Genomic DNA, 230,686 nt, shown 5'->3' with positions numbered 1-230,686 from the left:
TTGGGGTGTGTCATGGCGTTCGATTCCGACACAGCAAGTCGGGAAAGTAATAGAAATTTTCGGGTAAAGATCTGGGGTGCGCGGGGAACGCTTCCTGTTTCAGGTGAAAACTTCCGAAAATACGGCGGGAATACCATCTGCATCGAGGTGAGATGCGGCGATCACGTTCTTTTGTTCGATGCGGGTTCGGGCTTGCATCCCGCTGGCCTTGCGCTGCGGGCGGAAGGCATTACCGACGTCAACCTGTTCTTCTCGCATTGTCATTACGACCACATTGTCGGCTTCCCCTATTTCAAGCCCTTTTATAACAGCTCCAACGATGTCGCCATCTGGTCGGGCCACCTCGCCGGCACGATGACCACCCGGGAAATGCTCAAGGACTTCATGAGCCCGCCGTGGTTTCCCGTGCCGCTGGAAATCTGCTGCGCAAAAATCGACACGCGGGACTTCATGCCGGGCGATACGCTCGATGTGCATCCCGGCCTTTCGATCAGAACAGGAATGCTCAACCATCCCGGCAACGCCATCGGATATCGGCTGGACTGGGAAGGAAAGTCCCTCGCCATCATCACCGACACCGAACATGAGCCGGGCGATATGGACGAAACCGTGCTCGACCTGATCAGGGATGTCGACCTTTTCCTCTATGACGCCATGTTCACCGATGAGGAAATGAGCCTTTATCGCGGCTATGGCCATTCGTCCTGGCAACAGGCGATCCGCCTCGCCAAACACGCCGGCGCAAAAAATGTCGGCTTCATCCACCATGCACCAAGCCGCGGCGACGAAGAACTGGACACTATCGAAAAACAGGCGAAAGCTCAGTTCAGCGGCGCCTTCGCGGCGATGGACGGCCAGATCATCGAGCTCTGACGCAATCTGGCTCCGGCGAGGTCGACCTGTCCGACCGCTTTTTTGAAACCCTGATTTCGACAACTCTTGCCATGCGGGCGTTCGAACACGCACAATTGACCGTTTCCGATCGATTGCTCCACGATATTGCCACGAGACAGCCTGCAATAAGGGTGCCACCGCATACTACATGATGATTCTGCGCTGAATGACCACATGATGGGATTTGCATGATCCGTTTCTTTTCGGAGACCAATTTGAGACGCGCCCGGATTTTATCCGGCCTCATCATATTTGCTTTCGTATTTTCCCATCTTTTCAATCACTCCCTCGCACTCATCTCCATCGATACCGCCGAACGGGCAAGAAAATGGTTCAGCCTGATCTGGCTTAACCCCGTCAGCAGCCTGCTTTTTTACGGTTCGGTTCTGGTGCATGTCTGTCTTGTTCTGCGCTCGCTTTATCTGCGCAGAACGCTGCGCATGCCGCTCCGCGAAGCGCTTCAGGTCATCTTCGGCCTGTCTATCCCGTTCCTGATCATCGGCCACGCCGTCAATATCCGTGTGTCGCATATGCTTTATGGCATTGATGTCGGCTATTACTCGGTCATCCGCAGGCTGTGGATCAACAACCCGATACAGGGCGCCTGGCAAAGCCTCGCCTTGATCGTGATCTGGGTCCACGGATGCATTGGCCTCTATTTCTGGCTGCGCTACCGGGACTGGTATCCGCGGATAGCCGGGCTGTTCATGACGGTGGCCGTGATGCTGCCGCTCCTGGCGCTGCTGGGCTTCAGCGATGCCGGCCGCTGGCTGGCGGAAATCGATGAAAAATACGCGCTTCCGCCCGGACTTGCCGACAATACGATTCAAAAGGACGAGCTGCCACTGCAGCGGGAAATGGAAACACGGATCCGTTTCATCACCGGCACGGCGGAGACATTGTTCGTCGGCGCGGTAATTCTGGTTTTCGCTATGCGTGGCGTCCGCAGCTTTCGGCAACGATTGACGGCAATCGAAATCCGCTATGAACATGGCGCGCAGGCACACGTACCTGCCGGGCTCAGCATTCTGGAAGCCAGCCGCCTTGCGGGAATTCCGCATTACTCCGTCTGCGGCGGCAAGGGACGCTGCTCAACCTGTCGCGTCAAGGTTCTGAACAGCAAAGGCCCGCTGCCGCCACCGGGAGACATCGAGCAAACCACATTGAGGCGCATCCATGCCGATTCGGATGTCCGGCTCGGCTGTCAGCTACGCCCCACCAGCGATATTGATATCGCCCTTCTCGTTTCGCCGCCCCAGCAAAGCGACCTGCCGGCCGATGCACAACCGGCCCGCCCCGGCCGGGAAGAAGAAATCGCCATCCTCTTTTGCGATCTGCGCAACTTCACCACGCTTTCCGAAGCGAAACTGCCCTATGATGTCGTCTTCCTTCTGAACCGCTATTTCACCATCGTCGGCCAGGCCGTCGAACAGGCGGGAGGCCATCTCGACAAATTCATCGGCGATGGCGCCATGGCGCTTTTCGGACTTGGCGAGGACGCGGAACATGCCTGCCGCAACGCCATGAAGGCGGCCGCGACCATATTGCGGGATATAGCAATCCTGAACGAGGGGCTGGAGAAACAATTCGCCGTCCGTCTGGAAGTCGTCGTCGGCATTCATTCCGGTCCGAGCATCGTCGGGGTCATGGGATATGGCGCGGCCAAAACCCTGACGGCCATCGGCGACACCGTCAACGTGGCAAGCAGGCTCGAATCCAAGGCCAAGGAATTCGGTGCAGCCATCGTTGTTTCCGAACCGGCCATCGTTCAGGCGGGACAGGAGATTGCCGATCTCAGAAGCGAAGAAATCGCCATCCGCGGCCGCAACTCACAAATGAAGGTCTTCCTGCTTTCGAAAGAAGAGAGCGAGCGCTATTTATGAGATAGCCCCGACACACCTGTGGGGCGCCCGATCTTAAATCTTGCGATAGAGAAAATAGCGGTCCGTCGGCACGCTTGCCGGCACCGGCAGCGGCTTCAACATGGGATGATCCAGAGGCAGACCGCTGACCGCGAGACCGCCTTTCGCCAGCATGCCCGCCGCAAGATCGGGCAACCATGTGAGGGTAACCGCATCCTTTTCCGGATAGCCCGTGCCGATATCGGCATGCACGAACGCCGCTTCCGTGCCGACGAAAGCCGGAGCGGTTTGCGATATTTCACCGATCACCAGATCTTCCTGTGCCGGAACGGAGGAGGCATGCGCACCCATGGCCCTGTCGAAAGCGATGATGCGGCGGTTGGGGAACAATTCCCGCAAGTGATTGAAGGTGCGCCCATTGCCAAGGCCGATTTCCATAAGCGCGCCTTCATCCGGCAGATCGAGATCGGCTGCGACATGGTTGAGGATATCGCGCTGCGCGGTCAGCCGGCGAATGAAACTATCGAGTCTGCTCATGTTATCAGGCCTTGATGATGTGTTTTGCGGCTATATCCCGACGCGCGAAAACATTGCGCGTGTCGATGATAAGCGGCGCCCATTCGCTTAGAGCGGCATAATCCACATTGTCATGATCGGTCGCAACGAGAACGGCGTCGAAAGCGCCGATCGCCTGCCTGTCCCACGGCACGGATTTCATGCCCATCAGGTGGCTATATTCCCGGGTTTTCGGGATTTCGGCTACGTGAGGATCGAAATAGGCCGCTTCGCCGCCACGCTCCTGAATAAGCTCGATGAGCTTCAGAGAGGGGCTTTCGCGAATATCCGGCACATTCTTTTTATAGGCGAGGCCGACGACCAGCACCTTCGAGCGGCTGAGCGCCTTGCCGGAATGAATATCGAGCGCCTCCGCGACCCGCCCGATGACGTGACGCGGCATGCCGGTATTGATCTCGCCGGCCAGTTCGATGAACCGCGTCGGCAATTCATATTCGCGCGATTTCCAGGTGAGGTAGAAAGGATCGATCGGTATACAATGGCCGCCAAGGCCCGGGCCGGGATAAAACGGCATGAAACCGAACGGCTTGGTCTTCGCCGCATCGATCACTTCCCATATGTCGATACCCATCGCCTCGTAAACGACCTTGAGTTCGTTGACGAGCGCAATATTGACGGCACGGAAGACGTTTTCGGTGATCTTGACCGCCTCGGCCGTGGCATTTGTCGAGACGGGGACGATCTTTTTGACCACCGAACCGTAAAATGCCGCCATCAGCTTTCCGGCCGCCTCGCCATCGCCAGCGACAACCTTCGGAATGGTCGAGGTCTCGAAATCGCGATTGCCGGGATCTTCCCGTTCGGGTGAAAAACCGATGAAGAAATCACGGCCGGAGACAAGCCCCGTGCTTTCCAGAATGGTCTTTACCACCCCGTCAGTCGTGCCGGGATAGGTGGTCGATTCCAGAACCACGAGCTGTCCCTTGCGCAGATGAGCGGCAATATCGCGGCAGGTTTTTTCGACATAGGAAAGGTCCGGCTCGCGATATTTCGTTAGGGGCGTCGGCACGCAGATGGCAATGACATCGCATTCGGCCAGCCTGGAGAAATCCGAGGTGGCGACAAAGCCGTCATCCTGTCTCACACTTGCCAGAACCTCGTCGGAAACGGCCTCGATATAGCTGCGCCCGGTCTCGATCGCAGTAATTTTACCGGGGTCGATATCGAAACCGACAACCTTGAAACCGCCCCTGGCGATCGTCATGGCAAGCGGCAGACCGACATAGCCGAGGCCTATCACCCCCGCTTTGGCGCTTTTGTTTTCAATGCTGGAAAGCAGGTTCCGGGAAATGTCTGGGGAAGTCAAAGCGTGTCACGCTCCGCGCATGTGCAAAAGATGCCTTTCAGTTGGGCAAGAATGACGGACCTGTCAAGGCTCGGCCCTTTCAAATTCCGGTTGACGCCCTAGCCACCGCCAACGCACAACCGTCGCCATGAAGATCGCCTTTTATGCGCCGCTCAAATCTCCCAACCATCCCGTTCCCTCCGGTGACCGGCTGATGGCCCGTTTGCTGATGATGGCGATCACGTTGGGCGGTCACGATTTTTCCGTCGCTTCGGAATTGCGCAGCTTCCTGAAACAGCCCGATGACCCGGCAAGGGCGTTGGTCGCCGATGAGGCCGAGCGCGAAATCGAGATCGTCACACGGCGCTGGCGACGGGATGGCGTGCCGGATCTCTGGTTTTGTTACCACCCCTATTACAAGGCTCCGGACTTGCTCGGGCCGGAACTGGTGAAGCGTTTCGGCATCCCCTATGTCACGGCCGAGGCATCTTATTCGCCGAAACGGAATGGGATGGGATGGCAGACGGTTCAGGATGGGTTGCTGGCCGCGTTGAACGCCGCCGCCATCAATATCTGCTTCACCGCGCGGGATCGTGAAGGGCTTGTGCGGGCCTCGCCCACCCTTCGCTGGGCCATGCTGCCGCCTTTCATCGATGCCAGAGCCTTTCTCAAGAACACGCCCCAGCCGACACCTGCAAGGCTCGTCACCATCGCCATGATGCGGGCAGGTGACAAGCTCGACAGCTATCGCGCCCTTTCAGAAGCGCTCTCCCTGTTGCCGCAGGATCTCGACTGGACGCTGGATATCGTTGGCGACGGACCGGAACGCACGGCCGTAGAAGCCATGTTCACAACGTTTCCCAACCACCGTCTCGTCTGGCACGGGGAAAAAACCGCAGCCGAGATCGCAATGCTCCTTTCAAAAGCCTCTCTCTATGTCTGGCCGGGCCGTGGCGAGGCCTATGGTCTTGCCTATCTCGAAGCGCAGGCTGCCGGCCTGCCCGTTGTGGCCGAAGAAGTGGCTGGCGTCCCCGAGGTGGTAAAATCCGGCGTCACAGGATTACTGACACCAGAAAATGATAGAGCCGCCTATGCCGAGGCGATTAAAACCCTGCTCGGCGACGACAGACAGCGCGAAGAACTGGCACAGGCGGCCCGGCAATTCGTGAGGGACGAACGGTCTCTGGAAAATGCCGCAAAAGAACTGAACCATATCCTGCTGCAAGCAAAGGCGCGAAGATCATGAGTCTGGAAAAACTCGTTGCGGCACTGGACGAATGCGGGCGGCGCGGCATATCCGCCGATCTCTGGCTCCGGGACGACGATGCGGTGGAGCCGACGCCCGCGCTCGACACGTTGCTCGATCTTTGCGGCGGCTTTTCCGCTCCGGTCACGCTCGCGGTCATTCCCGAGATGACGACCGATAAGCTCGCACGGCATCTGGATGTGTGGGACATTGCCCAGGTCGCCGTGCATGGCTGGTCCCATACGAGTTATGCCGGCGAGAAGGAAAAGAAACAGGAACTCGGATCGCATCGCGATCCGGCTCTCGTTCTCGATGAATTGCAATCCGGACTGGATAAATTGCACGACCTGCATGGCGGGCGTTTGGTGCCGATGCTCGTGCCGCCTTGGAACCGCATAGATGCCGGTATCGTGAAGGCACTCGCGGGCCTCGGATATCGCGCCCTATCCGTTTTCGGCCCGGAGAAAAGCACCCTGCCGCCCTGCCTGAACACTCATGTCGATGTGATCGACTGGCACGGCAGTCGCGGTGGCCGTAACGAGGACGTGCTCTTTGCGGAGACCGCCGCCCGCATCCTGGCGACCGCCGAAAACGGCGGCACCACCGGCATCCTCACCCACCATCTCGTCCATGACGACAATGTCTGGCGCTTTCTGCGGCGGCTTTTTGAGGTAACCACCGAACATCCCGCAGCCCGCTGGCGTTCTTCGAAAGACCTCGTCGACGACATCTCACCATGATTTCCAGGCGATCAGCAACCCGCTCGCCTTGGTGGAAAGTTCCCGCCTGACCGCTTCCACGGTCTCAAGAGGGGCGCGGTCGGGAAGGGACGCGGCAACGAACCCCGCCGGCGCAAGGCTGATACTTCCCGCGCGGGCGATGATGGTGAAGATCAAGGGGCCGGTCGACCACCAGGCAGGCGCGCGCGGCATGTCTTCGATAATCCCGGGAAAGGCTTCCAGCATCCTGCTGAAAACCGGATGTCCGGCGGGCGCAGCGATGAAGGAATTGGCAAGCAGCATGCTGCCCTGCCCCGTGTCCCGCGGCGTTTTTTCGTCAAACGCCGTCAGCCCCGCCAGAGGCAGGAATGTATCGAAACTCACATCGTCCCGCGCCGGATACCAGTCACAATCGAGATAGATACCGCCAAACCGCTGCAGCAGAATATAACGGGCCACGTCCACCGCGCCCGGATAATCGCCCTTGTCCAGCATGGTTTTGAAGACGCCGTTCGAAAACACGCCTTCCCGCTCAAGATCGGCCTCCCGCCAGAGCCGATAGTCGTAACCATGGTTCGAAGCGTGGGCGGCCCATGCCTCAACCGATACCGGCGGGGCTTTTTCCCCGATCCATATCTGGTGGATGAGCCTTGGCACATCTTCACGGCTTTTGAGGCTGATCGTGCGACGTTCTTCCGTGGAAAACCGCGCATATTTCTCCAGCACCTGTGGGGGTGGAACAAGCGTATATTGATAACCGATCTTCGCGACCATATCGCCCTCGGCCTTGGCGAGGCGCAGCCGTGCCGCGTGCAGCCGGCGCGGCAGGCCGAGCACCGTTTGCTCACCCATCAGGTGGCCGTCCTTTGCTGCAACCAGCGATAAGAGAAGCGCATTGGCTTCCGCATACTGACCGCCATTTTGCAACTGCCGGGCCTTATCCAGCTGGGCATCGTAATATTTCTTGTCGGACATGGATCCTCATCCAGAAACGCTCGTTAACATATCGCCAAACAAAAGGCGTCAGGCAAGCCGTCGTGTTTCGGAAGCCGGCTTTGAATTCGCTAAACAATTCGATGTTTCAGAGGCATAGACAGACAACACACCCTGCGATAACGTGGATTTAAGCCCTCCTGAGCAAATTGTCACAAGGCAACGATAAAGAGACGGCAAGGAACCCTTTGGCATGAGCGCAGGCGCAGATTTGCTTCGTATTGAAAATCTGCGGGTCTCGTTTTCTCTCATGGGCGGCACCATAGATGCCGTCAGGGGCGCGAGCCTTCGCATTCTTCCGGGAAAAGTCACGGCTCTCGTCGGCGAGTCCGGCTCGGGAAAATCCGTCATCGGCCAGACCATCATGGGCATCCATCCCAAGACGGCACGCGTGAATGGCCGCGTGCTGTTCACCGATCCGGAAAATGCCGCGGCCGGCCCTGTCGATCTGCTGCAATTGCCGAAGGACGGCCGGGAAATCCGTTCGATACGCGGAAATCGCATCGGCCTGATCTTTCAGGAGCCGATGACGTCTTTCTCGCCGCTGCACACCATCGGCAACCAGATCGACGAAGCGCTCAGGATTCACAGCATCCTGTCACCGGCCGAACGTGCGGAAAAAATGCATGAAACGCTCGACCTCGTGGGGTTTTCCAAACCCAAAAAGGTCGTAAACATGTATCCCTTCGAGCTGTCGGGCGGCATGCGCCAGCGCGCCATGATCGCCATGGCGTTGATCTGTCGCCCCGCACTTCTGATCGCCGACGAGCCGACGACGGCGCTGGATGTGACCATACAGGCGCAAATCCTCAAGCTGCTGCGCGATCTGCAGAGCCGCCTGAACATGAGCATGCTGCTCATCACCCACGATCTCGGCGTGGTGGCCAATATCGCCGACGAGGTCGCCGTGATCTATCAGGGCGAGATCATGGAGGCCGGTACGGTCGACGACATTTTCAAGTCGCCGAGCCACCCCTATCTCAAGGGCCTGATGGCCGCCGTGCCGCATTTCGACATGAAGCCCGGCGAAAGGCTGAAGGCGCTTCGCGAAATCAACATTGACCACGAAAGCCTCGTCGGCAAAAAAAACGCCGCGGTGAACAAGACCCCCGGCCCGCTTCTGACCGTGGACAATATCAGCAAGACGTTCACGACCCGGAAGTCAAGCTGGTTCCGCAAGGGCGACGCCAACGCCACCAAGGCGGTCAATAGCGTCAGTTTTGAAATTCGCCGCGGAGAATGCCTCGGGCTGGTGGGTGAAAGCGGCAGCGGCAAAACCACCGTCAGCAAAATCCTCATGCGCGCCGTTCGCCCGGATGAAGGCTCGGTGACCTTTCACCGGCCTGAAGGCGACATTGATGTCCTCAATGCCAGGGACGGAGACCTGAAAGAGCTGCGGTCGAAGATACAGATGGTCTTCCAGGACCCGATATCGTCGCTGTCTCCACGCATGACCGTGGGCAACATCCTGAGCGAGCCGCTGGAAATCCACGGACGTGGCGATGCGAAATACCGCGCGGAAAAAGTGCGCAATCTCGTCAGGGCCATTGGGCTCGGAGAAAGCGCGCTCAACCGTTACCCACACAGTTTCTCGGGCGGACAGAGGCAGCGTATCGGCATCGCCAGGGCATTGGCGCTCGGTCCCGAACTTCTCATCTGCGACGAACCCGTTTCCGCCCTCGATGTCTCGGTGCAGGCGCAGATCCTCAATCTGCTGAAGGATTTGCAGCAGGATCTCGGGCTGACCTATCTCTTTATCTCCCACAATCTCGCAGTGGTGGACTATATGGCCGACCGCGTGGCCGTGATGTGCGAAGGCCGCATCGTGGAGCTGGCGCCGCGCGAAATCCTGATGCGCTCTCCGGTTCATCCCTATACGAAATCCCTTCTGGCGGCCGTGCCTTTCCCCGATCTCGACCGCCCGCTCGATTTCCGCACCATCGGCAAGATCAGCGCGACGGGCAAATTCGACTGGGGCAAACAGTTCCGCGACGAGGGTGATGGCGACATGATCTCCGCCGATCTCGGCGAAGGCCATTTCGTGCTTGCAAACGGCAATGCCGATATCCGGGAGCTTCGCCCTTGATCACGCGTCGCACCACCCTTGCCCTCTTGGCCTCCGTCTTCCTGCCGGCCTATGCGCGGGCCGCTTATACCGACCCCGCCTATTTCAAGGAAAAACGGGAAAAGGGCGAATTGCCCGAGGTGGCCGAACGCCTGCCGAAAAACCCGCGCGTCATCGACATGAAAGCGCTTGGCCGCGAGCCGGGAAAACATGGTGGCTCGGTGCGTATGCTCATTGGCGGCCAGCGCGACATTCGCCTGATGCCGATCAGCAGCTATGCCCGCCTTGTCGGTTATGACGAGAAATTCGAGCTTCATCCGGATATTCTCGAAAGCTACGACGTTCAGGAAGAACGCATCTTCACCTTCAAGCTGCGCGAAGGCCACAAATGGTCCGACGGCAGCGATTTCACCTCCGAGGATTTCCGTTATTTCTGGGAGGACGTTGCCCTCAACAGGGAAATCCACAAGGGCGGCCCGCCGATCGAACTTCTGGTCAACAGCAAGCCGCCGCTTATCGAAGTCATCGACCGGCTGACGGTGCGCTATACCTGGGATGGTCCGAACCCGGATTTTCTGGCGAAGCTCGCAGCGGCCTCACCGGCGCGGCTGTTCCTGCCCGCCGCCTATATGAAACAGTTCCACGTCAAATATCAGACGGCGGAAAAGCTCGCCAAGCTGATCAAGAAAAACAAGACGGATGACTGGAGCGGGCTGCATATCAAGATGTCGCGGCAGGTGCGTCCCGAAAATCCCGATCTGCCGACGCTGGATGCCTGGCGCAACACCACCGCGCCGCCGGCCGAACAATTCGTCTTCGAGCGTAACCCCTATTATCACCGGGTCGACGAAAACGGCCTGCAACTGCCCTATCTTGATCGTTTCCTACTCAACGTCACTTCGTCCGACATCATCTCGGCCAAGACGGCGTCCGGCGATAGCGATCTGCAATATTTCGGCCTCGATTTCGCCGATTACACCTTTCTGAAGGATGCCGAAAAGCGCTTTCCCCTGAAGGTGAACCTCTACAAGCGCTCTCAGGGTTCGCGCATCGCGCTGCTGCCCAACCTCAACTGTGCCGACGCAGTCTGGCGCAGCGCTTTTCAGGACGTGCGCGTGCGCCGGGCGCTGTCGCTCGCGATAAACCGGCACGAAATCAACATGGTCTGCTTTTACGGGCTGGCAAAGGAAAGCGCCGACACCGTTCTGCCGGAAAGCACGCTTTACCGGCAGGAATTTGCGGACGCCTGGAGCGCTTTCGACCGGGCGGCCGCCAACAGGCTGCTCGATGAAGCCGGTCTCGACAAGCGGGACAATGCCGGCCTTCGGCTCCTGCCGGACGGCCGCCCGGCCTATATCATCGTCGAAACGACAGGCGAAAGCACGCTTGAAACCGACGTGATGGAATTGGTGACGGATCACTGGCGGCATATCGGCATTGCCGTTTCCGTCCGCCCCACCCAGCGCGATGTCTTCCGCAAGCGCGCTATGGGCGGCGAGGTGCTGATGTCGGTATGGATGGGCATGGACAACGGTGTGCCGACGCCCGACATGCTGCCTTCCGGCCTCGCGCCCACCGGTGACGACCAGCTACAATGGCCGGTCTGGGGCGTGCACTATCTTTCCGGCGGCCGCGAGGGCAAGGAGCCCGATCTGCCGGAGGCGGCGCATCTGCTCGATCTCCTGAAAAAATGGCGCAGAAGCGTTACCGAACAGGAGCGTGAAGCCATCTGGCTGGAAATGCTGGGTATTTATACGCAGCAGGTGTTTTCCATCGGCATCGTCAACGGCGCGCTGCAACCCGTCGTTCATGTCAAACGCATGCGAAACGTGCCGGACAAGGCGCTTTTCGGTTACGAGCCCACATCCTATCTCGGCGTCTATATGCCGGATGCCTTCTGGTATGACGGAGACGCCTGATATGCTGCGGTATATAATCAAGCGCATCCTCGTCATGATCCCCACGCTGATCCTGATCTCGATGCTGGTCTTCACCATCATCGAGCTGCCGCCGGGCGATTATTTCGAAAGCTATGTCGCCGAGCTGCGCGCCATGGGCGAGACGGCAAACCTTGCCGAAATCGAGGAGCTGCGTGTCCGCTACGGTTTCGACCAGCCGGCCCCGATCCGCTATTTCCGCTGGGCGACAGGGATGCTGGTCGGCGATTTCGGTTATTCTTTCGAATATCAGCTGCCGGTCAGCGATGTGGTGGGAGACCGCCTGTGGCTGACAGTTCTGGTCTCCTTCGTCACCATCATCGTCACCTGGCTTATCGCCTTCCCGATCGGCATCTACTCCGCCACGCATAAATACAGCTGGGGCGATTACGGGCTCACCTTCCTCGGCCTGCTCGGCATCGCCATTCCCAACTTCATGCTGGCGCTGATCCTGATGTATTTCGCCAATATCTGGTTCGGCATCTCCATCGGCCACCTGATGGACCGGGAATATCTGAACCAGGCGATGAGCTGGGCGAAGTTCAAGTCGATCCTCGAACATATCTGGATTCCCGTCCTCATCATCGGAACGGCGGGCACGGCCGGCATGATCCGTCGTCTGCGCGCCAATCTGCTCGATGAATTGCAGAAACAATATGTGGTGACCGCCCGCGCCAAGGGGCTGCACCCCTTCAAGGTGCTCACCAAATATCCGCTGCGCATGGCGCTGAATTTCTTCATCTCGGACATCGGCTCGATCCTGCCCGCCATCATCTCAGGCGCGGAAATCACCGCCGTCGTGCTGTCGCTCGAAACCACCGGTCCCATGCTCATCAGGGCGTTGCAGAGCCAGGACATGTATCTCGCCGGCTCATTCCTGATGTTCCTCGCATTCCTGACGGTGATCGGCGTTCTGGTGTCGGATATCGCCCTTGCCATACTCGACCCGCGAATCCGCTTCGGAGGTGGTAACGTCAAATGACTTCATCCATTCCGAAACCCGGCGAAGCGCTGCCCCATTACGTCTCGACCGCGCCCTTCGACCCGTCGCTGATCGAACCCAACACGTCAGGAATGGCGGCCTTCAGCAAGGCCTCACAGCTGCGTCTCATGTGGTGGCAGTTCCGTCAGCACAAGATCGCGGTGTGGTCCGGCGCCTTTCTGGTGGTGCTTTATCTTTCGATCCTGATCAGCGAATTCCTCGCACCCTATAATCTCCACACCCGCAATATCGAACATATCTACGCCCCGCCGCAGGCCATTCACCTGTTCAACGACGGAAAATTTGTTGGCCCCTTCGTTTATGGCCGGGAGATGACGCTCGATATGGACAATCTGAGACGGGTCTACCGGGATGTGCCGACGGATATCCAGCCGCTGCGTTTCTTCTGCAAGGGCGATACCTATCGCTTCTGGGGCATGTTCGAGGGCAGAACCCATCTCGTCTGCCCGGCGGAGGGCGGTGAATTGTTCCTGCTCGGCACGGATCGTCTCGGCCGTGACGTGCTGTCCCGCATCATCTATGGCGCGCGCATTTCGCTGACCATCGGCCTTCTCGGCGTCGCCATGAGCTTCGTTCTCGGCATTGTGATCGGCGGTCTGGCGGGTTATCGCGGCGGCACCTTCGATCTGATTGTCCAGCGCATCATCGAGGTGCTGCAATCCATCCCGAGCATTCCGCTCTGGCTGGCGCTTGCGGCGATCATGCCGGTGACCTGGAGCCCCATCCTCGTCTATCTCGGCATCACCATCATTCTCGGCATGCTGGACTGGACGGGCCTTGCGCGCGCCGTGCGCTCAAAACTTCTGGCGCTTCGTGAAGAAGACTATGTTTTGTCTGCACAATTAATGGGTGCCGGAACGCCGCGCATCATCGGCAGACACCTTATTCCCGGCTTCATGTCACACTTGATCGCATCCGCCACCCTGACGATACCGGGCATGATTCTCGGCGAAACCGCGCTGAGCTTCCTCGGCCTCGGTCTCAGACCACCGATCACAAGTTGGGGAATTCTGCTCACGGAGGCGCGCAGCGTCAGCGTCATTGCGCTATATCCATGGCTTCTCATCCCGACGATCCCTGTCGTTCTCGTCATTCTGGCCTTTAATTTCTTCGGCGACGGACTACGTGATGCTGCGGATCCCTTCAGATAAAATGGAACACCCTTTGATAAACTGCCCTTTCGCCATCGCCTTTTTTGTGAAAGGCAAAAAGAGGTGTGGCCCATGACCTCCCGTTTGAACGACGCGCGTATCCTCATGTACAGCCACGATTCCTTTGGGCTCGGGCATCTGCGGCGGTGTCGCACCATCGCGCATGCTCTGGTGGAGGATTATCGCGGCCTCAACGTCCTCATCATTTCAGGCGCGACGATTGCCGGCGCTTTCGATTATCGCGCCCGCGTCGATTTCGTGAAAATCCCGAGCGTCATCAAGCTGCGCAACGGCGAATATACGTCCATGGACAGGCATATCGATCTTCAGGAAACGCTGAAGATGCGCCGCTCCATCATCTACCACACCGCCGAAAGCTTCCAGCCGGATATCTTCATCGTCGACAAGGAGCCCATGGGCCTGCGCGGCGAGGTGGAGGAAACGCTCGCCTATCTCAAGGGACAGGGCACCAAGCTCGTCATCGGCCTGCGCGATGTCATGGATGCACCGCAGCTGCTCGAAGCGGAGTGGAAGCGCAACAATGTCATGACCAAGATCGGCCAGTTCTATGACCACGTCTGGATTTATGGCCCACCCGATTTCCACGATCCGCTGACGGGGCTCGACGTTCCGCACACCGTTCGCGACAAGATGGATTTCGTCGGTTTCCTGCAAAGATCGAAGACGCAGGCCGAAACCGTAGCGCATCGGCCGGAAGGCGATTACCTTCTCGTCACCACCGGCGGCGGCGGCGATGGCAGCGAATTGATCGACGACGTCATCAACGCCTATCGCCATGACAGCGAACTGACGCACAAGGCGCTGGTGGTGCTCGGCCCCTATATGCCGGCGGATCAACGCCAGCGCTTCACGAGCAGTGTTGCCGATATTCCGCATATCGAAATCATCGAATTCGACAACCGCATGGAAGACCTCGTCGCTGGCGCGCAGGCCGTCGTCTCCATGGGCGGTTACAACACCGTCTGCGAGATATTGTCCTTCGACAAACCCGCCCTCGTCGTGCCGCGTACGGTGCCGCGCGAAGAGCAGCTTATCCGCGCCAGCCGTGCCTCGGAGCTTGGCCTTTTCGACATGCTTCTGCCGGAAGATGCCGAGAACCCGGCAAAAATGGCGGCTGCTCTGAAAGCGCTGCCGAACCGCGCACCGCCCTCCGTCAATGCGCGCGGGCTGAAGCTGGACGGTCTGGAAAACATATCGCGCCGGATAGCCGAATGGCTGCCGTCCGAGGGCGACAAGGCGCCGATCACGCTGACTGCGTGACCGATTCCCCGACAAACACCGCTTCAAAAGAGACACGCGCAACGTGACCGATACAAAAAAAATCGTGGTGCTCCTCAAGGGCTATCCGCGCCTGTCCGAGACTTTCATCGCCCAGGAACTTCTGGGGCTGGAAAAGGCAGGGCTGAAACTCGAACTCATGTCGATGCGCCGGCCCACGGACAAGAAGCGCCACCCCGTTCACGATGAAATTCGCGCACCCGTCACATATCTTCCGGAATATCTGCACGAGGAGCCGCTGCGGGTTTTGAAGGCGCTTTGGGCCTGCCGCAGGAAGCCGGGCTTCACCAAGGCGCTTCGCCGGTTTTTCACCGACCTGCCGCATGATCTCAGCCGCAATCGCTTCCGCCGTTTCGGGCAGGCTGCGGTGCTCGCGCATGAATGGCCGGCGGATGCCGAATGGCTGCATGTCCATTTCATCCACACACCCGCCTCGGTCGCCGCCTATACCCACCTCATTACCGGCACGCCCTGGACGATTTCGGCCCACGCCAAGGACATCTGGACCTCCAGCGACCGCGACCTTGCCGCCAAGCTGCAAAGCGCCCGGTGGGCCGTGACCTGCACTGCCGGCGGCTTCCAGCATCTGCAGACCCTTTCCGGGTCAAGGCAGAATGTGCATCTGAGCTATCACGGCCTCGATCTCACCCGTTTCCCGCATTTCGAAACGCCACGACCGGCAAGAGACGGTTCAGATGCCGATGATCCGGTGAGGATTTTGAGCGTCGGCCGGGCGGTCAAGAAAAAGGGCATCGATATTCTCCTGCGCGCGCTCGCCTCGCTGTCGCAGGATATCCATTGGCGCTTCACCCATATAGGCGGCGGCGATGAACTGACCTCCCTGAAGAAACTTGCAGACGAACTCGGCGTTGCCGACAGGATCGTCTGGACCGGCGCCATGGACCAGAAGCAGGTGCTGGAGAACTACCGGGAAGCGGACCTCTTCGCCCTTGCCTGCCGCATCACCAGCGATGGCGACCGCGACGGCCTGCCAAATGTGCTGGTCGAGGCCGCGAGCCAGGCGCTGACCTGCATCTCCACCAATATTTCCGGCATTCCGGAGTTCTTCGTCAGTGGCGAGAACGGCTTGCTGACGGAACCGGAAAATCCGGCCGCCTTCGCAGAGGCCCTGCGCACGGCCATCACCGATCCGCAATTGCGCCAGCGTCTTGGCAGTGCCGCCGAAAACCGTGTGCGCACCGCCTTCGACCATCGCACCAGCATTGTCGAGCTGAAGGCCCTGTTCGAGACCGAGTGGGAAAAAACGCCATGACCGATACGGAAAAACGCCCCTGCGTCTTCTTCTACGTCCAGCACCTTCTCGGCATCGGCCATATCGCCCGCGCCAGCCGCATTGCCAACGCCCTTCAGGCGAACGGTTTCGATGTCGTGCTGGTCACGGGCGGCACGCCGGTTCCGGGCTTTCCGGGCGAGGGCATCCGCCATGTCGAATTGCCGCCCATCGCCGTCAGCGACGGCAGTTTTGCCGGCTTGGTCGACAGTTCCGGCAAACCGGTGGATGACGACTTCAAGAGGCTGAGAACCGACATGCTGATCGGGGCCTATCACGGCGCCAAACCCGATATCGTTATCATCGAGGCCTTCCCCTTCGGCCGCAGGCAGGTGCGTTTCGAATTGTTGCCGCTTCTCGATGAGATAGAAGACAGCGAACCGCGCCCGCTCGTCATGGCGTCGCTGCGCGACATCTTGCAGGAAAAGACCAAACCGGGCCGGGACGAAGAGACCGTTTCACTGGTGAAGAAACATTTCGATGCGGTGCTCGTCCATGGCGATCCGGATTTCGCCCGGCTCGAAGACACGTTTCCCCTCGCAGGCGAAATCAGCCAGCGCATCGTCTATACCGGCCTCGTCGCCCCTCTTCCGCCGGCGGAACCAGCGGAAAAATTTGATATCGTGGTTTCCGCAGGCGGTGGCGCCGTTGGGGCCGCACTCATACGGGCTGCTCTCGAGGCTGCCCCCCTACTGGATGGCATCAAGAGCTGGTGCCTCGTGACCGGTCCAAACATGCCGCAGGCGGATTTCGATGCGATCTCGGCGCGGGCGGCGGGCAATGTGTCCGTCTTCCGTTTCCGCAAGGATTTCGCAAGTTTGCTCGCCGGCGCGCGGCTTTCGATTTCACAGGCCGGTTACAACACCGTCTGCGATATTCTTCAGGCAAAATGCCGCTCGCTTCTGATCCCCTTCGCAGCCGGGGGCGAAACCGAACAGAGCGCCCGCGCCGAACGGCTGGCGCGGCTGGGGCTGGCGCATGTGCTGGAGGAGAAGGATATTTCGGCGCAAGCGATGGCCGATGCCATCAAGGCCGCATTGTCCCTGCCGGCGCCCGGCACGATCACGCTCGATCTCGATGGCGCGGCCGGAACGGCTAGAGCGCTGCGCCATCTTTACGATGAGCGGTGAGGATCGTCTTCAACTCGCGAACCGCCGCCTCATCGGTAACCTTGCGCCCTGCGCCGGTGAAACCGAGCTTCGCCACCCTGCTTTCCGGATCATAGGATGGAACGGCGGAACAGGATGCGTGGATTTCCGTGATCGGAAAGCGATCCAGCAAGGTCTGAACGCTCTGCGGACGCACACCGGCACCGGGCATGATGACGATCCGGCCTGCCGCCATCTCGGACAGGTGGGCCAAAGCCTCGATCCCTTCAATCGCCGAACGCGCGCCGCCTGAGGTGAGAATTCTTGGGAACCCCAATGCGATGGCAGCTTCCAGGGCCTCGTCCATATCAGGCACGACATCAAAGGCCCGGTGCAGCGTCACATCCAGCCCGTCGGCATGACTGCGCAGTTCTTCAAGCAAGCCAATATCTAGTGAACCATCGCCACGCGATGCGCCGAGCACCACGCCGGAAAGACCGGCGGCACGTGCCGTGTCGATATCGCGTTTCATCACATCCGCTTCGTCGCGCGTGAACACGAAATCACCGGCGCGCGGCCTGATCATGACGCTCACCGGCAACCCGCACGCCGCCGCGCGCTGCATGAAACCCGCCGATGGCGTCACACCGCCGCCCGAAAGCGCCGCACAGAGCTCGATCCGATCAGCCCCGCCGCTGACCGCCGCTTCCAGACCGGCGACATCGTCCACGCAAATTTCGAGAATCATCGTAACCTCTTTCATTTGAGTGGCCGTTACCTGCGGCGGCCCTTTCCATCAAGCGCGTAAAGCATATAAACGCCGCCGAGCCCCACGATCGCCCCCAATATGGAAGTTCCCGAATAGCCGGAGACCAGGGTACCAACGGCAAAAATCAGCGCACCGAGACCAGCGCCGAGGAAGATGTTGACGGCGATCAGCGAGCTTCCGAGTCCCGGCCGGTCTGCGATCAGTTCCTGCAGATAGGTAATTGGAATGCTGATGATCGCGGCGGCGCCCAGCGCACTGATGACCGTCTGGGCGTAGATATGCCACGGCGCTGAAGCAAGCCCCTGCAAAATGAGATAGATGGCGTAAAGCCCCGCTCCCGCCGCAAGTGTCAGTGTCTGTGGAACCTTCTTCTCGATCCAGCCCCACAGGAGAATGAAGACGATTTCCAGCGCAGCGACGATACCCGCAACAATGCCGATATCCGCCACCGTGCCCCTGGCCTGTCCGGTTATGATGAGCGAGCGCACGGAATCGTTGAGATGCAGCATCGAGCAGATGAGCGCAATGGCGATGATCCGGAGCAGCACCCGCCGTGATCCGATTTCCGCAAGCGAGGCGCGCAGGCCAAACCGCGCTTCAGTATTTGCCGATGCCGGCGTGGCGGCCCGCGGCAGGCAGAAGGCGACGAGTAGAAAGCAGACAAGCGCGCAGATGCCCGAAAACAGGAACGCCATCAGCATATTGCCGGAATTCACCAGAAAAACACCGACAATGCCCGGCACCAGCACCCAGGAAAGCGAGATGGTTGCCCGCATGATCGAATTCACCGCGATCATCTCACCCGTCGAAAGGTTGCGCGCATCGGCGCGCACATGGGCGAAGATCAACGAATTCATCGCTCCGAAAATCGGCAGAAGCACCAGCTTTGCAGCGACGAAGGCGGTGGCGTTGCCGGCCAGATAGACCAGCAGATAACCGCTGACGCCAAAGAGCGCGATATAGAGCATTGGCTTGCGATATTCACCCAGCCTGTCTGCGACAATGCCCATCAAAACGCTGGCGCTGACATTGATGACGGCAGCAAACAGCATCAACAGCGAATAGACGCTGTTGCTCAGTCCTATTTCGCGAATGCCGATGACCGCCTGATAGGGGGCGGTCGCCGCATTCGAGAACCCGAAGAACAGGATGGCGAGCGCCCCGATGCGGATCGACGGATTGTTGATGACGATGGAAAGAGCCGACGGCATGGATATTCGCCTGAGATGATCCGGCACCGCCGGATCGCTGGGTAAAAGCTACCGGACCGCTGTCATCGCCAGCGGGCCGAAAGGATGGGCTGAGGGGTATAATCGAAATGCGGCTTCCATGGGTAAAAATCGCCGTCCCGGCGGCGATTGGGAAGGTTTTCGATATCCTGATTGATGACCCCTTCCGTCAGCGCCATGAGGTTGGGATTGGCGATAGGCGCAAGCTCCGGTGAAAGATAACCGGACTTGACGACCAGCAGCCGCACCTCCTTTGGATTAAAGCCGAGACGGGTGAAATCGGAAATCATGTGATAGGGCCTGCGCCGCGCCGCCAGAATGACCGTGATGCCGCCGATGGCGACTACTGCCTGCCGCTGGTCAGCAGCACCTGGATCGTCCAGTTTCACAAGACGGGCCTCGACGGTCACGGACGGGCTCTGCGGATCGAGACTGCCGCCGATCTTCAGGGAAAGCGCAGCACCTTCGCCGGCCGCAAAACAGGCTTCGACCGCCGGCCTGTCGGTGATGCCGCCCAGCAACGCGCCCTGCCAGTTGCGCGCAATCAGCGCAGCCAGAACATCGGCGCGATCGCCAACCCCACCGCCGGTCGGGTTATCGCCGGAGTCGGCCAAGATGATTGGCAGCGTTGCCGTTTTTTCGGCGATATCCAGAATGGCCTCGAGCGGCTCGGTCACGGGGCCGAAACGAAAATCCTGCCGGGCATTCCAGTAGGATTGCGCGATCTCGGTCGCGACCGCCTGTGCGGCCGCTTTGTCCGTTCCCGTCACCACGGCGCAGGCCGTCGCCCGGGGTTCGTCCGCCCAGACGTAGCCGATCATGAAATTCGCATCCCAAATGCCGGGCCGCGCATCGTGATCCGGCAAAACCGCATAAAGGCTTTTAGTGGGTTCGTCTTCCGTGGAGGTCTTCTCCCCCGGCAGTAGAACCGGAATTTTCGCCCAGGCGACGCCGGGCTTTTCGCCCGTCTTCAGGGCCTTCAGCAGCATTGTCCACGCCCGCACCATCGTCTCGCGCACATCGATATGCGGCGCAGTTCGGTAGCCGGCAAATATGTCGAGCTGATCGATGATCGTCTGGCTGACATTGCCATGCAAGTCATAGCTCGCAGAGACCACGACATCCGGCCCGACGACGGCGCGGGCGCTGGAAATCCAGTCACCTTCCGCATCGTCCATGCCTTCGACATTCATCGCGCCATGCATGGCGAGATAAAGCCCGTCCAGCGGCGGGCAGGCCTTAAGGCGTTCGAGAAACTCCGCCTTGAACGCCTCATAGGCCACGCGCGACACCGGGCCGCCCGGTACCGCCCGCGCATGCAGAAGCGGCAACACGTCCACCCCGCCTTCACCGAGGAAATTGAAATACTCGGCCTCCAGCAGTTCCGCGCCGCGAAAGACGCGAAAATCCTGCTCGCCCATCAGCACCGGGGAATAGGTGCTGCATTCGGTATGAATTCCACCCACGGCAATACGCATGTCGGTTTCCCCCTCAATAGATCGGGCTCAAGGGGACGATGGCCGCAAAACGCAGCCAGTCCTTTTGCGCCTTTGGCGTCCACGCCGCCTCGGCAATCGCCGGCAGACGGGGGAAAACCAGATGGTTGAAATAGGCGCGATTGAGGAAATGTTCGGACCAGATGCAGGCCTGAACGCCCTTCATCCGCTCCTTCAACTCCTCGGGAAATTCGCCGACAGCCTCATAGGCATAAGTATGCGAAGGCGGAACGGTGCCGGCCCAGCTTGCGCCCGGCTCCTGCCATGCTTCATCCTGCACCATGTCGAGATAATAGGCCTGACCCGGCGTCATCACCACGTCATAGCCTTGGCGTGCAAGCTCAAGCCCGACTTCCGGCTTCTGCCATGCCATCAGCAACGTTCCGGCAGGATCGACGCCACCACCGTGGGAAACCTCATCCCAGCCCGCAAGCTGGCGACCGCGCTCATGCAGCATCCCCTGAATGCGCTTCATGAAATAGGACTGGATACCGAAGGTGCCGTCGAGCCCTTCCTTTTCCATCAGCGCCTTGGCAAGCGGCGAGGCCAGCCACGACCCATCCGCAACCTCATCGCCGCCAATATGGATCAGCCGCGACGGGAACAGCTCCACCATCTCGTCGAATATCTTGCCGAGGAATTCATAGGTCGGTTCGATGGCCGGGTTAAGCGCATTGTTCGGGTATCCCTGCACAGAGCGGTAGCTGTCCGGCGCTTCCTGCCCGTCCGTCAGCTCCGGATAGGCCACGAGAGCCGCCGTGCTGTGGCCGGGAATATCGACTTCCGGCACGATTTCGACGTTCAATGCCGCCGCATGCGCAACGACCATGCGCACCTCATCCTGTGTGTAATAGCCCGACACCGGCTCAGCCCCGTTACCGAGCTGCGGCAGAAGCGGCGCATCCGGGCCGCGCGTTGCGCCAACGGTGGTCAGCAGCGGATAGGCCTTGATTTCGAGCCGCCATGCCTCGTCATCCGTCAGGTGCCAATGGAAGCGGTTCATGCGCAGCCATGCGAGAATATCGATAAGCCGCAGGACATCGCCTGTCGGATAGAATTGCCGGGAGACATCGAGATGGCAGCCGCGCCAGCTATAACGGGGTGCATCGCTGATGGCGCCGGAGGCCGGGAAGCGGAATTGAGGATCGATGCGCGCGCCATGCAGCAGCTGCGCCAGAACCGTCAGGCCATATTGCAGACCGGCAGCGGCCGAATATTCCACGACCACCGCTTCTTTTGAAAAAGTGAGGCGATAACCTTCCGCTTCCAGCCCGCTGTGCCGCTTGAAGCGAAGCGGTTTTCCCTCATGAACCGGCGCAAGGCTAAAGGGCACGTGCCCGACGGCAAAGAGCCGGCGGAACAGCGAAAGCACGGTTTCCACCGCAAGCACTTCTTCTGCACCCGCATCTTCCGCCGGGAAGAGCGCGACGGGAAAACCGTCGCCCGGTTCGGCGTCGATTTCAGCGGGCCAGGGCTGGATGGAAAAGGGCAGATCGAGCTTGCCTTCCGGAAGCAGCACCGGCGCCGGCTCGCTATGACGCCCATCCAGCATCAGGTCACCGACATCGACGGCGCGATGCGTTCCATCGGCAAGGCTGACATAGGCGGATTTCGCGCCATCCGTGCGATGCCGGGCCGGCCGCAGCAGGCCATCGACGGTGAAGCGCCAGGATTTCCCCGGCTCGAGCACGAAGCCCGGCGGCGGTGCAAACTCATGGAAATTGGCGTTGCGGCGCAGGTAAACGGCATTGTCGCAAGCGGGCTTGTCTACCGTCCGCGTCAACGACGTGTAGACGATGCGAAAATCCTTCAGCGGCTCGCGGGAAAGATTGACCAGGGTAAAGGTAAAACCGCCGGAGGCGGAATCTTTGAGCGGATGCCAGGAATTTTCGAGACGATAATGTGCGAGCGCCATGATGCTCCCCTTTATTGCGCATTGAGCCCTCAGGAGGGCTTCGGTCAGTAATGTTCGGATTGCGAGAAGGTCCGGGCCAGCGGCGCCTGCCCCGCCGTCAGTCCGCAATCGACCGGCAGGCACACGCCGCTGATCGCCTCCGCCTGTGGGCCGGCCAGAAAGGCAACGGCATTGGCCACATCGTCGGGCCTCACGATGCGTTGCAGCGGATACCAGTGCTTCGCCTCTTCGAAGACCTGAGGATTGGCGGCGGCCCGCGCCTCCCACGCCTGGGTGCGCACGGTGCCCGGCGCAACGGCATTGGAACGGATGCCGAATTTGCCATATTCCACGGCGATCAGCTTGGTCAGATGGATCAGCCCGGCCTTTGCGGCGCTATAGGCCGGATGGCCGAACACCGCCATGCCGTTGACGGACGTGATATTGACCACCGACCCCTGGGTCCGCTTCAACGCCTCTTCGAAAGCCCTGAAGCAGAGAAACGGCGCTTCCAGATTGAGGGCATTGTCCCTGCGCCATATATCGGCGGTCGTGTCGTGCAGGCTGACCGCTCTTGCCGCGCCCGCATTGTTGACGAGGGTAACAACATCGCCCAGCTCCGCGACCTCGGCGGCCAGCCTCGCAAGGTCCTGCGGATCGGTGACATCGCAGGTTTTCGCAACGAAGCGGGGACTGGAAAGCAGGGATAGCGCGCTCGAAAGGGCGTCGGGATCGATATCGACCAACACGACCTTTGCATGGCTTTCAGCGAGCGCCGTGGCAATTGCCCGGCCAATATCACCTGCCGCGCCGGTAACGACGGCGAGCTGGTCTTTCCTGTCCTTCATCTCCTACAACTCCCTTGAAGCTTTCCGACCCGCCACAAAGCGGGTCTCAGGCAACGCAGCCTGTGTTTTTCGTCAGCCCGCCTCAGTCACCGAGCAATTGCTTATCATCCGGGTCACGATGTTCCACGAGCTGCTGCTTGATATGACGCAACGTCACCATCGATCGTTGCCGTTGATGATAGGCAGCAAGCGTCGCCAGAACATCGACGGCGGCCAGATAGGCGTAGCGCGATGAGGTGGGGCGGAAGATATTGTTTCCCTCGGGCACATTGACCGCCACCACCATGTCGGCGGCCGCGGCAACAGGCGTGTCGCTCTGGGTGAGCGCAATGGTGGTGACCCCCATTTCCCGCGCCAGCCTGAAACATTTCACCAGTTCCATGTTGCGGCCGGAAAAGGACGAACCGATGATGACATCTTCCTTGCGCGCCGCAGCCGTCATCATCAGCTGCATGCTGTGATCGGCACTGGTCGAAACACGCAGGCCCAGGCGGAACAGCCGGTTCTGGATTTCCGAAGCGATCATCGAGGAATTGCCGCCTGCGCCGAAGGCATAGATCATGCCGCTATTGGCGATCCTGATCGCCGCTTCATCGGCAAGGGCGGGATCGAGCGTCCTGTGCAACAGGAAAAGCGCTTCCTGTGCCTTGGCGAGCACCTCTTCCGCCACATCCGAGGGACCGGTGCTGGAGGGTTCGGAGGTGAGGTATCGAATACCCACATAGGCCGTCTTGGCGAGGCTGACCTTGAAATCCGAAAAGCTCTGGCACCCCAGCCGACGGCAGAACCGCGTCACGGTCGGCGGCGACACTTCGGCGCGGGCCGCCAGCTCGATGATCGAGGCATTGACGGCGAATTCGAAGTCCGAAACCAGAATATCGGCAATCCGCCGCTCCGACTGCGAGAATTGTCCCCTGTCTTCCTGTATTTTTGCGAAAATATCCATGTTCACCGGGTCTCCGTTCCGCCAAAACTTAAGGCTTGGCCCCGTTTCCGATGCACCCTAAGAAAGCGCGCCCGTCAACCGCATAGATCCATGAATCGAGGATGTTTCGTCTTGCTGACGACACCGCGCGCACCTTTGATTTGAAAATTATTTTCTCTGTTGATTGAGAGATGAGCATATGCCAACAATCAACACCAGAGAAATCTCCAAATCTTGAAAATAATTTCAATAATGGACCGAAACCATGCGTGATCCCTTCAAAAACCCCTTTCCCGAAACAGACATCGCCCGCCATTCCATCTGGGAGATGCTGGTAACGCGGGACATCGACGCTTTCCTTGCCGCCGACTGGTCGAAGGTCGCGGACGATTTCGTCGAGGACGGCTTTCTCGGCATCAACGCCAACCGGGATGCGAACCCGGACAATTGGCGCCTGTCGTTCCCTTCGCTCAGCGCCTATCGCGACGAGTGGCTGCGGCAGGCGCAGGATTTTCAAACCCAGCAATTCGCAGATAACCCGCGCGATGCGATCTTTGCGACCACCACGCTGGAAGAAATCGAAGTGGAAGGTGAGACCGCGCTGGTGCGCAAGAAGTTCGACGGTGGGCTTCGCAAGGCCGATGGCAGCTTCGACGTCATGAAATGGCAGACGCTCTATTATTGCCGGCTGCATCAGGGACGCTGGAAGATCAGCGGTTTCACCGGCTACATGCCCAACCCCATGCCGTGATCCAGCGGACATCTGGAAAAGCTTCGCACGCCGGGCCGAAAGCCCGGCGTTGTTTTTTCGTCTGGAAGGGGTGGAAAAATGCCGGAGACGGATCGCGTCAGGAACAGCCGGGCATGGAAAAACAGATAACATGGCCCGGCTCCTGCGCCTTATTGGATCAGCTTGAGGACTGAAAGATCGACGCGCCGCTCGAGCGCAATGCCGCTTTCGTCAAACAGATGGCAATCCGATGCCTTGATACCGGTGACGATGGGCTCGTCCACGACCACAGGTGCGGAGCCGGAAAGCAGCGCGCAATAATTCTCACCCGTCGGCGCGACGCCATAGGCGATGGTATTGACCCCGAGCCGCTCGATCACGCTGGGCGCGACCGTGACATTGAGGTCGGCCGTTTCGAGGCCGGTATGTTCCGGGCGGATGCCGAGCGTCAGCTGCTTGCCTTCAAGACCGGCGCGGGGCTCCACCGGCACGGTGATCGTCTGGCCCTCATATTCCACCGTCACACCCTCGGCGCTGACGGATTTGCACGTGACCTTCAGGAAATTCATTTTCGGGTTGCCGATGAAACCTGCCACGAAGAGGTTAGCCGGCTTGTGATAAAGCTCGAGCGGCGCACCGACCTGGGCGATTTCGCCGGCATTCAACACCACGATACGGTCGGCCATGGTCATGGCTTCCACCTGATCGTGGGTGACATAGATCATCGTCGCCTTCAGCGTCCGGTGAAGATTGGTGAGTTCGATGCGCATATCGGCGCGAAGTGCTGCATCGAGGTTGGAAAGCGGCTCGTCGAACAGGAATATTTTCGGCTCGCGAACGATGGCGCGGCCGATCGCCACGCGCTGGCGCTGACCGCCGGACAACATGCCCGGGCGCTGCTGCAGACGCTGATCGAGCTGGAGAATCTTGGCGACGCCCTCGACCTTCTGCTTGATCTTGTCCCCCTCCATCTTCTCGACGCGCAGCGGAAAAGCGATGTTTTCAAAAACCGTCATGTGCGGGTAGAGCGCATAGGACTGGAAAACCATGGCGATGCCGCGTTTGACCGGCGGCAAGTCATTGACCTTCACGCCGTTAATGACGACGTCGCCAGCGGAAATATCCTCAAGGCCGGCGATCATGCGCAGCAATGTGGATTTGCCGCATCCCGAGGGGCCGACAAAAACGACGAACTCGCCATCCCTGATGTCGAGCTGAACGCCCTTGATGACTTCGAAATGTCCATAGTTCTTGCGGACGTTGTTGAGATAAAGCTGACCCAAGACTTGCCTCTCCCGTCAGCGGCCGACATCTGGCCACGTTCAGAGATGTTCCGAAACAGGGGCAAAGCCACACGGAATCGGAACCGTTGAAAACAGGGGGAAAGAGCATCCCGGAAGACGCAAGGCATTCCCACGGCGAAACTTGCCGGATGCGGACGGCCAGCGCCCGCATCCGTGCTCATGAAAGATTATTTATACTGCTCGAGAGCCGAAGCCGCTTTCTTCGCGGCATCTTCCGGTGTTGCCTTGCCAGTGACGACAGACTGCACCATTTCGATCATCGTGTCCTGGAAGCCCTTGTAGTCCGTGAAGAGCGGCTCGGGACCACCATAGGCGATACCGTCGATCAGCGGCTTCCAGAAGGGATCCTTGGCGATGAATTCATCGACCTTCGGCGACGGACGCAGCGGGGTGAGGCCCGCGCCGCCCTGCAGTTCGTATTCGCCCTGCGGGCCGGGGGAGGTGATGAATTTGGCGAATTCGGTCGCCTTTTCTTCCACGCCGGTTCCCTTGAAGATCGCAAGGCTGTCGGTGATGAGCAGCGTGCCGGGGCCCTTTGCTTCCGGGCCGAGCGGCAGCGTGGCGATGCCCCAGTTGATTTTGGTTTCCTGCAGGCGCGTGGCGGCGCCCGAACCGGCCTGGATCATGCCGACCTTGCCATCGAGGAAGATGGCGCGGATTTCGTTCTGCTCATAGGCCGTCGGGCCTTCGACGGAATAGGGCGTGATGTCCTTATAGGCCTTCAGCGCTGCAACAACCTGCGGGCTGTCGACGGTGATCTTGTCGCCGTCGATCACCTTGCCGTTGTTGGTGTAAACCCAGTGCATGAACTGGTGCATGGTATTGTCGAAGGTCTTGGCCGGCAGGCCGTAACCGGCGATGCCCGTCTTTTCCTTGATCTGCTTGGCAAACGCGATCTCTTCGGCCCAGGTCTTCGGCGGCGTTTCCGGATCGAGACCCGCCTGCTTGAAAAGGTCCTTGTTCCAGTAAAGCGCCTTGGTCGAGAAGGCGACCGGCACGCCCCACTGCGTGTCCTCGAAGGTCACGGTGTCAACGATGTTGGGGTAGTAGCTCTTCTTTTCGTCTTCAGTCATCGGCACCGGAACGATGAGATCGTTCTGCGCGAACTGCTTCAGCGTGCGCGAACCGACATAGGCCATGGCGACCGGGGTGCCGGCGGCAGCGAGCGTTGTAGCCTTGTCCTGGCACTGCTCCCAGCCGACGACCTCAGGCACGACCTTGAAGCCTGCGTTCTTGCCTTCCCATTCCTTGATGTATTTTTCATGGATGGGATCCATCTTGTCGCCGCAATAGATCCAGCTGATCTCCTTGTCGGCGGCATGCGCCGTCACCGTCGTAAGGGCGGTGGAACCGGCAAATGCGAAAGCGCATAGCGCCAATCCGTAATGTTTCAGTGCCATAGGTAGTCTCCCGTTTTGGTGGTCGTTCCGGTTATTGATTATTTCACCGCGCCTGCGGTTAGCCCGCCGACGAGATATCGTTGCATCAGGAAAATCGCGATCATCGCTGGCGCGATACCGACGAAGCTCGCTGCCATAAGTTCGTTCCAGACGACTTCTTGCCGGCCGAAATAGGCAAACAGGCCCACGGGCAGCGGCATATATTCGGTCTTGGAATTGAACGTCAGCGCGTAGATGAATTGCTGCGCATAGGCCTCGATAAACGATGAGATTGCGACGACCGCTATGCCGGGCGTTGCTATGGGCAGGACAACCCGACGCAGGGTGTAAAGCCTGCTTGCACCATCGACATAAGCCGCCTCCTCCAGCTCTCGGGGTATGCGGCGCATATAGGTCACGAGGAGCAGGATGCCAGTTGGAATTATAAAAGCGACTCCGGGAATGATCATCGCGAAATAGGTATTCAATACGCCAATGGATCGCATGAGGCGAAACAATGGAATAAGCAGCACGGCTCCCGAGAACATCTTAACAGCAAGAAATATTCCCAATAGCAAACCCGCGCCTTTGAAGTTAAAGCGGGCAAACGCGTATGAAGCGGGTATCACGAGTGCAAGAACGATGAGCGTAATGCTCCCCGCGATGAAAAAGGAGTTGAAAATATAAAGCGCAAAGCCAGGCACGCTGACCCACATCGTCCGGTAGGCCTCGAAGGAGCCGTTCTCGGGCCAAAACTTATAAGGGGACGAAAACAGCAGGCTGAGCGGTTTCAGCGAAACCAGAAAGCCTTCCACAAAGGGCGCCAGCACGAAGGTTAGGAACACGGCGACGCCGCAATAAATCCCGACAACCTCATACCACCTGTAGCGGTTGATCATCGCATTTTTGTCGGTCATCGGCTGGCCTCCTGCGAGATACGGCTGGTGATGCGGAAATAAAAGAAGGTGAAGATCGACAGGAAGATGCAGATCAGCACGGCGCGCGCGGCACCTTCACCATATTTGTAAGCTCCTATCGCCGTCTTGTAGGTATCGATGATCATTGTCGTGGTTTCGCCGTTTGGACCACCACGCGTAAGAATCCAGATGATATCGAAAGAATTGAAGGTCGAAATCAGTGACAGGACCGACATGGTGATCATGGCGGGCAGCATCAGAGGCAGGGTGATACGGCGAAAGCGGTAGGCGCGGCTGGCGCCATCGGTCCACGCCGCCTCGTAGAGGTCCTGCGGAATGGACTGGATGGCGGCCAGCAAATAGAGCGTCACCATCGGCACACCAATCCAGACATCGGTGACGACCGTCGCCCAGAAGGCCGTGTTGCCATAGGCAAGGAACGCAACCGGGCCATCCACCAGGCCGAGGTTCTGGAGCACCCCGGAAATCATGCCGAACTGGCCGTTATACATCCAGCCCCACATGAAGATGCCGATAGCCATCGGCACGATCCATGGCGGCATGGTCAGGATACGGAACAGCGCCCGGCCGGGCACGGCCGAATTCAGCAAGACCGCACCGAATGTGCCGATGATCATCTTTATCGAGACGGAAAAGAACGTCCAGATAAAGGTCCGCGTGATGACATCGGCAAACGTCGCGTTGAAAATCTTCTCGTAGTTGATGAAGCCGACCCAATTCGTCACTTTTTTAAGCGATGCATCGGTGAACGACAGGATAAACGTATCCACGAGCGGGTAGGCAACGATTAGCGTGATATATAAAAGCGCCGGCAGAAGAAGAAACCAGGCGAAGACGACTGCACTACGTTTTGCATCCATTGCCCACCCCCCTCAAGCCGATTTCACAGCGGGGGATTTCGGCTGCCCGTGCAGCGCCAGATCGTATTCCTCCCACACCGGCTTGAGATCGATCACTTTACGGCCATGGCGCGCTTCATCCATGGCAAGCGCCAGAATACCGGCCTCGATCGCATCGAGCGCGGAAACCGGAAGGGCCGCACCCTTGACGATATGGGCGATAACGTCCTCGGCCATCTGCTCGTCCGCGCCATAATGCTGCGAGAGCGCGGTTGCCGCCGAATAGGTCTTGGCCACGGTCTTTTCATTTGTCCGGGCATTGTGCACGTTCAGGAAGCCGCGCACAAAATCGCCCTCGGCCATGCCCTTGGCGCCGATGACGCAGAAACGGCGGAAATCGTCGGGAACGTTGAGATTGGTATGGAAAGCGAGCGATGCGCCGTTCTCATATTCCACGATCGCCGTCTGGTAATCGATGATGTCGCCGTCGCTGTCGAAGACCTTGTCGGAACCCATCCAGCCGCTCGGCTTGCGATGGTACACCTCCATGTCGTTGATGCCGTCATGCTGCGGCGCGTTTGCCGGCGTGAAGCTCTTGCGCCCGCCGAAGCTCGAGACGAAACGCGGCCGCGCACCGACCACGCCATTATAGAGATCGAGGTCGTGGCAGCATTTTTCCAGCATGAAGGAGCCGGAATAATTCTTGTAACGCCGCCAGTCGCGCATGAAGAATGCGCCGTGATAGGGCGGGATATGCTCCGAGGCCTCGATGGAAACGACATCGCCCAGCTTGCCTTCCGCCTGTGCGGCGCGCAGATCGCGGTAGAGCGGGGAATAACGCAAAACCAGACCGACGAGCAGCCGCTCATGCCCGTGCTTGTTGAGCAGCCGGGCGAGCTCAAGACTTTCCTCGATGCTGACGACGATGGGTTTTTCCGAGAAGATGGTGCAGCCGGCCTCAAGCCCGATACGGATATGCTCCAGATGCATGTGGTTCGGTGAGCCGATCATCAAGAGATCGAATTTTTCGTTTGCGATCAGCGCCTCGGGACTATCGTAAGCCTTGCCGGCCGAAATGCCCTTTTCCTGCAGGCCCGGCAGGCCCGCCGGCGCGGGATCGGCGTAACCGACGACCTCGAAATCCTTGTCGATCTCATGAAAAACGTAGCCCAGATAACCGAGACGGAATCCGAGTCCGATAATTCCCACCTTCATGAACTTTGTTCCCTGTTCATTCGTAATTCATTTTCGCAGAAGCGACCATTTCTGTGCTGGTCATCCAGTTATCTGCGATAATTTCCTGCCACGATGAAATTAATTTTCACAACGGTCAAGCTAAATTCGATTTCGCAAACGCTGCCGCGAGTCGAAAACCGATTTTCCCGGCGCGACGGATGCGAAACGGATCGCCGCCGACCACCGACGCAAAAAACAATACCAAAAAAATGCCAATCGTCCAGAGCAATTCCGTTATCGAGAAAATTTTTTTGGTTAATGCGAAAATATCAAGCATGCAGCCTTATTATCCGGCAAAATATCGAAAAAACCACCGATTAATCGTACAAATCTAGCAATGGTTCTATTTTGGTATTGCCGATTGCGCCGCATATGATATAGCCAGAGCCGGCCATTTCGCCGACCACATGGATCGTGACAGAGGTTATGGATGAACGGGGCAGCGCTTAATCTGGACGACCTGCAATCAGGCGGCGGCCCGCTTTACCTGAAACTGCGCCAGACGATTGAAGACGCCATCAACGGCGGCCGCCTGAAGCACGGCGACGCCTTGCCGCCGGAGCGGGATATCGCCGAAAGCGCCTGCGTCAGCCGCGTCACGGTGCGCAAGGCGGTGGACGATCTCGTCCGCGACGGTCTTCTCGTTCGCCGGCACGGTTCGGGTACTTTCGTCGTCAAGCCCATCACCCGCATGCAGCAGCCCCTGACCAAACTCACCTCGTTTACCGAGGACATGCGCCGGCGTGGAATGACGGCGAGCACCCGCTGGCTGGACAGAGGCCTGTTCCACCCGACCGGCGACGAGATGATGGCGCTCGGCCTTTCCCAATCCGCCATGGTGGCGCGGCTCACGCGTCTGCGTCTTGCCAATGACCAGCCAATCGCACTCGAAGTTACCAGCCTGCCGGGCGATATCCTGCCTGACCCGCAACTGGTGGAAAACTCGCTTTATCTGGAGCTTGAGAAAAACGGCATTCGCCCGGTGCGCGCCATTCAGCGCATCTCCGCCCGTAACCTCACCGATGAGGAAACATTGCTGCTCGGGGTTCCGCCGGGCTCGGCAGCGCTTTCCGTTCAGCGAATGGCCTATCTGGAAAGCGGGCGCCTCATGGAAATATCCCGCGCGCTGTACCGCAGCGACGCCTATGACCTCGTCGCCGAACTGACGATGGGGCCTGAGTGACAAATCTCTTGATCAAGGACACGAAACGATGACAACCCTGATGCGCCAGGAAATCGATGAGATTCCCGATGCAGTCGCCCGCCTGCTGGACAATGCCAATGCCGACTTCCACGAAGCCGGAGACAGGCTGAAGGCCCGTGATCCGGCCGTTATCGTCACCATTGCACGCGGCTCCTCGGACCACGCCGCGCATTTCCTGAAATATGCGATCGAATTGCAGACCGGGCTTCCGGTCGCTTCGCTCGGCCCCTCGCTCGCCTCCATCTACCAGACGAAACTGCGGCTGGACCGGGCGGCGGCCTTCGCCGTCTCGCAATCCGGTAAAAGCCCTGACATCGTCGCTCTGGCGGAAAGCGCTCGCAAGGGCGGCGCGCTCACCTTCTCGCTTGTCAACACCCTGCCCTCCCCGCTCGGCGATGCGGCCAATCACGCCATCAATATCCAGGCGGGCCCTGAAAAAGCGGTGGCCGCAACCAAATCTTTCGTCAACTCCATCGTCGCCGGCCTCGCAATCCTTGCCGAATGGACGGAAGACAGCCTGCTCGCCAAAGCCGTCAGCGCCCTGCCGCAGAATTTCGCCAGGGCCATCGCGCTCGACTGGAGCCAGATCGGCGAAGCGGTCAAGGGTGAGGAATCGCTCTATATGCTGGGCCGCGGTCCGGCGCTGGCCATTGCCGCGGAAGCCGCGCTGAAATGCAAGGAGACCTGCGAACTCCACGCGGAGGCCTATTCGTCGGCGGAAGTGATGCACGGCCCCGTTTCGCTGGTCGCACCGAAATTTCCCGTCATCGCTTTTGCCGCGCGTGACCGCGCCGAAACCTCCGTGACGGATATCGCGGCCGGTCTCGCCGGTAAGGGCGCAAGTGTTTTCGTCACCTCCGCAAAAGGCAGCCCGGCCAAGCCCCTGCCGTTTGTGGAAACCAATCACCCGCTGACCGACGCCCTGTTGCTGATCGCGCCGTTTTACGGCTTCATCGAGCAATTGTCGCGCGCCCGCGGCTTCAACCCGGATGCGCCCGTGGCATTGAAGAAGGTGACGGAAACCCAATGAGCAGCAGCAAGGCATTTGTCGGCGCCCGCATTTTCGATGGCGCCGCGTGGCACGATGGCAAAGCGCTCGTGACCGGCGATGGCCACATTGCCGACATCATCGACCGCATGTCCGTGCCCGCAGACGCCGAAATCATCGATGCGGAAGGACTGCTCATTGCGCCAGGCTTCATCGACCTTCAGGTCAATGGCGGCGGCGGCGTGATGTTCAATAACGAGCCGGATGTGGAAGGCATCGCCCGCATCTGCTCGGCCCATGCGCAATTCGGTACTACGGCGCTGATGGTCACGCTCATCACCGACCGGCCGGATATCACAACCAAAGCCGCCGAAGCCGGCATCGCCGCCCACAAGGCAGGGGTGCCCGGCTTTCTCGGCCTGCACTTCGAAGGGCCGCATCTTTCCGTCGCACGCAAGGGCACCCATGATCCGGCGCTGATCCGAAAGATGGAAACGGCCGATCTTGCGGTTCTGACGGACTGCAAGGCGAAGCTTCCTTTCGTGCTGACAACCATCGCCCCGGAAAACGTAACCGAAGCGCAGGTCACAGCGCTGCACAAAGCCGGCATCGTCGTCAGCCTCGGCCATACCGATGTGGGCCTTGGCGTGGCGACGGCCTATGCCGAGGCAGGCGCATCCATGGTGACACATCTCTTCAACGCTATGAGCCCGCTCGGCCATCGCGAGCCGGGACTGGTGGGTGCGGCACTTTCGAACGGCAAGCTGGATTGCGGACTGATCGCTGACGGCTTCCATGTCGATCCTGCAGCGATCGGCATTGCGCTTCGCGCCAAGAATAATCCCGGGCGCATTTTCCTCGTCACCGACGCCATGTCCACCATCGGCACGGATGATGACGGTTTCGAACTGAACGGCAGGCGCGTCTATCGCAACGGCGGCAGGCTGACGCTGGCCGACGGCACGCTGGCGGGAGCGGATATCGATATGCTCTCCTGCATCCGCTTCATGCATGAAAAGCTGGACACACCGCTGGAAGAAGCCTTGAGAATGGCGTCCACCTATCCCGCCGATGCAATCGGCGCTTCCGGCAAGGGTAAGCTCCTGCCCGGCTTCGATGCGGATTTCGTCATGCTGACGCCCGACCTTCAGATGCATTCGACATGGATCGGTGCAGAAAAAATCCACGATGCCACCCCTTCCGGAGCCTGAATCATGATCGTTTGCTTCGATATAGGCGGAACGACCATCAAGGGCGCTATTGCCTACGCTCCCGACGATATTCGGCCCGTGCCGCGTATCCCGACGCCCAAGACCAGTTTCGAAGACTTCGCCGCCGGCCTGAAATCCGTCATCGACAATAGCGGCGGCACACCCGCCTGCGTGTCGCTGTCGATTGCCGGCGTCATCGATCCCGACACCGGCAAAGCCACTGTCGCCAATATTCAGAGCATCCATGGCAGGGTCTTGAAGGACGAGCTGGAAAAGGCGCTGAACCTTCCCGTCATCGTATCGAACGATGCGGATTGCTTCGTGATCGCCGAATCGGAAATCGGTTCCGGACGGGGTCATCGCGTGGTCTTCGGCGTCATCCTCGGAACGGGTGTCGGCGGCGGGCTGGTGATCGACGGCAAGCTCATCAACAGCGACGGCGGTTTCGCCGGCGAATGGGGACATGGGCCGGTGGCCGCGACATTGGCCGGAAATCCGCCGGTTTCGCTGCCGCGTTTCGAATGCGGTTGCGGGCTTACCGGCTGCGTCGATGCAATCGGCAGCGCCCGTGGCATGGAAAAACTACATTCACATCTTCACCAGCAGGCAATGACCAGCGAGGATATTATTGCATCCTGGCAGGCGGGCGATCCGAAGGCCGCAAGAACCATCGATGTCCTTATCGATATTCTCGCCTCGCCTCTGGCAATGGTGATCAACGTTACCGGCGCAACCATCGTGCCGGTCGGCGGCGGACTTTCGAATTCAAAGGCGCTTCTCGCCGCTTTGGACGAGGTGGTAAGGAGCCGCATTCTGAGGCGCTTCGACCGCCCCCTGGTCGTGCCCGCCATCTGCCGCATCGAGCCGGGGTTGATTGGATCCGCCGTTATCGGGCTGAAATATGCGAAAGAAGCCGCCGGCACTGCCTGAGCGGCATCACATCGTCTCGATCTTTTCCCGGCGGAAACCCAACCCCACCAGCCGGCCGGTCAAATGGGAAAGAAGCGGAAACCGCATGATGGCCAGCACAAAGGCTGGCGGTCCCTTCGGTTTTTCCGCATCTGCCCGTCCCTTTTTGCCGCCGATACGCATCATCCGCTGCAGAAATTGCGTGGCCTTGGTCGGGAAGGATCGCCGCTTTTCAATTGCGGCGAGATCATCATCGGCAACGGCCCGGCCGGAGACGAGCACCGGCACCAATATATTGGCCGCCGCAACCGCATCCTGAATGGCCAGATTAATGCCGACACCGCCAACGGGGGACATGGCGTGGGCCGCATCACCGATGCAGATCAGGCCGGGTTTCCACCAGCGCTTCAGCCGGTCGATACGGACGGTCAGGAGATGCACATCGTCCCAACTCTTGAGCTCATCGAGCCTTTCGCGTGGGAAAGGGCAGATTTCCGCAACCCTGTCCCTGAAGGCTTCAATTCCCTGTAGCTTTATGTCGGCGAAAAACCCCTTTCGCACCACATAACCGCATTGCCAGTAATCGCCCCGGTTGATCATGACGAAACCCTGCCGCGAGCCGGCATGCCCCATGGTTTCCGTCGGATCGTCGGGCTGTTTCGAAAGACGCATCCACAGCACCTCCGTCGGAATGCCGAAGCGCTGCACTTCCAGCCCCGCCGCCTCGCGGACGGTGGAGTTGCGCCCATCCGCCCCCACCACCAGATCGGCCTCTATCTCGATGATGCCTTCCGGCGTGCTGACCGTGAGACCGCCGACATGGCCGCTGCGCTCGATCAGTCCGGTCACCGGCGCATTCATCAGCAATCGGAAATTTTCGTATTGTCCCGCCTTGCCGACGATGAAATTGAGAAAATCCCATTGCGGCATAAAGGCGATGAAGCGGTGGCGGACCGGCAGGCGGGAAAAATCCGCTATCGTGATACGCTCGCCGCCGATAATCGCATTCAGCCTTGGTGCACGTGTGTGCGGCAGGCTCAGAAACTCATCGATGAAACCGAGTTGCTCCATCAATTCAAGCGTTGAAGGGTGGATGGTGTCGCCGCGAAAATCGCGGAGAAAATCCCCGTGTTTCTCGACGACCACAACATCGATACCGCTGCGCGCAAGCAGCAGGCCAAGCATCATGCCCGCCGGCCCGCCACCGGCCACGGCGACGGACGTGCGGATGCGCTGAACGGCACCGCCGTCATTTCGCGGAGCGATTGTCGCTTCTTCCATCACCTTCCCCCTTACATCCCGCTTGAAGGCCTTATCGTGTATCCGCCGCCGGGAGGTTTACATTCTTCGGCTGCGGCCAGCCCTGCGCATCGAACCGGAACAGCATTTCGGACCGGGCAAAGATAAAGGCGAAGGCCATGGCCGTCCACATGCCGAGCAACAGCCCGGCGGCAACATCGCTTGGATAATGTGCGCCGACGATGACACGCGAAACACCGATGACAAGGGCAAGCAGGAGAAACGCCCAGCGGAAGCGCGGCATCAACATGGCGAAAGCGCCGAAAAACGCCCCGGCGGCGGTCGAATGGCCTGAGGGGAAACTTTCATAGAGATTGTCGCCGGTAAATGGGGTGAGGCTATAGGCGCCCATTTCCAGCAGAAGCTCCGGCCGTGCCCGTCCTATCAGGAATTTCAACGTGTGGACGAGAATGCTCGCCGTTCCGATCGTCAGGAAGAAATAGGTAAGAAGCCGCCATGCCGTCCTCAGCCGTCCATTATAGGTCTGCGCCTTTAACACCCGTGCGGCGACATAGGCCAATATCGCCAGAAGGCCAGTGGAATAGAGCATCCAGCGGAAGGTTCCGAAATCGGTAATCGCCCGATTGAAGGAGACCACGCCGCCAGGCAGCGCCTGCGCACTTTCGGAAAGGCGCGGATCAAAAGGAATGAAGACAAGGACCAGCACAAGACTTGCCGCAAAAATCCACCCGCTGGAAACCAGAAAACGTCGCATCGATATCCTCTCATTGTTTTTCTTGCATATGGCTTTGCCTTCCGCAAAAACAATAGCCCCGGCTTTGTCCTTGTTATGGCTGGTTTTCGCGGGTAGAGGCTAAGGAATGTTGCTCGAAAGTGCATGGCGTTTTCGGGAAAACGACGTGCACCGAGAGGTGCGAACCGGAAACGACCGACGGACTGAAAATGACGAATGCCAGTGAAATGCCACGCAAGCTGACAATATTGGGTTCGACCGGTTCGATCGGCACCAATACGCTGGATGTCGTCCGCCAGCTGGGTGGCCGCGACGCGTTCGAGATCACGGCTTTGACCGGCGCGGGCAACATCGCGCTTCTGGCGGAACAGGCGCGGGAATTCGGCGCGCGGCTTGCGGTTACCGCCGAGGACGACAAATACGAAGCGCTGAAATCGGCCCTTGCCGGCACCGGCATCGCGGTTGCGGCAGGTAAATCCGGCCTCGAAGAGGCCGCGTCGACGGATGCCGGCTGGGTGATGGCGGCGATTGCCGGAACCCCCGGCCTTGCACCTACTCTTACAGCCGCACGGCGTGGCGCAGACATAGCGCTCGCCAACAAGGAATGCCTGGTTTCGGCTGGCGATGTTTTTCTGCGCACGGTCAAGCAGGGCGGCGGCAGGCTGATCCCGGTCGACAGCGAGCACAGCGCAATCTTCCAATGCCTGACGGGCGAACACAAGCAGGCCGTGGAACGCATCGTGTTGACCGCATCTGGCGGCCCATTCCGCACATGGTCGCGCGAGGAGATGGCCAATGTTACGGCGGATATCGCCCGCGCCCATCCCAACTGGTCGATGGGACTGAAGGTCTCCATCGGCAGCGCCTCCATGTTCAACAAGGGGCTGGAAATGATCGAGGCGAAATATCTCTTCGATCTCAGGCCCGATCAGGTGGAGGTGATCGTCCACCCGCAGTCGATCATCCATTCGATGGTGGGTTACACCGACGGCTCTTATATCGCCCAGCTCGGCTCTCCCGACATGCGCACCGCTATTTCTTATGCCCTCACCTATCCGCAACGCGGCAATCTGAGTGTCGAGCGGCTGGATTTCGCAAAACTGGCGCGGCTCGATTTCGAAGCGCCGGATGAGGCCCGTTTCCCGGCGATCCGTCTGGCTCGCACCGCGCTGGAGCGCGGCGGTCTACAGGGCGCCGCCCTGAATGCCGCCGAAGAGACCGCCTTTCACGCTTTCGTTGCAGGCAATATCGGTTTTCTCGATATGGCCGAGATCGTCGAAACGGTCATGGACCGCATGCATGACGGTCGCTCCGCCGCCACGATTGAAGATGTCTTCGCAGCGGATGACGAAGCCCGTCGTCACGCCCGCGAACTGATCGCCACTAAAGAAAAGGCCGCGTAAACGCGGCCCGGTCTTCTCTTATCTAAATTGCGGCCTCACGCCACCGCCCGCGCAAGCGCACAATGCGACCAGAGCTGGTGCAGCGCACCGACCAGATGCTCGATATCGGCATCGCTGTGCAGCGGTGTCGGCGTAATGCGCAGGCGCTCGGTCTTGCGCGGCACGGTCGGATAGTTGATCGGCTGCACATAGACACCGTGACTGTCGAGCAGGATATCCGAAATCCATTTGCACTTGGCGGCATCGCCCACCATGACAGGCACGATGTGGCTTGGGTTGTCCATGTGCGGAATACCGCGCGCATCGAGAAGGCCGCGAAGCTTGCGCACCCGGTCCTGATGGCGGGCGCGCTCGAAGGGGCTTGCCTTCAGATGCTGGATCGACGCAATCGCGCCGGCGGCAAGCGACGGCGGCAGGGCTGTCGTGAAGATGAAGCCGGAAGCGAAGGAACGGATGAAGTCGCAGACCGCCGTGGAGCCGGTAATATAGCCGCCCATGACGCCGAAGGCCTTGCCGAGCGTTCCCTCGATGATCGTCAGGCGATCCATCAGGCCTTCGCGCTCGGCAATGCCGCCGCCGCGCGGTCCATACATGCCCACGGCATGAACTTCGTCAAGATAGGTCATGGCGCCATAACGGTCGGCCAGATCGCAGATTTCCTTGATCGGCGCGATATCGCCATCCATCGAATAGACGGATTCGAAGGCGATCAGCTTCGGCGCATTCGGATCCGCCGCCTTGAGCTTGGCTTCGAGGTCTTCGAGATCGTTGTGCTTCCAGATCACCCGCTCGCAGCGGCCATAACGGATGCCTTCGATCATCGATGCATGGTTGAGCGCATCCGAGAAAATGATCAGACCCGGAATTTTCTGACCGAGCGTGCCGAGGGTCGCCCAGTTGGAGACATAACCCGAGGTGAAAATCAGCGCCGATTCCTTGCCGTGGAGATCGGCAAGTTCGCGCTCGAGCAGGACGTGGTAGTGGTTGGTGCCAGAAATATTCCGGGTGCCTCCCGCACCCGCGCCACAGTGATCGATGGCGGCCTTCATGGCTTCGATGACTTTCGGGTTCTGGCCCATGCCGAGATAGTCGTTGGAGCACCAGACGGTCACATCCTTGCGCTCGCCATTGGCGTTATATCGTGTCGCACGTGGGAAATTGCCCTGCTGGCGCTCGATATCCGCAAAAACGCGATAACGTCCCTCAGAATGCAGGCTTTGCAGTTCCGTCGTGAAAAATGCCTCGAAGTCCATGCCATGCTCCAGAATTGACCAGATCGTTTTGTGCCTCGACACCGGGACCGTCAACCCTTGCGGGCCACATTAACCGCGTCTGCGTCAATTCGCCGTTGTTTTGAACCATTCCAATAAAACGTTTATAGAACCCGATGAAAAGTACAAAATTGATTCACATCAAAAAACCCGGATTTTTGGAACCTTTTTTGCGCCGCGCCGTTGTTTGGGACGCAATCGATTACGCTCGGAGGAATGCCGAAAGTGGAGGCTTCCCTAAACGACATCGAATTGTTAGTTATCTGTGGCGGTCGGAGGTAGCAGTCGCCGCAGATAAATATGGGACGCCTACCGAGCCACAAGAGCTCATTGTAACGTTGGAGAGAGTTTCATGAAAAAGGCAATCATATTTGCGCTGGTCGGCCTGTCGCTCGCAAGCTGCACGCAGACCGAAAAGGGAGCTTCAATCGGCGCCGTTTCCGGTGCTGTCCTTGGCGGCGCTATCACGGGCAACGTTCGTGGCGCGGCAGTGGGTGCGGCAATCGGCGGCGTGGGCGGTGCCCTCATCGGCAATGCTTCCGAACCGGGCTATTGCTATTATCGCGACCAGTACGGTCAGCGTTACACGGCGCGTTGCCGCTAATCGCTTCGCTAAATACCGTTGCACAGAAGCCCCGGTCAACCGGGGCTTTTTGCGTTTTGGGCGGCAAAACACAAGCGCAAGGGTCCTCAAAGCCGTTTATTTATGATTAAATTGCAATGTTAACGGACAGGAAACGGGTTAGGGCGACAATAAAGGCTCAACCATAAAGCAGCTTATGCGAAGAACACGAACTAACCCGAAGACAGGTATTGCGTATCGGAAAGCTGGCACCGCGCTTGCGGTTGCTGTGACGTTCGCCCTGTATCCGGCGTTTACCCGTGATGCCTTTGCCTTCAAACTGTTCGGCATGCGCCTCTGGGGTTCGGAAGAACCCGAGGTCGAGGTTATCAACCCCGTCAAATACGCCGTCACGCTCGATGCCACGGACGCCGATAGTTCCCTGAAAGACAGCCTGGAAAACAGTTCGCTGCTTCTTGCCGACAAGGACAAGCCGGCCTCCGGCGATCTTGGCCTTCTGATAAAGGCAAGAGACGACCGGGACAGGCTGATCGCGGCGCTTTATGAAAACGCCCGTTATGGCGGCATCGTCAAGGTCACCGTTGCCGGCAAGGATGTGGATAGCCTGCCGCCCAATCCGGTGTTCGATCATTCCGCTCCGGTACCCGTGGTCATTACGGTTACGCCCGGCCCGGTCTTCAAACTCGGCAATGTCAGGCTTGAAGGCGATGTCACCGGCCGCAACCTTGAGGAATATGGCCTGACGACCGGCGGCGACGCGGGTTCTCTCGCCATCATCCGCGCCGGCAACAAGTTGATCGATGATCTGAAGGCCGAAGGCCGTCCGCTTGCGAAGCTGACGAAACGCGAGGCCGTCGCCAACCACGCGACAAACACGGTGGACATTACCATGGCGGCCGAAGGCGGTCCCGTGGCGCCCCTCGGCACGGTGACCGTCACGGGTGAAAAAACCGTCGATGGCGATTTCATCCGCCGTTATTCGCGCCTCAATGGCGGCGAGCCCTATTCGCCGGAAAAACTGCGCAAGGCCGCCGACAGGCTGCGACAGCTCGGCGTCTTTTCCAGCCTGACCATCAAGGAAGCGGGAACGCTGGCGCGCGACGGTACCATTCCGCTTACCATCGAGGTTTCGGAAGGCAAGCACCGCTATTTCGGCGTCGGCGCGCAATATTCCACCACGGAAGGCATCGGCCTTCAGGGTTATTGGGGCCACAGGAACCTGTTCGGACAGGCGGAATCGCTGCGTATCGAAGGTTCGGTTTCGCGCATCGCAGAGGCATCGAGCGTCGAAGGCATGGATTATTCGGCGGGTATCACTTTCACCAAGCCCGGCATGTTCAATCCGCGCACCACTTTCAAGACCAGCCTGATTGCCAAGACCGAACACCCGGATACATACGACGCCAAGACCGTGACTGGCACGGCCGGTTTCGCCTACGAGCTGAACGATACCGATACGGCCGCAGCCGGCCTCGAGGTGCAATGGGCCGATACGGAAGACGCATTCGGCAAGAACGAATATCTCACCACCTCCATCCCGCTGGAGTTCGTTCGTGATACACGCGACGACAAACTGAACCCGACAGAAGGCTTTCGCGCCTCTGTGGCCGCCAAGCCAAGCTATGAAGCACTGAACGGCACCTTCTTCTCCTCTTTCGAAGGCTCCATTTCGGGCTACAAGGGACTTGGCGCCGAGGACCGGTTGATCATGGCCGGAAAGCTTTCCGGCGGTGTGCTGGTCGGCGGCAGCGATCTGCAGGACATACCCACCACCAGGCGCTTTTATGCCGGCGGCGGCGGATCGGTACGCGGCTACAGCTATCAGGAAATATCGCCGTATAATGCCGCCGGCGATGCGACGGGCGGCCGCTCCTATGTCGTCGGCTCCATCGAGGCCCGCATCAAGGTCACCGACACGATCGGCATCGTCCCCTTCATCGATGCGGGTGTGGTTTCGGAAGACGTGGCACCCGATTTTTCCGATATCCGGGCTGGCGCCGGTATCGGTCTGCGTTACGCGACGCCCTTCGGGCCTCTGCGTCTCGATGTCGCCATGCCGCTCGACAAATACGATGGTGGCAACAGTTTCGGCATTTATGCTGGCATCGGTCAGTCTTTTTAAACGCCGCAGTCGAACACCCTTGCAACAGAGTGTAGATTACCCTTTATGAAAACGTTGATTCGATTGCTGAAATGGCTGGGCTACGCTGCCTTGTGCGGCGTGGTGCTGGTGTTGCTTGCGGTTCTGTTCGTCGGCTTTACCCCGATGGGCGCAAGAATTGCCGCAAAGCAGATTTCATTGCTCGTTTCCACGCCCGATCAGGTAATCGAGATTTCGCCCCCGAGCGGCCTTTTGACCGGCCGCCTGCGGCTCGACAATGTCACCCTTTCAGACCGGCAGGGACCTTATGCCCGCGTGAGCCAGATCGCCGTCGACTGGTCGCCGCTCTCGCTGCTTGCCGGCACCTTCCATGCCGACCGGGTCTCGGCCGGATCGATCGATGTCGAGCGCAAACCGCTTGCCCCGGAGCAGACATCGACCAAGAGCTCCGGCAATTCCTCGCTGCCGATCGAAATCGCCGTCGACAAGTTCAGCTTTCCAGATATCAGCCTCGGCCAATCGCTTCTCGGCCGTCCGTTCGACCTCAACGCGGAAGGCAACCTGACGGCTGCCCAGGACGATATGCGGCTGTCGCTCACCGCCCATCGGCTCAATGCGCCGGATGCTGAGGTTAATGCCGACATCGCCTTCCTTCCGAATGAGAATGTCCTGAAGCTGAAAGCGGAGATGAAGGAGCCCGAAGGCGGTCTTCTCGCCACGCTGCTTTCGCTTCCGGGAACGCCTGCGGTGGCGATAGACCTCAACGGCGAAGGCCCGCTTTCCAACTGGACGGGCACGCTGCGCGGCAATGTCGCCGGCAACCCTGTCGTCAACGTCACCGGCCGCCACCTTCTTGCAGATGATGGCACCCGCCGTATCGAAATTGCAGGCGGTGGTAAGCCCGATCTGCTTCTGCCCCCAGCCTTCCGTCAGCTTTTTGCTGGCGAGACAAAGCTCGACGCAAATGCAACCCTTTCGCCGCAGGGCCGCATCGAAATCGGCAGCAGCACGCTGGAGACCGGCACCCTGCTGTTGACGGCGTCAGGCACGGTCGATCCGAACGGTCAGAACGATCTCGCCGCCAATCTCATCGGCACCGCCGGCCCCGTGGATTTTCGCTGGCCGCTGGAGAATGGCGAAGTTCAGGCCCTCATCAACGGCCTTGATCTTTCCCTCAAGGGCGGTGCAGACGCCGCGCATCTCAACACGACGGTATCCTTGCGCAGCCTTTCCCTGCCGCAAGGCAGGCTCGATGACGTCAAGCTGACGGCCGAAAGCGCCGATCTCAACATCGCCAATCGCAGCGGCACGATCGCGACGGTCCTGTCCGTGGCGCAATCCTCCTTCGTCAGCCCCGATATCGACCGGCTGGTGCGGGCGCCCCTCAACATCAAGGCGCCGCTCAGCCTCACTTCGTCAGCTATCGGCTTCGACGGCGCAACGCTGGAAAGCGCCAGTGTCGGTGGGACTTTGAACGGCAGTTTCGATCTCGCCGGCAATCGCCTGACCTCCAGCGTGCAGCTCTTCGCGCTGCCCGCTACCCTTCCACCGGCCCTTGCGGAAAAGTTCGACACCACCATCGCCCTCCAAGGCGATATCAACGTGACCATCGGCGGACGCACCAGCCTTGAAAACCTCGTCGTCAAGTCGGGAACCATCGAAGCAACCGGCAATGTCGGCCTCGAAAACGATGCATTGAGCGCCAGCCTGACGGGAAAATTTCCCGCTCTTGAAAAACTGACGCCACAGGCGAAGGGCGTCGCCGATTTTGCAATCGAGGCCAGCGGCGCACTGGCAGCACCGGATTTCAACGTCACCCTGAGTTCCGAAAGCGCAATCCTTGCCGGGCGAACACTTGAATCGCTGAAGGTCAATGCAACGGGCAAGGCCGATCCCGCCGCGCCTCAGGCAAAGCTCACCGCCAGCGGCAGTCTCGACCGACAGAAGATCGACGCCAATGCCGATGTGGTGCAGACCGAAAACGGCACGGCCATCCCCGAGCTGCATGTGGCCGTAGGCCGGAACATCCTGAACGGGCAGCTGCAATTCTCGCAGCAATTCCTGCCATCGGGCAATCTCTCCTTCAATTTCCCCGACCTTGCCCTGCTCGCGGCCCTCGCCGCGCAGCAGGCGGATGGCGATATTGCCGGCGACATCGCCCTGAGCAACACCAATGGCCGAATTGCCGCGACAATCAAGGCCAATGGCAACAGCATCCGCCAGGGTACAACAACGATCTCGAAACTCGCCGCCGATATTTCCATCGACGATCTTCAGGCTCTCGCCATCAATGGCAAGGTCAGCGCCGATAGCGTCAATGCCGGCGCCGCCGCGATATCGGGCCTGAATGCCACCATCGGCCATTCAGGCACGACGACGCAGTTCGACGTCAATGGCCGTTACGACAATGCGCCGCTGGTGGTAAAAGGCAGCGCTGAGACCGGCGGATTGCCGATGACAGTGCGCGTCGACGCCTTTTCCGCCGCCCCCAAGGGCATTGCGGTTCGCCTTGAAAAACCGAGCACCATCGCCATCCAGAACGGCACGGCCCGTATCTCAGATCTGACCATCATCACAGGTGAAGGGCGCGTTGAGGTCAACGGCAGCGCCGGATCGACGCTCGACATCAATGCCGATATCCGTTCGCTGCCCGCCAGTCTCGCAAATGCCTTCGCCACCGGACTGGATGCGGCAGGCAGCATCTCCGGCACGGTGAGCGCCAAGGGTGCGGCATCGAACCCCGCGGTCAATTACAATCTGAACTGGACCAATGCCGAGGTCGCGCAGACACGCGCGGCAGGCCTCGCCGCGCTCGGCATCAAGGCGAACGGCCGCTTTGCGGGCGGCACCTTGCAGATCGACACCAATGTATCCGGCCAGGGCGGCATGTCGCTGTCCGGCGGCGGCTCGCTCGGCATCGCCGGCAATCGTCCGCTTTCCATGGCGTTTTCCGGCAGACTGCCCTTCTCTGCCGTCGCGGCGCAAACCGCATCGCAGGGCCTCGATGTGGACGGCACCGCCGCCATCGATGTGAAGATTTCCGGCAGCGCTTCCGCACCTGTCGTTACCGGCAGCATCACCACCGATGGTACGCGCCTGACCGATGTGCGCCGGAACCTGACCATCAACGACCTGGGCGCCACCATCACCTTCGACCGCGACCGCGCCGTCATTTCGCGACTGACGGGCAAGCTGGCGGGCGGCGGAACGATCTCGGGAACCGGCAGCGTCGGCATAGCCGGTGGTTCTGGTTTCCCCGCCGATATATCGATCACGCTCAATCGCGCCGGTTATAATGACGGCACGCTGGTGACGACGGTGGTAAGCGGCACGCTGACGTTGAAGGGCCCGCTGCTGAATTCTCCCGTGCTGGGCGGTAACCTGACGCTGGACAGAAGCGCCATCACCATTCCGGAAAAGCTTCCGGCCTCGCTGACGGAAATCGATGTCAAGCACAAGAACGCGCCACCGAAGGTGCGCGCGCAGGCCAAGGCGCTCGGGGCTGATCAGGGCGGCAGCGGCAGTTCGTCCACCATCAATCTCGATCTGCAGGTGAACGCACCGAGCGGCATCTTCGTGCGCGGACGCGGCATCGATGCGGAACTCACGGGCAATCTGACGATCCGTGGCACGGCAGCCGTTCCGGTCATTTCCGGCGGCTTCGAAATGCGCCGTGGCCGGCTCGAAATCCTCACTCGCCGCCTCGATTTCACCACCGGCAATATCAGTTTCGGTGGCGGCCTCGTTCCGGTCCTCGATATGAAGGCCGACTCGACGGTCGGCTCGACGACCATCACGGTGGCCGTTTCCGGCAACGCCAACGATCCGACCTTTGCCTTCTCCTCGGCACCCGCCCTGCCACAGGATGAGGTGATGGCGCAGCTGATCTTCGGCCAGTCCATGTCGAAACTCTCGGCTCTGCAAATCGCAAGGCTGGCCGATGCCGCCGCCCAGTTGGCCGGCGGGCGTTCCACTTCGCTGTTCGACAAGCTCAGAAGCAATCTCGGCGTCGACGATCTCGATATTTCGACCGATTCCGAAGGGCAGGCCCGTGTTTCCGCCGGTAAATATCTGAACGAAAGAACCTATCTCGAGCTACAGCAAAGCGGCGAATCCGGCGCAAAAGCCATCATCAACCTCGATGTGGGACGGGGTGTGAAGCTACGCGGGGAAGCGGGTGGCGATGGCGAAGGCGCAGCCGGCATATTTTACGAGAAGGAATATTAGCATTTCCGGTAAAAGTGCGTGGCGGTTTTTACATCCGGACAATGCGTAAAATACTCTAGGGCCACTTCGCATTTAGGTTTGCGAAACCATCTGATGATACAAATCATCCATTGAAGACGGAAATATTGTTTCCGGCTGTTCAGGCACCAGGCAGAACGCCAAATCCGCATATGCAAGTGTCGGTGCACTTGCGCCGGCCTCCACAGCGAGCATTGGGAAGAATTCTGATGGCAATGATTAACTCTACCAATTTTGGCGGTGAGACGCTCGAAATCATCGCGTTCCGCCTGCATGATCAGGAATTCTGCGTGAAGACGACGACCATCCGCGAAATTCGCGGCTGGGCGCCTTCTACGCCCATTCCCCACGCACCGAAAGACGTCATCGGCGTCATGAACCTGCGCGGCTCTGTTATTCCGATCATCGATCTGGCTCACAAGCTCGGCATGAAGAGCACCGTCGCCAATGAGAGAAGCGCCATCGTGGTGGCGGAAGTGCACAACATGGTCATCGGCATGCTCGTCGACCGCGTTTCCGACATTCTGACGATCCCGGCAAACCAGGTGCAGCCGGTTCCGGAAATCTCGGCTTCCTTCGACAAGTCCTATTCGGAAGGCATCATCGCCAACGAACACGGCATGATCTGCTTCCTGAACCTTGCGAAAATGTTCAAGGGAACCGAAGCGGAAGATCTCGCGGCCTAATCAGGCCTTTTCGGCTGGCCACGCCACACGAAGACTATCGATCAATCCAGACCGCCGGCGCTTCCTGCCCGGCGGTTTTGTTTTTACTCTTTACGTCGCCTTACTAAATAAGAACATTTTAATATTATAGATATCTAATATTAAAAGCCGTGGAGCAGTATCACGCCGGCAGGAATTTCACGCTGGCCCAATACCTGACCGAGGTGGAGAGACGGAAGTGCCTGCATTGCTGCCTTCGGCGGCAAACCTGTTCTTGTTCAACATGATACGACGTGGACCGCATATCCTGTGCGGCTCACCGCGCCGTGGGCCGTTTTTGGGGGACGTATAATGCTGGGGTTAGGGAAAAGCGCAGATAACAGAAATATACTCGATGCCATATCGAGATCGCAGGCGGTCATAGAATTCGATCTCAAGGGTAATATCCTCACCGCGAATAAAAATTTCTGCACGGCGCTGGGTTATGATCTCACCGAGATCGTCGGCAAGCACCATCGCATCTTCTGCGACAGCGAGCTTGCCGGGTCGCGGGCCTATCAGGAATTCTGGGAGTCGCTCGCCCGTGGCGAGTTCCAGGCCAGGGAATATCGCCGTATCCGCAAGGACGGCTCGGTTATCTGGATCGAGGCCTCTTACAACCCGGTTTTCCGTTCCGGCAAACCCTATAAGGTCGTGAAGATCGCCACCGACATCACCGCCAAGAAAATCAGGGCAGTGGATGATGCGGGCAAGCTGGAGGCGCTCTCCCGTTCGCAGGCCACCATCGAGTTTTTCCCGGATGGCACCATCATCACCGCCAACCCGAATTTCTGCGCCACGGTGAATTACGACCTCAAGGAAATCGAGGGCAGGCATCACCGCATGTTCTGCGATCCGGCCTATGCCGCCTCGCCTGCCTATGGCAATTTCTGGCCGCGACTGGCGGCAGGGGAATTCATCTCGGATGAATTTGTCCGCTATGGAAAGAACGGCAAGGAAATATGGATCCAGGCCGCCTATAATCCGGTGCTGGACGAGGCGGGCAAGGTTGTCAAAGTGGTGAAATTCGCCACGGATGTCACGCCGCGCATGAGCGCCATCAGTGTGCTTGCCGATGCCCTGCGGGCGCTTGCCGAAGGTGATCTTGTGCAGCGCCTCGACAACAGCTTCGTGCCCAGCATGGAAAAGCTGCGCGCGGACTTCAACGAAGTCGTCGCCAAGCTGCAGGCCACCATGCAGACTATCGCCCACAATGCCTCGACAATCGCTTCGGGCTCCGGCGAAATCCGCATCGCTGCCGATCAGCTTTCGCAGCGTACCGAACAGCAGGCCGCCTCGCTGGAAGAGACAGCAGCCGCGCTGGAGGAAATCACCACCACCGTTACCGATGCCAGCCGGCGCGCCGGCGAGGCCGGAAAGCTGGTGCTGCGAACGAGAGAACATGCCGAACATTCCGGCGATATCGTCCAGCAGGCAATTTCCGCCATGGATGCGATTTCGCGGTCCTCGGGTGAAATCACCAATATCATCGGCGTCATTGACGACATCGCCTTCCAGACCAATCTTCTGGCCCTCAATGCGGGTGTCGAAGCCGCCCGGGCCGGCGAAGCGGGCAAGGGTTTCGCCGTTGTGGCGCAGGAGGTCCGCGAACTTGCACAACGATCCGCCGTTGCGGCCAAGGAAATCAAATCCCTCATCAACACCTCCCGGGAGCAGGTCGCCAACGGTGTGGATCTGGTGGGCAGAACCGGCGGCGCGCTCCGGGATATCCAGTCGCAGATGAGTGAGATCGACACCAATGTCTCGGCGATCGTTGAAGCCTCGCGCGAGCAGGCGAATGGTCTCAGCGAAATCAATCAGGCCGTCAACGTCATGGATCAGGCCACCCAGAAAAACGCCGCCATGGTGGAGGAAACCACCGCCGCCAGCCACGGCCTCGCCACGGAAGCGGAAAATCTGCACGAATTGCTGCGGCAGTTCAGAATATCCCACGAGGCATCGCCCGCCCGCCCGGCCGACAAAAAACCGGCCGTCGTCACCCGGCTCCCGACGCCGCAACCGCGATATGCCGCGGCGCCAAGATCTCACGGAAACGCAGCAGCCGAATGGGCGGAATTCTAGGCCCGCTCTGAAGCCAAGGGCCGCCGGGAACCGGCGGCCTTAATGTTATAGAAGGATACGATCCACCCGGGTGAAGATTTCAAAATCCTCACCCCGCACCAGCGCCACAAGTGTGACACCCGAACTCTCGGCCGTTTCGATGGCAAGCGCCGTGGGCGCGGAGATCGCCGCCAGAATGGGGCTACCAAGAATGGCGGTCTTCTGGACCATTTCCACCGACAGGCGGCTGGTGACCACCACAATGCCCGTATCGGGCGATAGGTCCGCATTGACAACCGCACCTGCGAGCTTGTCGAGCGCATTGTGTCGGCCGACATCTTCGCGGACAGCAAGCAGCCCTTTTTGAGGATTGTAGAAACCCGCGCCGTGAACTGCCCTCGTTTCGCGATTGAGGCTTTGCGCTTCATTCAGCGCTTTCACCGCAGCAACGATGTCATCTCCGTCAACGGAGACTTCCACGCCGCTCAACTCCGGTACCACGCGGACCGCCTGTTCTATGGATTCAATGCCACAAAGACCGCAGCCGACGGGGCCTGCCATATGCCGCCGTCTTGCCCTCAGCGCATCCGCATTGGCATCCTGCAAATCCACCTGAACATCGAAGCCCTGCCCGGCCTCGATTACCTCGATGGAACGGATTTCCGCCCTTGTGGATATGATGCCTTCCGTAAGACTGAAACCGACCGCGAAATCGACAAGATCAGCGGGGCTGGCCATCATCACGGCATGGGTGCTGCCGCCATAGGAAAAGGCAACCGGCACCTCCTCCGGCACCGCCCTCTCGCCCTCCACTATGACCCCTTCGCGCAAAGCGGTTCTTGCGACCCTCCGGTAACTTGCCTTTGCCGACACGCCGATCACTCCTCCATGACGAAAATCCGCTTCGTCTCTCACACGATCTCAAAACAGCATTTCTTCCCGGTTATCACATCTAACCGAAAGCCCTGAAAATCGGAATCGGTTTCACGGGTGCGCCCGTTGAAGGGACTCTTTGCCTCACCCATTTTCCGCACGTGCATGACTGATGCGATCCCGCCGACGCCGTTCGGAAGCTCAGACCGGGCCAAGTGACGGGCTTCTGTGCGAAAGCAGCCATGCTTCGCCTGATATGGGGAGACAACCGCCCAAACAAAAAAGCGACCGAAACGGCCGCTTTCTGCTTTAGGTTTTTTGTGGGCAGTCATTCTTTCGAACCCGCCCGGTGCTTTCAAGCAGCGACGAGAACCTCATGCAGGTTCGTCAGTTCATAAAGATGCTTTTCAAGCTTGGTCAGGTGTTCGTGGTGATGATTGCCCTCTTCGATTTCGGCCTTGGCCGCATCGATACGCTTCTGCAGCGTGTCGGGGGACATGTCATCGGCCGAAACGGCGGATTCGGCGAGAAGCGTGCAGCCGGTCGGCAGAATATCGGCAAAACCACCGAAGACGACATATTTATGCGTCTCGCCGGAAGCGAACTTCACCGTTACTAGGCCCGGCTTGATCGTGGTCATCGTCGGCGCATGATTGGCCAGAACGGTCATTTCACCCAGCGTAGCCGGGATGACGACTTCCGTAACCGTTTCGGAAACGAGCAGACGCTCCGGGGAAACGAGATCGAATTTGAAACTGTCAGCCATGGCTATTCACTTCTTTTCAATTACGCGGGCGTCACGGACTTGTCTTTTACAACGCGGGCGAAAGCCGTTCCGGTTCGCCACCATTGTCGGCAGGGCGCGCGGCTAAAGCCACGCGCCCGCCAATTCATGATCAGGCAGCCTCGGCAGCCAGCTTCTTTGCCTTTTCGATGGCTTCTTCCATCGAGCCGACCATGTAGAAAGCAGCTTCCGGCAGGTTGTCATACTCGCCGTTGACCAGGCCCTTGAAGCCCTTGATCGTGTCTTCGAGAGCGACCAGCTTGCCTGGCGAACCGGTGAAGACTTCAGCAACGAAGAACGGCTGCGACAGGAAACGCTCGATCTTGCGGGCGCGGGCAACCGTCAGCTTGTCTTCTTCCGACAGTTCGTCCATGCCGAGGATGGCGATGATGTCCTGGAGAGCCTTGTAGCGCTGCAGGGTCGACTGAACCTTACGAGCCACTTCATAGTGCTCTTCGCCGACGATCATCGGGTCAAGCATACGCGAGGTGGAGTCGAGCGGGTCAACAGCCGGGTAGATACCCTTTTCAGCGATCGAACGCGACAGAACCGTCGTTGCGTCAAGGTGGGCGAACGAGGTGGCAGGTGCCGGGTCGGTCAAGTCGTCGGCGGGAACGTAAATGGCCTGAACCGAGGTGATCGAACCCTTGGTCGTGGTGGTGATGCGTTCCTGCATCTGGCCCATGTCGGTTGCGAGCGTCGGCTGGTAGCCCACGGCCGAAGGAATACGACCGAGCAGAGCCGACACTTCCGAACCAGCCTGCGTGAAGCGGAAAATGTTGTCCACGAAGAACAGAACGTCCTGACCTTCGTCACGGAAGTTTTCAGCGATCGTCAGACCGGTCAGAGCGACACGGGCGCGGGCGCCCGGCGGTTCGTTCATCTGGCCGTAAACGAGTGCTGCCTTGGAGCCTTCGCCGCCGCCGAGCTTGTTGACGTTCGACTCGATCATTTCGTGATAGAGGTCGTTACCTTCACGGGTACGCTCACCAACACCGGCGAATACCGAGTAACCGCCGTGCGCCTTGGCGACGTTGTTGATCAGTTCCATGATGAGAACCGTCTTGCCAACGCCGGCGCCGCCGAACAGGCCGATCTTGCCGCCCTTGGCGTAAGGAGCCAGAAGGTCGACGACCTTGATGCCGGTGACGAGGATCTGCGCTTCGGTCGACTGTTCGACGTAAGCAGGAGCGTCCTGGTGGATCGCTCGCTTGGAAGCGGTAACGATCGGACCGGCTTCGTCAACCGGCTCGCCGATGACGTTCATGATACGGCCGAGCGTTTCCGGACCAACCGGAACGGAGATCGGTGCACCCGTGTTGACGACGCCCTGACCGCGAACCAGACCTTCGGTCGAGTCCATGGCGATGGTGCGAACGACGTTTTCGCCGAGATGCTGCGCGACTTCCAGAACGAGGCGGCTGCCATTGTTCTCGGTTTCGAGCGCGTTCAGGATCGGAGGCAGTTCGCCTTCGAACGCCACGTCGACAACAGCGCCGATAACCTGGGTAACCTTGCCCGCGCCGTTCACCGCTGCGGTTTTCTTGGGGGTAGCTGCCTTAGCCATTATCCTTACCCTCTTTCCTTACCTCAGAGCGCTTCCGCGCCCGAAATGATTTCAATGAGTTCCTTGGTGATCTGAGCCTGACGCTGACGGTTGTAGGACAGCGTCAGCTTGTTGATCATCTCACCGGCATTGCGCGTTGCATTGTCCATCGCGCTCATCTTGGCGCCCATTTCACCAGCAACGTTTTCGAGCAGAGCCCGGAAAACCTGAACCGAAATGTTGCGCGGAATAAGGTCTTCCAGAATAGAAGCCGCATCCGGCTCATATTCGTAGACGGCGTTCTGCGTTGCGGCATCCTCTTCCACAACAGGCGTTGCGGCCGGAATGAGCTGCAGACCGGTCGGGATCTGGCTGATGACGGACTTGAATTCCGAGTAGATCAGCGTGCAGACATCGAACTCACCGGCGTTGAAGAGCGAGATCACCTTCTTGGCGATCTGGTCGGCGTTTTCAAAACCGACCTTCTTCACGTCGCGCAGTTCGATGCGCTCGATGATGTTGGCTGCAAATTCGCGGCGAAGGCTGTCGTAACCCTTCTTGCCAACCGTGATGATCTTGACCGTCTTGCCTTCCGAAATCAGCTTGCGGGCGTGATCGCGGGCAAAACGGGAAATCTGCGAGTTGAAACCGCCGCAAAGGCCACGTTCAGCCGTGCAGACGACGAGCAGGTGCACGTCGTCCTTGCCGGTGCCGGTCATCAGCGCCGGAGCAACGTCCGCCTCGACCGCCTTGGCGATGTTGGCGAGAACGGCGCTCATGCGCTGAGAATAAGGCCGGGCGGCCTCCGCAGCTTCCTGGGCGCGCCGAAGCTTCGCCGCGGCGACCATTTTCATCGCCTTGGTAATCTTCTGCGTCGCCTTTACGGAGGCAATGCGGTTTTTCAGATCCTTTAGTGAAGGCATCCGTTATCCGTCCGAGTAAAAGAGCCCTGATTACGAGAAAGACTTTGCGAAGCTATCAAGAGCGCCCTTGAGCTTGCCCTTGGTATCGTCGCTGATAGCCTTTTCCGTGCGGATGGTGTCGAGGATCGCCTTGCCTTCCGAGCGTAGGTAGGAAAGCAGACCCTGCTCGAACTTGCCGACCTGTGCGACCGGAACCTTGTCGAGGTAGCCGTTGACACCGGCGAAGATCACCGCAACCTGCTCTTCCGTCTTGAGCGGAGAGAACTGCGGCTGCTTCAGAAGCTCCGTCAGGCGGGCGCCGCGGTTGAGCAGGCGCTGCGTGGAAGCGTCGAGGTCCGAACCGAACTGGGCGAAGGCGGCCATTTCGCGGTACTGGGCGAGTTCACCCTTGATCGAGCCGGCAACCTGCTTCATCGCCTTGATCTGGGCGGCGGAGCCAACGCGCGAAACCGACAGACCGACGTTAACGGCCGGGCGGATACCCTGATAGAACAGGTCGGTTTCAAGGAAGATCTGGCCGTCGGTGATCGAGATCACGTTGGTCGGAATAAAGGCCGAAACGTCGTTACCCTGCGTTTCGATAACCGGCAGAGCCGTCAGCGAACCGGCGCCCATTTCGTCGGAGAGCTTTGCAGCGCGCTCGAGAAGACGGGAATGGAGGTAGAAAACGTCGCCCGGATAAGCTTCGCGGCCCGGAGGACGGCGCAGCAGAAGCGACATCTGACGATAGGCAACGGCCTGCTTGGAAAGGTCGTCGTAGCCGATGAGAGCGTGCTTGCCGTTGTCACGGAAGTACTCACCCATGGCGCAGCCGGCGAAGGGAGCGAGGTACTGCATCGGAGCCGGATCGGAAGCGGTAGCAGCAACGATGATCGAATACTGCAGCGCGCCGCGCTCTTCCAGAACCTTCACGAACTGGGCGACGGTCGAACGCTTCTGACCGATAGCGACGTAGACGCAATAAAGCTTGTCGCCATCCGGGCCATTGTCGTGAATGGCCTTCTGGTTCAGGATCGTGTCGAGAATGATGGCGGTCTTGCCGGTCTGGCGGTCGCCGATGACCAGCTCGCGCTGGCCGCGGCCAACCGGGATGAGCGCGTCGATGGCCTTGAGGCCGGTCGACATCGGCTCATGAACCGACTTGCGCGGAATGATGCCGGGAGCCTTGACGTCAACGCGCGAACGCTTGGCGGCATTGATCGGGCCCTTGCCGTCGATCGGGTTGCCGAGCGCGTCAACGACGCGGCCGAGCAGTTCCGGACCGACCGGAACGTCAACGATAGCGCCAGTCCGCTTTACGGTGTCGCCTTCCTTGATGTCACGGTCCGAACCGAAGATAACCACACCGACGTTATCGGCTTCGAGGTTGAGCGCCATGCCGCGAATGCCGCCGGGAAACTCGACCATTTCGCCGGCCTGAACATTGTCGAGGCCATAGACGCGGGCGATACCGTCACCGACGGAAAGCACCTGACCGACTTCCGAGACTTCCGCCTCGTTGCCGAAATTTTTGATTTGATCTTTCAGAATTGCGGAAATTTCCGCGGCGCGGATATCCATCAGCCAACCTCTTTCAGTGCAAGCTTAAGGGTGGAAAGTTTGGTGCGAAGAGACGTATCGATCTGGCGGGAGCCGACCTTGACGATCAGACCACCGAGTATCGAGGGATCGACGGTAACGGAAACCGCCACATCCTTGCCGGTAACGCTCTTCAGCGCCGCCTTCAGTTCAGTTTCCTGCGCCTCGTCGAGCGCATGTGCCGAGGTAACCTCGGCGGTGATTTCGCCGCGGTGGGCAGCGGCAATGGTGCGGTAGGCGCGGATCATGCCGGGAACGGCAAAGAGACGGCGGTTATTCGCAACGACCTTGAGGAAATTGAGCGCGAGACCGGCAATGCCGGCCTTTTCGCAGATCGCGGTGATTGCCTTGAACTGATCCTCGGCGGAAAACACCGGGCTCGCAACCAGACGCTTCAAATCGTCGCTTTCGTCGAGAAGTGCGCCGAACTTATCCAGATCGGCCTGAACCGCTTCGACCGCACCCGCTTCCAAAGCAAGCTCGAAAAGCGACGACGCATACCTTTCCGCTACACCGGATGTTCCATGGGAGGTGTCTGCCACGGGCACTTTTTCCCTGCTAATCGTCCAAGACCATCAGCGATGGGGCTCCACCGCATCAAATTCTTGAAATCGTTTCAATTTCCCCGAAAAAGACCGGAATTCCCCCCTGCCTTTTCCCAATTTCGCGGTCCGTCTAGCATAGGACGCCGGGACTCGCAACACGCGTAATAGCGGAAAGCGCCGTTTGGGCAAGGGGGAATGCGTTTAAATTTTCCGATTTCGCCCAGGATGCGGCATCTGTGCGTCACAAAAGGCAAAAAGCCCGCTTCAGACCAGCCCGAACACGTAGCTCAACGACAGTGCAGCGAGCAGAAAGTGTACAACCAGAAGTAAGAAATTCCGCATGGTTGCGCCACCATCGGAGAGTATGGAGAGAATGCCGCCAAAGACACTGAGGCCGAAAGCCGCCCCAAAGGCGAGATAGACCATGGGCTGTGCGAGAAGCAGGGCGGCGGCGCCGAGACCGAGATAGAACCCGGCAAGCGACGAGCGCACGAGTACATAACCATCCCTGCGCTCACCCGCCGGCTGCAGACCGAAGGCACGCAGCGTAATACCCGGCGCAAACATGAAAAAAAGCCCCATCACGGCCGAAACCACCGCCGCTCCGAATGCCAGCTGCTCGCCGAACTCGGCGGGAAAATAAAACTCCATCTCGTTCCCCAAATCATTTTGACTGCCTGCTGCGTTATGACACGGTCATGACAGCGGGAAAACGCCCCGGCGGCAAAGTTCAAAGGAAACTTTGCGGGTCGATATCGAGCTGCACATGCACGCTGCCGCGCTCTTTCGGGCCATTGGCCAGAAGCGTGCGGAGAAAAGACTGCATGTCGGAATTGCGCCGCCCGTGCACCAGGAGGCGGAAACGGTGACGGCCACGGATCAGCGCGAGCGGCGCTTCCGCCGGGCCGAGCAGCATGATGCCGGTAACCTGCGGGGCTGCGGCCCTTAAACCCCGGGCATGGGTTTCGGCTTCCGCGCGCGTATCGGCGGAAACGATGATCGAGGCAAGCCGTCCGAAGGGAGGCAGAACGGCTTTTTCCCGCTCCACGATTTCCCGTTCGTAGAAGGCCGATGCATCGCCCGAAACGATGGCCTGCATGACGGGATGCTGCGGCTGATAGGTCTGCAACAGGCCATGGCTCTTCAACCCCGTTCGCCCGGCGCGTCCGGTCACCTGCGACAGCAGCTGGAACGTTCGCTCCGCTGCACGCGGATCGCCGTTGGCAAGGCCCAGATCGGCATCGACGATGCCCACAAGTGTCATCAGCGGAAAATTATGTCCCTTGGCGACGAGCTGCGTGCCAATCACGATATCGGCCTCGCCCTTTACGATCGCCTCCAGTTCCAGCCGCAGGCGTTTGACGCCCATGAGATCTGAAGAGAGCACGATGGTGCGGGCCTCAGGGAAATGTTTCTCCACCTCCTCAGCAATGCGCTCCACACCCGGCCCGCAGGCCACCAGATGATCGAAGGTGCCGCATTCCGGGCAATGATCGGGCGTCGGCTCGTTGTGGCCGCACTGGTGGCACTGCAATTGATTGCGGAACCGGTGCTCCACCAGCCAGCTGGAACATTGCGGGCATTGGAAACGGTGGCCGCAGACCCGGCAGAGCGTCAGCGGCGCATAACCGCGACGATTGAGGAACAGCAGCGCCTGCTCACCCTTTTCGATGGTCTTGCCAATGCCGCGCAGCAGGACGGGTGACAGAAACCCTCCCCTCTCCGGCGGATGACGCCGCATATCGACAAGATGCAGGTCAGGCATCGCCGCATCGCCGAACCGCGTATGCAGGTGAATAGTGTTGTAACGCCCCGAGCTGCCATTAACCTGGCTTTCCACCGAAGGCGTGGCCGAAACCAGCACGACCGGAAATTCGGCGATCCGCGCCCTCACCACCGCCATGTCGCGGGCATTATAGAAGACGCGGTCTTCCTGCTTATAGGCGGGGTCGTGCTCTTCATCGACGATGATGAGACCGAGATTGTCGAAGGGCAGGAAAAGCGCCGAGCGCGCGCCGGCCACCACCTTCACTTCGCCCGTCACCGCCTGCCGCCAGACTTTTTCGCGCATGCGCGGTGACAGGTCCGAATGCCATTCCGCCGGTTTCGCACCGAAACGGTCCTGAAAACGCTCAAGAAAGGCCGCCGTCAGCGCAATTTCGGGCAGCAGGATGAGGACCTGCTTGCCCTGCCGGAGCGTCTCGGCCACCGCCTCAAAATAGACCTCGGTTTTCCCAGAACCTGTGACGCCGTCGATCAGCGAAACATGAAAGCCGCCCTTGCGCACATCCTCGAGTATTTCCGAAGCGGCCTGTTTCTGCGGGCCTTCCAGACGCGGCTCGACATAATCAGGATCGGGTTCGGCCACGACAGACGGCGCCGGCAGAAACACCGTCTCGAATACGCCCTGCTTGACGAGACCATCGATTACGCTGGTCGAAACGCCGGCGGCATGGGCAAGCCCGCTCTTCGTCCAGCCATGCCCCTCTGCCGCCAGCTCCATCACCCTTTCGCGGGCGGGGGTCAGGCGCTCGGGCCGGCCTTCGGTCAGCCGCAGCCCCTCGATCATCGGTTCGGGATCGAAGGCCGCGGGGGCTCTGAGCGCCATGCGGGCCACGAGGCCGGGCGGAGAAAGCGTATAGGCGGCGACCCAGTCCACAAAGCGGCGCATTTCCGCCTTCAGCGGCGGGCACTCGAAACTTTTGGTGATGGGCCGCAGCTTCTTCGGATCGACGCCCTTCTCGCCCGCATCGTCCCACACCACGCCGAAGACTTGTCGGGGGCCGAGCGGTACCTGCACGACGGAACCGGTCTCCACCACCATATCCTCGGGCACCGAATAGCTGTAGGGCCCGGGCGCCGGCATGGGCACGAGAACGGGCACCGTGCGCGTGGGCGACGGCGGGTCGAACAGAGCCCCAAACAGATCGGACGAATCTTTTGCCATGATGTGGCGACCATGCCCCGGCGACAGGAAAAAGGAAACCGCCCGGATGTAGTGGGCGCGCCTTGCAAAGTCTACCTCTTAACCAAATGCTGACCATAAGCGCATAGTTTCGAAGCATGGAATGGAGCGCCGCGTGACCGAAATCCTGACATTTGCCCAAGCCGATCTTCTCGATGAGCGCCAGTCCTGGCTCTCCGCCCTCGCGGGCGAACGCCGGCTTTCGGACAATACCGTCGAGGCCTATGAGCGCGATACCCGGCAATTTCTGATATTCCTGACAGGATATATCGGCAAACCGGCCTCCATCACCGATATTGCCGATCTGCGTCCGGTCGATCTTCGCGCCTTTCTGGCAAACCGGCGCAAGGAAGGCGCCGGCGCACGTTCGCTGGGCAGGCATCTGGCAGGCCTGCGCTCCCTGCTCCATCACCTGCAGAAAAAAGGTCTGGTGAACGCCGCAGGCGCCACCGCCATGCGCGCGCCCAAACAGCCGAAATCGCTACCGAAACCGCTGACCGACCGGCAGGCGCTGAAAATCACCACGAGTGAAGCGCAATTGAACGACGAACCATGGATCGCCGCCCGCAATGCCGCGGTTCTTTCACTGCTTTATGGCTGCGGCCTTCGCATTTCCGAGGCGCTCGGTCTTACCCCGGCCGATTTCCCGCCCGGCGCCCGCAGCCTGCGCATTACCGGCAAAGGCAACAAGACGCGGATTGTGCCCCTGCTGGCGGTGGTGACGGAAGCCGTCGATACCTACAGGAAGCTTTGCCCCTATGCCCTGTCGGCGGATGAGCCCATGTTCCTCGGCGCACGCGGCGGAAAGCTGCAGCCCGCCATCGTCCAGAGGGAAATGCAGAAACTGCGCGGCGCTTTCGGCCTGCCGGAAAACGCCACGCCGCATGCGCTGCGCCACTCCTTCGCCACGCACCTTCTCGCCGGCGGCGGCGACCTGCGCACGATTCAGGAACTGCTCGGCCATGCGAGCCTATCCACTACGCAGGTTTATACCGGGGTCGACACTACGAGACTGCTGGAAATCTACGACAACGCCCATCCGCGCGCATGAAGCAGGAAATGGTTAACCATAATAATTAACCAGACATCCAAGCCGCCGTTCTATAAGCGAACGACAACCGGATTGGACCGATGCACAGCCTGATAAAACCGCAAAATCTCACCGCCACCCTGATGGGCAAGACCGGCGACGCCCTGCTGTGGCTGCTTGCCGCCCTGCATGTCACCGCCGTCGCAATCCTGCTCATGACCTTGCTTTCGCTGGGGCAAGCGGAAGCCGCGCAACAGCAGATCACCTGCACCGGCAGTGACATTCTCGTGGAGATGCGCAAGACCGATCCGCAAGCCTTCGCAAAGATCGAGCAGGAAGCGGCCGCGATCCCGAACGGCAAGGGCAATTTCTGGCGCATCGAAAAGGCGGGAACGCCCACGTCCTATCTTCTCGGCACCATGCATGTCACCGATCCGCGTGTTCTGGAAATGCCTGCCGCCGCCAGCCCCGCTTTCGAAAAAGCCGCGACGGTGATCGTTGAATCGGACGAAATCGTCGATGACAAGAAGGTCGCGGCGTCGCTGCTGAGCAAGCCCGAACTCACCATGTTTCTGGATGGCAAATCGATCACCGACATCCTGTCGCCGGAAAATGTCGCGCGTCTGGAAAAGGGCCTCAAGGAGCGCGGTATTCCGCTGAACGCCGTATCACGCATGAAACCGTGGATGCTTTCGAGCTTCGTCGCCCTTCCCGCCTGTGAGTTCGCCCGCAAGGCAACAGGCCTCTCCTTTCTGGACAAGAAGCTGGCCGAAGATGCCATTGCAGACGGAAAACACCTTGTCGGGCTGGAGACAATGGTGGAACAGCTGACGGCCATGTCGGAGCTGCCGATGGAATTTCATCTTCAGGCGCTGATCGAAACGCTCGAACTGGGCGACCGCATGGATGACATCATGACAACCATGACCGATCTCTATGTCGCCGGCGATATCGGCATGACCATGCCCATGCTGAAGAGCCTGGACCCCAAGAAGGCCGCAGCGGAAAGCGAACAGGGCTACGCCGCCTTCGAGCAGCGTATCATCACCGACCGCAACCACGTCATGGCGGAACGTGCGGCCCCCGAGCTTGCCAGGGGCAATGTCTTCATGGCCGTCGGTGCACTGCATTTGCCGGGCGAGGAAGGCCTTGTCGAATTGCTGCGCGCGGAAGGCTTCACCCTCACGCGGGTCGATTGACCGGCTCACTCCCGATGCTGACAGGCCGGACATTGGCGCAGAACGGCCGCATCGTCACCGGCACGATGCGGCGGTGAAACGGTCCGACGACAAGAAGATAAAGCCGCCCAAACAGGTTCTTGCGCCTGACGATGGTGGTGACACTCACCAGCTGGCTGTTTTCCTTCTCTTCGAGATCGAAGACGATCCGGAAATCAAGATGGCGGTCGTCGAAGCCGAGCACAGTCCGCTGTGGCGTGGAGGACAGGACTGGAAAACCACCCGCCGACGTCCCAGCCACCATTTCGACCGTTCTTAAACCGAAAAGCGCCACCACGCGGTTTCGAAGTGCCATAAGGCTGCGGATCCATGCAGGAGGATGATGGAGAAGGAGCCTGCTCACATCGAGTGCGGACGGCTCCGGCGTCACCATCTCTCCCTGATAGCGATCCTGCCAGTCTGCGCCCGGTAATATGTCTTCGATATCCTGCATTCCTGAACCCCGGCCGCGCCATGCGGCAGGGGCCACCTTCCTCTTTTTCCGAGAAACCGGAAACGCGACAAACCGCCGCTTAGCCGTGCGTCATGCGCTTCAGGACATTGGTGCGCCAGTAGAACTGGTGAACCAGAACGGCGACGACGTGACCGGCGATCAACACCCACATCAGCGCCTTGAAGGGTCCGGAATGCAACTGCCCGGCCGGCTGAGCGCCGAAGTAATAAGCGGCAATACCAGACAGGGGCAGGACGAGGAACAGGGCATAAAAGGTGAAATGCGCCACCTTCGCCGCAATCTGAAACGGTCGCGGTTCTTCGGCGGGATGCGGCGGCACGCCCTGGAAGAAGCGTAGACAGAGGCGCAGCACCGCAAGCAACAGAATGGTGAAGCCGACATAGGCGTGAATATTGGCCGAAGATACCTGTTCCGGCGTCAGTGTTTCGCCCCGCCGCATCAGCCGGTAGGCATGTTCCATCCCATCGGGAAACAACAGGTTGAAGAAGATCAGAAGCGCCATCGCCCAATGGATGATGCGTTGCGGAACGGTGAAGGAAACTTGACTTGGAAACGCCATTTTATTGCCTTTTATCAAAAGGTTAGACAGGCTGTGGCGCGAGTATGGAAAACCCCGGCCTGCATGGCAAGCCGGGGTTTGGCAGATGACTGAAATTTAATGTTGGAGCAGCGGGCTCCAACACCGATCACATGTGGATCGGCTTGAAGAAGGTCGCGAGCGCAGCTTCCTTCACGGCTTCCGACATGGTCGGATGCGCATGGCAGGTGCGGCCAAGATCTTCCGAAGAGCCGCCGAATTCCATTAGCACGGTGATTTCGTGGATCATTTCGCCAGCGCCGAAGCCGACGATGTGGCCGCCGAGAACCCGGTCGGTTTCCTTGTCGGCAAGGATCTTCACGAAACCATCCGTCACCTGCATGGCGCGGGCGCGGCCATTGGCGGTGAAGGGGAACTTGCCGACCTTGTAGGCGACGCCAGCGGCCTTCAGTTCTTCCTCGGTCTTGCCGACGGACGCGATTTCCGGCTGCGTATAGACCACAGCCGGAATGACGTCGTAATTCACATGGCCGCGCTGGCCGGCGAGGATTTCCGCGAGAGCAACGCCCTCGTCTTCCGCCTTGTGCGCCAGCATCGGGCCCTTCACCACGTCGCCGATCGCATAGATGCCATCGACATTGGTCTTGTAGTGACCGTCGATTTCAACGCGGCCGCGGCTGTCCAGCACGACGCCGGCTTCCGCAAGGCCGAGACCTTCGGTGTAGGGCTTGCGGCCGGTGGAGATCAGCACGACATTCGCTTCCAGCGTTTCGGCAGCGCCGCCCTTGACCGGCTCGAACACCACCTTTGCACCGGCAGCGGTCTTTTCAACGGCCGTCACCTTCGCGCCGAGCTTGAAATCGAGACCCTGCTTTGCGAGCAGACGCTGGGCCTGCTTGGAAACTTCGCCATCCATGCCGCCGAGAATATTGTCGAGATATTCAACGACAGTGACCTTCGCGCCGAGACGCGACCAGACCGAACCGAGCTCGAGGCCGATGACGCCGCCGCCGACAACGATGAGCTTTTCCGGAACCTTGGAAAGAGCGATCGCACCGGTGGAGGAGACGATGACGCTTTCATCGATATCGACCTGAACGCCCGGAATGCCGGCAACATCCGAACCGGTGGCGATGACGATGTTCTTAGCTTCGATGTCCTGCGTCTCACCCTTGTCGTTGGTGACGGAAACCTTGCCGGCGGAAACCACCTTGCCGGTGCCCTGGAAGGCATCGATCTTGTTCTTCTTGAACAGGAAGGAGACGCCGTCGACATTGGCCTTCACCACGCCGTCCTTATGGCCCATCATCTTTTCAAGATTAAGCTTGGGCGCGGCGACTTCGATACCGAGCGAATCGACACCATGGGCGACATGGGCGAAGGTTTCGGACGCGTGCAGCAGCGCCTTGGACGGGATGCAGCCGACATTGAGGCAGGTGCCGCCATAGGTCGCGCGCTTTTCGATGACAGCGACCTTCAGGCCGAGCTGTGCCGCCTTGACCGCGCAAACATAACCGCCGGGGCCGGTGCCGATTACAACTACATCATATGCCATATTCTGGTTCCTGCTTTATAGGGGCAAGATATCGGATCAATGCCCAGCTTCCGTTTGACCTGAAACTCAGGCCGCTTTTTCCGTTGCGAGTTTTATACCGAGAGCGATGAAGACCACACCGCTGGTGCGGTCGATCCATTGGCTGGCGCGCTGAAATGCGGCGCGCATGCGCGGCGTCGTCATGAACAGGCTGACACCGAAGAACCACAGGATAAGGCAGCTCGCCATGACGAGCCCGTATCCGAACTTGATGGCGACTGGCGTGTGAGCGTGAACCACCGTCGAAAAGATCGACAGGAAGAAAAACACCGGCTTGGGATTGAGTGCATTGGCGGCAAAACCGAGCGTAAAGGCCTTAAGCGCGGTCTGGCTGCTTTTCGCCTGAACGCCTTCACCTTCAGCGGCGGGCAATTCGGTCTTGCCGGCGCGCAGCGCCTTGATGCCGATATAGATCAGATAGGCGACACCCAGCCATTTGACGATGTTGAAGATATAGATCGACTGAGAAATGATGAGGCCAAGTCCGAGGATCGTATAGGTGACGTGGAACATCAGAGACGTCCCAACCCCGAAGCTGGTGATGATGGCCTGCTTGCGACCATGCACCATTGCCTGGCGCATCACCATAGCGAGATCAGCGCCGGGCGAGACGATCGCAAAGGAAAAGATCGCCATCAGGGATGCAAGTTCGATGAGATATTGATGCATCACGAGCCGCCTTCAAAACATCAGCACGATAAACATGAGTGCCAGACCAAGCATTGAGCCCAGCCAGACGAACGAGCGGATATAAGGAACGCCCGTAAGATAAAGCGGGATATAGACAACACGGCAGATCAGCCAGAGCCAGGCACCAATAAGCGCTAGCCCGGATGGGTCACCCGCCATGATAACGCCGAAGGCGAGTGCCACAAAAGCCGGATAGGTCTCCCGGAAATTCGCCGATGCGCGCGAAGCGCGACCGGAGAGCTTGCCCTGTGGCTTCTGCTCACCGTCCCTGGGACCCGCATTCCATTCACGACCCAACTCTCTGGTCGCCATCATCCCCTGTAACAGGACATGCACGACGAGAAGAAGAACGCTTAGACCGATAAGCGGTAAAAAAGGCGAAGCGGCAAGAAATGTCGGCTGCACGTCTGCTCTCCCGGGTGGTCTTTCAGCGGGGCCTCACTTGAAACCCCGCTGAAACGAAAAGCAAGACCGATTAAAGATCGAGAACCAGACGTTCCGGATCCTCGAGGCTTTCCTTGACGCGAACGAGGAAGGTCACGGCTTCCTTGCCGTCAACGATACGGTGATCGTAGGAGAGCGCAAGATACATCATCGGACGGATGACGACCTGACCGCCGATGGCGACCGGACGCTCCTGGATCTTGTGCATGCCGAGAATGCCCGACTGCGGTGCATTGAGGATCGGCGAGGACATCAGCGAACCGTAGACACCGCCATTGGTGATGGTGAAGGTGCCGCCCTGCATGTCGGCCATGCCGAGCGAACCGTCACGCGCCGCCTTGGCGAGGCGGCCGAGTTCCTTTTCGACACCCGCGATGGAGAGCTGGTCGGCATCACGGATGACCGGAACGACGAGGCCCTTGTCGGTGCCGACAGCCATGCCGACGTGACAATAGTTCTTGTAGATGATGTCCGTGCCGTCGATTTCAGCGTTGACGGCAGGCAGTTCCTTGAGCGCGTGAGTCACGGCCTTGGTGAAGAAGCCCATGAAGCCGAGCTTGACGCCATGCTTCTTCTCGAACACGTCCTTGTAGCGGTTGCGCAGATCCATGACCGCGCTCATGTCCACCTCGTTATAGGTGGTGAGCATGGCGGCGGTGTTCTGTGCGTCCTTCAGGCGACGGGCGATCGTCTGGCGCAGGCGGGTCATCTTCACGCGCTCTTCGCGAACGGCATCCTGCTCGGCGGAAACCGGACGGGGTGCAGCAGCCGGAGCGGGAGCGGCAGCCGGTGCCGAAACGCCCTTGGCGACAGCGGCAAGAACATCACCCTTCAGAACCTGACCGCGCTTGCCCGAACCGTCGACCTGATCGGCGGACAGGTTGTTTTCAGCAAGCAGCTTGCCGGCGGCAGGTGCGGGCGGCATGGAGCCGGTTGCCGGTGCGGCAACGGCGGCAGGTGCCGGTGCGGCAGCCGCAGCAGGCTTTGCCGGTTCTGCGGCAGGTGCGGAGGTCGCAGCGCCGGCAGCACCTTCGGCGATCTGGCCGAGAAGCGCGTCGAGACCGACGGTTTCGCCGTTCTGCGCAACGATTTCGGTGAGAACGCCGGACGCAGGCGCCGGGACTTCGACGGTAACCTTGTCGGTTTCCAATTCAACGAGAGGTTCGTCGGCCTTGACGGTGTCGCCGACCTTCTTGAACCAGGTGCCGACGGTCGCTTCGCTGACGGATTCGCCGAGGGTTGGTACGCGGATTTCAGTGGCCATGATCTAGTTCCGTTATTCAGGTGTCTTTTTTGCGGGGCGGTGCGGAAGAGTTTTCACTCTCCCAGCGCGTCTTCCAGGAACGCAGCAAGCTGCGCCAGGTGCTTGGACATCAGGCCGGTCGCCGGAGAGGCGGCAGCCGGACGGCCCGTGTAACGGACCTTCTGGTACTTGGCGTCGATATGCGCCAGAACCCATTCCAGGTAAGGATCGATGAACGACCACGCACCCATGTTCTTCGGCTCTTCCTGGCACCAGACCATTTCCGCATTGCGGAAGCGCGACAGCTCGTTGATGAGCGCCTTGGCCGGGAACGGGTAAAGCTGTTCGATACGCAGCAGGTAGATATCGTCGATACCGCGCTTTTCGCGTTCCTCGAGCAGATCGTAATAGACCTTGCCCGTGCACATGACGACGCGGCGGATCTTCGAATCCTTCTGCAGCTTGATCGGGCCGTCCTTGATGACCTCGGCATCGTCCCACAGGAGACGGTGGAAGGAGGACTCGCCTGCAAGCTCGGCCAGCGAAGAGGTGGCGCGCTTGTGACGCAGCAGCGACTTCGGCGTCATCAGGATCAGCGGCTTGCGGAAGTCGCGCTTCACCTGGCGGCGCAGGATGTGGAAGTAGTTGGCCGGGGTCGTGCAGTTGGCAACCTGCATGTTGTCTTCGGCGCACATCTGCAGCCAGCGCTCCAGACGGGCGGACGAGTGTTCTGGACCCTGACCTTCGTAGCCATGTGGCAGAAGGCAGACGAGACCGGACATGCGCAGCCACTTGCGTTCACCCGACGAGATGAACTGGTCGAACACGACCTGAGCACCGTTCGCGAAGTCGCCGAACTGGGCTTCCCAGAGCGTCAGCGCATTCGGACGGGCGAGCGAGTAACCGTATTCGAAACCGAGAACGGCCTCTTCCGAAAGCATCGAGTTGATGACTTCGTAACGAGCCTGCGTCGGCGCAAGGTTTGCCAGCGGGATGTAGCGTTCTTCGGTTTCCTGATCATAGAGAACCGAGTGACGCTGCGAGAAGGTGCCGCGTTCGCAATCCTGACCAGAAAGGCGGATCTTGTGGCCGTCAACGACGAGCGAACCGAACGCAAGCGCTTCCGCCATTGCCCAGTCGATGCCTTCGCCCGTCTCGACCATCTGCGAGCGGTTTTCCATGAAGCGCTGGATCGTGCGGTGGGCGCTGAAGCCTTCCGGAATGGTCGACAGCTTCTTGCCGATCTCCTTCAGCTGCTTCATCGGCACGCCGGTCTTGCCGCGACGCTGCTCATCGGCATTGTCGGCAGCGCGCAGACCCGACCACTGGCCGTCCAGCCAGTCGGCCTTGTTCGGCTTGTAGGACTGGCCTGCCTCGAACTCCTGCTCGAGATGAGCGCGCCAGTCGGCCTTCATCTTCTCAAATTCGCCTTCGTTGATCAGGCCTTCGGCGATCAAACGGTCAGCGTAGATGCGTGCCACGGTCTTGTGGCCGCGGATGACCTTGTACATCTTCGGCTGCGTGAACGCCGGCTCATCGCCTTCGTTGTGGCCGAAGCGACGGTAGCAGAACATGTCCACGACGACGGGCTTGTGGAACTTCATACGGTATTCGGTCGCAACCTTCGCCGCATAGGTCACAGCTTCCGGATCGTCACCGTTGACGTGGAAGATCGGCGCTTCGATCATCTTGGCAACGTCGGACGGATAGGGCGACGAACGCGAGAAGGCAGGGTTCGTCGTGAAGCCGATCTGGTTGTTGATGATGAAGTGCATGGTGCCGGCAACGCGGTGGCCGCGCAGACCGGAAAGGCCGAGAATTTCCGCAACAACACCCTGACCCGCGAAAGCGGCATCGCCGTGCAGCAGGAGCGGCAGCACCTTGGCGCGCTCGGAAAGCGGAATGATATCGCCGTCCCACTGCTTGGCCAGCTGGTCCTGCTTGGCGCGGGCCTTGCCCATGACGACAGGGTTGACGATTTCAAGGTGCGACGGGTTGGCCGTCAGCGACAGGTGAACCTTGTTGCCGTCGAATTCGCGGTCGGAGGAGGCACCGAGGTGGTACTTCACGTCGCCCGAACCTTCGACATCGTCAGGCTTGAACGAACCGCCCTTGAACTCGTGGAACACGGCGCGATGCGGCTTGCCCATCACGTTGGTCAGAACGTTCAGGCGACCGCGGTGGGCCATGCCGAGAACGACTTCTTCCAGACCTTCCTGGCCGCCACGCTTGATGATCTGCTCCAGCGCCGGGATCAGCGATTCACCGCCATCGAGGCCGAAACGCTTGGTGCCCTTGAAACGCACGTCGAGGAACTGCTCGTAGCCTTCGGCCTCAACCAGCTTGGACAGAATGGCCTTCTTGCCTTCAGCCGTGAAGGCAACGCCCTTGTCCGGACCTTCGATGCGCTCCTGAATCCAGCCTTTTTCTTCCGGGCTGGACATGTGCATGAATTCGACGCCGATGGTGGAGCAGTAGGTGCGCTCCAGAATATCGATCATCTCGCGCACCGTCGCGTATTCGAGGCCGAGCACGTTATCGATGAAAATCTTGCGGTCGTAGTCGCTTTCCTCGAAGCCGTAGGACTTCGGCGACAGCTCGTTGTAATCCTCAACCGCGACCGCGATGCCGAGCGGATCGAGCTTGGCATGCAGGTGGCCGCGCATGCGGTAGGCGCGGATCATCATGATGGCGCGAACGCTGTCACGGGTCGCCTGCAGAACTTCCGCCTGGCTGACCGGCTTGCCGGTGTCAGCGCTCTTGGCCTCAGCTTTCGCCTGAACCTTCTTCTCGATGGCCTTTTCGACCGTGGCCCAGTTGCCGTCGAGTGCGGATACCAGTTCGCCATTCGCCGGGATCGGCCAGTTGGCGCGCTTCCAGGAGGCGCCCTTGGCCGCCTTCTTCACGTCTTCCGGATTATCGGACAACGCCTTGAAGAAGCTCTGCCACTCCGGCGACACGGAAGAGGGGTCCTCTTCGTACCGGGCATAGAGCTGCTCGATATAGGCTGCATTCGCGCCGTCCAGAAACGACGTGATCTGAAACTGCTCGTTCGCTTCTTGCCTTGCCATTGTGTTCTTGCGGACTTATCCGTCCGCCTCCTCGATGCCGTTAGGGCCGTTCGCCGGCCTGCCGCTTTGATTATTGCTGTCTGCCGCCGGGGCGGTATGCCGTTCTGTCTGTCGTTCCTTGCGGCATCGGGCAGCGTGGCATTGAAGCCGCGCCGCCCGTTACCGATGTCATGTGGTCTCAGCCCTTGAGGACTTCAACCAGCGTCTTGCCGAGGCGCGCCGGGGAAGGCGATACCTTGATGCCCGCTGCTTCCATGGCAGCAATCTTGGATTCCGCATCGCCCTTGCCGCCGGAAACGACAGCGCCGGCGTGGCCCATGGTGCGGCCCTTCGGAGCCGTACGGCCTGCGATGAAGCCGGCCATCGGCTTCTTGCGGCCCTTCTTGGCTTCGTCGATCAGGAACTGTGCCGCATCTTCTTCAGCCGAGCCGCCGATTTCGCCGATCATGATGATCGACTGCGTGGCGTCGTCAGCGAGGAACATTTCAAGCACGTCGATGAACTCGGTGCCCTTGACCGGGTCGCCGCCGATGCCGACAGCAGTGGTCTGGCCGAGGCCTTCGTTGGAGGTCTGGAACACGGCTTCATAGGTGAGCGTGCCCGAACGCGAAACGATACCGACCGAACCCTTGCGGAAGATGGAGCCCGGCATGATGCCGATCTTGCATTCTTCCGGCGTCAGGATACCCGGGCAGTTCGGGCCGAGCAGGCGCGACTTGGAGCGGTCGAGGCGAGCCTTGACGCGAACCATGTCCATGACCGGGATACCTTCGGTGATGCAGGTGATGAACGGAATTTCCGCATCGATGGCTTCGATGATGGCATCTGCTGCACCTGCCGGCGGAACGTAGATCACGGATGCGTCTGCACCGGTCTTTTCCTTGGCTTCGGCAACCGTTGCAAAGATCGGCAGGCTCTCACCCTTGGAGCCGGTCCAGGTTTCGCCACCCTTCTTCGGGTGAATACCACCAACCATCTGCGTACCGTAATAGGCAAGCGCCTGTTCGGTGTGGAAGGTGCCGGTCTTGCCGGTCAGACCCTGAACGAGGATCTTCGTGTCTTTATTAACAAGAATAGACATTATTTCCGGTCCCTCAATTAGCCGTTGATCGCCGCGACGATCTTCTTGGCTGCGTCGTCCAGATCGTCAGCAGCCGTAATCGCAAGGCCAGATTCGTTGAGAAGCTTCTTGCCAAGTTCGACGTTGGTGCCTTCAAGGCGAACGACGAGCGGAACCTGCAAACCGACTTCCTTCACCGCGGCGATGACGCCCTCGGCGATAACGTCGCACTTCATGATGCCGCCGAAGATGTTGACGAGGATACCCTCGACCTTCGGGTCGGCAGTGATGATCTTGAAAGCTGCCGCGACCTTCTCCTTGCCAGCGCCACCGCCGACGTCGCAGAAGTTTGCCGGCTCTTTGCCGTAAAGCTTGATGATGTCCATGGTCGCCATGGCAAGACCGGCGCCGTTGACCATGCAACCGATGTTGCCGTCGAGGGCCACATAAGCGAGGTCCCACTTGGAGGCTTCGATTTCCTTGGCGTCTTCTTCGGTCTCGTCGCGCAGCGCCTTGACGTCGTCATGGCGGAACAGCGCGTTGCCGTCGAAGGACATCTTGGCGTCGAGAACGCGCAGATGGCCATTTTCCATGACGATCAGCGGGTTAACCTCGAGGAGAGCCATGTCCTTCTCGCTGAAGGCCTTGTAGAGGATCGGGAAGAGCGACTTGGCGTCTTCGGCTGCAACGCCGTCAAGCTCAAGCGCCTTGGAGATCGCGGCAACGTCAGCGTCGCTCACACCCTTTTCCGGGTTGATGGCGATGGTATGGATCTTTTCGGGCGTGTCGTGGGCGACAGCTTCGATATCCATGCCGCCTTCAGTGGAAACCACGAAAGCAACCTGACCGACCGAACGGTCCACCAGCAGCGAGCAATAGAGTTCGCGGGCAATGTCCGCGCCGTCTTCGATGTAGAGGCGGTTAACCTGCTTGCCGGCTTCACCGGTCTGCGCCGTGACCAGCGTGTTGCCGAGCATGTCCTTGGCGTGGGAAACGACTTCGTCGATGGACTTCGCCAGACGAACGCCGCCCTTGGCGTCGGGGCCGAGTTCCTTGAACTTGCCCTTGCCGCGGCCGCCAGCGTGGATCTGGCTCTTGACGACGTAGAGCGGGCCGGGAAGCTGCTTGGCGGCAGCTTCGGCTTCTTCGACCTTGAGAATGGCGACGCCTTCAGCAACCGGCGCGCCGTAGCCCTTCAGAAGAGCCTTGGCCTGATATTCGTGAATATTCATGGAATAATCCCTGTTTGGAGCCGCTAGGCTATTACTTCAGCGACGGAGCGATGTTGACGCAGGCTTCGCAAAGACCAGCGACAGCGCCGACGGATTTCTGGAAGGCGGCTTCTTCTTCCTTGTTGAGTTCGATCTCGATGATGCGCTCGATACCGCCTGCACCGATGATGGTCGGTACGCCGACATACATGTCGTCAACGCCATACTGGCCCGAGAGGTGGGCAGCGGCGGGCAGAACGCGCTTCTTGTCCTTGAGGTAGGATTCAGCCATTTCGATTGCCGAAGCAGCCGGCGCGTAATAGGCCGAACCGGTCTTCAAGAGGCCAACGATTTCCGCACCGCCGTCACGGGTGCGCTGGATGATTTGCTCAAGGCGCTCGGCGGTCAGCCAGCCCATCTTGACGAGATCGGTCAGCGGAACGCCGGCAACGGTGGAGTAGCGTGCGAGCGGAACCATGGTGTCGCCATGACCGCCGAGAACGAAAGCGGTGACATCTTCAACCGAAACGTTGAACTCTTCGGCGAGGAAGAGGCGGAAACGGGCGCTGTCGAGAACGCCGGCCATGCCGACGACCTTGTTCTTCGGCAGGCCGGAAAACTTCTGCAGCGCCCAGACCATGGCGTCGAGCGGGTTGGTGATGCAGATGACGAATGCGTTCGGCGCGTACTTCTTGATGCCGGCGCCGACCTGCTCCATGACCTTGAGGTTGATGCCGAGAAGATCGTCGCGGCTCATGCCCGGCTTGCGGGCAACGCCGGCGGTGACGATGCAGACGTCAGCACCTTCGATGGCGGCGTAATCGGAAGCGCCGGTGAGCTTTGCATTGAAGCCTTCAACCGGGCCGGACTGGGCAATATCCAGACCCTTGCCCTGCGGGATGCCGTCGGCAATATCGAAGAGGACGATATCGCCCAGTTCCTTCAGGCTGGCGAGATGCGCCAGCGTGCCGCCGATCATGCCAGAACCAATAAGTGCAATTTTTTTGCGAGCCATCGAATGCTTCCTCTTGAGCTTCAATTCAATTTCACCGCGCCAAACCGGCAGCCAAATTGTCGCACTCCGATTAGACCCATTGGCAAAAATTGGCAACAGATTCTTTTCCGGTGAATATTTTCAATCGTTTAGATCATTATTTTCTTACGTAAACGTAAGAAAATACGTCACGAAAGTGTCAAACTTTCTGGCGTTTTTCGTGATGCTGCGCCAGATAATCCGCGCTGCGCATTTCAAACAGGCGCGAGGCGGTGCGATCGAACTCGAAACCTTCGGTCCCCTTGCGCTTGCCTAGCAGGTCTTCCGGCATGGCGGCAGCGGAGGCAAAAAGCCGGACGCTGTGGTCGTAAAGCGCATCGATGAGGATGATGAAACGCTTGGTCTCGTTGCGCTTGTCCGCGTTCAAAAACGGAATGTGATCGATGAAGACCGTATCGAAACGATTGGCGATGGCAAGGAAGTCGGAAGCCCCAAGCGGCTTTTCGCAAAGATCGGAGAAGGAAAAGCGAGCCACCCGGCCGCTAGCGCGGGGCACCAGAATGGAACGGCCCTTCATCGGTATCTCGGTCGGTGCAACGAGGTGACCGGCAATCATGTGCCGCCAGGCCATGTCCATCGCCTGATCCGCCGAACCGTCAAGCGGCGTGACGTAGACGGGAAGGCTTTCCAGCTTCTCCATCCGATAATCGGTGGGGCTGTCCAGCGTCACCACCTCCACATGCTTTTTCAAGAGATCGACGAAAGGCAGGAACAGGCCGCGATTGAGACCGTCCTTGTAGAGATTGTCCGGCACGACGTTGGAGGTCGTCACCAATGTGCAGCCGTTGGCGAACAGCTCGCTGAACAGCCGCGCAAGGATCATCGCATCGGCAATATCAGTGACCGTAAATTCGTCGAAGCATAAAAGCTCCGCTTCCGCCAGGAGCTGGGCGGCGACGGGCGGAATCGGATCGGCCTGTTTGGTTTCGCCATTCTTCAGCTTCTGCCGATGCGCATGCACACGATTATGCACATCCGCCATGAATTCGTGAAAATGGCAGCGCCGTTTGGAGGAAACCGGCGCCATCTCGTAGAACATGTCCATCAGCATCGTCTTGCCGCGGCCGACGCTGCCATAGACATATAGTCCCTTGACGGCCGCCGCAGGTCCGGACTTGCGCGCAAACATCCAGCCGAGCGCGCTCTTCTTCTTGGCGGGCTTGCGCGCCTTCAGATCGGCAAGGATACGGTCCAGATGCGCCGCCACGCCAAGCTGGGCGGCATCGGCCTGCAAGGTGCCAGCTGCAGTCAATGCGTTGAGCTGTTCAACGACACTATGATTGTAATCGGGCAAGGGCTTCATGGATAAACGCCTCGGACGCGGGCGCACAAAGGCACCCACGACGAATGGACAGGCTTAGAGCGAAAAGAGCGTTCCGGCTGCACCGGAAAGACTCATCGGCTGAGGCTGAGCGGCTGGCCGCTATTGGTGGTGCCATCAAAGCGCGCATCGGCACTCTTGTAGACGCGGCCAATCGTGTCACCCGAACGGTTCTTGAAGAGAACCATCTTCCCGGACACTTCCCAGGACCCCATCGCCGTCAGCTCGCCCGCGCAACCGCGCGTGCCGCCACGCGAGCCGCTGCCGAGGTTGGTGAGCGTCAGGAACATGTCGCAATTGGCGCCGCCATTGGAAACGCGCCAGTTGCCGACCATGGATTCCTTGGTAACGTCAAGTGCGGCCGCCGGCGGAGCGGCAGAAGCGACGTTGGTTCCGCCAGGGGCGGCCGAGGCAGGTGCCGACGGGAACTGGCTGCCCGTGGCGCCACCGGGCGGCGGCAGGGCGCCGGACTGGACGGAGGGCACCGGCTGCGCCTGCAAAGGCGGCGTATAACCGGGATTGTTGCTGCCGTTGTTGTTGTAATCGTAGGAGGTACGTTGGCAACCGGCGAGAGTCATCACAACCGCAAGGCCCGTCACCACATATCTGAATTGCATATCAAGCTCCCGATTCTCTCGCTTCCGGAAAGATCATGATCAAACAAGAAGGCTGAATTATTACCAAAGCCTTATCTTGCGCAAGCGATGGCCGGGATAATTACCATTTCGGTCGATTTTTACCGAATTTTCCCACGCCGGGTTGTAAAAAGGGCCGCGGTCGAGACCGCGGCCCGCTAGATTTTCTGTCGTCAGCGAATCGCCTTTAAACGCGGCGCTCGACCATCATCTTCTTTATTTCCGCGATAGCCTTGGCCGGGTTCAAGCCCTTCGGGCAGGCCTGCGCGCAGTTCATGATGGTGTGGCAGCGGTAAAGGCGGAACGGATCCTCGAGATTATCCAGACGCTCGCCGGTTGCCTCATCGCGACTGTCGATCAGCCAGCGATAGGCCTGCAGCAGAACGGCGGGACCGAGATAACGGTCGCCATTCCACCAGTAGCTGGGACAGGAGGTGGAGCAGCAGGCGCAGAGAATGCACTCATAAAGACCGTCCAGCTTCAGGCGGTCCTCATGGCTCTGCTTCCATTCCTTGGCGGGCGTCGGCGAAACCGTCTTCAACCAGGGCTCGATGGAGCGGTGCTGGGCGTAGAAGTTCGACAGATCGGGAACGAGGTCCTTCACGACAGGCATATGCGGCAGCGGATAAACCTTCACCGTGCCGTTGATTTCTTCCATGCCCTTGGTGCAGGCAAGCGTATTGGTGCCGTCGATGTTCATGGCGCAGGAACCGCAGATGCCTTCGCGGCAGGAGCGGCGCAGCGTCAGCGTCGGGTCGATATTGTTCTTGATGTAGAGAAGCGCGTCGAGAACCATCGGCCCGCAATCGTCGACATCGATATAATAGGTATCGATGCGCGGGTTCTGGCCGTCATCCGGGTTCCATCGATAGATGCGGTATTCGCGCACATTCTTGGCGCCGTCCGGCTTCGGCCAGACCTTGCCTTCGCTGATCTGGGAATTCTTGGGGAGAGCGAGTTCAACCATATCCAGTTCCTCAAATCAGTAGACGCGCGCCTTCGGCTCGATCTTTTTCGGATCGATGCCGTCGGCGATGAGGTCGGTGTGAACAGGGCGGTAGTCGAGCTTGACGTCGCCTTCCGGGCTGACCCAGGCAAGCGTGTGCTTGCGCCAGTTCACGTCGTCGCGACCGGCGAACGGACCGTCGACGAAATCCTCGCGGGCGTGCGAACCGCGGCTTTCCTTGCGCGCTTCCGCGCCATAGACCGTGGTGATCGCATTGGCCATGAGGTTGTGCAGCTCGAGCGTCTCGACCAGATCGGAGTTCCAGACCATCGAACGGTCGGTGACCTTGACGTCAGGCAGTTCCTTCCAGATGGCGGAAAGACGCTGGCAACCGCTTTCCAGCGATTCCTGTGTGCGGAAAACGGCCGCATCGTCCTGCATGGCGCGCTGCATCTTGTCGCGCAGCACCGCCGTCGGCGTCGAGCCGTTGGCGTAACGCAGGCTGTCGAAACGCTCCATGATCTTGTCGCAGGCAGCCGTATCGAGAGCGGGAACAGCCTCATCACGATTGATGACCTGAGCGGCACGGATCGCCGCTGCACGGCCGAAGACCACCAGGTCGATCAGCGAGTTGGAACCGAGGCGGTTCGCACCATGAACCGAGGCGCAACCGGCTTCGCCAACAGCCATCAGACCGGGCGCGATACGCTCCGGGTTGTTGGCATCGGCATTCAGCACTTCACCCCAATAGTTGGTCGGAATACCGCCCATATTGTAGTGAACCGTCGGCAGAACCGGGATCGGCTCGCGGGTCACATCGACGCCGGCGAAAATCTTCGCGCTTTCGGAAATGCCCGGAAGACGCTCATGCAGGATCGCCGGATCGAGATGATCGAGGTGCAGGAAGATGTGGTCCTTGTTCTTGCCGACGCCGCGGCCTTCACGGATTTCCATCGTCATGCAGCGGGAGACAACGTCACGCGAGGCAAGGTCCTTGGCGGAAGGCGCATAACGCTCCATGAAGCGTTCGCCTTCGGAGTTGACGAGATAACCGCCTTCGCCGCGTGCACCCTCGGTAATCAGGCAGCCTGCGCCATAAATACCGGTCGGGTGGAACTGCACGAATTCCATGTCCTGGAGCGGCAGGCCAGCGCGGGCGATCATGCCGCCGCCGTCACCGGTGCAGGTATGGGCCGAGGTCGCCGAGAAATAGGCACGGCCGTAACCGCCGGTCGCCAGAACCACCATCTTGGCGGAGAAGCGATGGATCGTGCCGTCATCGAGGTTCCAGGCGACGACGCCGGTGCAGCGGCCGTCCGGAGACATGATGAGGTCGAGCGCGAAATATTCGATGAAGAATTCGGCATTGTTGCGCAGCGACTGGCCATAAAGCGTGTGCAGAATGGCGTGGCCGGTACGGTCGGCAGCGGCGCAGGTGCGCTGCACCGGCGGGCCTTCGCCGTAATTCTGCATGTGACCGCCGAACGGGCGCTGGTAGATCTTGCCTTCTTCGTTGCGCGAGAAAGGCACGCCGTAATGTTCCAGCTCATAGACCGCCTTCGGCGCTTCCATGGCGAGATATTGCATCGCGTCGACGTCGCCGAGCCAGTCGGAGCCCTTTACGGTGTCGTAAAGGTGCCACTGCCAACAGTCGGGCGTCATGTTGGTGAGCGACGCGGCAATGCCGCCCTGCGCCGCGACCGTGTGGGAGCGCGTCGGGAAAACCTTGGTGATGCAGGCCGTGCGGAAACCCTGTTCCGCCATGCCGAGCGTTGCGCGCAGACCCGCGCCGCCGGCGCCCACCACGATCACGTCGTAGGAGTGATCGACATAGGTGTAGGCCTTGCCATTCTGGGATGGTGAACTGATCGATGCCATGGCGGGATTATCCTGCGAATGCGATTTTCAGAATGGCGAAGATGCAAAGACCGCCAATGAGAATCGCGAAAAACATATTGAGCATCAGAAGAACGAGCTTCAAAACCTCGGCGTGAATGTAGTCTTCAATGATGACTTGCATGCCGAGCTTCATGTGGATGAGGCCGGAAACCAAAACCAGAGCCATGATGACCGCAACGAGCGGGTTCGACAGCGCCGCAACGACTTCCGGATAGGGCGCGCCGGCATATCTGATGAGGAAGACGACAAAGAAGGTGAGCAACGGAACGTTGGCGACCGCAGTCACGCGCTGACGCCAGAAATGGTCGGTGCCTTCCTTGGCGGAGCCGAGGCCGCGAACCTTTCCGAGAGGTGTACGCATATCCATGAAAAATCTCCTCAGCGCACGATCAGGGGAATGACCCAGATCAGCGCGGTCAGACAGATCGACACCACCCACGAGGCCTTCGCCAGCTTGGTGGTAAAGTGCTTTTCGAAGCCGTATCCCAGATCCCACATGAAATGGCGAAGGCCGCCAAGCATGTGATGAACCAGAGCCCAGGTGTATCCGATCAGGATGAGCCTGCCGATGATCGTACCCATCGCCCAGTTGACCCAGTCGTAATAGGCCGGACCCGAGGCGATAGCGATCAGCCACCAGGCAACCAGAAGCGTTCCGAAATAAAGCGCGCCGCCCGTGATGCGGTGCACGATGGATGCAACCATCGTCGGAATCAGCTTGTAAACTTGAAGATGCGGCGACAGAGGCCGGTTATTAGTCGCATTCGCCATCAGAACCTCGCGGCGTTTTCCCGTGCGCCCATCAGACAGGACGCCCCCAAGCAACAGCACATGACGAAAGAATGTGCATTGCACCAACCGCGACGTTTAATCACATGGGAGCATCACGACAAGCACATTTCATGGCCGATTCCAATTTAATCGATTGGTTCGCGAATTTTTTTTGGAATTTTTTTGCGTCAAAATAAAAAATCGAGCGTTTCCAAGATTTACGCCCCTAAAATATTTACCTTTACGTAATTCATGAATCGTGTAATTTACCTTTGGTTAACCAAGAAAATCCGGAGAATGAGGCTCATGTTACAGCGCCGAATCGCCGCTTTGACCATGATGGTCGCAGGCGTAATTTTCACTGTGGTGCCTCCGGCGGCGGCAGAGAATTCTTATGGCCGCCGTGATTATCAGCACAACTATCAGCATCGTCAATCGCAGGTGAGCTTCTCAACGGACGGGCTGCCATCCACCCTCTCCGGCGGTAATTACGTGGGTGCGATATCGGCGCTACGCGTTCGCGGCAACGGCAATTATTTCGCAATCGGCGGCGGGCTTTCACGGAAAGGCGCAGCGGTTGCGACGGGCACGCAGCTTGCGCCAAAGGCGAAAATCATCAATGTCCGCGCTGAAACCGCTGGCGACGCCTGCGCCTATGAACATGGCGTCTGCATTATCCGGCCATAGAGTATTTCCGGTAAAAGCATGAAGCGGTTTTACTGCAAATGCGTGATGCGCTGATCAGATGAAACGCCACACTGTGGTCTTCTTCACTTCGCTGTCTTCCAGCGCCCGCGTCACCGGCACCTGATAGGTCGCCTCCGCGCGGAGCCGCTCTTTGGGCAAATAAGCGCGTCCGGGATCGCCGACTAGGATGGTCACGCCCTTTTCCGTCAGTTCCAGAAACCACGGTACGAGAAGTTCGGCAAAGGCACGGTCGTAAAATACGTCGCCGGCCAGCAGAACATCCGCTTCAACCGCTTTCCCAACCAGGTCGAGCCCGGTGAAAGCAATGTCCATCTCATTGAGAGCTGCATTCAGCCGAATGGCCGTCTCTGTCCACGGATCGATATCGGCCGCCAGAACCGCACCGGCGCCCGCCTTTGCCGCAGCGATGGCGACCAGACCGGAGCCGCTGGCGAAATCCAGCACGCGCCTGCCGGACACGCTGTCGGGATGATCGAGAACGTAGCGGGCAAGCCCCTGCCCGCCGGCCCAGGCGAAGGCCCAGAAGGGCGGCGGCAGACCGATCGCTTCCAGCTCCTCCTCCGTCTTCAGCCACAGCTCATGGGCTTCGGTGGCGAGATGAAGACGCAACTCCGGCACATGCGGCGGATGCATGATGGCGGTATTGTCGAGAATGAAGCGTTCGGGATCGGTCCTCACCGAAGCATCAGTCCGGTGACTTCGGTGGATTGGCGAGACCGCCCATGCGGCAGACCTCGAGATATTCCTCTTCCGTCACCGGCTGCACGGAAAGCCGCATGGAAGTGACAAGCGACATCTTCGCCAGCTTCGGATTGGCTTTCACATCCTTCAGCGAAACGGGCTGCGGCATGTCGCAGACGGCGCGGATATCCACGCAATCCCATTTCAGATCGCCTTCGGCGGTCGAGTCCGGATGCGACAATGCGCAGACTTCGACGATGCCGACGACATCCAGCCCCTCATTGGAGTGGTAGAAGAAACCCTTGTCGCCGATCTTCATGGCGCGCATGTTGTTGCGCGCCTGATAGTTACGCACGCCGGTCCATTCTTCGCCCGCCTCGCCCTTGGCCTTCTGCATTTCCCAGGACCATTTGAACGGCTCGGACTTGTAAAGCCAGTAATTCGCCATGTCCGGTCATGCTCCCGGATTGTTGAAGACCCAATTATAGGGCTTCACGTCAACGCTTTCGAACAGGCCGGCCTTGGCGTAGGGATCGGCATCGGCGAGAGCCTTCGCGGCATCGATATCCGCGGCGTCAACGATCACGAGGCTGCCATTCGGCTTGCCTTCGGCATCCAGAAACGGACCGGCGATCTTCAGCGTGCCCTCGGCATTCAGCTTCTTCAGGTGCTCCAGATGCGCCGGACGTGTTTCCATGCGTACATTCAGATGGCCGGGCTTGTCCTTGCAGATAAAGGCAAACAGCATTTTCGTCTCCTCGTTAAAACATCTCTTCCAAACGCGTCAGCGGTTTGGAACGAAGACCCGCCCTCATTCGGTGGTGATGGGCCGCGTCATCAATTGTTGCATGGCGCTCGCCACATCCAGATTGCCGTCAATGATAGCGGCCACCGCTTCGGTAACCGGCATGTCGACAGCGTGACTTTCCCCGAGCCGGGCGGCGACGGCTGCCGCAAAAGCGCCCTCCACCAGCCCGCCGGACATGTCCTTGCCCTCACCCCGTCCGAGCGCGATACCGAAACGCAGGTTTCGGGACTGGTGACTGGTGGCGGTCAGCACGAGATCGCCAAGGCCCGAGAGGCCGCGCACCGTGTCCGCCTTCCCGCCCATCGCAACGATGAGACGCGACATTTCGGCAAGGCCGCGCGAAATCAACGCCGCCCGGGCGGAATCGCCAAGGCCCGCGCCTTCGACGATGCCGGCGGCAATGGCGAGGACGTTCTTCAGCGCCCCGCCAAGCTGCACACCGATGCGGTCGGTCGAGGCATAAAGCCGGAAGGTCTTGCCGGAAATCGTGGTCGCAAGCCGCTCGGCTATCACCGCATCTTCCGCCGCAATCGCCATGGCCGTCGGCAGGCCCCGTGCTATGTCGGCCGCAAAGCCCGGACCGGACAGAACCGCAATCGGATGATGCGGCAGTTCCGCTTCCAGAAGTTCCGTCAGCAGCCGGCCGGAGCTGCGGTCGATACCCTTGGCGCAGGTAACAATGATTGAGTCATTAGCCAGATAAGGACCGTACTGACGGGCCGCATCGGCATGAGCCTGCGAGGGCATGGCGAAGAGGACGATGCCGGCGCCCGCCAGCACATCTGGCTCGGCGGAAAATTCAAGCGCATCTGGCAGATCGACGCCCGGCAGGGCCGCCTCGTGCACGCGGTCGCTCCTGAGGTCGGCCATCAGCGATGGGTCGCGGCCGAGCAGGGTCACGTCATGCCGGTTTTCCAGCGCGATGACCACAGCAAGCGCTGTTCCGAAGGCGCCGGCGCCGATGACGACGATTTTCTCCCGCTGCATCAGGCCTTGGCTCCCCTTTTACCGAAACCTATCAATGTCTCCGCGCTGCCATCCAGCGGCCAGCGCGAGCGCGGCGGGATTTCGAGCGGATCGGGGTCCCGGCCGTCCGCCATGCGCTCCAGCCCCGCCCAGGCGATCATCGCGGCATTATCGGTGCAGAGCCGGTGCGGCGGCGCGACGAAGCGGAAGCCATGGGTATCGCAAAGCGATTGCAGCGTCTGGCGGATTTCCTGATTGGCGGCAACGCCGCCGGCGACGACCAGAGCAGGCTGGTTTTCTGTATGCGGAAATTCCTGGCTGAAACGGGCAAGGCCGCGGCCGATCCGATCCTTGAGCGTGCGCGACACCGCTTTCTGGAACGAGGCGCAGATATCGGCAATATCCTGCTCGGAAAGCGGCGCGATGGCGGTCGCCGCCTGCCGCACCGCCGTCTTCAGGCCGGAAAAGGAAAAATCGAGCCGTGCTTCGCCGACCATGGGACGCGGAAGCGGAAAGCGGTTCGGATCACCCTTCGCCGCCGCCTTCTCGACCGCAGGCCCACCTGGATAGGGCAGGCCCAGAAGTTTCGCCGTCTTATCGAAAGCCTCCCCCAGCGCGTCATCGATGGTGGTGCCCCAACGCTCATAGTCGCCCACGCCGCGCACCAGCACCAGCTGGGTATGGCCGCCGGAGACGAGCAGCATCAGATAAGGAAAAGACAGACCGTCGGTGAGGCGCGCCGTCAGCGCGTGGCCTTCCAGATGGTTGATGGCGTAAAGCGGCTTGCCGGCCGCCTTGGCGATGGCCTTGCCCGTCATCAAGCCCACCAGCAGGCCGCCTATGAGGCCGGGGCCGGAGGTGGCGGCGATGGCGTCGACATCGGCAAGGGTCACGCCCGCCTGCTCCAGTGCTTCTTCCACCAGCGTATCCAGCGCCTCGACATGGGCGCGCGCGGCAATTTCCGGCACCACGCCGCCATAGGCGCTGTGTTCCTCAAGCTGCGACAAAACGACGTCGGAGACGATCTCGCCATGGCCGTCCGCATGCCGAACCACAATGGATGCGGCGGTTTCGTCACAGCTTGTCTCTATGCCGAGGATACGAAGAAAGGGGGTCATCAAATCTGTTCGTTCATTGCGATCATGCGCTGAGTTGGTCTAAGACAACTCCGGTAACAATGGATAGACGCGGATGCAAACAAAACCTTTCCGAATCGGCACGCGCGGCAGCCCGCTGGCGCTCGCGCAGGCTTACGAGACGCGCAACCGGCTGATGGCGGCGCATGGCCTGCCGGAAGAAATGTTCGAAATCGTCGTGCTGTCCACCAAGGGCGACCGGATAACCGACCGTGCTTTATTGGAGATCGGCGGCAAGGGCCTGTTTACCGAAGAGCTGGAAAGCCAGCTTCTATCCGGCGAACTCGATATGGCCGTGCATTCCTCCAAGGACATGCCGACCCTTCTGCCCGAAGGGCTCTATCTGTCCGCTTTCCTGCCGCGCGAAGACATACGCGACGCCTTCATCGGCCGCACCGCACCGAAGCTGCTGGAGCTGCCGCAGGGCGCCGTGGTCGGCTCCGCATCCCTGCGCCGCCAGGCGCTGATCCGCCGCCTGCGGCCGGATCTGAACGTTATCATCTTCCGCGGTCAGGTCGATACCCGCCTGCGCAAGCTGGAGGAAGGCCAGGCGGATGCGACGCTTCTCGCCTTTGCTGGCCTGAAGAGACTTGGTAAGGACAATGTGCCGACGGAAATTCTCGACCCGAAGGAATTCCCTCCTGCTCCGGCCCAAGGCGCAATCGGCGTGGAAAGCCGCATCGGCGATACACGCATGGACGAACTGCTCGCACCCATAAACGACAGGCCCACTCATGATGCCGTCACATGCGAGCGCGCCTTTCTGGCAGCCCTCGATGGTTCCTGTCGCACGCCGATTGCCGGCTACGCCACCTGCCATAGTGAGGAACTACATTTTTCCGGCCTGATCCTCACCCCCGATGGCCAGACAAGCCACGGCATCGAAGCCTCCGGCAACCGCCGCGATGCCGCAAAGCTCGGCCGGCAGGCCGGCGAAGACGTGCGCGCCAAGGCGGGCAGCAATTTCTTCGAAGGCTGGAGCTGAGCCGATGCGGATCGTCGTCACCCGGCCGCAGCGTTCGGGCGAAAGGACAGCCGCAAAGCTTGAAGCGCTTGGCCATGCGCCGGTGCTTCTTCCGCTGTTTTATCCCGCCCATCATGGCGAACGCGCCGTCTCGGCGCTATCCGCCCCGCTGGCGGCCATCGCGGTGACCAGTGCCGAGGCGCTGCGGGCGCTAGAAACATCACGGGACGGGCTGGCTCCCTATCTGTCAAAACCGCTTTTCGCCGTCGGCGGAACAACGGCGGAAGCGGCGGGAAAAACAGGCTTCGCACGGATTTTCACCGCCTCCGGCGACGCCGTGAGTCTGACCGCGCTGGTGACTGAGCACCGGACTCTATTTTCCGAAGAAGAGCCCCTGCTCTATCTCGCCGGCAGGCCCCGTGGCGCCGTCTTCGAGAAAGGCCTTGCCGCTGCCGGCATTCCCTTCAGAACGGTGGATTGTTACGAGATGCTGTCCTCCGACATTTCGGAGACGATGCTAGAGACGGCGCTTGTCGAAAGCGCTGCCGATGTGGTCCTGCTCTATTCATCGGAAGCGGCGCGGGCGTTTTTTCATCATGTATCGACGGAAAAATACGTGGCGGCGCTGGCAACGACACAATTCATCTGCATCAGCCGCAACGTGTTTTCTCTCGTTCCGGAGATCTTCCGCGCAAACGCCAAGGCCGCCGAAGAACCGAGCGAAGCCGCGATGTTTGAACTTCTACGCCACAACTCTGGAACCTAATTCGAGCTCGCCTCTTTCCTTTGCCGCCGTCACTGACTAGGTTTAGATTACTGCAGGCAGAAATGAGGTTGTCATGGTATCGGGAAAGCCGCCACGCCACTCCAAGTCCAAAGCCGAACCGGTCACCATCGACCTGGACGCCAAAGACGTGAAAGCAATTTCCGCCGACGTGGACGCTGCCAAGACGGACGAAAAGCCCGGTGACAAAACACCTGAGGCCACCGCAGAGCCGGGTGTTTCGGAGACAAAGCCCGAAGCAGCCGCAACGGGAAACCCCGCCCCCATCTGGGACCAGCCCAAGAAAACCCCTATCGAGCCCGAACCCAATGTCGGCAAAGCGGAATCCGTAGCCACGGCACCGAAGGCTGAGAGCGCCGCAGACAAGCAGCCCGCAGACAGGCAGAAAGACCCCGTCTCGCCGGCCCCCGTTTCGCCTAAAGCCGATACAAAACCGTCGACGGGCACCACCGACACGAGCGCGGCTGCGGCCGCAGCAGCTGCTGCGAAGCCGGCCTTCGGCTCCACAGCATCCAGCAGCGCCACCGCTGCAAAACCAACGACGGCGACCTCCTCCTCCTCGGGGCCGGCAAAGCCCTCCACACCGCAGCAGGAGGAGCGCAAACAGGCCGCGACCTCCGGCCTGATCGCGGCAGGTATCGTCGGCGGCCTTGTCGCGCTCGCCGCCGCCGGCAGCATGCAATATACCGGCATCCTGCCCTCCTTCAATGCAGGCAGGGCGGGAAGCGAAGAAATCGCCGCACTGAAAACCGATCTCGGCAGCTTGCGGCAGCAGCTTGCCAATGCGCCGGTCGGCGACACCTCCGCGCTGGAACAGCGCATCGCAACCCTCGAAGGCGCAAAGGGCGAGGCACCGCAGGTGGATGGGCTGTCGGAAAAAATCGCCGCGCTGGAATCCACCCTCCAGTCGGAGCGATCCGCGCAGGCATCGGCGACGGCGGAACTGACACGCCGCCTTGCGGATGCGGAAGCCAAGATCAACGAGCCGCGCGACGATATCGAAGTCGCCCGCGCCATCGCTTCCGCGGCGCTGAAGGCCGCGATCGATCGCGGTGGGCCGTTCCTGACGGAACTCGACACACTGTCCAAGGTAACGCCCGACGATCCGGCCATCGCATCGCTGCAATCCTTCGCCGCAACCGGTGTGCCGTCACGTTCGGAACTGATGCAGAAATTCCCTGACGTCGCCAATGCGATGCTTTCCGCGATCAACCAGCCTGACCCCAATCAGGGCATCATGGAACGCCTGACCGAAAGCGCTTTTTCGCTGGTAAAGGTGCGTCCGGTCGGAAATATCGAGGGCGAAACCTCTGAGGCCAAGATCGCGCGCATGGAAAACAAGCTGCGCAACGGCGATCTGCAGGGCGCAGCACTTGAATGGAACGGGCTTCCCGATGCCGCCAAGACGGCATCCGCCGATTACAAGAAATCGCTGGATGCGCGCATCGAGGTCGAGAATCTGGTCGGCGGCACGTTGAACCGCGCCATCACCAGCACCGGCAGGCAGGGGTAAGGGCATGACCAGAATTCTGACTTTCGCCGTTATCGTTCTGGCTCTCGGCTTCGGTTTCTCCTGGCTGGCCGACAGGCCGGGTGTGCTTTCCATCGTCTGGCAGGGCCAGCTGATCGAAATGAGCCTGATGGTCGCCGCCTCCATCATCGCGGCGCTGGTCGCCGCCGTCATGCTGGTCTGGTGGATCGTCAATGCCATCTGGACCTCACCCAATGCCGCCCGTCGTTATTTCCGCGCCCGCAAGCGCGACCGGGGTTATCAGGCGCTCTCCACCGGGCTCATCGCCGCCGGGGCCGGCAATGCCATCCTCGCCCGCAAGATGACGGCCCGTACTCAAGGGCTGCTCAGCGCCGATCAGGAGCCGCTGATCCATCTGCTCGATGCGCAGGCCGATCTCATCGAAGGCAAATATGACGAGGCGCGGCGCAAATTCGAAGCCATGGCCCGCGATCCCGAGACTCGCGAACTTGGCCTTCGCGGCCTTTATATCGAGGCCCGCCGTCAGGGCGCCTATGAAGCCGCCCAGCAATATGCCGAGGATGCAGCGGAAAAGGCTCCCTATCTGCCCTGGGCCGCGCAGGCGACGCTGGAAAACCGCTGCCGCAACGGGCAGTGGGACGATGCCATCCGCCTGCTCGACCAGCAGAAGGCAGCCGGCGTTATCGAACGCGGTGAGGCGGAACGTCTGAAAGCCGTGCTTCTTACTGCCAAGGCCGGCGAAAAGCTGGAAAGCGATCCGGTCGGCGCGCGCGAGGATGCCAAGCACGCTCTCAAGCTTGCCAGGAGCTTGGTTCCGGCAGCGCTGATCGCGGCGAAATCCTATCTCCGGGAAGACAATCTGCGCAAGGCAGCCACGGTTCTGGAGCCCGTCTGGAAGAACGATCCGCACCCGCAGATCGCCGAACTTTATGTCCGCGCACGCAGCGGCGATACCGCCATCGACCGGTTGAAACGGGCTGAGCGGCTTGAGGGCCTGAAGCCCAACAACATCGAATCCCTGTTCGCCGTGGCGCAGGCGGCGCTCGACGCCAAGGAATTCGCCAAGGCGCGAGCCAAGGCCGAGGCCGCCGCCCGGATCGAACCGCGCGAGAGCATCTTCTTGCTGATGGCCGATATCGAGGAGGCCGAGAGCGGCGATCAGGGGCGTGTGCGCTACTGGATGGCGCAGGCGCTGCGCGCGCCGCGCGACCCCGCCTGGGTGGCCGACGGCATCGTTTCGGAAAAATGGCTGCCGGTCTCGCCGGTCACCGGCCGTCTCGATGCTTTCGAATGGAAAGCGCCTTTCGGCCAGCTCGAAGCGCCCGTTGAAGACCTGACAATCGAAAACGCGATTGCCGCAGCGCCCGCACGGGCCGAACCGGCCGCGAAGACGATCATTGTCGAAGCCGCGCCGGAGACGCCCGCCGAACCAAAACCGGCCCCGGCCGCACCGATCGAGGTCAAGCCGGCCGTATCGGTCCCGCAGGAGAAAAAGCCGGTCACAATCGAAGCGCCAGTGGAAACCGGTGCCGCGGATGAAAAGGCGGAAGCCGTGCCGTTTTTCGGCGGCGCGCCGGATGATCCGGGCGTCAAGAAACCCGGTGCGGAAGCCGAACCCAAGACCCGGCTCAAACTCTTCTGACGAACAGGATATCGATGTTCCAGCAAATACAGTCGTTTATTCAGAACCTCGTCGGCCCGCATGGGGATGATTTCAGTCCGGACGATCTGAGGGTGGCGGTGGCCGCCCTCTGTTTCCAGGTCATGGAAGCGGATGGCACCGTCTCGAAAAGCGAGCGTGACCGCCTGCGCGAAATCCTGCAGGATTATTACCATCTCGATGCCGGAAAGCTGGATGCACTTCTCGCCGCCGGCCAGGAGGCAGGCAAGGAAGCCGTCGATTATTACCGTTTCACCACCGATATACGCCGCCATCTGGATGAAGAGCAGCGCGTGGAGCTTATTGGCATATTATGGGATATTGTTTACGCTGACGGCGAACGAAGCGAAATGGAAGACCATGTGATCTGGCGAGTCGCCGACCTGCTTGGTGTATCCGTGCGCGACAGGGTTCTGCAACGTCAGCAGGCCGCCACGAGGTCCGGGCCCGCTGAAGAAAGCGAAAACGAAGACGATGCTGTTTGACCCTTCCAGGCAACAGAGAAAACAACCATCGCTGCTCATCGTCCTGCATCAGGAACGTTCCACGCCCGGCCGCGTCGGCCAGATGCTGGTGGAAAAAGGGTATCGTCTGGATATAAGGCGCCCTGCGCTCGGCGACGACCTGCCGCAAACGCTGGAGAAACACGCGGGCGCCATCATCTTCGGCGGACCGATGAGCGCTAACGATTCTCATGACTACGTCAAAGCCGAAATCGACTGGCTGAAGGTGCCGTTGAAGGAAAACAAGCCCTTTCTCGGCATCTGTCTTGGCGCGCAGATGCTGTCCAAACATCTCGGCGGCAAGGTGGAGGCCGACAGGGAGGGCAAGGTGGAGATCGGCTGGTATCCGCTTCATGCCACCGAACATGGGCGGCTTCTGATGCCGCATTGGCCGAAGATGGTCTATCATTTCCACAAGGAAGGGTTCGAGCTGCCGCGCGGAGCCGAACTTCTGGCCTCGGGCGAGACCTATCCCAATCAGGCCTATCGCTATGGAAAAAATGCCTGGGGCCTGCAGTTTCACGCCGAGCTGACCCGCGCCATGATGCATAGCTGGGTGGTGCGCGGCGCGCAGCGCTTCGGCATGCCCAATGCGCAGGTGGGCAGCCAGCATCTGGAAGGCCGCATGCTGTTCGACACGCCGCTCAGGGCCTGGCTGGGCAATTTCCTCGATCTCGTTTTTGAGGGCAAGGCGCAGCGCTGAGGCCCGTGGCCGTCAGTGCGGCGCATCCAGATTGTCGATCTTGCGCAGCTTGGAGAAACCGAGCGCCCAGATAACCGCCACAGCAAGCGTGCCCGCCCCGCCGATGACAACGGCCGGTACGGCCCCGACGACATGCGCCATGGTGCCGGCGCGGAATTCGCCCAGCTCGTTCGATGCGCCGACGAACACCATGTTCACGGCATTCACACGCCCGCGCACCTCATCCGGCGTCCACAACGCGATCAGGGTCTCGCGAACATAAACCGACACCATGTCTGATGCGCCCATGACCACCAGCGCGGCGATGGACACCCATGCGGTTTGCGAAAGCCCGAAGACCACGGTGGAGATGCCGAAGAGGCCGACGCCTGTAAACATCAGCAGACCGGCGTGATGACGAATGGGCTTGAAGGCCAGAATGACCGCAACGGTGATGGCCCCGATGCCGGGTGCTGCCCGCAGAAGCCCGAGACCCCATGGCCCGAGCGTCAGCACTTCCTTGGCAAAAATTGGCATCAGCGCAACCGCGCCGCCCAGCAGCACCGCGAAAAGATCGAGCGATATCGCACCGAGAACGATTTTTTCCTGCGCGATGAATTTGAACCCGGCGAGCATGGTTTCGAGACTGATGGCTTTTGCGGGGCCGCGTTGTTCCGGCTTGCGGATCGTCACCGCAAGCGCCGCCGATACGATGAAGAGCACGAATGCCACACTATAGGCGACGGAAGCACCGAGGCCATAAAGCAGGCCGCCGGCGACGGGACCGAGAATGGACGCCATCTGCCACGACGAGGAATTCCAGGCGATGGCGTTCGGCAAATCCTCTACCGGCACGAGATTGGGCGCCAGCGACTGAACCGCCGGCCCCATGAAGGCGCGCTCTATGCCGAAGACGACAAGAATGACGAAGACCGGCCAGGGGGAAAAGCTGTGCGTCAGCGTAAGACCCAGAAGAGCGGCAGCGCACAGCGCCGCAATCAGCAGGCATATGGACATGATGCGCCGACGATTGTGCCGGTCGGCGACCGTTCCGGTGACGAGGATCAGAAGCAGAGACGGCAGAAACTGGAAAAGACCGATCAGGCCGAGATAAAAGGCGTTGCCGGTCACCTCATACATCTGCCAGCCGACCGAGACGCTGACGATCTGGATGGCGAAGGCCGAAAAAAACCGGGCGCTGAAAAAGCGGCGATAGGAACTATGCCGGAATGCACCGAAACGGTTTTCGGCGGAAGGGAGGGACATCGGCTGGGTGCTCGCGAGACAATATGAGAGCTTTGCAATAGAGCGATATCACAGGAATCGCCAGCCCTCACTGACGGGATGACGAAAAGTGTGAGCGGTTTTCGTCCGAAATCCCGCTGCAAAGCCACGAGCCAGATTGTGATGATCGCCGGTCGATCAGATCAAAGATCATTACGATCTGGCGCAACACTTGCCGGTTCACGGTTCAATGTCTAAATGTCTTGCAACCAAGATACGGAGATATTGATGCTTGCCCTGTTTCAGACCATCGATCTGGCCTTGAACCTCTATACGTGGGTGCTGATCGCCAGCGCTATTTTTTCCTGGCTTTACGCCTTCAACGTCATCAATTCCCGCAACCAGTTCGTGAACGCCATCGGCAGCTTTCTGTTCAATGTCACGGAACCGGTTCTGCGCCCCATCCGCCGCATTCTGCCCAATCTCGGCGGCATCGACATTTCGCCGATCATCGTGCTCCTGATCATCTTCTTCATCCGCTCCTTCATGTGGAACACGCTTTACCCGATGGTCGCTTGAGCGCCTGCTGGCAGAAGCATAGCGACCATGTCCGCCTGACCGTCCGCCTCACACCGAATGGCGGGCGGGACGCCATCGAGGGCGTGGAAAAGGATGCGGAGGGAAACGCGCATCTGAAGGCCCGCGTCAGCGCCGTGCCGGAAGGCGGCAAGGCCAACAGAGCCCTGATTGTTTTGCTGGCGAAAAAACTCGGCCTGCCGAAATCCTCCATCAGCTTCGTTTCAGGCGAAACGGCGCGTAAAAAAATCCTCCGGATCGACACCGACCCGGAGGATTTCGAAGAGCTATTCAAAAAGCTCGAAAACTAAAGCGCATCGCGTCTAATCTGATTCCCGCGACGCGCTTTAAATCTTTGTTTTTAAGCATGTCTTGGTCCGAAAACCGCTGCACACTTTTGGGAGACATGCTTTAGATCAGCCCTGCGCCTTGTAGCGCTCGATGGCTTCGACGATCAGCTTCTTGGCGACGTCGACATCCTGCCAGCCGCCCATCTTCACCCACTTGCCGGGCTCCAGATCCTTGTAGTGCTCGAAGAAGTGCTCGATCTGCTTCAGCGTGATTTCCGGCAGGTCGGTGTAATTGTGGACCTTGTCGTAACGGCGCGTCAGCTTCGGAACCGGCACGGCGAGGATCTTCTCGTCCTTGCCGCCGTCATCTTCCATGATCATCACGCCGATGGGGCGGACATTGATGACGCAGCCCGGAACCAGCGGACGGGTGTTGCAGATGAGAACGTCGATCGGGTCGCCATCGTCAGACAGGGTGTGCGGTACGAAACCATAGTTACCCGGATAGGTCATCGGCGTGTAGAGGAAGCGATCGACGATCAGCGCACCGGCATCCTTGTCCATCTCGTACTTGATCGGGTGTCCACCGACCGGCACTTCAACGATGACATTCACGTCATCCGGCGGATTCTTGCCTACGGAAATTGCATCGATACGCATTCGCTTCCCTCATTCGACGGGTTGGATTTGGTTTTTCGATACTGGGAAAGTCGCCGCATTGCAACATGGCTTTGGGCGGATAAGGCAGAATGCGGGATTTGAGGCTATCGCAATTGCGCATGGCCGGCCGCGAGAACGAACCCCGGGGCCAAATCACCTGGCATTGTTTGTCAGTTCCAGACGAAACCGACCTTGCGAAGCGACTTGCCGTCGAAATCTTCCATGCCTTCGGCGATATCGCGGCCACCGTGAGAGCGGAAAAAGCGGTTGGCCACATCGCTATCTTCAAGGCACCAGACAACGATGCCGTTGCAGCCAAGCGAGGTCAGCAGTCTGCGCGCTTCCGTAAACAGCAGCGAGCCAAGCCCGATGCCCTGATATTCCGGCCGGAGATAAAGTTCGTATATCTCGCCGTCCTGCGGCAGCCCGCGTGCCCGGCTGAGGCCCAGTGTCGCATATCCGGCGACCACACCGGCCACCTCTACCACCAGCATGGTTGCGGAGCCTTTGGTTGCCTTTTTCCACCAGACTTCTCCACGACGCTCGAGCATCTGCGTCAACGGCCGATGCGGGATAAGGCCGGCATAGGCCTGTTGCCACGACAGACGGTGCGCCTCGGAAATGGCGCGCGCATCATGCGGTTCAGCACGGCGAACATCGATGGATAACGTTTTCATAACGCGATTCTGGCCCCGGCCACGGAAACTTACCAGTCATAAAGGTTAACGCCGGCAAGCTTACCCACAGCCTATTCATGTGGACGACTGATAAAAATTAACGCATCCTTAACCTTTGGCACAAGCACCTTTCGACTCATGCACACATAAAAACGAACGCATAAAAAAACCCGGCTCAAGGCCGGGTTTTTTCAAATTCATAACGGCAAGCCGCAATCAGACAGCGAGCTTGGCCTTTTCAAAACGCTTGCGATCGTTGGCGTCCAGGAACATCTTGCGCAGACGGATGGACTTCGGCGTCACTTCCATCAGCTCATCGTCCTGAATCCAGGAAAGCGCGCGATCGAGCGTCATGCGGATCGGCGGCGTCAGCTTCACGGCTTCATCCTTGCCGGCAGCGCGGATGTTGGTCAGCTGCTTGCCCTTCAGCACGTTCACTTCGAGATCGTTATCGCGAGAGTGAATACCGATGATCATACCGGCATAGACCTTCTCACCCGGCTCGATGATCATCGGGCCGCGATCTTCCAGGTTGAACATGGCGTAAGCAACAGCTTCACCCGAACCGTTCGACAAGAGAACGCCGTTCACGCGACCGGCAATCTGGCCCTTGAAGGGCTGATAGTCGTGGAAGAGACGGTTCATGATCGCCGTACCGCGCGTGTCGGTCAAAAGCTCCGACTGGTAGCCGATCAGGCCACGGGTCGGCGCATAGAACTTCAGACGAACGCGATTGCCGCCGGAAGGACGAAGCTCCGCCATTTCAGCCTTGCGCTCGGACATCTTCTGGACGACGACGCCGGAATGTTCTTCATCAACGTCGATCACGACTTCTTCGATCGGCTCCAAGAGGGTGCCGTTCTCATCCTTGTGCATCACGACGCGCGGACGCGAAACGGCAAGCTCGAAGCCTTCGCGACGCATGGTTTCGATCAGAACCGCCAGCTGCAATTCGCCACGACCGGAAACGAAGAACGAATCCTTGCCTTCGGCTTCTTCGATCTTCAGCGCAACGTTGCCTTCGGCTTCCTTGAACAGGCGGTCACGGATAACGCGGCTCGTAACCTTGTCGCCTTCGGTGCCAGCCAGCGGGCTGTCGTTGACGATGAACGACATGGTGACGGTCGGCGGGTCAATCGGCTGTGCCTGCATCGCCTCGGTAACCGACGGATCACAGAAGGTGTCGGCTACGGTGCCTTTGGAAAGACCGGCGATGGCGACGATGTCACCCGCATGGGCCTCCTCAATTGCCGTGCGCTCGATACCGCGGAAGGCGAGGATCTTGGAAATGCGGCCTGTTTCAATTGTCTTGCCGTCCTGGCCAAGCACCTTCACAGCCTGGTTCGGCTTGATCGAACCGGACGCGATGCGGCCGGTGATGATGCGGCCGAGGAAGTTGTTGGCTTCAAGGATCGTGCCGATCATGCGGAACGGGCCCTCTTCAACCTTGGGCTCCGGAACGTGCTCAAGAACCAGATCGAGCAGCGGTGCAAGACCCTGATCCTTCGGACCTTCCGGGTTGACGTTCATCCAGCCATCGCGGCCAGAACCGTAGAGGATCGGGAAGTCGAGCTGCTCGTCGGTGGCGTCGAGGTTGGCGAAGAGGTCGAAGACTTCGTTGATGACTTCTTCGTGGCGGCCATCCGGACGGTCGATCTTGTTGATCGCGACGATCGGGCGAAGACCGACCTTCAGCGCCTTGCTGACCACGAACTTGGTCTGCGGCATCGGGCCTTCCGAGCTATCGACCAGAACGATAGCACCGTCCACCATCGACAGGATACGCTCGACTTCACCGCCGAAGTCGGCGTGGCCGGGGGTGTCGACGATGTTGATGCGTACACCCTTCCACTCCACCGAGGTCGCCTTGGCGAGAATGGTGATGCCACGTTCCTTTTCGAGATCGTTGCTATCCATCACGCGCTCGGCGACACGCTGGTTGTCGCGGAACGAGCCGGACTGCTTCAGAAGCTCGTCCACGAGCGTCGTTTTTCCATGGTCAACGTGCGCGATGATCGCGATGTTGCGAAGTGCCATTGTTCAAAATCTCTGAGGTTGGGCGCTATATTGATGAGAAACGCCAATTTAGTTTGGCGCGCTCATAACCTTTTTTTTGCAAATGCGAAAGGGGGGGCCTTGTCATAAGCCCCCTGCACTCAGGTTCTAGCTCAGAAATATGACAGTCTTTTATACCGGACACTTATGCCAGACCACGCTTCAAAAGCATGGCGTCCGGGCTTGGCATCTTGCCGCGAAAAGCAAGATAGGCCTCTTCCGGATCGATGGAACCGCCGACGGAATAGATATTGTCTTTCAACTTGCGCGCCATCTCGCCATCGAAGGGGTTGCCCGTTTCCTCGAAGGCCGAAAAGGCATCGGCGTCCAGCACTTCCGACCACATGTAGGAATAATAGCCGGCCGAATATCCATCGCCGGAGAAAACGTGCTGGAAATGCGGGGTCGCATGCCGCATGACGATAGACTTCGGCATGTTCAGGGTGGAGAGCACCTCACCCTGCACGACCATCGGATCGCTCACGTTTTCCCGCGTGTGGAACGCCATGTCGACAATCGCCGACGAGGTGAATTCCACCGTGCTGAAACCGGCATTGAAGGTCTGCGCGGCCAGAACCTTATCCAGCAGCGCCTTCGGCATCGGCGCGCCTGTGTCATAATGCAGGGCGTATTTTTCCAGGATTTCCGGCACCGTCAGCCAATGTTCGTAAAGCTGCGACGGCAATTCGACGAAATCGCGCGAGACGCCCGTTCCGGAAACGGAGGGGTAAGTGACATTTGACAACATGCCATGCAGCGCGTGGCCGAATTCGTGAAACAGCGTGCGCGCATCGTCGAGCGAAAGCAGCGCCGGTTTGCCTTCGGCCGGTTTGGCGAAATTGCAGACATTGTAGATGATCGGAATTTCTCCGACCGTGCCGTTCTTCAAGGGCAGCTTGTGCTGCGACTGGAAGGAGCTCATCCACGCGCCGGAGCGCTTGGAGGGGCGGGCGAAATAATCGCCGAGGAACATGGCCTTCAGACCGCCCTTTTCGTCGCGGATTTCGAAAACCCGCACATCCGGGTGATAGGCGGCGACGCCTTTGACTTCGACCGCCCGAATCCCAAACAGCCGCCCGGCCACATCGAAGCAGGCCTCAATGATCTTTTCGAGTTGCAGATAAGGCTTCAATTCGGCCTCGGAGAAGCTGAATTTCCGTGCCCGCAGCTTTTCGGCATAATGCCGCCAGTCCCAGGGCAGCACTTCGTGATTCCTGCCCTCCTCGGCGATGATTGCGGCCAGTTCGGCCTCTTCCTCGCCCGCACGGCGCACGGCCTTTTCCCAGACCTGCCCTAAAAGGCCGTTCACGGCATCCGGCGTCTTCGCCATCGTGTCATCAAGCTTGTAGGCGGCGAAATTCGCGTAACCGAGAAGCTTTGACTTTTCCTCGCGCAGTTCGAGCGTGCGGTGGACGATCTCGCGATTGTCGGTCTCGCCGCCATTCTCGCCGCGCGCCACCCAGGCCCTGAAGGCCTGCTCGCGCAGATCGCGGCGTTCGGAAAAGGTCAGGAAAGGTTCGATGATGGAACGGGAAAGGGTGACGGCAAATTTGCCGTCCTCGCCATGCTCACGGGCCGCACCCGCCATCGCGTCGCGCAGGAAACCGGGAATACCGGCAAGTTCCTCTTCCGTGGAAAGCAGAAGCTTCCAGTTCTTTTCATCCGCCAGCACATTCTGCCCGAATTTCGCACCGAGACCCGCAAGCTCCTCATTGATCGCCGCCAAGCGTTCCTGCCGGTCCTTCGGCAGCTTGGCGCCTGAGCGCACGAAACCCTTCCAGTGCCGCTCAAGGACGCGGCTTTCCTCACCCGTCAGCCCAAGCGTTCCGCGCTTTTCCCACAATGTATCGATGCGCTTGAACAACGCTTCGTTCATGCCGATCTTCGAATAGTGCCGCGACAGTTTCGGTGCGATATCGCGCTCCAGCGCCTGGATCACACCATTGGTATTGGCGCCTGCCCTGTTCCAGAACAGCGCCGAAATGCGCGAAAGATCGTCTCCGGCGATTTCGAGCGCGGTCACGGTGTTTTCGAAGCTCGGGGCCTCAGCATTGCCGGCAATCGCATCGATTTCCTGTTCGTGGGACAGAAGGGCGGCATCGAAGGCCGGAGCGAAATCCTCATCCCTGACCGCATCGAATTTCGGCAGACCATTGTGGCCGTTCCAGTCAACGAGTGCGGGATAAAGCGCGGTCTTGGATGGCATTTCATCTTCCTTGAACGATTCCGGTTTAAGCCCATATGGGCACGCCTCCACCGGCAATTCAATGCCGGACTTTGGTGTAAGGAAGATTGGCTGCGACCTGATTTTTGCTTTTGCCCCAACTGCCGGCACAGCAGCCGGATACCGATGGCGGGTGACCTGTGTAAGGGACTTGACCGACGATATGGACCGGCATGGCAGATGAAATAAAATGCGGGATGCCCAATCTTCTTTGCTTTGGCGTAACAATCTTCGATTATGTTGCCGACCGTAACGCAATCGAACTGACACATACTTTACTCGATTTTCAACAATATGATTTATGCGCCATTGATTATCGCCGGGATTTTAGTAAGGCTGACTTACGAAAAGGCGAAGCATGGGCACTAAACGCGAAAAAGACTCATTGGCATTTTTACTGAACAGCGGCGCACGCCTGCTGAACAGTGCGTTTGAGCGCCGAATTTCTGAAGCCGGACTGGGCCTGACGCCCGGCGAAGCGCGCGCATTGCTGACGGTTGCCGTCGTTGATGGCAGCAAACAGTCGGATATCGCCGCCCGGCTCGGCATCGAGCCGATGACGATTTGCGCCTATCTCGACAAGCTGCAATCTCTCGATCTCATCGAACGCCAGCAGGACCCGCAGGACAGGCGTTCCAAGCGCATCGTGCTGACAAAAAACTCCACCGAGATGCTGGAAGCCGTGCGCCAGGAAATCGATGAACTCGTCCGTCACGCCACACAGGGCCTGAATGAAGAAGAGGTCGCGCTTTTCCGCAGCTTCCTGCAGACCCTTCGCAACAATCTCCAGCCGGAACAGCCGGGCCAGAGCTGCTGATCGCAATGTCGCCAGAAACGATCATGTCCAGAAAGCGCACGGCCATACTCGGTGCGTTGCTGACGGCACTGGCGCCGATTTCCATGGCGATCTACACACCGGCCATGCCGGAACTGACGCGGGTTTTCTCCACCACGGAATCCGCCGTCAAACTCAGCCTCTCGCTTTATTTCGCCGGTTTCGCCATCGCCCAGCTGCTCGCCGGCCCGGCATCCGATGCCTTCGGTCGGCGAAAGGCGAGTCTCGTCTTCCTCTCCATCTTTCTGGGCGGTGGACTGCTGGCGATCTTTGCCCCAACAATTGAAGTGCTGCTCTTCGCCCGGCTTGTTCAGGGCATTGGCGCCTCCGTCGGCATGACGGTGGCGCGCGCCATCGTGCGCGATCAATTCACGGGCGCAGAAGCCTCCAGCATCATGAACCTCATTGGCATCATGCTGGCCGTTGGCCCCGCCATGGGCCCGACCATCGGCGGGCTTTCGCTTGCGGCTTTCGGGTGGCAATCGGTATTTTTCCTCATGGCCGGCCTCGGGGCCCTCACCATCTTCTCCGTCGTGGTCTTCCTGCGCGAGACGACGAGCCCGGACAAGAACCTGATCCGCCCGCACCGCCTCCTGTCGGCATATGGGACATTGCTCACCGAGCCGCGTTTTCTTCTGGCCGCACTGGTGCTCGGCGGTTCCATCGGCGCGCTTTATGCGCAGGCGACCATGCTGACCTTCATCCTCATCAACAAGGTCGGCATGACGCCCACCGCCTTCGGCATCGGCATGCTGATGCAGACCGGCGCTTATTTCTTCGGCTCAATCGCCCTGCGTTATATCGCACCGCAGCTGGGCGACCGCCGTTCGGTCGTCCTCGGCCTCTGTTTTTCGGGAACAGGCGGTCTCCTTATCCTGCTGTCGGTGTTCCTGATACCGCCATCCTTTCTTTCGATCATGGGACCCGTGGCGGTCGCAACGGTCGGCATCGCCTTATTGACGCCGTCCATGGTGACGGCGGCCCTCGCCCCATTCCCACATATTGCCGGCTCGGCATCGGCGATGATGGGGTTCATTCAGATGGGGTCGGGGTTTGCGGGCGGTGCCGCAGCCTCGCTTATCGGTTCGCCTCTGACCGGCTTCGGCATCATCATCCCCGTGATGGAATTCACCGCAATCGCCAGCTATATCGGCTTCCGTATCGTCTCCAGACGAGAGACATGAAAAAACCCGCCGGCGTCGCCGCCAGCGGGTTCCATCATTTCCATTCCAGCAGAATTATTTGCTGATATTGCGCTTCGCGAGCGTGCGAAGACGCAGCGCGTTGAGCTTAATGAAGCCTGCCGCATCCTTCTGGTCATAAGCGCCGTGGTCGTCCTCGAAGGTCACCAGCGCGTCGGAATAGAGCGACTTGGCGCTCTCGCGGCCGGTTACCATGACATTGCCCTTGTAGAGCTTCAGCGTCACTTCGCCTTCCACATGTTCCTGGCTCTTGTCGATCAGCGCCTGCAGCATTTCGCGCTCTGGCGAGAACCAGAAGCCGTAATAGATAAGCTCGGCGTAGCGCGGCATCAGCTCGTCCTTGAGGTGGGCTGCACCCCGGTCAAGCGTGATGGATTCGATGGCGCGATGCGCGGCAAGCAGGATGGTGCCGCCGGGCGTCTCGTAAACGCCGCGCGACTTCATGCCGACGAAGCGGTTCTCAACCAGATCGAGACGGCCGATGCCATTTTCGCGGCCATAGTTGTTCAGTGTCGCAAGAAGCGTCGCCGGCGACATTTCGACGCCGTTGATGGAGCAGGCATCGCCCTTGCGGAAACCGACCTTGATGACGGTTGCCTTATCGGGCGCGGCTTCCGGGGAAATGGTGCGCATATGCACATATTCCGGTGCTTCCTGCGCCGGGTCTTCCAGAACCTTGCCCTCGGAGGAGGAGTGCAGCAGGTTGGCGTCGACCGAGAAAGGCGCCTCGCCCTTCTTGTCCTTGGCAACCGGAATCTGGTGCTGTTCGGCGAAGTTCAAGAGGTCGGTACGGCTCTTGAACGTCCAGTCGCGCCAGGGAGCGATAATCTTGATATCCGGGTTCAGCGCATAGGCCGAAAGCTCGAAACGGACCTGATCGTTGCCCTTGCCGGTGGCGCCATGGGCGATGGCGTCGGCGCCGGTCTTCTTGGCGATTTCGATCAGGTGCTTGGAAATCAGCGGACGGGCAATGGAGGTGCCGAGCAGATAGACGCCTTCATAAACGGCGTTGGCGCGGAACATCGGGAACACGAAATCACGCACGAACTCTTCGCGGACGTCCTCGATGAAGATTTCCTTGATGCCCAGCATCTCGGCCTTCTTGCGCGCGGGCTCAAGTTCTTCGCCCTGGCCGAGATCGGCGGTGAAGGTCACGACCTCCGCGCCGAGTTCCGTCTGAAGCCATTTCAGGATGATCGAGGTGTCGAGACCGCCGGAATAGGCGAGAACGACTTTCTTAACGTCTTTCGGAAGTGCCATAGTGATGTCCATCTGCATGATGACGGCATTGGGACACCGCCATTTCCTTGGGATTTCGGCACTTTTACAGTGCAACCCGAAATGTGTGAAGCGCTTTTCCGTGAGATAAGCGACAAAACAATTGATGGGCGGGTACGACAGTGGGCGATCACCGGGCGCATCGATGGGAACGAAGCAATTGTCACATGCATTATGAAAATTCGCGCTTTATCATAAGCGGCGCGATCGACTTGAAGACCGTGAATGAAGCCACTCAGGTTCAGGCAACGTTGCAAACCGCTGGAAACAGCCGAAACGACGCGAAGGAGAAACCTATGACGACCATCCACCCCGCATTCAAGGAAGATAATGTCGCTGTCATCACCGGTGCGGCATCCGGCATCGGACTTGCCGCCGCCCGCAAATTCGCCGGTTTCGGCATGAGTGTCGTGCTCGTCGATCTCGACGGCGACAGGCTTGCCGCAGCCCATGCGGATATTCTGGCCGTCGCCAAGGACGGCGAAGCGCAGATCGTCGCCATCCCGACCGACGTATCCAAACTCGATGAACTGGAGGCGCTGGAGCGCGCCGTGATCCAGCGTTTCGGACGCGTCCACGTTCTGATGAACAATGCCGGCATTCAGCCCGGCAGCGCCATTTTCGGCCCACAGGCCAATTGGGAAAAAATCATCAACGTCAATCTGATGGGCGTCGTGAACGGCAGCCGCGTCTTCGGCCAGGGCATGATCGCCCATGGAGAGCCGGCGCTCATCATCAATACCGGCTCGAAGCAGGGCATCACCACGCCTCCCGGCGATCCCGCCTACAACGTCTCGAAGTCCGGCGTAAAAACGTTCACGGAAGCGCTTCAGCACGAATTGCGCAATATTCCGAACGGCTCGGTTTCCGCCCATCTGCTGATCCCCGGTTACGTTTTCACCGGCCTTACCGCCCATGGCAGAACGGAAAAGCCGGAAGGCGCATGGACCGGTGAACAGACCGTCGACTTCATGGTCGAAAGCATCGGCCGCGGTGATTTCTACATTCTCTGCCCGGATGGCGAGGTGGACCGCCCGACGGATGAAAAACGCATTCTCTGGGCGGCCTATGACATCGTCCAGAACCGCCCGCCGCTGTCACGCTGGCATACGGAATACTCCGCCGCCTTCACCAGCTTCCTGAAAAACTGAATGTTCCGGGCCGCCGCGATGTGACCGTTGCGGCGGCTTTTCGCGCCGATGCATTGGCGCTCAAAAACATTGGCAGAAGCGCGAAATCGCGTTAAGCACGGCAACCTCCAGATTTTACGGGTGCCGCGATGGATTTCGTTCCAGGCCTGCCAACATTGATCGCCTTCACCATCGCCATTCTGCTTCTGGCGGTGACGCCGGGGCCTGACATGACGCTGTGGATCAGCCGCTCGCTGCGCGAGGGCCGGACGGCGGGTTTCATGACGCTTCTGGGAACCAATATCGGCATTACCGTGCACACCATGCTCGTCGCCTTCGGCGTCGCCGCCCTCATCGTCGCTTCGCCGACCGCTTTCATGATCCTGAAGACCGGCGGAGCCGCGTATCTCGTCTGGCTCGCCATTCAGGCGATCCGCAAGGGCTCGGATTTCGTGATGGTGAAAAGCACCGGCGAAAAAGCGCAGTCCTCGCTGAAATCAGCGCTGTTGAACGGCATCTGGGTGAACCTGCTGAACCCGAAGATCATCATCTTTTTCATGACCTTTCTGCCGCAATTCGTCAGCGCATCCGACCCGCATGTAACCGGCAAGCTGATCTTCCTCGGCATCTGGTCGATCATCGTCGCGCTGCCGATCGGCATCGGCATCGTGATCGCCGCAGATGTTCTTTCAGCCTGGCTGCAACGCAACCGGAAAATTCTGCGCGGACTGGATTATACGATCGCCGGCGTCTTTTCGCTTTTTGCCGTCAAGATTTTCTTCACGCAGGCGCGCTGACGGCAAATAAAAAAAGGCGCCTTACGGCGCCTTTTTACAATCAACCGATCAGCAACTCATCGTCATCGAGCTTCTGGCCGCGTATCTTGCGGAACATGTCGATCAGGTCCTCGACCTCGAGATCCTTACGGCTGTCACCGGAGACGTCGAGCACGATCTCACCGGCATGCAGCATGATCGTGCGAGTGCCATAATCCAGCGCCTGACGCATGGAATGGGTAACCATCAGCGTCGTCAGCTTGCGCTCCGACACGACCTTACGGGTCAGCTCCATCACGAATTCGGCCATGCCGGGATCGAGAGCAGCCGTATGTTCATCGAGCAGCAACACATCCGAGCCGGACAGTGTCGCCATGACGAGCGAGACCGCCTGCCTCTGGCCACCGGACAGAAGGTCCATACGGTCCTTCAGACGATTTTCCAGCCCGAGATTGAGCGAGGCAATGCGTTCCTTGAAGAAATCCCGACGGCCGCGCCCAAGCGCCGGCAGAAGGCCGCGACGCTCGCCGCGCGAAGCTGCCAGCGCCAGATTTTCCTCAATGGTGAGCGCGCCGCAGCTGCCCGCCAGCGGGTCCTGAAACACCCGCGCCACCCGCCCAGCCCGGCTGGCGGTCGGTTTGCGGGTAACATCGGCGCCGCCGATCATCACCTTGCCCGCCGTCGGCAGGACGTCGCCCGCCAGAACGCCGAGCAGCGTCGATTTGCCGGCGCCATTGGAACCGATGACGGTGACGAAGGAGCCATCGTCGATGGTGAGATCGATCTTGGAGAGCGCCTGCTTCTGCAGCGGCGTGCCGCGCCCGAAGACAACCTGGATATCGGAAAGGGAAATCACGATGTTGCTCCCCCGCGGCGCAGTCGGGGCAGGATCAATGCGATTGCCACCAATACCGCCGTTACGAAATTGAGATCGGACGCCTTGAGGCCCAGCACATCGCTCGACAGGGCAAGCTGGATGGCGAGACGATAGGCGATGGAGCCGAAAACGCAGCCGATCAGCGCGATCAGAATGCCGCGCGCGCCGAACAGCGTTTCGCCGATGATGACGGCGGCAAGGCCGACGACGATGGTGCCGACACCGGAGGTCACATCCGCAAAGCCGTTGGTCTGCGCAAACAGCGCGCCGCCGAGAGCGACCAGCGCATTCGAAAGCGCCATGCCGAGGTAGATCTGGTTGCCGGTCTTCACGCCCTGCGCCCGCGCCATCCGCGCATTGGCGCCCGTCGCCCGCATGGCAAGGCCCGCATCGCTTTCAAGAAAACGCCAGACCAGAATGACCGCGATCAGCACCAGCGCGCCGACGAACAGCGGCCGCACCAGATATTCCGACAGGCCGAGGCCGTAAAACGGCGAGATCATCGTATCCTGATTGAGCAGCGCGACATTCGGCTTTCCCATCACGCGCAGATTGACGGAAAACAGCGCGATCATCGTCAGGATCGAGGCAAGCAGGTTGAGGATCTTGAAACGAACGTTGAGCGTCGCGGTCACGATGCCGGCGGCGGCACCGGCCACCATCGCAATCGCCGTCGCGACCCAGGCATTCAGACCGGCGATGATCAGCACGGCAGCGACAGCAGCGCCGAGCGGAAACGAACCGTCCACGGTCAGGTCAGGAAAATCAAGCACCCGGAAAGCGAGATAAACGCCGATCGCCACGAAAGCGAAGACCAGTCCCAGCTCCACGGCACCCCAGAAGGCGATTTGGCTCACGGTAATGTCCTTGTTATTGCCGCCATCAGGCGGAGACGGGCACCGTCTCGTGCCACGTAAAACGGGCGGCGAATTTGCCGCCGCCCGTTATTCAGTCTGGTTTCGGTTCAGTCGATGACCTTGGTGGCGCGCTTGGTGATGCTTTCCGGGAAGGTAACGCCAGCTTTTTCGGCGGCCTTCTTGTTGATCACCAGATCAGTGCCGACAGCAACGGTTGCCGGAATATCTCCCGGCTTTTCACCCTTGAGGATGCGGACGACGACGGCACCGGTCTGCTTGCCAACGTCGAAATAGTTGAAGCCGAGGGCGGCAACCGCACCGCGGGCGACGGAATCCGTATCGGCGGCGTAAAGCGGGATCTTGGCTTCGGATGCAACGCCGGCAGCCGCTTCGAAAGCGGAAACGATGGTGTTGTCGGTCGGAACGTAGATCACATCGGCCTTGCCGACCAGTGCGCGGGTTGCGCCCTGCACTTCTGCGGACTTGGTGGCGACGGATTCAACAACCTTGAGACCCGCCTTCTCGGCTTCGGCCTTCAAGAGGGCCAGCGTCGAAACGGAGTTGGCCTCGGCCGAGTTGTAGATGAAACCGATCGACTTGGCGTTCGGGGAGATTTCCTTGATGAGCGCCAGATGTTCGCCAACCGGCAGCATGTCGGAAAGGCCGGTCACGTTGCGGCCGGGCTTTTGCATGTCCTTGACGAGCTGTGCGCCGACCGGATCGGAAACCGCCGTGAAGACGACCGGAATGTCGCGCGTGGCGGCAACGACGGCCTGCGCGGACGGCGTCGAGATCGGCACGATGACGTTGGGCGCATCGCCTACGAACTGGCGGGCGATCTGCGCCGCGGTGCCGGGATTGCCCTGCGCGGACTCATAAAGGAACTTGAGGTTCTCGCCTTCCTTGTAACCAGCCTCGGCAAGCGCGGCCTTGACACCATCACGGGCGGCATCAAGCGCCGGATGTTCAACGATGGCGGTGACGGCGACGGTGACGTTTTCAGCCTTGGCCGGCAGAACGAGGGCGCTCGCGGCAGCGAGAGCCAGAATGAATGCGCGCATGGATATCCTCCTGTTGGTTCCCTGTTTTCGTCTTCTTAGGAACAAGACAGCCCGAAATCAATCGGAGAACCGCTGCAAAACAAGCTTTCAGGCGGCAATTGCGGCTTATTCAGTCATCCGCGCCATGGTTGGCGATCATCATCGCCTCGAAAGCCAACCTTTCGGTCTTGCGCATGCGCTCGGATTCCGACTTCAGCTGGCCGCAGGCAGCGAGAATATCGCGGCCGCGCGGCGTGCGGATCGGCGAAGCATAACCCGCCTGATTGATGAAATCGGCGAACTTCTCGATCTGCGCCCAGTCCGAGCACTGATAGTTCGTGCCCGGCCATGGGTTGAACGGAATGAGGTTGATCTTGGCCGGAACGCCCTTCAAAAGCTGCACCAGCATCTTGGCGTCTTCCAGGCTGTCATTCACATCCTTCAGCATCACATATTCGAAGGTGATGCGGCGGGCGTTGGAGAGGCCCGGATATTTGCGGCAGGCTTCGATCAGTTCCTTCAGTGGATATTTCTTGTTGATCGGCACCAGCATGTCGCGCAGCTCGTCGCGCACCGCATGCAGCGAAATCGCCAGCATAACGCCGATCTCATCGCCGGTGCGGAAGATTTCCGGCACAACGCCCGAGGTGGAGAGCGTGACGCGACGCTTGGAGAGCGACAGGCCGTCGCCATCGGTGGCAATCAGAAGCGCGGTCTTCACATGCTCGAAATTATAGAGCGGCTCGCCCATGCCCATCATCACGATGTTGGAGACCTTGCGGCCTTCACTCGGCACATAAGCGCCCACCGGCGTCGAACCATCGGGAAAATCGCCGAGCCGATCACGGGCCAGCAGAAGCTGGGAGAGGATTTCCTCAGCCGTCAGGTTGCGCACGAGGCGCTGGGTGCCGGTGTGACAGAAGGAACAGGTCAGCGAACAGCCCACCTGGCTCGAAATGCACAGCGTACCGCGACCCTCTTCGGGAATATAAACCGTCTCGATTTCGACCGGACGTCCCGCACCGCGCGGCGGGAACCGCATCAGCCATTTGCGGGTACCGTCATTGGAGATCTGCTCCTCGACGATTTCCGGGCGGGCGATGGTGAAGGCCGCCTTCAGCTTCTCGCGAAGCTCCTTGGCGACATTCGTCATATTGTCGAAATCGGAGACGCCGCGCACATAAAGCCAGTTCCACAACTGGCTGACGCGCATCTTCACCTGCTTCTGCGGCACGCCGATCTCGGCCAGTGCCTCGCCCATGTCCTCACGCGTCAGGCCGATCAGCGACGGCTTGCCGGACATCAGATCGCTATTGGCGATCAGCGGGGTTTTGACTGCCAGGCCGGCAGGGGCTTGCATTACGGACATCACGCTATCCCACCATTCCATGCATCGCACGACCAGCCTGTCGGATAGGCGGAAAATCGTCTGCATGTCGAGAAAATCAAAGGCGGAGCATTTTTCGCGCATCCGCCTGTCAATGTTGCCGCGCCTTTAGCATCAAACAAGCAAAAACGCAAATGGCCGGTCAATGACCGGCCATTGGCGAATGCGATAAAGCGTCAGGGTTACTTGCAGCTCTCGATCTGCTTGAGAGCCGCCGAAATACCCGACAGCGAATAGGAATAGGAGGTCGCGGTGCCACGGCCGGAAACTGCCTTGACGGTCATCGACTTGCCGCCCTTCATGGCGGCGACGAGTGCCGGTTCTTCAGCAGCGTTTTCAACCCAGGCTGCCTTGTCCTTGGTGAACATGACAAAGTTCTTGTTGTCGATCGTCACATTGACCTTGGAACCCTGCTTGAGCGGATAACCCACCATGGCCTGCGGCTCATAGGAAATGTTCTGGCCGGGACGCTGCGACACGATGAAGAAGATATCGCCATGGTCGACGCTTGCCGGTTCCTTGGCGGTCGGAATGGAAAGAACGTAGCAGACGGTGCTGTTGCCCGATTTGTACGAATAGGCACCCCACGCATTGAACTGCTGGATGCGCGTGGGCGACTGTGCAGATGCTACGCCGACGCTGGTCAGCAAAATGGCCGCTGCGGTTGCTACACTTCTTACAAACATAGAATTTCCTGCCGGGTTATTGTCTTCCATTAGCCCGAAGCAGCGGCGGGCTCCATTTTCTGGATCGGCCACGTTCAGGTGCGGATCGTCTTTTCTCATTGTGGTCGGGAAGCGGTTACCAAACCGTCAACAACACGCATAAAATGCCGGAAACGTCTTGCGGTGTTACAGATTGGCGACTCCCGACGCCCTGAGGAGAAGGGCGCGAAACACCCTTCCTCCGTGTGTATGACACATAAATTCAGGCAAGAATTTGTCGCCCGTCGGGCTCACCCGAACAGGCAGATCACAGAGGCGTTACCCGGCTTCCTGCTGCCGTTTCAGCATGGCGTCAGCCGCCTCGTAATGCTCCATCTTGATATGGGCGCGGATCATGGCGAGCGCCGCCGTGATGACGGCAATATCATCGGTGAATCCGATAACGGCCAGCACATCCGGCACGGCATCCATCGGCATGATGAAATAGGCCAGCGCCGCCAGAATGATACCCTTGGCGCGCAGCGGCGTATCGCGGTCGATCGCGCAATAATAGGCAGCCGCCGCATCGCGTGCGAAAGGCACCTTCGACATGACGCGCTTCAGCTTGGGCCAGAATTTCGCCCGCACCACAGCCTCGCGCTCCTGCTGCCTGTCGGTTTCACCCGGCAGAAGAATTTCACCGATTTTCACATCATCCATGATCGACGGTCCTCCGGTCACAGCTATTATATGGGATTTAAGGTCCGCCGTTCAATTGCTTCGGCCCGCAGCCGCCTTTTGCATGGCCTCGGCCAGAAGAAAATCCCGCTCCGTCACACCCTGCGAATCATGGGTGGTAAGGCAGACCTTGACCCGCGAATAGACATTGGACCATTCGGGATGGTGATTGAGCCTTTCCGCGACAAGTGCGGATTCGGCCATGAAACCGAAGGCTTCCGCAAAGCTGGAGAACTTGAAAGAACGGACGATCGCCGCCCCGTCCTCGCGCAGGGACCAGCCCTCGAGTTTCGACAGGGCCTGCCGGATGGCGTCCGGCTCGAGTCTGGGATATTTCATGAACTTGCCTCCGCTTGAGACCTATTAACGCTTCAACGACCGGATCGACGCATATGCCATGAAACATACAGCTATTCTTTTTGTCTGCATGGGCAATATCTGCCGTTCACCGCTGGCCGAAGGGGTTTTGAGACACCTTGCCGACGGCGCGGCCATGTCTGATCAGCTTACCATCGATTCCGCCGGCACCGGCGGCTGGCACGCGGGTGACGCACCCGATCCGCGATCGATCACCATGGCGCGACGGCATGGCGTCGATATTTCCGGGCAGCGGGCGAGACAGGTCACCCCTGCGGATTTCGAGACCTTCGACCTGATACTCGCCATGGACGAAAACAATCTGGCGAACCTGCAGCAATCGAGCCCGGAAAGACAGCGACACAAGATCCATCTCTTTATGGACTATGCCACTGGCCGTCGCGAGAACGTCCCCGATCCCTATTACGGGGCCGAGGACGGGTTCCTCAAGGTCTACAACATGCTTTTGGCAGGATGCAGATCGTTGCTCGAAAAAATGGAGCTGGACCGCGCCTCGTGAAGCGGAAACGCCTCTTCAACGATATAGGGTCCGCCGCCCACCGATTCCTTCGACGACATCAGCACGAAACGGCCGACCGTGAAGGGCGAGGTGCGGAAGTTGCCGCGTCCGGAAAGATACTGCACCACATCGTCCACGCGGGAGGAGCGCAACCGCGCCAGCGTGACATGCGGCATGAACTTGCGCGGATCGGGCGGGAGACCGATCCTCTGGCAGATCCGCTCGATTTCCGCCTGAAGCGCATGCATTTCCGGCGAGGGAGAAACCCCGGCCCAGATGGAATGCGGTTTCTTGGAACCGAAGGACCCCATACCGGTGAGACTGAGCTGGAATTCCGGCCTTTCGATCCGGTCCAGCCTGTCAACAACCTCATCGGCGGTCCGCCCGTCGATGTCACCGATAAAACGCAGGGTTATGTGATAATTCTCCACATCGATCCACCGGGCTCCCGGCAGACCACCGCGCAACAATGAGAGGCTCATAGCCGCATTGCGCGGAATTTCGAGGGCGGTAAACAGTCTCGGCATGGCGAGCTCCCCGAATCTCTTGGCAGAACAAGCATAGCGAATCACGCAATGCAGGCGGGCGCAAGTGCTTATTTTTTTTGCGCACCGATTGTCGTGATGAAGCTTTCAACAGCCGGCAAAGATTTTTCGACCATCATCGCCACACCCTTCGTATTGGGGTGCATCTTGTCGTCCAGCTTCAGCGCATCATCCGTCACCACGCCGTCCAGAAAGAAGGGATAAAGCGGCAGGTTGTATTTTTCGGCGAGCTTCGGAAAGATCGGATTGAAGCGTCTGGCATAATCATCGCCCATATTCGGCGGCGCCATAATGCCGACCAGCAACACGGCTATGTTGCGCTTCTGAAAACCGGAAATGATGGTGTCGAGGTTCTTTTCGGTCTGTTCCGGGGGAATTCCGCGCAGAGCGTCATTTGCGCCGAGTTCCAGGATGACCCCGTCTGTACCATCGGGAACCGACCAGTCCGCCCGCGCGAGACCGCCGGAAGAGGTATCGCCGGACACACCGGCATTGGCGATGGCGACGTTGACGCCCTTGCCCTTTAATGCAGCCTCAAGCTGTGCGGTGTAGCTGTCGGTGGGGGGAAGCTGATAGCCGGCCATCAGGCTGTCGCCCAGTCCGACCAGCTGCAATGTCCGCTCCTGAGCCATGACAGCAGTTGCGGAAAAGGCGGCGGCAAAAATGACGATGAAGTGAAACAGGGCAGCTTTAAATCTCATCACGGCTTTCCTAACTTGGTTCCCATTGTCTGAAATACCGACCGCATCGACCGCCAGACCGTTTTCATCACCCTATATAGGAACGAGAATTGTGACGAAAAGCATCATAGAGCTGAAGAAAGCCGACCTCACGCTCGGCAATGCCGCCGCCTCCGTTCACGTTCTCAAGAACATCGATCTTTCAATCGGAGAGAGCGAGGCGGTTGGTATCGTCGGACCCTCCGGATCGGGAAAATCGACGCTTCTGATGGTGCTTGCCGGTCTCGAGAGGCTCGATAGCGGTGAAATCATCATCGCGGATACGGAACTGCACAAGCTTGGCGAGGACGCGCTGGCGGATTTTCGTGGCCGCAACATCGGCATTGTTTTCCAGTCCTTCCATCTCATCGCCAATATGACGGCGCTGGAAAACGTTGCGGTTCCACTCGAACTGGCAAACACCCCGAACCCCTTCGAAATCGCCAGACGCGAGCTCGTCGCCGTCGGTCTCGGCGAACGTTTCAACCACTATCCCGGCCAGCTCTCCGGCGGCGAACAGCAGCGTGTCGCCATCGCCCGCGCGCTTGCCCCCTCACCGGCCGTGCTGATCGCCGACGAACCGACAGGCAATCTCGATACCGATACGGGGAAACAGATCGCCGATCTCCTGTTTGCCAAACAGGCCGAACGCGGCATGACGATGATCCTCGTCACCCACGATCCGTCGCTTGCCGCCCGGTGCTCGCGCCAGATCAAGGTCCGCTCCGGCGAGATAGAGGGCGACAGCGCCACCTCCCATATGGCGCGGGCGGTGTCGGCATGACCGGATCCATTATCCCGTCTCTTGCCAATATCAGAAACGCCACAAGGCTCGCCCGGCGCGAAATTCGCGGCGGGTTACGCGGCTTTTACATTTTCCTCGCCTGCATTGCGCTTGGAACCGGCGCCATCGCCGCCGTCAATTCCGTCTCGCGCGCGGTGACCAGCGCCATCGCCACGGAAGGTCAGTCCATATTGGCGGGCGATGTGCGTTTCGAACTGCGCAACAGGCAAGCGACACAGGAAGAGCGGGCCTATCTCGACAGCCTCGGAACCGTCGCGGTTTCCACCGGGCTGCGCTCCATGGCGCGCCTCGCCGACGGGTCCGAACAGACCCTGACGGAAGTGAAGGCTATCGATGGCGCTTACCCGCTCTATGGCACCTTCGTTGCCGAGCCGAACCGACCGCTGAATGAGCTTCTGGCCGGGAACGTCGACACCTACGGCGCCATTGCCGCGCCGCTTCTGCTGGAACGGCTCGGCACCAAGGTCGGCGATGAAATCCTGCTCGGCAATGTCAAGCTGAAACTGACCGGCACGGTGGTCGACGAGCCGGATGCTCTCTCCGACGGTTTCGGTTTTGCTCCACGACTGATGGTCAGCCGCGACGCCCTTTTCGCCTCGGGTCTCGTTCAGAACGGCAGTCTGGTCGAGCATGCCTACAAGATCAGGCTGAACGATCCTTCGGCACGGTCAACGATGACCGATTCGGCCAACAAGGCCTTTCCCGATGCCGGCTGGTCCATCCGCACCAGTGACCGGGCGGCCCCATCGCTCACCGAAAACGTCAATCGCTTCTCGCAATTCCTGACGCTGGTGGGCCTCACCGCCCTCATCGTCGGCGGTGTCGGCGTTGCCAATGCCGTTCGCGCGTTTCTGGATTCCAAGCGCACCACCATCGCCTCGTTGAAATGCTTAGGCGCACCGGCCTCGGTGGTCACCATGACCTATCTTTTCCAGATCGTCTTCATTGCCGCCGTTGGCATTGTCATCGGCCTCGTGGTCGGCGCCGTCGCGCCGCTCATCGCCATGCGGTTTCTGGAAGGCGTGCTGCCCGTGCCGGAGGAGCTTGCCTTCTATCCCGGCGCGCTCGGCCTTGCCGCCCTGTTCGGCCTCCTGACGACGCTCGCTTTCGCCATCGTGCCGCTTGGCCAGGCGCGCGAAGTGCCGGCAACGGCGCTTTTCCGCGAACAGAGTTTCGAGGAGGGAAGCTGGCCATCCTGGCCCTATCTGGCCGCAACCGGCCTGCTGCTGGCAGCGCTCGCCGCGCTGGCCATCCTTTCGGCGGAAGACCGCTTCATCGCCTCGGTCTTCCTTGCCGCCATCGCTTTTGCCTTCGTGGTGCTGAGGCTCGTTGCCTCCGGCGTGAAAGCCATCGCCAAGCGTAGTCCGCGCGTTCATTCGGCTGCGCTCAGGCTGGCGATCGGCAATATTCACCGGCCGGGCGCGCTCACCCCGTCTGTCGTCCTTTCGCTCGGCCTCGGCCTGACCCTGCTCGTGACGCTCACGCTTATAGACGGCAATCTGCGCCGCGAACTGACGGACAGCCTGCCGGACCGCGCACCGAATTTCTTCTTCGTGGATATTCAGGGCAGCGAACTTCAGGGCTTCCGCGATCTTCTGAAGCGGGAAGCGCCGGAAGGCGCGCTGACCGAAGTGCCGATGCTGCGCGGCCGCATCCTGGCGCTCAACGGCGAGGATGTCACGAAAATGGAGGTGCCTCCAGCCGGACGCTGGGTGCTGCGCGGCGACCGGGGTATCACCTATTCGCAGGATATTCCCGAAAACGCGACTCTCACAGAAGGAAGCTGGTGGGGACCGGACTATAGCGGCGAGCCGCTGGTCTCCTTCGCGGCCGAGGAGGCCGGGGAACTGGGTCTCAAGATTGGCGACACGGTGACCGTCAACGTGCTCGGCCGCAGCATAACGGCAAGGATCGCCAATCTGCGCAATGTCGAATGGGAATCCCTGTCAATCAATTTCGTCATGGTGTTTTCGCCAAACACCTTCCGCGGCGCGCCGCATGCGTGGCTGGCGACACTCGCCGACCCCTCCGCAACCGCCGCCGACGAAGGCCGCATATTGCGCGCTGTAACCAACGCCTTTCCGACGATCACCAGCGTGCGCGTGAAGGATGCGCTCGACGTCGTCAACCGGCTTGTCGGCCAGCTTGCCACCGCCATTCGCGCCGCCGCAGCCGTCGCCCTCATCGCCTCCGTCCTGGTTCTCGCCGGCGCTCTTGCCGCCGGAAACCGCGCCCGCACCCATGACGCGGTCATCCTGAAAACGCTGGGCGGCACACGAAACCTGCTCATCCGCGCCTTCTCCTACGAATATATGATGCTAGGCCTCGCCACCGCCGTCTTCGCACTTTTCGCCGGCGGCGTCTCCGCATGGTTCGTGATCGCCCGCATCATGAAGCTGCCCTCCAGCTTCCTGCCGGATGTGGCGATCGGAACGCTCGTCGTCGCCCTCGTCATGACGGTGGGCATCGGCCTCATCGGCACATGGCGGATTCTCGGGCAGAAGGCAGCTCCGGTTCTCCGGCAGGCAGGTGAATGATCGTCGGTTGTGCACCGCTTAACTTTAACGATTAATTCTTTGTAATGATCGCCAAAACGTGAGCGCTTTTCGCGCATATGGTGTCTTTTCAGCTGGAAAAGGCCTTGTATAGAACACGTTCTGCCATCATATTCTTGATCAGGCTTGCTGAAGCTCCGCAGCGGCGCCCGGGAGGTATCCCGACACCGTAGCAATCACGGAGCTCAAAAGAGGAAACAATGGCTGACTTCAATAACTACCAGAATCGCATGGCGCAGACGCGTGCACAGTCTGGTGCGATGATCGATGAAGGTCTTCGCGCCTATATGCTCAAGGTTTATAACCTGATGGCGCTGGCTCTGGTCATCACCGGCGTTGCAGCGTTCGGCACCTATACGCTTGCCGCTTCCAACCCGGCTTTCGCCCAGCTGCTTTTCGCGTCGCCGCTTCGTTGGGTCGTGATGCTCGCTCCGCTGGCACTGGTCTTCTTCCTTAGCTTCCGCATCCAGAACATGAGCGTTTCCGCTGCGCAGACGACGTTCTGGGTTTACGCCGCGCTGATGGGTGTTTCGCTCTCCTCGATCTTCCTGGTCTACACCGGCCAGAGCATCGTGCAGACCTTCTTCGTGACCGCGGCCTCGTTCGGTGCGCTCTCGCTTTACGGTTACACGACCAAGAAAGACCTGTCTGGCATGGGTTCGTTCTTGATCATGGGCCTGTTCGGTCTGATCATCGCTTCGATCGTCAACATCTTCCTTGCATCCTCCGCGCTGCAGTTCGCGATTTCCGCGATTGGCGTGCTGATCTTCGCAGGCCTGACCGCCTACGACACCCAGAAGATCAAGGAAATGTATTTCGATGCTGACGATGTTGCCGTCGCTGGCCGCAAGGCCATCATGGGCGCGCTGACGCTCTATCTCGACTTCATCAACCTCTTCACCTTCCTCCTGCAGTTCCTCGGAAACCGCGACGACTAAGGTTAAGAGTTCGATTGCCAGACATATGAAAGGCGGCCCTTCGGCCGCCTTTTTATTTGGGAAGATTCTTCACACTTATCCGCCAGAGGCGGGCAGTCCGCTTTTGCGAAAGCTCACTCGATGAGCTTCAAAACCTTGTCGAAGACCTTCAGAACCTGCGGCAACTCATGCCCTCGCTTGAGAATGCGGCCATCCGTGTTCACCACGCAGTAGGCGCCCTGTTTCGCAGCCAGCTTGGGGTTTTTCTCGATCCTGAAAAGCGGCATTTCACCTGAACGCTTGAAGACGGAAAATACCGCCTTTTCCTTGAGGTGATCGATGGCGTAGTCACGCCATTCACCCTCTCCCACCATGCGGCCATAGATGCGCAGGATCGCATCCAGCTCGCGGCGGTGAAAGGTGACCGGCAAAGGGTCCTTGTTCTTTTTATATTCGCGGAGATCGATAACGGTGGAATTGTCGCGTGAAGCGGTCTGCACCTGCTGCACATCCGGTTGATCGGTCATCCAATACCTCCGATTCCACCCAAATCATCCATGCAGTGTGAGCCCGAGAGGGCGAAATTGCAAGTCTTTGCACCGGCATGGCGCACGGGACAGGGAATTCCGGGAAAGGTTCGACAAGCGTTCGATGCGCGGAAGTAACCGGAAGACGGCAGCGCAGAATTGCGCCCGCCGATTCTCCGACGAGCGCTGCCAACGGCAAAGGCAGGGGTTAAAAATGGTAACCATTTAGGCAGCCATTTTCACATGGGCTGCCGTATTTCGGTCAAACCATGGCCCGAATTGGGTGGAATAGTCCTATTGTCAATTGATGCCTAGGCACCAAGATGACCCGGTCCGGTGCATTGACCCTTTACCCCCAGCCCCCAATGCCCGGACCGGATCTTCCATCGCCCGACAGGCGATCAGGGGTTTTCATTTCCAAGCAGGATACTTGCGCCGACAATTGCCGCAGGATCGCCGCCGGCATTGGCCGTCTGCAACAGCACGGCGCAGCCGCCCTTTTTCACCTTGGCCACCACGCTCGCCGGAAGCTTCACCGTCATCGGCGAACCATCCCACATGCCGACTGTCTGCACATCATAGACGCTGTGCCAGTAGGACATTTTTTTCCCCTGGTTTTCGCCCTTTTGCACATCCACGGTCTGCTCTCGCGTGAAATAGGCGACGACGACATCGGCCTTGCCGCTGCCGGCGCCAATATCGATCTCCACCTCATCACCGGCAAATTTCGACGAGACCGGCACGTTCAGTCCCTTGCCCTCGCGCTTGAACGCATCCAGCCTGTCATAGATGCCGCGAACATCGGCACCCTTGACGTGGTCGCGTCCGTTCAGAATGGCCTGCGGCGTATAGACCCCGTTGCGGCCGAGCGCGCGCATATAACCATATTGCCGGTCGGTATTTTCCTTAGACGCCAGCGAATCCGTCCAGCCGAGATAGTTCCAGTAATCGACATGGTAGGAAAGACCGACGACGTCGCCCTTCTGGATCATCTTGCGCAGGGCTTCATCGGCCGGCGGGCAGGATGAGCATCCCTGCGACGTGAACAATTCGACGACGCCCTTCACGGCCTCCTGCGCCTGCGCGGAGGTGACGAGGAACGTGCCGAGAAGACATATCGACAGGGGGAATTTCAGCGGCATTACAAAAACCTTTGTCCGGAAGAGATCCAGACGAATTGATGCGATCAATCCTGCCGGGATGCAAACCGGAAAATAACGTCTATTGCCCTTCAATAGAAAGTCACGAAGGGGTGAGCGACAATCACAAAAAAAGAAACCATGAAATGCAAAGACGCCGGGATTTCTCCCGGCGTCTTCGATTGTTGAAGCTTTATGCGGCCAGATCGCGAAGAACGGTCTGCAAAATGCCGCCGTTGTTCATGTAGATCACTTCGTCCAGCGTATCGATGCGGCAAAGAAGCGGAACTTCCTTCACCGAACCGTCGCTATAGGTGATCTTGGCGATCTTCTTTTCACGCGGCCTGATTTCACCTTCGAGCCCGTCGATCTCGACGGTTTCGTCACCCTTGAGATCGAGGCTCGCCCAGGTCGTGCCTTCTTCGAAGACAAAGGGAACGACGCCCATGCCAACGAGGTTCGAACGGTGGATACGTTCGAAAGACTGCGCAATGACAGCCTTGACGCCAAGCAGGTTGGTGCCCTTCGCCGCCCAGTCGCGGGACGAACCGTTACCATATTCGACACCGGCGAAGATGACGAGCGGGACGCCTTCCGCCTTGTATTTCATGGCCGCGTCATAGATCGACATCTCTTCCTTGGACGGATAATGGATGGTGTAGCCACCTTCCTTGCCGTTCGGGCCAAGCATGTGGTTGCGGATGCGGATATTGGCGAAGGTGCCGCGCATCATCACTTCATGGTTGCCGCGACGCGTGCCGTACTGGTTGAAGTCGGCAACGGCGACGCCATGTTCCGTCAGATAGGCGCCGGCAGGCGAAGCAGCCTTGATCGAACCGGCCGGAGAAATATGGTCGGTGGTGATCTTGTCGCCGAAGAGACCGAGGACGCGCGCGCCCTTGATGTTCTTGAGGCCGGTACCCTTTTTGCCCATGCCGACGAAATAGGGCGGGTTCTGAACATAGGTCGACTGGTCGTCCCAGGCATAGGTCTGGCCCGGCGGAACCTGAACGGCCTGCCAGTTCGCATCGCCCTTGAACACGTCGGCATACTTTGTTTCGTAAAGCTCGCGGGTGACGTATTTCAGGATGAATTCCTGGATTTCCTTGGAGGTCGGCCAGATATCCTTGAGGTAGACCGGATTGCCGTTCTGGTCGTCGCCGATCGGCTCCTTCGTCAGATCCTTCTGGACCGTGCCGGCAAGGGCATAGGCCACGACGAGCGGCGGCGAGGCCAGATAGTTCGCCTGAACATCCGGCGAAATACGACCCTCGAAGTTGCGGTTGCCCGAGAGAACACCGGCGGTGATCAGGCCCTTGTCGTTGATCGTCTTGGAGATCGCCGGCGGCAGCGGACCGGAGTTACCGATGCAGGTCGTGCAGCCGAAGCCGACGAGGTTGAAGCCGATCGCGTCGAGATCCTTCTGCAGACCGGACTTGTCGAGATATTCGGCAACCACCTGCGATCCCGGTGCCAGCGACGTCTTCACCCACGGCTTGGACTTCAGCCCCTTGGCGACGGCGTTGCGGGCAAGAAGGCCGGCAGCGATGAGAACCGAGGGGTTGGAAGTGTTGGTGCAGGAGGTGATGGCGGCAATCGCCACATCGCCGTGACCGAGATCGAAAGCCTCACCTTCGACCGCATAACGGCTCGAAAGCTGGCCGGGCTTCTTATAGTCGTTTTCAAGAGCCGTCGCGAAATTCGGCGCGATGGTTTCGAGCGGCAGGCGGCCTTCAGGACGCTTGGGGCCCGCCATGGAGGGCACGACGTCGCCGAGGTCGAGTTCCAACGTGTCCGTGAAGACGAGGTCGGAACCGTCGCCGGTGCGCCACATGTCCTGCGCCTTCGAATAGGCTTCGACGAGCGCGATGCGGTCCTTCGCACGACCGGACATGGTCAGGTAATTGATGGTCTCGCTATCGACCGGGAAGAAGCCGCAGGTCGCGCCATATTCCGGGCCCATATTGCCGATGGTGGCGCGGTCGGCCAGAGACATCGAATCGAGGCCGGGGCCGAAGAATTCGACGAATTTGGAGACAACGCCCTTCTTGCGCAGCATTTGCACCACGGTCAGCACGAGGTCGGTCGCGGTCACACCTTCCTTCACCTTGCCGGTCAGCTTGAAGCCGATAACCTCGGGCAGAAGCATGGAGACCGGCTGGCCGAGCATGGCCGCTTCAGCCTCGATACCGCCAACGCCCCAGCCGAGAACGCCGAGACCATTGATCATGGTCGTGTGCGAATCGGTGCCGACGCAAGTATCCGGATAAGCAATCGTCTCGCCATCCTCTTCCTTCGTCCAGACGGTCTGGCCGAGATATTCGAGGTTGACCTGGTGACAGATACCGGTGCCGGGCGGAACCACACGGAAATTCTCGAACGCCTGCTGGCCCCACTTCAGGAAGCGGTAACGCTCGCCGTTGCGCTCATATTCCAGCTCGACGTTGCGGGCAAAGGCGCTCGGCGTGCCGAATTCGTCGACGATGACCGAGTGGTCGATGACGAGATCGACGGGAACCAGCGGGTTGATCTTTTCCGGATCGCCGCCAAGGGCCTTGATGCCGTCACGCATGGCGGCAAGGTCGACAACGGCGGGAACGCCGGTAAAGTCCTGCATCAGAACGCGGGCGGGGCGATAGGCGATTTCGGTTTCGGTCAGGCCCTTATTGTTCAGCCATTCGGAAACCGCCAGAATGTGTTCCTTGGTGACGGACTGGCCGTCCTCGAAACGCAGCAGGTTTTCCAAGAGAACCTTCATGGAATAGGGCAGCTTGGAAACGCCTTTCAGGCCATTGGCTTCAGCCTTGGGAAGGCTGAAATAGATGTATTCCTTACCGTCAACGGTAAGGACGGAACGACATTGGAAACTGTCGAGTGATTTGGGCATGGATAAAAACCCCGCTTACTCTGATAGCCAACACGTGCGTGCGGACACCTATGCACTCATGCACATCAGGATGCGGGTACGACCATTTCCGCTGTCCGCACGTGAAAATTGCTCCTCGCAATCGTCAAGTCCGGCGCAAGATGATGTTCACGCCGGCCGCTGGCGTGTTGACACCCATATAGATAATTTCTCTAAAACGTGCCAGACCATTCAACGAACCTAATCGATTTTTTTATGATCGAGACGACGAAATCGTAATCGGAACCGCAGCATGGATTTGACGGCGGAAAATCTTGGCGTGCGACGCGGCGAAGATTTCATATTCATGAATATTTCCTTCAAGTTAAGCGACGGTGAGGCTCTTGTGCTGACCGGTCGCAACGGTTCAGGAAAATCCACCCTGCTGCGCACGGTGGCCGGCCTGCTGCGGCCCGAACAGGGACGAATAAAGATAGCCGGCAAAGAAATAGACGCTGACATGCGTCCGTCCGAGGCCTGCCACTATCTCGGCCATCGCAATGCGATGAAAACGGAACTGACCGTTTCGGAGAATCTTCGGTTCTGGAAAGACTTCCTCGGCGATTTTTCCGGCGGTGCGGGCATGGCAATCGATGAGGCGGCGGAGATCGTCGGCCTCGCCGGCATTACCCACCTGCCCTTCGGTTATCTCTCCGCCGGCCAGCAGCGGCGTTTTGCCATGGCGAAACTTTTGATTGCATGGCGACCGGTGTGGATTCTCGATGAGCCGACGGCGGCGCTCGACAAGGCTGCGGACGGGATGTTTTCCGATCTCGTGAAAAACCACCTCGGGAAAGGCGGCATCGTTCTGGCCGCTACCCATCAGCCTTTGGGGCTGGAGAACGCGCGGGAATTGCGGATGACGGGGTTTGCGGGTGTGGGGGCTTGGGCATGAACAGCGGAGCTTGTGGTTTCACCCCCCTCTGCCCTGCCGGGCATCTCCCCCTCAAGGGGGGAGATCGGCCTGTGGCTAGGCCTCGACAATCTCGACGCTCGAGAATGGAGTGGTGGAAGAGCGTCTTGCCGATCTCCCCCCTTGAGGGGGAGATGCCCGGCAGGGCAGAGGGGGGTAAACCACACCCGCAGAGGCCTACCCAATGACCGCCCTCCTCCTCCGCGACATCAAACTCTCCATCCGCGCCGGCGGCGGCGCGCTGATCGGCGTGCTGTTTTTCATGACAGTGGTTGCCGTCATCCCTTTCGGCGTCGGCCCCGATCTCAACCTGCTCGCCCGCATCGGCCCCGCTATCGTTTGGATCGGCGCGCTGCTGTCCGCCCTTCTCGGCCTCGACCGGCTGTTTCAGGCCGAGCGGGATGACGGCTCCCTTGATCTGATACTGATGCAGGAAACCCCGCTGGTCCTGACCGTGTTCGTGAAATGCCTGGCACACTGGGTCACGACCGGCTTGCCGCTGGTGCTTGCCTCCCCTCTGCTTGGCCTCTTCATGAACATGGACGAACTGGCGATCGGCGCCGTGATGCTGACCCTTCTCGTCGGCTCGCCCGCCATCACCTTCATCGGCGCGGTAGGGGCGGCGGTTGCCGTTGCCCTGCCGCGCGGAGGGCTTCTGGTGTCCATCCTCGTGCTGCCGCTCGCCATTCCCGTGCTTATATTCGGCGTCAGCGCCTCCTATGCGGCGGTGCAGGACCCGGCGCCCTTCATGCCGCCATTTCTCATTCTGTGTGCGATCACGTTATTTTCAGCCGTGACCGGACCTTTCTTCGCCGCTTTGGCGCTGCGCAATGTTATGGATTGAGGAAACCACGCCAGACGATCCCCGATTGACAGGGATCAATTGCGGGGCGGCCATTCTCGGGTTACACAAACGGCATGAACGAGCAGACCTTCACCATCACCAAATTTAGTGATCTCGCCAATCCCACCCGGTTTCTGGCGCTGGCGGCGCGCATTCTGCCCTGGCTCGCTGCTTTGACGGCGCTGGTGCTGGCCGTCGGCCTCTATCTGTCGTTCACGACGGAAGGCGATTACCAGCAGGGTTACACGGTACGCATCATGTATGTGCACGTACCGTCCGCGTGGCTCGCCATGATGTGTTATTCGGTCATGGCGGTCTCCGCCATCGGCACCCTCGTCTGGCGTCACCCGCTAGCGGATGTCAGCCACAAGGCCGCGGCCCCCATTGGCGCGGCCTTCACGCTGATTGCACTCGTCACCGGCTCGCTCTGGGGCAAGCCCATGTGGGGAACCTGGTGGGTGTGGGATGCGCGGCTGACCTCCGTCTTCGTGCTTTTCCTGATGTATCTGGGCCTGATCGCGCTCAACCGCGCCATGGACGATCCTTCCAGAGCCGCCCGCGTCAGCGCCGTGCTGATCCTCGTCGGTTTCGTGAATATCCCCATCATCAAATTTTCGGTCGAGTGGTGGAACACGCTGCACCAGCCTGCAAGCGTCATCCGCATGGGCGGCTCCGCCATCGATGCGGAATTCCTCTGGCCGCTGCTGACCATGGCCGTCGGCTTCACGCTGCTGTTCTTCACCCTGCACATCGCAGCAATGCGCAACGAAATCTGGCGTCGGCGCGTGGCCGCGCAACGGCGTCTCGCGGCGCGCATGGCGAACCGGGAGGGCTGAGGTAATGACGCACGCCTTTTATATCGGCATGTCCTATGCGGCGACCGGCCTTGTCGTTCTCTGTCTCATCGCCTGGGTCGTCGTGGACGGTCAGGCACGCAAACGGGAATTGAAAGAACTCGAGGCATCCGGCGTGCGCCGCAGGGCGAGAGCCGGTTCCGCAGGTGACGCGCAATGACGCAGGCTGACCGGGACATCAAGGCCAAAACGACAGGCCGTGCACGCTATGCGCTTGCGCTGCTGCCGTTGCTGCTGTTCGGCGGTTTCGCCCTCGTCGCCGGCAAGATGCTTTACGATCAGGACGTGAACGGGCTGGATATCAGCGCCATTCCCTCGGCGCTGATCGGCACCAGGGCGCCCACTCTGTCGCTACCGCCGCTGGAAGGCTCCAACCTGCTGGCGCTGACCGATGCCGCCATCAAGGGCAAGCTGACTTTGGTGAACGTCTTCGCCTCCTGGTGCATTCCCTGCCGGCAGGAGCATCCGCTGCTTCAGGAATTGGCGAAAGACAGCCGAATCACCGTCGTCGGCATCAATTACAAGGACAAGCAGGATAATGCGCTGCGCTTCCTCGGCGAGCTCGGCAATCCCTTTGCTGCGATAGGCGTCGATCCAAACGGCAAGGCCGCGATAGACTGGGGCGTCTACGGCATTCCCGAAAGTTACCTGGTCGGCGCGGATGGCACGATCCTTTATAAAAAGGTCGGCCCCTTCGATGCCCGCAGCGTCGAGCGCGATCTGCTGCCAGCCATTGCGGCCGCAGCCGGGAAATAACGCGCTCGGTAGGGCATCACCCCTTGGTAACGACCCTCAGCGAAGGGCCTTCAGCCGGCAGACGTATGCCTTCCAGCACCACCTGATCGCGACCGCCGCGTTTTGCGGCATAGAGACCGTCATCGGCCCGCTTGATGGCGTCATGAATGGAATGATCTCCCCTCGCGACGGCCGAAACACCGAAGCTCGCGGTGATCTGGCTGGTTACACCCCGGTTGCGCCAATCGAGCGACGAAAGACCTGTCCGCATGGAATTGGCTAGCTGACCGGCTGCGGCGGCTGTCCGGCCAGGCAGGAAGACCACGAATTCCTCACCGCCAAAGCGCGCCACCAGCGCATCCTCTGGCGCATTGCGCCTGAGCAGATCGGAAAGACCGATAAGAACGATATCTCCAGCCGCATGACCGTAAACATCGTTGATACGCTTGAAGTGGTCTATGTCGCAGGCGATGACCACACCCTCAGGGATATCGTTGCGAAAATCGGGAACTCGGCGGTCGAAGCCGCGCCGGTTCAGCACGTCCGTCAGCGGATCATGCTCTGCCGCATGCAGATGCCGGTCGACGGTGACGGAAATCTGACTCGCGAGAACGGAGAGCGCCAGCAGGAAGCCGAAGATGCTGGCGGCAAGCTGCATGTAGAAAGCATAGTCGGATTCGAAGAATTCGCTGAGCTCGATCATCGAGCCGCTCGGCGTCATCACCAGCAGCATGCCGATGCGCACCAGCGTCTCCAGCACCACAAGACAGGCAATTCCCACCATCAGCCGGTCGGCAAGCGCCACCGGCCGATTCCGCACGAGCCAGACCGGGATCGCGAGCAAAAGAGCGCAGACGAGATCGCCGATGACGAGCTCGCGTTTAAGATCCGGCGTGACGAAGACATGGAAAGAGACCAGCAAAACCGCGGCAACCGCGATCGACAGCCTGCCCGTGAGATAAAGCGGCCGCCCGAAATGGACGAGCAGAGCGTGGCCATAGAGGAAGAAGGCGGAGAAGAACAACAGGTTCGAAACAATCGCCTGTATTTCGAACGGCAGGCCGCCAAGCACCAAAGGGGTCGCAAAACCGAAGGCCGCCGAAAGATATCCTATACCCCAATAGCGGGCGGAAGCGTGGCCGATCCTTTGCAGGAACAGGAACACCACGCCGAATGTCAGCATGATGAAGGGGAGAAGATAGGCGAAGTTGTCTTGCAATGGGTTCTGCCGGAGGGAGATACGAGCCTTTGCCTGACACTACCGCAATGCCATTAAGAAAACCTGCATATATTGCGCGGCTTCCGTGCCTTTCGGCCCGTGGCCCCGGAAAACCCGTTCACATTTGCGGGAGCGCGTTCTGCCATTCCTTGATCGCGTCCACGGGCCAAAGCAGCATGACCACGTTCAGCGTCAGGTTGTCACGGATCAGCCAGCCGGTGAAGATTTCGAAGAAGATGGCGATTGCCACCGTCAGCCACACCGGCACACGGGCGGCGAACAGGAAACCCAGCACCATGAAGACGGTATCCATCGCCGAGTTCAGGATGCTGTCGCCGGTATAACCCAGCGCCATCGTCGCAGTCCGATAACGATCGATGATGAGAGGCGAGTTTTCAAGAATTTCCCATGCCGCTTCCACCAGAACCGCAAGCGAAAGCCGCATGGAAAGCGACCTGTTGCGGAACAGCAGCCAGGCGAACCAGTAGAACAGGAAACCGTGAATGATATGCGAGGGCGTATACCAGTCGGCCAGATGCTGGGAATTGCCCGGCGTGTTCACGCCCGGCTCGAACAGCTTCACATAACCGCATTCGCAGATCGGAATGCGGCCCATGGCGTAAAGTATGACAATCTGCAGGAGAAGCAGCCCGGCGGCCACGCCGAACCATTTGAGCGAGCGCGAACGGGACGCCGACATCTCTGCAACTGTCATTTTTCGTCCTTGTTAAGCGGTTCCAGCGAATGGCGCATGACGAGCGGCATCTGCGCCATGGTGAAGATGATGGTGATCGGCATCGTGCCCCACACCTTGAAGGCAACCCAGGTGTCGGTGGTGAACATGCGCCACACCACCTCATTCAGCACCGCAAGAAAGAGGAAGAATATGCCCCAGCGCAGCGTCAGCTTGCGCCAGCCCTCATCCGTCAGCCTGAAGGCCGAATTGAACACATAACCGAGCAGCGATTGCCCGAAGAACAGGCCGCCGAGCAGAATGACACCGAACAGCGTGTTGACGATGGTCGGCTTCATCTTGATGAAGGTATCGTTCTGCAGCCAAAGCGTCAGCGCGCCGAACACGAAGACCACGATGCCCGATATCAGCGGCATGATCGGCAACTTGCGCGTCAGCACCCATGAGACGGAAAGCGCCAGCGCCGTTGCGATCATGAACAGGCCGGTGGCGATGAAGATCGGTCCGCCGAATTCCGTAAGCACGGGGAAGGTGGAGGCCAGCCATTCGCCGCGGGAATTGGCGAAGAAGAACACCATGAGCGGGCCAAGCTCGAGCACGAATTTCAGGAGCGGGCTGATTTCCGCCACCATCTTTTCGCTTTCCTTGGAATTGCTTTCAATATCCATACTCAAACTCCCGCAATGGCCTTGGCGAAATCTTCCGCCTCGAAGGGCTCCAGATCATCAACACCTTCACCCACACCGATGAAATAAACCGGCAGCTTGTGTTTGGCAGCGATGGCAACGAGGATACCGCCCCGCGCCGTGCCATCCAATTTTGTCATAATCAGGCCCGAAACACCCGCGACATTGCGGAATATTTCTACCTGGTTCATGGCGTTCTGGCCGGTCGTCGCATCCAGCGTCTGCAGCACGGTGTGCGGCGCATCCGGATCGAGCTTGCCAAGCACGCGCACGATCTTTTCCAGCTCCGCCATCAGTTCCGTCTTGTTCTGCAGGCGACCGGCCGTATCGATGATGAGAACGTCGCTTTTCTGCGCCCGCGCCTGCTCATAGGCATCATAGGCAAGCCCCGCTGCATCCGCGCCAAGCTTGGTGCCAATGAATTGCGAACCGGTGCGGTCCGCCCAGATCTTGAGTTGCTCGATGGCCGCCGCGCGGAACGTATCGCCCGCCGCCAGCATGACCTTGAGACCCGAACCGGAAAGCTTGGCGGCAAGCTTGCCGATGGTCGTCGTCTTGCCCGTACCGTTCACACCGACAACGAGAATGACATGCGGCTTGTGTGAAAGATCGAGTTCCAGCGGCTTGGCCACAGGCTTCAGGACCTTGGTGATCTCGCCCGCCATGATGCGCGCCACATCCTCGCCGCTTACATCCTTGCCGTAACGCTCGGAAGACAGGGCACCGGTGATGCGCATGGCGGTCTCGACGCCGAGATCGGACTGGATGAGAAGATCCTCCAGCTCATCGAGCGTATCCTCATCCAGCTTGCGCTTGGTGAAGAGCGCCGAAATCTGCGTGGTCAGCTGCGACGACGTACGGGCAAGCCCGGCCCGCAGGCGCTGAAACCATGTCAGTTTTACCTGCGGTGCGGCAGGGGCAGGCTCCTGCCGCTCAGTGGCGGACGAAAAACCCTTTGGTAGAGCTGGCGGTATAGCGGAGGGCTCGGCGGCAGTCGCGGCTTCGGCCTCGTCAAGCAGCGCATCCATCGCGTCCGCATCCAGCACAACATCCGTTGCTTCGGGGGCAGATTCGACCTGCTCTTCGGCGGCTGCTTCCGCCTGTAGCAACGACAGCGGCACCACGCCCATATCGCCGGAAAGCTCGGCACCGGGCAGAAGCGGTGCGTCCTCTTCCTCGTCATCGTCGGGAAGGACCATGTCCGTCGCCTCGTCCGGGGCTGGTCCGCCGGCCGTCTCCATCTCCAGTTCGGAAACCGGGTCCTTGTCGACAGGGCCATGCGCTTCGGCGTCGTTCAGCGCCGCTTCGAAGGAAGCGTTTTCATAACCGCGCTCGGGCGCGGCGTCCTCTTGCGGCCGGTCGTCCGTTTCGGCCTTGTCCTTGCCGAACGAAAAGACTTTTTTGATGAAGCCGAGGGCCATGGTCGTTCCCGTGTCTTTTCTCTTGTGCCGCCTCAGGCCGCATCCGCCGCCAGAAGCTTCATGTTCAGATGTTTGCCGTTGTGGCCGGTAATCGCAACCTGCGCAAGAGTGCGCGGGGCAAGATGCGGTGCCTCCACCAGCGTGAAATTGTCGGTATGGGCAAAACCGTTGTTTTCAACGAGGATCGTCTGCACCGAACCAACCATATTTTGCAGATGCGCCAGCTTCAGCGCCTCGCCGCGCTCCCGAAGCCTCGCCGCCCGCTCCTTCACCAAAGCCCGGTCGAGCTGCGGCATGCGTGCCGCGGGCGTCCCCGCACGCGGGCTGTAGGGAAAGACATGCAGGCTGGAAATGCCGCATTCTTCCGCAAGCGTCGCGGCGTTTTCGAACATCTCTTCCGTCTCGGTCGGAAAACCGGCGATCATATCCGCCCCGAAGGCGATATCGGGCCTCAGCAATCGCACCTCGTTGCAGAAGCGAATGGCATCAGCCCGCAAATGGCGGCGTTTCATGCGTTTCAGGATCATGTCGTCGCCATGCTGGAGGGACAGGTGCAGATGCGGCATGAAACGCGGCTCATCGGCAACAAGATCCATCAGATGGCGGTCGGCCTCAATACTGTCGATGGAGGAAAGCCGCAGACGCAGAATATCCGGCACCTGCTTCAGCAATGTCTTGGCAAGATAACCGAGGGAAGGCTCGCCCGGCAGGTCCGCGCCATAGCTCGTGGCGTCCACCCCGGTCAACACGATCTCGCAATAGCCGCTTTCCGTCAGCCTGCGCGCCTGATCCACCACGGCCCCCATCGGCACGGAGCGGGAATTGCCGCGCCCATAGGGAATGATGCAGAAGGTGCAGCGATGATCGCAGCCGTTCTGCACCTGAATAAAGGCGCGCACATGCCCGTCGATGTGCTTCACCATCTGCGGCGCGGTCGCCTTGATGCTCATGATATCGTTGACGCGCAGCTTTTCTTCCGCCGAAACGCCGAAATCCGGCAGCGCACGATAGGAGGCGCTTTTCAGCTTCTCCTCATTGCCCAGCACCGCATCCACCTCGGGCATCTCGGCAAAGGTCTGCTTCTCGGTCTGGGCGGCGCAGCCGGTAACGATGATACGGGCATGCGGATTGTCCCGCCTTGCCCGGCGGATGGCCTGGCGGGCCTGACGCACCGCTTCCCCGGTCACCGCGCAGGTGTTGACCAGCACGGCATTGTTAAGCCCGGCCTTTTCGGCCTCCGCCCGCATCACTTCCGATTCATAGGTGTTGAGACGACAGCCGAAGGTTATGACCTCGACGCCGCTCATACAGCCCCCCGCTCGACCGCATCCCGCGCCCAGGAACCGGTGACGGGGTCGACCGAACCTGACCATTCCCACTCGGCAGGGCCGGTCATGATGACGTGGTTATCTTCACGCCAGTCGATCGTCAGCGGAACGCGAATGGGGCTAGAGGCCACATCGATAGTGACCTTTCGGCCGGCGCGGCCGGTGCGGGCAGCGGAAACAGCTGAAGCACAGGCGGCGGAACCGCAGGCAAGCGTCAGTCCGGCGCCGCGCTCCCAGGTGCGGGTGCGCAGCGCGCTATCGGAAATGACCTGCGCCAGTGTGATATTGGCCTTTTCCGGAAAGATCGGATGGTTTTCGAGAAGCGGTCCGAAACGTTCGAGATCGAACTCCATAGGGTCACGATCAACCCAGAATACGGCGTGCGGGTTGCCCATCGACATGACGGCAGGCGAATGCAGAATCGGCGCATCGATCGGCCCGATCTGCAACTCGATGCGGCTGGTATCGTGAAACTCCTCAGAGAGCGGAATGTCGCTCCAGCGGAAACGCGGCAGGCCCATATCAACCGATATCATGCCGTCTTCATGTTCGACGGCATTCAGGATACCCGCCACTGTCTGGAAGGTGAAGCTGGTCTTGCCGGTTTCGGACGACAACGCCTGCACCACGCAGCGCGTGCCGTTGCCGCAGGCCTGCGCCTTGGTGCCATCGCAGTTGAGAATGTCGATATAGGCATCCGTTCCCGCGATACGCGGATCGTGGATGGCCATGATCTGGTCGAACTGCGTCGCAGGATCGGCATTGAGGGCAATTGCTGCCTCTGGCGTGACCATATCCTTTCGGCCGCGCATATCGACAACCAGGATCTTGTTGCCAAGCCCGTTCATCTTCGCAAATTCGACCGTGTCCGCCATCGCACTAAACCTGAAACCGCTTTTCATACGGGATTTTCCCGTGCTTTCGCCCTATATGGCGGAAACACCGGCAAATTACCAGACTGTTGCGTCGCAAACGGGGCGGCTGTCAGGCGGAAGGCACGTCGAAAACCTCGCCGGGGCGCATCGGCCGGAAACGGCTCTCCTCCACCCCATGTTTGGTCAACGCAACCTTGAGGGCTGCGAGCGGCGCTTCCACCGCCTCATCGGTCAGTTGCACTGTACCCCAATGGTGGCCGCAAACATGCGCCGCACCGCAAAGCTTCATGCCTTCCACGGCTTCCGCCGGGTTCTGGTGCTGGCCCTTCATGAACCATCGCGGTTCGTAAGCGCCGAAGGGCAGGTTTGCGAGGCGGAAATCGCCGTGCTTCTTGCGCGCGGCGTGATAATTGAGACCTTCATGGAAGCCGGTGTCACCGATATGGTAGATTTTACCGCTGGGCGTTTCGATGACGAAGGCAGCCCAAAGCGCCATGCGCCGGTCGTTCAGGCCGCGGGCAGACCAGTGATGGCACGGCTCGAAGTGGATTTTAACCGGCCCTGTCTCCACCACATCGCCCCAGTCGCCCACCTCGATACGCGCGGCCTCAACGCCGGTACGGATGATGGAGTCATTGCCGAGCGGCGTGATGAAGAGCGGCTTGTGCGCGACATGCAGGCGCCTCAGCGTTTCCATATCCAGATGGTCGTAGTGATTATGCGTCACCAGCACCAGATCGATGGGCGGCAGGTCCTCGAAACGGATGCCGGGCGCATTGACCCGTTTGGGACCGGCGAAACTGAACGGGCTGGTGCGCTGCGACCACACCGGATCGATGAGAATATTCAGCCCCGCCGTCTGGATGAGAAACGAGGCATGGCCGATGAAAGTGACGCGCATGTCCCTGCCTTCGATCCGGGCTTCCGGTTTTGCGAAGGGAAAGGGGCTCGGATAGCTTTCCGGCCATGTGGCGCGCTCGCCATTGAGGCGCCATTTCATAAGGCCCATGAAATTGCCGGGCGGCGAACCGCCGGGATTGAAGAAGCGCACCCCGTCGAAATGATCGGAGATCGGGCCGCTATAATAGGCGCTCGCGTTCGAACGGCGGGCATAGAGGCCCCCACCCGCCAGCGCGAGCAGACCAAGAGCGGAAAAACGAAAGAAGTTTCGACGTTTCATGACAAAGGTATAAGGAGCGAAAGGGGCCCGTTCAAGCGCCGTCAATGGCCGCCTGCGGCCAATCACGCAAAGATGAAATGCGGGCCTTTTTGGCCACAAACCCGCGCCGCCTTGACTTTTCCCGCACTTTCCTGTTTATCCCGCCCATCAGCTGGCAGTTTCATGACTCCAAGCCGCCGACCGGGACCCGCAAAGGTATAAAGAGATCCCGGAGGTCAACACCCGACAGCGCGATGCGCCCTCGGGTGCTTTTTGGCTTTGCGTCTTGTTTTTGGCAGCGAAAGCACCGACGTTTCGGAAACCCCGGAACGAAGAAGGAAGAAACGATGTTTGAAAACCTCCAGGACCGCCTTGGTTCCATTCTGAATGGACTGACCGGCCGTGGCGCGCTGACGGAAGCCGATGTTGCCGCCGCCCTGCGCGAGGTTCGCCGTGCGCTTTTGGAAGCGGACGTTGCACTGGAAGTCGTGCGTTCCTTCACCGACAGGGTGCGTGAAAAGGCTGTTGGTGCCGCCGTCCTGAAGTCGATCAAGCCCGGCCAGATGGTCGTCAAGATCGTGCATGACGAGCTTGTCGAGATGCTCGGCACCGAAGGCGTCTCCATCGATCTCAACGCCCCCGCCCCCGTCGTCATCATGATGGTGGGTCTGCAGGGCTCGGGCAAGACCACCACCACCGGCAAGATCGCCAAGCGCCTGACCGACCGCGATAAGAAGAAGGTGCTGATGGCATCTCTCGACACGCGTCGTCCGGCCGCCCAGGAACAGCTTCGCCAGCTTGGTGTCCAGACGAGCATAGACACGCTGCCGATCATTGCCGGCCAGTCGCCGACCGATATCGCCGCGCGTGCAGTGCAAGCAGCAAAACTCGGCGGCCATGACGTCGTCATTCTCGACACCGCCGGCCGCACGCACATCGACGAACCCTTGATGCTGGAAATGGCCGACATCAAGAAGAAGTCCAACCCGCATGAAATCCTGCTGGTCGCGGATTCGCTGACCGGTCAGGACGCCGTCAACCTGGCGCGCAACTTCGATGAGCGCGTCGGCATCACCGGCCTCGTGCTGACCCGTATGGATGGCGACGGACGCGGCGGTGCGGCTCTCTCCATGCGCGCCGTCACCGGCAAGCCGATCAAGCTGATCGGTATCGGCGAGCGGATGAACGAACTCGACGAGTTCCATCCGCGCCGTATCGCCGACCGTATTCTCGGCATGGGCGACATCGTCTCGCTGGTCGAAAAGGCCGCCGAAAACATCGATGCGGAAAAAGCCCGCGCCATGGCCGAGAAGATGGCCAAGGGCAAGTTCGACCTCAACGATCTCTCCGACCAGCTTGCCCAGATGAAGAAGATGGGCGGCATGGGCGGCATCATGGGGCTGATGCCCGGCATGGCCGGCATGAAGGATAAGATGGCTTCGGCCGGTATGAACGACAAGATGTTCGACCGCCAGATCGCCATCATCTCCTCCATGACCAAGGCGGAACGCGCCAATCCCGATATTCTGAAGCACAGCCGCAAGAAGCGCATCGCCGCCGGTTCCGGCACGGATGCCGCTGAAATCAACAAGCTTCTGAAGATGCATCGCGGCATGGCCGACATGATGAAGGCAATGGGCGGCAAGGGCAAAGGCGGCATCATGAAGCAGATGATGGGCGGCCTTGCCGGCAAGATGGGCCTCGGTGGCCTTGGCGGCGGCATGCCTGATCTGTCGAATATCGATCCGAAGCAGCTCGAGGCGCTCCAGAAACAGGCGGAAGCCGCCGGTCTCGGCAAGCCGGGCGCAATGCCCGGTCTTGGCGGTCTGCCGGGCGGATTGCCGGGTCTGGGTGGCGCCAAGCTGCCCGGTTTTGGCGGCATGCCGGGCCTGCCCGGCTTTCCGAAAAAGAAGTGAGGGGGACACCAGTGAACAATGCAGAGGTGAAAGCCCAGCTTTCCGAATACCGCCAGTCGATCGACAATATCGATGCCGCACTGGTTCACATTCTTGCCGAACGTTTCCGCTGTACCAAAGCGGTGGGCGTGCTGAAGGCAAAGTACAATTTGCCGCCGGCCGACCCGGCGCGCGAGGAATACCAGATCGAACGCCTTCGCCGTCTGGCGAAGGACGCCAATCTGGACCCGGATTTCGCCGAGAAGTTCCTGAACTTCGTCATCAAGGAAGTCATCCGGCATCATGAAGCAATCGCCGCCGAACATGGCGGTACCGAAAAGACCGCCTGAAAGGCGGACAAGCCATCCTAAGGAGTATATCACATGGCACTTAAAATTCGTCTCGCACGCGGTGGTTCCAAGAAGCGCCCGTATTACCAGATCGTCGTTGCTGACGCCCGTTCGCCCCGCGACGGCCGTTTCCTCGAGAAGGTCGGTTCCTGGAACCCGATGCTCGGCAAGGACAACCCGCAGCGCGTTGAGCTGAAGGCTGACCTCATCAAGGAATGGATCGCCAAGGGCGCACAGCCGACCGACCGCGTTCTGCGCTTCCTCGCAGAAGCCGGCCTTGCCGAGCGTGCCGCTCGCAGCAACCCGGAAAAGGCAAAGCCGGGCAAGCGCGCTCTCGAGCGTATCGCTGAAAAGAAGCAGAAGGCTGAAGATGCAGCCGCTGCTGCTGCGGAAGCCTCTGCTGCAGAATAATCTGCACGGAAACTTTTGAGGAACGGGTGGCGTGGTTTTCCATGCCGCCCGTTTTTTGTTTATTTTGGCGTCAACAAACCGTAAAGCTGACGCAACCAACACCAGAAGACGGACGGCCCGATGGCAAAGCTGGAAAACCCGGTACTCATGGCAAAGATCGGCGGCGCACAGGGCCTGCGCGGCGAAGTCCGTGTCAGCACCTATACGGCCGATCCGATGGCGCTCGGCGATTATGGCAACCTTGTTACCGCCGATGGCCGTGTTTTCGAAATTCTGGAAGTGCGCGAGGGCAAGAACGTCGTCGTCGTTCGTTTCAGGGGCATCAACGACCGCAATGCGGCGGAAAGCCTGAATGGGCTGGAACTGTTCATCGAGCGTGACAATCTGCCCGACGACGAGCTTGACGATGACGAATTTTATTATGCCGATCTCGAAGGGCTGGAAGCCGTCGATGCCGATGGCAAAAGTTATGGCGCCGTCAGCGCCGTCTATGATTTCGGCGCAGGTGATCTGCTGGAGCTGAAAGGTGCAGGCCGTCGCCCCGCCCTCATTCCCTTTTCGGAAGCGGCCGTGCTGGAAATCGACCTCGAAGCCGGTCGTATTCTCATCGATCCGATGGCCGCCGGCCTGATCGACAATCCTGACGACAAGGACGAAACCGGCGCATCGCCGTTCGGCAAGAAATAAAGTCATGACCTTCAAGGCTACCGTTCTGACGCTCTACCCGGAAATGTTTCCGGGGCATCTCGGATATTCTCTGGCAGGCAAGGCGCTCGAGCGGGGGCAATGGTCGCTGGACGCCGTACAGATCCGCGAATTCGCCACCGACAAACACAGAAGCGTCGATGACACACCGGCGGGCGGCGGCGCCGGTATGGTGCTAAAACCCGACGTTCTCGCGGCGGCCATCGACCATGTTTCGGATGGCGACACACGGCCCCGCCTCCTTATGAGCCCACGTGGCAAACCCCTGTCGCAAAACCGTGTGCGTGAACTGGCAGCCGGAGAAGGCGCGATCATCGTCTGCGGCCGTTTCGAAGGCGTCGACCAGCGGGTGATCGAGGCGCGCGGGCTGGAGGAAGTGTCGATCGGCGATTACATCCTCTCCGGTGGTGAGCCGGCGGCGCTGACGCTTCTTGATGCCATCGTCCGCATCCTGCCGGGCGTCATGGGCAACGATCTTTCCGGCGTGCATGAAAGCTTCGAGGGCGGACTGCTGGAACATCCGCACTATACCCGCCCGCAGGTCTGGGAAGGCCGCGACATCCCAGCCGTTCTCACCTCTGGCAACCACGCCGCCATCGACAAATGGCGGCACGAGCGGGCGCTGGCGTTGACGAAGGAAAGACGCCCCGATCTTCTGGAAAAGGCTCAGGCCGAGACAAAATAATAGGCGGTCAGCACCAGCCCGACGGCGATCACCAGCCAGCGAATGATCCACTGCGGCACCCGCCGTGCCGTATGCACGCCCATATAGCCGCCAAGTGCGGCCGCAGGGAACATGATGAGCGCCGCCCACCAGGAAACGACGCCACCGCTGACGAAGATCGTGATTGCGATGACGGCGATCACGACAGACAAGAGGTTCTTCAACGCATTCAGATGATGATAGCTGCCGCCCGAGGTTATTCCGAGGATGGCCAGCATCATGATGCCCATGCCAGCGCCGAAAAATCCGCCATAGACGGAAGCGAGACCCTGAAAGACGAGGCTCGGCAGATTTCCGGGCGAACGTTCGGCGCTCGCCTTCGGCCGCAGCCACGGGCCGGCAGCGAAAACGGCGGTGGCCGCAAGAAGCAGCCATGGCACGAGCTGGCGGAAGGAAGGATTGTCGAGCGACAAAAGCAGCAGCGATCCGGCCAGCCCGCCGACGACTGAAACGCCCGACAAAAGGATCGCCTCGCGCCAATGGGCGCGGATTTCCGGCCCATAGGCGATCACGGAGGTGATGTAGCCCGGAAACTGCACGATGGCTGACGTGGCGTTGGCGACGATGGGTGGCAGACCGGCCAGCGTCATCGCCCCGAAGGTCAGGAAGGTGCCGCCACCGGCAATCGCATTGACGACACCCGACAGAAAACCGGTGGCGAACAGCATGAGAATAATGAATATGGACATGGCCCCTCCCAAGGTTCCCATGCCATATCCGCCAGCGCGCCGCTTCGCAACTGCCGGAACGCGGCGCGTAATTGATAAAATATTGTCATGAAAGGGATGACAAACGGCGCATCCTCGTGTATGTGCCCGCGTGGAAATGGGAAATATCCCAACCGAAAGCAAAGAATGGCGAACCCGCTCCTGCCGAAAGGCATGGTCTGGAGGCATTGACCGACAGACGAACCGTTGAGCGCTCTGGCTGTTTCAGAAGAAATCAGAGGTTAACATGACCAATATCATTCAGCAGCTGGAAGCCGAACAGGCCGCCAAGATCGAAGCAAAGCGCACCCTGCCCGAGTTTTCTCCGGGCGACACCCTGCGCGTCAACGTGCGCGTTACCGAAGGTAACCGTACCCGCGTTCAGGCTTACGAAGGCGTTTGCATCGCCCGTTCCGGCGGCGGTCTTTCCGAGAGCTTCACCGTTCGCAAGATCTCCTACGGCGAAGGCGTCGAGCGCGTATTCCCGATCTACTCCCCGCTGGTCGAAGGCGTTGAAGTCGTTCGCCGCGGTAAGGTTCGCCGCGCGAAGCTCTACTACCTGCGCGACCGTCGCGGCAAGGCTGCCCGTATCGTTGAGAACACCGGTACGCGCGCCCGCAAGCTGAACGAGTCCGAGCGTCAGGCACTTGCCGACGAGAAGGCACGTCTGGAAGCCGAAAAGGTAGCAGCAGCACAGGCTCTCGCCGCCGAGAAGGCAGCAGCCGAAGCCGCAGAAGCCAAGGCAGCGGAAGAAGCAGCAAAGGCTGCGGAAGCCACAGCGGAATAAGATTTCCATTTCGATGGATTGATTAAAAGGCGGTCTTCGGGCCGCCTTTTTTGTTGCGCGGATATAACGCAACAAAGCACGCATGCGGCTTGAAAGCCGCGTTTGGCGAGCATTGGCTGGCCGGAGAATACCGAAGCTCTTTCAATCATTTCCTTTGCGGAAAGATGTGGCAAATTTCGACCGGCGACAAATGCCTGCCTGATTTCTTGCTCGAGTGTTTTAGCCCATCCTCGAACAGCATTGCCTAATTGCATTTATTGTGCGATTTTCTTGCTGTTTCAGGTGTTGTTATGTTTTTATTTAATTCTTTTTTAACAAAAAATAAGTCCGCTTTTTTCGCCGTTGGTCTCGCCAGCGCGTTGATGAACATTCTTAATCTTTCCGGCTCGCTTTTCATGCTGGAAGTTTACGACCGCATTTTGCCAAGCAAGAGCATTCCATCCCTTGTGGCACTGGTCGTTCTCCTGATCGTTCTCTACGCGTTCCTTATGGGGTTCGACGGGCTGCGAGGCCGTATATTGGCGCGTATTTCGGACAATATGGACGACGCGCTCAATCAGAAGCTTTTCAGGGCGTCGATCAGTGCGCCGCTCCTTGCCTCGGGAAAGATCGATGGGCTGCAGATCGTCGGCGATCTCGATCAGATCCGCCAGTTCCTGTCGGGACCGGGCCCGGCGGCCTTTTTCGACATTCCCTGGCTGCCCATCTATCTGCTGATCTGTTTTGCCCTGCACCCGTGGATCGGGTTCGCTGTGCTCGGCGGAGCCGTAGTTCTCATCGTGCTGACGCTCCTTACGAACTGGCTGACAGAACGGGCGACAAAGCAGGCTTATACCGCGCGAGGGCAGAGAAACGTCCTCGTCGGCAGCAGCCAGCGCAACATCGAATCCATCAAGACCATGGGCATGATGGGGGCGGTGACATCCATGTGGGACGAGCTACATTCCAGATACCGCGCCATCACCCTGTCGACATCCGATACTGCCGGCATGCTCGGCGCCATGTCGCGAACCTTCCGCCTGTTGCTGCAATCCGGCGTCATGGCCATCGGCGCCGTTCTCGTCATCGACGGCAATGCATCGGCGGGCAGCATCATCGCAGGCTCGATCCTCTCCGCAAAGGCGCTCGGCCCTGTCGAACATGCGATTGCAAACTGGCGCAGCTTCATGACCGCAAGACAGGGCTGGAAACGCGTCAACGAGTTCCTGGAACTGGTGCCCGAACCCTCGCCGCCGCTCTCCTTGCCCCGCCCGCAATATACCGTTGCCGTTGATCGGGTAACCGGTGGGCCACCCAATGGCGCGCGCGATACGGTCGCCGATATTTCCTTCACGCTGAACGCCGGCGATGGTCTCGGCATCATCGGCCCAAGCGCCTCGGGCAAATCCACACTGGCACGCTTGATGACCGGCATCTGGCCCTATGAACGCGGTTCCGTCCGCTTCGATGGGGCCGCGCTCAACCAGTGGGATTTCGAGTTTCTCGGCAAATCCATCGGTTACATGCCCCAGCAGGTGGAGCTGATGCCCGGAACCGTGGCGCAGAACATCGCACGCTTCGACCGCGATGCGACAGCGGAAGCGGTTGTCGCCGCAGCCAAGGCCGCGCAGGTGCATGAGCTGATCCTGAACCTGCCCAAGGGTTACGATACCTATATTGGCGACCGTGGCGAGGCCTTGTCGGGCGGTCAGAAACAGCGCATCGGCCTTGCCCGCGCGCTGTTTGGCGAACCCTTCTTCGTCCTTCTCGATGAGCCGAACTCCAATCTGGACAGCGAAGGCGAAGCGGCCCTGCGCAATGCCATTGGCGACATCAGGGCGCGTGGCGGCATTGTCGTCGTCATTGCCCATCGCCCCAGCGCCATCGAAAGCGTCAATCTGGTGATGGTGATGAATAACGGCCGGATGCTGCGCTTTGGCACCAAGGAAGAGGTGCTCGCGCAAATCCTGCGGCAGAATATCCGCCAGGTGCCTGAGGAGGAAGAAACGCGCAAGATTGAAAACCGGGTGAGCGAAAATGGTTGAGGCGGAAAAATCCGGCATGACGAATGCCTCCATTCTCAGGCACTCGACCGCAGTGGTCGTTCTCGCCCTTGGCCTACTGGTCGGATTGGGCGGCTGGGCGGCTTTTGCAAAGCTTGCCGGCGCGGTGGTGGCCACCGGCCGGGTTGTCGTTGAAGGCAACTCCAAGAAAATCCAGCATCTTTCCGGTGGCATCGTCAGCGAGATCAATGTTGCCGAAGGTGACAGGGTCGAGGCCGGTCAGGTCCTGTTGCGGCTGAGCGCCACCGTCGTGCAGGCGAACCTCTCCATCGTCGAAAATACGCTTGCGCAGCTTTATTCTCGTCGGGCTCGTCTGCGTGCGGAAATTGCCGAGGCGCCTTCTTTCACTGTGGAGGAAGATCTGGCGGCACTGACGAGTTCGAAGGCGGCCAAGACCTTTATCGACAGCGAACAGAACCTTTTCAACAGCCGTCGCAACGCCTTGATCGGCATGAAAAAGCAGCTGGGAACACGCAAGGACCAGCTCGCCGACGAGGCACGCGGCCTCGAGGTGCAGGTGGAGGCGACGGACAATGAGCTCGCCATTGTAAAGGAAGATGTTTCCAAGACGGACGAGCTCTTCAAAAAAGGGCTCGTCACACTTCAGCGCCTCAATCTCCTCAAGCGCCAGCTTTCCAATCTCGAAGGTCAGCAGGGCCAATACATCGCCGCCCGGGCACAGACAGTGGGCAAGCTGAGCGAACTGGACCTGCAATTGCTTCAGCTCGATGAAGACCGCAAATCAGAAGTCACGAAAGACCTGACATCGATCGAAGCGACCGTCGCGGAATATGAAGAGCGGCTGGCGGCAACGCGCGACCAGCTGGATCGCCTCGACATCCGCTCACCGATTGCCGGTCGCATCTACCAGCTCTCGGTGCACAATATAAACGGCGTCATTCAACCGGGTGAAGTGCTGATGCTGGTGGTGCCGGAGCAGGATGAGCTTGCCATCGAGGCCAACATAACTCCACGAGACATCGATCAGATTTACGTCGGGCAGCCGGTAACCATTCGCTTCACGGCATTCAATCAAAGCACGACGCCGGATTTGAGCGCGCTAGTTGCTGTCGTCGCCCCCGATCTGCAGACAGATTCCCGAACCGGCTCATCTTATTACGCGCTGCGCATCAAACCCGACAAGGCCGGAATGGGTCATCTGCCCGGCGGGAAATTATATCCCGGCATGCCGGCCGAAGTGTTCATACAAACCAGCGAAAGGAGTGTTCTTTCTTATTTTGTGAAGCCGTTCCAGGACAGGCTCAAAAAGACCTTCGTACAGGAGTAAACAGTTTCCGGTGCCATAATTTTACGAAAGGAATTTCCGCAACACGTTAAAGACGCACTTTATTCAAAAAAACAATTTCTTATATTGTATTATCATTTTTTACGTATTAAATATCACCCGCAATATTTATTATAAATTTAATTTCAATTCATCGATTTCTCAAAAATTTATGGAGTGTAAAATGGCGTTAAAAGTAACTTTTGGTAATGGTGGCGCTGCTTCGGTTTCTTCGCTCACCAACCTGGTCGATCAGGAAGCTTACAAGCTCCTCACCGAATCCACAGCACAGGTCAAAAACGGTTCTTCGCTCGACTCCGGCGTCGTCAATGTCGGCGCGGTATCGGTTCCCGGCACCGGCGCGGGCGGCACGGTCGATGTTGGCTATGACCCCAGCTCCAACGGCTTCAAATTTGACGTGTCGTCGGCATGGAATTCGGTAAAGAACGCTCTCGCCCAGTCCGACACTTCTGAGAACCTTACCTTCAAGGATTTCGTTCAGGTCGACGTTCATCTCGGCGGCACCGGTTCGTCCACCGTGGAAGTTCTCAATGCGAAGCGTGGCAACATCTCGACCGGTGTAGGCAACGACACGGTCACTGTCTCTGTCATATCGAACGACAAGGCTTGGGTAAACGCCTTCAACATCGACACGGGCGCCGGCAACGACACCATCGTGGTCAAGGCGGGCACGGCGTTCGACGGCGGCGTTGCCGCCAATACCCCCGTCGTGAACGGTGGCGCTGGCGTCACCGACGGCAGCTTCACCTCCGTCAAGATCGACGCCGGCGCAGGTAACGATTCTATCGACCTGAGCGGCGTAAACCTCGCCTCCTCGCTGGTAACCGGCGGCAAGGGCATAGATCACATAAAGGCAAGCGGTGGCGCCGATACCTTCGTCTTCAATCTCGGCGACATGGCCAAGAGCTCCGCCACCGACAGCATCGAAGGCTTCAACGCCTCTATGGACAAGCTGAAACTGGTTGGTACGACCATCGACAACTGGGCGGTGAGGATCGACGATAGCGACACCATCCTCACCTACAACGTCACTGGCGAGCACAAGGGCGAAAAGATCGTTGTCGCCGGTGTTCACCTCACCGGTAGCGACTGGTTCACGGCGTAATTCTCTGAAAGAGAATTCATTATTTGCCGCTTAAAATGATCGTGGCCCGGAAACATCCGGGCCACGATTTTTTATGTATGCGACCGCCGACACTCGTGGCAGCTATCGCAATCTTCCAAAGTCAAGCCGCCTTGACCTGAGTACCCATTCTACGCGTTGCGATGATGACCAGCACCCCGGCAAGCGCCAGGCAGAAGGCAAGGAAGAACATCGGCGCAATGGTGCTGCCGGTCTGATCCTTTATCCAGGGCACCACGTTCTGCGCCACGAAGCCACCCAGATTGCCGACGGAATTGATCGCGGCGATGCCGGCGGCCGCACCTGCTCCCTTGAGGAAGCGGCCGGGCAGGCTCCAGAACACCGGCTGACCGGCAAAGATGCCTGCAGCGGCGATGCAGAGGAAGGCGAACTGCAAGACCGGATCGCTCAGCAATGCCGACATCAACAGGCAAAAGGCGCCGATGAAGGCAGGACCGACGATATAGGGCGTCTTGTTCTTTGCCTTGTCGGCGGCCAGGGGCACAACGAACAGGGCGACGGCCACGATCACCCAGGGGATGATGTTGATGAAGCCATTGGCGGTGTTGGAAACGCCGAAGCTCTTCACGATGGTTGGAAGCCAGTAGCTGAGACCATAGGCCGCCAGCGGAAAGCCGACATAGCAGAGCGCCATGAACAGAACGCGCGGATTGACCAGCGCCTTGAAGCCGTCCTCCGCATGCTCTTCCATGCCCTTGTTTTCTTCGGCCAGCCGGTTCTTCAACCAGTCCTTCTCATCCTGCGTCAGAAACTTCGCCTTTTCCGGGGTATCGTCGAGATAAAAGAAGGTGACGATGCCGGCGATGACCGCCGGGATACCCGTGGCGAGGAACACCCATTCCCATCCGGCATAACCGAGGAAACCATCCAGATCGAGCAGCATGCCGCCGAGCGGCGCGCCGATGGCATTGGCAAGCGCGCTGAAAATCATGAACAGGCCGATCATGCGGCCGCGATAATCGCGCGGGAACCAGAGCGTCATGAGGAACAATACGCCGGGGAAGAAGCCCGCTTCGCAAAGCCCAAGCAGGAAGCGCAGGATGTAAAACATCGTGGCGTTCTGCGTATAGGCAAGCGCGATGGTGACGGCGCCCCAGGAAACCAGAATACGGGCAAACCATTTGCTGGCGCCGAAACGGTTGAGGAACAGGTTGCTCGGCACTTCGAAGATGAAGTAACCGATGAAGAACAGCGAAGCGCCAAGACCATAGGCATATTCGCTGAGGCTCAACGCGTCGACCATCTGCAGCTTGGCATAGCTGACATTCTGGCGGTCGATATAGGCGATGAGATAGAGAAGGCCAAGAAACGGCATCAGCCGCCATGTGATCTTCGAGATAAGGGCTTTTTCGGATACCATATGCTTTCCCTCCCTTCGATTTCTCGTCGAAACGCAAATGATAAGGGAACCCATCTATATGTGCATCGCAAAATACGCAAGTTGCATTGCATCATGTCCATTGGAGAACCACAGCAGGGCAGGCCCGTTGCGGGCCTTCAGCCGTGATGCAGTGCACATAGAAAATGCCGGACCGTCGCGTTCCATGCTATGCGCATTGATATTGCCGTAAAACCGGTGATCTGCTATGAAGGCTGTCATGGGATCTAAATTCGGATGTCTCGCGCAGAATGTTTATGTGCTGCAGGACCACAAGCGTCTGCCGGCACGGTTCTTTGCGCGCGTTTCCGGGGCGCTCACCAGCCGACTTAGGCTCGCCTGACAGCACCGCTGTCCACACTTTTCTGAACCCTGATTACCCTTTTCCATGACAAGGCATAGAGCCATGAGCGCACCCCGCACCCTGTATGACAAAATCTGGGACGACCACGTCGTCAATCGTGACCCGGACGGAACCTGTCTTCTCTACATCGACCGTCACCTCGTCCATGAGGTGACGAGCCCGCAGGCCTTCGAAGGCCTGCGCATGGCCGGTCGTCCCGTGCATTCGCCTGCCCGCACGCTGGCCGTTGTCGACCATAACGTTCCGACCACGGCCGACCGGCTGGAAGGCATCAAGAACGAGGAAAGCCGCATTCAGGTGGAAGCGCTTGCGCAGAACGCCAAGGATTTCGGCGTCGAATATTATTCCGAGCGCGACAAACGCCAGGGCATCGTTCACATCGTCGGCCCTGAACAGGGCTTCACCCTGCCGGGCATGACAATCGTGTGCGGCGACAGTCACACCTCGACCCACGGCGCCTTTGGCGCACTGGCGCATGGCATCGGCACCTCGGAAGTGGAGCACGTTCTGGCGACCCAGACGCTGATCCAGAAGAAAGCCAAGAACATGCTGGTGCGTGTCGACGGCAAAATTCCCGATGGCGTTACCGCCAAGGATATCATCCTCGCCATTATCGGCGAGATCGGCACGGCCGGTGGCACCGGCCACGTGATCGAATTTGCCGGCGAGGCGATCCGTTCGCTCTCCATGGAAGGCCGCATGACGGTCTGCAACATGACCATCGAGGGCGGCGCCCGTGCAGGTCTTATCGCACCTGACGAAACCACCTTCGATTACATCAAGGACAAGCCGCGCTCGCCGAAGGGCGAAACGCTGGAACAGGCCATCGCCTACTGGAAAACGCTGAAATCCGACGAAGGCGCCCATTACGACAAGGTCGTGGTGCTGGATGCAGCCAACCTGCCGCCCATCGTCTCCTGGGGCTCGTCTCCGGAAGACGTGACCTCTGTTGAAGGCATTGTTCCCAATCCCGATGATATCGAGGAAGAAAACAAGCGCGCTTCCAAGTGGCGTGCGCTTGAATACATGGGCCTGAAGCCCGGCACGCGCATCACCGATATCGCCATCGACCGTGTCTTCATCGGCTCGTGCACCAATGGCCGCATCGAGGATTTACGCGCGGCGGCGAAGATCGTTGACGGCCGTAAAGTCGCTCCCACCGTTTCGGCCATGATCGTGCCCGGCTCCGGTCTCGTGAAGGAACAGGCGGAAAAGGAAGGCCTGGACAAGATTTTCCTCGAAGCCGGTTTCGAATGGCGCGAGCCAGGCTGCTCCATGTGCCTTGCAATGAATGACGACCGCCTGAAACCCGGCGAACGCTGCGCCTCCACCTCGAACCGCAATTTCGAAGGCCGCCAGGGCTATAAGAGCCGCACCCACCTCGTCTCCCCCGCCATGGCGGCGGCGGCGGCGATTGCCGGTCATTTCGTCGACGTACGTGAGTGGCAATGATTGCCGGATGATGGCTTGAACACAGAACCTCGGAGCGATCCGAGGTTTTTGTTTATTCCGAAATGATCTTCACCCGCTGGCCCGGCTGAATGGTGGCCGTGGCGCTCATGGCATTGATCATGCGGAACATGTCGAGCTTCCGGTCGGTTCCCATCATCCGCGCTGCCATCGTCGCCACGGTTTCACCGGGCTTCACCGTCACCACCCGCACCCTGAGCGGCTTCAGCGAGGCGATTTCCTGCGGCGTCATCTTGCGGAAGCTGGTGCGCAATGTATTGGCGATGGAATCGAGCTGCGTATTGCCCTTCGGCACGGCGGTCAGGAAACGGAATATCTGCTGGCCGACACGAATGACGGTCACGTCGAAGTCCCATTTATCCGCACTTGCCCGGGCTGTCGCGGCCTCCAGACCATTGATCTGGGTTTCCTTGACGGTTTCCGGCAACAGGCCGGCAACCCAGCCGCTGGTCAGGTAATTGGCAAGGCTCGTCTGTTTCGGATCGGCGACGCCGTCGAAACGGATGGCCATATCGCCCGGTCCCGTCGCCAGAACGGCCTCGACCTTGTTGTCGATAAGGAAACCTTCCGGCACATCGAAACGAATGCCGAGCGTTCCGTGCAGGAATGTCTGGCCGCGGACATAACCTTCCTGCGGGCTATCGCCATAAAGCAGACCATCTATGCCATCCAGAAACCAGTCGCGACCACGATCGCCGACCTGGCCGTCCTGGCCGAAGGCGCGGGCATGACGGCGCGCAAGCTCGATGCGCTGCGGCGTGTTGGGGTGGCTGGAAAGGAAGTCGAGGCTCTGGTCGTTTTCGGGATCAGCCGAAGAGAACCGCGCATAGGCCGCCATGGAATCCAAGAAACGTGGCGAGGCAAAGGGGTCGTAACCGGCCTCGCCCAGCATCCGCACGCCGATCACATCCGCCTGCAATTCCTGCTGGCGCGAAAAGGCCGCAAGCCGCAGCTTGCCACGCGCAAGCGCCTGCTTACCGGCAAGATCGCTCGACAGCACTTCGGCAACCACGCGGCTGGCAATCACCTCCGCCTCTTCGCGGCGCTGGCGTTCGATGCCGTGATTGGCGGTGACATGGCCCATCTCATGCGAAAGCACGGCGGCCACTTCCGAAGCATCGTTGGCAAGCGCCAGAAGGCCGCGCGTCACGTAAAGATATCCGCCCGGCAGCGCAAAGGCGTTGATGGCCGGCGAGTTGAGAATAGTGATGCGGTAAGACTGTTGCGGATTTTCCGAAACGGCGGTCAGAGCGCCGGCGATACGCGCGACAAGCCGTTCCGTCTTGGCGTCGCGGTACTCACCGCCATAACTCGCCACGATGCGGGGATGCTCGCGAGCGCCCATCTGGGCGCGGGGATCATTCTTCTGCACCTCTTCCACGGTCTGCGGATTATCCGACGGGCGCAGGGTGGACTGGTAGGCCGGGCTGAAGAGAGACTGGCACGACGACAGGAACACCGCAGAAGCGGTCAGCACGGAACAGGCTGCAGCCATCCTGCCCGAACGGCGAAGGCCTGAACGGGAGAAGAGCCTCCACTGTGCAGTCATGCTATTTCTCATTCTCTATGCCTGCCCCTAACGTTCCTGATCATCCGTTAATTGCAGACCAGAATAACAGATTCGCCCCAACGGGCGATGAATGCCGAAACGGTAAAAACGATCCATCAAGTCCGGATTATTCCTGAAGAACGCAATAATTCCCATCTTTTCTCGGGCAACAACTTGAAACTGGCAAGTGCAAATTAGCGCCATTGAAGTCATCTAAAGCGATTGCCAGCGGCACACGTCGAAAATAAGGCGATCACCCGTTCAGAAAACTGTCCACCGCCTTCACATTTTGTGTGGCGAAGAAATCTGCGGTCGAGCCGACATAGACAACCCGGCCGCGATCAAGAAAAACCACCTTCTGCGCCAGCTTCTTTATGTCTTCGGGATGGTGGGTGACAATAATCACCGTGTTTTTTGTTTCTCCATGCAAGTCGAGAAGCAGCGACGTCATACCCGCCCGCAGTCCGGGATCGAGTGCCGCAAAAGGCTCGTCGAGCAGCATGACCGGTTTTTTCCTGACCAGCGCACGCGCCAGCGCCGCTCTCTGCCTTTCTCCGCCGGAAAGCGTGCCCGGCAAACGTTTGTCGAAACCCGCCAGACCGACACGTGCAAGCGCCATCTCAATCCGTTCCCGGTCTTCCACCCGCAATTTCAGCCCGGGGCTGACACCGAGAGCGACATTGGTGAAGATATCGAGATGCGCAAACAGATTATTATCCTGAAAGATCGATGAGACTGGTCTTTCCGAAGGATCGAGCGCCGTCATGTCCTGCCCGCCGATCATCACGCGGCCGGAATCCGGCGCCTCGAAACCGGCGACGAGGTTGAGAAGCGTCGACTTGCCCGAACCGGACGCGCCGACGACGGCAATTATCCGGCTCTGCGGGAATGTGCAATCGAGGTCGAAATCCTGTGTTCCAAGCCGCAGCCTGACCTTGTCCAGTTCAACGGCAAAATCATCGCCTGTCATATGCTCGCCCTTGCTGATTGGGATTGCCGTGCGACACCGCCTGCGGCAAGCAGCAGGCAGATGATACCGAGAAGGAAGGCATAACCGGCGGCGTCATTGGTACGATAGCTGCCCATATTGCTGTAAACCAGCCATGGCAGGGTGACGAAACTTTCCGACCCGAACAGGGCAACCGCGCCTAAATCGCCGAGAGACAGGGCCATGGCGAAGGAAAACGCCATGGCCAGCGGCCGCCACAGAACCGGAAGATCGGCGAACCGCAGCCGCGTCAGGCCCTGAAGCCCGAGACTGGCGGAAAGTCGGCCGGTGCGCAAAAAATGACTGGTACAGGCCGGCTCCAGCACGCGCATGGCAAGCGGCAAAGCCATCAGCATATTGATGAGCGCCACGAGGACCGGCGCATAGAAGCTGACATCGCCGAAAACCCGCAATAACAGGAACCACCCGCTTCCCAATACGACAGGCGGCACCAAAAGCACCAGCGAAGACCCTTCCCCCAGCATGGCGGAGAGGAAGCGCAGGGGTTGCCCTGCCTGCCGTCTGGAGCCTATCGCCTGGCGTGCGCCGATGATCGCCATGCAGCAAAGCACGACAAGGGCTGCGGAGAGTGCGGCGATTGCAAGACTGGTCACCGCCGCGCGCAGGAAAATCGGCGCGGACAGAAGACGCGGCAGATCGGCCCTCAAACCCGAGACTGCTATGGCGACAAGCGGCAGGCCGATCAGCAGAACAGCGAACATGATTGCCGCGCCATCCCAGAGGCGGGCACCGATGCCCTTTCCGTCGAAACGGCGAAGGGAACGACCAAGCGAGGGAATTTCCGCTTCGGGCGACGGCAAAAAGGCAAGAAGGCCGAGCAGGATTGCGGTGAGGGCAATCTGCAAAACAGAAAGCGCAATTGCCCGCTGCGGATCGAAATCGAACCGCAGCGCCTGATAGATTGCCACCTCCAGCGTCGTTGCCGCGGGCCCGCCGCCCAACAGAAGAACGAGCGTGAAGCTGGTGGCGCACAGCATGAAGACAAGCCCCGCAATGCCGGGAACGAGACGCGCGACCGCCGGCCATTCGATAAAACGGAAAATCGAAACCGGCCCCATGCCGAGGCTCGCCGCCATGCGCCAATATTCGCCCGGAATGCGCTCCAGCCCGGCCAGCATCAGCCGCACCGAAAGCGGAAGATTGAAAAACACATGGGCAATGAGGATGCCGGACAGGCCGTAAATGCTGAAAGGTTCATCCGCCCCGGCAAAAACAAGTGCCGAATTCAAAACGCCCTGCCTGCCCCAGATGGTGATGATACCGAAGGCGCCAACGATCACCGGCAGACCCATCGGCACCGCCATCAGCCTGATGATCCAGATCCTTCCCGGAAACGCGCGCCGACGGCAGAGCGCCAGCGCCACCGGCAGGCCGAGAACAATGGAAAGAAGGGTGGAAAGCGTTGCCTGATAAAGCGTGAAACGCAGGATGCGCAGCGTATAGGCATCCATGATGCCGGCAGCGGACGCGCCGGCATCAAAAGACAGGAGAGCTGCAACCGCGAGCGCCATGAACAGGAAAACGGCGGCAAAAGCCGCCGTTCCGAAAATGATCGACCGCCGGTAATCGCGACGCAGCATCATGCGCTGGTGTGCCTCTTCCTCAATTCATGCTCATGGCGGCAAGCCATTCATCGATCCATGCCTTGCGGTTCTTCGCCACCTCTTCCGGATCCATCAGAAAAGTCTTCTGCGGCACCACGAGTTTTGAAAACGCCTCCGGCAAGGGCTTCGAGGTTGCCGCAACCGGCATCATCCAGTTGTTTTCCGGAATGGCATCCTGAAAACCGGATGTCAGCGTGAAAGCCAGGAACTGCTTTGCCAGTTCCTTGTGCGGCGCGTTTTTGAGGAGACCGGAAACCTCGATCTGGATGTAATGCCCTTCGGAAAAGGCGGCGGCCTGATAACGATCCGTTTTTTCAGCGACCATGTGATAGGCGGGCGAGGTGGTGTAGGAGAGCACCATCGGCACCTCGCCCTTGGTGAAGAGGCCATAGGATTCCGACCAGCCCGGCGTAACGGTGAGAATGCGCTTCCTGAGCTTTTCCCAGGCCTCCGGGGCCTTGTCGCCGTAGATCGATTTCACCCATAGCAGCAGGCCAAGCCCCGGCGTGGAGGTACGCGGATCCTGAATGACGATTTTCTGCGAGGGGTCGCCTTCCACGAGGTCTTTCAGGCTCGTCGGCGGGCTTTTCACCGTCTGCGTATCATAAATGATAGCGAAATGACCGTAATCATAGGGAATGAAAACATCGTCCGTGTAGCCGCCCGGCACCTTGGCCGCCGATGCATCGATGCCGCCGACATCGAACAAACCGGTCTGTTTTGCTTCCGCGACAAGATTGGTGTCGAGGCCAAGCACGACGTCCGCCTTGGACCCCGCCCCTTCAAGCTTCAGACGATTGAGCAGCGCCACGCCATCGGCCACGCCGACGAAATTGACCGTGCAATTACAAACCTTCTCGAAGGCCTCCTTTACCTTGGGACCGGGACCCCATTCGGAAACGAAGCTTTCATAGGTGTAGACGGTCAGTTCCTGTCTATCCTGTGCAACGGCAAGGCCGGGCAGAAACAGCGAGGCGGCAACGAGGGTATTCAGGAAAAGACGACGGCGCACGGGTATCTCCTCAAAAAAACGATAGGGAAATAGCCGCCTGCGTTAAAGCCGTCTAATCCCTCCGCCGGTATGAACCGGATCAGGTTCTTCGGGTTGGCAAGCCTCTCAGCCTTTCGCACCCAAGCGCAAAAGACACCCCGTTAGATCAAGATGATGGTGTAGTCCCGCCGTCCCCGATTGGCAAGATGGCCGAGATCAGCCCTATTCCGTCATATGCACCAGTTCCCAGACGTGCCCGTCGGGATCCTGAAAGCTGCCGGCATACATGAAGCCATGGTCCTGAACAGGCTTCCAGCCGCTGCCGCCGGAGGCAAGCGCCGTGGCGATCATCCGGTCGATTTCTTCCCTGCTTCCGGCGGAAAGACAGGTCAGAACCTCGGTGGTTCGCGTCGCGTCGGCAATATCGCCGTTGATGAAATCGCGGAAACGTCCCTCCTGGAGAAGCATCACGAAGATATTCTCTTCCACGATCATGCAGAGCGTGCGGTCATCCGAATATTCCGGGTTGAAGCTGAAACCGAGAGCAGTGAAGAAGTTTCTTGATGTCTCGATATTCTTGACCGGCAGATTGAGGAAAATCATGCGCATTTTCACAACTCCTCCAAACGAACGCCGGCATAGAACGGCAATTCTGCTTTTCTGTCAAAGGCCGAAGGAGGACCGGTCAAACGGGGAACTGATTGCCTTCAGCCCTCCAGTTCCTCGCGCAGCATTTCCAGTTCCAGCCATTCTTCTTCCATGGCCTCCAGCTTGTCGCGCAGCTTCGACATTTCCTGCGCCAGCGTGTTGAAGGCCGCCGGGTCCTTTGTGAAAAGTTCCGGATCGGCCATACGCTGCTCGCGTTTTGCGATTTCGCTTTGCGCCTTTTCCATCTCCTTCGGAAGGTTTTCGAGCGCGAATTTCTGCTTGAAGGAAAGCTTGCCCTTGGCCTTTGAAGGATCCTGCGATGCAGAGGCCGAAGGTGCGGCTTTCGCCTTTTCCTGTTTCTCAGCCTTGCGTTTTTCTTCCGCCGCACCCTTGCGCTGCGCCATCATGTCCGAATAGCCACCGGCATATTCGATCCATCGTCCGTCCGGTTCGTCCGGATTGACGGGCGCGATGGTGGAGGTGACGGTGCGGTCGAGGAAATCGCGGTCGTGGCTGACGAGGATAACGGTGCCGGAAAAGCCCGCAACGATTTCCTGCAGCAGATCGAGCGTTTCGATATCCAGATCGTTGGTCGGCTCGTCGAGGATCAGAAGATTGGTCGGCCGCGCCAGAATGCGTGCCAGAATAAGGCGCGCGCGCTCGCCCCCGGAAAGGTTGCGGATCGGCGTGCGGGCCTGTTCCGGCTGGAACAGAAAGTCTTTCATATAGCCCGTCACATGCTTCAGTTCGCCGTTGACCAGCAGATTTTCACCGCGGCCATCGGTCAGATAATGCGCGAGCGTATCGTTGGGATTGAGATCCTCGCGCTTCTGGTCGAGCGTCGCAATCGCCAGATTGGTGCCGAGCTTCACCGTGCCGCTATCGGGCTGCAGCTGGCCGGTGAGCATCTTCAGAAGCGTGGTTTTACCGGCGCCATTCGGGCCAACGAAACCGATGCAATCGCCGCGATGGACGCGCAGCGAAAACGGCGCGACGATCACGCGCTCGCCATAAGCCTTGGTGATGGCCTCGGCTTCGATAACGAGCTTGCCGGATTCACGCCCTTCGGTAACGGTCGCCTGCACCGTGCCCTGCGGCCCCTTGTGGCCGCGATATTCCGCACGCATGGCCTGAAGCTCGCCGACGCGGCGCATGTTGCGCTTGCGCCTTGCGGTCACGCCATAACGCATCCAGTGTTCTTCACGCTCGATGGCCTTGCCGAGCTTGTGCTGTTCCAGTTCTTCCTCTTCCAGCACCTTGTCGCGCCATTCCTCGAAATGGGCAAAACCGCGATTGAGACGACGGGACTGGCCACGATCCAGCCAGACGGTCGAGGTCGAGACCTTTTCGAGAAAACGCCGGTCATGCGAAATCAGCACCAGCGCGCTGCGCGTCTGCTGCAGCTCGCTTTCAAGCCATTCGATGGTAGGCAGATCGAGATGGTTGGTCGGTTCGTCCAGCATCAGGATATCGGGCTCAGGCGCCATGACGCGGGCAAGGGCCGCACGTCGCGCTTCACCGCCGGAAAGGCTCGCCGGATGTTCCTGCCCGGTGAGGCCGAGATGCTCAAGAAGATAGGTGACGCGATAGGGATCGTCACCGGGGCCGAGCCCCGCTTCGGCATAGGCCTGAACCGTGTCGTAACCGGCAAAATCCGGAGCCTGCTCCAGATAACGGATGGTGGCGGCCGGATGCCGGAAAACCTCGCCCGACTGCGCCTCGACCAGACCCGCGGCGATCTTCATCAGGGTGGACTTGCCGGAACCGTTGCGTCCGACGAGGCAGATGCGGTCGCCCGGTTCCACCTGGAGATTGGCGCCATCGAGCAGCGGGGTCACGCCGAAGGTCAGCTTGATGTCATCGAGTTTCAAAATTGGGGGTGCCAAGGCGTCAGGCTCCGGTCAGATCATAAGGGCGGGCGAGCACGATGGCTTTTCCGCTTTTCAGCGAGAAATGCACGGGGCCGCCATTCGCGACATTGGAAATAGTGCGGGACGAACCGAAAGCAAGCGCGAAATCCTTCAGCGGATAACGCACATTGCCGATATCGAGCCCCTCAAGGGCGGTAAATCCGGCAACCGAAAACAGCGAGGCGGGCGGCAAATCGATATCCAGCGAACCGGCAAGCAGCGGCCGCGCCTCTTCTTCACCGGAGGTCAGCGTAACGTCGATACCACGTTCGGCAAGCGCCACCGCGTAAAGGAGGTGCTGAAGCGCATGGTCGCTTCTCGCGCCTCCAAGCGCACCGACAAGCACCAGCGAATGCGCGCCACGGGAGAGAGCTTCCGATACCGCGATCTCGCCATCCGTCACCGCCTTTGCGGCCGGGTATGGCTGCCGCGCTACATCGGGCCAGGCCTCCAGCAACTCTTTGCTGGCGGAATCGAAATCCCCGACCCACAACTCCGGCGCAAGGCCAAGCGGCCCGGCATGGCGCATGCCGCCGTCGGCCGCAATCACACGGCTATCCGCGACCGCCTCTTGCAGACGATCGGTCACCGTGACATCGCCGCCAAGCAGAATGGTGAAGCGCTCTTTATTCATGCCCTGCCTTATCGCACCTCGGCCAAAAATGGAAAGCAGAAACCCGATGAAATCGGCCTATATTGATTTTCGCCGGCTTCGGGATTATGAAACGCCTCAGTGGTGATTTGCCGACCGGCTTGCAGCCACTTTAAAGAAGTCGCTAAAGGGTCGAGGAAAAAGGCAATTTCCTGGGACCGGTCGCGATTTCGCTGCCGGTTTTTTTGTTTTCGCAACGTTCTTTACGTGATCCGGAAAAGAGAGTTCGACATGCCGATCAAGATTCCCGATACGCTTCCCGCTTTTGAGACCCTCGTTCATGAGGGAGTGCGGGTCATGACCGAAACGGCGGCCATCCGGCAGGATATCCGCCCGCTCCAGATCGGGCTTCTCAACCTCATGCCGAACAAGATCAAGACGGAAATCCAGATGGCGCGCCTCGTCGGCGCCTCGCCGCTGCAGGTGGAGCTGTCGCTGGTGCGGATCGGCGGCCATCGTGCCAAGAACACGCCGGAAGAACATCTTCTGTCCTTCTACGAGACGTGGGAGGAAGTGCGCCACCGCAAGTTCGACGGCTTCATCATTACCGGCGCGCCCGTGGAGACGCTGGCCTATGAAGACGTGACCTACTGGAACGAAATGCGACAAATTTTCGAATGGACGCAGACCAACGTTCATTCGACGCTGAATGTCTGCTGGGGCGCGATGGCCGCCATCTATCATTTCCATGGCGTGCCGAAGCACGAGTTGAAGGAAAAGGCTTTCGGGGTCTATCGTCACCGCAATCTCTGCCCCTCATCGATCTATCTGAACGGCTTTTCGGACGATTTCCAGGTCCCGGTCTCGCGCTGGACGGAAGTACGCCGCGCCGATATCGAAAAACATCCGAAACTCGAAATCCTGATGGAATCCGAGGAAATGGGCGTTTGTCTGGTGCATGAGAAAGAGGGCAACCGGCTCTATATGTTCAACCATGTCGAATATGATTCGACATCACTTTCGGACGAGTATTTCCGTGACGCGAATGCCGGCGTCCCCATCAAGCTTCCGCATGATTATTTTCCACACAACGACCCGGCGCTTGCCCCGCTCAACCGCTGGCGCAGCCATGCCCATCTGTTTTTCGGCAACTGGATCAACGAGATATACCAGACGACACCCTATGATCTCGAATCCATTGGCAAACTCGCCGCGTAAATTGCGGATTGCGAATTGCCGGGAAATGACGCAACGTCCGCCCGGCAATTCGCAACATCAGGGAGAATGACGATGAGCGACGCGGCGGCGCGGGAGAATTTCGGTTTCACGGCGACCGGCGAAAAAGTCGAACGCGTCACCATCTCGAAAGGCGGTTTGACGGCCAAGGTCATCACGTGGGGCGCCGTCATTCAGGATCTGCGCCTCGAGGGCCACCAGCCGCCGCTCGTTCTCGGCTTCGACAAGTTCGAGGACTACAAATATTCCTCCTATTTCGGCGCCACGCCCGGCCGCAATGCCAACCGCATCGGCGACGGCAAATTCTCCATCGACGGGCACGACTACGAGCTGGAGCTCAATGAAAAGGGCGTAACCCACCTGCATGGCGGCAGCGACGGCATGGGCAAGCGCAACTGGATGCTGATGGAACATGGCGAAAGCCACGCGGTTCTACAGATCATCGATCCCGATGGCCGCGCTGGTTATCCCGGCAATTGCACGGTCACGGCCACCTATACGATCCTCGACGGCGGCGTGCTTTCGGTGGTCTATGAAACGGTAACCGACAAGCCGACCATCGCCAATGTCTGCCAGCATTCCTATTTCAATCTCGATGGCGCAGACACCGCCCTTGGGCATGAGATCAGCATCGCGGCTGATTTTTACCTGCCCACCAATGACAAGCAGATACCGACGGGCGAAATCCGCTCCGTCGAAGGCACCGTCTTCGACCTGCGCCACCCGACACCGATGCGGCGCAAGGAGAATGGCGAGCAGGTTCTCTACGACCACAATTTCTGCCTGTCGCCCGAGCGCCGCGCAAAACGCAAGGTCGCCCGCGCCTATTCGCCGGCCTCCGATATCGCCCTTGAGGTTCACACGACCGAGCCCGGTGTGCAGTTTTATTCGGCCTTCAAACTGGACGTTCCGGTTCCCGGCCTCGATGGCCGTCACTACGGCCCCTTTGCCGGTTTCTGCCTGGAAACGCAGATTTGGCCGGACGCCGTTAACCACCCGGATTTTCCGCACGCCGTCCTGCGGCCGGGTGAAACCCTGCGTCAGGAAACCGACTATATTTTCAAGAAAGGCTGACGCGACGCGCCGGGGTCAATCCAGCACGCAGCCGACATAGCCACCGGAGGCACGCGCGCGCCGTTCGATAAGGCCGGCAAGCCGTTGCAGCCCGCGTCCCGGCTTGCTGGCGACGCGGTCTATGGGATTAGGCAGCGAAACCGCCAGCAGCGCCGCCTGACGGGAGCTCAGTTTTGCGGCCGGCACCTTGAAATGGTGCTGGGCGGCAGCCTCGATTCCATAAATGCCCGGTCCCCATTCGGCAACGTTGAGATAAATCTCCATCATCCGTTTTTTCGACCAGACGAAATCGGCAGCAATCGCCAGCGGCAACTCCAGCCCTTTGCGCAGGAAGGAGCGGCCGTTCCATAAAAACAGGTTCTTGGCCGTCTGCATCGGAATGGTGCTTGCGCCACGGGTGGACGCCCCGTCGAGCGCGTTGCTGACCACGGACTGCATCTGGTTCCAGTCCACGCCGCCATGAAAACAGAATTGCCCGTCCTCGGACATCATTACGGATTGAACAAGGCGCGGCGAAATATCCTCGAGCGGCACCCAGCGCCGGTCATAACCCTGAAAGGTCACCAGATCGGCGAGCATCAGCGTCGAGACCGGCCGGATAAACGGCAGCGCATAAACCGGAATCAGCAGATAGGGCAGGATCAGCAAAGCCAGCAAGGTCATGACGATACGCTTTGCCAACGTGCGAAAATCCACCTTCGGACTGCTCCGGTCTTCCGCCAGCACGGCGTAATCTGCGTCGCTTTCAGGCGTACTGCTCAATATTCGTCAAAGCCCCGCACCAATTGAAGCCTTTCATAGTCCATTGCCGCCTTCAAGGCGAGTCCGCTCAAATAGTTGCACCTCTGGAATCACGAAAAGGTTTGCCTGCATTCGCGCGGCATGCCAAAGAGCGCGGCATGGACGTTGCGATGACAAATTTCGAAACGAAGCTGCGCGAAAACGCGGCAAAAACCGAAGCCCTGCTTGGTCGCCTGCTTTCCGGCGAAGCCCGCGCGGATGAGATCACGCGCCCGCAAAACCTGCTCGACGCCATGCGCCATGGCGTGTTGAACGGCGGTAAGCGCCTGCGACCCTTCCTCGTCATCGAAAGTGCCGCCCTTGCGGGCGGGAATGCCGAAGCCGCCCTTTATGTTGGCGCGGCATTGGAATGCCTCCATTGTTATTCGCTTGTTCATGACGATCTGCCGGCCATGGACGATGACGACCTGCGCCGCGGCCAGCCGACCGTGCATCGCAAATTCGATGAGGCGACAGCAATTCTCGCCGGCGACAGCCTGCTGACGCTTGCCTTCGATATCATCGCATCGGACGAAAATCCGCTTTCGGCCGAGCGCAAGGCCGCGCTCGTACTTTCGCTTGCCCGCGCGGCGGGCATCGGCGGTATGGCCGGCGGCCAGGCGCTCGATCTCGCTGCGGAGAAAAAAGCGCCTGATGAAGCCGGCGTCATTACATTGCAGGCTATGAAAACCGGTGCGCTGCTGCGTTTTGCCTGCGAGGCGGGCGCAATCATCGCCGGCAGCGATATTTCCGAAAGGCAAAGGCTGCGTCTCTTCGGCGAAAAGATCGGCCTCGCCTTCCAGCTTGCCGACGACCTTCTGGATTTGACGGCCGATGCCGCCACCATGGGCAAGGCAACCGGCAAGGACGCCGCGCGCGGCAAGGGAACGCTCGTGGCGCTGCGCGGCGAGGACTGGGCGCGCAACCAGCTGCGGGAGCAAGTGGCGGAAGCCAGCGAACTGCTGGCCCCTTATGGCGAAAAGGCCGCGATTCTCATCGCGGCCGCCAGATTCATCGCTGAACGAAAGAGCTGAGCGGCTTCCGCTCAGCTTTTCATTACCCAATCAGCCCTTGAGTGGCGAAATCAGCACTTCGACGCGACGGTTCTGGGCGCGGCCATCCGGCGTTGCATTCGAAGCGATCGGCTGCGACGGGCCGAAGCCGAGCGTCGAAATACGGCGCTGATCGACGCCGCGCGCGCCGAGATAATTGGCGACCGATGCGGCACGACGCTCCGAAAGGCCCTGATTGTAACCGGCGCTGCCGGTCGAATCGGTATGGCCGTTGATGTCGATGAGCGTGCGGTTGAACTTGTTCAGCACGATGGCGACAGAATCGAGCGTCTGATAGAATGGCGGGATGACCTGATCCTGGTCCGTCGCAAAGGTAATGTTCGACGGCATGTTGAGAACGATGCTGTCGCCACGGCGGGTAACCGAAACGCCCGTCCCCTGAAGCTGGGCGCGAAGCTCGGCTTCCTGGCCATCCATGTAATTGCCGATGGCGCCGCCAGCGAGCGCACCGATGCCCGCACCGATAAGCGCGGCATTACGGCGACCGGTCGGCGAACCGCCGACAGCCAGACCGCCCAGAGCACCGACCACGGCGCCGATGCCGGCGCCGCCGGCCGTGTTCGACATCTTCTGCTCACCCGTATAGGGATCGGTGGTGGTGCAGGCGGAAAGATAGGTCCCGCAAAGGGCGACGATCGCGATTTTTTTGATCATGTGTTTTGATGCTCCGAGAGGTTCAGGAGGTATGACAGTGGAATTCCGGCCTTTTCACGGTACTCTTTACTCCGCCGCATCTTTCCGGCCAAAACGCTTTTCGATGTAATCGATCACAAGCGCTTCAAAATCGGCGGCGATATTGGGACCACGCAGGGTCAACGCCTTTTCACCGTCGATGAAGACGGGCGCTGCGGGGCTTTCGCCGGTTCCGGGCAGGGAAATGCCGATATCGGCATGTTTGCTTTCACCGGGGCCGTTGACGATACAGCCCATGACGGCAACGTTGAGCGCTTCGACACCCGGATATTTCTCACGCCAGATCGGCATGTTCTTGCGAATGTCGTTTTGGATGTTCTGGGCAAGTTCCTGAAAGACGGTGGACGTGGTGCGCCCGCAGCCGGGACATGCCGCAACGACCGGAATGAACTGACGGAAACCCATGACCTGCAGCAGTTCCTGCGCCACCTGCACTTCGCGGGTGCGGTCGCCATTCGGCTCAGGCGTCAGCGAGACGCGGATCGTATCGCCGATGCCGTGTTGCAGCACATAACCCATGGCGGCGGATGAGGCGACGATGCCCTTGGAGCCCATGCCCGCTTCGGTGAGACCGAGATGCAGGGCGTGGTCGGAGCGTTCCGACAGCATGGAATAAACGGCGATCAGGTCCTGCACTTGGCTGACCTTGGCCGACAGGATGATGCGGTTGCGCGGCAGGCCGATCTCTTCGGCAAGCTCGGCGGAAATCAGCGCCGACTGAACAATGGCCTCACGCGTGACCTGACGGGCGGAGAGAGGGAAACCCTGCTCCTTGTTCTTGTCCATCAGCGTCGTCAGAAGTTCCTGATCGAGCGACCCCCAGTTGACGCCGATTCGCACCGGCTTGTCGTAGCGGATCGCCATTTCGACGATCTCGCCGAATTGCTTGTCCTTCTTCTCCTTGAAGCCGACATTGCCCGGATTGATGCGGTATTTCGCCAGCGCTTCGGCGCAGGCCGGATGATCGGCCAGAAGCTTGTGGCCGATATAATGGAAATCGCCGACAAGCGGCACATCAAGCCCAAGCCGCAGCAACCGCTCGCGGATTTTCGGCACGGCGGCCGCACTCTCGTCGCGGTCGACGGTGATGCGCACGATTTCCGAACCGGCCCGGAAGAGCGCCGCCACCTGTTGCACGGTGGCGTCGATATCCGCCGTATCGGTGTTGGTCATCGACTGCACGACGACGGGCGCGCCGCCACCGACGATGACACCGCCCACGTCTACGGCGACGGATGCGCGGCGGGGCTTGGGATCGTAATCGGCATGTGACGTCATGGCGGTCTCTGGAGCTTGCGGCAAGGTCTGGCAATTGAGGTGAAACAGGCAAGCCTGCTTGTCAACACCCAACGCATGAGAGCTTCTACTTTACCGCAATCATGGCAAAATTCGAGACGCCTATTCCTTGCCCGCCCCATCCGCATGGCGGGCGAGCCGCGAAAGCAACAGAACCACCACATGCAAGAGCGGCAGGGCGATGAAGACGCTGGCAAGGCCTGTATGCTCGGCAATAAAGCCGATGGCCGATGGCGCCACCAGAATACCAGAATAGCCCATGGTGGTGACCACCGAGAGACCAATGCCGGGCGCCAGTCCCGGCATGTTGCCGGCGGCGGAAAAGGCAATGGGCACCATGTTGGAAATGCCGACGCCGGCAATCGCGAAGCCGATGATCGCAATAGTGGAATTTCCCGCAAGACCGGCAATGAGAAGACCGATAATCGACATGGCCGAACAGAAGCGCAGGGTCGTCACGGCGCCGAAGCGGTCACGCACCAGATCGCCGGCAAACCGCATGGCCGCCATGGTCAGGGAGAAGGCCGCGAAAGCGAAACCGGACTGCGATACCGAAGCACCGAGTTCATTGCGCAGATAAAGCGCGCCCCAGTCGAGGATAGCGCCTTCAGGAATCATCGAGAACAGCGCCATCAGGCCGATGATCCACGGCAGCGGCGTCAGCGGCAGGCCGCCTTTCGGGCGCTCTTCCTCCGGATGCGGACGATCCGCAAGGACGCGCGGCCACGCGATGACCAGCAGCACGAGCGCGATGACCGTCAGCGCAATGGCATGTCCCTGCACACCGATGGCCGTGATGAGATAACCGCCAAGACCGGCGCCGATCAGGCCGCCAAGGCTCCAGAAGGCGTGGCACGATGACATGATGGCGCGGCGCATATCCCGTTCCACCGCTACCGCATTGGCGTTCATGGCGACATCCATCGCCCCCGTCAGCCCGCCGAACAGAAACACCGCAATCACCCCGGCCCACACCGTGCCCGCCCAGGAAATGAAAAGCAGAGTCGGCAAAAAGATCGCCGCTGTGACGAGACTGACCGTACGCGAACCGAAACGGGCGATCTGCGAACCGGCAATCGGCATGAAAACCAGCGAACCGATACCGAAAACCAGAATGATCAGGCCGAGCGCGCTCTCACTGAGGGACAGGCGCGCCGCAAATTCCGGAATCTTGGGCGCCCATGACCCCATCATGAAACCGTTCATCAAGAACAGCAGGGAAACGCCCAGCCTGTGCCGCGTCAGATAGGACGAGCGTATGCCTGTCGGCGAAAATGTCGTGGGGCCATTCATCGGCAATATCCTTCAGACTTGACCATGAGAAAACTGAACGGCGTCATCTTCGCCGCAATAAACCTGTACGCCCTTTGCCGACAGCGCCTCGACGAATGCACGGTCGGCATCCTGTTCCAGTACGAGGGAAAGAGGTGGAGAAAAATCACGCACATGGAAAGCTGCCCTGTGGCCGAGCTTTTCCGTGGTGATGGCGGCGACAATCCGCTGGCTGGCGCTGCAGGCAAGCCGCTTGAACACCGCATCCTCGAAAACATCCGCCGACAGACCCGTCTCGGCCGCAACGCCGCAGACACCGAGAATGCAGAGATCGGGCCGCATCAGTTCGAGCTGCCGAAGCGCCATGGCGTCGATCGCAGCACCTACGGCCGGATCGACCTTGCCGCCGATCAGCACCAGATCGCTATCGGCCCGCCCCGTCAGTTCAGCGGCAATGGCGGGCGTATTCGTCACCACCGTCAGGTTGAGCCCGGCCGGAAGCGCCCTTGCAATGGCGAGATTGGTGGAACCGGCATCGATGAAGACGACCATGCCCGGTTCGAGAAGCGGGACAGCGGCGCGCGCCAGCAGGGCCTTGCGGTCCGCATCCTCGGCAATCCGCGTTTTCAGCGGCACCGTTTTGCTGTCGGAAAGCAACGCTCCGCCATAAACGCGCAGGCATTCGCCCCGGGCTGCCATCTCACGCAGGTCGCGGCGCACGGTGTCTTCGGAAACGCCGAAATTCTGCGCGAGATCCTGCGCCAGCACCCGGCCGCTTTGCCGTAACTGCGCAAGGATGAGCGCCTGCCGCTCGCTGACAAAATGATCGCTCATCGAAACCCATGCATAAACCGGAATAAACGTGCACGAACATGCATATTCGAGTTTTCACGGCTACGCAACAAAAAACGCCCGCCGGAGAGGCGGGCGTCTGACACTGCATCGATGATCGGATACGGCTTTATTCTCCGTAAGCGATCAACAGATCCTTCGCATCGATCTGGTCGCCGGGGCGCACCAGAACTTCGGCGATCTTGCCGTCGCGTTCGGCGTGAAGCGCGGTTTCCATCTTCATGGCTTCGATGGAAAGCAGCACGTCACCGGCCTTGACCTCCTGGCCCTGATTGACGAAGACGCGGCTGATCACACCCGGCATCGGCGCGCCGATATGAACTGCATTGCCGGGTTCGGCCTTGCGGCGCACGGCGGAGCCGGAAGCGCCATGGGCACGATCCGGCACCTTGATGCGGCGTGGCTGACCGTTGATCTCGAAGAACACCGTCACCATGCCCTTGTCATCCGTGCCGGACGAGGCCTGATTGACGATGACCAGCGTCTTGCCGCGTTCGATATCGGCAAACAGTTCTTCGCCGTCCTCCATGCCGTAGAAATAGGCATGGGTGGGCAGCACCGAAACCGGGCCATAGGTCTCGGCTGTCAGCGCGAAATCCGTGAATACCTTCGGATACATCAGATAGGACGCGAACTCGAAATCGTCGACCTTGCGCTCCAGCTTCGTCTCGATCACTTTCCGTTCGGCATCGAGATCGGCATCTTCCAGCAGCGAACCCGGACGAACCGTGTAGGGCGCTTCGCCCTTCAGCGCCTTTTTCTGCAGGCCTGCCGGCCAGCCGCCGGGCGACTGTCCAAGATCGCCCTTCAGCATCGACACCACCGATTCCGGGAAAGACACTTCACGATCAGGGTTTTCAACGTCGGCGACCGTCAGATCCTGACTGACCATCATCAGCGCCATATCACCGACGACCTTGGAGGACGGCGTCACCTTGACGATATCGCCGAACATGCGGTTGGCGTCTGCATAGGCCTGCGCCACCTCGTGCCAGCGGCTTTCGAGACCCAGCGAACGCGCCTGTTCCTTGAGGTTGGTGAACTGGCCGCCCGGCATTTCATGCAGATAGACTTCCGAGGCCGGTCCCTTGAGATCGCTCTCGAAGGCGGCATACTGGTTGCGCACGGCCTCCCAGTAGAAGGAAATGCGGCGGATCCATTCGGTATCGAGACCCGTATCGCGTTCCGACCCCGCCAGCGCCTCCACGATCGAGCCAAGGCATGGCTGCGACGTATTGCCGGAGAAGGCATCCATTGCGGCATCGACGGCATCGACACCGGCATCCACGGCCGCAAGAACGGTCGCGGCGGAAATGCCCGAGGTATCGTGGGTGTGGAAATGGATCGGCAAACCGGTCGCCTCACGCAGCGCCTTGAACAGAACCCTGGCGGCGGCCGGTTTCAACAGGCCCGCCATGTCCTTGACGGCGATGATATGAGCCCCGGCCTTTTCAAGCTCGGCGGCAAGGTTGGTATAATATTTGAGATCGTATTTCGGACGCGCCGAATTCAACAGATCGCCGGTATAGCAGATGGTCGCCTCGCAGAGCTTGTTCTCCTCGGCAATCGCATCCATCGAGACGCGCATATTCTCCACCCAGTTCAGGCAGTCGAAGACGCGGAAAAGATCGACCCCGCCCTTTGCAGCCTGACGGACGAAATATTTGACGACATTGTCCGGATAATTCTTGTATCCGACGCCGTTCGCGCCGCGCAGAAGCATCTGCAGCAGCAGGTTCGGCGCGCCTTCGCGGATCAGCGCAAGACGCTCCCATGGGTCTTCCGTCAGGAAGCGCATGGAAACGTCGAACGTCGCCCCGCCCCAGCATTCCAGCGAGAGAAGCTGCGGCAGCGCCTTGGCGTAAACGCTGGCGACTCGGGCGATATCATGGGTGCGAACGCGGGTGGCCAGCAGCGACTGGTGCCCGTCGCGCATGGTCGTATCGGTAACCAGAACGCGTTTTTCATTGCGCATCCAGTCCGCAAAGCTCTTCGGGCCAAGCCTGTCCAGCAACTGCTTGGTGCCATCGGGCGTCGGCGCATCGATATAAGGCACGACGGGCTTGGCCGCTTTTTCGGACGGCCTGGCGCGACCCTTGGTTTCCGGGTGGCCGTTGACGGTCACGTCGGCAAGATAGGTCAGGAGCTTGGTGGCGCGGTCCTGACGCTTGACCTGCGCAAACAGTTCCGGCGTCGAATCGATGAAGCGGGTCGTATAGGTGTTGTTGCGGAAACTGTCGTGACCGATGATGGCTTCGAGGAAGGTGAGGTTGGTCGCGACGCCGCGAATACGGAATTCGCGCAGCGCGCGGTCCATGCGGTTGATCGCCTCATCCGGTTGCGGCGCCCAGGCCGTTACCTTGACGAGCAGCGGATCGTAATAGCGGGTGATGACAGCGCCGGTATAGGAAGTGCCGCCATCCAGACGGATGCCGAAGCCAGAGGCGGAACGGTAGGCGGTGATACGGCCGTAATCCGGAATGAAGTTATGTTCCGGGTCTTCAGTGGTGATACGGCACTGCAGCGCATGGCCGTTGAGACGGATATCCTCCTGGCGCGGCACGCCGGATTCCGCAGTGCCGATGGCAGCGCCTTCGAGAATATGGATCTGCGCCTTGACGATATCGATACCGGTAACGACTTCGGTGACGGTATGCTCCACCTGGATGCGCGGATTGACCTCGATGAAATAGAATTTGCCCGTATCGGCATCCATCAGATATTCGACCGTGCCGGCGCCGATATAGCTGGTGGCGGCGGCGATCTTCAGGGAGTAGGCAGCAAGTTCCTGACGCTGCGCTTCGGTGAGATAAGGCGCGGGCGCCCGCTCGACCACCTTTTGATTGCGGCGCTGGATCGAACAATCACGCTCGAACAGATGCACGACATTGCCATGCGTATCGCCGAGAATCTGGCTTTCGACGTGGCGAGCACGCTCGACCAGCTTTTCCAGATAGACCTCATCCTTGCCGAAGGCGGCTTTCGCCTCGCGCTTGGCTTCCGTCACCTCACGGGCGAGATCTTCTCGTCTGCGGATGGCGCGCATGCCGCGTCCGCCGCCGCCCCAGGAGGCTTTCAGCATGACCGGATAGCCGATTTCCTCGGCCATGCGCTCCACTTCCGCCATATCGTCGGGCAGCGGATCGGTAGCGGGAACAACGGGGACGTTGACCGAGATCGCCAGATTGCGCGCAGCCACCTTGTTGCCGAGCTGGCGCATGGTATCTGCCGTCGGTCCGATGAAGGTGATGCCGGCCTTGTTGCAGGCCTCCACGAATTCAGGGCTTTCAGACAGAAGACCGTAACCGGGATGGATCGCGTCCGCTCCGGAGAGCTTGGCTACGCGAATGACCTCCTCGATCGAAAGATAGCTCTCGATCGGTCCCATATCCTTGGCGAGATGCGGCCCCCTGCCGACCTGATAGGATTCGTCCGCCTTGAAGCGGTGCAAAGACAGCTTGTCCTCTTCCGCCCAAATCGCAACGGTTTTAATCCCAAGCTCGTTCGCTGCCCGGAAAACGCGGATCGCAATTTCGGATCGGTTGGCAACAAGTATTTTCGATATTTTCAAGACGGTCTCCCCACACGCCAAAACAAAATTTCTGCTGCACTGCGGAATTAAGCAGCAAAACCCGGTCTTGGAAAGGGCAATTCCGGCGAGAACTGTCCTGTTTGCGCTAGCTCAGCAAACCATGACGAAAAGCAAGTGCCACTGTATGCTGCCGGTTCTTTGCGCTGAAACGGCGCTGAATTCCGTTGATATACCAATCGACCGTGTGGTTGGAGATCGATAGTTGGCGTCCAATTTCGGTGGAGGTCATGCCGTCCGCCATCAGCGTCAGCACCTCCATTTCGCGCCTCGTAAGCTCGAGAGCGGAAACGTCAGGAGCATTGCTGAAGCCGTGGGACTGACCGGAAAGATCGAGCAGGCGCCAGAATACGGCACGCGTGGCCGCATCCAGAAGTTCCACCTGCAAAGAGGGCAATTGCCGATCCTGACCGCCAATGAAGACCGCACCGATGAAGCCCGCGCGGCCATGCACGGGAAAGGCGTAACCACCCTGCAGACCGTACCGGCCGGCATCGTGGAAAAAGACGCTCGCCCTTTTGCGATGCATCGCACGTGGCAGGCCCTCCAGCGCTTCCTTCCACTGAAACGGCTTGTGCACCATGCCAATCACCTTGCGGACGGGATCGACGAGATTGTATTTCTTGGCCCTGTAGACCTCCAGCCAGCCTTCGGGCAGATGTTGCGCAAGGATGTGTCCGGTGGAGGCGAGCTCCCCGGTCATCCGCCTGCTGACAAGAAAATAGTCGAAACCGTATTCGCGAATGAGCGTTGCAAATTCGGAACGAACGCGGTCGGCGCTTCCCGTCTGGTAACACGCAGAGATGAAGTGAAGAATATCATGCATAAAGACACGGGGTCCGGAGCTTGGCTTGAAGGGAATGACACGAAGGACGTGGTCCCGCGATGACGTCATGTTACTCGGGCGCCGGTCGGTTGAGATTGAACATATCGTCGTTAGCAATCCCTGAAACGAAGATGCGAAATCTTGTGACGGCAGTCCCCGGGAAACATCGGGTTCGGTTTTTTTCGGTTCGCACGCGCGGTCAATCTGTTAAGCCGCCATTCAGACAGAAAGAGCGATAATTACACAAATTTCGCCGTCTCATGCAACCTTGCTAAAATAACTTGCCTTGAGACCGAACAAACAACCGCTCGAAAAAGACGCTCGGACTGGATTGAAAATTTGACCTTGTTTCAGGTTTACACACGCGCTCTGCGCTATCTGACCGTACATAAATGGCGGGTGACGGTGGTCGTCATCGCCAACGTCATTCTTGCAGCGATCACCATCGCCGAACCGGTGCTGTTCGGCCGGATCATCGACGCCATCTCTTCCGGCACCAACGTCACGCCCATTCTCATTCTTTGGGCGGGTTTCGGTGTCTTCAACACTGTCGCTTATGTGGCTGTCGCCCGCGAGGCGGACCGGCTGGCCCATGGCCGGCGCGCTTCGCTGCTGACGGAAGCCTTCGGGCGCATCATCTCCATGCCGCTTTCCTGGCACCATCAGCGCGGCACATCCAATGCCCTCCACACGCTGCTGCGCGCCAGCGAAACGCTGTTCGGCCTCTGGCTCGAATTCATGCGCACGCATCTGGCCACCTTCGTCGCACTGGTGCTGCTCGTCCCGACCGCCATGTCCATGGACCTGCGCCTCAGCTTCGTGCTGATCGGCCTCGGTATCGTCTACTGGTTCATCGGCAAGTGGGTGATGGGCCGCACCAAGGACGGCCAGGCTTCGGTCGAAGAACACTATCATAGCGTTTTTGCCCATGTCAGCGATTCCATCAGCAACGTCTCGGTGCTGCACAGCTACAACCGCATCGAGGCCGAAACGAAGGCGCTGAAATCTTTCACCGAAAAGCTGCTGAGCGCGCAATATCCGGTGCTCGACTGGTGGGCCTTTGCCAGTGCTTTGAACCGCACGGCTTCCACCGTTTCGATGATGATCATCCTTGTCATCGGCACCGTGCTGGTGAAGAGCGGCGAGTTGCGCGTCGGCGATGTCATCGCCTTCATCGGTTTCGCTAATCTCCTGATCGGCCGTCTGGACCAGATGCGCCAATTCGTGACGCAGATTTTCGAAGCCCGCGCCAAGCTCGAGGATTTCTTCGTGCTGGAAGATTCCGTCAAGGAACGGGAAGAGCCGGGCGATGCGCGCGAATTGTCGAATGTCTCCGGCACCGTGGAGTTCCGCAACATCAATTTCGGTTTCGCCAACACCAAGCAGGGCGTTCACGACGTTTCGTTCACGGCCAAGGCCGGCGAGACAGTCGCGATCGTCGGACCGACAGGTGCCGGCAAGACCACGCTCATCAATCTCCTGCAGCGGGTCTACGATCCCGATTCCGGCCAGATTCTGATCGATGGGACCGATATTTCGACGGTGACGAAAAATTCGCTCCGCAACTCCATCGCCACGGTGTTTCAGGATGCCGGCCTGCTGAACCGCTCCATTCGCGAAAACATCCGCCTCGGCCGTGAATCGGCCACCGATGCGGAAGTGGTGGAAGCAGCGGCAGCCGCAGCGGCGACGGATTTCATCGACAGCCGCATCAACGGCTATCTGACCCAGGTGGGTGAACGCGGCAACCGCCTGTCCGGCGGCGAACGCCAGCGCATCGCCATTGCCCGCGCCATACTGAAGAACGCTCCCATTCTGGTTCTGGACGAAGCGACCAGTGCGCTGGATGTGGAAACGGAAGCTCGGGTGAAGGCCGCTGTCGACGCGCTGAGAAAGAACCGCACGACCTTCATCATCGCCCACCGCCTTTCCACGGTCCGCGATGCCGATCTCGTCCTCTTCCTCGATCAGGGTCGGATCATCGAAAAGGGTACTTTCGATGAGCTGAGCCAGCGTGGCGGACGCTTTACCTCGCTGCTGCGCACCAGCGGCCTGCTGACGGAAGACGAAAACCAGCAGCCCCGGCCAAAGGCCATTGCCTCCTGAGGGTCTGGCTGACGGAATGAAGACAGGGCGGACAGCATGTTGTCCGCCCTTTTTCTTTGTGCGCTTCCCGACGGCGCCGCCAGATCACAGGTCGTCTATCGAAGAATTCCGGTCAGGGAACTTGCCAGCCAGAAATCGATCTGCCCGAAGGGAAGGACATTTCCCAGAAAGGCGACAATACCTGCTGCGAGATTGGTCAGGAAAACTCCGAGCACCACGCCAAGCATTATTCCGACGCTCGTTTTCCGTGGGTAGCGCGCCAACCAGCAGGACAACGCCAGGGAAAGAATGGCGAGCAACGCCAACAGTGCAAGTTCTGTGAAAGATGCGCTGAATCGCAAGATAACTCCCTTCCGATCGACCGATTATTCGCGACTGTTGCTTTTCTCGAAAAGATTGACGAGACAGTCCGCACCGGACGATCCGGCACCGCGCCATCAAAACCTTCGCCAATATGACCCTATCCCGGTGCTGCGGGAGCTTCCAGCCGACGCTGCGAACTAGGTCCGGGCTTCCGTGCCATGATCCGACCCACAGACTGAGTCGGAGGCCAGGGTAGCCCCATAAAGATTCAGGCCCCCGCGTTACCACGGGAGCCTGAGTTTAAAGGCGAACGGAAACCTGATCGTCTCAGTCGAAGGGGATCACCCGATCACCTGCCGACAGGGCCTTACCATCGACGGAAACGGAGACTTCCGCCGTATCGGCCTTGCGGCTTACGACGATATCCCTGGCCCTGCCGTCGAGCGTGATCTTCACCGAGAAGCCGCTCCAGTCCTCCGGCAGCGACGGCGAAATATGCAGCTTGCCGTCGGTGCGGGTGATGCCGAGAATACCCTCGACAGCGGCGCGGTAGAGCCACCCGGCGGAACCCGTGTACCAGCTCCAGCCGCCACGGCCTGCATAAGCGCCTTCACCGTAGACATCCGCAGTCACCACGTAGGGTTCGACCCGATAGGTTTCCGATGCTGCCGCATCGAGCGCATGATTGACTGGGTTGAGCAGCTTGAAGCAGTTCCATGCCTCCTGTGCCCTACCCTGCTTCGCAAGGGCGAGAACCACCCAGGTCGCCGCATGGGTATATTGTCCGCCGTTTTCGCGCACACCCGGCGGATATCCCTTGATGTAACCCGGATCATGCGGCGCACGCGAGAAGGGCGGCGTGAACAGCCGGATAATGCCAGTCTGCTCATCGACCAGATGCTCCATGACGGCATCCATTGCCTGCCGCGACCGAGCCTCTTCGCCTTCGCCGGAGAGAACGCTCCAGCTCTGGCCGAGCGAATCGATCCGGCATTCCTCGCTTTCGGCGGAACCGAGCGGCGTGCCGTCATCGAAATAACCGCGCCGGTAGTAGCTGCCATCCCAACCCGCTGTTTCCAGCGCATTGCGTAGCTTTTCCCGGTGCGCCGCCCATTTGCCGACGCGGTCGGTATCGCCACGCTTTTCCGCAATCTCGATGAAATCGCGCAACGCTCCGGACAGGAACCAGCCGAGCCAGACGCTGGTGCCCTTGCCGCCCACGCCGACACGGTTCATGCCGTCGTTCCAGTCGCCGCCGAGGATCAGCGGCAGGCCATTTTCGCCAGTGCGATGAATGGCAAGATCGAGCGCCAGCGCCGCATGCTCGTAAAGCGTGGCGGATCTGTCGCTAGTTTCCGGCTGGAAGAAAGCGTCATGCTGGCCGGGCATCAATGCCGCCCCCTTCAGGAAGGGGATGCTTTCATCGAGGATGGCAGCATCGCCCGTGGCCGAGACATATTGGTTGATCGCATAAGCGAGCCAGACCACATCGTCCGAAATGGTGGTACGAACACCGGCGCCCGTCAGCGGCAGCCACCAGTGCTGCACATCGCCTTCCGGGAACTGGCGGCCTGCCGCGCGCAGGATCTGCTTGCGGGCGAGATCCGGCTGGTAGAGCAGGAAGGCCAGCGTATCCTGAAGCTGGTCGCGGAAGCCGAAAGCACCGCTCGACTGGTAGAAGGCAGTACGCGCCAGAATGCGGCATGCCAGCGCCTGATAGGGCAGCCAGTTGTTGACCATGTGGTTGAAGCCGGAATCAGGCGTGGAAACCTGCAACTGGCCGGTAAAGCCCGTCCAGAACGCCTTGCTCTCATCCAGCACCGTCTGGAAGTCCGCCTTACGAACATCCTTCACCAGCGCTTCGGCCTCTTCCGCATTGTCGGCATCGCCGAGAATGAAGGTCATGTGCCGTTCTTCGCCGGGCTTCAGGTGGATTTCCTGCATCAGCGCGGCACAGGGATCGCCGTCGACCTCCGTGCTGCCACTGAGTGCAGCCCCGGACACGATGCCCTGCGGCGCCTGCGCCGACCCGAAGCGGCCGATGAATTCCCGGCGACTGGTCGTGAAGCCGCTCGCTTCGCTGTCGAGCGTCAGGAAGGCCGTGCGAGCGCTATAGTCGATGCTGTAGGGGTTCGACGCGAAGATCGCATTGTTGCCGGCATCATGCCTGCTCAGAATGAACGGCGCAGATTTCTGGCCGTTATTGCCGAGCACCCATTCCACATAGGCATAGACCTTCAGACGGCGACTTTTCGAGCCCTTGTTGCGAACGATGACCTGCGAGAGTTTGACCGGTTTTTCACGGTCCACGGTCTGCGTCAGCTCCACCTCCAGCGTATCGGCCACGCCCGTCAACACGGAGTAACCGAGACCGTGGCGGGTTTCGAACATGGCTTCGGGATCGCGCGACAGCGCGGCACAGGGCGTATAGAGCTTTCCTGTCTCCACATCGGCGACATAGAAGGCCTCACCCGGCCGGTTGATGACCGGATCGTTGCTCCAGGGTGTCAGCTGATAGTCGCGCGAATTGCGGCTCCAGCTGAAACCGGCGCCTTCGGCCGAAATATGGAAGCCGAAATTCTCGTTCGAGATGACGTTGATCCATGGATGCGGCGTGGACTGCCCGCCATTGAGGCGCACGACATATTCCTGACCGCTTCTGGTAAAACCGCCGAAACCGTTCCAGAAATCGAGATCGCCCGCATCTTCCACCGGCTCCGCCACAGGGAAGACCGGAACAGGCAGACGGGCCTGTGCCGCATCGCTCGTGCCGTCGGGGCTGCGATGGGCCGCAAACAGCGATACCGCACGGTTGATCTGGTCGACGATCTTGCCGTTGCGCACGTGGAGGACGACGCGGGAAGCGGCGAGAAGCGCGCTCCAGGTCTCTTCATCCATCAGGTCGCGGCGCACCGAGAAGACGTGCGGACGTCCGCCATCGGCAGGATTGATGCGGCGCTGCGCCTCGGAAATATGATCGAGTGCATGCTGCATGTCCTGCGCATAGGACGCAGCCCGTTCGTTGACGATGACGAGATCGAAGATCACACCGCGCGAGCGCAGATATTCATGGGCGCTCAGCGCTTCACGGGCGATATCCATGTCCATATCGTCGTTGATGCGCAGGCTGAAGATCGGGAAATCGCCCGAAATCGCAAGCGGCCACAAGGCGCGCTGCGACGCGAGACCCGTTTTCAGCGTTTCCGAATCCGCACGCAGATGCATGTCCGGATAGGTCAGATAACGGCCGAGATGCTGGAAGGCGGCCGCCTGCTGCGAGGTGACGCCCACATGGCGCATCTGCACCTGCGTACGCGTCCAGGCATGCACCAGTTCATGCGCGAAGGCGTCCGGATGACGATAACGGTCGATTGCCTTGTCGACTTCCTCGCGGCTCGGCGCGGCAATCGTCCAGAAGATCACGCTCACCTTCTTGCCCGCCGGCACCCGCACGGTGCGGCGCAGCGACAGGATCGGATCAAGCGTGAAGCCGTCGGTGCTGGAAAGCGTCGCACCGGCATCGAAAGCCGCCGCTTCGCGCAGCGAGCGTCCGCGGCCGATGAACTTGGCGCGATCCGTCTCGAATTCCGTCGGGCGAGACGGGCCGGCATTGTCAGCCGCCAGGTGCGCGATGACGGTGCCGGGTTCGTTCGGGCTGCGGCGGTTGCGCCAGGCGCGGATAACGTCGCCGCGGCGGCCGATCTCCGTCTGCACGAACATGCGCGAGAACAGCGGATGGGCATTGTCGTCATCCTCCGACGCAATGACCGGCTCCAAATAGGAGGTCACTTCGATATAGCGATCCTCGGAACCGACATTGAGCAGAGTGACGCGGCGGCCTTCGGCATCGTGCTCGGTGGCGACGATGCATTCGACAACGCTTTGCAGATCGCCGGTGGTCTTGTGGAACTCGGCCTTGTCATCGGTGAAGATCGTCTTGGTCTTTTCACCTTCGATGACACGCGGCTCGGCCGTCGCACTCCACCATTGTCCATTGGTGGTGTCGCGCAGGAAGATGAAGGTGCCCCAGCGGTCGTCGGTCGGATCGGCCTTCCAGCGGGAAATGGCCTGCCCGTTCCACTTCGAATAACCGGCACCCGTGGAGGTAAGCATGGTTGAATAATGGCCGTTCGAGAGGAACACCACTTCGCGGTCGCGCGCGGCCGGGTCGGTGATGGAACGAACTTCCGCACGCAACAGATCCGCCTGTTCCTTGCCGGGGGTTTCCGGCTCGTATTTGGCGCTCATGACCGGCACTTCGCGCGGCGCCTTTTCCTGCAGCAGCAGTTCGGCCGCCTCGATCACCGGATCGGAGTGGAAGAGTTCGCGCAGCACGCCGTCAAAGGCGACGTTGGCGACGGCCGCAATCGACATGCCGTGGTGGTGTGCATAATAGTTGTAGACCACCGCGCAGACCTTGCCATCCGGCACACGTGTCGGCGTGAAATCCACCGCGTCATGGAAGCCGTACTGGCCAAGCGCGCCAAGCTTGCGCAGCTTGTCGAGGTTCTCAAGCGCACCATCCGGATCATACTGGCTGGCGAGGATCGATGCATAGGGAGCGATCACCGCATTCTGGCCAAGGCCACGCTTGAGGCCAAGCGTCGGCACACCGAAGTTGGTGTACTGATAGTTCATGTTGTGATCGCGGGCGTTGAACGCCGCTTCGGAAATGCCCCATGGCGTGCCGAGACGACGGCCATGGTTCATCTGTTCCTTGACGATCAGATTATTGGTCTGGTTGAGGATGCCACCCTGACGCTCCTGCATGACAAGCGGCGGCATCAGATATTCGAACATCGACCCAGACCAGGACACCAGCGCACCCTGCGCACCAATCGGCACGACCTGGCGGCCGAGGCGGTACCAGTGCTCGGTCGGCAGATCGCCCTTGGCAATGGCGAAGAGGCTGGTCAGGCGGCATTCGGAAGCCAGAAGGTCGTAGCAGGCCTCGTCCAGCTCCTTGCTTTCGACGCGGTAGCCAATCGACAGAAGACGGCGATCCTTGCGGTAAAGGAAGGTGAAATCCATCGAGAAGGCGAGGTTGCGGCTGCGGTCGCGCAGCGATGCGAGGCGCTGGCGCAGCGGCTCCATATTGGTGAGGTCGATGGCGCTGTCGGAAATATGCGCCTCGCAGCAATCGACGAGCAATTGCGCCCAGCGCGTCACTTCCGCGCTCTGCGCGGATTTCACCTCGTGATCGACGTTGGTTGCGAGTTTCTGGATATCGCGCGCAAGAACCGCGAGATTGATGACGCGGATCGAGGCGAATTCATGCTCGCGCTTGACGGAGGCCAGAGCGTTCGAGAAGCCGATGATGCGCTCCTCGAGGCGGCGATGCAGCGGGCGCAGGTTCTTGCGGTCGTCGGGCAGCGCCTTCAGCGTTTCGCGCAGAATGCCGGCAAGATCGCCGATACCGTCCAGATTGCCCTGAAGATGCGCTGAAGGCGCTTCTGCCCAATCACGGCAGGCAGACGAAACCGCAATAAGGTGACCGGCGAGGTTGCCGCTGTCCACCGCAGAAACATAGCGCGGTCCAAGCGTCTGCAACGTGTCGGTGTGATACCAGTTGTAGAGATGGCCACGATATTTTTCCATCTTCTCGACAGTCTGGATCGTGTTCTCGATCCGCTCCAGCGTATCGGCAAAGCTGATCCAGCCGAACTGACGCGCCGAGATGACGGAGAGCAGATAGACGCCGATATTGGTCGGCGAGGTACGCGAAGCAACGATCGGTTCCGGCGTTTCCTGGAAGTTGTCCGGCGGCAGGTGGTTTTCCTGCGGCGTCACGAAGGCCTCGTAATAACGCCAGGTGCGACGCGCGATCTTGCGAAGCTCGAAGGAGACGTGTTCCGAAACGAACAGCCGGTCTTCGGTTTCAGCCGACTGGCTGACATACCAGGCAACGGCGGGGGACAGAACCCAGAGCAGCGTGAATGGAATGCCGATCAGGAAAGCGTTGTCGCCCGGCAGCGCCGCAAACAACAGGCCAAGCATCGCCACCACGGGCGCATGCCACATCTGGCGATAATAATCGACGATGCTGCCCTGCGCGCTCGACTGCATGCTGGCGGCGGTACGCCATTCCAGCATCAGCTTGTGGCTGACGAGCAGGCGGTAAAGCGAACGGGCAATCGCATCCGTCATCATGCAGGCGGCATCGGCTATGAAGACGATACGCAGCGCAACCTGCGCATTGGTGGCGCGGATTTCCGACCAGATGGTATGGAAATGCGCCTGCGGTACAATATCGGTGGAGCGCGGCACGAGGCCGGACAGCAGGGACAGCGTGGGCGCGACGAACAGCGAGAAGATCAGCAGGATCTGCCAGATCAACGCACCGAGCGGATCCATGAAATACCAACCGAGGATCGAGGCGAAGAACCAGGCGATCGGCGTCAGCGAGCGACGCAGATTGTCGACCATCTTCCAGCGGCCGATGGCGGTAACGCCGCGGGCACGATCGAGGATAAAAGGCAGAAGCTGCCAGTCGCCACGCGCCCAGCGATGCTGGCGCGACACTTCCACCTCATAACGGGTCGGAAAGTCCTCCACCAGTTCCACATCGGTCACCAGCGCACAGCGCGCAAAGGAGCCTTCGAGCAGATCGTGACTGAGGATGGAGTTTTCCTCGATGCGGCCCTTCAGCGCCGCCTCGAAGGCATCCACATCGTAAAGGCCCTTGCCGGTAAAGGTACCTTCGGAGGTCAGGTCCTGATAGACGTCGGAAACGGTAAAGACGTAAGGATCGATACCGCGGTTGATCGAGAAAACGCGCTGGAAGACAGAGGCATCCTTGCCGGTCGTCAGCGAAGGCGTCACCCGCGGCTGCAGCAGACCGTAGCCTTCGACAACCCGTCCGGATACCGGATCGATCACCGGGCGATTGATCGGGTGGTGCATCTTGCCGACGAGCTTGGTCACCGCATCGCGCATCAGGCGCGTATCGGCATCCAGTGTCATGACGTATTTCACGCCCTCCGGCACGACGTTCGCGCCGCCGAGGAAGGTCGTATCCTTGTCGCCGCGCAGCAGCATGTTCAGTTCATGCAGCTTGCCGCGCTTGCGCTCCCAGCCCATCCAGCAGCCTTCGGCCGGATTGTAGAGGCGGCGGCGGTGCAGCAGGTAAAAGCGCGTCTTGCCATCAAAGGCATAACGGCTGTTCAGCGCCGCAAGCTCGCGCTTGGCATAATCGAGAATCTCGAGGTCATCGTCGGACTGCTCGTATTGCGCGTCGCGCCAGTCGCTCACCAGCGAGAAGTAGATCTCGCCATGCGGATTGGCGAGATAATGCACTTCGATATTGCGCATCATCTCGTCGACACTGTCGCGGCTGGTCAGCATGCAGGGCACGGCGACTAATGTGCGGGCGTCCTGCGGAATGCCGTTCTTGAACTCGTATCCGACCAGCCGGAACGGTTTCACGAAGAAGGTGACGAGGGTGTTGAAGAGGCCGGTCGCGCCTTCGGATGCCGGCAATGCGAACATCAGCAGGAAGGCGGTTACGACATACCAGGGCATGCCCGCCTGCGCCAGGTACCAGCCGACAGCGAGCATGGCGAGCGCGGTGATGAGAAGGACCGGCGCGGCGATTGCCAGCCAGTTGAACTTGCGCATCGAGCGCACGATACGCTGCGACACCAGCGGCCGGTAACCCAAAGCCTTTTCAAGCTCGAAGCGGCGCTGGCCGACGAGCACGGAGCCGACATTGACGCGATGGGTTTCATCCGCACCCGCCGGCGTCTCCGAACGCGCCATTTCGACAGCGGCGCGCGCAACCTCGACTTCGGTCTTGGGAGAACGGCGCGCCAGAAGTTCGATCGTGTTGCGGTAGGTGTTGCGCGAACCGAAATCGAGAACCTCGTAGTCGGTCTCTTCGCGCAGAACCTTGTCGATATGGCTGACTTCCTCGAACCACACCGACCATTCGGTATCGTCGATTTCGCGCAGGCTCTTGACGATGTTGCCCATCGTCACATTGCCGGATGCCAGGCGATTATGTTCCGACATCATGACGTTTTCGGCATCGGTGCCGGCAGCATGAAGACGCTCTTCAAGCCACGCAACCGCCAAACCGGAGGTCTGTGAGCCATTGCGAAGACGATAGAGGAACTGCGTCGCGAAAGTCGGATCGTCAACCAGCGAATCGACCTGCTTGAGAAGCGCGGCCGACGCCTCGGCATCGTTCAGACGGATGATTTCATCAACGACCTCATTCGCCTTCTGGCGCATGCGGCGCGAACGCTCCACACGAATGGAGATGCGGCGGAGATTTTCGATGAGGACGAAACGGATGATCGACGGCAAAGCCCACAATTCGCCGATCTGCAGCGTCTTCGAGGTCTGATAGCCATCCACCAGCGCCGTCATGTTTTCGCGCGAAACCGTGCTGTGGGTATGGGCGACATAAAGCCAGCCGAGCGCCATGACCCGCGGGATCGTCACGCCGCCCACCGTCATCGTCGGCAGCTGGCGATAGAACTTGCGCGGAAAATCGCGGCGGACTTCCTGGATCGCCTCTTCGATGACGTAGTGATTGTCGAGCAGCCATTCCGCCGCCGGCGTTATCGTCGCGCCATTTTCCGCATCGACGGCCGTGGTACGATAGACCCTGAGGATTTCCTTCTCGTTCTCGCGATGACGCTCGAAGAAATCGAATTCCATGAAGCCGGGAAGACTGTCGGCGCCATCGCGCGAAAGCGCGGCGCCCGCATCATGCAGTTCCTCCACCGTCATATAGGACGCGCGGATCGAATCGTTGTGATCGATCTGCTTCGTCTCGGAATCACGGGCGGCGGCGGTCGGGGTAATATGAAATGACATCGGGCTCGTATTCTGAACTTTATGGAAACTTGTTCGACTTGACCGGCATTTCGTCCGTGGCGGGAACACACACGAAAATCGGGCAACGCTATATTTATGACTTATCCTGAACCTTCGGTGAACCGGACCGGACGCTGTGCGGAACGGATGGTCAAGTGCGGAACATCCGCAGGCGCGTCATGCTGCAGCATCATTATTCCGGAATATCTGCGAAGCTGGAGATCGGCGCGGACAGGGCTTTTTTGGTGAAGGAAAGAAAATCGCGTCGTTCGGCCCGGCAATGCCGTTCCGACCGGATTTCGCACCCTCCCCGATGGCGAAAACTGTTCGCGCAACGTCCGATAATCCCCCGTTGACAACCTGAAGGGCAACACGAACCGAAAGGCCCGCGCTACATCCGAAAGAAGCTAATGCCCCAGGACGTCAATAGTTCCATGCCACCTGTGGCGGCACGATGCAAGCGCTGAATTTCGGGGCATTTCCGGGCAGGCTACGCCCCTTACGCATGGCTGCATATGCTGCTATGTCATTTGCAAAAGGCGCCGGAAAAAACGGCCGAACCCGGGACTTTAAAAATGACCAGACAGACCGCAAATCTCGCATCCTTTGCCAACCATATGCCGGATGTGGTGGCCATTCGCCGCCACCTGCACCGCAACCCCGAAATCGGCCTTTCGGAGTTCAAAACGTCGGATTTTATTGCCGAACAGTTGGCGGCAATGGGTTATGAGGTTACGCGGGGACTGGCCGGAACCGGTGTCGTCGCCACACTCCGCAATGGCGACAGCACCCGCACGCTCGGCATCCGCGCCGATATCGACGCCCTGCCGATCCATGAAGAAACCGGTGCGGATTATGCGAGCGCCAATCAGGGCGTGATGCATGCTTGCGGCCATGACGGCCACACCGCCATGCTGCTTGGCGCGGCGAAGATCATTGCCGAGCGCAAAAATTTCGACGGAACCCTGCATCTGATCTTCCAGCCGGCGGAAGAGAATTTCGGCGGCGCCCGCATCATGATCGAAGACGGGCTGTTCGAACGTTTTCCCTGCGATGCGGTTTTTGCCCTTCACAACGATCCCGGCGTGCCCTTCGGGCAATTCGTGCTGCGCGACGGGCCTATCCTCGCCGCCGTCGACGAGTGCAAGATCACAGTCAACGGATATGGCGGCCACGGCGCCGAACCGCAGGATGCGGCCGATCCCATCGTGGCCGGCGCAAGCATCGTCATGGCGCTGCAAACCGTGGTGTCCCGCAACATCCATCCGCAACTATCGGCAGTCGTCACCGTTGGCGCGTTCCATGCCGGTGCTGCCAGCAATGTCATTCCCGAAACGGCGGAAATGCTGCTGACCATCCGCTCCTTCGATCCGGGCGTGCGCGACGAGCTGGAAAAGCGCATCCGGGCGATAGCCGAAGGCCAGGCGGCCAGCTACGGCATGAGCGTCACCATCGATTACGAGCGCGGTTACAATGCAACCGTCAACCACAAGGCGGAAACGGACTATGTCGCCGATCTCGCCCGGCGTTTTGCCGGGCCTGAAAAGGTAGCCGAGATGCAGCGCCCATCGATGGGTGCGGAAGACTTCGCCTATATGCTGGAGAAACGGCCAGGCTGTTATTTCTTCCTCGGCACCGCGCGCACCGATAACGACCCGCCGCTGCACCATCCGAAATTCGATTTCAACGACGATATCCTGCCGATCGGAACCGCTTTCTGGGTTGACTTGGCGGAAGATTACCTGAAGGCGTGAGCGGTCATGAAAAAGGCCGGTCGGAGGAGCGACCGGCCTTTTATTCTCAAATTACCTGATGAGAAAATCGGGAGGATCAGGGAACGAGACCGAAGATGACGGCGGCGACAAAAGCCACGCAGACGCCGACAAGAGCCGCATGAACCGAATCTTTCCAGTTGCGCGGCGACTGGGGCTGCGAGACAAAGTCTTTTACTTTTCCTGCCTTGGAATAAGACATTGTACACTCCCTTCCTGCTCGGCCCTTCAAAGCGGGCATTGCTTATTTCACTCATAGAATAGCTTTATTCCCCACTGTTTCAGTAGAGATAAAATTCCATAAGATTGGCGCATCGGGAAAAATACCGATTGCGACTTGCCCACCGGCAAGCATCAATCTACCCATTGCGCAGGATCAACGCGGTGGAGGGCATTTCCGTTCAAAACCGGTGGCGGGCACGGAAAAGACCATGACGGATATCGACGCCATCATCATCGGAGCCGGGGTGATAGGGCTCGCGACAGCGCGTGAACTGGCGATGCGCGGCCTCACCGTCATCATCCTCGAAAGCGGGAAGGAATTCGGCTCTGCCACCTCCTCCCGCAACAGCGAAGTCATCCACGCCGGGCTCTATTATCCGGCCGGAAGCCTCAAGGCCCGACTTTGCGTGGAGGGCAAGGAGCGGCTCTATGCCTTCTGTCAAAGCCACGGCGTTTCACATCGTCGTTGCGGCAAGCTCATCGTCGCTACGAGCAATGAAGAGACGGCCATGCTCACCACCCTGCGCGAAAAAGGCAAAGCTAACGGCTGCAACGACCTTGAGCTGATCGATGCGCAACAGGCGCTATTGCTCGAACCCGCGCTCGCCTGCGTCGCAGCCCTGATATCGCCCTCGACCGGTATCATCGATAGCCACGGCTATATGCTGGCGCTGCTTGGAGACGCGCAGGATCATGGCGCTGCCCTTGCCCTGAACGCACCCTTCGAAAAGGCAGAGGCGATGGGCAATGGTTTCCGCGTTCACGTCGGCGGAACGGAACCCACCAGCCTGACATGCCGGCTGCTCGTCAATTCCGCCGGGCTTGTTGCACCCATGGTGGCAAGAAAAATCGAAGGATTGCCGGAGGACGGAATCCCGCAGGCGCGTTTCGCCAAGGGCAGCTATTTTTCGCTGGCCGGCAAGTCCCCGTTTTCACGGCTGATCTACCCAGCACCGCACACCCATGGCCTCGGCGTGCATCTCACGCTCGATCTCGCCGGCCAGGCCCGTTTCGGGCCGGATGTGGAGTGGGTGGACACCATCGACTATGCGGTCGATCCCCGCCGTATGGAGGGGTTTGGAGACGCTATAAGGCGCTATTGGCCGAGCCTTCCTCATGACGCACTGATCCCGGCCTATTCCGGAATCCGGCCGAAGATTTCCGGCCCGGACGAACCGGCCATGGACTTCCGCATCGATGGACGGGAAACCCACGGCCTTGCCGGCCTTGTCAATCTTTTCGGCATAGAAAGCCCCGGCTTAACCGCCTCGCTGGCGATTGCCGGCGAGGTCGCGGCACGGCTCGAGGCCTGACCTCAACCGAAACGAGAGAGCGCGCCGGCCATGATCTCCGGATCGACATTGCCGCCGGAAGCGACCGCGATCACCGTTTCGCTTTCCAGTTCATCACCGTGGAAGAGGGCCGCCGCCAGCGCCACCGCGCCACCGGGTTCGACAACGATCTTCAGCCGGTTGAAGGCGAGAACCATAGACCGCAGCGCTTCCTCCTCGGTCACGGCAATGCCTTTTCCGCAGAGCCCGGCCATGATGGGGAAAGTAATGTTGCCGGGCTGCGGCGTGACGATCGCGTCGCAGATCGAGCCCGAGGTCGTGGCGTTACGCTCGATCTTACCCGCAGCAAGGGAGCGCGCCACATCGTCGAACCGCTCCGGTTCCGACGTCCTGACCTTGTAGTTCGGCGCTTTTGCTGCGAGTGCCAGGGAGATGCCGGAGGTGAGGCCGCCACCACCGCAGGGCACCAGAACCTCGGCCGCACCGATGCCCAACTCCGCGCCCTGTTCGGCAATCTCCAGCCCCACTGTCCCCTGCCCGGCAATGACCAGCGGTTCGTCATAGGGCCTGATCAGCGTCAGCCCACGCTCACGCGAAATGCGATCACCGATGGCGTCGCGATCTTCGTTCGCACGGTCATAGAGCACTACCTCCGCGCCATAGGCCCGGGTATTGTCGATTTTGATCTTCGGCGCATCCGACGGCATGATGATGACGGCAGGGACATTGTGCAGCCGGGCGGCAAGCGCCACGCCCTGCGCATGGTTGCCGGAGGAAAAGGCGATCACGCCCTTGACGCGCACCTCCGCCGGAAGGCCGGAGACGGCCGACCAGCCGCCGCGAAACTTGAAGGAACCCGTTCTTTGCAGGCATTCAGCCTTCACGAACAGCTTTCGCCCGGCAATTTCGTCCAGAAAAGGCGATGAAAGAAGCGGTGTGCGAACCGCATGGTTGCCGATGCGCCCACGCGCGGCTTCTATCATCGAAATATCTGTCATGTCCTGCCCCTGTGATGCGGATTTGCGGGTACATTAAGAGGTCGCAATCAATTGCGAAACCGCCCGGAAAAGAAAAATCCCCGGACATGGCCGGGGATTTTTTGTCGTATGTGATCAATGATTGTGCCGGGGCATCTTCTCGGCAATCCGGCGGAAATCCGCAGCCCCTTCCAGAACCGCGCCATCCGAAAGCTGGGTCACCGACTGGCGGTAGATTCGCTGCCAGGGCGTCGCATCCGCAGGAACAGCAGGAATGCCGTCAGCCTTGCGCGCTTCCAGCTCCTCCTCCGGTACCAGCGCATTGCACTCGCCCTTATTGAAATCGATGCGGATCACATCGCTCGTGCGAAGCCATGCCAGCCCGCCACCGGCAGCACTTTCCGGTGAGGCGTTGAGAATGGACGGGCTGTCGGCCGTTCCGGACTGCCGGCCGTCGCCGATCGTCGGGAGGCTGGTGATACCCTTTTTCAACAGCACATCCGGCGGCTGCATGTTGACGACCTCTGCCGAACCCGGCCAGCCGAGTGGCCCCGCACCGCGAATGACGAGAATGGTGCGCTCATCGATATCGAGAGACGGATCGTTGATGCGGGCGTGATAGTCTTCCGAACCATCGAACACCACACATTTGCCCTCGAAAATGCCCTCGCGGCCCGGCTCACTCAGATAGCGCTGGCGGAATTCCGCCGAGATCACGCTCGTCTTCATGATGGCGAAATCGAACAGGTTGCCCTTGAGGACGAGGAAACCGGCCCGCTCCTTCAGCGGCTTGTCATAAGGCAGGATCACATCGCGGTCGGTGGATTCCCGGCCTTCCAGATTTTCCGCCATGGTCTTGCCTGTGACGGTCGGACAGCTGCCGTCGAGCTTGCCGGCCTTCAGAAGCTCCCACATGATGGCGGGCGTGCCGCCGGCGCGGTGATATTTCTCACCCAGCCATTTGCCGGCCGGCTGGACATTGGCGATGAGCGGAATGTCGTAACCGTGGACCTGCCAGTCCTCCTCGCGAAGCTCCACACCCGCATGTTTTGCCATGGCCGCCAGATGCGGTTGGGCGTTGGTGGAACCGCCGATTGCCGAGTTGACGCGGATCGCGTTCAAAAATGCCTCTCGGGTCATGATGTCGGAGGGCTTGATGTTCTCGACAACCAGCTCGACGGCACGGCGGCCGGTGCGATAGGCCATCTGGCCGCGTTCACGGTAAGCGGCGGGAATGGCACCGCAGCCGGTGAGCGACATGCCGAGCGCCTCCGCCATGGCATTCATGGTCGACGCCGTACCCATGGTGTTGCAATGGCCGACCGAAGGAGCGGATTCGAGCGCTGCCTGCAAGAATTCCTCGCGGGTGATTTCGCCAGCGCCATATTTGCGGCGCATGCGCCAGATGACAGTACCGGAACCGACCAGATCCCCATCATGGTAGCCGTCGAGCATCGGCCCGCCGGAAAGCACGATGGCCGGAATATCGACCGTGCTTGCCGCCATCAGCGCTGAAGGCGTGGTCTTGTCGCAGCCCGTGGTCAAAACGACGCCGTCGAGCGGATAACCGTAAAGCACTTCCACAAGGCTGAGATAAGCTAGATTGCGGTCAAGCGCCGCCGTCGGGCGCTTGCAGTTTTCGAACATCGGATGGGTCGGAAACTCGATGGGAATGCCGCCCGCATCGCGGATACCGTCCCGCACCCGCTTGACGAGTTCCACATGGACACGGTTACAGGGCGTCAGGTCGCTGCCGCTCTGGGCGATGCCGATGACCGGCTTGCCGGAACGCAGTTCTTCCGGCGTCACGCCGTAATTCATGAAGCGCTCCAGATAGAGCGCCGTCATGTCGAGATGGTCGGGATTGTCGAACCAGTCCTGCGACCGCAGGCGGCGCATCGGTGTCTTCTCGTCACTCATGAACCTGCCTCAGCCCTGTTCCCGGTTATTCAGTTTTTCGAGGTAAAGCAGGATGCCGCTATGGTCGATATCGGCACCACCGTCACCGACGAAGTCGTCAAATTCCCGCGTCACCTGCTGCGTAAGCGGCAGATTGAGAGACAGATCCTTCGCCGTCGCCAGCACGCCGTTCAGATCCTTGAGCTGGAACTTGGAGGGACCGCCAGGTACGAAATTGCGCTTCACCATGCGGTCGCCATGCAGTTCCAGGATCCGGCTTTCGGCAAAACCGCCGCGTATGGCGTTGCGGAACCCTTCACGCGATGCACCACCCGCCTCCACCAGCATCATCGCCTCGGCAACCGCGCCGATGGTGATGGCAACGATCTGCTGGTTGGCGAGCTTGCAGAGCTGGCCAGCACCCGAGGGACCGACATAGGTGAGCCGGCCCATCGGTGCGAAAACATCGGCAAGACCCGCGATCAGCGCCTCATCGCCACCCGCCATGATCGCAAGCGTACCGGCCGTCGCGCCCGGCACACCGCCGGAAACCGGCGCGTCGACATGATGAATGCCGAGCGCTTGAAGCCGGGAGGAATGTTCCCGCGCAATCGGCGGGGCAATCGAGCTGCTATCGATCACGACCGCACCCTTTTTCAGTGCTTCGGCCACTCCGGCCGCAAACAGCACCTCGCCCACAGCCTTGCCGTCGCTCAGCATGGTGATGACGATATCGGCGCCTTTGGCGGCCTCCGCCGGCGATGCCGCGACGACCGCGCCATCGGCAACAAGTGCCTCGGCCTTATCGACGCTGCGGTTCCAGACGGTCACCGAAAAGCCAGCCCCCAGCAGACGCCGGGCCATCGGTCCGCCCATCAGGCCCGTGCCGATAAAGGCGACAGACCGCTTCTTCTCCTCCCCGCCAACACTCATTTCAGTGAACCTCCCAGTTCGTCCTCGATATGAACCTGAATGATCTCTTCGAAGGAGCTTTCAGCCGTAAAGCCCAGTTCGCGGGCGCGCTTGGCTTCGAAACCGGGGGCCCAGCCTTCGCACATGCGCATGATCATCTCGTTCGGCTCGCGGCGAATGAGGGCGACGGCCTTTTCGCCCGCGACCTTGCGCAGCGCTTCGATCTGCTCGCCGACGGTGGCACTGAGGCCGGGCATGGACAGATTGCGGCGCGGACCGACCTTTTCGACGTCAATCGTTGCCCCATGGATCAGGAAACCGACGGCGGAACGCGGCGAAGCGTGCCAGTGGCGAATGCTTTCCGGCACCGGCAGAACCGCTTCCTGGCCGACCAGCGGCTCGCGCAGGATATTGGAGAAGAAGCCGGAAGCAGCCGCATTCGGCTTGCCGGGACGAATGCAGATGGTCGGCAGGCGAATACCGATGCCGTCAAAGAAACCGCGGCGGCTGTAATCGGACAGCAGCAATTCGCAGATCGCCTTTTGCGTACCGTAGCTGGTCAGCGGCGTGGTGTGGAATTCATCCGGGATCGGATAGGGAAGCGGCGCACCGAAAACGGCGATGGACGAGGTGAAGACCACGCGCGGCTTATAACCATCCTTGCCATTGGCAATGCGGATGGCATCGAAGAGATAACGCGTACCGTCGAGATTGATGCGGTAGCCCTTGTCAAAATCGAGCTCGGCTTCACCGGAGACGATGGCGGCGAGGTGAAAAATGGCATCGGGGCGGGCTTCAACCAGCTTTTCGGCCTCACCCGGCGCGGAGAGGTCGGCGGCACGCGCATCGACCTTACCGGAAAAACCGGCAGGCGCTTCGGGCTGGAACACGTCGATAAGCGTGAACTTTTCGATCGGCTTGCCGCCCAGCGATCCGTCCTTGACGAGACGCTGAGTCAGCTTGCGGCCAACCATGCCTGCGGCGCCGATGATTGCGATATGCATGTCTTCCTCCTCTTTGTCCCGGCCATTCTCCCGGGACCGAAAAAACATCATCGGTCAGTCGACCGATAAATTAGCTTGTAAGGTTGTCTGATAACCTTATATGATCGGATTGAAAATAGTATTTTTTCACAAACCGGCAAAAGCAAGGGCGAGAGAGCCCTGTCCGGAAATTTAGGGCGGATTGGACGGAGAGGGTGGAATGACGATCGTGAGCGAAACCGATATCGGGGAATTGCGGTTCTCGTTGAAGAACAGGCTCGGCGAGGCTTTGATGCTGACATCGCAGGAAGACATGCTGCGCTATTGCCGCGACTGGCACGGCGATGTCACCAGTTCGGCCGTGGCCGTTATCCGCCCCCGCTCGACCAAGGAAGTCTCCGACACCGTTCGCGCCTGCGCGGAACTGGGCCTTGCCATCATCCCCCAGGGCGGTAATACCGGACTGGTGCTCGGCGGCATTCCCGATGCCCCCAAGCATCAGGTCGTATTGAGCCTGGAGCGCATGAACGCCATCCGCACCATCGATAGCGACGATTTTTCCGCCGTCGTGGAAGCCGGCTGCATTCTCTCGGAATTCAAGGATGCGGTTCAGGACAAAGGCATGTTTTTCCCGCTGTCGCTCGGCGCACAGGGCAGCTGCCGCATCGGCGGCAACGTCTCCACCAATGCCGGCGGGATCAATGTCCTGCGCTACGGCATGACCCGCGAACTGGTGCTGGGTCTCGAAGTCGTATTGCCGGACGGCACCATCTGGAACGGGCTGTCGACGCTGCGCAAGGACAATCGCGGCATCGATCTGAAGCAGCTCTTCATCGGCGCCGAAGGAACGCTCGGCATCATCACCGCGGTTGCCGTCAAGCTTTATCCCAATCCCGAACATGTCGAGACGGCGCTGCTCGGCCTCAATTCGCTTGACGATGCCATCAAGCTTTACCGCCGCGCCCGTCGCGAATGCTGCGACCTGATGTCCGCCTTCGAATTCATGCCGCCTGTCGCCTTCACACTCGCAATTGAAGCAATTCCCGATCTCAAGATGCCCATCGCCGGCGATTATCCTGCCTATGTGCTGATGGAAATTTCCGGCTCGGGGTTGGTCGATACCGCTGACCTGATGGGACGCTTCCTTGAGGGCGTGATGGAAGACGGGCTGGTGCTGGACGGCGTGATCGCTTCTTCACGGGCACAGGCCCAATCGCTCTGGCTGTTCCGCGAAGGCATGAACGAGGGCCAGGCGCTGCGCGGCGCGCATATGCGCACCGACATTTCCGTACCTTTGTCGAAACTCGCAGCCTTCGTGGCTGAAGCCGAGGCGGAACTTGCGGAAAAACTGCCGGAATGCCTGGCGGTTTCCTATGGCCATGTCGGAGACGGCAACGTCCACCTCAACGTGCTGCCGCCGAACGGTTCGACGCCACAAGAGCGCGACGCCTTCATCTACAAGTCCAAGACACTCGTTAACGAGGTTCTCGACCGTTACGTCGGCAGCATCAGCGCCGAGCACGGCATCGGTCGCCTGAAACGCTCCGATTTCGAAAGCCGGCTATCCGACGTGCAGCGCCGGATGATCACCGGCCTGAAAAATACCTTCGACCCTGATTTGCGGATGAATCCTGGTTGCCAGATAACCCTGCAACCGGATAGCTAATCGAGGAATGGCAAAGGCGGCTGAAAACGCCGCCTTTGAAAACCCCGCTGACGGCGAAGGAGGAAGTCGCCTGCCGCGGGAAAACGAACCAATCGTTTCTGTGGAACGGGAGCAACCATGACGCTGGAGTTCAATCAGATACATCGCAACGATCATCTGCCCGGCCGTATCGCCGCGGAGATTGCGCGCGAAATCAATGATTCGAAGCTCGGACCGGGTGACAGGCTGCCGACCGAACATGTTCTGGCAAAAACCTTCGGGGTCAGCCGTTCGGTCATCCGCGAAGCGATTGCACAATTGCGCAACGAAGGCTTTGTCGAAACTCGGCAGGGCGTGGGCGCATTCGTCACCGATCCCCGGCAAAGACTGTCCATCCGCATCGAGCGGTCGCGGCTAAACGACCCGGAAAATTTCCGCGATCTTTTCCAGCTCCGCATGCCGCTGGAAATAGAGGCGGCGGGGCTTGCCGCATTGCACCGCAGCCCGCAGCAGCTGACGCGGCTGGCGGCAGCCTTGGAAAAGATGAAAACCGCCGATGATTGGTCGACGGAAGGCGTTGCCGCCGATCTCGACTTCCACCGCATTCTGGCGGAAGCGACTGAGAACGAATATTTCCTGATGTTCCTCGGCTTCATCGCGGAACGCATCAGCTCCGCCATCAACATCGCTTTCTCCCGCGCGGTTTTTGGTGAAATTCTCGAGGTGACGATTGCCGAACATGTGGCAATCTACGAAGCCGTCGAGAAGGCCGACGCCACTGCCGCCAAGAACGCCATGCGCAAGCACCTGATCGGCGCAGCCAGCCGGGTCAATCTCGAACTGGATATCTTCTGAGCAGCAATGTGGATGCCGGCAAAGCTATAGGACAGGTTTACGGCTTTGCGGGAATTGAGACGCGAAACACGATAATTTTGTCGGCAAGGCCGCTAGACTCGTAGCAAAAGTCATACTAAGAAGAATGGGATTAAGTTGTCAGACATCCAGACAATAAGACCGCAGGAGGCGGCCTGTCGGATGCTGAAGGGGAGGACTACATGACCGGTACAAGGTCCATCGACGCTACCGCAATTTTGCCTGAAGATTTCGAAAACGCGCTGCTCGTCGGCCGTGTCTGGTCGAAAAGCGAAGACGGCCCCTGCCCCGTCCTGCTGAAGGGCGGCGTGCTTTATGACCTCACGTCGATTTCCCCCACCATGTCCGAACTTCTGGAGAAGGCGGATCTGGTGGAGCGGCTCGCCGACACCGGCACGTTCGTCGCACTCGGCGCACTGGAAGCGTTTCTGGACGGTTCCGCCGGCGAACTCCTTGCTCCCAACGACATTCAGGCCGTCAAGGCCGCCGGCGTCACCTTCGCCGACAGCATGCTGGAACGCGTGATCGAAGAGCAGGCCAAGGGCGATCCGCTGCGTGCGCAGGAAATTCGCGGACGGCTGGCACCGGTTCTCGGTGACAATCTCAAGGGACTTGAGGCCGGCTCTGAAAAAGCTGCCGAAGTGAAGAAACTGCTCCAGGAAATGGGCCTCTGGTCGCAATATCTGGAAGTCGGCATCGGCCCGGATGCGGAGATATTCTCCAAGGCGCAGGCCATGGCTTCCGTCGGCTGCGGCGCGCTGATCGGCGTTCACCCGAAATCGCAGTGGAACAACCCGGAGCCGGAAGTGGTGCTTGCCATCACCTCCGACGGCCGAATCGTTGGCGCAACGCTCGGCAACGACGTCAACCTGCGCGACTTTGAAGGCCGCTCTGCACTCTTGCTCAGCAAGGCGAAGGACAACAACGCTTCCTGCGCGATCGGTCCCTTTATCCGCCTGTTCGACGGCAACTTCACCATTGAAGATGTGAAGAAATCACAGATATCGCTTCTGGTCGAGGGCGAAGACGGTTTCACCATGACGGGCGTCAGCCCCATGGAGGCGATCAGCCGCACGCCGGAAAACCTCGCTTCGCAGCTCTTGAACCGCAACCATCAATATCCTGACGGCGCCGTCTTTTTCCTTGGCACGATGTTCGCGCCGGTGAAGGATCGTCATGGCCCAGGCCTCGGTTTCACCCATTCAAAGGGCGACCGTGTTGAAATCTCCACGCCCAAGCTCGGTAAGCTGATCAACTGGGTCACCACGACCGACGAATGCCCGGAATGGACATTCGGCACCGCGGCCCTGATGCGCAACCTGGCGAAACGAGGGCTGCTCTAGATATTTCTTCGGGAGGGGAAAATGCAAAAGACCATCAATCTCTTTTACCGGATTCTCGAAATCATTCTCGTCCTGCTGCTTGCCGGCATGTCGATCATGGTCTTCGTCAACGTCGTCATGCGTTATACGATGAACTCCGGCATCAACGTCTCGGAAGAACTGTCGCGTTACTTCTTCGTGTGGCTGACCTTCATCGGCGCCGTGTTGACCTTCCGTGAGAACAGCCACATGGGCATCGAAACGCTCGTGATGTTCCTGTCCCGTCGCGCCCGCATCGTCTGCATGATCGTGTCGAACATCATCATTCTGGCCTGTTCCGCCATCTTCTTCTGGGGTACCTGGAAGCAGTCCGGCATCAATACCAGCATGCATGCGCCCGTCACCAAGCTTTCGATGATCTGGGTCTATGGCGTCGGCATGTTCACCGGCGGCCTGATGTTCATCATCGCACTGGAACGCCTGTACCGTTACTTGACGGGCGGCGTGACAGAAGACGAAATCGCCCAGTTCGCGGGCGAGAATCTGACGATCGAACAGCTTTCGGAGCGCTGATACCATGACACTTCTCGTTTTTGTCGGCTCTCTGCTGGGAGCCATGGCGATTGGCGTTCCCGTCGCGTTCTCGCTGATGTTCTGCGGCGTCGTGCTCATGTGGTACATGGGCATGTTCAACACCGCCATCATTGCCCAAAACATGATCTCGGGCGCGGACACCTTCACCCTGCTTGCCATTCCCTTTTTCATCCTGGCTGGCGAACTGATGAATTCCGGCGGCCTGTCCCGCCGCATCATCGACTTTGCAATCGCGCTCGTCGGTCATATCCGTGGCGGTCTCGGCATCGTGGCCATCGTTGCAGCCATCATCATGGCCAGCATTTCCGGTTCGGCCGCAGCCGATACCGCAGCCCTCGCCGCAATCCTCATCCCGATGATGGCAAAGGCCGGTTACAATATTCCCCGCTCCGGCGGCCTCATCGCCGCAGGCGGCATCATCGCCCCGGTCATTCCGCCATCCATGGCCTTCATCGTCTTCGGTGTTGCCGCCAACGTCTCGATCACCCAGCTTTTCCTTGCGGGTATCGTTCCCGGCATTCTGATGGGTGCATCGCTCATCATCGCCTGGCTGATCGTGGTCCGTAAGGATAACGTCAAGCCGCTGCCGAAGACCTCCGCCAAGGAACGCCTGACAGCGACCGCACGCGCCGGCTGGGCGCTCGGCATGCCCGTCATCATTCTCGGCGGCATCAAGGCAGGCATCATGACGCCGACGGAAGCTGCCGTCGTTGCCGCTGTCTACGCGCTTTTCGTCGGTATGGTGATCTACCGCGAACTGAAACCGGCGGATCTGTTCCACGTGCTTCTGCGCGCCGCCAAAAGCACGTCCATCATCATGTTCCTGGTTTGCGCGGCACTTGTCTCCGCATGGCTCATCACGGCAGCGAACATTCCGAACGAAGTCGCAGGCTATATCGAGCCGCTGATCGACCGCCCGATGCTTCTGATGGCCGCAATGATGGTGCTTGTCTTCATTGTCGGAACCGCACTCGACCTCACGCCGACCATCCTGATCCTGACGCCTGTTCTGATGCCCATCGTCAAACAGGCGGGCATCGACCCGGTCTATTTCGGTGTTCTCTTCATCATCAACAACGCCATCGGCCTGATTACCCCTCCGGTTGGCGTGGTGCTGAACGTCGTCAGCGGCGTCGGCCGCATCCCGCTCGGCAAGGTCACGGTCGGCGTCTGGCCGTTCCTCGTTGCCGAAACCATCGTCCTGGCGCTGCTGGTGATTTTCCCGGACATCGTCCTCGTACCGCTGCAGTATCTCCGTTAATTCAACCTGCTTCTCGCAAACAATCCAAGGGAGGATATTATGAGAAAGCTTCTTCTGACCACCACGGCCATCGCTTTCGCCGTTGGCGCCGCCGCTCCGGCAATGGCCGAATTCAACAGCCGTAACATCCGCGTTTCGAACGGCATCAACCAGGATCATCCGGTCGGCAACGGCATCAAGGCCATGCAGGCCTGCCTTGACGACAAGTCCGGTGGCAAGCTGAAGCTGACGGCATTCTGGGGCGGCGCTCTCGGCGGTGACCTTCAGGCAACACAGGCCCTGCGCTCCGGCGTTCAGGAAGCGGTCGTGACGTCCTCGTCGCCGCTCGTCGGTCTCATCCCGTCGCTCGGCGTCTTCGACCTGCCGTTCCTCTTCGCCAACGCCAAGGAAGCCGATGCCGTCATGGACGGCGCCTTCGGCGACATGATGAACAAGAAGCTGGAAGAACAGGGCCTCGTAAACCTGGCCTACTGGGAAAACGGCTTCCGCAACCTGTCGAACTCCAAGCACGCCGTGAACAAGTGGGAAGACTTCTCGGGCCTCAAGGTTCGCGTGATGCAGAACAACATCTTCCTCGACACCTTCCAGAACCTCGGCGCCAATGCAACCCCGATGGCCTTCGGCGAAGTCTTCTCGGCGCTGGAAACCAACGCGATCGACGCGCAGGAAAACCCCTATGTGACGATCGACACCTCGAAGTTCTACGAAGTGCAGAAATACATCACCGAGACGAACCACGCCTACACGCCGTTCCTCTTCCTCTTCTCCAAGCCGATCTTCGACAGCTACACGCCCGAAGAACAGGCCGCCCTGCGTGAATGCGCAATCGTCGGCCGCGACGAAGAGCGCAAGGTCATCCGCGAACTGAACCAGAAGTCGCTGGAGAAGATCAAGGCTGCCGGCCTCGAAGTGAACACGCTGTCTGCCGAAGAGCAGACCCGTATCCGCGAAAAGTCGATGGTCGTCTACGAAAAGCACAAGGCTGAGATCGGCGCAGACGTCGTCGACGCCGTTCTGGCGGACCTGAAGAAGATCCGCGGCCAGTAATCCTTACCGGATACAATTAAAAACACCCGGAGGTTCCGCCTCCGGGTGTTTTTGTTTGTGAAAATCGCAGATGGAAAAAGGCTGCCGAAGCAGCCTTTCCAGAAGATCAGGACGCGGTGCGGTTCTGCCGGTTGGCGATGAGGTCTTCGACCACCGCTGGATCGGCGAGCGTCGACGTATCCCCCAGCGCACCAAAGTCGTCCTCGGCGATCTTGCGCAGGATGCGCCGCATGATCTTGCCGGAGCGCGTCTTGGGCAGGCCCGGCGCGAACTGGATCTTGTCAGGTGTCGCAACCGGCCCGATCTCGTTGCGCACGTGCTTCACCAGCTCCTCGCGCAGCGCATAGTCGCCATTCTGGCCCGCCATCAGCGTGACATAACAATAAATGCCCTGGCCCTTGATGGCATGCGGGTAACCCACCACAGCCGCTTCCGAAACGAGGTGATGCGACACCAGCGCCGATTCCACTTCGGCCGTGCCAAGGCGGTGACCGGAAACGTTCAGCACGTCATCGACGCGGCCGGTAATCCAGTAATAACCGTCCTCGTCACGCCGGCAACCGTCGCCGGTGAAGTACTTGCCCTTGTAGGTCGAGAAATACGTATCGACGAAGCGCTGATGATCGCCATAGACGGAGCGCGACTGGCCCGGCCAGCTATCGATGATGCAGAGATTGCCGTCAGCGGGTCCTTCCAGCACATTGCCCTCGGCATCGACAAGCTGAGGCTGCACGCCGAAGAACGGCCTTGTGGCCGAACCTGGTTTCAGATCGGTCGCGCCCGGCAGCGGCGAAATGAGAATGCCGCCGGTTTCCGTCTGCCACCAGGTGTCGACGATCGGGCTCTTGTCCTCGCCGACCACATGGTAATACCACTCCCAGGCTTCCGGATTGATCGGCTCGCCGACCGTGCCGAGAAGCCGCAGGCTCTCGCGCGACGAGCGCTGGACGAACTGGTCGCCCGCCCCCATCAGCGATCTGAGCGCCGTCGGCGCGGTGTAGAAGATATTGACCTTGTGCTTGTCGATGACTTCCCAGAAGCGGCCCTGATCCGGGAAATTGGGAACGCCTTCGAACATCAGCGTCGTCGCGCAGTTCGCAAGCGGACCGTAGACGATATAGGAATGGCCGGTGACCCAGCCGACGTCGGCGGTACACCAGTAAACCTCGCCGTCCTTGTAGTCGAAGACATACTCGTGCGTCATCGACGTATAGACGAGGTAGCCGCCCGTGGTGTGCAACACGCCCTTCGGCTTGCCGGTGGAGCCTGAAGTGTAAAGAATGAACAGCGGGTCTTCCGCACGCATTTTCACCGGCGGGCAATCCGGCTTCACGGTGGCGATTTCCTGATGGTACCAGATATCGCGGCCGGGCGCCCAGCCGGTCTTGCCGCCGGTGCGGCGCACCACCAGAACCTTGTTGACAATGACATATTGTTTGGCGGCGATATCGATCGCCTTGTCGGTATTTTCCTTGAGCGGGATCGGCTTGCCGCCGCGCACGCCCTCATCGCAGGTGATGACGAAGGTGGACTGGCAATCGACGATGCGGCCCGCCAGCGCTTCCGGCGAGAACCCGCCGAACACGACGGAATGGATGGCGCCGATGCGGGCACAGGCGAGCATCGCGTAAGCCGCCTCGGGTATCATCGGCATATAGATGGTGACGCGGTCGCCCTTCTTGACACCGTGCTTCTTCAGCACATTCGCCAGACGGCAGACATAGTCATAGAGCTGGTTATAGGTGATCTTCTTGTCGATATAGGGGTTGTCGCCTTCCCAGATGATCGCCGTGCGCTCGCCATGCGTCTTCAGGTGCCGGTCGATACAGTTATAGGAAACGTTCGTCAGGCCATCCTCGAACCACTTGATCGGCACCCTGCCCTTGAAGGACGTGTTCTTGACCTTGGTATAGGGCTTGAACCAGTCGATCCGCCGGCCGTGCTTGTCCCAGAACTTTTCCGGATCCTCGACGCTCTCCTGATACCATTTCTGGTAACGCTCATTGTCGATGAGCGTGCGGGCCTTCGCCGATTTGAGAACCGGGTAGATTTTGGCAGACATAAACTCCTCCTGGAACCGATATGGCTTCTGACGTGGCCCGAGACTCCCACCTCAGGCATGTGTTGAATTCATAGCAGTTCAAATCCGCACGGCAATTAGACAAAGGTCATTTGTTTCGCAAAGAATTGCAATTATGATGCAATCCGGTTATAGAGCGGCAATATCCCGGAAATCAGTGGTTGATACCACGCCCGCGACACCGGCGCGGACGGACAGAAGGACTGTATCTATGGCTCAACAATTGCTCATGCCAAAGGCAACGGCTGTATGGCTGGTTGACAACACCGCGCTGTCGTTCGATCAGATCGCCACGTTCTGCAAACTGCATCCGCTCGAAGTCAAGGCGATTGCCGACGGTGAAGCCGCACAGGGCATCAAGGGTCTCGATCCGATTGCAACCGGACAGCTTTCCCGCGACGAGATCGCCCGCGCTGAAAGCAATCCCAACCACAAGCTCAAGCTTTCCGAGCCGAAGGTCCGCGTGCCGGAATCCAAGCGCCGCGGTCCACGCTACACCCCGGTTTCCAAGCGTCAGGACCGTCCGAACGCCATTCTCTGGCTCGTTCGCAACCACCCGGAACTGAAGGATGCGCAGATTTCGCGTCTCGTCGGCACCACGAAGTCGACCATTGAGCAGATTCGTGACCGCACCCACTGGAACTCGGCAAACCTGACGCCGATGGACCCGGTCACACTCGGCCTCTGCAGCCAGATCGATCTCGACCTCGAGGTCGAACGCGCCTCGCGCGGCCGTCCGCTGCCGACCGCCGAAGAGCTGGACAACACACTGCAGCCGGCGACGGCAACGGAAGGTCTGGATTACAACTTCCAGCGCGAAGAAGACGAGCAGATCGACGCAGATGCGGTCTTCAAGAAGCTCAGCTCGCTGAAATCCACGCAGAAGGACGAAGACGAGGACGATAACTACTGATCGGACGTCTTTTAGAGTTTGAAAACCCGGCCTCAGCGCCGGGTTTTTTATTTGCAGCCTTATCGCGTACCGAAGATCGCCGAGCCTACACGAACGCTCGTTGCGCCGAATTCCACGGCAGTTTCGAAATCGCCCGACATGCCCATGGAAAGCTTCTCAAGCCCACATTGTTTGGCAAGCTTCGCCAGAAGCGCAAAATGCGGACCCGGATTTTCATCCGCCGGCGGAATGCACATCAGTCCTTCAACCCGCAATTTCAGCTCATCCCGACAAAAGGCGACGAAAGCCACGGTCTCACGCGGATCGATGCCCGCCTTTTGCGGCTCAAGCCCTGTATTGACCTGCACATAAAAACGAAGGCTGCGCCCCTGTTTGCCGCATTCCTCGGCAAGCGCGCGGGCGATCTTTTCGCGGTCGACGCTCTGCACCACATCAAACAGCGCCACGGCATCCGCCGCCTTGTTGGACTGTAGCGGGCCAATCAGATGCAACTCGATATCAGCCGTCTTCTCTTTAAGCGCCGGCCACTTGCCCTGCGCCTCCTGCACGCGGTTCTCGCCGAATACGCGCTGGCCCGCATCGATGACCGGCTGGATCGCCTCCGCCTCGAAGGTCTTCGAGACCGCGACGAGGGCAACATCCGCCGCCTTGCGTCCGGATTTTTCCGCAACATCGGCAATGCGCTGCCTGACATCCTCAAGACGTGCTTCGATTTCCATCACAAGACCTTCATTTGAACCATTCGCAACGCTAACTAGACCCCGATTGCCTTGATGCCAAGCGGGTTTAGCACCATTTGAGGCACGCTGGCCAAGATTGAACGCCCGAATGCCCCGCCAAACTTGACGCCCCGTTCGTTTCATGGTGAAGGTCAGCGCAAATTTTTCCCCTCGATACCCGGAATTCTAAACAATGGCCATCGAACGTTACAATCCTCGCGACGCCGAGCCGCGCTGGCAGCAGAAATGGAACGAAGACAACGTTTTCGTCACCGACAACAGCGATCCGCGCGAGAAATATTACGTTCTGGAGATGTTTCCCTATCCTTCGGGACGCATCCACATGGGCCATGTCCGCAACTATGCCATGGGCGACGTGGTTGCCCGCTACAAGCGCGCCCGCGGTTTCAACGTCCTGCACCCGATGGGCTGGGACGCCTTCGGCATGCCTGCCGAAAACGCCGCCATGCAGAACAAGGTTCACCCGAAGGACTGGACCTATCAGAACATCGCCACCATGCGCGGCCAGCTGAAATCCATGGGCCTTTCGCTGGACTGGACCCGCGAATTCGCGACCTGCGACGTGGAATATTACCACCGCCAGCAGGCGCTGTTCGTCGATTTCATGGAAAAGGGTCTGGTCTACCGCAAGCAGTCCAAGGTCAACTGGGACCCGGTCGACCATACGGTTCTCGCCAACGAGCAGGTGATCGACGGCCGTGGCTGGCGCTCCGGCGCGCTGGTCGAACAGCGCGAGCTGACGCAATGGTTCTTCCGCATCACCGATTTCAGCCAAGACCTGCTGGACGAGCTGGATACGCTCGACCAATGGCCGGAAAAAGTGCGCCTGATGCAGAAGAACTGGATCGGCCGCTCCGAAGGCCTGTCGCTGCGCTGGCAGACGGTCGCCGGGACAGTGCCGGAAGGTTTCTCCGACATCACCGTATATACGACACGCCCGGACACCCTGTTCGGCGCCTCCTTCCTGGCAATTGCCGCCGACCACCCGCTGGCGAGAGAACTGTCCGCGAACAACCCGGCGATTGCCGAGTTCTGCGACGAATGCCGCCGCCATGGCACCTCGCTCGCAGCACTCGAAACGGCTGAAAAGAAGGGTATCGATACCGGCGTCAAAGTCGTCCACCCACTGGACCCCAACTGGGAACTGCCGGTCTACGTCGCCAATTTCGTGCTGATGGACTATGGCACCGGCGCGATCTTCGGTTGCCCCTCCGGCGACCAGCGCGACCTGGACTTTGCGCGCAAATACGGCCTGCCGGTCGTGGCGGTCGTCGCCCCCGAAGGGCCTGATGCTGCAAGCTTCACGGTCGATGACACCGCCTACACCGACGACGGCGTGATGATCAATTCCGGCTTCCTGAATGGTATGAAAACGACGGATGCCTTCGAGGCGGTCGTGCAGAAGCTGTCGGCGCAGACGCTGGGCAACGCGCCTCAGGCCGAGCGCAAGGTCAATTTCCGTCTGCGCGACTGGGGCATTTCCCGTCAGCGTTATTGGGGATGCCCGATCCCGGTCATCCATTGCGAAGTCTGCGGCGTCGTACCGGTCCCGAAAAAGGACCTGCCGGTCAAGCTGCCTGACGATGTGACGTTCGACGTGCCCGGCAACCCGCTGGACCGGCACCCCACCTGGCGCCATGTCTCCTGCCCGCAATGCGGCCATGACGCGCGCCGCGAAACCGACACGATGGATACTTTCGTCGATTCCAGCTGGTATTACACGCGCTTCACCGCGCCGTGGGAAGACGCACCGACCGATCCGAAGGTCGCCAACCACTGGCTGCCGGTCGATCAGTATATCGGGGGCATCGAGCACGCTATCCTGCATCTGCTCTATTCGCGCTTCTTCACCCGCGCCATGCGCGAAACCGGCCATGTCGGCGTCAAGGAACCCTTCAAGGGACTGTTCACGCAGGGCATGGTGGTGCACGAGACCTATAGCCGCGGCGAAGGCACCGCACGCGAATGGGTGCCGCCGGCCGAACTCAGGATCGAGGAAAACGACGGCACGCGTCGCGCATTCCTGCTCTCGTCCGGCGAAGAGGTGAAGATCGGCTCCATCGAGAAGATGTCGAAGTCGAAGAAGAACGTGGTTGACCCCGACGATATCATCGCGTCCTACGGCGCCGATACCGCACGCTTCTTCGTGCTGTCGGACTCTCCGCCCGATCGTGACGTCATCTGGTCCGAAGCCGGGGTGGAAGGTGCAAACCGATTCGTCCAGCGCGTCTGGCGCATCATCGGCGAAGCAGCGGAAGAACTGAGAACCGTTCAGCCGAAGCCTGCGACCGAAGGCGAAGGCTTGGCGGCCTCCAAGGCGGCCCACAAGACGCTGAAGGCTGTTCAGGAAGACTTGGACAAGCTCGCCTTCAACAAGGCCATCGCCCGCATCTACGAACTGGTCAACGCGCTGGCCGGCCCGCTCGCCGATGTTGCTTCTGGCGGCAAGTCTGAGGACGTCAAGGCGGCCGCGCGCGACGCCGTCGAAATCCTCATCCGCATCATCGCCCCCATGACGCCGCATCTGGCGGAAGAATGCTGGTCCGCACTGGGCAATACGGGCCTCGTGGCCCAGACGCCATGGCCGGCCTTCGTCGCTTCGCTTGTCGAGGAAAACGATGTGGTCATGCCCGTGCAGGTCAACGGCAAGAAGCGTGGCGAATTGACAATCGCGCGCGATGCGGATCAAGATGCGGTCCGAACGGCCGCCCTTGCGCTGGATGCCGTCAAATCCATTCTTGCCGGTGGCGAGCCCAAGAAAGTCATCGTGGTTCCGCAGAGGATTGTGAACATTGTTGTCTGACGTTTTTTCAAGATGGGGCCGCGTCGCGGCAGCGATTTCCGTCGTGACGATGGCTGGTCTTCTGGCAGGCTGCCAGGTGCGCCCGCTTTATGGGGAAGCTTCCGGAACCAAGGAGAGACTGGCGGCCGTCAGCGTCTCCGAGACCGGCGGCAGAGTTGGGCAGGAAGTCCGCAATCAGCTGATCTTTCTGATGTCCGGCGGTGCTGGCGAACCCGCCACGGCGCAATATAACGTCAAGGTTTCCGTAAGCTCGAGCGCGACGTCAACGGAAGTGCAGAATTACGACCTGACGACCCGCGCGAACAACAATTACGATGGCCCATACCCTGGTCGTGTCGTGATGAGCGGTCAATATGTGCTGACACGCGTTTCCGACGGTCAAATCCTTCGCTCTGCACGGCGTAGCGTGACGGCGCAGGTGGACCTGCCGCAGCAGGAATTCGCCAAGATCAGGGCAACCCGCGACGCCGAGAACCGTGCGGCCCGGGAACTGGCTGAAATCATCCGCACCGATATCGCCGCCACGCTCGGCCGCTGAGAGCGGCGGCCGTGACGGAGATAAAGTCCCATGAATTTGAGCGCTTCGCCGAAAATCCGGCGGAGCGCTTTCGCGTTTTCATGCTTTACGGCCCGGATCGCGGTCTCGTATCGGAACGCGCTGGCGTCATCGCCAAAAAAACCGGTATCGATCCTGATGACGCTTTCGCGTCGCTGAAACTGACCGCATCCGATCTGCAGGGCGACCCCGGCCGTCTGCTCGACGAGGTGAATGCCATCGGCCTTTTCGGCGGCGAAAAACTCGTCTGGGTCAAAGGTGCTGCGGCCGAAAAGGCGCTGGTGGATGCGCTGCAGATTCTTGCCGAGACACCGCCGGAAGCAAGCTTCCTCATCATCGAAGCAGGCGACATCAAGAAGGGTACGGGACTGCGCAAGATCGCAGAACCGGCGCGCTCCATCGCTGCGATTCCCTGTTACGCCGACGATGCGCGCTCATTGAACGCATTGATCGATCAGGAACTCTCCGCCGATAATCTGCGCATTGCACCAGCCGCAAGACAGAGGCTCATCGAATCCCTGGGTGGTGACCGTATCGCCTCGCGCAATGAAATCCGCAAGCTGGCACTCTATTGCCGTGGGGCCGACGTGGTCGAGGAAGACGATGTGCTAGCGATCATCGGAGACGCCAGCACGGTTTCCGCAGACGATGCCGTCGACGCCATTCTGAAAGGCGACAGAAACGCCTTTTTCCACGCGACGCAGAAGATCGTCTCTTCGAAGACCCCGATCTTTCTTGTGCTCCAGGGGTGCCTCAAGCAATTCCAGTTACTCGACCAGATGCGGGCCGAAATGGATGAGAAAAAACTGCAGGCCGGTCAGGTCATGCAGACACTCGGACGCCACATCCATTTCCGCAGAAAACCCATCATCGAAAGAGCCCTGCGAACCTGGCAGCCAGCGGCGATCGCACGCGAGATGAACCGCCTGCAGGCCGCCATCCTGCAAAGCCGTCAGCGGCAAAGCCTGGAGGAAAGCGCGGCCCTTCTGACATTGCTGTCGACCACGCTGCAATCCGGCCGCGGCGGATGAGGCCCAGCAAAAAGCCCTCGCGCTGCTGCTGCGAGGGCTTTTTAAATCATGGTTTCGCGGTCAGGCCGTAAAAACTCAGTCGCCCTGTCCGGGCTCGGCGGAGAAATAGAGCTCGAGCTTGCCTTCGACACCGTCCATTTCCTTGGCTTCCGGCATCGGGTCGCGCTTGATCGTGATATTAGGCCAGATTGCCGCATATTCGGCATTGAGCTTCAGCCATTTGTCGAGACCCGGCTCCGTATCGGGCTTGATGGCTTCGGCGGGACATTCCGGTTCGCACACACCGCAATCGATGCATTCATCGGGATTGATCGCGAGGAAATTTTCACCCTCGTAAAAGCAGTCGACGGGGCAGACCTCAACGCAATCGGTATATTTGCAGCGGATGCAATTGTCGGTCACGACATATGTCATGATGAACTCCAGAATATGCAGGCCGGGTCTGTGGGCTTCGGAACACAAGCCGTCGCCCGGAATTCAGACAGGGCAATTTCGCAAGTGACGTAATGCCTTTGCTTGCAGATAGCAAGGATAAACAATTCTGAAAAACGGGTGCGACCCGGAGGTTTATTCTAATCTTTGCTTCCGTCGCTGTCAGACAGAAACCTGTCGAGCGCCCTGCGCTCTTTTTTGGTGGGACGCCCGCTGCCCGGCTGGCGCAACGCCTGCTCGAGAGGTGTCAGCCTGTCGGAAGGTTCCCGTGGCGGCGTCTCGTCGTCATAGAGAAGTCTGGCTTCTTCATAGGGTCCACGCCGTGTTCCGCCGGACCTGACGACAAGCACCTTGTCCATCCGCTCGAAGCCGATCTCCAGCCTGTCGCCCGCCTTCACCACATGGCTGGACTGGCGAATGGCAATGCCGTTGACCTTGACGTGGCCAGACTGAATGTAGCTCTGGGCAAGCGAACGGGATTTTGCCATGCGGGCAAAGAACAGCCACTTGTCCAGACGCTGACGCGTGCTTTCCAGTGGCTGTTCGCTGCTTCCCATGGGCTTACTTCTTCAGTTGCTCCTTGAGAGCAGCGAGCTTTGCGAAAGGCGAATCCGGATCGAGCGGCTTTTCCTTGCGCGGCGGCTTGGCTTCGAAGCGCTGCTGACCCTGCGGCTTTCCGCCACGGTCATTGCGTTCCGGCCGGTCCTTGCGCTCCCCGCGATCGTGACGATCATTGTTGCGGTTGTTGCCACGGTCCGGACGGCCGCCATCGCGCTTGCGCTCGCCGTCGCCACTGCGATTGGCAGCTTCACGGTTTGCACCGTCACGATTGTCGCGACGGCCTTCGCCACGACGCTCGCCCTGTTCGCGCGCTCCTTCACCACGGCCCTGACCGCGATTGCCGGGACGACGGTTTTCGCCACGCTGATTTTCGTTACGACCACCCGGACGCCACAGAAGAACGGGCTTGGGCTCGGCGGCCTCGGCGCCTTCCGGCACGGCCTCGGCTGCGACAGCCTCTTCGCTGGCAGCTTCCGCAACCGGCGCCTCGACAGCTTCGCCTTCGACAGCAGCCGCCGTCTCGGACACCTGTTCTTCGGAAGCCGGCTCGTGTTCCTCGGTCTCGACGCTTTCCTCTTCAGCCGTCGCCGCTTCCGCGGCTGCCGGAGCAGAGGCACCGGCGTGGCTGGCGAGGAAGGCCTGCGCCTCTTCCGCCGTCACCTGATCGGCGCGGTAACCGAGGCCCTTCAGAATTTCTTCCATGTCATCAAGCGTCGCGCCGAGAATGGAAAGCATGGCGGTCGTTGTCGTGAAACGGCGACCGTCATAGGCGCCTTCCGGACGCGGCTGCTGACCGGGCTTCCACTGCAGCAGCGGGCGGATGAGATCGGCCAGACGCTCGAGAATGTCGATACGCACGGCGCGCTTTCCGAGGAAGCGGAAACCGGCGAGCTTGTAGAACATGCGCTCGAAGCTGGCATCGGTGACGACCGAGGTACGGCCTGCGGCCAGCACCGGAATGAGATCGCCGTAACCCGGCTTGCCGAGACCGTCATTCTTCAAAGCCCAGAGCAGCGTCACAAGCTCCGCCGGAGCGGGCTTCAGAAGCGCTGGCAGGAAAACGTGATAAGCGCCGAAACGAACGCCGTAACGGCGCATGGAGGCGCGCGCATCCTGATCGAGAGACTTCACGTCTTCGGCAACGTCGCGGCGGAACAGCACGCCTAGATTTTCCACGAGCTGGAACGCCAGACCCTTCGCCAGACCCTGAAGGTCTTCGGCGCGGGAAATATCGTCCAGCGGCTTCAGCACGGTCGCAATCTGATGATTGACGAAACGCTCGACGCGCGCCAGCGCGTGATCACGGGCATTGCCGTTCAGCTGCTCGTCGGCAAGCAGGATCACCCGCGGCTTCATGATGTTGTCGCCGGCCGAAAGGCGGGCAACCGGTTCGCCCAACCAGCGAACCAGACCATCGGAGCTCAAAGCGAGATCGCCATTTCCACTGGCATGCAGACGCGCGGCACGCGCCTCGAATTCGAGCGCAAGCGCCTTCTGCGCCGCAGCCTGCACGGCCTTCTGATCCGGCCCTTCCATTCCCGGCACCGGCGTGAACCGGAACCCGGCCAACTGGCCGACGTGATGACCTTCTACGAAGACATCACCATTTACACTGATTTCAGCTTCAAGCATCGCATTCTCTCTCAGGCGCCTCATGAGCACAGATGTCCTGCGATCAACAAAGCGTTTCGTCAACCTTTCATGTAGCGCATCGGACAATCGATCCTCGATTTCCCGAGTCTTTTCTTGCCAGTGTGTCGGATCGGCAAGCCATCCTGGGCGGTTCGATACATAAGTCCATGTTCTGATCTGCGCAATCCTCGCAGACAAGGTATCGATCTCTCCATCCGTCCGGTCGGCGCGACGCACCTGCTCGGCCATGAAATCCTCGTTCACCGCCCCGCGTTTGACGAGGTCGAAATAGAGCGTGGAGATCAGGTCCGCATGCTGGGCAGGAGCAATGCGGCGATAGTCTGGAAGAGCGCACGCCTCCCAGAGTTTTTCCACCCGCGCATCGCTCGTCGTCACATCGATGATCTCGGGATAACGCGACAGATATTCCAGCGCCTGCTGGTCGATTGCCGGCAGGGCGCGCGAAAGTCCCTGGATCGCCGGCGCGGCATCGAGGCTCAGGCGCAGATTGGCGATGGAGGAAAAATCGAAATTTTTCGTGCGCCACTGCAGAACCTTAACCGCATCGAACTGATGGGTTTCAATCCGCTCCACCAGCTCGTCATCGAACGGATCGACACGCCCCGTCACGCCGAATGTGCCATCGCGAAGATGGCGGCCGGCGCGGCCGGCGATCTGGCCGATCTCGCCGGGATTGAGATTGCGGAACTGATAACCGTCGAATTTTCGGTCCTGCGCGAAGGCGACATGGTCGACATCGAGGTTGAGACCCATGCCGATGGCGTCCGTCGCCACCAGATATTCGACGTCGCCGGACTGGTAGAGCCCCACCTGCGCATTGCGCGTGCGCGGCGAAAGCGCGCCCAGCACCACGGCAGCACCGCCGCGCTGGCGGCGCACCAGCTCGGCGATGGCATAGACCTCATCGGCGGAAAAGGCGACAATCGCCGTGCGCTGCGGCAGGCGGGTTATCTTCTTCTGGCCCGCATAAAAGAGCTGCGACAGGCGCGGCCGCTCGACCACGGTTATTCCCGGCAGCAGCTTCTCGAGGATAGGACGCATCGTGCCCGCGCCGAGCAGCAGCGTTTCCTCCCGCCCGCGCAGATGCAGCACCCGGTCGGTGAAGATGTGCCCGCGTTCGAGATCGCCCGCCAGCTGCACCTCGTCGATCGCAACGAAGGCGGCCGTCGTCTCGCGCGGCATGGCTTCCACCGTGCAGACGGAATATTTGGCTTTGGGAGGCGCGATTTTTTCTTCGCCGGTAATCAGCGCCACATTCGGCGCACCCACCTTTTCAACGAGGCGGGTATAGACCTCCCGCGCCAGAAGACGCAGCGGCAGGCCAATGACACCGCTGCCATGCGCGACCATCCGCTCGATCGCGTAATGGGTCTTGCCGGTATTGGTGGGGCCGAGAACGGCCGTGACACCGCGGCCGCTCAGGATCATGGGGCGAAAATTCAACGTACTATCCGCGAATCGACTTCATCTGCTTGCCGTGCGCCCAGCATTGCTGATGCGGGCCGCACGCACCACACATGGCAACGCCCGCCGACAAAGGCAATAGGCCTCACCCGCAAAGTGGCGCAGGGCGACCAGTCGACGGAATTTTCCGTTCAGATTCAGCTATTTGAACAAATAAAAAGAATCCGGCGAAAATGAAATCGATTCGGCTGCGGAACAGTCTGCGAACGAATCGAATACGAATCGCTGACTCTATGGGATTCAGCTTTTGTTCTCCGCAATATCTGGTTGGCCAAGGCGGAGATCGTACCAGATTATGAATCCGAATAAGTCCTTGGCCGGATTCAGCTTTACGGCAAAGCCGCCGGGCATGAAATCCCGGAATCGGCTGTCAAGCGGCAATACCGGAAAAGCCGATCAGAAACATACAGGAGGAGTCGGATCAGAGCGCCTCGCCGGCAAGCAGACGCGGCGCATTCGCATCCGTCGTGCCGGCGGCCTGACCGATGAAATAGGATTTGAGACCCGGCAAACGATCCACCACGCCGAGACCGAAATCACGCATGATACGGATAGGGCCAATATCGTTGGAGAAAAGCCGGTTCAGCACATCCGTCGTCACGCCCATCCGCAACGTGTCGAAACGCCGCCACGACTGGTAACGCTCCAGAACGTTGAGTGAGCCGATATCGAGGCCGAGCCGGTCGGCCTCGACCACGGTTTCGGCGAGAGCCGCCACGTCCTTGAAGCCAAGATTGAGGCCCTGCCCGGAAATCGGGTGAATGCCGTGGGCCGCATCGCCCGCAAGCGCAAAACGCGGCGCAACGAAAGAACGCGCCAGCGTCAGACCCAGTGGGAAGGCGCGGCGGGGACCAACCGGACGAAGAGGACCCAGCTTGTGACCGAACCGGCGCTCCAGTTCCTCCTCGAACACCAGATCGTCGGAGGCTACCAGCCTGTCGGCATCGGCCGTGCGTTCGGTCCAGACGAGCGAAGAGCGATTTCCCTTCAGCGGCAGGATGGCGAAGGGGCCGGATGGCAGGAAATGCTCTTCGGCGCAGCCCTCATGCGGCCGCTCATGCTCAACGGTCGTCACGATACCGGACTGATCGTAAGCCCAGTGCACGGTCTTGATACCGGCCATGTCCCTGAGCGCGGAGCGAACGCCGTCACAGGCAATCAGCAATCGCGCTTCGAGCGTCGAGCCGTCAGAAAGGCAAATGGCCGTCGACTGGGGACCCGCGGAAAAATCGGAAACACTGAGACCGTGACGGATTTTTATGCCAAGGCGCTCGCACAGGCCTCGCAATGCGCCCACCAGAGCGACGTTCGGAACCATATGGGCAAACGGCCTGCCTTCTTCCACGGCGCCGTCGAAAGTCAGGAACACGGGACGCACCGGATCGGCGGTCTTCGAATCGGTGACGATCATCTTGTGTATCGGCTGCGCTTCCGGCTCGATCTCGTTCCATATGCCGAAAACATCGAGCATCCGGGTGGCTGCGGCAATAATGGCGGAAGCGCGAACGTCCTTCGACCAGACATCCTCGGGAGAGGCCTCAACCACCTGCACATCAAGATGCCGGGCCGCCTGCTTGATTGCGACAGCAACGGAAAGACCGACATATCCGCCGCCTGCCACCACTACGTCCAGCATCGCGCTTCTCCTCGAATCTTGTGCACGCATCATCGGCGCACTATAGACCATGTGACGTCTTCCTACAGCCGGAGCAGGCCGAAAAAATGTCGCATCCCTCGCAAACGTCAGACCCGATGGCCAATCTCATCGCCACACTCGATCTTGAGAAGCTGGAAGAGAACCTGTTCCGGGGCGAAAGCCCGCAGATCGGCTGGCAGCGGGTTTTCGGCGGCCAGGTCATCGCGCAGGCCCTGATCGCCGCGCAAAGAACCGTGGATAACGACCGTTTCGTGCATTCGCTGCATGCCTATTTCATGCGCCCCGGCGATCCGCTGGTGCCTATCGTCTACCAGGTGGAGCGCATCCGCGACGGCGCGAGCTTCTGCACACGCCGGGTGGTCGCCATCCAGCATGGCAAGGCCATTTTTTCCATGTCGGCGTCGTTTCAGATTTTCGAGGATGGTTTCGACCATCAGATCAAAATGCCTGACGTGACGCCGCCTGAAAATCTGATGAGCGAAGAGCAGATGCAGGCGGCCTTTCTTGCCAAGGCGCCCGCCTCTATCCGCAAATACTGGAGCAACAAGCGGCCGATAGAGATACGGCCGGTATCGCTGACCCACTATATCTCCAGGGAAAAACTCGAACCGCAACAGGATATCTGGGTTCGCGCCGTCGGCGATGTGCCTGATGATCCGCGCCTGCAATCGGCCATTCTCGCTTATCTGTCGGATATGACCCTGCTCGACACCTCCCTCTACGCCCATGGCACGACCATCTTCGATCCGTCCATTCAGGTGGCGAGCCTCGACCACGCCATGTGGTTCCACCGCCCCTGCCGACTGGATGACTGGCTGCTCTACACACAGGACAGCCCCAGCGCTTCCGGCGCACGCGGTTTGACCCGTGGCAATATTTTCACCAGACAGGGTGAACTGGTCGCCTCCGTGGCGCAGGAGGGTTTGATCCGCAAAAGGGCAAATGATTAAATAATGTGCTTTTTCTGAAAATCGCACATTTAATAGACGCAAATTTTGGCGACAAATGCCCCTTTTTCAGACGCCCTTCATATAAGTTTTATATTTCAATACGTTAGATACACACTCAAAACTGGCACGCCCTTTGAATGTATGTCCGCAGTCGCTGTTACTGATCTGCCAGCGGCAGGAGAGTCGGCTCCGTGCCGAGGACAAAACAAAGGATGGGAAACCAGATGAAAATTGTGATGGCCATTATCAAGCCGTTCAAGCTGGATGAAGTGCGCGAAGCGCTCACCGGCGTCGGCATCCAGGGCCTGACCGTGACCGAGGTAAAGGGTTACGGACGCCAGAAGGGGCATACCGAGATTTATCGCGGCACGGAATATGCGGTGAGCTTCCTTCCCAAGCTGAAGATCGAGATCGCAGTTCCATCCGACGTCGTCGACAAGGCCGTCGAAGCGATCGCTTCTGCGGCAAAGACCGGGCAGATCGGTGACGGCAAGATCTTCGTCTACTCTATCGAACAGGCCGTGCGCATCCGTACCGGCGAAACCAACACAGAAGCGCTTTGAAGCACGGCTGACAGGGGAGTTTTCTAACTATGCAACTCAACAAGTTTTCAACGCTCGGCAAGCTGGGCGCCGCAGCGGCGGCCCTGATGGCTCCGGCCATCGCCTTTGCCCAGGATGCAGCGCCGGCAGTGGCCGCGGCCGCTCCCGTTCCGGAAAAAGCCGACACCGCATTCATGTATGTCGCGACGATCCTCGTGCTTTTCATGATCATTCCGGGCCTCGCCCTGTTTTACGGCGGTCTTGTCCGCACCAAGAACATGCTCTCCGTTCTCATGCAGTGCACGGTCGTCGGCGCAGTCATGATGCTCGTCTGGGTAATCTACGGTTACTCCTTCGCCTTTGGCGGCGGCACCGGCCCTTATTTCGGCGGTTTCGGCAAGCTGTTCCTGTCGGGCGTTTCGCTTGACAGCACCTCGGCAACCTTCTCTGAGGGCGTCGTGATCTACGAATACACCTTCATCGCCTTCCAGATGACCTTCGCGGCCATCACGCCGGCGCTGATCATCGGCGCCTTCGCAGAACGCGTCAAATTCTCCGCCGTCATCCTCTTCACCATCCTGTGGGCCACCTTCGTCTATTTCCCGATCGCTCACATGGTCTGGGATGCAAACGGCCTGATCTTCGGCATGGGCGCTCTCGACTTCGCTGGCGGCACCGTGGTTCACATCAATGCCGGTATCGCAGGCCTGATCGGCGCGATCATGGTCGGCAAGCGTACCGGCTTCGGCAAGGACATGATGGCCCCCCACTCGATGACGCTGACCCTCGTCGGCGCAGCCATGCTGTGGTTCGGCTGGTTCGGCTTCAACGCCGGTTCCAACCTCGAAGCATCGGGCGGTGCGGTTCTCGCAACCATGAACACCTTCCTCGCAACCGCAGCCGCCATCGTTTCCTGGTCGCTGGTTGAAAGCTTCACCCGCGGCAAGGCCTCCATGCTGGGCGCCGCTTCGGGCATGATCGCCGGTCTCGTCGCCGTCACGCCCGCCGCTGGCTCCGTCGGCCCGATGGGCGCCATCGTTCTCGGCCTCATCGTCTCGCCGATCTGCTACTTCTTCGTCTCCGTGGTGAAGAACAAGTTCGGTTATGACGACACGGCTGACGTCTTCGGCGTACACGGCATTGGCGGCATCATCGGCGCTCTTGGCACCGGCATCTTCACCTCGCCGCTGCTTGGCGGCACAGGCAAGGAAGACTTCTCCATCGCCTCGCAGGTCTGGACGCAGTTCGTCGCCGTCGCCATCACCATCGTCTGGTGCGCCATCGTCTCCGCGATCCTCTACAAGATCGTCGACGTGATCGTCGGTCTGCGGGTTCCGGTCGAAGCCGAACGCGAAGGTCTCGACCTCGCAACCCACGGCGAAGCCGCCTACCACTCCTGATATCCGGGAAAAGGGGTTCTCCATCCCCTCTCCCAAAAGAAGGCCCGCTCCGGCGGGCCTTTTTCTTTGCCGTAAATCTGAAGCGCTTCAAAAAACCGCATGGTTAACACGACATTAACCAGCAAGCGGTTAGTTTTCCCTGTCAATCCGGGATCAGGTCTCCTGCCGGATCTTGCCGAAACCATAAAACGACGGGTTCAGGGACATGGGCAGAATGCATTCTCCGACATTCGATGGTCGTCACACGCGCTTCGTGTTGACGGCGTTTTTCGTGCGTCAGATCATGGCTCTCGCCGGTTTCGCTCTGCTGGCCACGATTGCACTGGGCATCGCCGCGCTCGCGACATGGAATGTCGCGGATCCGAGCCTCTCCTACGCGACAGGAAACCAGCCTACCAATCTTCTGGGTTATGGCGGTGCGATTTTCGCCGATATCGTGATGCAGTTCCTCGGGCTTTCCGCAATCATCTCGCTCCTGCCCGTCATCGCCTGGGCGATCGCGCTGATCGCCGGCCGCAAATTCCACCGCATACCCGTTCGCCTTGTGGCCTGGGTCGCAGGCGCCATCGTCTGCGCCGCCTCGCTCGGCTGTTTTCCGGCCCCCGTGACATGGCCGCTGCCGAACGGCATCGGCGGCGTCATCGGTGACATGATCCTTCGTTTTCCCGCCCTTTTTATCGGCGCTTACCCCACCGGCACGATTGCCACGGTACTGGGCGTGATATTCGCGGCGCCTGCCGCATGGCTGATGCTGTTTGCCGCCGGTGTCGTTGGCGGTCTGGATGACGAGCTGGAACGCGAAGAAGCGGCTCCCGTCACCACCAGCAAGGCCCGCGCCGCCCGTGAGGCCGAAGAGGATGATGAAGACGACGGCGAGGGTTTCTTCGCCAATATGCTCGCCTTCGGCGCGCTGGCGCATTACTGGTACATCACCCAGGCGCGCCTGCGCCGCCTGTTCGGCCTGAAGTCGAAATCACTGCACGATGAATTCGAACATCCTTACGACTTCAACGAATATGAATTCGGCACGCTGAACGAACCGTCGCGCCTCAAGACCGCGATCAACCGCCTCGACCAGCGCGCAGAGCCGTCTTTCGAAGAACGCGCCGCATCGCGTCGCCAGATGTCACCTCCCTCCATCGCCCTCGATCATGACGAGGACATAGATGACGAACAAACCTTCGACGCGGATGGACGCCGGCTGCCGAACGGCATTCTCTCCGACGACGAGTCCGACCAGAAATTCACGGCCCGACAGGCGCCGGGACGCGGGCAGCCCAGAATAACCGCCCCTTCCGCACGCCCGAAGCCCAGTGAGCGCGTGGCAAGGGAAGCGCAGGCCTCTTTCATCGCCGCAGACGGTTTCCAGCTCCCCACCGTCCACCTTCTGGCGGAGCCGAAGAATGTCGTGCGCGACAATATGCTAAGCGAGGAAGTGCTGGAACAGAACGCCCGCCTTCTGGAAGGCGTTCTCGAGGATTTCGGCGTCAAGGGCGAAATCATTCATGTCCGCCCCGGCCCGGTCGTCACGCTCTACGAACTGGAACCGGCACCCGGCATCAAATCCTCGCGCGTCATCGGCCTTGCCGATGACATTGCCCGCTCCATGAGCGCGATCGCCGCCCGTGTCGCCGTCGTTCCCGGCCGCAATGCCATCGGCATCGAACTGCCGAACCAGACGCGCGAAACCGTGTTCCTGCGGGAACTGATCGGCAGCCGCGATTTCGAAAACAGCAAGGCCAAACTCGCCATGGCGCTCGGCAAGACCATCGGCGGCGAACCCGTCATCGCCGATCTCGCCAAGATGCCGCATCTGCTCGTTGCCGGCACCACAGGTTCGGGCAAGTCGGTCGCCATCAACACCATGATCCTGTCGCTGCTTTACCGCATGTCGCCGGAACAGTGCCGGCTGATCATGATCGACCCGAAAATGCTCGAACTGTCGATCTATGACGGCATTCCGCATCTGCTCTCTCCCGTCGTTACCGATCCGAAAAAGGCCGTCGTGGCGCTGAAGTGGACGGTGCGCGAGATGGAAGAGCGCTACAAGAAGATGTCGAAGATCGGCGTGCGCAATATCGACGGCTTCAACAGCCGCGTGCAGCAGGCGCTCGACAAGGGCGAGATACTCACCCGCACGGTGCAGACCGGCTTCGACCGCCAGACCGGCGAGGCGATCTACGAAACGGAAGAGTTCGATCTGAAGCCCCTGCCCTATATCGTCGTCATCATCGACGAGATGGCCGACCTGATGATGGTCGCCGGCAAGGACATCGAAGGCGCGGTGCAGCGCCTGGCGCAGATGGCGCGCGCCGCGGGCATCCATGTCATCATGGCGACCCAGCGCCCCTCCGTCGACGTCATCACCGGCACGATCAAGGCAAACTTCCCGACCCGCATTTCCTTCCAGGTGACGTCGAAGATCGACAGCCGCACCATCCTTGGAGAACAGGGCGCCGAACAGCTGCTCGGCATGGGCGACATGCTCTATATGGCAGGCGGCGGACGCATCCAGCGCGTGCACGGTCCTTTCGTTTCCGACAACGAGGTGGAAGAGATCGTCGCCTATCTGAAGACACAGGGCGCACCGGAATATCTGGAAGCGATTACCGAGGAAGACGACGAGGAAGGCAATGGCGGCGGCCCGACCGGCGCCGGCAGTTTCTCCGATTCCGAGGACCCGTACGATCAGGCCGTGGCCGTCGTGCTTCGCGATGGCAAAGCCTCCACCTCCTATGTGCAGCGGCGTCTCGGCATCGGTTACAACCGCGCCGCCTCGCTGATCGAGCGCATGGAGCAGGAGGGCATTATCGGCCCCGCCAACCACGCCGGAAAACGTGAAATACTCGTACCGACGGAAGCAGACATCATCGAGCGGTAACGTCCGCAACCAAGCGGGGCGAAGAAGCGTTATTACACGCTTTCAACGTCATGAAGCCGCCGCCTTTTATGCGGACAATCGCTGCGATGAAGGAGAATAGAATGAACGACCTCACCACCGGCGAAACGGCCAACGCAAACACACCGCAAAACAGCGTGACGCGTCGTGGCGTGCTGACGGCATTTTCCATGGCCGCAATCATGGCCGGCCTGTCGCCGCTTGACGCCTTTGCCCAGGCAGCCGGCAACACGGCGACAGCGCAGAAAATCGCCAATCACTTCTCATCGGTCAAAACCATGATGGGGGAATTCGTCCAGTTCGGCCCGCGCGGTGAACAGACCGGCGGCAAGTTCTACATCGAACGCCCCGGCAAACTCCGCTTCAACTACGAAGACCCCTCGCCCATGCGGGTCATCGCCGACGGCAAGAACGTCGTTATCGGCAATATGAAGCTCAAGACGTGGGATCTTTATCCGCTCTCCAAGACGCCGCTCAGCCTGCTTCTGTCCGACAAGATCGATCTCGGCAATCAGAAGGTTCGCAACGTCAAGGAAGAATCGGACCTGACCACCATCGTGCTGGGCGACAAGAGCGTCTTCGGCGATTCCACAATTACCCTGATGTTCGATCCGAAGACCTTCGATCTGAGGCAATGGACCACGACCGATGCCCAGAACAAGGACACGACCGTCATGATCTTCAACGTCCAGACCGGCGTGAACCTGGATGAACGCGTCTTCAACATCAATTACGAGGAAGTCCGCAAAGGCGGCTGAGGCTTCAAGCCCCAAGGAAATTCTTGGAAAGGCGACCCTGCGGTCGCCTTTTTCATTTTACCGCTAAAATACATTCCCGTTTTCGTCGCAATGTTATAAGCCTGCGCCCCGGAAACATGTCACGAGCCAGGCGGTTCGCGGCAGTAAAAGCGGAGCACATGCATGTCGTTTTCGATAACCACCTGGAACATCAACTCGGTCAGGCTCAGAATGCCGATTGTTGAGCAGTTTCTGGTACGTTACAAACCCGACATTCTCTGCCTGCAGGAAACGAAATGCCCGAATGGCGAGTTTCCGATGAAGCCGCTGAAGGCGCTCGGTTATGAGCATGTCATCATCCATGGCCAGAAGGGCTATCACGGCGTCGCCATCGCCTCGAAGATTCCGCTGATCGAAGACCATCGGCAGGATTATTGTGGCGTCGGCGATGCGCGGCATATTTCCGCGATTTTCCAGGTCGGATCGCGCCGCGTGCGACTGCATAATTTTTATGTGCCGGCAGGCGGGGACGAGCCGGATCGCTCGATCAATCCGAAATTCGGCCACAAGCTGGATTTTATCGAGGAAATGAAGGCGCTGCGCGCCGATGGCGTGCCTGGCACCTCGTCCATTCTCGTCGGCGATCTCAACATCGCACCGCTCGAAAATGACGTCTGGTCGCACAAGCAGCTTCTGAAGATCGTCAGCCATACGCCCGTCGAAACCGAAGGCATGCTTGACATCATGAAAAAGGGCAACTGGCTCGATCTGATGCGCCTGAACGTGCCGGAGACAGAAAAGATCTATACCTGGTGGAGCTACCGCGCCAAGGACTGGGAAGCGGCTGATCGCGGCCGCCGCCTCGACCACATCTGGTCTTCGCAGGATCTCGGTTCCTCGCTCGAAAAAATCGACATATTGCGCGAGGCCCGCGGCTGGAACCGGCCATCCGACCATGTTCCCGTCACCGCCCATTTCCGATTCTGAACAGGCTGAATTGTCTGGCGTCAGACGAAGCGGTTCTGCAAACGAGCCGCCCCTGCCGCCAGCGACGCGATATTGTCGCGAATACGCGCCGACACGATATCGGCAACCTCCGGAAACTCCTCCACCAGCCGGTGGAAGAGGATGCGCGTTATGCGGATGACTTCGGAATCCTCCACTGCCACGGCAGTAAACTTCCGTTCGCAGAGCGTGAAAAGCGCAAGCTCCGAAAGCAGCGCCCCCTTGCCCGGCGTCGCCTGCAGCACGGGCTTGCCATCCCGCCCTGCCGTGAAAAGCTCGAAATGGCCAGCCGTCACCGCAAAAGCGCATTCGGCCGGCGAGTGTTCCCGAAACAATGTCTGTCCGGCCGATACACGGCGGCGCTCCGCACCGAAGGCGATAAGCCGCAACTGGTCATCGCTGAACCCCGCAAATAACGGCACTTGCCCCAGCAGCATGATATCGTCCGTCAAGGCCATGTCGATCGTTACTCCGGAAAAACGCCTGCACCACTATAGCGGTTTTCCAATATCGGCCCTCAAAATACAAGCTGTTAGAACGCCGCGCGCCTTTTCGGACGCGCAGCGTGAGCTTTGGACACATAACAGGTAAAAAGAAGCACCTGCTCAGGGAACGATCTTGTATCCGCCGTTCTCGGTCACCAGAATCTCGGCGTTGGACGGGTCGCGTTCGATCTTCTGGCGCAGACGATAGACATGCGTTTCCAGCGTATGCGTTGTCACACCGGAATTGTAACCCCAGACCTCTTCCAGCAGGACGTCGCGGGTAACGACGGTGCTGCCGGCGCGGTAGAGATAACGGATGATCGCCGCTTCCTTTTCCGTCAGCCGGATTTTCTTGCCGTCCTCCGTCGTCAACAGCTTCTGGCTGGGCTTGAACTGATAGGGACCGACGGTGAAAACCGCATCCTCACTCTGCTCGTATTGACGCAGCTGCGCCCGGATACGCGCCAGAAGCACGGCGAAACGGAAGGGTTTCGTCACATAGTCATTCGCCCCGGCTTCCAACCCAAGAATAGTATCGGAATCGGTATCATGCCCGGTCAGCATGATGATCGGCGCCTTGAAGCCGCCCTTGCGCAACAGCTTTACCGCCTCACGGCCGTCCATATCCGGAAGGCCGACATCCATGATCAGAAGATCGACCTGGGCGGTCTTGGCGGTCTGCATCGCCTGCGCGGCATTGGCGCCGCTGAGCAGCGAGAATTCCTCATAGGGAGACAATTGCTCGGTCAGCGTCTCCCGAAGATCGTCGTCATCGTCCACCAGAAGGATAGTGCGAGCCGTCATTCGGATTCTCAGCCTTTCTTACTTTAGCGCATCGGCCCAAAAATCAGGCTCGATTTTCGAGAGACACGATGCGTAGTTTAAAAGAGTTAGAGCGTCCCTTATGCATCCCAAAAGATGCCTGGCGCTCTAATTACCAGCCAATTCAGCGGTTTGCCGATAAAAGGTCAACCCATTGCCATGATATAACGAAGTGCTATGACTTCACGTTGAATAACCTGCAAAGCAAAATCTCGTGAAAAACATGAGCACCCAGCCCGTAAGACAACGTAAACGCGCATCGACGCTCATGGTTCGGCCCGCCCCCTCGAAAATCAGCCGCGCCATCGTCCAGCTCGGGCATCTCACCTTTCCCGCCGCGATCGGACGCAATGGCCGCACTGCGCTGAAACGCGAGGGAGACGGAAAATCTCCCATCTCCACCATCGGCCTGCTGCACGGGTTTTATCGCGGCGACCGCCTTGCCGGCATCGCCACGGCACTACCGATGCAGCGAACACGCAAGTCCATGCTGTGGTGCGACGAGCCCCGTAGTCCCAGTTACAACAGACTGGTCAAGGCGCCCTTCGCCGCGAGCTATGAAGAGATGATGCGCAAGGACAGCCTCTACGACGTCTGCCTGGTGCTCGACTGGAATATCACCTCGAGACGCCGCAACCGCGGCTCGGCAATCTTCATGCATCTGATCAGACCGGGATATGAGCCGACGGCGGGCTGCGTCGCCCTCCATCCCCGTGACATGCGGCGCATCCTGCCGCATCTGCGCAAAGGCACGAAAATCCGCATCCTGTGAGTGAATTTCAGCCTGGAATCGGGCAACAAAAAACCCGCCATCAAGGCGGGTTTTTTTAGAGGGAAAAAGCCGGTTATTAAGCGGCTTCGTCCTGAGAATCGTCCTCTTCGACGGTCTTGCCGCGCTTGGGGCCCTTGGCAAGGTTCACTTCCACCAGGCGAACAGCCTCGGTTTCGGACATCTTGTTGACGGCGGCGATTTCGCGCGCCATGCGGTCGAGAGCAGCTTCATAAAGCTGACGCTCGGAATAGGACTGCTCCGGCTGATTTTCCGCACGGTAGAGATCGCGCACGACTTCCGCAATCGCGATGAGATCGCCGGAATTGATCTTCGCATCATATTCCTGCGCGCGGCGCGACCACATGGTACGCTTCACACGCGCCTTGCCCTGCACCACTTTCAGCGCCCGCTCGACAAAATCGCCTTCGGAAAGCTTGCGCATGCCGATGCTGACGGCTTTGGCGACGGGAACTTTAAGACGCATCTTGTCCTTTTCGAAATCAATGACAAAAAGCTCAAGCTTCATGCCGGCGACTTCTTGTTCCTCGATGGCAGAAATGGTACCGACACCATGAGCGGGATACACAATCGCTTCACCGGTCTTGAAACCGTGATGTGCTGGAGATTTCTTCTGCTGGGTCGTCATTCGTTCTAAAAACTCCCTGTTACATACCCGGGGATGCCGGGGTTGGGTCGGTCAGGCCCTGATGAGACGGGGGAACCGTCAGGTGACTCCGCACTGGTCCAGCCGTGCACGCAAAAACACACCTTCCCGTCTTGCGGGGTTCGATAACGTAAACGCTCGATATGTCACGGAAACCGCGTGCAAAAGAGGTGTTGCTTTCGTGGTGTTTTTGGGCACACAAATGCCACGCTGTGGATCAGTGTCGTTGGTGTACCACAAAAATAGGCGCAAATCAATAATTTGCTTCGACCGTGGCCGCAACATCACATGGCAGCCAAAGAACCGCCTAAAAATTAGCCGCAGAAATACTGTCAAAATGCTTCGAGACAGGCCTCACGGCAAAAGGAGCAAAAAAATTTCGTTTCCAAACTGAAGAAACACGAAAGCCTCTTAAACTCTTCGTAATTCCACGCCAATATCCGATTCGACTGAAAAGGCAAAATCCGCAAATTGGCGATGCTTTTTTATATTAAAGTGTGATTTTTGGAGGAATCCACGTCAAATGGGCTACAGAAACAATCCAAAACGCGAAAAACAGATCGAAAAAGCGCGCCAGCAGGCAATTGCCGAAAATGTCCAATTTCTTGATCCGGGTATTCTTTATGGAAGGGCGAGCGCCGACGATATAGAATATTATTCCGCTGAGATGCTGGCTGCGAGCGCCGCTCACAGCTTCGAGGCGCTTTCGCACTGGACCGGAGACGCTCCGTACATCGACATCTCCCAGGTGGAGGGCGTTTCGCCGCGGGATATTCCGGTAACGGTCCTGACCATTATCGGCCGCAATATGCCCTTCCTTTACGATTCCGTCATGGGCGAGGTCACCAGCAGCTATCGCGGTCTTTACCTCGCGGTGCACCCGATCCTGGTGCGCGACGAAAGCGCGCAGGCAGGCTACCGTCTTGCGGAACCCGAGGATGATCCCGCTGAAAATATCAGCCTCATCCAGCTGCATATCGCGCCGCTCACGCCGCAAGCCGCCGCAGCGCTGGAAGAAAGACTGCGCTTCGTGCTGACGCAGGTTCAGCTCGCCTATCGCGACTGGCGGCCCATGCTAGCGAAACTCGACGAGGCGCTGGATGAATTGTCCAAGCGCGGCTCGTCACGGCGCAAGACCGAGCGTATGGAAGCCGTCGAATTCCTCAACTGGCTTCGCAACGACAATTTCACCTTCCTCGGCATGCGTGACTACACCTATTCCGGTAAAGGAAAGAACGCGAAGATCGAGCGCGGTGACGGCGTCGGCCTCGGCAGCCTCAGCGATCCGGATGTCCGCGTGCTGCGTCTCGGCAAGAATGCCGTGACGACGACGCCGGAAATCCTTGCCTTCCTCGACGGCCCGGATTTCCTCATCGTCACCAAGGCCAATGTGAAATCCATCGTGCACCGCCGCGCCTATATGGATTACATCGGCATCAAGCGCTTCGACGAGGACGGCAATGTCATCGGCGAACTGCGCATCGTCGGCCTCTTCACCGCCACCGCCTATACGCGCTCGGTCAAGCAGATACCGCTGCTGCGCGCCAAGGTGGCGGAAGTCGAGCGGCATTTCGGCTTCGATCCGAACAGCCACTCAGGGCGTATCCTGCAGAACACGCTGGAAGCCTATCCGCGTGACGATCTCTTCCAGATCGAAACCGATCTTCTGATCCGCTTCGTCGAGCAGATCATGGAACTGAGCGACCGGCCGCGCGTGCGCGTTCTTGCACGTATCGACCGTTTCGACCGTTTCGTTTCGGCCATCATCTTCGTTCCGCGCGAGGAGTATAATTCTTATGTACGCGAGAAGATCGGCGATTATCTGAGCAGGGTCTATGACGGGCATATTTCCGCCTATTACCCCGCCTTCCCCGAAGGCGCCGTCGCCCGCGTCCACTTCATTGTCGGCCGAACGGAAGGCAAGACGCCGCGCATCGCCCAGGACAAGCTCGAAGACGCCGTCAGCGACATCGCGGCGCGCTGGATAGACCATTTCGTCGCCCTCTCCGAGCCGGGTGCACCCGTGCTGGAGGTCGATCAGGCCTATCAGGAAGCCTTCACGCCGGAAGAAGCGATCGGCGACATGCCGGATATTCTGGGCGCCGCGAAGGGCGAACCGGTCCGCATCGAATTTTACCAGCAGGAAGGTCAGTCGGCGGAGACGCTGTCGCTGAAGATTTTCCACCGGGACGGCCATCTGCCGCTTTCACGTCGCGTGCCGTTGCTCGAAAATCTCGGTTTCAACGTCATCAGCGAACGCACCTTCGATATCGGCGTCGTTTCGGATGGCGAAAAGCGCGACATCGTGCTGCACGACATGGAACTGTCCGTCGCCAAGGGAACGACGCTCGATCTGCCGCACTATGGACAGAAACTCGAAGAAGCTTTCCTCGCCGCCTTCTCCGGCAAGGTCGACAATGACAACTTCAACCGCCTGATCCTCGCCTGCGGCCTCACCGTGCGCGAAGTCTCCGTACTGCGCGCCTATGCGCGTTATCTCCGCCAGACCGGCATCGTCTATTCGCAGGAGCATATTTCCGAAACGCTCTATAAGTATCCGGCGATTTCCCGCAATATTTTCGCGCTGTTCAAGGCCGGCTTCGATCCGTCTGTCGATGAAAAGAAGCGGCTGAAGAAACTTGCCGAAATACACAAGGCAATCGAATCGGCATTGAGCGGTGTTCCCAATCTCGACGAGGACCGCACGCTCAGGCGTTACGTCAACGCCATCGACGCGACCCTGCGCACCAACTACTTCCAGAAAAATGCCGACGGCACGCCGCGTGACCTGCTGGCCTTCAAGTTCGATCCGAAACATCTGGACGGCCTGCCCGACCCACGTCCCTTCCGCGAAATCTTCGTCTACGGAACCGAGGTCGAAGGCGTGCATCTGCGCTTCGGCAAGGTCGCACGCGGCGGTCTGCGCTGGTCGGATCGCGGCCAGGATTACCGCACGGAGGTGCTCGGCCTCGTCAAGGCGCAACAGGTCAAGAATGCGGTCATCGTTCCGGTCGGGGCCAAGGGCGGCTTCTTCCCGAAGAATCTGCCGGCCGGCGGCTCCCGCGACGAGGTGTTCAACGCCGGCCGCGAGGCCTACAAGACCTATATCCGCACCCTGCTGTCCATCACCGACAATATCGTCGACGATGCCATCGTGCCGCCAGCCGACACGCTGCGGCTCGACGGTGACGACCCCTATTTCGTCGTCGCCGCCGACAAGGGAACAGCAACCTTCTCCGATACGGCAAACGGTCTTGCCCATGAGGCCGGTTTCTGGCTGGACGACGCCTTCGCATCGGGCGGTTCGGCCGGTTACGACCACAAGAAGATGGGTATTACCGCCCGTGGCGCCTGGGAAACGGTGAAACGCCATTTCCGTGAAATGGACACCGACATCCAGACCACCCCCTTCACGGTGGCGGGCGTGGGCGATATGTCCGGCGACGTTTTCGGCAACGGCATGCTGCTGTCGGAAAAGATCAGGCTTATCGCCGCCTTCGATCACCGCGATATTTTCATCGATCCGGATCCCGACACCGACAAGTCCTTTGCCGAACGCAAGCGGCTTTTCGAACTGCCGCGTTCCAGCTGGCAGGATTACGATCGTTCGGCCCTCTCCGCCGGCGCGATGATCATCTCGCGCTCCGAAAAATCGGTGACGCTGACACCGGAAGCTGTGGCCGCCATCGGCATCGACAAATCCGTCGCCACGCCCTTCGAGATCATGACGGCCATCCTGAAGGCGCCAACCGATCTTCTGTGGTTCGGCGGCATCGGCACTTACATCAAGGCGGCGGTGGAAACCAATGCCGAGGTGGGTGACAGAGCGAACGACCCCATCCGCGTCAACGCAACCGAGCTGCGCGCCAAGGTCATCGGCGAAGGCGCCAATCTGGGCATCACCCAGAAGGGGCGCATCGCCTATGCGCTTTCGGGCGGGCGATGCAATTCCGACGCCATCGACAACTCGGCTGGAGTGAACTCCTCGGACGTCGAGGTCAACATCAAGATCGCGCTTGCCTCCGCCGTTAACAGCGGTCGCCTGACGATGCCGAAACGCAACCAGCTTCTTGCTTCCATGACGCCGGAAGTGGCGCAGCTAGTACTGCGCAACAACTACCTGCAATCGCTGGCGATCTCGCTGACGGAGCGGCTGGGCCTTTCGAACCGCGAAGAACTCGGCCGCCTGATGAGCGCGCTGGAGGCGACCGGACAACTGAACCGCAAGGTCGAGACCCTGCCGAACAATGCCGAATTCAGCGAAAGATACGCCACCGGCAAACCGCTGACCCGGCCGGAAATCGGCGTGCTCCTTTCCTATGCCAAGCTCACCTTGTTCGATGCACTGGTGGCAAGCACGCTTCCCGACGAACCCTATCTCCAGCATCTTCTGGTCGATTATTTCCCGGCCAAGATGCAGAAGAACTATGCAGACGATATCAAATCGCATCGTCTGCATCGCGAAATCGTCGCGACCGCGCTCGCCAATGCCGTCGTCAATCGCGGCGGCCCGGGCTTTGTGCAGAAACTTGCCGATGCGAGCGGCCTTCTGGCGGCCGACGTTGTCAAGGCGGCGGTGATCGTCGAGGATGGTTTCGGTCTCAAACGCCTGTGGAGCGAAGTCGACGCGCTTGACGGCAAGGTTGGCGGTGAAGTCCAGAACGGGCTTTATGCCACGATCACGCGCATCTTCTCGGATGCGAGCAGGCTTTACCTGCAAACCGGGAGCGCCGGTGCGGCCGCAGGTGACATGGCGACCGAAATCGAGCGCCTGAAAACCGCCATCAAGACACTATCGCCGGCAGCTGCGAAGTATCGTCGCGAACTCGACGTCACGGAAATCGACGGCGTTCCTTCCGGTCTTCTGGAGGAACTCGATACGCTTTCCCTGCTCGTCTATGTGCCTGAGATCATGCGCATCGCCGAAAGCGCCGGCACCACGCTTGCCCGCGCCGCCGAAAGCTATGCCACGGTCTCGTCGACCTTCCGCGTCGCGCGTCTGCTGGATGCAAGCCAGCGCATCACACCGGCGGATCATTACGAGAGCCTGGCTCTCCTGCGCAGCCAGGACCAGATCTCCTCGTCGCGACGCCGGATCGTCATCTCCGCGCTGACCGAATATGCCAAGGAAAAGGATCCGGTTCAGGCCTGGTATGCGGCGGACCGCGTGCGGGTCAACCGCATCGTCTCCGAACTCGGCGCGCTCAGCGACAGCGGCGATACCAACCTTGCCCGTCTGACGGTCGCGGCCGGGCTGCTTGGCGATATTGTTCAGGCACGCTGATCGGCAGCCTCAAAAAACGCCATCCGGGTCTCCCCGGATGGCGCCAGACAAGACCGATGCACCCGCGTCGCGCATTTTATTTCCCGATTTTCCGATAGGACGATGAATGACTGTCCCTTCCCCAAATGCGGAAACAGTAGTTGCCAAACGCGGCATCTGGGGCTGGGTGATGTTCGACTGGGCGGCGCAGCCGTTTTTCACGGTCGTCACGACCTTCGTTTTCGGGCCTTATTTCGTCGCACGGCTTACCGACGATCCGATTTCAGCGCAGGCGACATGGAGCAACATGGCGACGGTGTCTTCGATCATCATCGCCCTCTTCTCTCCCATTCTCGGCTCCATCGCTGACCAGTCTGGCGCACGCAAGCCGTGGATCGCCTTCTTTGCCGTCATCAAGATTGTTAGTCTATTTTCCCTGTGGTTTGCCGCACCCGGTTCGCCGCTCATCCTGCCAATCGTCTGTATGATCCTCGCCTCCATCGCGGCGGAATTTTCCATCGTCTTCAACGATTCCATGATGCCGCGCCTGACCAACCCACAAAATGTCGGGCGCATTTCCAATCTCGCCTGGGGGCTCGGTTATCTCGGCGGTATGGTGGTGCTGATTGCCGTGGTGACGCTTCTGGCCGCAAATCCACAGACCGGGGTGACCATCGCCGGCATCAAGCCTCTTTTCGGCCTCGATCCTGCAACCGGCGAGGATGCCAGAATAACCGGACCGCTCGCGGCGCTCTGGTATCTCATCTTCATTCTGCCGATGTTTCTTCTCACTCCCGATGCTGAAAAGGGCTTGCCCTTCGCAGCCGCGATCCGCTCGGGATTGGGAGAACTAAAGATCACGCTGCGCGAGCTGCGCTACCGCCCCGTGCTGTTGCGGTTTCTGATTGCGCGCATGCTTTATCAGGATGGCGTCAATGGCGTTCTCATTCTCGGCGGGGCCTTCGCCGCCGGCATGTTCGGCTGGGCAACGATGGAAATCGGCCTCTTCGGCATCCTGCTCAATATCGTTGCCATCGCTGGCTGCTTTGCCGCCGGGCGCGTCGACCACAAGCTCGGGTCGCGCATCACCATCCTCATCAGTCTCGTGCTTCTGTTGCTGGCCACGCTCGGAATCGTCTCAACGGAAAAGGGCTCCACCCTTTTCGGGTGGATACAATTGTCGACCGCAGATAATGGCGGCATCTTTGCCACCGGCGCGGAAAAGGCCTATCTGCTTTATGGCGTTTTGATCGGCCTTGCCTTCGGCCCCGTTCAGGCCTCGTCACGATCTTATCTTGCCCGCAACATCACCGTGGCGGAGGCGGGCCGTTATTTCGGTATCTATGCGCTCTCCGGACGCGCCACCAGCTTCATGGCGACGCTGTCGTTTTCCATAGCAACCACAATAAGCGGCTCAGCCCATATCGGCATGGCGACGCTCATCGTATTTCTGGGATCAGGGTTCCTGCTGTTGCTGCGCGTGCCGGAAAGAACGGCAGGCTGAAAATCTGAAGCAAAAGCCGATGCGGTTTGCTGAAACCGGGCATCGGCCCGACAGGATCAAAGCTGATCGAGCTTTTGCTGCAATGCGCGCAACTGCGCCTTCAGCTCATCGATTTCGGATGCATTCGGCTTGCGGGTTTCCTTGGGCGCCTGCGGCATTGCGAAAGGTGTAAAACCCTGCATCGCCTGCCGGAACAGTTCTGTATTGCGACGGATCTGCTCTTCCATCATTTGCAGCGGCGCCTGAAAATTGCGGGCAAGCGAGCCATCACCGAAAGCCTTGGCCATATGCTCCTGCATCTGGCTCTGCTGGTCGGAAAAGGTCTTCATCGAATGTTCGAGAAATGTCGGCACGACCATCTGCATCTGGTCGCCGTAATAGGAGATCAATTGCCGCAGAAACGCCGTCGGCAGCAACGTATTGCCGGTTTTGGCCTCCTGTTCGACGATGATCTGCGTCAGCACCGCATGCGTGATGTCTTCGGAGGACTTGGCATCCTGAACCTTGAAGTCCTCGCCGCGCTTGACCATCTGCGCCAGATCATCGAGCGTCACATAGGTGCTGGTGCCGGTATTGTAGAGCCGCCGGTTGGCGTATTTTTTAATGATTGTTTCGCCGTCGTGTTTCGCCATGCCCGCCTCCTCGCGATGATGGTATTTTCTTGTTTTTTGGTCTTCTTGCTCTTCCCGGCGCAAAGTGTATGCGCAAAACGAGCCCTCTGACAAATGTTTTGTGCATCGCAACAGTTTGTTTTTTGCGCAGCAATTTTCCGCAAGATTTCAGTGTGATTTAGCAACATCTTTTAAAGCAACTTTCGCCATTTGACTTGTATTGAAAGCTTTGCCAGTCTCCGCCCGCAAGTGAGGAGAAAACTGATGACCCTGCCTTCAATCGTGATTGCCAGCGCCGCGCGCACAGCCGTCGGCTCTTTCAATGGCCACTTCGCCAATACGCCAGCCCACGAACTCGGGGCGACCGTCATCAGCGCTGTGCTGGAGCGTGCCGGTGTCGCGGCAAACGAAATCGATGAAGTCATTCTCGGTCAGGTCCTGACGGCGGGCGAGGGGCAGAACCCGGCGCGGCAGGCTGCCATGAAGGCCGGCATTCCACAGGAAGCGACCGCCTTCGGTCTCAATCAGCTTTGCGGCTCCGGCCTGCGCGCCGTGGCCCTCGGCATGCAGCAGATCGCGACCGGCGACGCAAACATCATCATTGCCGGCGGCCAGGAATCCATGTCCATGGCGCCTCACTGCGCCCATTTGCGCGGCGGCGTGAAGATGGGCGAGTTCAAGATGATCGACACCATGCTGAAAGATGGCCTCACCGACGCCTTTTATGGCTACCACATGGGCATCACCGCTGAAAACATCGCCCGCCAATGGCAGCTTTCACGCGACGAGCAGGACCAATTCGCCGTCGCATCGCAAAACAAGGCCGAAGCCGCGCAAAGCGCTGGCCGTTTTGCAGATGAGATCGTGGCTTTCACGGTGAAGGGCCGCAAAGCCGATATCGTCATTGATACAGATGAGCATATCCGCGCCGGAGCTTCGCTGGAAACCATGGCCAAGCTGCGCCCCGCCTTCGACAAGGAAGGGACGGTCACGGCCGGCAACGCCTCCGGTCTGAACGATGGCGCCGCCGCCACGCTTTTGATGTCGGAACAGAAAGCAGGAAAGCGCGGCATCAAGCCGCTCGCCCGTATCGCCTCCTGGGCGACGGCAGGCGTTGATCCGCAAATCATGGGCACCGGTCCTATCCCTGCCTCCCGCAAGGCGCTGGCAAAGGCCGGCTGGTCGATCGGCGATATTGGCCTTGTGGAAGCCAACGAAGCCTTTGCGGCCCAGTCCTGCGCCGTGGTGCGCGAACTTGGCCTTGATCCTGCGATCGTCAACGTCAATGGCGGGGCGATTGCCATCGGTCATCCGATCGGCGCATCCGGTGCGCGTGTCCTCAACACCCTGATTTTCGAAATGCGCCGCCGTAACGTGTCGAAGGGTCTCGCAACGCTCTGCATCGGCGGCGGCATGGGTGTCGCCATGTGCATCGAAGCACTCTGAAACCGCCGCACGACTTGGCAAAAAGCAATTCCGGTTCAGCGCGCAATAGGGTAGAAGCGGCCTCCCATTGGCCGCATTTCTGTGGCCGGTGAGCACGACGAACAAGTTCTGCAAGATATGGAAGCATCCTCGCATATGCAGGCGCTTCAATGACAGGTCATGGAGGCCGATATGAGCCGGGTTGCGTTGATTTCCGGCGGGACGAGCGGCATAGGCGCCGCAATCGCCCGCGCCCTGCAGGCGGCCGGCTACCGGGTGGCCGTCAATTATGCCTTCACGACGGACAGGGCGGAAGCATTCCAGAAAGAAACCGGCATCCCCGCTTTTCAGTGGGACGTGCGCGACTATGACGCCTGCGTCAATGGCATAGCCAGGGTGGAAGAGACCTTCGGTCCCGTCGAGGTGCTCGTCAACAATGCCGGCATCACCCGCGATGCGATGTTCCATAAAATGTCGCCGCAGCAATGGCGCGAGGTTATCGATACCAACCTTACCGGCGTGTTCAACATGACCCACCCCGTATGGCCGGGCATGCGCGACCGCGGCTTCGGCCGCATCGTCAACATCTCCTCCATCAATGGCCAGAAAGGCCAGGCGGGACAGGCCAATTATTCCGCCTCGAAAGCGGGCGACATCGGGTTTACCAAGGCGCTCGCCCAGGAAGGCGCCAGCCGCAATATTACCGTTAACGCCATCTGCCCCGGCTATATCGGCACGGAGATGGTGAGAGCTATACCGGAGAAGGTTCTGGCAGAACGGATCGTGCCGCAAATTCCCGTTGGACGGTTGGGTGAGCCGGAAGAAATCGCACGCTGCGTTCTGTTTCTGGTTTCCGACGAGGCCGGTTTCATCACCGGTTCGACCATGACGGCCAATGGCGGACAATATTTCGCTTGAGGGCCGTCGATCCTGACTTCCCGGCCTCCTGAACCCAGTAAACTTTCCGTGATCTCGGCTTCAATAATCTTGCCGCGCACAAAAACTTGAAGATGAAACACTGGAATGACACGTAGCCTAAACTAATGAAAATACGATAGTTTTTGTATAGTTTAGAATGAGTCTAGAAAATCCTCAGCGACTCATTAAGAGGTTTTTCTTGACATTTGCTGTCCTGTTTTGGTTTAAGAACGAAAACAACGTGTTGCGTCATACAGGCAGTCCATCATGCTGGTTTGCAGCTGCAATTACATCACCGATCACGATATCCGGGACGTCATCAACGAGCTCCTCGACGAGGACTGTTGGCAGCTCATCGTTCCTGCAAAAGTGTATCACGCCATGGAAAAACGCGGTCGCTGTTGCGGCTGTTTCCCCACCGTTGTCGACCTGATCATCAAAACCACTGAAGAATATCATGCCCGTCGCCACTCGACTGAGGCCGATGTTTTTGATTTTATGTCCCGCCTGAAGCAATTCCATGAAGAGAACAGGAGAGCGGACATTGAAAGGCGACAAAAAAGTCATCGAGCGGCTTAACGAGGCCCTTTTTCTCGAACTCGGTGCGGTAAACCAGTACTGGCTTCACTATCGTTTGCTGGAAGACTGGGGCTACACGAAGCTCGCCAAAAAGGAACGTGCTGAATCCATCGAGGAAATGCAGCACGCCGACAAGCTGGTCGCACGCATCATCTTCCTTGAAGGCCATCCCAACCTTCAGACCGTCGCGCCCCTGCGCATCGGCCAGAACGTCAAGGAAGTTCTGGAATCCGACCTTGCCGGCGAATATGACGCCCGCACCTCCTACAAGAAATCGCGTGATATCTGTTATGAGGCCGGAGACTACGTCTCCATGAAGCTTTTCGAAGAACTGCTGATCGACGAGGAAGGCCATATCGACTTTCTCGAAACCCAGCTCGAACTGCTCGGCAAGATCGGCGAGGAAAAATACGGCCAGCTCAACGCCGATTCCGCCAACGAAGCGGAATAAGCACTGGCGACAAAACAGAAAAGGCGGCCTTGGCCGCCTTTTTTATTTTCCGGAAAGGTGCTGGAACTCCGCCACGACCTGCTCGTATACGGCGCGCTTGAACGGCACGATGAGTTCCGGCAGGCTTTCCATCGGCTTCCAGTCCCACGCGTCGAATTCGGCCGTGTGCCCGGTCGGCGGCGGATCGATCTGGATCTCGCTTTCGTCGCCTTCGAAACGGAACGCAAACCAGCGCTGTGCCTGCCCGCGATATTTGCCCCTGAGACCGATACCGATCAGTTCGGGTGGCAGGTCATAGTGAATCCAGTCGCTCGCCTCCGCAAGCAGGCTCACCGTTTTCATGCCTGTTTCTTCGTAGAGTTCGCGAATGGCGGCCGTCAGAGGCCGTTCACCGTCATCGATGCCGCCCTGCGGCATCTGCCACAGATGCGGTGAGCCGTCATATTCGGAATTGCCTTCCTTGATGCGCCTGCCGGCCCAGACAAGGCCCTCGGCGTTCAGCACCATAATTCCCGCACAGGGACGGTAAGGCAAATCTTCTGCTTTGATTGTCATGGGAAACCCGCACTGTCTGAGCGCCAGAAATGGCCGCACGCAAGGTTTACTGCCCTGCCTGCCCGGAAACAAGCGCAGAAACACCGACAATCTCGATGCCGCGCCCGCCAGCCTCGCGCGACCACTTGGAGATCGCGGCAACGCTTTCATCGAAAGCCGAAGCAACGCCGATCGCCTGGCCGTTACGCCGTGCAATTCGCTCCAGTTCGTCCAGCTTGCGCAGAATGGCAGCTTCGGTGACTTCACTGTCGAGCAGAATATCGGCAAAACCCTGTGGCGCGGAAATCGCCTTGGCAATGCCGCCGCTCAGCGACTGCGCCGAAGAACCATCATCCAGAAACAGCAGGCCACGCTTGCCGATGTCGCGCATTACCGGCTCCAGCGCCGCCTGCTCGGCAAGGAAACGCCCGCCGAGATAATTCATGATGCCAGTGTAATTGGTGATCTTCGCCATGGAGCGATGCAGCCGGTCGATGTTGACCTTGGCGAGATCACCCGCCAGCAGGGTGTCCGGGCCGGGATTGGTGCCGGGGTAACCGAAAGGCTCAAGCGGTATCTGCAGGAGGATTTCATGTCCCTGTCGGCGCGCTTCCTGCATCCAGCGCTGCAGGCTGTTGCCGCTGGCGGCAAAACCGAGCGTCACCTCCGGCGGCAGCTCCCGGATCGCTTTTTGCGACCCCGTCTGGCTGAGACCCAGCCCGCCGACCACGATCGCCACCCGGGTGCCGCGTGCACCAGACCAGGGCCGCGCATATTGCTCCATCGGCCGCAAACCATCCGCACCGACAACCGGCAATTTGCCAAACGCGGTTTCTTCCAGCAGTTCCTCATTGGGTCGCGTCGCCATGCGCGGATCCTGACCATAGGTCTGGCCGCTCATCAGCACGGGCCCGTCACTCTCGCGCGGGCGGGGAGAGTAAACCGATACGACATTGCCGTCAGGCATCGTCTCGCGATTGATATTGGCGCCCGAGCGGCCGCTTTGCGGCTGGAGACCGGCGGCGTCGCCGGGAGTCGTTACATCGGCCGGTGCGATTTCAGGCGTCTTTTCGGCAAGCTGAGGCTGTGCATCCGGCCCGTTCGCCGTCTTCTGCAAATTGCCGGGCGAAAGCGCCGTATAGACCGACAGGCCGCCGATTGAGAAAACCGCAAGCACCGACAGAGCCATAATGACGGAAAAGCGCCGGTTGATACCGGCGCTTTTTTTCTGACGACCCAGAAGCGGTTTTCGCAGGTCCGAAGGCAATGAACGATCCGTCCAAACGGTTGGGCAATAGATGAAATGCGCCGGCTGACCGGCGCACTATCTTACTGCTTGTTGACCACAGCCTTTTCCGGGTTCGGCGGGAAAGACGGATCCGTCTTTGCGCCGCGCAACAGGTCCAGAGCATAGTTGAGCTGGATGTCATCCTTGGCTTCCGGCGGAACATAAGCGGAGGAACCCGAACCTTCGTCGGTTTCGCTCTGACCCTTGATGTGGCCGGAAAGACCGGATTCACCTTCGGTGGTCACCTTGCCCTGCAACTCGGGCGGCAATGGCTGTTCGACCTTGATGTCAGGCTCAATGCCCGTACCCTGGATCGATTTACCCGACGGCGTATAATAGAGCGCCGTGGTCAGGCGCAACGCACCCGCCTCGCCGAGCGGAATGATCGTCTGGACCGAACCCTTGCCGAAGGAACGCGTGCCGACCACGGTCGCACGGCGCAGATCCTGCAGGGCGCCGGCAACGATTTCCGAAGCCGAAGCCGAACCGCCGTTGACGAGCACGATTACCGGCTTGCCATCGGTCAGATCGCCAGCCGTCGCGTTGAAGCGGCGGGTCTCGTCGGGGTTACGGCCACGGGTCGAAACAACCTCGCCACGCTCGAGGAAGGCGTCGGAGACATTGATCGCCTGATCGAGCAGACCACCCGGATTGAGGCGAAGGTCGAGCACATAACCCTTCAGCTTGTCGGCCGGCACATCCGCCTTGATCTTCTTGATCGCCTTTTCGAGATCGTCATAGGTCTTCTCGGTAAAGGAGATGACGCGCAGATAACCGACATTGTCGCCCTCGACGCGGGACTTCACCGCGCGAACGGCAATGACATCGCGCATAACGGTGAATTCGAGCGGCTTGTCGGCGCCCTGGCGGATGATCGTCAGCTTGATAGGCGTTTTCACCGCGCCGCGCATCTTTTCGACCGCCTGTTCCAGCTTCAGGCCACGAACCGGCGTACCGTCAATTTCCGAAATGAAGTCGCCGGCGAGAATGCCTGCACGGGAAGCCGGTGTATCGTCGATCGGCGTAATGACCTTGACGAGCTCGTTCTCCATGGTCACTTCGATGCCGAGACCGCCGAATTCACCCTTGGTCTGGGTGCGCATGTCGTTGGCATCCTTGGCATTCATGAAGCTCGAATGCGGATCGAGCGAGCTCAGCATGCCGTTGATGGCGTTTTCCACCAGCTTCTCATCATCCGGCGGCGTCACATATTGTGCGCGCACGCGCTCGAACACATCGCCAAAGATCGACAGTTCCTTATAGGTCGAAGGCCCGGCCGCCTGTGCCGGCATGCTCGCCGAATAAATCACGCTCATCGCCGTGGCGCCCATAAGCCCACCGATAAGGAGAAGCGAAACCTTACGAATCATTGTGCGCCCTTCCGGTATTTTTTGCGGTCCACCACGGTTGAGAATCAACCGGTACACCATCTTTCCTGAACTCAATGTAGAGCGTTGGCCTGTCGGTTTCCAGCGCCAATGCTGCTGCACTCGCTACTCTTTTTGCACCCATGGAGGCGATGGGCTCTCCGGAGAACACGAACATTCCCTGCCGCGTCCTCACATTGTCCATGCCCGTCATCACCACATGATATCCATCACCCGTATTGAGGATGATCATCCGGCCATAACTGCGAAAATCTCCGGCAAACACCACGAAGCCGTCTGCAGGCGCCGTCACGATGGCTTCCGGTCCGCTCGCGACGACAATTCCCTTGGAAAAGTGGCCCGTTCCGTCCGCATCGCCGAAGCGCCGCAACACTTCGCCGGTAACCGGCAGCTCCAGCTTTCCCTTCAAACTCGCGAAGGGATATGCGGGCGCAATACGGTTTTTATCGGGCATTCCAGCCTCGGCCGCGGCCCGCTCCTTTTCGCGTTCCGCCTCCGAAAGACGGGCCAGGCGCTGCTCTTCCGCCCGCGCCTTTTCCTTCGCCTCCCGCACCGAGGTAATCTCGCCTTCGAGCGAACTGACCAGCCCCTCGAGGCTCGTCGCCTTGCTTGCAAGCTCCTCAGATCGCTTGCGTTCCGCCTCCAGCTCCGCCGCCGTCTGAGTATTCTTGCGGTCATTTTCGGCAATCAGCAGGTCGAGGCGTTTTTCCTCTTCCAGACTTGCCGTCATCATACCCGTAAGATCGTCCTTTTCGCGAGCGATTGCCTGTCTCAGATCGGTCAATTCTTTGAGAGCGGCAACCAGCTTGTCGGTTTCACCGCGAATGCCGGGCACGACGGCGCCGAGAAGAATGGCGCTTCGCACCGACGCCAGCGCATCCTCCGGCGAGACGAGAAGGGCGGGGGGCGGGTTTCGGCCCATGCGCTGCAACGCCGCCAGAACCTCCGCCAGCACGCCGCGTCTTTCACGCAGCGACGCCTTGACGCCATCCTCCCGCACGGAAAGCTTGGCCAGGCGATCCTCACCGTCGCTGATCTTGGTTTCCAGCGCCTTGCGCCGGGCAGCCGATGCGATCAGCTCTTCCCGGATGCGGGCGCTATCCTGATTGAGGGAGGCGATGCTTTCCTCAAGCTTCCTTGTCTTGTCTTCCGAAAGACCGATGCTGTCGACCAGTTCCTCCAGATCCTGCCGGTTCTGGTCGCGGCGCTTCTCCAGCGTCTGCAGCGCATCCGGCGACGAATCATCGCCTGCGGCGGGAACGGCGCCCGCATCGTCGCGCGAATAGGTCGGACCGCTCCCCATGACGAAAGCAGCAATAACCGCGCCCGCAAGGGCAGCGTGCCGTTTTCGTTGAGGCCTGTTGTCCATGTGAACTTTCTTTGATGCCGAAGCAGAAGCGCCGATATTAGGGATTTTGCCGCGATCTTCCAAGAGGCCATGGAAAGGCCGCGGCCAGAGCCGTACGCTGTCAGTCGTGTCGCGGAGCTTCATGTTGAAATTGAGACAATTATCCGAATCGAAACCCGATCAAACGCGATGATAGGGATGACCGGAGAGGATCGTCACGGCACGGTAAAGCTGCTCTGCGATCAGGATACGAACGATCTGATGCGGCCATGTCAGCTTGCCGAGATTGAGAACGGCCGCCGCCTTGTCGTAGAGCGCGGGATCGAGCCCATCGGCTCCGCCTATGGCGATCACGAGGTCTCGCTTGCCGCTATCGCGCAAATCGCCAAAGAATGAAGCAAAGGCGGGACTGTCCAGCGCCTTTCCGCGCTCGTCCAGCAGCACGAGGGCAGCACCATCGGCCAAATGTTTTTCCAGCATCGCGGCTTCTTCGCGCTTGCGGGTCTCCGCATTGGAAGCGCGGCTTTCGGCAACCTCGATCACCCGCGAAAACTCCAGCCCGATCGCCGGGCCGGTCTTTGCCAGGCGCTCGATATAACGGGCCGCAAGATCCTTTTCGGGGCCGGATTTCAGCCGTCCCACCGCAAAAATTGAAATCCGCATCGCAAACCTGCATTCGTCGTGACCCAACAGGGTCACGCTCTTAACAGCATAGCCTGCGGATTCCTATGCGGCCGGCCTGATTTCCGGCCAGAGGCACCGTTTCCGAAGTCAGATATGATCTTCGGCAAAAGCGATGCACTCGCTCAAAGGCTCACCGCATCAATGCAGCGTCTCTTCCGGCATGTCCGGCGTCGCCCACATTTTTTCAATGTTGTAGAAGGCGCGGATTTCCGGTCGGAACACGTGAACGATGATGTCGCCGGTATCGATCAGCACCCAGTCTCCGGTCTCGAGACCTTCGACGCGGGCGTTTCCGAACCCTTCATCCTTCATGTCCTTGAGAAGATGCTCGCAAATCGCCGAAACATGCCTGTTCGACCGCCCGGAGACCACGACCATGTAGTCCGCAAGCGCCGATTTTCCGGCAATGTTGAGAGAGACGATATCTTCAGCCTTGGAGTCCTCGAGGCTCGCGAGGACGGTTTCGAGGGCATGGCCGGCGGCATCGGCGCCACTGTCCTGGCCCTTCGGGATAGCAACAAATGCTCTTCCCTTGGCGTGTACTGTTGTCAGAGGTTTTCCTTTCCAAGAGTGACAAAACAGGTACTGGCGACGCGATTCTCTGCGTCACACAATAAAGGTGGCATCAAAGCATTAACTTTTCAAGATATGGACCCATCGACACCCGGCACATACATCATTTGTGATCGAAGGCGTCATTTACGACCGTTGCGCAGCGCCGTGGAGCTGAGCGTCGAGCGCGGACCGTGAATGAAGACCCAGGCAGGGGCCGCTTTTTTCCACAAAACGCCGGCATCGTCCTCATCCACCCGTGCATGGCTGAAGGCCTGCGCCATGGTGGAGGAAAGATAAGAGAGCGTGGAACCTGGCCGATCGATCACGGCAATCGGAAATGTCTCCGCGATCCGCCGCCATTTCTGCCAGCGATGGAAGCTTTTCAGATTATCCGCTCCCATGATCCAGATGAAACGGACATGCGGATTTTTCGCCTTCACCTTGGCGAGCGTATTGGCCGTATAGCTCATCCCCAGTGATTTTTCGAACGCCGTCACCTTGATGCGCGGGTCGTGAACCAGCTTTTCGCAGGCGGCGATGCGCTCCTCCAGAGACGCCAACTCCGAACGGCTTTTCAGCGGATTGCCTGGCGTCACCATCCACCACAGCTGATCGAGACCGAGCCTGCGCAGCGCAATCTCTGCAACAAGCGCGTGACCGGCATGTGGCGGATTGAAAGAACCACCGAACAGGCCGACAACCATGCCGCGCTCCACATGCGGCATGGTGAGATAACGTCTGTCGAGGCGCTTGTCAGCCGGCAAATATCAGGTCCGTGTCTGGCCGGTGCCATGCACCCGGTATTTGAACGAGGTGAGCTGCTCGACGCCGACCGGGCCGCGCGCATGCATCTTGCCCGTGGCAATGCCGATTTCAGCACCCATGCCGAATTCGCCGCCGTCCGCGAACTGCGTCGAGGCATTGTGCAGGAGAATGGCCGAATCGAGTTCGTTGAAGAAGCGCGCGACTACATCGGGATCCTCGGCGATAAGCGCCTCGGTGTGGTTGGAC

At 59.7% G+C, this 230,686-nt stretch carries 200 protein-coding genes and 2 riboswitches (1 of these 202 cut by a window edge); of the genes, 86 read left to right on the top strand and 114 right to left on the bottom strand.

Going from position 1 to position 230,686, the window contains the following annotated elements:
• Positions 1–12 precede the first annotated feature (12 nt).
• Positions 13–873, top strand: coding sequence for an MBL fold metallo-hydrolase (locus BTE54_RS10760; RefSeq protein WP_078052414.1), 861 nt, complete (start codon positions 13–15; stop codon positions 871–873).
• 209 nt (positions 874–1,082) lie between these two features.
• Positions 1,083–2,777 carry an adenylate/guanylate cyclase domain-containing protein gene (locus BTE54_RS10755; RefSeq protein WP_078052413.1) on the top strand — a complete coding sequence of 565 codons (1,695 nt, stop codon included), beginning with the start codon at positions 1,083–1,085 and terminating at the stop codon, positions 2,775–2,777.
• Between the two features lie 33 nt (positions 2,778–2,810).
• On the opposite strand, the gene BTE54_RS10750 is transcribed toward BTE54_RS10755, so the two are convergent.
• Positions 2,811–3,293 carry a class I SAM-dependent methyltransferase gene (locus tag BTE54_RS10750; RefSeq protein WP_078052412.1) on the bottom strand — a complete coding sequence of 161 codons (483 nt, stop codon included), beginning with the start codon at positions 3,291–3,293 and terminating at the stop codon, positions 2,811–2,813.
• A 4-nt stretch (positions 3,294–3,297) separates the two neighbouring features.
• Positions 3,298–4,638 (bottom strand): nucleotide sugar dehydrogenase, encoded by a 1,341-nt coding sequence (locus BTE54_RS10745; RefSeq protein ID WP_198939122.1) that lies wholly within the window; start codon positions 4,636–4,638, stop codon positions 3,298–3,300.
• A 127-nt stretch (positions 4,639–4,765) separates the two neighbouring features.
• Here BTE54_RS10745 and BTE54_RS10740 point away from each other — a divergent pair, with 127 nt between their 5' ends.
• Both BTE54_RS10740 and BTE54_RS10735 read left to right on the top strand, forming a co-directional pair.
• Positions 4,766–5,863, top strand: coding sequence for a glycosyltransferase family 4 protein (locus BTE54_RS10740; protein WP_078052411.1), 1,098 nt, complete (start codon positions 4,766–4,768; stop codon positions 5,861–5,863).
• Positions 5,860–6,603 (top strand): polysaccharide deacetylase family protein, encoded by a 744-nt coding sequence (locus BTE54_RS10735; protein WP_078052410.1) that lies wholly within the window; start codon positions 5,860–5,862, stop codon positions 6,601–6,603. The genes BTE54_RS10740 and BTE54_RS10735 overlap by 4 nt, the downstream gene beginning before the upstream one ends.
• Here the strand turns inward: BTE54_RS10735 and BTE54_RS10730 are convergent.
• Complete coding sequence (locus tag BTE54_RS10730; RefSeq protein ID WP_198939121.1) at positions 6,595–7,557, bottom strand: glycosyltransferase; 963 nt, start codon at positions 7,555–7,557, stop codon at positions 6,595–6,597. The genes BTE54_RS10735 and BTE54_RS10730 overlap by 9 nt on opposite strands.
• A 211-nt stretch (positions 7,558–7,768) precedes the next feature.
• Between BTE54_RS10730 and BTE54_RS10725 the strand changes: the two genes are divergently transcribed.
• The 7 genes from BTE54_RS10725 (at position 7,769) to BTE54_RS10695 (ending at position 17,451) form a co-directional block, all read left to right on the top strand.
• Positions 7,769–9,661 (top strand): ABC transporter ATP-binding protein, encoded by a 1,893-nt coding sequence (locus BTE54_RS10725; protein ID WP_078052409.1) that lies wholly within the window; start codon positions 7,769–7,771, stop codon positions 9,659–9,661.
• Complete coding sequence (locus tag BTE54_RS10720) at positions 9,658–11,559, top strand: ABC transporter substrate-binding protein (protein WP_078052408.1); 1,902 nt, start codon at positions 9,658–9,660, stop codon at positions 11,557–11,559. Before BTE54_RS10725 ends, BTE54_RS10720 begins: the two co-directional genes overlap by 4 nt.
• Position 11,560: 1 nt before the next feature.
• Positions 11,561–12,559 (top strand): ABC transporter permease, encoded by a 999-nt coding sequence (locus BTE54_RS10715; RefSeq protein ID WP_065656985.1) that lies wholly within the window; start codon positions 11,561–11,563, stop codon positions 12,557–12,559.
• A complete protein-coding gene (locus BTE54_RS10710; RefSeq protein ID WP_065656984.1) occupies positions 12,556–13,731 on the top strand; it encodes an ABC transporter permease in 1,176 nt (391 codons plus the stop codon). The genes BTE54_RS10715 and BTE54_RS10710 overlap by 4 nt, the downstream gene beginning before the upstream one ends.
• 72 nt (positions 13,732–13,803) lie before the next feature.
• On the top strand, positions 13,804–15,012 hold the full coding sequence (locus BTE54_RS10705; RefSeq protein ID WP_078052407.1) for a glycosyltransferase family protein: 1,209 nt from the start codon (positions 13,804–13,806) through the stop codon (positions 15,010–15,012).
• Positions 15,013–15,055: 43 nt separating this feature from the next.
• The gene (locus tag BTE54_RS10700; protein WP_198939120.1) at positions 15,056–16,303 is read left to right on the top strand and encodes a glycosyltransferase; all 1,248 of its coding nucleotides are present in this window, start codon (positions 15,056–15,058) and stop codon (positions 16,301–16,303) included.
• Entirely contained in the window at positions 16,300–17,451 is a 1,152-nt protein-coding gene (locus BTE54_RS10695; RefSeq protein WP_078052406.1) for a glycosyltransferase family protein, read from the top strand. Before BTE54_RS10700 ends, BTE54_RS10695 begins: the two co-directional genes overlap by 4 nt.
• Here the strand turns inward: BTE54_RS10695 and BTE54_RS10690 are convergent.
• The 6 genes from BTE54_RS10690 to BTE54_RS10665 all read right to left on the bottom strand — a co-directional run bounded on the left by BTE54_RS10690 (position 17,417) and on the right by BTE54_RS10665 (position 24,591).
• Positions 17,417–18,157 carry a copper homeostasis protein CutC gene (locus BTE54_RS10690; protein WP_078052463.1) on the bottom strand — a complete coding sequence of 247 codons (741 nt, stop codon included), beginning with the start codon at positions 18,155–18,157 and terminating at the stop codon, positions 17,417–17,419. The two genes, BTE54_RS10695 and BTE54_RS10690, sit on opposite strands and share 35 nt — an antisense overlap.
• A 26-nt stretch (positions 18,158–18,183) precedes the next feature.
• Positions 18,184–19,389 carry an MFS transporter gene (locus BTE54_RS10685; protein ID WP_078052405.1) on the bottom strand — a complete coding sequence of 402 codons (1,206 nt, stop codon included), beginning with the start codon at positions 19,387–19,389 and terminating at the stop codon, positions 18,184–18,186.
• A gap of 62 nt (positions 19,390–19,451) precedes the next feature.
• A complete protein-coding gene (locus tag BTE54_RS10680) occupies positions 19,452–20,885 on the bottom strand; it encodes a M81 family metallopeptidase (RefSeq protein ID WP_078052404.1) in 1,434 nt (477 codons plus the stop codon).
• Between the two features lie 13 nt (positions 20,886–20,898).
• Positions 20,899–22,818 carry a beta-N-acetylhexosaminidase gene (locus tag BTE54_RS10675; RefSeq protein WP_078052403.1) on the bottom strand — a complete coding sequence of 640 codons (1,920 nt, stop codon included), beginning with the start codon at positions 22,816–22,818 and terminating at the stop codon, positions 20,899–20,901.
• Positions 22,819–22,862: 44 nt separating this feature from the next.
• Entirely contained in the window at positions 22,863–23,645 is a 783-nt protein-coding gene (locus tag BTE54_RS10670) for an SDR family oxidoreductase (protein ID WP_078052402.1), read from the bottom strand.
• A gap of 82 nt (positions 23,646–23,727) precedes the next feature.
• Positions 23,728–24,591, bottom strand: coding sequence for a MurR/RpiR family transcriptional regulator (locus BTE54_RS10665; RefSeq protein ID WP_065656977.1), 864 nt, complete (start codon positions 24,589–24,591; stop codon positions 23,728–23,730).
• A 244-nt stretch (positions 24,592–24,835) separates the two neighbouring features.
• Here BTE54_RS10665 and BTE54_RS10660 point away from each other — a divergent pair, with 244 nt between their 5' ends.
• Positions 24,836–25,321, top strand: a complete 486-nt coding sequence (locus BTE54_RS10660; protein ID WP_003521277.1) for a hypothetical protein — start codon at positions 24,836–24,838, stop codon at positions 25,319–25,321.
• A 149-nt stretch (positions 25,322–25,470) separates the two neighbouring features.
• Here BTE54_RS10660 and ugpC read toward each other — a convergent pair whose 3' ends face one another.
• The 6 genes from ugpC to BTE54_RS10630 all read right to left on the bottom strand — a co-directional run bounded on the left by ugpC (position 25,471) and on the right by BTE54_RS10630 (position 31,273).
• Positions 25,471–26,583: a sn-glycerol-3-phosphate ABC transporter ATP-binding protein UgpC gene (gene ugpC, locus BTE54_RS10655; RefSeq protein ID WP_078052401.1), complete on the bottom strand. Its 1,113-nt coding sequence runs from the start codon at positions 26,581–26,583 to the stop codon at positions 25,471–25,473.
• A gap of 188 nt (positions 26,584–26,771) precedes the next feature.
• Positions 26,772–28,004 (bottom strand): ABC transporter substrate-binding protein, encoded by a 1,233-nt coding sequence (locus BTE54_RS10650; RefSeq protein WP_078052400.1) that lies wholly within the window; start codon positions 28,002–28,004, stop codon positions 26,772–26,774.
• Positions 28,005–28,042: 38 nt separating this feature from the next.
• On the bottom strand, positions 28,043–28,900 hold the full coding sequence (locus BTE54_RS10645; protein ID WP_078052399.1) for a carbohydrate ABC transporter permease: 858 nt from the start codon (positions 28,898–28,900) through the stop codon (positions 28,043–28,045).
• On the bottom strand, positions 28,897–29,781 hold the full coding sequence (locus tag BTE54_RS10640; RefSeq protein WP_078052398.1) for a sugar ABC transporter permease: 885 nt from the start codon (positions 29,779–29,781) through the stop codon (positions 28,897–28,899). The genes BTE54_RS10645 and BTE54_RS10640 overlap by 4 nt, the downstream gene beginning before the upstream one ends.
• 12 nt (positions 29,782–29,793) lie before the next feature.
• On the bottom strand, positions 29,794–30,975 hold the full coding sequence (locus BTE54_RS10635) for a Gfo/Idh/MocA family oxidoreductase (protein WP_078052397.1): 1,182 nt from the start codon (positions 30,973–30,975) through the stop codon (positions 29,794–29,796).
• 115 nt (positions 30,976–31,090) lie between these two features.
• The gene (locus BTE54_RS10630) at positions 31,091–31,273 is read right to left on the bottom strand and encodes a hypothetical protein (protein ID WP_059759935.1); all 183 of its coding nucleotides are present in this window, start codon (positions 31,271–31,273) and stop codon (positions 31,091–31,093) included.
• Between the two features lie 153 nt (positions 31,274–31,426).
• Between BTE54_RS10630 and BTE54_RS10625 the strand changes: the two genes are divergently transcribed.
• From BTE54_RS10625 to BTE54_RS10610, 4 genes are read left to right on the top strand one after another with little or no spacing between them, the layout of a single operon-like run.
• Positions 31,427–32,179, top strand: a complete 753-nt coding sequence (locus BTE54_RS10625) for a GntR family transcriptional regulator (protein ID WP_003521268.1) — start codon at positions 31,427–31,429, stop codon at positions 32,177–32,179.
• Between the two features lie 28 nt (positions 32,180–32,207).
• Complete coding sequence (locus tag BTE54_RS10620; protein ID WP_078052396.1) at positions 32,208–33,230, top strand: SIS domain-containing protein; 1,023 nt, start codon at positions 32,208–32,210, stop codon at positions 33,228–33,230.
• Positions 33,227–34,399, top strand: coding sequence for an N-acetylglucosamine-6-phosphate deacetylase (nagA, locus tag BTE54_RS10615; protein ID WP_078052395.1), 1,173 nt, complete (start codon positions 33,227–33,229; stop codon positions 34,397–34,399). The genes BTE54_RS10620 and nagA overlap by 4 nt, the downstream gene beginning before the upstream one ends.
• 3 nt (positions 34,400–34,402) lie before the next feature.
• Positions 34,403–35,329 (top strand): ROK family protein, encoded by a 927-nt coding sequence (locus tag BTE54_RS10610; protein ID WP_078052394.1) that lies wholly within the window; start codon positions 34,403–34,405, stop codon positions 35,327–35,329.
• Between the two features lie 6 nt (positions 35,330–35,335).
• Here the strand turns inward: BTE54_RS10610 and BTE54_RS10605 are convergent, their stop codons facing one another.
• Both BTE54_RS10605 and BTE54_RS10600 read right to left on the bottom strand, forming a co-directional pair.
• A complete protein-coding gene (locus tag BTE54_RS10605) occupies positions 35,336–36,589 on the bottom strand; it encodes an FAD-dependent oxidoreductase (RefSeq protein WP_078052393.1) in 1,254 nt (417 codons plus the stop codon).
• A gap of 31 nt (positions 36,590–36,620) precedes the next feature.
• On the bottom strand, positions 36,621–37,322 hold the full coding sequence (locus BTE54_RS10600) for a phosphatase PAP2 family protein (RefSeq protein ID WP_003521263.1): 702 nt from the start codon (positions 37,320–37,322) through the stop codon (positions 36,621–36,623).
• A 188-nt stretch (positions 37,323–37,510) separates the two neighbouring features.
• Here BTE54_RS10600 and dxr point away from each other — a divergent pair, with 188 nt between their 5' ends.
• Complete coding sequence (dxr, locus tag BTE54_RS10595; RefSeq protein WP_078052392.1) at positions 37,511–38,704, top strand: 1-deoxy-D-xylulose-5-phosphate reductoisomerase; 1,194 nt, start codon at positions 37,511–37,513, stop codon at positions 38,702–38,704.
• Between the two features lie 35 nt (positions 38,705–38,739).
• Here dxr and hemA read toward each other — a convergent pair whose 3' ends face one another.
• On the bottom strand, positions 38,740–39,957 hold the full coding sequence (hemA, locus tag BTE54_RS10590) for a 5-aminolevulinate synthase (protein WP_078052391.1): 1,218 nt from the start codon (positions 39,955–39,957) through the stop codon (positions 38,740–38,742).
• 370 nt (positions 39,958–40,327) lie between these two features.
• Here hemA and BTE54_RS10585 point away from each other — a divergent pair, with 370 nt between their 5' ends.
• From BTE54_RS10585 to BTE54_RS10565, 5 genes are all read left to right on the top strand, one after another.
• Entirely contained in the window at positions 40,328–40,579 is a 252-nt protein-coding gene (locus BTE54_RS10585) for a YMGG-like glycine zipper-containing protein (RefSeq protein WP_003492347.1), read from the top strand.
• Positions 40,580–40,754: 175 nt separating this feature from the next.
• Entirely contained in the window at positions 40,755–42,680 is a 1,926-nt protein-coding gene (locus tag BTE54_RS10580) for an autotransporter assembly complex family protein (protein WP_078052390.1), read from the top strand.
• A gap of 45 nt (positions 42,681–42,725) precedes the next feature.
• A complete protein-coding gene (locus BTE54_RS10575) occupies positions 42,726–46,886 on the top strand; it encodes a translocation/assembly module TamB domain-containing protein (RefSeq protein ID WP_078052389.1) in 4,161 nt (1,386 codons plus the stop codon).
• Positions 46,887–47,113: 227 nt separating this feature from the next.
• Entirely contained in the window at positions 47,114–47,590 is a 477-nt protein-coding gene (locus tag BTE54_RS10570; protein ID WP_003504949.1) for a chemotaxis protein CheW, read from the top strand.
• A gap of 330 nt (positions 47,591–47,920) precedes the next feature.
• Positions 47,921–49,690 (top strand): methyl-accepting chemotaxis protein, encoded by a 1,770-nt coding sequence (locus BTE54_RS10565; RefSeq protein WP_078052388.1) that lies wholly within the window; start codon positions 47,921–47,923, stop codon positions 49,688–49,690.
• 45 nt (positions 49,691–49,735) lie between these two features.
• Here BTE54_RS10565 and fdhD read toward each other — a convergent pair whose 3' ends face one another.
• The 9 genes from fdhD to BTE54_RS10520 all read right to left on the bottom strand — a co-directional run bounded on the left by fdhD (position 49,736) and on the right by BTE54_RS10520 (position 58,865).
• On the bottom strand, positions 49,736–50,551 hold the full coding sequence (gene fdhD / locus BTE54_RS10560) for a formate dehydrogenase accessory sulfurtransferase FdhD (RefSeq protein ID WP_078052387.1): 816 nt from the start codon (positions 50,549–50,551) through the stop codon (positions 49,736–49,738).
• A 29-nt stretch (positions 50,552–50,580) separates the two neighbouring features.
• Positions 50,581–50,874 (bottom strand): hypothetical protein, encoded by a 294-nt coding sequence (locus tag BTE54_RS10555; protein ID WP_078052386.1) that lies wholly within the window; start codon positions 50,872–50,874, stop codon positions 50,581–50,583.
• A 23-nt stretch (positions 50,875–50,897) separates the two neighbouring features.
• Positions 50,898–51,308, bottom strand: a complete 411-nt coding sequence (locus BTE54_RS10550) for a F0F1 ATP synthase subunit epsilon (RefSeq protein ID WP_003492358.1) — start codon at positions 51,306–51,308, stop codon at positions 50,898–50,900.
• Between the two features lie 130 nt (positions 51,309–51,438).
• Positions 51,439–52,893, bottom strand: coding sequence for a F0F1 ATP synthase subunit beta (atpD, locus tag BTE54_RS10545; RefSeq protein WP_078052385.1), 1,455 nt, complete (start codon positions 52,891–52,893; stop codon positions 51,439–51,441).
• A gap of 23 nt (positions 52,894–52,916) precedes the next feature.
• On the bottom strand, positions 52,917–53,795 hold the full coding sequence (locus tag BTE54_RS10540) for a F0F1 ATP synthase subunit gamma (protein ID WP_035263533.1): 879 nt from the start codon (positions 53,793–53,795) through the stop codon (positions 52,917–52,919).
• Positions 53,796–53,825: 30 nt separating this feature from the next.
• Positions 53,826–55,355, bottom strand: coding sequence for a F0F1 ATP synthase subunit alpha (atpA, locus tag BTE54_RS10535; protein WP_004443771.1), 1,530 nt, complete (start codon positions 55,353–55,355; stop codon positions 53,826–53,828).
• Positions 55,355–55,921, bottom strand: a complete 567-nt coding sequence (locus BTE54_RS10530; protein WP_170988551.1) for a F0F1 ATP synthase subunit delta — start codon at positions 55,919–55,921, stop codon at positions 55,355–55,357. Before BTE54_RS10530 ends, atpA begins: the two co-directional genes overlap by 1 nt.
• 261 nt (positions 55,922–56,182) lie before the next feature.
• A complete protein-coding gene (locus BTE54_RS10525) occupies positions 56,183–56,569 on the bottom strand; it encodes a phage infection protein (protein ID WP_078052384.1) in 387 nt (128 codons plus the stop codon).
• Between the two features lie 79 nt (positions 56,570–56,648).
• On the bottom strand, positions 56,649–58,865 hold the full coding sequence (locus tag BTE54_RS10520) for a primosomal protein N' (protein ID WP_078052383.1): 2,217 nt from the start codon (positions 58,863–58,865) through the stop codon (positions 56,649–56,651).
• 121 nt (positions 58,866–58,986) lie between these two features.
• Here BTE54_RS10520 and BTE54_RS10515 point away from each other — a divergent pair, with 121 nt between their 5' ends.
• Positions 58,987–59,934 (top strand): tyrosine recombinase XerC, encoded by a 948-nt coding sequence (locus BTE54_RS10515; protein WP_078052382.1) that lies wholly within the window; start codon positions 58,987–58,989, stop codon positions 59,932–59,934.
• Between the two features lie 80 nt (positions 59,935–60,014).
• A complete protein-coding gene (locus BTE54_RS10510; protein WP_078052381.1) occupies positions 60,015–61,112 on the top strand; it encodes a TraB/GumN family protein in 1,098 nt (365 codons plus the stop codon).
• Here BTE54_RS10510 and BTE54_RS10505 read toward each other — a convergent pair.
• The 16 genes from BTE54_RS10505 to sdhC all read right to left on the bottom strand — a co-directional run bounded on the left by BTE54_RS10505 (position 61,096) and on the right by sdhC (position 78,082).
• Positions 61,096–61,584, bottom strand: coding sequence for a DUF2867 domain-containing protein (locus tag BTE54_RS10505; protein ID WP_078052380.1), 489 nt, complete (start codon positions 61,582–61,584; stop codon positions 61,096–61,098). The two genes, BTE54_RS10510 and BTE54_RS10505, sit on opposite strands and share 17 nt — an antisense overlap.
• Positions 61,585–61,663: 79 nt before the next feature.
• Positions 61,664–62,164: a cytochrome b gene (locus BTE54_RS10500; protein WP_078052379.1), complete on the bottom strand. Its 501-nt coding sequence runs from the start codon at positions 62,162–62,164 to the stop codon at positions 61,664–61,666.
• A 127-nt stretch (positions 62,165–62,291) separates the two neighbouring features.
• Entirely contained in the window at positions 62,292–63,698 is a 1,407-nt protein-coding gene (gene lpdA / locus BTE54_RS10495; RefSeq protein WP_078052378.1) for a dihydrolipoyl dehydrogenase, read from the bottom strand.
• A 66-nt stretch (positions 63,699–63,764) separates the two neighbouring features.
• Complete coding sequence (locus tag BTE54_RS10490; RefSeq protein ID WP_142779823.1) at positions 63,765–64,406, bottom strand: LysE family translocator; 642 nt, start codon at positions 64,404–64,406, stop codon at positions 63,765–63,767.
• 12 nt (positions 64,407–64,418) lie between these two features.
• The gene (locus BTE54_RS10485) at positions 64,419–64,832 is read right to left on the bottom strand and encodes an MAPEG family protein (protein WP_065656958.1); all 414 of its coding nucleotides are present in this window, start codon (positions 64,830–64,832) and stop codon (positions 64,419–64,421) included.
• A gap of 70 nt (positions 64,833–64,902) precedes the next feature.
• Positions 64,903–66,135, bottom strand: coding sequence for a 2-oxoglutarate dehydrogenase complex dihydrolipoyllysine-residue succinyltransferase (odhB, locus tag BTE54_RS10480; protein ID WP_035263525.1), 1,233 nt, complete (start codon positions 66,133–66,135; stop codon positions 64,903–64,905).
• Between the two features lie 53 nt (positions 66,136–66,188).
• On the bottom strand, positions 66,189–69,185 hold the full coding sequence (locus BTE54_RS10475; RefSeq protein ID WP_065656956.1) for a 2-oxoglutarate dehydrogenase E1 component: 2,997 nt from the start codon (positions 69,183–69,185) through the stop codon (positions 66,189–66,191).
• A 178-nt stretch (positions 69,186–69,363) separates the two neighbouring features.
• Positions 69,364–70,266, bottom strand: coding sequence for a succinate--CoA ligase subunit alpha (gene sucD, locus BTE54_RS10470; protein ID WP_003492390.1), 903 nt, complete (start codon positions 70,264–70,266; stop codon positions 69,364–69,366).
• Between the two features lie 17 nt (positions 70,267–70,283).
• The gene (gene sucC, locus BTE54_RS10465; RefSeq protein WP_078052377.1) at positions 70,284–71,477 is read right to left on the bottom strand and encodes an ADP-forming succinate--CoA ligase subunit beta; all 1,194 of its coding nucleotides are present in this window, start codon (positions 71,475–71,477) and stop codon (positions 70,284–70,286) included.
• Between the two features lie 31 nt (positions 71,478–71,508).
• Positions 71,509–72,471 (bottom strand): malate dehydrogenase, encoded by a 963-nt coding sequence (mdh, locus tag BTE54_RS10460; protein WP_003523512.1) that lies wholly within the window; start codon positions 72,469–72,471, stop codon positions 71,509–71,511.
• 178 nt (positions 72,472–72,649) lie between these two features.
• Positions 72,650–73,813 (bottom strand): cell division protein ZapE, encoded by a 1,164-nt coding sequence (gene zapE / locus BTE54_RS10455; RefSeq protein WP_078052376.1) that lies wholly within the window; start codon positions 73,811–73,813, stop codon positions 72,650–72,652.
• Between the two features lie 92 nt (positions 73,814–73,905).
• Positions 73,906–74,448 (bottom strand): protease inhibitor Inh/omp19 family protein, encoded by a 543-nt coding sequence (locus tag BTE54_RS10450; protein WP_065656953.1) that lies wholly within the window; start codon positions 74,446–74,448, stop codon positions 73,906–73,908.
• A 205-nt stretch (positions 74,449–74,653) separates the two neighbouring features.
• Entirely contained in the window at positions 74,654–75,433 is a 780-nt protein-coding gene (locus BTE54_RS10445; RefSeq protein ID WP_003523509.1) for a succinate dehydrogenase iron-sulfur subunit, read from the bottom strand.
• A gap of 15 nt (positions 75,434–75,448) precedes the next feature.
• Complete coding sequence (gene sdhA / locus BTE54_RS10440; protein WP_065656952.1) at positions 75,449–77,290, bottom strand: succinate dehydrogenase flavoprotein subunit; 1,842 nt, start codon at positions 77,288–77,290, stop codon at positions 75,449–75,451.
• A 7-nt stretch (positions 77,291–77,297) separates the two neighbouring features.
• Positions 77,298–77,678: a succinate dehydrogenase, hydrophobic membrane anchor protein gene (gene sdhD / locus BTE54_RS10435; RefSeq protein WP_065656951.1), complete on the bottom strand. Its 381-nt coding sequence runs from the start codon at positions 77,676–77,678 to the stop codon at positions 77,298–77,300.
• Positions 77,679–77,689: 11 nt separating this feature from the next.
• A complete protein-coding gene (sdhC, locus tag BTE54_RS10430) occupies positions 77,690–78,082 on the bottom strand; it encodes a succinate dehydrogenase, cytochrome b556 subunit (protein ID WP_078052375.1) in 393 nt (130 codons plus the stop codon).
• A 306-nt stretch (positions 78,083–78,388) separates the two neighbouring features.
• Here sdhC and BTE54_RS10425 point away from each other — a divergent pair, with 306 nt between their 5' ends.
• Positions 78,389–78,769, top strand: a complete 381-nt coding sequence (locus tag BTE54_RS10425) for a hypothetical protein (RefSeq protein ID WP_198939119.1) — start codon at positions 78,389–78,391, stop codon at positions 78,767–78,769.
• Positions 78,770–78,823: 54 nt separating this feature from the next.
• Here BTE54_RS10425 and BTE54_RS10420 read toward each other — a convergent pair whose 3' ends face one another.
• The 5 genes from BTE54_RS10420 to tsaD all read right to left on the bottom strand — a co-directional run bounded on the left by BTE54_RS10420 (position 78,824) and on the right by tsaD (position 82,363).
• Positions 78,824–79,468: a methyltransferase gene (locus tag BTE54_RS10420; RefSeq protein ID WP_078052373.1), complete on the bottom strand. Its 645-nt coding sequence runs from the start codon at positions 79,466–79,468 to the stop codon at positions 78,824–78,826.
• A gap of 7 nt (positions 79,469–79,475) precedes the next feature.
• Positions 79,476–79,919: an EVE domain-containing protein gene (locus BTE54_RS10415; RefSeq protein ID WP_003523502.1), complete on the bottom strand. Its 444-nt coding sequence runs from the start codon at positions 79,917–79,919 to the stop codon at positions 79,476–79,478.
• A gap of 6 nt (positions 79,920–79,925) precedes the next feature.
• On the bottom strand, positions 79,926–80,219 hold the full coding sequence (locus tag BTE54_RS10410; RefSeq protein WP_078052372.1) for a YciI-like protein: 294 nt from the start codon (positions 80,217–80,219) through the stop codon (positions 79,926–79,928).
• Positions 80,220–80,282: 63 nt separating this feature from the next.
• Positions 80,283–81,266: an NAD(P)H-dependent glycerol-3-phosphate dehydrogenase gene (locus BTE54_RS10405; protein ID WP_078052371.1), complete on the bottom strand. Its 984-nt coding sequence runs from the start codon at positions 81,264–81,266 to the stop codon at positions 80,283–80,285.
• Positions 81,266–82,363, bottom strand: a complete 1,098-nt coding sequence (tsaD, locus tag BTE54_RS10400) for a tRNA (adenosine(37)-N6)-threonylcarbamoyltransferase complex transferase subunit TsaD (protein ID WP_078052370.1) — start codon at positions 82,361–82,363, stop codon at positions 81,266–81,268. The genes BTE54_RS10405 and tsaD overlap by 1 nt, the downstream gene beginning before the upstream one ends.
• A gap of 73 nt (positions 82,364–82,436) precedes the next feature.
• Here tsaD and hemC point away from each other — a divergent pair, with 73 nt between their 5' ends.
• From hemC to BTE54_RS10370, 6 genes are all read left to right on the top strand, one after another.
• The gene (gene hemC / locus BTE54_RS10395; protein WP_078052369.1) at positions 82,437–83,366 is read left to right on the top strand and encodes a hydroxymethylbilane synthase; all 930 of its coding nucleotides are present in this window, start codon (positions 82,437–82,439) and stop codon (positions 83,364–83,366) included.
• 4 nt (positions 83,367–83,370) lie between these two features.
• On the top strand, positions 83,371–84,111 hold the full coding sequence (locus BTE54_RS10390) for a uroporphyrinogen-III synthase (protein ID WP_078052368.1): 741 nt from the start codon (positions 83,371–83,373) through the stop codon (positions 84,109–84,111).
• A gap of 73 nt (positions 84,112–84,184) precedes the next feature.
• Complete coding sequence (locus tag BTE54_RS10385; protein ID WP_078052367.1) at positions 84,185–85,642, top strand: COG4223 family protein; 1,458 nt, start codon at positions 84,185–84,187, stop codon at positions 85,640–85,642.
• Between the two features lie 4 nt (positions 85,643–85,646).
• Positions 85,647–87,263, top strand: a complete 1,617-nt coding sequence (locus BTE54_RS10380) for a heme biosynthesis protein HemY (protein WP_078052366.1) — start codon at positions 85,647–85,649, stop codon at positions 87,261–87,263.
• 14 nt (positions 87,264–87,277) lie between these two features.
• Entirely contained in the window at positions 87,278–87,766 is a 489-nt protein-coding gene (locus BTE54_RS10375) for a TerB family tellurite resistance protein (protein WP_078052365.1), read from the top strand.
• Positions 87,756–88,487 carry a glutamine amidotransferase gene (locus BTE54_RS10370; RefSeq protein WP_003523491.1) on the top strand — a complete coding sequence of 244 codons (732 nt, stop codon included), beginning with the start codon at positions 87,756–87,758 and terminating at the stop codon, positions 88,485–88,487. Before BTE54_RS10375 ends, BTE54_RS10370 begins: the two co-directional genes overlap by 11 nt.
• Positions 88,488–88,499: 12 nt before the next feature.
• Here BTE54_RS10370 and BTE54_RS10365 read toward each other — a convergent pair whose 3' ends face one another.
• Positions 88,500–89,732 carry an MFS transporter gene (locus BTE54_RS10365; protein ID WP_078052364.1) on the bottom strand — a complete coding sequence of 411 codons (1,233 nt, stop codon included), beginning with the start codon at positions 89,730–89,732 and terminating at the stop codon, positions 88,500–88,502.
• Between the two features lie 246 nt (positions 89,733–89,978).
• On the opposite strand from BTE54_RS10365, the gene BTE54_RS25070 reads away from it, so the two are divergent.
• On the top strand, positions 89,979–90,269 hold the full coding sequence (locus tag BTE54_RS25070) for a YggT family protein (RefSeq protein ID WP_003523487.1): 291 nt from the start codon (positions 89,979–89,981) through the stop codon (positions 90,267–90,269).
• Positions 90,266–90,577, top strand: coding sequence for a DUF167 domain-containing protein (locus BTE54_RS25065; RefSeq protein ID WP_168208084.1), 312 nt, complete (start codon positions 90,266–90,268; stop codon positions 90,575–90,577). Before BTE54_RS25070 ends, BTE54_RS25065 begins: the two co-directional genes overlap by 4 nt.
• A 105-nt stretch (positions 90,578–90,682) precedes the next feature.
• On the opposite strand, the gene ppa is transcribed toward BTE54_RS25065, so the two are convergent.
• The 4 genes from ppa to BTE54_RS10340 all read right to left on the bottom strand — a co-directional run bounded on the left by ppa (position 90,683) and on the right by BTE54_RS10340 (position 96,154).
• The gene (ppa, locus tag BTE54_RS10355) at positions 90,683–91,216 is read right to left on the bottom strand and encodes an inorganic diphosphatase (protein ID WP_003523485.1); all 534 of its coding nucleotides are present in this window, start codon (positions 91,214–91,216) and stop codon (positions 90,683–90,685) included.
• A 170-nt stretch (positions 91,217–91,386) separates the two neighbouring features.
• Positions 91,387–91,893 carry a GNAT family N-acetyltransferase gene (locus tag BTE54_RS10350; protein ID WP_003523484.1) on the bottom strand — a complete coding sequence of 169 codons (507 nt, stop codon included), beginning with the start codon at positions 91,891–91,893 and terminating at the stop codon, positions 91,387–91,389.
• A 216-nt stretch (positions 91,894–92,109) separates the two neighbouring features.
• On the bottom strand, positions 92,110–93,930 hold the full coding sequence (gene typA, locus BTE54_RS10345; protein ID WP_065656937.1) for a translational GTPase TypA: 1,821 nt from the start codon (positions 93,928–93,930) through the stop codon (positions 92,110–92,112).
• A gap of 163 nt (positions 93,931–94,093) precedes the next feature.
• Positions 94,094–96,154, bottom strand: a complete 2,061-nt coding sequence (locus BTE54_RS10340) for a M3 family metallopeptidase (RefSeq protein WP_078052362.1) — start codon at positions 96,152–96,154, stop codon at positions 94,094–94,096.
• 191 nt (positions 96,155–96,345) lie between these two features.
• On the opposite strand from BTE54_RS10340, the gene BTE54_RS24960 reads away from it, so the two are divergent.
• From BTE54_RS24960 to BTE54_RS10330, 3 genes are read left to right on the top strand one after another with little or no spacing between them, the layout of a single operon-like run.
• Positions 96,346–96,573 (top strand): hypothetical protein, encoded by a 228-nt coding sequence (locus BTE54_RS24960; RefSeq protein WP_158080267.1) that lies wholly within the window; start codon positions 96,346–96,348, stop codon positions 96,571–96,573.
• Positions 96,531–96,989: a MarR family winged helix-turn-helix transcriptional regulator gene (locus BTE54_RS10335; RefSeq protein ID WP_078052361.1), complete on the top strand. Its 459-nt coding sequence runs from the start codon at positions 96,531–96,533 to the stop codon at positions 96,987–96,989. Before BTE54_RS24960 ends, BTE54_RS10335 begins: the two co-directional genes overlap by 43 nt.
• A 5-nt stretch (positions 96,990–96,994) precedes the next feature.
• A complete protein-coding gene (locus BTE54_RS10330) occupies positions 96,995–98,191 on the top strand; it encodes a multidrug effflux MFS transporter (RefSeq protein WP_174039719.1) in 1,197 nt (398 codons plus the stop codon).
• A 54-nt stretch (positions 98,192–98,245) separates the two neighbouring features.
• On the opposite strand, the gene BTE54_RS10325 is transcribed toward BTE54_RS10330, so the two are convergent.
• Positions 98,246–99,469, bottom strand: coding sequence for an argininosuccinate synthase (locus tag BTE54_RS10325; protein WP_003523477.1), 1,224 nt, complete (start codon positions 99,467–99,469; stop codon positions 98,246–98,248).
• A gap of 314 nt (positions 99,470–99,783) precedes the next feature.
• Between BTE54_RS10325 and BTE54_RS10320 the strand changes: the two genes are divergently transcribed.
• Together BTE54_RS10320 and BTE54_RS10315 are read left to right on the top strand one after the other, a co-directional pair.
• The gene (locus tag BTE54_RS10320; RefSeq protein ID WP_078052459.1) at positions 99,784–100,638 is read left to right on the top strand and encodes an SDR family NAD(P)-dependent oxidoreductase; all 855 of its coding nucleotides are present in this window, start codon (positions 99,784–99,786) and stop codon (positions 100,636–100,638) included.
• A 128-nt stretch (positions 100,639–100,766) separates the two neighbouring features.
• Entirely contained in the window at positions 100,767–101,414 is a 648-nt protein-coding gene (locus BTE54_RS10315) for a LysE family translocator (RefSeq protein WP_003523192.1), read from the top strand.
• Positions 101,415–101,454: 40 nt separating this feature from the next.
• Here BTE54_RS10315 and BTE54_RS10310 read toward each other — a convergent pair whose 3' ends face one another.
• The 7 genes from BTE54_RS10310 to BTE54_RS10280 form a co-directional block, all read right to left on the bottom strand.
• Positions 101,455–102,249 (bottom strand): ABC transporter ATP-binding protein, encoded by a 795-nt coding sequence (locus BTE54_RS10310; RefSeq protein WP_065656934.1) that lies wholly within the window; start codon positions 102,247–102,249, stop codon positions 101,455–101,457.
• Entirely contained in the window at positions 102,246–103,127 is an 882-nt protein-coding gene (locus BTE54_RS10305; protein WP_003505036.1) for an ABC transporter permease, read from the bottom strand. Before BTE54_RS10305 ends, BTE54_RS10310 begins: the two co-directional genes overlap by 4 nt.
• Positions 103,128–103,234: 107 nt before the next feature.
• Entirely contained in the window at positions 103,235–104,188 is a 954-nt protein-coding gene (locus BTE54_RS10300; RefSeq protein ID WP_003523186.1) for an ABC transporter substrate-binding protein, read from the bottom strand.
• A gap of 109 nt (positions 104,189–104,297) precedes the next feature.
• A complete protein-coding gene (gene rlmN / locus BTE54_RS10295; RefSeq protein WP_078052458.1) occupies positions 104,298–105,470 on the bottom strand; it encodes a 23S rRNA (adenine(2503)-C(2))-methyltransferase RlmN in 1,173 nt (390 codons plus the stop codon).
• A gap of 266 nt (positions 105,471–105,736) precedes the next feature.
• Positions 105,737–106,240 (bottom strand): invasion associated locus B family protein, encoded by a 504-nt coding sequence (locus tag BTE54_RS10290; protein ID WP_003523183.1) that lies wholly within the window; start codon positions 106,238–106,240, stop codon positions 105,737–105,739.
• Between the two features lie 297 nt (positions 106,241–106,537).
• Positions 106,538–106,918, bottom strand: coding sequence for a YkvA family protein (locus tag BTE54_RS10285; protein ID WP_078052360.1), 381 nt, complete (start codon positions 106,916–106,918; stop codon positions 106,538–106,540).
• 51 nt (positions 106,919–106,969) lie between these two features.
• The gene (locus BTE54_RS10280; protein WP_003505045.1) at positions 106,970–107,275 is read right to left on the bottom strand and encodes a 4a-hydroxytetrahydrobiopterin dehydratase; all 306 of its coding nucleotides are present in this window, start codon (positions 107,273–107,275) and stop codon (positions 106,970–106,972) included.
• 58 nt (positions 107,276–107,333) lie between these two features.
• Between BTE54_RS10280 and BTE54_RS10275 the strand changes: the two genes are divergently transcribed.
• Complete coding sequence (locus BTE54_RS10275; protein WP_078052359.1) at positions 107,334–107,813, top strand: low molecular weight protein-tyrosine-phosphatase; 480 nt, start codon at positions 107,334–107,336, stop codon at positions 107,811–107,813.
• Here BTE54_RS10275 and thpR read toward each other — a convergent pair.
• Together thpR and BTE54_RS10265 are read right to left on the bottom strand one after the other, a co-directional pair.
• The gene (gene thpR / locus BTE54_RS10270) at positions 107,747–108,340 is read right to left on the bottom strand and encodes an RNA 2',3'-cyclic phosphodiesterase (RefSeq protein WP_003523177.1); all 594 of its coding nucleotides are present in this window, start codon (positions 108,338–108,340) and stop codon (positions 107,747–107,749) included. The genes BTE54_RS10275 and thpR overlap by 67 nt on opposite strands.
• A 68-nt stretch (positions 108,341–108,408) precedes the next feature.
• Positions 108,409–109,059, bottom strand: coding sequence for an arylesterase (locus BTE54_RS10265; RefSeq protein WP_078052358.1), 651 nt, complete (start codon positions 109,057–109,059; stop codon positions 108,409–108,411).
• Positions 109,060–109,150: 91 nt separating this feature from the next.
• On the opposite strand from BTE54_RS10265, the gene BTE54_RS10260 reads away from it, so the two are divergent.
• From BTE54_RS10260 to BTE54_RS10250, 3 genes are all read left to right on the top strand, one after another.
• Complete coding sequence (locus tag BTE54_RS10260) at positions 109,151–109,861, top strand: ABC transporter ATP-binding protein (RefSeq protein WP_078052357.1); 711 nt, start codon at positions 109,151–109,153, stop codon at positions 109,859–109,861.
• Positions 109,858–112,419, top strand: coding sequence for an ABC transporter permease (locus tag BTE54_RS10255; protein WP_078052356.1), 2,562 nt, complete (start codon positions 109,858–109,860; stop codon positions 112,417–112,419). Before BTE54_RS10260 ends, BTE54_RS10255 begins: the two co-directional genes overlap by 4 nt.
• Before the next feature lie 218 nt (positions 112,420–112,637).
• Positions 112,638–113,375, top strand: a complete 738-nt coding sequence (locus BTE54_RS10250) for a Bax inhibitor-1/YccA family protein (RefSeq protein ID WP_065656928.1) — start codon at positions 112,638–112,640, stop codon at positions 113,373–113,375.
• 113 nt (positions 113,376–113,488) lie between these two features.
• On the opposite strand, the gene BTE54_RS10245 is transcribed toward BTE54_RS10250, so the two are convergent.
• The 3 genes from BTE54_RS10245 to acnA all read right to left on the bottom strand — a co-directional run bounded on the left by BTE54_RS10245 (position 113,489) and on the right by acnA (position 117,907).
• Positions 113,489–113,881, bottom strand: a complete 393-nt coding sequence (locus BTE54_RS10245; RefSeq protein ID WP_003523170.1) for a DUF2794 domain-containing protein — start codon at positions 113,879–113,881, stop codon at positions 113,489–113,491.
• 401 nt (positions 113,882–114,282) lie between these two features.
• On the bottom strand, positions 114,283–115,023 hold the full coding sequence (locus tag BTE54_RS10240; protein ID WP_003523168.1) for a thioredoxin family protein: 741 nt from the start codon (positions 115,021–115,023) through the stop codon (positions 114,283–114,285).
• 190 nt (positions 115,024–115,213) lie between these two features.
• Entirely contained in the window at positions 115,214–117,907 is a 2,694-nt protein-coding gene (acnA, locus tag BTE54_RS10235; protein WP_078052355.1) for an aconitate hydratase AcnA, read from the bottom strand.
• Positions 117,908–118,178: 271 nt separating this feature from the next.
• Here acnA and ccmA point away from each other — a divergent pair, with 271 nt between their 5' ends.
• The 5 genes from ccmA (at position 118,179) to BTE54_RS10210 (ending at position 121,292) form a co-directional block, all read left to right on the top strand.
• Positions 118,179–118,820: a heme ABC exporter ATP-binding protein CcmA gene (ccmA, locus tag BTE54_RS10230; RefSeq protein WP_078052354.1), complete on the top strand. Its 642-nt coding sequence runs from the start codon at positions 118,179–118,181 to the stop codon at positions 118,818–118,820.
• Between the two features lie 202 nt (positions 118,821–119,022).
• Entirely contained in the window at positions 119,023–119,682 is a 660-nt protein-coding gene (gene ccmB / locus BTE54_RS10225; protein ID WP_078052353.1) for a heme exporter protein CcmB, read from the top strand.
• Positions 119,683–119,756: 74 nt separating this feature from the next.
• Positions 119,757–120,518: a heme ABC transporter permease gene (locus BTE54_RS10220; protein WP_059759868.1), complete on the top strand. Its 762-nt coding sequence runs from the start codon at positions 119,757–119,759 to the stop codon at positions 120,516–120,518.
• Between the two features lie 4 nt (positions 120,519–120,522).
• A complete protein-coding gene (gene ccmD / locus BTE54_RS10215) occupies positions 120,523–120,696 on the top strand; it encodes a heme exporter protein CcmD (protein ID WP_060725377.1) in 174 nt (57 codons plus the stop codon).
• Complete coding sequence (locus BTE54_RS10210; RefSeq protein ID WP_143240708.1) at positions 120,693–121,292, top strand: DsbE family thiol:disulfide interchange protein; 600 nt, start codon at positions 120,693–120,695, stop codon at positions 121,290–121,292. The genes ccmD and BTE54_RS10210 overlap by 4 nt, the downstream gene beginning before the upstream one ends.
• A 16-nt stretch (positions 121,293–121,308) precedes the next feature.
• On the opposite strand, the gene BTE54_RS10205 is transcribed toward BTE54_RS10210, so the two are convergent.
• The 7 genes from BTE54_RS10205 to BTE54_RS10175 form a co-directional block, all read right to left on the bottom strand.
• Positions 121,309–122,490, bottom strand: a complete 1,182-nt coding sequence (locus BTE54_RS10205; RefSeq protein WP_185740760.1) for a GGDEF domain-containing protein — start codon at positions 122,488–122,490, stop codon at positions 121,309–121,311.
• A gap of 118 nt (positions 122,491–122,608) precedes the next feature.
• Positions 122,609–123,205: a DUF2585 domain-containing protein gene (locus BTE54_RS10200; protein ID WP_065656923.1), complete on the bottom strand. Its 597-nt coding sequence runs from the start codon at positions 123,203–123,205 to the stop codon at positions 122,609–122,611.
• Entirely contained in the window at positions 123,202–123,852 is a 651-nt protein-coding gene (locus tag BTE54_RS10195; protein ID WP_065656922.1) for a septation protein A, read from the bottom strand. Before BTE54_RS10195 ends, BTE54_RS10200 begins: the two co-directional genes overlap by 4 nt.
• A 2-nt stretch (positions 123,853–123,854) precedes the next feature.
• The gene (gene ftsY / locus BTE54_RS10190; RefSeq protein WP_078052352.1) at positions 123,855–125,291 is read right to left on the bottom strand and encodes a signal recognition particle-docking protein FtsY; all 1,437 of its coding nucleotides are present in this window, start codon (positions 125,289–125,291) and stop codon (positions 123,855–123,857) included.
• Positions 125,292–125,323: 32 nt separating this feature from the next.
• Complete coding sequence (gene mtaB / locus BTE54_RS10185) at positions 125,324–126,598, bottom strand: tRNA (N(6)-L-threonylcarbamoyladenosine(37)-C(2))-methylthiotransferase MtaB (protein ID WP_078052351.1); 1,275 nt, start codon at positions 126,596–126,598, stop codon at positions 125,324–125,326.
• Positions 126,595–127,494: a diaminopimelate epimerase gene (gene dapF, locus BTE54_RS10180; RefSeq protein ID WP_078052350.1), complete on the bottom strand. Its 900-nt coding sequence runs from the start codon at positions 127,492–127,494 to the stop codon at positions 126,595–126,597. The genes mtaB and dapF overlap by 4 nt, the downstream gene beginning before the upstream one ends.
• A 109-nt stretch (positions 127,495–127,603) precedes the next feature.
• Positions 127,604–128,674: an MBL fold metallo-hydrolase gene (locus tag BTE54_RS10175; protein WP_078052454.1), complete on the bottom strand. Its 1,071-nt coding sequence runs from the start codon at positions 128,672–128,674 to the stop codon at positions 127,604–127,606.
• A 326-nt stretch (positions 128,675–129,000) separates the two neighbouring features.
• Here BTE54_RS10175 and ffh point away from each other — a divergent pair, with 326 nt between their 5' ends.
• From ffh to trmD, 5 genes are all read left to right on the top strand, one after another.
• Positions 129,001–130,569: a signal recognition particle protein gene (gene ffh, locus BTE54_RS10165; protein ID WP_078052349.1), complete on the top strand. Its 1,569-nt coding sequence runs from the start codon at positions 129,001–129,003 to the stop codon at positions 130,567–130,569.
• Positions 130,570–130,580: 11 nt separating this feature from the next.
• Entirely contained in the window at positions 130,581–130,898 is a 318-nt protein-coding gene (locus BTE54_RS10160) for a chorismate mutase (protein WP_065656918.1), read from the top strand.
• 33 nt (positions 130,899–130,931) lie between these two features.
• Positions 130,932–131,309, top strand: a complete 378-nt coding sequence (gene rpsP / locus BTE54_RS10155) for a 30S ribosomal protein S16 (protein ID WP_003520510.1) — start codon at positions 130,932–130,934, stop codon at positions 131,307–131,309.
• Between the two features lie 120 nt (positions 131,310–131,429).
• A complete protein-coding gene (gene rimM / locus BTE54_RS10150; protein ID WP_065656916.1) occupies positions 131,430–131,996 on the top strand; it encodes a ribosome maturation factor RimM in 567 nt (188 codons plus the stop codon).
• Between the two features lie 4 nt (positions 131,997–132,000).
• Positions 132,001–132,699 (top strand): tRNA (guanosine(37)-N1)-methyltransferase TrmD, encoded by a 699-nt coding sequence (gene trmD / locus BTE54_RS10145; RefSeq protein ID WP_078052348.1) that lies wholly within the window; start codon positions 132,001–132,003, stop codon positions 132,697–132,699.
• Here the strand turns inward: trmD and BTE54_RS10140 are convergent.
• Positions 132,681–133,427, bottom strand: a complete 747-nt coding sequence (locus BTE54_RS10140; protein ID WP_078052347.1) for a sulfite exporter TauE/SafE family protein — start codon at positions 133,425–133,427, stop codon at positions 132,681–132,683. The two genes, trmD and BTE54_RS10140, sit on opposite strands and share 19 nt — an antisense overlap.
• 265 nt (positions 133,428–133,692) lie before the next feature.
• On the opposite strand from BTE54_RS10140, the gene rplS reads away from it, so the two are divergent.
• The 4 genes from rplS to BTE54_RS10120 all read left to right on the top strand — a co-directional run bounded on the left by rplS (position 133,693) and on the right by BTE54_RS10120 (position 138,685).
• Positions 133,693–134,232 carry a 50S ribosomal protein L19 gene (gene rplS / locus BTE54_RS10135; RefSeq protein WP_059759847.1) on the top strand — a complete coding sequence of 180 codons (540 nt, stop codon included), beginning with the start codon at positions 133,693–133,695 and terminating at the stop codon, positions 134,230–134,232.
• A 290-nt stretch (positions 134,233–134,522) separates the two neighbouring features.
• Positions 134,523–136,256, top strand: a complete 1,734-nt coding sequence (locus tag BTE54_RS10130; RefSeq protein WP_078052346.1) for a type I secretion system permease/ATPase — start codon at positions 134,523–134,525, stop codon at positions 136,254–136,256.
• Positions 136,249–137,562 carry an HlyD family type I secretion periplasmic adaptor subunit gene (locus BTE54_RS10125; RefSeq protein WP_078052345.1) on the top strand — a complete coding sequence of 438 codons (1,314 nt, stop codon included), beginning with the start codon at positions 136,249–136,251 and terminating at the stop codon, positions 137,560–137,562. The genes BTE54_RS10130 and BTE54_RS10125 overlap by 8 nt, the downstream gene beginning before the upstream one ends.
• Positions 137,563–137,743: 181 nt before the next feature.
• On the top strand, positions 137,744–138,685 hold the full coding sequence (locus BTE54_RS10120) for a rhizobiocin (RefSeq protein WP_078052344.1): 942 nt from the start codon (positions 137,744–137,746) through the stop codon (positions 138,683–138,685).
• A 121-nt stretch (positions 138,686–138,806) separates the two neighbouring features.
• Here BTE54_RS10120 and BTE54_RS10115 read toward each other — a convergent pair whose 3' ends face one another.
• A complete protein-coding gene (locus BTE54_RS10115; RefSeq protein WP_078052343.1) occupies positions 138,807–140,084 on the bottom strand; it encodes an MFS transporter in 1,278 nt (425 codons plus the stop codon).
• 424 nt (positions 140,085–140,508) lie between these two features.
• Here BTE54_RS10115 and leuC point away from each other — a divergent pair, with 424 nt between their 5' ends.
• Positions 140,509–141,918, top strand: coding sequence for a 3-isopropylmalate dehydratase large subunit (gene leuC, locus BTE54_RS10105; RefSeq protein WP_078052341.1), 1,410 nt, complete (start codon positions 140,509–140,511; stop codon positions 141,916–141,918).
• Positions 141,919–141,970: 52 nt separating this feature from the next.
• On the opposite strand, the gene BTE54_RS10100 is transcribed toward leuC, so the two are convergent.
• From BTE54_RS10100 to BTE54_RS10065, 7 genes are all read right to left on the bottom strand, one after another.
• A complete protein-coding gene (locus BTE54_RS10100; protein WP_161987793.1) occupies positions 141,971–143,431 on the bottom strand; it encodes a M48 family metalloprotease in 1,461 nt (486 codons plus the stop codon).
• 307 nt (positions 143,432–143,738) lie between these two features.
• A complete protein-coding gene (locus BTE54_RS10090; protein WP_078052339.1) occupies positions 143,739–144,455 on the bottom strand; it encodes an ATP-binding cassette domain-containing protein in 717 nt (238 codons plus the stop codon).
• Positions 144,452–146,077, bottom strand: coding sequence for a thiamine/thiamine pyrophosphate ABC transporter permease ThiP (gene thiP / locus BTE54_RS10085; RefSeq protein WP_078052338.1), 1,626 nt, complete (start codon positions 146,075–146,077; stop codon positions 144,452–144,454). Before thiP ends, BTE54_RS10090 begins: the two co-directional genes overlap by 4 nt.
• 19 nt (positions 146,078–146,096) lie before the next feature.
• Positions 146,097–147,110, bottom strand: coding sequence for a thiamine ABC transporter substrate binding subunit (thiB, locus tag BTE54_RS10080; RefSeq protein ID WP_078052337.1), 1,014 nt, complete (start codon positions 147,108–147,110; stop codon positions 146,097–146,099).
• Between the two features lie 39 nt (positions 147,111–147,149).
• Positions 147,150–147,260: riboswitch (TPP riboswitch) on the bottom strand.
• Between the two features lie 51 nt (positions 147,261–147,311).
• Complete coding sequence (locus BTE54_RS10075; protein WP_078052336.1) at positions 147,312–147,698, bottom strand: VOC family protein; 387 nt, start codon at positions 147,696–147,698, stop codon at positions 147,312–147,314.
• Between the two features lie 98 nt (positions 147,699–147,796).
• The gene (locus tag BTE54_RS10070) at positions 147,797–149,623 is read right to left on the bottom strand and encodes an ABC-F family ATP-binding cassette domain-containing protein (RefSeq protein WP_078052335.1); all 1,827 of its coding nucleotides are present in this window, start codon (positions 149,621–149,623) and stop codon (positions 147,797–147,799) included.
• Positions 149,624–149,627: 4 nt separating this feature from the next.
• Positions 149,628–150,281 carry a thiamine diphosphokinase gene (locus BTE54_RS10065; RefSeq protein ID WP_020811008.1) on the bottom strand — a complete coding sequence of 218 codons (654 nt, stop codon included), beginning with the start codon at positions 150,279–150,281 and terminating at the stop codon, positions 149,628–149,630.
• An 89-nt stretch (positions 150,282–150,370) separates the two neighbouring features.
• A riboswitch (SAM riboswitch) is annotated at positions 150,371–150,447 on the top strand.
• An 83-nt stretch (positions 150,448–150,530) separates the two neighbouring features.
• Between BTE54_RS10065 and metA the strand changes: the two genes are divergently transcribed.
• Both metA and BTE54_RS10055 read left to right on the top strand, forming a co-directional pair.
• A complete protein-coding gene (metA, locus tag BTE54_RS10060; RefSeq protein WP_078052334.1) occupies positions 150,531–151,457 on the top strand; it encodes a homoserine O-succinyltransferase in 927 nt (308 codons plus the stop codon).
• Between the two features lie 72 nt (positions 151,458–151,529).
• Positions 151,530–152,549, top strand: coding sequence for an aldose epimerase family protein (locus tag BTE54_RS10055; RefSeq protein WP_078052333.1), 1,020 nt, complete (start codon positions 151,530–151,532; stop codon positions 152,547–152,549).
• Positions 152,550–152,564: 15 nt separating this feature from the next.
• Here the strand turns inward: BTE54_RS10055 and mtgA are convergent, their stop codons facing one another.
• Entirely contained in the window at positions 152,565–153,311 is a 747-nt protein-coding gene (gene mtgA / locus BTE54_RS10050) for a monofunctional biosynthetic peptidoglycan transglycosylase (RefSeq protein WP_078052332.1), read from the bottom strand.
• A gap of 137 nt (positions 153,312–153,448) precedes the next feature.
• On the opposite strand from mtgA, the gene BTE54_RS10045 reads away from it, so the two are divergent.
• Positions 153,449–154,363, top strand: coding sequence for a polyprenyl synthetase family protein (locus BTE54_RS10045; protein WP_078052453.1), 915 nt, complete (start codon positions 153,449–153,451; stop codon positions 154,361–154,363).
• Between the two features lie 30 nt (positions 154,364–154,393).
• Here the strand turns inward: BTE54_RS10045 and BTE54_RS10040 are convergent, their stop codons facing one another.
• The 6 genes from BTE54_RS10040 to BTE54_RS10015 all read right to left on the bottom strand — a co-directional run bounded on the left by BTE54_RS10040 (position 154,394) and on the right by BTE54_RS10015 (position 162,930).
• Positions 154,394–155,056 (bottom strand): OmpA family protein, encoded by a 663-nt coding sequence (locus BTE54_RS10040; protein WP_003520323.1) that lies wholly within the window; start codon positions 155,054–155,056, stop codon positions 154,394–154,396.
• Between the two features lie 66 nt (positions 155,057–155,122).
• Entirely contained in the window at positions 155,123–156,373 is a 1,251-nt protein-coding gene (ispG, locus tag BTE54_RS10035; protein ID WP_078052331.1) for a flavodoxin-dependent (E)-4-hydroxy-3-methylbut-2-enyl-diphosphate synthase, read from the bottom strand.
• 120 nt (positions 156,374–156,493) lie between these two features.
• Positions 156,494–157,684: an MFS transporter gene (locus tag BTE54_RS10030; RefSeq protein ID WP_078052330.1), complete on the bottom strand. Its 1,191-nt coding sequence runs from the start codon at positions 157,682–157,684 to the stop codon at positions 156,494–156,496.
• 12 nt (positions 157,685–157,696) lie between these two features.
• On the bottom strand, positions 157,697–158,497 hold the full coding sequence (locus BTE54_RS10025; RefSeq protein WP_078052329.1) for a DeoR/GlpR family DNA-binding transcription regulator: 801 nt from the start codon (positions 158,495–158,497) through the stop codon (positions 157,697–157,699).
• A 127-nt stretch (positions 158,498–158,624) separates the two neighbouring features.
• A complete protein-coding gene (gene pyc / locus BTE54_RS10020; protein ID WP_078052328.1) occupies positions 158,625–162,086 on the bottom strand; it encodes a pyruvate carboxylase in 3,462 nt (1,153 codons plus the stop codon).
• A gap of 106 nt (positions 162,087–162,192) precedes the next feature.
• Entirely contained in the window at positions 162,193–162,930 is a 738-nt protein-coding gene (locus BTE54_RS10015; RefSeq protein ID WP_078052327.1) for a LuxR family transcriptional regulator, read from the bottom strand.
• 339 nt (positions 162,931–163,269) lie between these two features.
• On the opposite strand from BTE54_RS10015, the gene BTE54_RS10010 reads away from it, so the two are divergent.
• Entirely contained in the window at positions 163,270–165,036 is a 1,767-nt protein-coding gene (locus tag BTE54_RS10010; RefSeq protein WP_078052326.1) for a glucan ABC transporter ATP-binding protein/ permease, read from the top strand.
• A gap of 95 nt (positions 165,037–165,131) precedes the next feature.
• Here the strand turns inward: BTE54_RS10010 and BTE54_RS10005 are convergent, their stop codons facing one another.
• Positions 165,132–165,377 carry a hypothetical protein gene (locus BTE54_RS10005; protein ID WP_065656897.1) on the bottom strand — a complete coding sequence of 82 codons (246 nt, stop codon included), beginning with the start codon at positions 165,375–165,377 and terminating at the stop codon, positions 165,132–165,134.
• Between the two features lie 289 nt (positions 165,378–165,666).
• Positions 165,667–174,162 (bottom strand): glucoamylase family protein, encoded by an 8,496-nt coding sequence (locus tag BTE54_RS10000; protein WP_078052325.1) that lies wholly within the window; start codon positions 174,160–174,162, stop codon positions 165,667–165,669.
• Positions 174,163–174,737: 575 nt separating this feature from the next.
• Between BTE54_RS10000 and BTE54_RS09995 the strand changes: the two genes are divergently transcribed.
• Positions 174,738–175,916: a M20 aminoacylase family protein gene (locus BTE54_RS09995; RefSeq protein ID WP_174014369.1), complete on the top strand. Its 1,179-nt coding sequence runs from the start codon at positions 174,738–174,740 to the stop codon at positions 175,914–175,916.
• Between the two features lie 76 nt (positions 175,917–175,992).
• Here BTE54_RS09995 and BTE54_RS09990 read toward each other — a convergent pair whose 3' ends face one another.
• Positions 175,993–176,136, bottom strand: coding sequence for a hypothetical protein (locus tag BTE54_RS09990; RefSeq protein ID WP_003505150.1), 144 nt, complete (start codon positions 176,134–176,136; stop codon positions 175,993–175,995).
• Between the two features lie 229 nt (positions 176,137–176,365).
• On the opposite strand from BTE54_RS09990, the gene BTE54_RS09985 reads away from it, so the two are divergent.
• Positions 176,366–177,469, top strand: coding sequence for an NAD(P)/FAD-dependent oxidoreductase (locus BTE54_RS09985; RefSeq protein WP_078052324.1), 1,104 nt, complete (start codon positions 176,366–176,368; stop codon positions 177,467–177,469).
• A 2-nt stretch (positions 177,470–177,471) separates the two neighbouring features.
• Here the strand turns inward: BTE54_RS09985 and BTE54_RS09980 are convergent, their stop codons facing one another.
• The 4 genes from BTE54_RS09980 to denD form a co-directional block, all read right to left on the bottom strand.
• The gene (locus tag BTE54_RS09980; protein WP_078052323.1) at positions 177,472–178,446 is read right to left on the bottom strand and encodes a threonine/serine dehydratase; all 975 of its coding nucleotides are present in this window, start codon (positions 178,444–178,446) and stop codon (positions 177,472–177,474) included.
• 114 nt (positions 178,447–178,560) lie between these two features.
• Positions 178,561–180,345, bottom strand: a complete 1,785-nt coding sequence (locus tag BTE54_RS09975) for an IlvD/Edd family dehydratase (protein WP_078052322.1) — start codon at positions 180,343–180,345, stop codon at positions 178,561–178,563.
• 9 nt (positions 180,346–180,354) lie between these two features.
• The gene (locus BTE54_RS09970) at positions 180,355–181,257 is read right to left on the bottom strand and encodes an NAD(P)-dependent oxidoreductase (RefSeq protein WP_078052321.1); all 903 of its coding nucleotides are present in this window, start codon (positions 181,255–181,257) and stop codon (positions 180,355–180,357) included.
• The gene (denD, locus tag BTE54_RS09965; protein ID WP_078052451.1) at positions 181,254–182,240 is read right to left on the bottom strand and encodes a D-erythronate dehydrogenase; all 987 of its coding nucleotides are present in this window, start codon (positions 182,238–182,240) and stop codon (positions 181,254–181,256) included. The genes BTE54_RS09970 and denD overlap by 4 nt, the downstream gene beginning before the upstream one ends.
• Positions 182,241–182,439: 199 nt before the next feature.
• On the opposite strand from denD, the gene BTE54_RS09960 reads away from it, so the two are divergent.
• The 6 genes from BTE54_RS09960 to BTE54_RS09935 all read left to right on the top strand — a co-directional run bounded on the left by BTE54_RS09960 (position 182,440) and on the right by BTE54_RS09935 (position 188,961).
• Positions 182,440–183,885: an FAD-binding oxidoreductase gene (locus tag BTE54_RS09960; RefSeq protein ID WP_078052320.1), complete on the top strand. Its 1,446-nt coding sequence runs from the start codon at positions 182,440–182,442 to the stop codon at positions 183,883–183,885.
• A 117-nt stretch (positions 183,886–184,002) separates the two neighbouring features.
• Positions 184,003–184,719 (top strand): FadR/GntR family transcriptional regulator, encoded by a 717-nt coding sequence (locus BTE54_RS09955; RefSeq protein WP_003520305.1) that lies wholly within the window; start codon positions 184,003–184,005, stop codon positions 184,717–184,719.
• A gap of 200 nt (positions 184,720–184,919) precedes the next feature.
• The gene (locus tag BTE54_RS09950; protein ID WP_078052319.1) at positions 184,920–186,080 is read left to right on the top strand and encodes a fumarylacetoacetate hydrolase family protein; all 1,161 of its coding nucleotides are present in this window, start codon (positions 184,920–184,922) and stop codon (positions 186,078–186,080) included.
• 21 nt (positions 186,081–186,101) lie between these two features.
• A complete protein-coding gene (locus BTE54_RS09945; protein WP_078052318.1) occupies positions 186,102–186,632 on the top strand; it encodes a TRAP transporter small permease in 531 nt (176 codons plus the stop codon).
• A gap of 4 nt (positions 186,633–186,636) precedes the next feature.
• Positions 186,637–187,914: a TRAP transporter large permease subunit gene (locus BTE54_RS09940; protein ID WP_035265222.1), complete on the top strand. Its 1,278-nt coding sequence runs from the start codon at positions 186,637–186,639 to the stop codon at positions 187,912–187,914.
• Between the two features lie 39 nt (positions 187,915–187,953).
• Positions 187,954–188,961 (top strand): TRAP transporter substrate-binding protein, encoded by a 1,008-nt coding sequence (locus tag BTE54_RS09935; RefSeq protein ID WP_065656889.1) that lies wholly within the window; start codon positions 187,954–187,956, stop codon positions 188,959–188,961.
• 106 nt (positions 188,962–189,067) lie between these two features.
• Here BTE54_RS09935 and acs read toward each other — a convergent pair whose 3' ends face one another.
• The gene (gene acs, locus BTE54_RS09930) at positions 189,068–191,023 is read right to left on the bottom strand and encodes an acetate--CoA ligase (protein WP_065656888.1); all 1,956 of its coding nucleotides are present in this window, start codon (positions 191,021–191,023) and stop codon (positions 189,068–189,070) included.
• Between the two features lie 229 nt (positions 191,024–191,252).
• On the opposite strand from acs, the gene BTE54_RS09925 reads away from it, so the two are divergent.
• Positions 191,253–191,954, top strand: a complete 702-nt coding sequence (locus BTE54_RS09925; RefSeq protein ID WP_065656887.1) for a DUF1013 domain-containing protein — start codon at positions 191,253–191,255, stop codon at positions 191,952–191,954.
• A gap of 59 nt (positions 191,955–192,013) precedes the next feature.
• Here the strand turns inward: BTE54_RS09925 and BTE54_RS09920 are convergent, their stop codons facing one another.
• Entirely contained in the window at positions 192,014–192,673 is a 660-nt protein-coding gene (locus tag BTE54_RS09920; RefSeq protein WP_065656886.1) for a YggS family pyridoxal phosphate-dependent enzyme, read from the bottom strand.
• 193 nt (positions 192,674–192,866) lie between these two features.
• On the opposite strand from BTE54_RS09920, the gene leuS reads away from it, so the two are divergent.
• From leuS to holA, 3 genes are read left to right on the top strand one after another with little or no spacing between them, the layout of a single operon-like run.
• Complete coding sequence (leuS, locus tag BTE54_RS09915; protein WP_078052315.1) at positions 192,867–195,497, top strand: leucine--tRNA ligase; 2,631 nt, start codon at positions 192,867–192,869, stop codon at positions 195,495–195,497.
• Positions 195,490–196,035, top strand: coding sequence for an LPS assembly lipoprotein LptE (lptE, locus tag BTE54_RS09910; RefSeq protein WP_161987770.1), 546 nt, complete (start codon positions 195,490–195,492; stop codon positions 196,033–196,035). The genes leuS and lptE overlap by 8 nt, the downstream gene beginning before the upstream one ends.
• Before the next feature lie 11 nt (positions 196,036–196,046).
• Positions 196,047–197,084 carry a DNA polymerase III subunit delta gene (gene holA / locus BTE54_RS09905; protein WP_078052313.1) on the top strand — a complete coding sequence of 346 codons (1,038 nt, stop codon included), beginning with the start codon at positions 196,047–196,049 and terminating at the stop codon, positions 197,082–197,084.
• A gap of 75 nt (positions 197,085–197,159) precedes the next feature.
• Here holA and fdxA read toward each other — a convergent pair whose 3' ends face one another.
• The 4 genes from fdxA to BTE54_RS09880 form a co-directional block, all read right to left on the bottom strand.
• Positions 197,160–197,498, bottom strand: coding sequence for a ferredoxin FdxA (gene fdxA, locus BTE54_RS09900; protein WP_003520294.1), 339 nt, complete (start codon positions 197,496–197,498; stop codon positions 197,160–197,162).
• A gap of 158 nt (positions 197,499–197,656) precedes the next feature.
• Entirely contained in the window at positions 197,657–198,073 is a 417-nt protein-coding gene (locus tag BTE54_RS09895; protein ID WP_078052312.1) for an RNA-binding S4 domain-containing protein, read from the bottom strand.
• Between the two features lie 4 nt (positions 198,074–198,077).
• Positions 198,078–201,158, bottom strand: a complete 3,081-nt coding sequence (locus tag BTE54_RS09890; protein ID WP_078052311.1) for a helicase-related protein — start codon at positions 201,156–201,158, stop codon at positions 198,078–198,080.
• A 457-nt stretch (positions 201,159–201,615) separates the two neighbouring features.
• Positions 201,616–202,860, bottom strand: a complete 1,245-nt coding sequence (locus BTE54_RS09880) for a ubiquinone biosynthesis hydroxylase (RefSeq protein ID WP_078052449.1) — start codon at positions 202,858–202,860, stop codon at positions 201,616–201,618.
• A 56-nt stretch (positions 202,861–202,916) separates the two neighbouring features.
• On the opposite strand from BTE54_RS09880, the gene tesB reads away from it, so the two are divergent.
• From tesB to BTE54_RS09850, 6 genes are all read left to right on the top strand, one after another.
• Complete coding sequence (gene tesB / locus BTE54_RS09875; RefSeq protein ID WP_078052310.1) at positions 202,917–203,801, top strand: acyl-CoA thioesterase II; 885 nt, start codon at positions 202,917–202,919, stop codon at positions 203,799–203,801.
• 212 nt (positions 203,802–204,013) lie between these two features.
• A complete protein-coding gene (locus tag BTE54_RS09870) occupies positions 204,014–204,364 on the top strand; it encodes a P-II family nitrogen regulator (RefSeq protein ID WP_004444057.1) in 351 nt (116 codons plus the stop codon).
• A gap of 29 nt (positions 204,365–204,393) precedes the next feature.
• Positions 204,394–205,743, top strand: a complete 1,350-nt coding sequence (locus BTE54_RS09865; protein ID WP_121490421.1) for an ammonium transporter — start codon at positions 204,394–204,396, stop codon at positions 205,741–205,743.
• A gap of 214 nt (positions 205,744–205,957) precedes the next feature.
• Entirely contained in the window at positions 205,958–208,624 is a 2,667-nt protein-coding gene (locus BTE54_RS09860; RefSeq protein WP_198939118.1) for a DNA translocase FtsK, read from the top strand.
• A 50-nt stretch (positions 208,625–208,674) separates the two neighbouring features.
• Positions 208,675–209,400 carry an outer membrane lipoprotein carrier protein LolA gene (locus tag BTE54_RS09855; protein WP_065656876.1) on the top strand — a complete coding sequence of 242 codons (726 nt, stop codon included), beginning with the start codon at positions 208,675–208,677 and terminating at the stop codon, positions 209,398–209,400.
• A gap of 162 nt (positions 209,401–209,562) precedes the next feature.
• Positions 209,563–210,366: an exodeoxyribonuclease III gene (locus BTE54_RS09850; protein WP_065656875.1), complete on the top strand. Its 804-nt coding sequence runs from the start codon at positions 209,563–209,565 to the stop codon at positions 210,364–210,366.
• A gap of 20 nt (positions 210,367–210,386) precedes the next feature.
• Here the strand turns inward: BTE54_RS09850 and BTE54_RS09845 are convergent, their stop codons facing one another.
• Positions 210,387–210,842 carry a cyclic nucleotide-binding domain-containing protein gene (locus BTE54_RS09845; protein WP_003520283.1) on the bottom strand — a complete coding sequence of 152 codons (456 nt, stop codon included), beginning with the start codon at positions 210,840–210,842 and terminating at the stop codon, positions 210,387–210,389.
• 147 nt (positions 210,843–210,989) lie between these two features.
• On the bottom strand, positions 210,990–211,673 hold the full coding sequence (locus BTE54_RS09840) for a response regulator transcription factor (protein ID WP_003505216.1): 684 nt from the start codon (positions 211,671–211,673) through the stop codon (positions 210,990–210,992).
• Between the two features lie 286 nt (positions 211,674–211,959).
• On the opposite strand from BTE54_RS09840, the gene BTE54_RS09835 reads away from it, so the two are divergent.
• Positions 211,960–212,463 carry a L,D-transpeptidase gene (locus BTE54_RS09835; RefSeq protein ID WP_143240707.1) on the top strand — a complete coding sequence of 168 codons (504 nt, stop codon included), beginning with the start codon at positions 211,960–211,962 and terminating at the stop codon, positions 212,461–212,463.
• 76 nt (positions 212,464–212,539) lie between these two features.
• Here BTE54_RS09835 and BTE54_RS09830 read toward each other — a convergent pair whose 3' ends face one another.
• Positions 212,540–213,109: a CarD family transcriptional regulator gene (locus tag BTE54_RS09830; protein ID WP_003505223.1), complete on the bottom strand. Its 570-nt coding sequence runs from the start codon at positions 213,107–213,109 to the stop codon at positions 212,540–212,542.
• Positions 213,110–213,650: 541 nt separating this feature from the next.
• Here BTE54_RS09830 and BTE54_RS09825 point away from each other — a divergent pair.
• Together BTE54_RS09825 and BTE54_RS09820 are read left to right on the top strand one after the other, a co-directional pair.
• The gene (locus BTE54_RS09825; RefSeq protein ID WP_078052307.1) at positions 213,651–218,411 is read left to right on the top strand and encodes an NAD-glutamate dehydrogenase; all 4,761 of its coding nucleotides are present in this window, start codon (positions 213,651–213,653) and stop codon (positions 218,409–218,411) included.
• A gap of 106 nt (positions 218,412–218,517) precedes the next feature.
• The gene (locus BTE54_RS09820; RefSeq protein WP_078052306.1) at positions 218,518–219,894 is read left to right on the top strand and encodes an MFS transporter; all 1,377 of its coding nucleotides are present in this window, start codon (positions 218,518–218,520) and stop codon (positions 219,892–219,894) included.
• 56 nt (positions 219,895–219,950) lie between these two features.
• On the opposite strand, the gene phaR is transcribed toward BTE54_RS09820, so the two are convergent.
• Complete coding sequence (phaR, locus tag BTE54_RS09815; protein ID WP_003520279.1) at positions 219,951–220,526, bottom strand: polyhydroxyalkanoate synthesis repressor PhaR; 576 nt, start codon at positions 220,524–220,526, stop codon at positions 219,951–219,953.
• 243 nt (positions 220,527–220,769) lie between these two features.
• Here phaR and BTE54_RS09810 point away from each other — a divergent pair, with 243 nt between their 5' ends.
• From BTE54_RS09810 to bfr, 4 genes are all read left to right on the top strand, one after another.
• On the top strand, positions 220,770–221,951 hold the full coding sequence (locus BTE54_RS09810) for an acetyl-CoA C-acetyltransferase (protein ID WP_078052305.1): 1,182 nt from the start codon (positions 220,770–220,772) through the stop codon (positions 221,949–221,951).
• A 171-nt stretch (positions 221,952–222,122) separates the two neighbouring features.
• A complete protein-coding gene (gene phbB, locus BTE54_RS09805) occupies positions 222,123–222,848 on the top strand; it encodes an acetoacetyl-CoA reductase (RefSeq protein ID WP_003520276.1) in 726 nt (241 codons plus the stop codon).
• A 267-nt stretch (positions 222,849–223,115) separates the two neighbouring features.
• Complete coding sequence (locus BTE54_RS09800; protein WP_003505234.1) at positions 223,116–223,427, top strand: (2Fe-2S)-binding protein; 312 nt, start codon at positions 223,116–223,118, stop codon at positions 223,425–223,427.
• The gene (gene bfr / locus BTE54_RS09795; protein WP_003520274.1) at positions 223,393–223,878 is read left to right on the top strand and encodes a bacterioferritin; all 486 of its coding nucleotides are present in this window, start codon (positions 223,393–223,395) and stop codon (positions 223,876–223,878) included. Before BTE54_RS09800 ends, bfr begins: the two co-directional genes overlap by 35 nt.
• A 42-nt stretch (positions 223,879–223,920) precedes the next feature.
• Here bfr and BTE54_RS09790 read toward each other — a convergent pair whose 3' ends face one another.
• The 8 genes from BTE54_RS09790 to BTE54_RS09755 all read right to left on the bottom strand — a co-directional run.
• Positions 223,921–224,433, bottom strand: a complete 513-nt coding sequence (locus BTE54_RS09790; RefSeq protein WP_020811992.1) for an RNA pyrophosphohydrolase — start codon at positions 224,431–224,433, stop codon at positions 223,921–223,923.
• 46 nt (positions 224,434–224,479) lie between these two features.
• Complete coding sequence (locus BTE54_RS09785) at positions 224,480–225,679, bottom strand: divergent polysaccharide deacetylase family protein (protein WP_078052303.1); 1,200 nt, start codon at positions 225,677–225,679, stop codon at positions 224,480–224,482.
• A 62-nt stretch (positions 225,680–225,741) separates the two neighbouring features.
• A complete protein-coding gene (locus BTE54_RS09780) occupies positions 225,742–227,070 on the bottom strand; it encodes a S41 family peptidase (RefSeq protein ID WP_065656868.1) in 1,329 nt (442 codons plus the stop codon).
• Positions 227,060–228,457, bottom strand: a complete 1,398-nt coding sequence (locus BTE54_RS09775) for a murein hydrolase activator EnvC (protein ID WP_078052302.1) — start codon at positions 228,455–228,457, stop codon at positions 227,060–227,062. Before BTE54_RS09775 ends, BTE54_RS09780 begins: the two co-directional genes overlap by 11 nt.
• 159 nt (positions 228,458–228,616) lie before the next feature.
• Complete coding sequence (gene rlmH / locus BTE54_RS09770) at positions 228,617–229,099, bottom strand: 23S rRNA (pseudouridine(1915)-N(3))-methyltransferase RlmH (RefSeq protein WP_078052301.1); 483 nt, start codon at positions 229,097–229,099, stop codon at positions 228,617–228,619.
• A 159-nt stretch (positions 229,100–229,258) separates the two neighbouring features.
• A complete protein-coding gene (gene rsfS, locus BTE54_RS09765; protein WP_035236703.1) occupies positions 229,259–229,702 on the bottom strand; it encodes a ribosome silencing factor in 444 nt (147 codons plus the stop codon).
• A 113-nt stretch (positions 229,703–229,815) separates the two neighbouring features.
• Positions 229,816–230,439, bottom strand: coding sequence for a nicotinate-nucleotide adenylyltransferase (locus BTE54_RS09760; RefSeq protein ID WP_162934136.1), 624 nt, complete (start codon positions 230,437–230,439; stop codon positions 229,816–229,818).
• 3 nt (positions 230,440–230,442) lie between these two features.
• Positions 230,443–230,686, bottom strand: the 3' end of a protein-coding gene (locus BTE54_RS09755; RefSeq protein ID WP_198939117.1) for a glutamate-5-semialdehyde dehydrogenase. It continues 1,043 nt past the right edge of the window; the window shows 244 of its 1,287 coding nt (coding positions 1,044–1,287); its start codon lies beyond the right edge, outside the window; it ends in the stop codon at positions 230,443–230,445.

It is taken from the genome of Agrobacterium sp. YIC 4121 (assembly GCF_002008205.1).
GTDB classification, from domain to species: domain Bacteria; phylum Pseudomonadota; class Alphaproteobacteria; order Rhizobiales; family Rhizobiaceae; genus Agrobacterium; species Agrobacterium leguminum.
Note: the sequence above shows the minus strand (reverse complement) of the source record. Positions and strands in the feature narration are given on the sequence as shown.

Coding starts and splice junctions, on each gene's coding strand:
- BTE54_RS09995 (WP_174014369.1), top strand. CDS start 174,738: ATGACCAGACAGACCGCAAATCTCGCATCCTTTGCCAACCATATGCCG.
- BTE54_RS10045 (WP_078052453.1), top strand. CDS start 153,449: ATGGACGTTGCGATGACAAATTTCGAAACGAAGCTGCGCGAAAACGCG.
- BTE54_RS10330 (WP_174039719.1), top strand. CDS start 96,995: ATGTCGCCAGAAACGATCATGTCCAGAAAGCGCACGGCCATACTCGGT.
- BTE54_RS09985 (WP_078052324.1), top strand. CDS start 176,366: ATGACGGATATCGACGCCATCATCATCGGAGCCGGGGTGATAGGGCTC.
- BTE54_RS10505 (WP_078052380.1), bottom strand. CDS start 61,584: ATGCAGGATATCGAAGACATATTACCGGGCGCAGACTGGCAGGATCGC.
- nagA (WP_078052395.1), top strand. CDS start 33,227: ATGAGCAGCAGCAAGGCATTTGTCGGCGCCCGCATTTTCGATGGCGCC.
- BTE54_RS09845 (WP_003520283.1), bottom strand. CDS start 210,842: ATGGCCTTGACGGACGATATCATGCTGCTGGGGCAAGTGCCGTTATTT.
- BTE54_RS10090 (WP_078052339.1), bottom strand. CDS start 144,455: ATGACAGGCGATGATTTTGCCGTTGAACTGGACAAGGTCAGGCTGCGG.
- BTE54_RS10490 (WP_142779823.1), bottom strand. CDS start 64,406: ATGCATCAATATCTCATCGAACTTGCATCCCTGATGGCGATCTTTTCC.
- BTE54_RS10575 (WP_078052389.1), top strand. CDS start 42,726: ATGAAAACGTTGATTCGATTGCTGAAATGGCTGGGCTACGCTGCCTTG.
- BTE54_RS10385 (WP_078052367.1), top strand. CDS start 84,185: ATGGTATCGGGAAAGCCGCCACGCCACTCCAAGTCCAAAGCCGAACCG.
- BTE54_RS10290 (WP_003523183.1), bottom strand. CDS start 106,240: ATGTTTGTAAGAAGTGTAGCAACCGCAGCGGCCATTTTGCTGACCAGC.
- BTE54_RS10255 (WP_078052356.1), top strand. CDS start 109,858: ATGACCGGATCCATTATCCCGTCTCTTGCCAATATCAGAAACGCCACA.
- BTE54_RS10520 (WP_078052383.1), bottom strand. CDS start 58,865: ATGGCAAAAGATTCGTCCGATCTGTTTGGGGCTCTGTTCGACCCGCCG.
- BTE54_RS09780 (WP_065656868.1), bottom strand. CDS start 227,070: ATGATTCGTAAGGTTTCGCTTCTCCTTATCGGTGGGCTTATGGGCGCC.
- ispG (WP_078052331.1), bottom strand. CDS start 156,373: ATGACGTCACATGCCGATTACGATCCCAAGCCCCGCCGCGCATCCGTC.
- ppa (WP_003523485.1), bottom strand. CDS start 91,216: ATGCGTATCGATGCAATTTCCGTAGGCAAGAATCCGCCGGATGACGTG.
- BTE54_RS10600 (WP_003521263.1), bottom strand. CDS start 37,322: ATGCGACGTTTTCTGGTTTCCAGCGGGTGGATTTTTGCGGCAAGTCTT.
- fdxA (WP_003520294.1), bottom strand. CDS start 197,498: ATGACATATGTCGTGACCGACAATTGCATCCGCTGCAAATATACCGAT.
- sdhA (WP_065656952.1), bottom strand. CDS start 77,290: ATGGCATCGATCAGTTCACCATCCCAGAATGGCAAGGCCTACACCTAT.
- BTE54_RS10630 (WP_059759935.1), bottom strand. CDS start 31,273: ATGCTTGATATTTTCGCATTAACCAAAAAAATTTTCTCGATAACGGAA.
- rlmH (WP_078052301.1), bottom strand. CDS start 229,099: ATGCGGATTTCAATTTTTGCGGTGGGACGGCTGAAATCCGGCCCCGAA.
- BTE54_RS09890 (WP_078052311.1), bottom strand. CDS start 201,158: ATGATCCTGAGCGGCCGCGGTGTCACGGCCGTTCTCGGCCCCACCAAT.
- BTE54_RS09935 (WP_065656889.1), top strand. CDS start 187,954: ATGAGAAAGCTTCTTCTGACCACCACGGCCATCGCTTTCGCCGTTGGC.
- BTE54_RS10265 (WP_078052358.1), bottom strand. CDS start 109,059: ATGAGATTTAAAGCTGCCCTGTTTCACTTCATCGTCATTTTTGCCGCC.
- BTE54_RS10370 (WP_003523491.1), top strand. CDS start 87,756: ATGCTGTTTGACCCTTCCAGGCAACAGAGAAAACAACCATCGCTGCTC.
- BTE54_RS09940 (WP_035265222.1), top strand. CDS start 186,637: ATGACACTTCTCGTTTTTGTCGGCTCTCTGCTGGGAGCCATGGCGATT.
- BTE54_RS10610 (WP_078052394.1), top strand. CDS start 34,403: ATGATCGTTTGCTTCGATATAGGCGGAACGACCATCAAGGGCGCTATT.
- trmD (WP_078052348.1), top strand. CDS start 132,001: ATGACCTTCAAGGCTACCGTTCTGACGCTCTACCCGGAAATGTTTCCG.
- leuC (WP_078052341.1), top strand. CDS start 140,509: ATGAGCGCACCCCGCACCCTGTATGACAAAATCTGGGACGACCACGTC.
- mtaB (WP_078052351.1), bottom strand. CDS start 126,598: ATGAGCGGCGTCGAGGTCATAACCTTCGGCTGTCGTCTCAACACCTAT.
- BTE54_RS10075 (WP_078052336.1), bottom strand. CDS start 147,698: ATGCGCATGATTTTCCTCAATCTGCCGGTCAAGAATATCGAGACATCA.
- sucC (WP_078052377.1), bottom strand. CDS start 71,477: ATGAATATTCACGAATATCAGGCCAAGGCTCTTCTGAAGGGCTACGGC.
- sdhD (WP_065656951.1), bottom strand. CDS start 77,678: ATGGATATGCGTACACCTCTCGGAAAGGTTCGCGGCCTCGGCTCCGCC.
- BTE54_RS10280 (WP_003505045.1), bottom strand. CDS start 107,275: ATGAAATATCCCAGACTCGAGCCGGACGCCATCCGGCAGGCCCTGTCG.
- BTE54_RS10570 (WP_003504949.1), top strand. CDS start 47,114: ATGGCAATGATTAACTCTACCAATTTTGGCGGTGAGACGCTCGAAATC.
- BTE54_RS10210 (WP_143240708.1), top strand. CDS start 120,693: ATGACGCAGGCTGACCGGGACATCAAGGCCAAAACGACAGGCCGTGCA.
- BTE54_RS10740 (WP_078052411.1), top strand. CDS start 4,766: ATGAAGATCGCCTTTTATGCGCCGCTCAAATCTCCCAACCATCCCGTT.
- BTE54_RS10320 (WP_078052459.1), top strand. CDS start 99,784: ATGACGACCATCCACCCCGCATTCAAGGAAGATAATGTCGCTGTCATC.
- atpD (WP_078052385.1), bottom strand. CDS start 52,893: ATGGCTAAGGCAGCTACCCCCAAGAAAACCGCAGCGGTGAACGGCGCG.
- ftsY (WP_078052352.1), bottom strand. CDS start 125,291: ATGGCCCTCGGCTTCATCAAAAAAGTCTTTTCGTTCGGCAAGGACAAG.
- BTE54_RS09970 (WP_078052321.1), bottom strand. CDS start 181,257: ATGAGTGTTGGCGGGGAGGAGAAGAAGCGGTCTGTCGCCTTTATCGGC.
- odhB (WP_035263525.1), bottom strand. CDS start 66,135: ATGGCCACTGAAATCCGCGTACCAACCCTCGGCGAATCCGTCAGCGAA.
- hemA (WP_078052391.1), bottom strand. CDS start 39,957: ATGGACTTCGAGGCATTTTTCACGACGGAACTGCAAAGCCTGCATTCT.
- BTE54_RS09790 (WP_020811992.1), bottom strand. CDS start 224,433: ATGACAATCAAAGCAGAAGATTTGCCTTACCGTCCCTGTGCGGGAATT.
- BTE54_RS10100 (WP_161987793.1), bottom strand. CDS start 143,431: ATGGCTGCAGCCTGTTCCGTGCTGACCGCTTCTGCGGTGTTCCTGTCG.
- BTE54_RS10415 (WP_003523502.1), bottom strand. CDS start 79,919: ATGGCGAATTACTGGCTTTACAAGTCCGAGCCGTTCAAATGGTCCTGG.
- BTE54_RS10620 (WP_078052396.1), top strand. CDS start 32,208: ATGACAACCCTGATGCGCCAGGAAATCGATGAGATTCCCGATGCAGTC.
- BTE54_RS10025 (WP_078052329.1), bottom strand. CDS start 158,497: ATGAGCGATCATTTTGTCAGCGAGCGGCAGGCGCTCATCCTTGCGCAG.
- BTE54_RS10390 (WP_078052368.1), top strand. CDS start 83,371: ATGCGGATCGTCGTCACCCGGCCGCAGCGTTCGGGCGAAAGGACAGCC.
- BTE54_RS10680 (WP_078052404.1), bottom strand. CDS start 20,885: ATGCGTATTGCCGTGGGTGGAATTCATACCGAATGCAGCACCTATTCC.
- BTE54_RS10405 (WP_078052371.1), bottom strand. CDS start 81,266: ATGCAGCGGGAGAAAATCGTCGTCATCGGCGCCGGCGCCTTCGGAACA.
- hemC (WP_078052369.1), top strand. CDS start 82,437: ATGCAAACAAAACCTTTCCGAATCGGCACGCGCGGCAGCCCGCTGGCG.
- BTE54_RS10705 (WP_078052407.1), top strand. CDS start 13,804: ATGACCTCCCGTTTGAACGACGCGCGTATCCTCATGTACAGCCACGAT.
- BTE54_RS10565 (WP_078052388.1), top strand. CDS start 47,921: ATGCTGGGGTTAGGGAAAAGCGCAGATAACAGAAATATACTCGATGCC.
- BTE54_RS09960 (WP_078052320.1), top strand. CDS start 182,440: ATGACGATCGTGAGCGAAACCGATATCGGGGAATTGCGGTTCTCGTTG.
- denD (WP_078052451.1), bottom strand. CDS start 182,240: ATGCATATCGCAATCATCGGCGCCGCAGGCATGGTTGGCCGCAAGCTG.
- BTE54_RS10450 (WP_065656953.1), bottom strand. CDS start 74,448: ATGCAATTCAGATATGTGGTGACGGGCCTTGCGGTTGTGATGACTCTC.
- BTE54_RS09955 (WP_003520305.1), top strand. CDS start 184,003: ATGACGCTGGAGTTCAATCAGATACATCGCAACGATCATCTGCCCGGC.
- dapF (WP_078052350.1), bottom strand. CDS start 127,494: ATGGCGGACACGGTCGAATTTGCGAAGATGAACGGGCTTGGCAACAAG.
- thiP (WP_078052338.1), bottom strand. CDS start 146,077: ATGATGCTGCGTCGCGATTACCGGCGGTCGATCATTTTCGGAACGGCG.
- rpsP (WP_003520510.1), top strand. CDS start 130,932: ATGGCACTTAAAATTCGTCTCGCACGCGGTGGTTCCAAGAAGCGCCCG.
- BTE54_RS09925 (WP_065656887.1), top strand. CDS start 191,253: ATGGCTCAACAATTGCTCATGCCAAAGGCAACGGCTGTATGGCTGGTT.
- BTE54_RS10665 (WP_065656977.1), bottom strand. CDS start 24,591: ATGGATATTTTCGCAAAAATACAGGAAGACAGGGGACAATTCTCGCAG.
- BTE54_RS10065 (WP_020811008.1), bottom strand. CDS start 150,281: ATGAATAAAGAGCGCTTCACCATTCTGCTTGGCGGCGATGTCACGGTG.
- BTE54_RS10000 (WP_078052325.1), bottom strand. CDS start 174,162: ATGTCATTTCATATTACCCCGACCGCCGCCGCCCGTGATTCCGAGACG.
- BTE54_RS10340 (WP_078052362.1), bottom strand. CDS start 96,154: ATGCCATCCAAGACCGCGCTTTATCCCGCACTCGTTGACTGGAACGGC.
- BTE54_RS09830 (WP_003505223.1), bottom strand. CDS start 213,109: ATGACGACCCAGCAGAAGAAATCTCCAGCACATCACGGTTTCAAGACC.
- BTE54_RS10410 (WP_078052372.1), bottom strand. CDS start 80,219: ATGCTGTTTGCCTTTATCTGCAAGGACAAGCCCGGCCATCTGAATGTA.
- phaR (WP_003520279.1), bottom strand. CDS start 220,526: ATGGCGAAACACGACGGCGAAACAATCATTAAAAAATACGCCAACCGG.
- atpA (WP_004443771.1), bottom strand. CDS start 55,355: ATGGATATCCGCGCCGCGGAAATTTCCGCAATTCTGAAAGATCAAATC.
- BTE54_RS10040 (WP_003520323.1), bottom strand. CDS start 155,056: ATGATCAAAAAAATCGCGATCGTCGCCCTTTGCGGGACCTATCTTTCC.
- BTE54_RS10695 (WP_078052406.1), top strand. CDS start 16,300: ATGACCGATACGGAAAAACGCCCCTGCGTCTTCTTCTACGTCCAGCAC.
- BTE54_RS09880 (WP_078052449.1), bottom strand. CDS start 202,860: ATGCGTGCACAAGATTCGAGGAGAAGCGCGATGCTGGACGTAGTGGTG.
- sdhC (WP_078052375.1), bottom strand. CDS start 78,082: ATGGCGAATGCGACTAATAACCGGCCTCTGTCGCCGCATCTTCAAGTT.
- BTE54_RS10750 (WP_078052412.1), bottom strand. CDS start 3,293: ATGAGCAGACTCGATAGTTTCATTCGCCGGCTGACCGCGCAGCGCGAT.
- BTE54_RS10115 (WP_078052343.1), bottom strand. CDS start 140,084: ATGGTATCCGAAAAAGCCCTTATCTCGAAGATCACATGGCGGCTGATG.
- BTE54_RS10550 (WP_003492358.1), bottom strand. CDS start 51,308: ATGGCTGACAGTTTCAAATTCGATCTCGTTTCCCCGGAGCGTCTGCTC.
- BTE54_RS10425 (WP_198939119.1), top strand. CDS start 78,389: ATGTTACAGCGCCGAATCGCCGCTTTGACCATGATGGTCGCAGGCGTA.
- BTE54_RS10365 (WP_078052364.1), bottom strand. CDS start 89,732: ATGTCCCTCCCTTCCGCCGAAAACCGTTTCGGTGCATTCCGGCATAGT.
- BTE54_RS10690 (WP_078052463.1), bottom strand. CDS start 18,157: ATGATTCTCGAAATTTGCGTGGACGATGTCGCCGGTCTGGAAGCGGCG.
- ccmA (WP_078052354.1), top strand. CDS start 118,179: ATGGATTTGACGGCGGAAAATCTTGGCGTGCGACGCGGCGAAGATTTC.
- metA (WP_078052334.1), top strand. CDS start 150,531: ATGCCGATCAAGATTCCCGATACGCTTCCCGCTTTTGAGACCCTCGTT.
- BTE54_RS10710 (WP_065656984.1), top strand. CDS start 12,556: ATGACTTCATCCATTCCGAAACCCGGCGAAGCGCTGCCCCATTACGTC.
- BTE54_RS10175 (WP_078052454.1), bottom strand. CDS start 128,674: ATGAAACGTCGAAACTTCTTTCGTTTTTCCGCTCTTGGTCTGCTCGCG.
- mdh (WP_003523512.1), bottom strand. CDS start 72,471: ATGGCTCGCAAAAAAATTGCACTTATTGGTTCTGGCATGATCGGCGGC.
- BTE54_RS09980 (WP_078052323.1), bottom strand. CDS start 178,446: ATGACAGATATTTCGATGATAGAAGCCGCGCGTGGGCGCATCGGCAAC.
- BTE54_RS10685 (WP_078052405.1), bottom strand. CDS start 19,389: ATGCCGTCGGCTCTTTCCATCGTCATCAACAATCCGTCGATCCGCATC.
- typA (WP_065656937.1), bottom strand. CDS start 93,930: ATGGCACTTCGCAACATCGCGATCATCGCGCACGTTGACCATGGAAAA.
- BTE54_RS09855 (WP_065656876.1), top strand. CDS start 208,675: ATGAAGCCGCCGCCTTTTATGCGGACAATCGCTGCGATGAAGGAGAAT.
- BTE54_RS10725 (WP_078052409.1), top strand. CDS start 7,769: ATGAGCGCAGGCGCAGATTTGCTTCGTATTGAAAATCTGCGGGTCTCG.
- BTE54_RS10015 (WP_078052327.1), bottom strand. CDS start 162,930: ATGCATGATATTCTTCACTTCATCTCTGCGTGTTACCAGACGGGAAGC.
- BTE54_RS10580 (WP_078052390.1), top strand. CDS start 40,755: ATGCGAAGAACACGAACTAACCCGAAGACAGGTATTGCGTATCGGAAA.
- BTE54_RS09870 (WP_004444057.1), top strand. CDS start 204,014: ATGGGAAACCAGATGAAAATTGTGATGGCCATTATCAAGCCGTTCAAG.
- BTE54_RS10625 (WP_003521268.1), top strand. CDS start 31,427: ATGAACGGGGCAGCGCTTAATCTGGACGACCTGCAATCAGGCGGCGGC.
- BTE54_RS10130 (WP_078052346.1), top strand. CDS start 134,523: ATGTTTTTATTTAATTCTTTTTTAACAAAAAATAAGTCCGCTTTTTTC.
- BTE54_RS10760 (WP_078052414.1), top strand. CDS start 13: ATGGCGTTCGATTCCGACACAGCAAGTCGGGAAAGTAATAGAAATTTT.
- BTE54_RS10240 (WP_003523168.1), bottom strand. CDS start 115,023: ATGCCGCTGAAATTCCCCCTGTCGATATGTCTTCTCGGCACGTTCCTC.
- BTE54_RS10335 (WP_078052361.1), top strand. CDS start 96,531: ATGGGCACTAAACGCGAAAAAGACTCATTGGCATTTTTACTGAACAGC.
- BTE54_RS10755 (WP_078052413.1), top strand. CDS start 1,083: ATGATCCGTTTCTTTTCGGAGACCAATTTGAGACGCGCCCGGATTTTA.
- acnA (WP_078052355.1), bottom strand. CDS start 117,907: ATGCCCAAATCACTCGACAGTTTCCAATGTCGTTCCGTCCTTACCGTT.
- BTE54_RS10540 (WP_035263533.1), bottom strand. CDS start 53,795: ATGCCTTCACTAAAGGATCTGAAAAACCGCATTGCCTCCGTAAAGGCG.
- BTE54_RS10125 (WP_078052345.1), top strand. CDS start 136,249: ATGGTTGAGGCGGAAAAATCCGGCATGACGAATGCCTCCATTCTCAGG.
- ffh (WP_078052349.1), top strand. CDS start 129,001: ATGTTTGAAAACCTCCAGGACCGCCTTGGTTCCATTCTGAATGGACTG.
- thpR (WP_003523177.1), bottom strand. CDS start 108,340: ATGCCGAGACTGTTTACCGCCCTCGAAATTCCGCGCAATGCGGCTATG.
- dxr (WP_078052392.1), top strand. CDS start 37,511: ATGACGAATGCCAGTGAAATGCCACGCAAGCTGACAATATTGGGTTCG.
- BTE54_RS09990 (WP_003505150.1), bottom strand. CDS start 176,136: ATGTCTTATTCCAAGGCAGGAAAAGTAAAAGACTTTGTCTCGCAGCCC.
- BTE54_RS10515 (WP_078052382.1), top strand. CDS start 58,987: ATGGAGCGCCGCGTGACCGAAATCCTGACATTTGCCCAAGCCGATCTT.
- BTE54_RS10670 (WP_078052402.1), bottom strand. CDS start 23,645: ATGAAGGACAGGAAAGACCAGCTCGCCGTCGTTACCGGCGCGGCAGGT.
- BTE54_RS09775 (WP_078052302.1), bottom strand. CDS start 228,457: ATGGACAACAGGCCTCAACGAAAACGGCACGCTGCCCTTGCGGGCGCG.
- rimM (WP_065656916.1), top strand. CDS start 131,430: ATGGCAAAGCTGGAAAACCCGGTACTCATGGCAAAGATCGGCGGCGCA.
- tsaD (WP_078052370.1), bottom strand. CDS start 82,363: ATGACCCCCTTTCTTCGTATCCTCGGCATAGAGACAAGCTGTGACGAA.
- BTE54_RS09810 (WP_078052305.1), top strand. CDS start 220,770: ATGACCCTGCCTTCAATCGTGATTGCCAGCGCCGCGCGCACAGCCGTC.
- BTE54_RS09850 (WP_065656875.1), top strand. CDS start 209,563: ATGTCGTTTTCGATAACCACCTGGAACATCAACTCGGTCAGGCTCAGA.
- BTE54_RS09920 (WP_065656886.1), bottom strand. CDS start 192,673: ATGGAAATCGAAGCACGTCTTGAGGATGTCAGGCAGCGCATTGCCGAT.
- ccmD (WP_060725377.1), top strand. CDS start 120,523: ATGACGCACGCCTTTTATATCGGCATGTCCTATGCGGCGACCGGCCTT.
- BTE54_RS10475 (WP_065656956.1), bottom strand. CDS start 69,185: ATGGCAAGGCAAGAAGCGAACGAGCAGTTTCAGATCACGTCGTTTCTG.
- BTE54_RS10350 (WP_003523484.1), bottom strand. CDS start 91,893: ATGAAAACGTTATCCATCGATGTTCGCCGTGCTGAACCGCATGATGCG.
- BTE54_RS10650 (WP_078052400.1), bottom strand. CDS start 28,004: ATGGCACTGAAACATTACGGATTGGCGCTATGCGCTTTCGCATTTGCC.
- BTE54_RS09945 (WP_078052318.1), top strand. CDS start 186,102: ATGCAAAAGACCATCAATCTCTTTTACCGGATTCTCGAAATCATTCTC.
- BTE54_RS10605 (WP_078052393.1), bottom strand. CDS start 36,589: ATGGAAGAAGCGACAATCGCTCCGCGAAATGACGGCGGTGCCGTTCAG.
- BTE54_RS09800 (WP_003505234.1), top strand. CDS start 223,116: ATGCTGGTTTGCAGCTGCAATTACATCACCGATCACGATATCCGGGAC.
- ccmB (WP_078052353.1), top strand. CDS start 119,023: ATGACCGCCCTCCTCCTCCGCGACATCAAACTCTCCATCCGCGCCGGC.
- lpdA (WP_078052378.1), bottom strand. CDS start 63,698: ATGGCATATGATGTAGTTGTAATCGGCACCGGCCCCGGCGGTTATGTT.
- BTE54_RS09825 (WP_078052307.1), top strand. CDS start 213,651: ATGGGCTACAGAAACAATCCAAAACGCGAAAAACAGATCGAAAAAGCG.
- tesB (WP_078052310.1), top strand. CDS start 202,917: ATGTCGCATCCCTCGCAAACGTCAGACCCGATGGCCAATCTCATCGCC.
- BTE54_RS10200 (WP_065656923.1), bottom strand. CDS start 123,205: ATGACAGTTGCAGAGATGTCGGCGTCCCGTTCGCGCTCGCTCAAATGG.
- BTE54_RS10645 (WP_078052399.1), bottom strand. CDS start 28,900: ATGACCGACAAAAATGCGATGATCAACCGCTACAGGTGGTATGAGGTT.
- BTE54_RS09840 (WP_003505216.1), bottom strand. CDS start 211,673: ATGACGGCTCGCACTATCCTTCTGGTGGACGATGACGACGATCTTCGG.
- BTE54_RS10285 (WP_078052360.1), bottom strand. CDS start 106,918: ATGGATGATGTGAAAATCGGTGAAATTCTTCTGCCGGGTGAAACCGAC.
- BTE54_RS10120 (WP_078052344.1), top strand. CDS start 137,744: ATGGCGTTAAAAGTAACTTTTGGTAATGGTGGCGCTGCTTCGGTTTCT.
- phbB (WP_003520276.1), top strand. CDS start 222,123: ATGAGCCGGGTTGCGTTGATTTCCGGCGGGACGAGCGGCATAGGCGCC.
- BTE54_RS25070 (WP_003523487.1), top strand. CDS start 89,979: ATGCTTGCCCTGTTTCAGACCATCGATCTGGCCTTGAACCTCTATACG.
- leuS (WP_078052315.1), top strand. CDS start 192,867: ATGGCCATCGAACGTTACAATCCTCGCGACGCCGAGCCGCGCTGGCAG.
- BTE54_RS09950 (WP_078052319.1), top strand. CDS start 184,920: ATGACCGGTACAAGGTCCATCGACGCTACCGCAATTTTGCCTGAAGAT.
- BTE54_RS09820 (WP_078052306.1), top strand. CDS start 218,518: ATGACTGTCCCTTCCCCAAATGCGGAAACAGTAGTTGCCAAACGCGGC.
- rlmN (WP_078052458.1), bottom strand. CDS start 105,470: ATGTCCGGCAAGCCGTCGCTGATCGGCCTGACGCGTGAGGACATGGGC.
- sucD (WP_003492390.1), bottom strand. CDS start 70,266: ATGTCTATTCTTGTTAATAAAGACACGAAGATCCTCGTTCAGGGTCTG.
- BTE54_RS10585 (WP_003492347.1), top strand. CDS start 40,328: ATGAAAAAGGCAATCATATTTGCGCTGGTCGGCCTGTCGCTCGCAAGC.
- BTE54_RS10660 (WP_003521277.1), top strand. CDS start 24,836: ATGCGTGATCCCTTCAAAAACCCCTTTCCCGAAACAGACATCGCCCGC.
- BTE54_RS10715 (WP_065656985.1), top strand. CDS start 11,561: ATGCTGCGGTATATAATCAAGCGCATCCTCGTCATGATCCCCACGCTG.
- BTE54_RS10250 (WP_065656928.1), top strand. CDS start 112,638: ATGGCTGACTTCAATAACTACCAGAATCGCATGGCGCAGACGCGTGCA.
- BTE54_RS09865 (WP_121490421.1), top strand. CDS start 204,394: ATGCAACTCAACAAGTTTTCAACGCTCGGCAAGCTGGGCGCCGCAGCG.
- BTE54_RS10275 (WP_078052359.1), top strand. CDS start 107,334: ATGAAACATACAGCTATTCTTTTTGTCTGCATGGGCAATATCTGCCGT.
- BTE54_RS09895 (WP_078052312.1), bottom strand. CDS start 198,073: ATGGGAAGCAGCGAACAGCCACTGGAAAGCACGCGTCAGCGTCTGGAC.
- BTE54_RS10055 (WP_078052333.1), top strand. CDS start 151,530: ATGAGCGACGCGGCGGCGCGGGAGAATTTCGGTTTCACGGCGACCGGC.
- BTE54_RS10735 (WP_078052410.1), top strand. CDS start 5,860: ATGAGTCTGGAAAAACTCGTTGCGGCACTGGACGAATGCGGGCGGCGC.
- BTE54_RS10195 (WP_065656922.1), bottom strand. CDS start 123,852: ATGGATATTGAAAGCAATTCCAAGGAAAGCGAAAAGATGGTGGCGGAA.
- BTE54_RS24960 (WP_158080267.1), top strand. CDS start 96,346: ATGGCAGATGAAATAAAATGCGGGATGCCCAATCTTCTTTGCTTTGGC.
- acs (WP_065656888.1), bottom strand. CDS start 191,023: ATGTCTGCCAAAATCTACCCGGTTCTCAAATCGGCGAAGGCCCGCACG.
- BTE54_RS10300 (WP_003523186.1), bottom strand. CDS start 104,188: ATGCGCGCATTCATTCTGGCTCTCGCTGCCGCGAGCGCCCTCGTTCTG.
- BTE54_RS10220 (WP_059759868.1), top strand. CDS start 119,757: ATGAACGAGCAGACCTTCACCATCACCAAATTTAGTGATCTCGCCAAT.
- BTE54_RS10030 (WP_078052330.1), bottom strand. CDS start 157,684: ATGAATGGCCCCACGACATTTTCGCCGACAGGCATACGCTCGTCCTAT.
- BTE54_RS09860 (WP_198939118.1), top strand. CDS start 205,958: ATGCATTCTCCGACATTCGATGGTCGTCACACGCGCTTCGTGTTGACG.
- BTE54_RS10245 (WP_003523170.1), bottom strand. CDS start 113,881: ATGACCGATCAACCGGATGTGCAGCAGGTGCAGACCGCTTCACGCGAC.
- BTE54_RS09835 (WP_143240707.1), top strand. CDS start 211,960: ATGGTTCGGCCCGCCCCCTCGAAAATCAGCCGCGCCATCGTCCAGCTC.
- BTE54_RS10315 (WP_003523192.1), top strand. CDS start 100,767: ATGGATTTCGTTCCAGGCCTGCCAACATTGATCGCCTTCACCATCGCC.
- BTE54_RS10730 (WP_198939121.1), bottom strand. CDS start 7,557: ATGTCCGACAAGAAATATTACGATGCCCAGCTGGATAAGGCCCGGCAG.
- BTE54_RS10525 (WP_078052384.1), bottom strand. CDS start 56,569: ATGGAGTTTTATTTTCCCGCCGAGTTCGGCGAGCAGCTGGCATTCGGA.
- BTE54_RS10640 (WP_078052398.1), bottom strand. CDS start 29,781: ATGGATGCAAAACGTAGTGCAGTCGTCTTCGCCTGGTTTCTTCTTCTG.
- BTE54_RS10675 (WP_078052403.1), bottom strand. CDS start 22,818: ATGGCGCTCGCACATTATCGTCTCGAAAATTCCTGGCATCCGCTCAAA.
- BTE54_RS09975 (WP_078052322.1), bottom strand. CDS start 180,345: ATGAGTGACGAGAAGACACCGATGCGCCGCCTGCGGTCGCAGGACTGG.
- BTE54_RS10375 (WP_078052365.1), top strand. CDS start 87,278: ATGTTCCAGCAAATACAGTCGTTTATTCAGAACCTCGTCGGCCCGCAT.
- BTE54_RS10380 (WP_078052366.1), top strand. CDS start 85,647: ATGACCAGAATTCTGACTTTCGCCGTTATCGTTCTGGCTCTCGGCTTC.
- BTE54_RS10500 (WP_078052379.1), bottom strand. CDS start 62,164: ATGGCGTTTCCAAGTCAAGTTTCCTTCACCGTTCCGCAACGCATCATC.
- BTE54_RS10325 (WP_003523477.1), bottom strand. CDS start 99,469: ATGGCACTTCCGAAAGACGTTAAGAAAGTCGTTCTCGCCTATTCCGGC.
- BTE54_RS10510 (WP_078052381.1), top strand. CDS start 60,015: ATGCACAGCCTGATAAAACCGCAAAATCTCACCGCCACCCTGATGGGC.
- zapE (WP_078052376.1), bottom strand. CDS start 73,813: ATGAAGCCCTTGCCCGATTACAATCATAGTGTCGTTGAACAGCTCAAC.
- BTE54_RS10635 (WP_078052397.1), bottom strand. CDS start 30,975: ATGAAGGTGGGAATTATCGGACTCGGATTCCGTCTCGGTTATCTGGGC.
- rplS (WP_059759847.1), top strand. CDS start 133,693: ATGACCAATATCATTCAGCAGCTGGAAGCCGAACAGGCCGCCAAGATC.
- BTE54_RS10445 (WP_003523509.1), bottom strand. CDS start 75,433: ATGGTTGAACTCGCTCTCCCCAAGAATTCCCAGATCAGCGAAGGCAAG.
- BTE54_RS10140 (WP_078052347.1), bottom strand. CDS start 133,427: ATGTCCATATTCATTATTCTCATGCTGTTCGCCACCGGTTTTCTGTCG.
- BTE54_RS10555 (WP_078052386.1), bottom strand. CDS start 50,874: ATGACTGCCCACAAAAAACCTAAAGCAGAAAGCGGCCGTTTCGGTCGC.